Source organism: Agrobacterium sp. 33MFTa1.1 (assembly GCF_004328495.1).
GTDB lineage: Bacteria > Pseudomonadota > Alphaproteobacteria > Rhizobiales > Rhizobiaceae > Agrobacterium > Agrobacterium pusense.
In genome coordinates this window covers 1903104-2068443 of the sequence record NZ_CP036359.1, presented here as the reverse complement: position 1 = coordinate 2068443, position 165340 = coordinate 1903104, and the positions used below count along the sequence as shown (strand labels likewise).

At 59.6% G+C, this 165340-nt stretch carries 156 protein-coding genes and 2 pseudogenes (1 of these 158 running past the window's edge); 60 read left to right on the top strand and 98 right to left on the bottom strand.

Features of this window, described 5'->3' with window-relative positions; all coding sequences use genetic code 11:
- The first annotated feature begins 132 nt into the window (after positions 1-132).
- The 4 genes and pseudogenes from EYD00_RS23280 to EYD00_RS23265 form a co-directional block, all read left to right on the top strand.
- On the top strand, positions 133-762 hold the full coding sequence (locus EYD00_RS23280; RefSeq protein WP_034497753.1) for a histidine phosphatase family protein: 630 nt from the start codon (positions 133-135) through the stop codon (positions 760-762).
- 106 nt (positions 763-868) lie between these two features.
- Entirely contained in the window at positions 869-1252 is a 384-nt protein-coding gene (locus tag EYD00_RS23275; RefSeq protein ID WP_034497755.1) for an ester cyclase, read from the top strand.
- A gap of 208 nt (positions 1253-1460) precedes the next feature.
- Positions 1461-2120: an outer membrane protein gene (locus EYD00_RS23270; protein WP_022563966.1), complete on the top strand. Its 660-nt coding sequence runs from the start codon at positions 1461-1463 to the stop codon at positions 2118-2120.
- Positions 2121-2515: 395 nt separating this feature from the next.
- Positions 2516-2615 (top strand): annotated as a pseudogene (locus tag EYD00_RS23265) (alpha/beta fold hydrolase); the annotation flags it as partial.
- A gap of 134 nt (positions 2616-2749) precedes the next feature.
- Here the strand turns inward: EYD00_RS23265 and EYD00_RS23260 are convergent.
- A complete protein-coding gene (locus tag EYD00_RS23260; protein WP_022563964.1) occupies positions 2750-3712 on the bottom strand; it encodes a D-2-hydroxyacid dehydrogenase family protein in 963 nt (320 codons plus the stop codon).
- Positions 3709-4734, bottom strand: coding sequence for an NADPH-dependent curcumin/dihydrocurcumin reductase (curA, locus tag EYD00_RS23255; RefSeq protein WP_022563963.1), 1026 nt, complete (start codon positions 4732-4734; stop codon positions 3709-3711). The genes EYD00_RS23260 and curA overlap by 4 nt, the downstream gene beginning before the upstream one ends.
- A 258-nt stretch (positions 4735-4992) precedes the next feature.
- Here curA and EYD00_RS23250 point away from each other — a divergent pair, with 258 nt between their 5' ends.
- On the top strand, positions 4993-6576 hold the full coding sequence (locus EYD00_RS23250; protein ID WP_022563962.1) for a Na+/H+ antiporter: 1584 nt from the start codon (positions 4993-4995) through the stop codon (positions 6574-6576).
- 112 nt (positions 6577-6688) lie between these two features.
- Here EYD00_RS23250 and EYD00_RS23245 read toward each other — a convergent pair whose 3' ends face one another.
- Complete coding sequence (locus EYD00_RS23245; RefSeq protein ID WP_022563961.1) at positions 6689-7501, bottom strand: nickel-binding protein; 813 nt, start codon at positions 7499-7501, stop codon at positions 6689-6691.
- A 164-nt stretch (positions 7502-7665) separates the two neighbouring features.
- The gene (locus EYD00_RS23240) at positions 7666-9609 is read right to left on the bottom strand and encodes an ABC transporter ATP-binding protein/permease (protein WP_022563960.1); all 1944 of its coding nucleotides are present in this window, start codon (positions 9607-9609) and stop codon (positions 7666-7668) included.
- Positions 9610-9826: 217 nt separating this feature from the next.
- Here EYD00_RS23240 and EYD00_RS23235 point away from each other — a divergent pair, with 217 nt between their 5' ends.
- The 10 genes from EYD00_RS23235 to EYD00_RS23190 all read left to right on the top strand — a co-directional run bounded on the left by EYD00_RS23235 (position 9827) and on the right by EYD00_RS23190 (position 21607).
- Positions 9827-11035, top strand: coding sequence for an MFS transporter (locus tag EYD00_RS23235; protein ID WP_034497759.1), 1209 nt, complete (start codon positions 9827-9829; stop codon positions 11033-11035).
- Between the two features lie 137 nt (positions 11036-11172).
- Positions 11173-11682, top strand: a complete 510-nt coding sequence (locus EYD00_RS23230; protein ID WP_022563958.1) for a cytochrome P460 family protein — start codon at positions 11173-11175, stop codon at positions 11680-11682.
- A 181-nt stretch (positions 11683-11863) separates the two neighbouring features.
- On the top strand, positions 11864-13642 hold the full coding sequence (locus EYD00_RS23225) for a cytochrome c biogenesis protein DipZ (RefSeq protein WP_022563957.1): 1779 nt from the start codon (positions 11864-11866) through the stop codon (positions 13640-13642).
- 36 nt (positions 13643-13678) lie between these two features.
- The gene (locus EYD00_RS23220; protein ID WP_022563956.1) at positions 13679-14437 is read left to right on the top strand and encodes an alpha/beta fold hydrolase; all 759 of its coding nucleotides are present in this window, start codon (positions 13679-13681) and stop codon (positions 14435-14437) included.
- A 204-nt stretch (positions 14438-14641) separates the two neighbouring features.
- The gene (locus EYD00_RS23215; protein ID WP_022563955.1) at positions 14642-15688 is read left to right on the top strand and encodes an alpha/beta fold hydrolase; all 1047 of its coding nucleotides are present in this window, start codon (positions 14642-14644) and stop codon (positions 15686-15688) included.
- Positions 15689-15782: 94 nt separating this feature from the next.
- Positions 15783-16523, top strand: a complete 741-nt coding sequence (locus EYD00_RS23210) for a response regulator (RefSeq protein WP_034497762.1) — start codon at positions 15783-15785, stop codon at positions 16521-16523.
- Positions 16520-17863 (top strand): ATP-binding protein, encoded by a 1344-nt coding sequence (locus tag EYD00_RS23205; RefSeq protein WP_034497764.1) that lies wholly within the window; start codon positions 16520-16522, stop codon positions 17861-17863. The genes EYD00_RS23210 and EYD00_RS23205 overlap by 4 nt, the downstream gene beginning before the upstream one ends.
- 116 nt (positions 17864-17979) lie before the next feature.
- A complete protein-coding gene (locus EYD00_RS23200; RefSeq protein WP_034497766.1) occupies positions 17980-18396 on the top strand; it encodes an organic hydroperoxide resistance protein in 417 nt (138 codons plus the stop codon).
- 289 nt (positions 18397-18685) lie between these two features.
- Complete coding sequence (locus EYD00_RS23195) at positions 18686-20104, top strand: aldehyde dehydrogenase family protein (RefSeq protein ID WP_034497768.1); 1419 nt, start codon at positions 18686-18688, stop codon at positions 20102-20104.
- A 180-nt stretch (positions 20105-20284) separates the two neighbouring features.
- The gene (locus tag EYD00_RS23190) at positions 20285-21607 is read left to right on the top strand and encodes an epoxide hydrolase family protein (RefSeq protein WP_034497770.1); all 1323 of its coding nucleotides are present in this window, start codon (positions 20285-20287) and stop codon (positions 21605-21607) included.
- Between the two features lie 117 nt (positions 21608-21724).
- Here EYD00_RS23190 and EYD00_RS23185 read toward each other — a convergent pair whose 3' ends face one another.
- The 3 genes from EYD00_RS23185 to EYD00_RS23170 all read right to left on the bottom strand — a co-directional run bounded on the left by EYD00_RS23185 (position 21725) and on the right by EYD00_RS23170 (position 23839).
- Positions 21725-21931 (bottom strand): hypothetical protein, encoded by a 207-nt coding sequence (locus tag EYD00_RS23185; protein ID WP_034497773.1) that lies wholly within the window; start codon positions 21929-21931, stop codon positions 21725-21727.
- Positions 21932-22324: 393 nt separating this feature from the next.
- Positions 22325-23305 carry an alpha/beta fold hydrolase gene (locus EYD00_RS23175; RefSeq protein WP_034497775.1) on the bottom strand — a complete coding sequence of 327 codons (981 nt, stop codon included), beginning with the start codon at positions 23303-23305 and terminating at the stop codon, positions 22325-22327.
- A 15-nt stretch (positions 23306-23320) separates the two neighbouring features.
- Positions 23321-23839, bottom strand: coding sequence for a Dps family protein (locus tag EYD00_RS23170; protein ID WP_034497777.1), 519 nt, complete (start codon positions 23837-23839; stop codon positions 23321-23323).
- Positions 23840-24251: 412 nt separating this feature from the next.
- On the opposite strand from EYD00_RS23170, the gene EYD00_RS23165 reads away from it, so the two are divergent.
- The 9 genes and pseudogenes from EYD00_RS23165 to EYD00_RS23125 all read left to right on the top strand — a co-directional run bounded on the left by EYD00_RS23165 (position 24252) and on the right by EYD00_RS23125 (position 35346).
- Complete coding sequence (locus EYD00_RS23165; protein WP_034497780.1) at positions 24252-26546, top strand: FdhF/YdeP family oxidoreductase; 2295 nt, start codon at positions 24252-24254, stop codon at positions 26544-26546.
- A gap of 198 nt (positions 26547-26744) precedes the next feature.
- Complete coding sequence (locus EYD00_RS23160) at positions 26745-28325, top strand: PAS domain-containing sensor histidine kinase (protein WP_034497783.1); 1581 nt, start codon at positions 26745-26747, stop codon at positions 28323-28325.
- Positions 28318-28974 carry a response regulator transcription factor gene (locus EYD00_RS23155; protein ID WP_034497785.1) on the top strand — a complete coding sequence of 219 codons (657 nt, stop codon included), beginning with the start codon at positions 28318-28320 and terminating at the stop codon, positions 28972-28974. Before EYD00_RS23160 ends, EYD00_RS23155 begins: the two co-directional genes overlap by 8 nt.
- A gap of 66 nt (positions 28975-29040) precedes the next feature.
- A complete protein-coding gene (locus tag EYD00_RS23150; protein ID WP_004444449.1) occupies positions 29041-29415 on the top strand; it encodes a response regulator transcription factor in 375 nt (124 codons plus the stop codon).
- 242 nt (positions 29416-29657) lie between these two features.
- Positions 29658-30122 (top strand): hypothetical protein, encoded by a 465-nt coding sequence (locus tag EYD00_RS23145; RefSeq protein WP_034497789.1) that lies wholly within the window; start codon positions 29658-29660, stop codon positions 30120-30122.
- Between the two features lies 1 nt (position 30123).
- The gene (locus EYD00_RS23140) at positions 30124-31371 is read left to right on the top strand and encodes an oxalate decarboxylase family bicupin (RefSeq protein WP_034497791.1); all 1248 of its coding nucleotides are present in this window, start codon (positions 30124-30126) and stop codon (positions 31369-31371) included.
- Between the two features lie 111 nt (positions 31372-31482).
- A pseudogene (locus tag EYD00_RS23135) lies at positions 31483-32593 on the top strand (FAD binding domain-containing protein).
- Between the two features lie 95 nt (positions 32594-32688).
- Entirely contained in the window at positions 32689-33498 is an 810-nt protein-coding gene (locus EYD00_RS23130; protein WP_034497793.1) for a cyclase family protein, read from the top strand.
- An 81-nt stretch (positions 33499-33579) separates the two neighbouring features.
- Complete coding sequence (locus EYD00_RS23125) at positions 33580-35346, top strand: tetratricopeptide repeat protein (protein ID WP_286084897.1); 1767 nt, start codon at positions 33580-33582, stop codon at positions 35344-35346.
- Between the two features lie 47 nt (positions 35347-35393).
- Here EYD00_RS23125 and gst read toward each other — a convergent pair whose 3' ends face one another.
- The 9 genes from gst to EYD00_RS23080 all read right to left on the bottom strand — a co-directional run bounded on the left by gst (position 35394) and on the right by EYD00_RS23080 (position 41974).
- On the bottom strand, positions 35394-36092 hold the full coding sequence (gst, locus tag EYD00_RS23120; RefSeq protein ID WP_034497795.1) for a glutathione transferase, Atu5508 family: 699 nt from the start codon (positions 36090-36092) through the stop codon (positions 35394-35396).
- A 54-nt stretch (positions 36093-36146) separates the two neighbouring features.
- Positions 36147-36440, bottom strand: coding sequence for a hypothetical protein (locus tag EYD00_RS23115; RefSeq protein WP_034497797.1), 294 nt, complete (start codon positions 36438-36440; stop codon positions 36147-36149).
- Between the two features lie 172 nt (positions 36441-36612).
- Entirely contained in the window at positions 36613-38403 is a 1791-nt protein-coding gene (locus EYD00_RS23110) for an ABC transporter ATP-binding protein (RefSeq protein WP_034497799.1), read from the bottom strand.
- 451 nt (positions 38404-38854) lie between these two features.
- Positions 38855-39844, bottom strand: coding sequence for a Bug family tripartite tricarboxylate transporter substrate binding protein (locus EYD00_RS23105; RefSeq protein ID WP_004444466.1), 990 nt, complete (start codon positions 39842-39844; stop codon positions 38855-38857).
- A gap of 100 nt (positions 39845-39944) precedes the next feature.
- Positions 39945-40637, bottom strand: a complete 693-nt coding sequence (locus EYD00_RS23100) for a superoxide dismutase (RefSeq protein WP_034497801.1) — start codon at positions 40635-40637, stop codon at positions 39945-39947.
- A gap of 164 nt (positions 40638-40801) precedes the next feature.
- Positions 40802-41128 carry a GCG_CRPN prefix-to-repeats domain-containing protein gene (locus EYD00_RS23095; protein ID WP_022563936.1) on the bottom strand — a complete coding sequence of 109 codons (327 nt, stop codon included), beginning with the start codon at positions 41126-41128 and terminating at the stop codon, positions 40802-40804.
- Positions 41129-41255: 127 nt separating this feature from the next.
- Complete coding sequence (locus EYD00_RS23090; RefSeq protein ID WP_004444471.1) at positions 41256-41546, bottom strand: DUF3175 domain-containing protein; 291 nt, start codon at positions 41544-41546, stop codon at positions 41256-41258.
- Positions 41547-41567: 21 nt separating this feature from the next.
- Positions 41568-41756, bottom strand: coding sequence for a hypothetical protein (locus EYD00_RS23085; RefSeq protein WP_034497806.1), 189 nt, complete (start codon positions 41754-41756; stop codon positions 41568-41570).
- Between the two features lie 14 nt (positions 41757-41770).
- Entirely contained in the window at positions 41771-41974 is a 204-nt protein-coding gene (locus tag EYD00_RS23080; protein WP_022563935.1) for a hypothetical protein, read from the bottom strand.
- 142 nt (positions 41975-42116) lie between these two features.
- On the opposite strand from EYD00_RS23080, the gene EYD00_RS23075 reads away from it, so the two are divergent.
- Together EYD00_RS23075 and EYD00_RS23070 are read left to right on the top strand one after the other, a co-directional pair.
- Positions 42117-42305: a hypothetical protein gene (locus EYD00_RS23075; RefSeq protein WP_004444474.1), complete on the top strand. Its 189-nt coding sequence runs from the start codon at positions 42117-42119 to the stop codon at positions 42303-42305.
- 48 nt (positions 42306-42353) lie between these two features.
- On the top strand, positions 42354-42593 hold the full coding sequence (locus tag EYD00_RS23070; protein WP_034497809.1) for a DUF6894 family protein: 240 nt from the start codon (positions 42354-42356) through the stop codon (positions 42591-42593).
- Here the strand turns inward: EYD00_RS23070 and EYD00_RS23065 are convergent.
- The gene (locus EYD00_RS23065) at positions 42549-43322 is read right to left on the bottom strand and encodes a Crp/Fnr family transcriptional regulator (protein ID WP_034497811.1); all 774 of its coding nucleotides are present in this window, start codon (positions 43320-43322) and stop codon (positions 42549-42551) included. The two genes, EYD00_RS23070 and EYD00_RS23065, sit on opposite strands and share 45 nt — an antisense overlap.
- Positions 43323-43631: 309 nt before the next feature.
- Here EYD00_RS23065 and EYD00_RS23060 point away from each other — a divergent pair, with 309 nt between their 5' ends.
- Positions 43632-43973, top strand: coding sequence for a hypothetical protein (locus EYD00_RS23060; RefSeq protein WP_034498464.1), 342 nt, complete (start codon positions 43632-43634; stop codon positions 43971-43973).
- 71 nt (positions 43974-44044) lie between these two features.
- Here the strand turns inward: EYD00_RS23060 and EYD00_RS26020 are convergent, their stop codons facing one another.
- The 3 genes from EYD00_RS26020 to EYD00_RS23045 all read right to left on the bottom strand — a co-directional run bounded on the left by EYD00_RS26020 (position 44045) and on the right by EYD00_RS23045 (position 45441).
- Entirely contained in the window at positions 44045-44191 is a 147-nt protein-coding gene (locus EYD00_RS26020; protein WP_157951573.1) for a hypothetical protein, read from the bottom strand.
- 277 nt (positions 44192-44468) lie between these two features.
- Complete coding sequence (locus EYD00_RS23050) at positions 44469-44804, bottom strand: DUF982 domain-containing protein (protein ID WP_051674194.1); 336 nt, start codon at positions 44802-44804, stop codon at positions 44469-44471.
- Between the two features lie 136 nt (positions 44805-44940).
- The gene (locus tag EYD00_RS23045; protein WP_004444481.1) at positions 44941-45441 is read right to left on the bottom strand and encodes a YciE/YciF ferroxidase family protein; all 501 of its coding nucleotides are present in this window, start codon (positions 45439-45441) and stop codon (positions 44941-44943) included.
- A 243-nt stretch (positions 45442-45684) separates the two neighbouring features.
- Here EYD00_RS23045 and EYD00_RS23040 point away from each other — a divergent pair, with 243 nt between their 5' ends.
- The 6 genes from EYD00_RS23040 to glgA all read left to right on the top strand — a co-directional run bounded on the left by EYD00_RS23040 (position 45685) and on the right by glgA (position 49876).
- Complete coding sequence (locus EYD00_RS23040) at positions 45685-46044, top strand: hypothetical protein (RefSeq protein ID WP_022563920.1); 360 nt, start codon at positions 45685-45687, stop codon at positions 46042-46044.
- 14 nt (positions 46045-46058) lie between these two features.
- Positions 46059-46820: a Crp/Fnr family transcriptional regulator gene (locus EYD00_RS23035; protein WP_034497816.1), complete on the top strand. Its 762-nt coding sequence runs from the start codon at positions 46059-46061 to the stop codon at positions 46818-46820.
- 113 nt (positions 46821-46933) lie between these two features.
- Positions 46934-47170: a hypothetical protein gene (locus tag EYD00_RS23030; RefSeq protein WP_034497819.1), complete on the top strand. Its 237-nt coding sequence runs from the start codon at positions 46934-46936 to the stop codon at positions 47168-47170.
- A gap of 110 nt (positions 47171-47280) precedes the next feature.
- On the top strand, positions 47281-47895 hold the full coding sequence (locus tag EYD00_RS23025) for a cysteine hydrolase family protein (RefSeq protein WP_034497821.1): 615 nt from the start codon (positions 47281-47283) through the stop codon (positions 47893-47895).
- A gap of 121 nt (positions 47896-48016) precedes the next feature.
- Positions 48017-48178, top strand: coding sequence for a hypothetical protein (locus tag EYD00_RS26015; protein ID WP_193604424.1), 162 nt, complete (start codon positions 48017-48019; stop codon positions 48176-48178).
- 183 nt (positions 48179-48361) lie between these two features.
- Complete coding sequence (gene glgA, locus EYD00_RS23020) at positions 48362-49876, top strand: glycogen synthase GlgA (RefSeq protein ID WP_034497823.1); 1515 nt, start codon at positions 48362-48364, stop codon at positions 49874-49876.
- Between the two features lie 24 nt (positions 49877-49900).
- On the opposite strand, the gene EYD00_RS23015 is transcribed toward glgA, so the two are convergent.
- Entirely contained in the window at positions 49901-50113 is a 213-nt protein-coding gene (locus tag EYD00_RS23015) for a hypothetical protein (protein ID WP_034498468.1), read from the bottom strand.
- Positions 50114-50309: 196 nt separating this feature from the next.
- Between EYD00_RS23015 and treZ the strand changes: the two genes are divergently transcribed.
- Complete coding sequence (treZ, locus tag EYD00_RS23010; RefSeq protein WP_034497824.1) at positions 50310-52100, top strand: malto-oligosyltrehalose trehalohydrolase; 1791 nt, start codon at positions 50310-50312, stop codon at positions 52098-52100.
- 2 nt (positions 52101-52102) lie between these two features.
- On the opposite strand, the gene EYD00_RS23005 is transcribed toward treZ, so the two are convergent.
- The 3 genes from EYD00_RS23005 to EYD00_RS22995 all read right to left on the bottom strand — a co-directional run bounded on the left by EYD00_RS23005 (position 52103) and on the right by EYD00_RS22995 (position 53688).
- Positions 52103-52627: a sigma-70 family RNA polymerase sigma factor gene (locus EYD00_RS23005; protein ID WP_004444493.1), complete on the bottom strand. Its 525-nt coding sequence runs from the start codon at positions 52625-52627 to the stop codon at positions 52103-52105.
- Between the two features lie 96 nt (positions 52628-52723).
- A complete protein-coding gene (locus EYD00_RS23000) occupies positions 52724-53419 on the bottom strand; it encodes a class I SAM-dependent methyltransferase (RefSeq protein ID WP_051674195.1) in 696 nt (231 codons plus the stop codon).
- A gap of 11 nt (positions 53420-53430) precedes the next feature.
- A complete protein-coding gene (locus tag EYD00_RS22995) occupies positions 53431-53688 on the bottom strand; it encodes a hypothetical protein (protein ID WP_034498472.1) in 258 nt (85 codons plus the stop codon).
- 312 nt (positions 53689-54000) lie between these two features.
- Here EYD00_RS22995 and EYD00_RS22990 point away from each other — a divergent pair, with 312 nt between their 5' ends.
- A complete protein-coding gene (locus EYD00_RS22990; RefSeq protein ID WP_004444504.1) occupies positions 54001-54231 on the top strand; it encodes a hypothetical protein in 231 nt (76 codons plus the stop codon).
- A gap of 40 nt (positions 54232-54271) precedes the next feature.
- Here the strand turns inward: EYD00_RS22990 and EYD00_RS22985 are convergent, their stop codons facing one another.
- Positions 54272-54469: a hypothetical protein gene (locus tag EYD00_RS22985; RefSeq protein WP_022563908.1), complete on the bottom strand. Its 198-nt coding sequence runs from the start codon at positions 54467-54469 to the stop codon at positions 54272-54274.
- A gap of 270 nt (positions 54470-54739) precedes the next feature.
- Here EYD00_RS22985 and EYD00_RS22980 point away from each other — a divergent pair, with 270 nt between their 5' ends.
- Complete coding sequence (locus EYD00_RS22980) at positions 54740-55606, top strand: c-type cytochrome (RefSeq protein WP_131258933.1); 867 nt, start codon at positions 54740-54742, stop codon at positions 55604-55606.
- Positions 55607-55610: 4 nt separating this feature from the next.
- On the opposite strand, the gene EYD00_RS22975 is transcribed toward EYD00_RS22980, so the two are convergent.
- From EYD00_RS22975 to EYD00_RS22940, 8 genes are read right to left on the bottom strand one after another with little or no spacing between them, the layout of a single operon-like run.
- Positions 55611-56018, bottom strand: a complete 408-nt coding sequence (locus EYD00_RS22975) for a c-type cytochrome (RefSeq protein WP_034497827.1) — start codon at positions 56016-56018, stop codon at positions 55611-55613.
- A complete protein-coding gene (locus EYD00_RS22970; RefSeq protein ID WP_034497828.1) occupies positions 55999-56886 on the bottom strand; it encodes a cytochrome c oxidase assembly protein in 888 nt (295 codons plus the stop codon). Before EYD00_RS22970 ends, EYD00_RS22975 begins: the two co-directional genes overlap by 20 nt.
- Entirely contained in the window at positions 56874-57185 is a 312-nt protein-coding gene (locus EYD00_RS22965) for a hypothetical protein (protein WP_034497829.1), read from the bottom strand. Before EYD00_RS22965 ends, EYD00_RS22970 begins: the two co-directional genes overlap by 13 nt.
- Entirely contained in the window at positions 57182-57784 is a 603-nt protein-coding gene (locus tag EYD00_RS22960; RefSeq protein WP_034497830.1) for a cytochrome c oxidase subunit 3, read from the bottom strand. The genes EYD00_RS22965 and EYD00_RS22960 overlap by 4 nt, the downstream gene beginning before the upstream one ends.
- Positions 57781-59691, bottom strand: a complete 1911-nt coding sequence (gene ctaD, locus EYD00_RS22955; RefSeq protein ID WP_034497832.1) for a cytochrome c oxidase subunit I — start codon at positions 59689-59691, stop codon at positions 57781-57783. Before ctaD ends, EYD00_RS22960 begins: the two co-directional genes overlap by 4 nt.
- Entirely contained in the window at positions 59691-60680 is a 990-nt protein-coding gene (gene coxB / locus EYD00_RS22950; protein ID WP_051674197.1) for a cytochrome c oxidase subunit II, read from the bottom strand. The genes ctaD and coxB overlap by 1 nt, the downstream gene beginning before the upstream one ends.
- Positions 60677-61279, bottom strand: coding sequence for a c-type cytochrome (locus EYD00_RS22945; protein ID WP_051674199.1), 603 nt, complete (start codon positions 61277-61279; stop codon positions 60677-60679). The genes coxB and EYD00_RS22945 overlap by 4 nt, the downstream gene beginning before the upstream one ends.
- An 18-nt stretch (positions 61280-61297) precedes the next feature.
- Positions 61298-63700, bottom strand: a complete 2403-nt coding sequence (locus EYD00_RS22940) for an FdhF/YdeP family oxidoreductase (RefSeq protein WP_034498479.1) — start codon at positions 63698-63700, stop codon at positions 61298-61300.
- A 205-nt stretch (positions 63701-63905) separates the two neighbouring features.
- On the opposite strand from EYD00_RS22940, the gene EYD00_RS22935 reads away from it, so the two are divergent.
- Complete coding sequence (locus EYD00_RS22935) at positions 63906-65075, top strand: zinc-dependent alcohol dehydrogenase (RefSeq protein ID WP_034498481.1); 1170 nt, start codon at positions 63906-63908, stop codon at positions 65073-65075.
- Positions 65076-65084: 9 nt separating this feature from the next.
- Positions 65085-65879 (top strand): SDR family NAD(P)-dependent oxidoreductase, encoded by a 795-nt coding sequence (locus tag EYD00_RS22930; RefSeq protein ID WP_034497836.1) that lies wholly within the window; start codon positions 65085-65087, stop codon positions 65877-65879.
- A gap of 54 nt (positions 65880-65933) precedes the next feature.
- Here EYD00_RS22930 and EYD00_RS22925 read toward each other — a convergent pair whose 3' ends face one another.
- Positions 65934-66179 (bottom strand): hypothetical protein, encoded by a 246-nt coding sequence (locus tag EYD00_RS22925; protein WP_034497839.1) that lies wholly within the window; start codon positions 66177-66179, stop codon positions 65934-65936.
- Between the two features lie 187 nt (positions 66180-66366).
- Here EYD00_RS22925 and EYD00_RS22920 point away from each other — a divergent pair, with 187 nt between their 5' ends.
- Complete coding sequence (locus tag EYD00_RS22920; protein ID WP_034497841.1) at positions 66367-66591, top strand: hypothetical protein; 225 nt, start codon at positions 66367-66369, stop codon at positions 66589-66591.
- A gap of 39 nt (positions 66592-66630) precedes the next feature.
- On the opposite strand, the gene EYD00_RS22915 is transcribed toward EYD00_RS22920, so the two are convergent.
- The 6 genes from EYD00_RS22915 to EYD00_RS22890 form a co-directional block, all read right to left on the bottom strand.
- Complete coding sequence (locus EYD00_RS22915; protein ID WP_004444527.1) at positions 66631-67290, bottom strand: DUF6766 family protein; 660 nt, start codon at positions 67288-67290, stop codon at positions 66631-66633.
- A 138-nt stretch (positions 67291-67428) separates the two neighbouring features.
- Complete coding sequence (gene katE, locus EYD00_RS22910) at positions 67429-69582, bottom strand: catalase (RefSeq protein WP_034497843.1); 2154 nt, start codon at positions 69580-69582, stop codon at positions 67429-67431.
- A gap of 72 nt (positions 69583-69654) precedes the next feature.
- Complete coding sequence (locus EYD00_RS22905; RefSeq protein WP_006700454.1) at positions 69655-70257, bottom strand: general stress protein; 603 nt, start codon at positions 70255-70257, stop codon at positions 69655-69657.
- 39 nt (positions 70258-70296) lie between these two features.
- Entirely contained in the window at positions 70297-70614 is a 318-nt protein-coding gene (locus tag EYD00_RS22900) for a DUF2147 domain-containing protein (protein WP_034497845.1), read from the bottom strand.
- A gap of 194 nt (positions 70615-70808) precedes the next feature.
- Positions 70809-71426, bottom strand: a complete 618-nt coding sequence (locus tag EYD00_RS22895; protein ID WP_034498483.1) for a flavodoxin family protein — start codon at positions 71424-71426, stop codon at positions 70809-70811.
- An 83-nt stretch (positions 71427-71509) separates the two neighbouring features.
- A complete protein-coding gene (locus EYD00_RS22890; protein WP_034497847.1) occupies positions 71510-71917 on the bottom strand; it encodes a low affinity iron permease family protein in 408 nt (135 codons plus the stop codon).
- 244 nt (positions 71918-72161) lie between these two features.
- Between EYD00_RS22890 and EYD00_RS22885 the strand changes: the two genes are divergently transcribed.
- From EYD00_RS22885 to EYD00_RS22855, 7 genes are all read left to right on the top strand, one after another.
- A complete protein-coding gene (locus EYD00_RS22885; protein ID WP_004444538.1) occupies positions 72162-72365 on the top strand; it encodes a CsbD family protein in 204 nt (67 codons plus the stop codon).
- Between the two features lie 234 nt (positions 72366-72599).
- Positions 72600-73751 (top strand): extracellular solute-binding protein, encoded by a 1152-nt coding sequence (locus tag EYD00_RS22880; RefSeq protein WP_034497849.1) that lies wholly within the window; start codon positions 72600-72602, stop codon positions 73749-73751.
- 32 nt (positions 73752-73783) lie between these two features.
- Positions 73784-74632 carry an ABC transporter permease gene (locus EYD00_RS22875; protein ID WP_004444540.1) on the top strand — a complete coding sequence of 283 codons (849 nt, stop codon included), beginning with the start codon at positions 73784-73786 and terminating at the stop codon, positions 74630-74632.
- Position 74633: 1 nt separating this feature from the next.
- Positions 74634-75458, top strand: a complete 825-nt coding sequence (locus EYD00_RS22870) for an ABC transporter permease (RefSeq protein WP_004444541.1) — start codon at positions 74634-74636, stop codon at positions 75456-75458.
- 9 nt (positions 75459-75467) lie between these two features.
- Positions 75468-76502 carry an ABC transporter ATP-binding protein gene (locus EYD00_RS22865; RefSeq protein WP_034497853.1) on the top strand — a complete coding sequence of 345 codons (1035 nt, stop codon included), beginning with the start codon at positions 75468-75470 and terminating at the stop codon, positions 76500-76502.
- 1 nt (position 76503) lies between these two features.
- Positions 76504-77340, top strand: coding sequence for a glycerophosphodiester phosphodiesterase (locus EYD00_RS22860; RefSeq protein ID WP_034497855.1), 837 nt, complete (start codon positions 76504-76506; stop codon positions 77338-77340).
- The gene (locus EYD00_RS22855) at positions 77337-78146 is read left to right on the top strand and encodes an inositol monophosphatase family protein (RefSeq protein WP_034497857.1); all 810 of its coding nucleotides are present in this window, start codon (positions 77337-77339) and stop codon (positions 78144-78146) included. The genes EYD00_RS22860 and EYD00_RS22855 overlap by 4 nt, the downstream gene beginning before the upstream one ends.
- Before the next feature lie 39 nt (positions 78147-78185).
- Here EYD00_RS22855 and EYD00_RS22850 read toward each other — a convergent pair whose 3' ends face one another.
- The 12 genes from EYD00_RS22850 to EYD00_RS22795 all read right to left on the bottom strand — a co-directional run bounded on the left by EYD00_RS22850 (position 78186) and on the right by EYD00_RS22795 (position 94237).
- Positions 78186-79997: an ABC transporter ATP-binding protein gene (locus EYD00_RS22850; protein ID WP_034497859.1), complete on the bottom strand. Its 1812-nt coding sequence runs from the start codon at positions 79995-79997 to the stop codon at positions 78186-78188.
- Between the two features lie 4 nt (positions 79998-80001).
- Entirely contained in the window at positions 80002-81786 is a 1785-nt protein-coding gene (locus tag EYD00_RS22845; RefSeq protein ID WP_034497861.1) for a gamma-glutamyltransferase family protein, read from the bottom strand.
- 21 nt (positions 81787-81807) lie between these two features.
- Positions 81808-82680 (bottom strand): ABC transporter permease, encoded by an 873-nt coding sequence (locus tag EYD00_RS22840; protein ID WP_034497864.1) that lies wholly within the window; start codon positions 82678-82680, stop codon positions 81808-81810.
- Between the two features lie 12 nt (positions 82681-82692).
- The gene (locus EYD00_RS22835) at positions 82693-83640 is read right to left on the bottom strand and encodes an ABC transporter permease (RefSeq protein WP_034497866.1); all 948 of its coding nucleotides are present in this window, start codon (positions 83638-83640) and stop codon (positions 82693-82695) included.
- Between the two features lie 67 nt (positions 83641-83707).
- The gene (locus tag EYD00_RS22830) at positions 83708-85216 is read right to left on the bottom strand and encodes an ABC transporter substrate-binding protein (protein WP_034497869.1); all 1509 of its coding nucleotides are present in this window, start codon (positions 85214-85216) and stop codon (positions 83708-83710) included.
- Between the two features lie 77 nt (positions 85217-85293).
- Positions 85294-86055 (bottom strand): FadR/GntR family transcriptional regulator, encoded by a 762-nt coding sequence (locus EYD00_RS22825; protein ID WP_034497871.1) that lies wholly within the window; start codon positions 86053-86055, stop codon positions 85294-85296.
- Between the two features lie 153 nt (positions 86056-86208).
- Positions 86209-87096, bottom strand: a complete 888-nt coding sequence (locus EYD00_RS22820) for an aldose 1-epimerase (protein ID WP_034497873.1) — start codon at positions 87094-87096, stop codon at positions 86209-86211.
- Positions 87083-88270 carry a galactarate dehydratase gene (locus tag EYD00_RS22815; RefSeq protein WP_022563876.1) on the bottom strand — a complete coding sequence of 396 codons (1188 nt, stop codon included), beginning with the start codon at positions 88268-88270 and terminating at the stop codon, positions 87083-87085. The genes EYD00_RS22820 and EYD00_RS22815 overlap by 14 nt, the downstream gene beginning before the upstream one ends.
- Before the next feature lie 42 nt (positions 88271-88312).
- Positions 88313-90037, bottom strand: coding sequence for an ABC transporter ATP-binding protein (locus EYD00_RS22810; RefSeq protein WP_034497875.1), 1725 nt, complete (start codon positions 90035-90037; stop codon positions 88313-88315).
- Positions 90038-90045: 8 nt separating this feature from the next.
- Entirely contained in the window at positions 90046-91170 is a 1125-nt protein-coding gene (locus tag EYD00_RS22805; RefSeq protein WP_004444561.1) for an ABC transporter permease, read from the bottom strand.
- 9 nt (positions 91171-91179) lie between these two features.
- On the bottom strand, positions 91180-92166 hold the full coding sequence (locus EYD00_RS22800; protein ID WP_003521681.1) for an ABC transporter permease: 987 nt from the start codon (positions 92164-92166) through the stop codon (positions 91180-91182).
- Between the two features lie 121 nt (positions 92167-92287).
- Positions 92288-94237: an ABC transporter substrate-binding protein gene (locus EYD00_RS22795; RefSeq protein ID WP_034497879.1), complete on the bottom strand. Its 1950-nt coding sequence runs from the start codon at positions 94235-94237 to the stop codon at positions 92288-92290.
- A 302-nt stretch (positions 94238-94539) separates the two neighbouring features.
- Between EYD00_RS22795 and EYD00_RS22790 the strand changes: the two genes are divergently transcribed.
- Genes EYD00_RS22790 through EYD00_RS22780 form a run of 3 tightly spaced genes read left to right on the top strand, consistent with a single transcriptional unit; the run spans position 94540 to position 97127 of the window.
- Positions 94540-95259 carry a FadR/GntR family transcriptional regulator gene (locus tag EYD00_RS22790; RefSeq protein ID WP_034497880.1) on the top strand — a complete coding sequence of 240 codons (720 nt, stop codon included), beginning with the start codon at positions 94540-94542 and terminating at the stop codon, positions 95257-95259.
- Positions 95260-95317: 58 nt separating this feature from the next.
- On the top strand, positions 95318-96199 hold the full coding sequence (locus EYD00_RS22785) for an SMP-30/gluconolactonase/LRE family protein (protein WP_034497881.1): 882 nt from the start codon (positions 95318-95320) through the stop codon (positions 96197-96199).
- Positions 96200-96230: 31 nt separating this feature from the next.
- Positions 96231-97127 (top strand): dihydrodipicolinate synthase family protein, encoded by an 897-nt coding sequence (locus tag EYD00_RS22780; protein WP_034497882.1) that lies wholly within the window; start codon positions 96231-96233, stop codon positions 97125-97127.
- Between the two features lie 135 nt (positions 97128-97262).
- Here EYD00_RS22780 and EYD00_RS22775 read toward each other — a convergent pair whose 3' ends face one another.
- The 8 genes from EYD00_RS22775 to EYD00_RS22740 form a co-directional block, all read right to left on the bottom strand.
- The gene (locus tag EYD00_RS22775; protein WP_034497883.1) at positions 97263-98915 is read right to left on the bottom strand and encodes an OFA family MFS transporter; all 1653 of its coding nucleotides are present in this window, start codon (positions 98913-98915) and stop codon (positions 97263-97265) included.
- Between the two features lie 115 nt (positions 98916-99030).
- Positions 99031-99375 (bottom strand): formate dehydrogenase subunit delta, encoded by a 345-nt coding sequence (locus tag EYD00_RS22770; RefSeq protein ID WP_004444566.1) that lies wholly within the window; start codon positions 99373-99375, stop codon positions 99031-99033.
- Between the two features lie 71 nt (positions 99376-99446).
- A complete protein-coding gene (gene fdhF, locus EYD00_RS22765; protein WP_034497885.1) occupies positions 99447-102329 on the bottom strand; it encodes a formate dehydrogenase subunit alpha in 2883 nt (960 codons plus the stop codon).
- Between the two features lie 4 nt (positions 102330-102333).
- On the bottom strand, positions 102334-103890 hold the full coding sequence (locus EYD00_RS22760) for a formate dehydrogenase beta subunit (RefSeq protein WP_034497887.1): 1557 nt from the start codon (positions 103888-103890) through the stop codon (positions 102334-102336).
- Positions 103887-104366 carry a formate dehydrogenase subunit gamma gene (locus EYD00_RS22755; RefSeq protein ID WP_034497889.1) on the bottom strand — a complete coding sequence of 160 codons (480 nt, stop codon included), beginning with the start codon at positions 104364-104366 and terminating at the stop codon, positions 103887-103889. Before EYD00_RS22755 ends, EYD00_RS22760 begins: the two co-directional genes overlap by 4 nt.
- 114 nt (positions 104367-104480) lie before the next feature.
- Positions 104481-105404: a LysR family transcriptional regulator gene (locus tag EYD00_RS22750; protein ID WP_006700319.1), complete on the bottom strand. Its 924-nt coding sequence runs from the start codon at positions 105402-105404 to the stop codon at positions 104481-104483.
- A 100-nt stretch (positions 105405-105504) separates the two neighbouring features.
- Positions 105505-106227, bottom strand: a complete 723-nt coding sequence (locus tag EYD00_RS22745) for an aspartate/glutamate racemase family protein (protein ID WP_034498489.1) — start codon at positions 106225-106227, stop codon at positions 105505-105507.
- A 21-nt stretch (positions 106228-106248) separates the two neighbouring features.
- On the bottom strand, positions 106249-106878 hold the full coding sequence (locus EYD00_RS22740) for a flavin reductase family protein (RefSeq protein ID WP_022563864.1): 630 nt from the start codon (positions 106876-106878) through the stop codon (positions 106249-106251).
- Positions 106879-107007: 129 nt separating this feature from the next.
- Here EYD00_RS22740 and EYD00_RS22735 point away from each other — a divergent pair, with 129 nt between their 5' ends.
- The gene (locus EYD00_RS22735; protein WP_006700316.1) at positions 107008-107685 is read left to right on the top strand and encodes a GntR family transcriptional regulator; all 678 of its coding nucleotides are present in this window, start codon (positions 107008-107010) and stop codon (positions 107683-107685) included.
- A gap of 9 nt (positions 107686-107694) precedes the next feature.
- On the opposite strand, the gene EYD00_RS22730 is transcribed toward EYD00_RS22735, so the two are convergent.
- The 7 genes from EYD00_RS22730 to EYD00_RS22700 form a co-directional block, all read right to left on the bottom strand.
- Positions 107695-108717 (bottom strand): ABC transporter ATP-binding protein, encoded by a 1023-nt coding sequence (locus EYD00_RS22730; protein WP_034497891.1) that lies wholly within the window; start codon positions 108715-108717, stop codon positions 107695-107697.
- Positions 108714-109697, bottom strand: coding sequence for an ABC transporter ATP-binding protein (locus tag EYD00_RS22725; RefSeq protein ID WP_004444579.1), 984 nt, complete (start codon positions 109695-109697; stop codon positions 108714-108716). The genes EYD00_RS22730 and EYD00_RS22725 overlap by 4 nt, the downstream gene beginning before the upstream one ends.
- Complete coding sequence (locus EYD00_RS22720) at positions 109690-111183, bottom strand: amidohydrolase family protein (RefSeq protein WP_034497892.1); 1494 nt, start codon at positions 111181-111183, stop codon at positions 109690-109692. The genes EYD00_RS22725 and EYD00_RS22720 overlap by 8 nt, the downstream gene beginning before the upstream one ends.
- Positions 111183-112376 carry an amidohydrolase family protein gene (locus EYD00_RS22715; RefSeq protein WP_034497894.1) on the bottom strand — a complete coding sequence of 398 codons (1194 nt, stop codon included), beginning with the start codon at positions 112374-112376 and terminating at the stop codon, positions 111183-111185. Before EYD00_RS22715 ends, EYD00_RS22720 begins: the two co-directional genes overlap by 1 nt.
- A gap of 5 nt (positions 112377-112381) precedes the next feature.
- A complete protein-coding gene (locus tag EYD00_RS22710; RefSeq protein ID WP_004444582.1) occupies positions 112382-113329 on the bottom strand; it encodes an ABC transporter permease in 948 nt (315 codons plus the stop codon).
- Positions 113330-113347: 18 nt separating this feature from the next.
- A complete protein-coding gene (locus EYD00_RS22705; protein ID WP_004444583.1) occupies positions 113348-114316 on the bottom strand; it encodes an ABC transporter permease in 969 nt (322 codons plus the stop codon).
- Between the two features lie 240 nt (positions 114317-114556).
- Positions 114557-116122 carry an ABC transporter substrate-binding protein gene (locus EYD00_RS22700; RefSeq protein ID WP_006700310.1) on the bottom strand — a complete coding sequence of 522 codons (1566 nt, stop codon included), beginning with the start codon at positions 116120-116122 and terminating at the stop codon, positions 114557-114559.
- Positions 116123-116281: 159 nt separating this feature from the next.
- On the opposite strand from EYD00_RS22700, the gene EYD00_RS22695 reads away from it, so the two are divergent.
- Positions 116282-117817 carry an amidohydrolase family protein gene (locus EYD00_RS22695; RefSeq protein WP_034497896.1) on the top strand — a complete coding sequence of 512 codons (1536 nt, stop codon included), beginning with the start codon at positions 116282-116284 and terminating at the stop codon, positions 117815-117817.
- A gap of 188 nt (positions 117818-118005) precedes the next feature.
- Here EYD00_RS22695 and EYD00_RS22690 read toward each other — a convergent pair whose 3' ends face one another.
- The 7 genes from EYD00_RS22690 to EYD00_RS22660 all read right to left on the bottom strand — a co-directional run bounded on the left by EYD00_RS22690 (position 118006) and on the right by EYD00_RS22660 (position 125830).
- On the bottom strand, positions 118006-119070 hold the full coding sequence (locus EYD00_RS22690; RefSeq protein ID WP_034497898.1) for a porin: 1065 nt from the start codon (positions 119068-119070) through the stop codon (positions 118006-118008).
- A gap of 452 nt (positions 119071-119522) precedes the next feature.
- Positions 119523-121697, bottom strand: coding sequence for a putative bifunctional diguanylate cyclase/phosphodiesterase (locus EYD00_RS22685; protein ID WP_034498492.1), 2175 nt, complete (start codon positions 121695-121697; stop codon positions 119523-119525).
- Between the two features lie 231 nt (positions 121698-121928).
- Positions 121929-122864, bottom strand: coding sequence for a 2-hydroxyacid dehydrogenase (locus EYD00_RS22680; RefSeq protein WP_034497901.1), 936 nt, complete (start codon positions 122862-122864; stop codon positions 121929-121931).
- 23 nt (positions 122865-122887) lie between these two features.
- A complete protein-coding gene (locus EYD00_RS22675) occupies positions 122888-123619 on the bottom strand; it encodes an amino acid ABC transporter ATP-binding protein (protein ID WP_004444596.1) in 732 nt (243 codons plus the stop codon).
- On the bottom strand, positions 123600-124259 hold the full coding sequence (locus EYD00_RS22670; protein ID WP_003521700.1) for an amino acid ABC transporter permease: 660 nt from the start codon (positions 124257-124259) through the stop codon (positions 123600-123602). The genes EYD00_RS22675 and EYD00_RS22670 overlap by 20 nt, the downstream gene beginning before the upstream one ends.
- On the bottom strand, positions 124256-124960 hold the full coding sequence (locus tag EYD00_RS22665; RefSeq protein WP_022563855.1) for an amino acid ABC transporter permease: 705 nt from the start codon (positions 124958-124960) through the stop codon (positions 124256-124258). The genes EYD00_RS22670 and EYD00_RS22665 overlap by 4 nt, the downstream gene beginning before the upstream one ends.
- A 66-nt stretch (positions 124961-125026) precedes the next feature.
- Entirely contained in the window at positions 125027-125830 is an 804-nt protein-coding gene (locus tag EYD00_RS22660) for a transporter substrate-binding domain-containing protein (protein WP_004444612.1), read from the bottom strand.
- 295 nt (positions 125831-126125) lie between these two features.
- Between EYD00_RS22660 and EYD00_RS22655 the strand changes: the two genes are divergently transcribed.
- Both EYD00_RS22655 and EYD00_RS22650 read left to right on the top strand, forming a co-directional pair.
- Positions 126126-126446, top strand: coding sequence for a hypothetical protein (locus EYD00_RS22655; protein ID WP_006700306.1), 321 nt, complete (start codon positions 126126-126128; stop codon positions 126444-126446).
- Between the two features lie 172 nt (positions 126447-126618).
- Positions 126619-127641, top strand: a complete 1023-nt coding sequence (locus tag EYD00_RS22650) for a LacI family DNA-binding transcriptional regulator (protein ID WP_034497903.1) — start codon at positions 126619-126621, stop codon at positions 127639-127641.
- Between the two features lie 151 nt (positions 127642-127792).
- Here EYD00_RS22650 and EYD00_RS22645 read toward each other — a convergent pair whose 3' ends face one another.
- From EYD00_RS22645 to EYD00_RS22615, 7 genes are all read right to left on the bottom strand, one after another.
- The gene (locus EYD00_RS22645; RefSeq protein WP_034497904.1) at positions 127793-128821 is read right to left on the bottom strand and encodes a trans-3-hydroxy-L-proline dehydratase; all 1029 of its coding nucleotides are present in this window, start codon (positions 128819-128821) and stop codon (positions 127793-127795) included.
- A 10-nt stretch (positions 128822-128831) separates the two neighbouring features.
- Positions 128832-130526, bottom strand: a complete 1695-nt coding sequence (gene lhpI, locus EYD00_RS22640) for a cis-3-hydroxy-L-proline dehydratase (protein WP_034497906.1) — start codon at positions 130524-130526, stop codon at positions 128832-128834.
- 111 nt (positions 130527-130637) lie between these two features.
- A complete protein-coding gene (locus EYD00_RS22635; protein WP_034497908.1) occupies positions 130638-131879 on the bottom strand; it encodes an NAD(P)/FAD-dependent oxidoreductase in 1242 nt (413 codons plus the stop codon).
- Complete coding sequence (locus tag EYD00_RS22630) at positions 131879-132601, bottom strand: amino acid ABC transporter ATP-binding protein (RefSeq protein ID WP_034497910.1); 723 nt, start codon at positions 132599-132601, stop codon at positions 131879-131881. The genes EYD00_RS22635 and EYD00_RS22630 overlap by 1 nt, the downstream gene beginning before the upstream one ends.
- A complete protein-coding gene (locus EYD00_RS22625) occupies positions 132594-133247 on the bottom strand; it encodes an amino acid ABC transporter permease (RefSeq protein WP_034497912.1) in 654 nt (217 codons plus the stop codon). The genes EYD00_RS22630 and EYD00_RS22625 overlap by 8 nt, the downstream gene beginning before the upstream one ends.
- Before the next feature lie 12 nt (positions 133248-133259).
- Positions 133260-133925, bottom strand: a complete 666-nt coding sequence (locus EYD00_RS22620; protein ID WP_004444628.1) for an amino acid ABC transporter permease — start codon at positions 133923-133925, stop codon at positions 133260-133262.
- Positions 133926-133994: 69 nt separating this feature from the next.
- A complete protein-coding gene (locus EYD00_RS22615) occupies positions 133995-134801 on the bottom strand; it encodes an ABC transporter substrate-binding protein (protein WP_004444630.1) in 807 nt (268 codons plus the stop codon).
- 444 nt (positions 134802-135245) lie between these two features.
- On the opposite strand from EYD00_RS22615, the gene EYD00_RS22605 reads away from it, so the two are divergent.
- Positions 135246-136283, top strand: coding sequence for an Ldh family oxidoreductase (locus tag EYD00_RS22605; protein WP_034497914.1), 1038 nt, complete (start codon positions 135246-135248; stop codon positions 136281-136283).
- A 288-nt stretch (positions 136284-136571) separates the two neighbouring features.
- On the opposite strand, the gene EYD00_RS22600 is transcribed toward EYD00_RS22605, so the two are convergent.
- The 3 genes from EYD00_RS22600 to ftsZ form a co-directional block, all read right to left on the bottom strand.
- A complete protein-coding gene (locus tag EYD00_RS22600; protein WP_006700297.1) occupies positions 136572-137537 on the bottom strand; it encodes a dihydrodipicolinate synthase family protein in 966 nt (321 codons plus the stop codon).
- 108 nt (positions 137538-137645) lie between these two features.
- On the bottom strand, positions 137646-138344 hold the full coding sequence (locus tag EYD00_RS22595; RefSeq protein WP_004444640.1) for a GntR family transcriptional regulator: 699 nt from the start codon (positions 138342-138344) through the stop codon (positions 137646-137648).
- A 246-nt stretch (positions 138345-138590) separates the two neighbouring features.
- A complete protein-coding gene (gene ftsZ / locus EYD00_RS22590) occupies positions 138591-139553 on the bottom strand; it encodes a cell division protein FtsZ (RefSeq protein WP_004444641.1) in 963 nt (320 codons plus the stop codon).
- Between the two features lie 479 nt (positions 139554-140032).
- Between ftsZ and EYD00_RS22585 the strand changes: the two genes are divergently transcribed.
- Positions 140033-140476: a response regulator gene (locus EYD00_RS22585; protein WP_006700295.1), complete on the top strand. Its 444-nt coding sequence runs from the start codon at positions 140033-140035 to the stop codon at positions 140474-140476.
- Between the two features lie 496 nt (positions 140477-140972).
- On the opposite strand, the gene EYD00_RS22580 is transcribed toward EYD00_RS22585, so the two are convergent.
- From EYD00_RS22580 to EYD00_RS22525, 11 genes are all read right to left on the bottom strand, one after another.
- On the bottom strand, positions 140973-141119 hold the full coding sequence (locus EYD00_RS22580; protein WP_004444643.1) for a DUF1127 domain-containing protein: 147 nt from the start codon (positions 141117-141119) through the stop codon (positions 140973-140975).
- A gap of 217 nt (positions 141120-141336) precedes the next feature.
- Entirely contained in the window at positions 141337-141939 is a 603-nt protein-coding gene (locus tag EYD00_RS22575) for a hypothetical protein (RefSeq protein WP_034497916.1), read from the bottom strand.
- Between the two features lie 138 nt (positions 141940-142077).
- Positions 142078-143196: an ABC transporter permease gene (locus tag EYD00_RS22570; RefSeq protein WP_034497918.1), complete on the bottom strand. Its 1119-nt coding sequence runs from the start codon at positions 143194-143196 to the stop codon at positions 142078-142080.
- Positions 143193-145961 carry a ribosome-associated ATPase/putative transporter RbbA gene (rbbA, locus tag EYD00_RS22565; RefSeq protein ID WP_081859464.1) on the bottom strand — a complete coding sequence of 923 codons (2769 nt, stop codon included), beginning with the start codon at positions 145959-145961 and terminating at the stop codon, positions 143193-143195. The genes EYD00_RS22570 and rbbA overlap by 4 nt, the downstream gene beginning before the upstream one ends.
- Positions 145962-145972: 11 nt before the next feature.
- Positions 145973-147037, bottom strand: coding sequence for an HlyD family secretion protein (locus EYD00_RS22560; RefSeq protein WP_034497923.1), 1065 nt, complete (start codon positions 147035-147037; stop codon positions 145973-145975).
- 417 nt (positions 147038-147454) lie between these two features.
- Positions 147455-148828 (bottom strand): alpha-glucosidase/alpha-galactosidase, encoded by a 1374-nt coding sequence (locus tag EYD00_RS22550; protein WP_034497926.1) that lies wholly within the window; start codon positions 148826-148828, stop codon positions 147455-147457.
- Positions 148829-148851: 23 nt separating this feature from the next.
- The gene (locus tag EYD00_RS22545; RefSeq protein WP_034497929.1) at positions 148852-150519 is read right to left on the bottom strand and encodes an ABC transporter ATP-binding protein; all 1668 of its coding nucleotides are present in this window, start codon (positions 150517-150519) and stop codon (positions 148852-148854) included.
- Between the two features lie 12 nt (positions 150520-150531).
- Positions 150532-151668: an ABC transporter permease gene (locus tag EYD00_RS22540; protein ID WP_034497931.1), complete on the bottom strand. Its 1137-nt coding sequence runs from the start codon at positions 151666-151668 to the stop codon at positions 150532-150534.
- A 1-nt stretch (position 151669) separates the two neighbouring features.
- Positions 151670-152677, bottom strand: coding sequence for an ABC transporter permease (locus tag EYD00_RS22535; RefSeq protein ID WP_034497933.1), 1008 nt, complete (start codon positions 152675-152677; stop codon positions 151670-151672).
- Between the two features lie 142 nt (positions 152678-152819).
- A complete protein-coding gene (locus EYD00_RS22530) occupies positions 152820-154907 on the bottom strand; it encodes an ABC transporter substrate-binding protein (protein ID WP_034497935.1) in 2088 nt (695 codons plus the stop codon).
- A gap of 106 nt (positions 154908-155013) precedes the next feature.
- Positions 155014-156480 (bottom strand): alpha-glucosidase/alpha-galactosidase, encoded by a 1467-nt coding sequence (locus EYD00_RS22525; protein ID WP_034497937.1) that lies wholly within the window; start codon positions 156478-156480, stop codon positions 155014-155016.
- Between the two features lie 198 nt (positions 156481-156678).
- On the opposite strand from EYD00_RS22525, the gene EYD00_RS22520 reads away from it, so the two are divergent.
- Complete coding sequence (locus tag EYD00_RS22520; protein WP_022563836.1) at positions 156679-157566, top strand: AraC family transcriptional regulator; 888 nt, start codon at positions 156679-156681, stop codon at positions 157564-157566.
- A gap of 77 nt (positions 157567-157643) precedes the next feature.
- The gene (locus EYD00_RS22515; protein WP_034497939.1) at positions 157644-158111 is read left to right on the top strand and encodes a hypothetical protein; all 468 of its coding nucleotides are present in this window, start codon (positions 157644-157646) and stop codon (positions 158109-158111) included.
- 10 nt (positions 158112-158121) lie between these two features.
- On the opposite strand, the gene EYD00_RS22510 is transcribed toward EYD00_RS22515, so the two are convergent.
- The 3 genes from EYD00_RS22510 to EYD00_RS22500 are packed head-to-tail and all read right to left on the bottom strand — an operon-like array spanning position 158122 to position 162678.
- The gene (locus EYD00_RS22510) at positions 158122-159033 is read right to left on the bottom strand and encodes a DMT family transporter (RefSeq protein WP_034497940.1); all 912 of its coding nucleotides are present in this window, start codon (positions 159031-159033) and stop codon (positions 158122-158124) included.
- The gene (locus tag EYD00_RS22505; protein WP_034497941.1) at positions 159030-161432 is read right to left on the bottom strand and encodes a PIG-L family deacetylase; all 2403 of its coding nucleotides are present in this window, start codon (positions 161430-161432) and stop codon (positions 159030-159032) included. Before EYD00_RS22505 ends, EYD00_RS22510 begins: the two co-directional genes overlap by 4 nt.
- Positions 161433-161451: 19 nt before the next feature.
- Entirely contained in the window at positions 161452-162678 is a 1227-nt protein-coding gene (locus tag EYD00_RS22500; protein WP_034497943.1) for an ROK family transcriptional regulator, read from the bottom strand.
- Positions 162679-162929: 251 nt separating this feature from the next.
- Here EYD00_RS22500 and EYD00_RS22495 point away from each other — a divergent pair, with 251 nt between their 5' ends.
- The 3 genes in view from EYD00_RS22495 to EYD00_RS22485 are tightly spaced (at most 17 nt apart) and all read left to right on the top strand, a layout consistent with a single transcriptional unit that may run on beyond the window.
- Complete coding sequence (locus tag EYD00_RS22495) at positions 162930-164183, top strand: sugar ABC transporter substrate-binding protein (RefSeq protein ID WP_034498494.1); 1254 nt, start codon at positions 162930-162932, stop codon at positions 164181-164183.
- Between the two features lie 17 nt (positions 164184-164200).
- A complete protein-coding gene (locus EYD00_RS22490; protein ID WP_034497945.1) occupies positions 164201-165142 on the top strand; it encodes a carbohydrate ABC transporter permease in 942 nt (313 codons plus the stop codon).
- Positions 165139-165340, top strand: partial view of a carbohydrate ABC transporter permease gene (locus EYD00_RS22485; RefSeq protein ID WP_034497947.1) — the 5' portion only. It continues 641 nt past the right edge of the window; the window shows 202 of its 843 coding nt (coding positions 1-202); the start codon lies at positions 165139-165141; the stop codon falls past the right edge of the window. The genes EYD00_RS22490 and EYD00_RS22485 overlap by 4 nt, the downstream gene beginning before the upstream one ends.

Below are 165340 nucleotides of genomic sequence, written 5' to 3'. Positions count from 1 at the left end.
TGGTGCCTTCGAGCACCATGTCCTGTCAATGTCAGGCATGGACAAGGGCCAGGCTTTGCAATCGGTCATCAATGCGCTGCAATCGGCACGTTTCCGTATCGATGCTTTGGATGAAAGCAATCGATAACGAATGTGCAGGATGAAACAAGCGTGGCTCTACCGACCATCTACCTCCTTCGTCACGGCGAAACCGTCTGGAACTCTCTTGGCCGGTTTCAAGGACAATTGGATTCACCTCTCACGCAGCGTGGCATCGAGCAGGCGGATCATGTAGCTCACTTGCTCCGCGAAACGCTCTGCAACGATGACCAGTTGTTCCAGATGCAGATCAGTCCGCTTGGGCGCGTGCGCCAGACCGCGGACCGCGTACAGGCCAAGGTGCCACTCCCGTATATAGAAGATGACCGACTGGTTGAGGTTACGACCGGCTCCTGGGACGGGATGACGCGATTTGAGATCGACAACGAGTTTCCCGGCCATCTTGACGGGACAAACGCGTTCGACTGGTATTTCGGGGCGCCAGACGGCGAAAGTTTCGATGACGCCTGCAAGCGCGCGACGTCATGGATCTGGGATATCCGGCATCCGACCATCGTCATTTCCCATGGTCTGTTCGGGCGGATCCTTCGCGGCGTGTTTCTCGGACTTTCAAAGCGGGAGATGCTCGAACTGCCCGTTCCGCAGGATGGATTTTACCGGCTAGACGATGGCAGGTGCGATCTCGTCACCGGTTCCCCGTCCATACCTGCACGTGTTCAATGACGGAGCACAGTTCGCTGTCCCAACGGACCGCGAGCAACGCGCAAACTGCTGACATCGACCTCGGCGCCGAAGCAGGCTCGACCCTTCGATCGATACGGAGAAACACATGCCGACACTTCAGGATATCTATCTTTCCTATCTCGACTGCCTCAACCGTCAGGCTTTCGATGAACTCGGAACCTTCGTCGCCGACAATGTCGAACACAACGGCCGACCATTCGGATTGTCGGGCTATCGCGACATGCTGGAAAACGACTTTGCCGACATTCCCGACCTGCGGTTCGAGGCAGAGATCCTTGTCATCGAGGCGACACGGGTTGCCGCCCGGCTTCCGTTCGATTGCATGCCCAAATCCACCTTCATGAGCCTTCCGGTCAATGGCAGGAGGGTTCAGTTCTGCGAGCATGTGTTCTACGAATTTGAGCACATGAAAATCCGCAGGGTCTGGTCGGTCATCGACAAGCCCGCAATCGAACGTCAGCTTGGCTGAGAGCCCTGGCCTTGCAAAGACATCGGCTGCCGGCAAAGGCCTGTAAAATTATCCTGACGAGCGCGAGCGCAAGCGACTTCCCACCGCGCCCGGGCAGCCTCGATTTTATGCAGACCGCTGCACGGATCGTAGGCGTTGCACAAAGGTTACATCATTTCTTAGGCAAAAGGCATATAAATGATCTCTCATGTAAGGGAGTTCAGAGACTATGAAGAAAATCGTATCGACTATCGCATTCGTGCTCGCGGCATCGACTGCAATGGCGGCCGATGCCGTATCAGAAGTACCTGCAGCCCCGGCAGCAGAGGTTGCGCCGCTGTTCAGCTGGACCGGATTTACCGCCGGTGTCCAGGCAGGTTACGGCTGGAACAACAATGACGCTTCGATCGTCGGCCTTCCCGGCGAAACGTCCGCAGACTTCGACGGCGCTCTCGCCGGCGGTTTCGTCGGCTTCAACTATGACCTTGGCAACAGCTGGGTCGTTGGCCTTGAGGCTGACTTCGAAAAGAACTGGGGCGATGATTCCGCCACCATTCTCGGCACAGGCTTCGACTACGGGTTTGACTGGCAGGGTTCGGTTCGCGGCCGGGTCGGATACGCATTTGACCGTGCACTGGTATACGGTACCGCAGGCTGGGCCTATGCTCGCGGCTATGCGGAAGTCCCGGGCATTGCCGACGTGAAGGAAACCTTCAATGGCTACACCGTCGGCGTTGGTCTCGACTATGCATTTACCGACATGGTGTTCGGACGCGTTGAGTACCGTTACACCGACTTCGGCGACAAGGATTTCAACTTCGGTGGCGCTGCAATCAACGCGGATGTCGACCAGCATGCAATCCGCGTCGGCCTCGGCGTAAAGTTCTGATCCACCTGGACAGCAACAACAAAAGCCCGGCCTTCGTGCCGGGCTTTTTCCTGTACCTTTTTAAAAGCGGCAGCAAGGAACCGGGGCCGGCAAGTGCGGGCAACCGGTTCGTCAGCGTATCCGCAGCACAATTACTGAACATGCCGACCAGGACCGAACGCGGACGGACACGTTCCTTCTTCCGCCAGCAGACGCTCAGCCGGTCTCATCCATGATCTTCCCTTTGAGCGAATCCTCAAGCAGTTGACGATCGGCACCACGCAGCGCCATCCGCGGCAATTGACGCCGCAGCAAGTCCCACAGCATCTGCGCATCCGTCCGCCGATTTTTGCAGTTGGTAGAGCATTCTCGTGCCACGCAGCACCTCCAGCAGCACCTAAAGTTCCCGTTCCTTCAAGGCCTTCTCGGAAACCGACCAGACCGAGAACCTGAAGAATCTCCGTTCCGACGCTTGTTCTGCACGGTGAAGACGACCAGATCGTTCCGATCGCCGACCTGCTGGCCCTCATCAAGGGCTGATACTTTTGTGACATCAGAATGTGGCCGATCATTCGGCCGCATTATTATTTGGGCGAGGCCAGATGGTGCCGCCAGGCGGTGCGACGGGAACCAAGGGTCAACTCGGAAGTTCACAAAACCCGCAGTGGCGTTCCGTTCAGCCATGCGACGAGATTGTCCACGGTATCTCGATAGAAAATCCGATATGAGTTTTCGGTAACAAACCCGATATGAGGCGTCGCGATCACATTGCCAAAAGTCCGAAGCGGATGATTACTGGGCAAAGGCTCATGATCAAACACGTCCACTGCAAGACCTGCGATCCTCTTGGTTTCCAGGGCAGCGATCAAAGCTCCTTCATCGACAAGCGGACCTCGTGACGTATTCACGAGCCAGGCTGTTGGCTTCATCAAAGCCAGCTGCTCCTGACCGATTACGCCCTTCGTTCGCTCCGACAGAACAAGATGCAACGTCACCCAGTCGGACTCGCGAAGAAGCGTCTCTTTTTCAACCCGTCGCACACCGGCAGCTTCTGCCGCCTCATCGGTCAGATTCTGGCTCCAGGCGATCACGTCCATACCGAAAGCAAGCCCGACCTTTGCGATCTGGCGGCCGATCCTGCCCAGACCGATGACACCCAGCGTGCTGCCCGAAAGGTCGCGCCCGACCGTGGTTTGCCAGCCACCACTCCGAAACGAGGCAATTTCTGTGGAAATATGGCGTGCCGCCGCAAGGATGAGTGCCCAAGTCAGCTCCGGGGCGCCCGATCCGTTCGCACCCGTCGCCGAAACAACGATGCCAAGATCACGGGCCGCGGCAAGGTCGATTGAGGCGTTGCGCCCTCCAGTCGTTGCGATGAACCGCAGGTTCGGCAGGCGCTTGAGAACACGTCGCGGCAGCGGCGTCCGTTCGCGCATGACGCAGACAGCATCGAACGGCAAGAGACGATCAACCAGGCGTTCTTCGTCCGCGATGTGGTCATTGAAGATCGTGATTTCGGCACAGTCTTTCAATGGCGACCAGTCGGCGCTGGTGATCGCCACATTCTGGTAATCATCCAAAACCGCGATATTTCTTACGTCATGGCGGCTCATGAGACGACGCCACCGATTTTGACGATAAGCTTGCCGAAATTCTTGCCTTTCAGCATGCCGATGAAGGCGTCAGGAGCATTCTCCAATCCATCGACGACATCCTCGCGGTACCTGATCTCGCCGCTAGCGACCCTTGGGCCAATCTCCGCGAGAAAGTCATTGAAATGATCGGCCGCAAATTCAGTCTGGATGAAACCTCGAACGAGAAGGCTCTGTCTCAGGATCGCCGACATCGTTGCCGGAAGACGGTCTGTCTGCGACGAGTTTGCACCGTTATATTGAGAAACGAGGCCGCAGACGGGAACACGCCCGAACTGGTTTAGAAGAGGCAGTACCGCATCCCAGACGCGTCCTCCGACATTCTCGAAATAGACATCAATCCCGTTTGGAGAGGCCGCGTTCAGATCGCTGACAAAATTCTCCGAGCGATGATCAACCACGCTGTCGAAGCCAAGTTCATCCTTCACGAATGCACATTTGTCGGGCCCACCGGCTATACCGACTGCCCTCGCCCCGTAAAGCTTTGCAAGCTGTCCGACCATGGAACCAACGGGGCCAGAGGCTGCAGCGACAGCAACCGTCTCACCCTGCTTCGGTTTGCCAATGAACTTCAGACCACTCCATGCAGTAAATCCCGGCATGCCAAGGACGCCGATCGCGGTCGTGACCGGCGCGCCGTGCGTCTCGACCTTTCGTAGCAAGTCCCCATTGATGACCGCCCCCGTACACCAACCGGTCCGCCCGCGCACGATGTCGCCGGGCGCAAAACCGTTGTGCCGTGACTTCACCACCTCGCAGATCGTCTCGCCTTCCATGATACCGTCGATGGGTACAGGCGCCGCGTACGATTTGGCATCGCTCATACGCCCACGCATGTAAGGGTCGAGCGAAAGATAGAGAACGCGGACCGTGACATCGCCCTCGGCTGCTTCGCGCAGCTCGGCATCCTCAAGGCGGAAATTTTCATGCGATGGTTCTGCCAAGGGTCGGCTTGCCAGCACAATACGTTTTATCGTCATCATAAGGTTCGTTCCTCGTTTATTAGCCCAAGTCTTGGGCCGCCCTCGGCTTGGATATTCCACCGCTTCTCGAACTCCACGGGTGGCGGCATCCCATTCCTGATGTGCTTGCGTTTTGGGTTGTAGATCATTTTGATGTGCGGCGCTGCCTAAAGAACCGGTGATAATTGCCGGAACTCAGTCAAACCAGCAAAAATGACTGCGTTGCTTTTTCGCAAATCTCGTCATTTGATGTGAGTCCGACGCGGATTGGGGGCGCATATGGACGGTACGCATCTCTTCGAACTCGTGATCGCGATGTTTCTCGCCATCATCGTGCTGCACTACATCGCACATCGCATGGGCCTGCCGCCATCGGTAGCGCTACTGGTGGGCGGGGGAACGCTGGCGTTCCTTCCCGGCTTGCCCACGATCGCTGTCAATCCGGAACTGGTTCTTGTTATCTTTCTACCGCCACTGCTTCTCGACGGAGCGTGGTCGATCGCCGTCGATCGCCTGAAACGACACGTCTTCGGAATTGCATCTCTCGCGATCGGTGCAGTGCTGTTCACGACAATCGTCATCGCGGTCGTTGTCCACCTCCTGATGCCGTCTCTGCCATGGGCGGCCTGCGCAGCCCTTGGCGCCATCGTCTCACCTCCGGACGCCGTGTCAGCCCGTGCCGTGCTGGAAAGGGTTAAGATTCCGAGGCGTCTGCAAATCCTTCTTGAAGGTGAGAGCCTTCTCAACGACGCCAGCGGGCTCGTGCTCTTTCGTTTTGCTGTAGCGGCTGCGGCCGGAAGTACATTCAGCACCACCGACGCGATCGGCACCTTCATTTTTCTGGCCCTTGGAGGCGCCGCAACCGGCGTGGTCGTTGGCTTCGCATGGGTAAAGCTCGTCCGGCACCTTGGCGACGAGTACCTCATCATTGCCGCCACCGCAATCTTGTCATGGATCGCCTATCTTTTGGCGGAACAGATCCATGCGTCCGGTGTAATCGCCACCGTAACGGCCGGGCTGATAGCGTCATGGCATCAGCACACCGTCTTTTCTGCGGCGACGCGAATGCGCGGCACCTCATTCTGGAACGTCCTTGTTTTCCTGATGGAGGCTATGGTTTTCATCCTGATAGGACTATCGCTGCGGGACGTCGTTGAACGTGGCGGCGGCTTTGGCTCACTGGTTGGTTCGATGGCACTCCCCGCGGCCGCAATCCTCGTTTCGCTCGTCATCGCGCGGTTCGTGTGGATATTCACATCGGATCTGGTCATCAGGTTTTTTCACGGGGTCAAGGTCGCTCGCTCGACGCCCCTCGGAGCAGGAGGGGTGACGGCGCTCGGCTGGGCAGGCATGCGCGGCGTCGTGACGCTGGCACTTGCGCTCAGCCTGCCGGAGGATTTTCCCGGACGTGACTTCATTCTGGTCATGGCATTCGCGGTTATCGTGGGAACCGTTCTCATACAGGGAACGACGCTTGGGTGGATTATCGCCTGGGCGGGGCTTGGCAATATCGAACCGGAGCGCGCACCGATGACGATGAGTGAGGCTGAAGCCGCCATGGCGCAGGTCCAGCTCGCAGCCGTTCAGGGGCTTGCCTACGACGAAAGTGGGGAACTCATCCATCCCCAACTCCTGAAGAGATACGAACACCGGCTGGCAGCAAGTGTCAGATACGCCGAAAGTACCGAGAAATATTCGCCACTTCTTCATGCCCACTTCGATGTCGTTCTTCAGGCTGTCGCCGCCGGCAGAAAGGAACTTATTCGTCTGCGACGCGAAGGAAAGATCGACGATGAAACTCTAAGGGAGCTTGAGCATGATCTCGATCTTGAAGAGCTCGGCGCAATTTCTGCGAAGGCGTGACTGGCTGGATGCTTTCCAACTTAAGGAAACCAGCACCTATAAGCAGCAGGAAGCCAAGGAAAGCATCGCAACGGTAGTGCCGCGTCAGGATCAGCCCTGAAGAACACCATAATCAATGCAACCACTCGCAACGATAGGCTAGGACCGGCTTGGCGAAGCCTTTAAGCCTGTATCGATGGCCATATACGGGGACATCGGCGCTGCCATATTCCTGCAGGGTCTTGTCCGATATCAGGATCTGATCGCTATGGGCGGCAGCACAAAGCCTTGCAGCCAGTTGAACGGTCGTGCCGAAGAAATCATTGCTGTCTTCAACCGGCTCACCACAATCCAGCCCGATGCGGATGTGAATGGGTTCGCCCCTGTCGCTGTTGTAGCGATGGAAGGCGCGCTGAATATCGATTGCACAGTCGACTGCAAATGGCGTGGAGGAGAACACTGCCATTATGCCGTCCCCGGTGTGCTTTACCTCCCGTCCTGACCGTCTTACCAGACAGCCACGCACGAGCGCATCATGCGCGCGGACGAGTTCAGCTGCCATACGATCGCCCAGGCGAGCGGTCATTTCGGTTGAACCGACGATGTCAGTGAAAAGTATCGCACGGTGGCCAGCATCCATGTGTTTGGGGGCAGGCTCGAGCGGCGTCGGGTCCTGTATTCGCCCGAGAAACGCCTCCACAGCCGACAGAGCGACTTCCACAACTTCGCTGGCGACGAAACCGTGCGCTTCGCGGTGCACGCATTGCGCGGTTTCAGCATCCGGCGCATCCATGAGGCAGAAGGCGGTACCGCGCCTTTCATCGAACCAGTAGGTTAAAAACCTGACGCCATACCGGTCCTGAATGTCGATATCCTTAAGATGCGCGGCGGCAATATCGGCCGCAGAAACTCCGGCGAGCTCATGCCGGTCCATGAAGATAGGCATTGTTTCCTCCCGAGAGTATGTCGTTGCCTCATCTGGCGGCCAGATTACGACGTCACCGATTGACCGTCCACCGTTCATACGGGTGACGTGGAAAACATAGAAGCACCGAAAGAGCGATACTCATTCGCATTATATCAGGGGGTGGAGGTGCTGCGCGACTTTCGTCACCTGCGTTTGACCATGCGGCGGAGCAACGAGCCGGACCGGGCCTTCCTCGGAATGAGGTGGATATCGCTGACCAGCTTCGCGCCACCTTCCCGGCGTTCCAGCGTAATCTTGCGGCTGTGGAAGGCCTCCAGCTCAGCGCGATGTGCCACGCTGATGATCGTAGCATCTGGTAATTCGTCGATGACCGTCTGCATCATCCTGTCCTGGCTTTTTTCATCCAGGGCGGCGGTCGCTTCATCCATGACGATGATATCGGGATCGTTCAGCAGCAGGCGGGCAAAGGTGAGACGCTGTTTTTCACCACCGGAGAGCGTCTGGTCCCACGGCGCCTCTTCTTCCACCTTGTCCTTGAGGTGGCCGAGACCGACCTTGTCGAGAGCTGCGCCGATCTCGTCGGCAGTCCAGCTCTCCGCTGCCTGCGGATAACAGACCGCCCGACGAAGCGTTCCGGACGGAATATATGGCCGCTGCGGCAACATGAACAGCCGGCTACCGGCACGAAAACTGACGCTGCCGCCGCCCCATGGCCACAGGCCGGCGATTGCCCGCACGAGCGTGCTTTTTCCGGATCCGGATTCACCTGCGACGAGCACCCGCTCGCCGGGTCCGATTTCGACATCGGTTTCCTTAACGACAGCAGTACCATCGCCCAGCGAAACGGATACATCCTTGAGGCTCAGCATCGTCTCACCCTCCGTTTCACCGCGCACGATCCGGCCGAGCGTATCGCTCTGTTCGGCCCGCTCGAGGCCGTCAAGCGACATCATCAGCGATGCGACACGCCTTGCGCAGGCATTCCAGTCCGCCAGCCGGGGATAGTTATCGACCAGCCAGCCGAAGGCGGACTGAACGATGGTGAAAGCCGATGCCGCCTGCATGACCTGGCCCAGCGACATGCTTCCGTCGAGGAACTTCGGCGCGCACAGCAGGACCGGAACGACGGGCGCAATCAGCATCGATCCATGCGACACGACGGTGGTACGCATATATTGCTGCGCCATTCGTTTCCACTGATGCCGGACATTGCGGAACCTGCTGTCGAGATCGCTTCGCTCTTCTTCTTCGCCACCCAGCAGCGCAATGCTCTCGCCATTTTCCCTCACACGGGTCAGCGTATATCGGAATTCCGCCTCGAGCTGGTTCTTGACTTCCGAGACTTTGACGAAGTTCCGGCCGATCCACGCAATCGAGCTTGAGGTTATAAGTGCGTAAATTACCGCTGCCACCACCAGAAAGCCGGGTATCGTTATCCAAACGCCGCCGATCGGCAACGTCAGCGCGCCGCCGATCGTCCACAGGACGACGATGAAGGTGGATGCCGATACGAAGGCGGCAATGACCCCTGCGACGAAATCCACCGGCGCTTCAGTGGCGATCCTCATGTCCTCCGACAGCCTCGCCTCCGGATTTTGATGGTCGCCGTCAATCAGGTTAAGCTGGTAATAGCGGCCATTTGCAATCCACCGGGAGACCAGCACCTTCGTCAACCAGGAGCGCCAGCGCCGCTGGATCCGCATCCTGACATAGACCTGCGATGTTACGATCAGGACGCTGCCCAGAACCAGCGGCGGGAATATGGAAGCGAGAAAATAGACCGTGGACGCATCCCGTTTTTCAATCGCGTCGAAGATGCCACGATTCCAGACGTTGACACCGTATTGGAAAGCGACATTGATGCCGATCATCACCAACAGGCCGATGGAGAACGGCCATGCCAGCCCGTCGCCACGGCGGCTCCAGAAGCCGCGCGCGCTGATCCAGAAGCGTTTCAGCAGATATTTTTTGCGGGCCTTCTCGGCTTCCTCGGGCGTCAGGCCCTCAGCAGGTTCGATTTCCTCCGGCGGCAGCGGCTCATCGGCTGCATTCTCGACATGTACTTTCCCTGCACCATTCTTGCCGGTGCCATCGGCTCGTTTCGAATTTGCGTCAGCATCGGTCATGGACGGCTAAACGGATGGCGGTTTGAAAGGTTGCCCGCCGGCAAAGATTTCCCGCGGGCAGAAAGGCGCACGACCCCCGGACACATCCCTGCGTCAACGCACGCGCCTGCGTTGTGCGCCGCACAAATTTGGACAAATAGGCATGAAATTCGGACTTTTAGATACATATCATCCAGCAAAATTCCTTTAAAACTCTCCCAACTCAAGGAGAGATACCATGACCGACACCACATCAGAGTTTGACGGGACAACAATGTCCCTCGACATCGAGGAGCAACCCGCGTGGACAGCCGCCACATGGTTCGCGGTTCTTTCGATGGCGGCCACCAGCTTTGCGCTGGTATCGGCCGAGTTCCTGCCGGCGGGACTGTTGACGCCGATGGCGCGTGACCTCGGTATCACCGAAGGGACCGCCGGACAGGTCGTCACGGCCACGGCATCCGTCGGCGCAGTGACGGCGCTGTTGAGCAACGTCCTCATCGGCAGGCTGAACCGCAAGACCGTGCTTGTCGGTCTGAGTGCACTGGCGATCGGCTCAAACCTTCTTGCTTCCTTTGCAACCGATTTCTGGCTTCTGTTGCTGGGCCGGGCCGGGCTCGGGATTGCTCTCAGCGGGTTCTGGGCGCTTTCGGTTGCCGTCGTGGCAAGGCTTGTCGGCGCAAATGCGACCGGGCGCGGCATGGCTATCGTTACCCTCGGCGTTTCGCTCGCCACAATCGCCGCGCCTTCGATGGGAGCCCTTATCAGCGACTGGCTGGGATGGCGCACGGCAATGTCGATGACGGCAGGGCTTGCCGTCATTGCCATGCTGCTGCAAATCCTCAGCCTGCCGTCGCTGCCTGCAAGCACCAGTAACAGCCTTTCCGATGTTTTCCGGCTGACGCGGCGGCGTAGCGTTCAGCTGGCCATGCTCGCGATCCTCCTGCTCATGACGGGACATTTCGCCGGATCGGTCTATGTCCGTCCCTTCCTCGAGCAGGTGACGCTCCTCGGTACAACGCCGATTGCTCTCGCACTGCTTGGATTTGGCGTCGCCTCGGTGATTGGCAACGTCGCGGGTGGCCGGATGGCTGATGCCAGTATCCGTCTCGCACTCATCGTCACCGCCGCGCTGATGGCATTTGCAACGATTTCCCTGGTTCTTTGGGGCGTCCATACCGGTGCCGCATTTGCTCTCGTCGCCCTTTGGGGCCTTGCCTTCGGCATGGCGCCTGTCGTGCTGCCGACCAACCTTTCCCGGGGCGCGCCGGATGCGCTGGAGGCGGCAGGCAGCCTGATGGTCGTTTCTTTCCAGGTGGCCATCAGCATCGGTGCAGTGTTCGGCGGCTATATCGTCGATTCCTACGGCGCCACCGCGCCGCTGGCTCTGACCGCGATCCTCGCGACATCCACCGTCGCGCTCGCGCTGCTACAGCGCGCCGATTGATATGTGTGTGCCGGCGCTTCCCTCGCCGGCACAATCGCTGCTACGATCTGATACATAAATCCCGGTTTCAGGAAACATGCCGGATACCTGCCGCGCAGATCATCGTCTGATCGTTTTCGGATCAGGCAGGATTTGTCATGAAGAACCAGATTTTCTTTGCCGTCACTCTTGCAGTTGCGGCAGCAGGTTTCGGAGCCGCTTATTCAAGCCTTGCGGACAGCCCGCCGGAAAACGCCTCACCCCTCTATGGCGTTACGCTTCCCGAGGGATATCGAGACTGGCGCTTCATCGCTCCCGCACAGGAAGCGCCGCCGCTCGATGAGCTTCGTGCCGTTCTGGCAAACGACATCGCCGTGAACGCTTACAAGAGCGGAACCCTGCCCTTCCCTGATGGCTCGATACTGGTGAAGCTTGCCTACAAGCGGCAGCAATCCGCGGAATTTCCACCAGCCACGGTGCCGGGCGCGGCAACCACCGTGCAGGTGATGGTCAAGGACTCCAGGAAATATCCTGACAGCCATGGCTGGGGCTTCGGGCGCTTCGTCAACGGCAAACCGGTCGATACCGCACAGCACGAGACTTGCCTTTCGTGTCATGTCGGCAACGTCAAGGACCACGATTTCGTTTTCACACGATACGCGCCCTGACGAGCAAAGGGCCACGCCGCCGTTACCCTTCATGGTCGACGGTCCGTCCGCTCGCCTACACTCCCATACAAAATCACCCACACACCGACACATCAGAGATACGCGACGCCGGGAAGGTGGCGCCATTACCGGCTCACCTTCGCCGCCCGGTGCCCCTAATCCCAGCTGAAAGGAAAAGATAATGACGCTTCTGGTCGTTGCCTATCTCGGGGGCGTGCTGACAATTCTCAGCCCCTGCATCCTGCCTATTCTTCCCTTCGTCTTCGCGCGGGCCGGCCAACCGTTCCTGCGCAGCACGCTGCCGCTGCTCGCCGGAATGTCGATCACCTTTGCCGCCGTTGCGACGCTCGCTGCCATCGGCGGCAGCTGGGCGATCAACGCCAACGAATATGGCCGGCTCGCCGCCCTTTCAATGCTCTCCCTTTTCGGAATTGGGCTGATGTCACCGAAGTTCGCCTCTGTCCTGTCCCATCCGGTCGTTGAATTCGGCAACCGACTTGCCAATGCCGCCGGCAAGCCCGATGCCGCCCCGACGGTCACTGGCTCCCTGCTGCTCGGCATCGCCACCGGGCTCCTGTGGGCGCCCTGCGCCGGCCCAATCCTCGGGATCGTGCTGACCGGTGCGGCCCTGAAGGGCGCCAATCTGGAAACCAGCCTGCTGCTTTCCGCCTATGCCGCCGGTGCTGCGACATCGCTTGCCGTCGCCGTCCTCATCGGAGGCAGGGTGTTTGCGGCGATGAAGCGTTCCCTCGGTTTCAGCGAGCGTGTTCGCCGGGCAACCGGGGCAGCGGTGCTGGCAGGCGTTGCCGCCATCGCCCTTGGACTGGACACCGGTTTTCTATCGCAGATTTCCTATGCCAGCACGACATCGTTCGAACAGCACGTTCTTGATCGTCTCGACGCCGCCAGAGGGCCCGAACAGAAGGTCGAAGTAGCGAAGAAATCCGCAGCCACAGCGCCGGACGGTGACGCTGCCACCATGCGCCCGGCACTGCCGGTTGAAGGCCCCGCGCCGTCCCTCGATGGTGCTGTCGAATGGCTGAACTCCCCGCCGCTCGCCCGTGAAGACTTGCGCGGCAAGGTCGTGCTCATCGACTTCTGGACCTATTCCTGCATCAACTGCATCCGCACCCTTCCTTATGTGCGTGCCTGGGCGGAGAAGTACAGGGATCAGGGTCTCGTCGTCATTGGCGTGCACGCGCCCGAATTTGCCTTCGAAAAGAAGATCGACAATGTCAGACAGGCCGTCGCCGGCTTCAAGATCGAGTATCCGGTAGCAATCGACAATGATTACAGGATCTGGCGCGCCTTCGATAACAGCTACTGGCCAGCGCATTACCTGATCGATGCCAAAGGCCAGATCCGTTACCACCATTTCGGTGAGGGAGACTACAGGGAGACCGAAGAGGCGATTCAGGATCTGCTGCGCGAGGCGGGCAGCACCGGCGCATCCGCCACCGAGACTGTGACGCCTGAGACAAAGGGGGCTGAAGCCGGCGCGGACATGAGCCACATGCTCTCCGGCGAAACCTATGTAGGCTACCGTCAGGCGCGAAGCTTTGCATCGAACGAGACAATACGTGCAGACGCGCCCCAAGACTATTCGGTCACGGCGCCTGCCCTCAATGAATGGGGGCTCTCCGGCGAATGGACGGTTGGCGCGGAAGCGGCCACCCTTGATGCGGCCAAAGGCGGTATCACCTACCGCTTCAGCGCCCGTGACCTGCATCTGGTGCTGGGTCCGATTGATTCCGGAAAGCCGGTCCGTTTCCAGGTGACCGTGGATGGCCATCCGCCGGGTCCTGATCATGGCGCCGATACGGATGCCAATGGCAATGGCGTCGTCACATCAACCCGCCTTTACCAGCTCGTTCGCCAGTCCGGCACCGTGACAGCAAAAACCTTCACCATCCGCTTCCTCGACCCCGGTGTGCAGGCCTACGCCTTCACCTTCGGTTGACCCGTTTTTATCCGGCCACATGAAAGGAATAACACGATGCATCATCGTCTCATGCCAAGATTCGCGCTCGCCTTTGCAACCGCGCTGATTGCGTTTGCCGCACAGGCAGCGGAGGTAAAGAATATCGTCATCGTCCACGGGGCGCTTGCAGATGGTTCTGCCTGGCGCAAGGCAACGGACATCCTCGAAAGCCGTGGTTTCAACGTCACCATCGTCCAGGAACCCATCACCTCGCTTGCCGATGATGTGGCAGCAACAAACCGCGTGCTCGATCTCCAGCAGGGCCCCAGCCTGCTGGTCGGACACAGCTACAGCGGCATGGTGATTTCGGAAGCTGGCAATCGGCCCGATGTGGCGGGGCTGGTGTATGTCGCCGCCTTCCAGCCGGAAAAGGGAGAGAGCCTTCTTGACCTCGCCACAGCAAAACCACCCGCCGGAAGCGGCATAAAGCAGACGAAGGATGGCGCCTTCCTCTATCTGGATCCGGCGGTCTTTGCGCAGGATTTCGCCGCCGACCTGCCCCGCGACGAGGCTGCCTTCATGGCCAAAAGCCAGGTCTTCGCCGCCAAGGCAGCCTTCGCAGCCAAGTCGGGCGAACCAGCCTGGAAAACAAAGAAAAGCTGGTCGATCATCGCGACGCAGGACAGGTCGATCAACCCCGATCTCGAGCGTGACATGGCAAAGCGCGCCGGCAGCGCGGTGACCGAGATCGCCGGGAGCCACGCAGTCTTCGCATCCAAGCCCGAAGAGGTCGCAGACGTCATCACAGAGGCTGCCCGGCGGTCCGCGAAATAAACACGGATCTGGTGGAACGCCACCACAGCCGCTCCTGACATCGGGAGCGGCTGATCTGCATTCAGAGGGCAAGCTGAATGTATCAGTCTGTATATAGAAGGCTCGCTGCTACAAAACCATTCACATCAGGTTCGCCCGGGACACATCGGGGATACACGTACAGCGTTAACTGCCTGTCATCCAAAAAGGACAGGAGAGACGAGAATGAATTCCGAGATCAATTTCCAGCGCCGCCGGTTCTTCGGCATTGCCGCAATGACTGTTGCCGCCGTAGAGTTCGGCGCGGCGGGCCTGGCCCAGGCCAAAGGCGAGGCGCCTTCAGCTACCCCGTCAGCACCAACAGGCGAAAAAACGTCCTTTGGGCCCCTGAAGCAGGTCAAAGCGGGTGTACTCGATGTCGGTTACGCCGAAGCCGGGCCCGAGGAGGGCCCGGTCGCTCTGCTGCTGCACGGATGGCCTTATGACATCTACAGCTATGTTGACGTTGCGCCCATCCTCGCTTCGGCAGGATATCGCGTGCTTATTCCCTATCTGCGCGGATACGGCACCACACGTTTTCTTTCTGATGAAACGGCACGCAACGGGCAGCAGGCAGCACTCGCGGTTGACATGATCGCCTTTCTCGATGCCCTTGGCGTGAGACAGGCCGTCGTGGCGGGCTATGACTGGGGCGCTCGCACGGCCGATATCATGGCGGCACTCTGGCCCGAGCGCTGCACCGGCCTCGTGTCGGTCAGCGGCTATCTGATCGGCAGTCAGGAAATCAACAAAAAGCCACTTCCGCCCAGGGCGGAACTTTCCTGGTGGTATCAGTTCTACTTCGCGACGGAACGCGGCCGTGCGGGTTACGCCGCGAATACCCGCGACTTCGTTCGCCTGATCTGGCAAACGGCCTCCCCGACCTGGAAATTCACCGACGAAACCTTCAATCGTTCCGCTTCCGCGTTTGACAATCCCGACCACGTGGCGATCACCATCCATAATTACCGCTGGCGGCTGGCACTTGCCGAAGGCGAAGCCAAATATGACGACTACGAGCGCCGGCTTGCGAAACTTCCCCTCATCACGATCCCGACGATCACGCTGGAAGGTGACGCCAATGGCGCACCGCATCCGGACCCCTCCACTTACGCATCAAGGTTTTCGGGCAAGTACCAGCATCGCAATATCAGCGGCGGCATAGGGCACAACCTGCCGCAGGAAGCGCCCGAGGCATTCGCCAAGGCCGTTCTCGACGTCGCAAAGCTTTAGGCTTGCCGAAGCCCGCGAACCGTTGTCTTACTGCTGTTGGCAGCGGGCAATGCAGTAGCGGGCCACTGAAACGTCCGCACGATGAAGGCATCCAATGGAACATATCGATCACATTCTCGTCGTGGACGACGACAGGGAAATCCGGGAGCTGGTTTCCAGCTACCTGAAGAAGAACGGCTTGCGAACAGCGGTGGCTGCCGACGGACGGCAGATGAGAAGTTTTCTTGACGGCAATACCGTCGATCTGATCGTGCTCGACGTGATGATGCCGGGCGATGACGGTCTGGTTCTCTGCCGTGAGTTGCGGGCCGGAAAGCACAAGGCCACGCCGGTTCTAATGCTGACTGCCCGCGATGACGAGATGGACCGGATCATCGGGCTCGAAATGGGCGCCGACGATTATCTGTCGAAGCCCTTCGCCGCCCGGGAGCTTCTCGCACGGATCAAGGCAATCCTGCGCCGCACCCGGATGTTGCCGCCCAATCTGCAAATCAGCGAAGCGGGGCAGCTCCTGACCTTTGGCGACTGGCGTCTTGACACGGTGGGCCGCCATCTGCTGGACAGGGACGGTACGACCGTGGCACTGAGCGGCGCTGAATACCGGCTTCTCAGGGTGTTCATCGATCATCCCCAGCGCGTCCTCAACCGCGACCAGTTGCTGAACCTCACACAGGGGCGCGATGCCGAAATCTTCGACAGATCGATCGATCTTCTTGTAAGCCGCGTGCGTCAGCGGCTGGGAGATGATGCGCGGGAACCCACCTACATCAAGACGGTGCGTGCGGAAGGTTATGTCTTTTCCGTTCCGGTGGAGATTTCGGAGCCAAGGGCATGAAAGGCCGGCATCTGATTGCCGGCTGGTGGCCACGCTCGTTGCGGTCCAGACTCTTTCTCATCCTGCTTGCCGGGCTTGCCATTGCCTACGGGTTGTCGTTCAGCATCCTCTTTGCCGAACGGTATATGTCTGCCAAAGCAGTCATGCTCGGGACACTGGAGCAGGACCTTGCGGTATCCATCGCCATCATAGACCGCCTGCCTGCGGAAGAGCGGGCGGGATGGGTGAACCGCCTCGGCCGCAGCAACTACCAGCTCATACTCGGTCCGGGCCTTCCCGGCGTCGCCGACATGTCCGGGCGCGGGGCAGAAATCGCGCAGAGGATCGAAGAGGCCGCCGGGCACCGGTTTCCGGTCAGGGTGGAATCCATTCCCGGCGACGGCAAGAGGCTTCAGGCTCATCTGACGCTGTCGGACGGCTCGCCCCTGACAATTGACGTAACACCACGGGGTGTCATGCCCATCGCCGAATGGCTGCCCTACGTCTTCGCCGCACAAATGGCGCTTCTCCTCCTCTGCACCTGGTTTGCCGTGCGGCAGACGACCAGACCCCTCAGCGCGCTGGCAGCCGCGGCGGAAGCGCTCGATCCGGGGGAGAAGGGGTTGCCGATGAGTGAGAGCGGCCCGAGCGAAGTTGCCCACGCGGCTCGTGCATTCAACGCCATGCGCGATCGCGTCGCACAATATCTTGAAGAACGCGTGCAAATCCTCGCGGCGATTTCACACGACCTGCAGACGCCCATCACTCGAATGCGGCTGCGGGCCGATATGGCTGATGATACGCCGGAAAAGGAAAAGCTGGTAAGTGACCTGCGTGAAATCGAACGTCTGGTGCAGGACGGGATCGCTTATGCGCGCAGCGCCCACGGCAACGGCGAGAAGTCCTCTCGCATCGATCTGGCATCCTTCATCGACAGCATCGCCTACGACTATCAGGATACCGGAAAGGCGGTCACGGTTTCAGGCATTGTGCGCGGCACGGCGTCTACAAAACCGCACGCATTGCGACGGATACTCACGAATTTCATAGATAACGCCCTCAAATTTGCTGGCAGTGCCGAAATAAAAGTGGATCGGCATGCTGAAGGCGCCGTTGTCATCACGGTGCTCGACAAAGGACCGGGCATTCCCGACGAGATGCTGCACAACGCCATGCAGCCATTCTTCCGGATTGAAACATCGAGAAATCGCGACACGGGCGGAACGGGCCTCGGGCTTGCGATTGCGCAGCAGCTTGCCGGAACGATCGGCGGCGCGGTACGCCTCTATAACAGGCAGGGTGGCGGGCTGGCGGCCGAGGTTTCTTTTCCCTCACACGAAGGCAGGCCGAGCACCTCGTAACGCGCCGATACGTTTCGATACAGTTTCGCGTTTTCCGGAAACATGGCCGATACGCTGATCCCTCACAAAGCTCCTATCGCAAAACGCCGCGGCAGCGGCAATCAAAGGAGCCTCCCATGACCAGAATCGAGATTGTTCTTTATACGGGCAAGACCCGCACGACCGGCGGCCGTGACGGATCGGCGCAAAGCGACGACGGCGCGCTTTTTATCAAACTCTCGCCTCCGGGCAGCGGCAAGCCGGGAACCAATCCCGAACAGCTTTTTGCGGCAGGCTGGTCGGCATGTTTCATCGGCGCAATGACAAAGGCAGCGGCCAGGCGCCAGCTTCGCCTTCCGGCTGACACCGCCGTCGATGCTGAGGTTGACCTCGGCACGACGGGTGGCGAGTTCTTCCTGCAGGCCCGCCTGTCCGTCAGCATGCCGGGCATCGATCGTGCCACGGCGCAGGCGATCGTCGAGGATGCGCACCAGATCTGCCCGTACTCCAAGGCAACGAGGGGAAACATCGATGTCACACTCAAACTCGCATAAACCGCTTTTCCGCCCGCGTTGGCTCGTCATCGCCCTCGTGCTCTCGGCAATATTCGCGGTGTCCTGTGTCTATGACGCAAGTTCAGACGAGCCTTCGCCGCTTGCGGGACTTCTGGGCGCGCTTTCAGCGATGTGACCCTGGGAGCGGCTCGGCGCATGTCGCAGCCGCTTCACACTTTCACCTCCGCGTGCCCCTCCAATCCACTTACGGAAGTTCCTTTGGGGGCAGTTCGCCGCGTTACGCTGCGACCATCGAACCGAACTTCCGACCTTCAATGAGGCCAGATCAATGCGAACAATAGAACAGATCTACGTCGACGGTGAATTTGTCATCCCGGTCGGCGATGAGCGGCTGGACCTTTTCAATCCGGCAACCGAAGAAAAAATCGGCGAGGTCCGTCTCGGCAACACCCATGATGCAAGGGCGGCGGTGGCAGCTGCAAAACGCGCTTTTCCGGCCATGGCGGCCTCGACCAAGATGCAGCGTATCGATATGCTGCGCAGCTTGCGCGATGTGGTCGCCGAGAGGCCGGATGAGCTTGCGCAAGCCATGACCGAAGAATACGGCGCACCCGCTTATTTTACGGCGTTCTCTGTTCAGAACGCCGCTTCAGTTTTTGATGTGATGGCCGAGACCGTTAGGAACTACGACTTTGACCGTGTTGTGGGCAAAAGCACGGTCAGGATGCTGCCCCGCGGCGTTCTTGCCGCTATCACACCTTGGAATAGCAATTTCGGATTTATCGCCACCAAGGTTGCCCACGCGATCGGCTCCGGTTCGTCCCTCGTCATCAAACCGGCAGAACAGAGCGCATTTCAGACGGATTTATTCCTGAGGAGGCTGCACCGGGCCGGCCTTCCGGCGGGGGTCTTCAATGTCATTAACGGCACGGGGCCCGTGGTCGGTGCGGCGCTGACGCAGAATCCCGACGTTGCGACCGTCAGTTTCACCGGCTCCACTCAGGCCGCAAAAATAATTCAGCGCTCCGCGATCGACGGCATGAAAAGATTGGTTCTTGAGCTCGGAGGAAAGGCGCCCACAATCATCCTTCCGGACGCCAACCTCGAAACGGCGATCCCTGTTGCCCTGATGTCAGGTTTTGCAAACAGCGGTCAGGCCTGCGTCGCGGGCACCCGCATCATCGCCCCTCGGTCCCGCCTTACAGAGATTTCGGAGAAGCTCCGGATGGAGACTGGGAAATTCAAGGTCGGCAACCCCCGCGATCCGGAGGTTCGGATAGGACCTCTCGCGAACGCTGCGCAGTGGGAGAGGATTCAGGCCTATATCCGACTCGGCATCGACGAAGGGGCGACCCTGCTGACGGGCGGCACCGGGCGGCCGGCTGGAATGGAAAAGGGCTGGTTCGCCCGTCCAACAATCTTTGCCGGGGTCAGGAACGACATGCGCATCGCCCGCGAGGAGATCTTCGGCCCGGTCCTCTGCCTTATTGCCTATGACAACGAAGACGAGGCCATCGAGATCGCTAATGACAGCGATTATGGACTTCAGGCATATGTGCTCGGATCCGACCTCAGGCGCGCCGAAAAAATTGCCGAAAGGTTGGTGGCAGGCCGTGTCGTCATCAACGGCGCTCCTCATGATCCCCGCGCGCCCTTTGGCGGTTTCAAACAGTCTGGCATTGGCAGGGAAATCGGTGCCTTCGGCCTCGATGGTATGCTCGAACCGCGCGCCATTCTCACTCCGTGACACCAATTTTTTCCAAGCCGATACCGGCGCGCTCCGGTCTGCTGCACGCCGCAGCGTCAGCCGTCTGAAAGCCGACGTTCGGTGACGCAACACCAGGTCGAACCTAGCAGCCGGGACACGAGCAACATCTACCAGTCTCGGGTGCGAATAATTGCAAAAACTCATCATATGGAGAGAAATATGACCTACATACTTCATCCGGCGGAAACCGGGCGCGGCACAGCGATGGTGCTTGGGTCTGCCATAGCCGTACTGATGGCCTTTTTCCCGGCCCTGGCAGCGGAAACTGCCAAACCATCCCAATCACAGACAGCCCGGGAAGACGATAGCATTCACCCGTTCCAAGTGCATATTGACCAATCACAGATTGACGACCTCAAGGCGAGAATCAAAAATGCACGCTGGCCGGACAGGGAGACCGCGGGGGATATCTCCCAGGGCATCCAGCTCTCGCGGGTTCAGGACCTCGTTCGATACTGGGGCAGCGCCTATGACTGGCGAAACGCCGAGAACGAGCTCAACGCATTGCCTCAGTTTATCACCAGTATCGACGGTGTAGACATCCACTTTATTCATGTGCGCTCACGCCACCCCAATGCCCTGCCTGTCATCGTTACCCATGGCTGGCCGGGTTCAATCTTCGAGTTCACGAAGGTTATCGGCCCGCTGACGGATCCGACCGCTTATGGGGGCAAAGCCGAAGACGCATTCGATGTGATCATTCCGTCGATACCCGGTTATGGTTTTTCAGGTCATCCAACAGATCTCGGCTGGGGACCGGATCGTGTTGCACGCGCTTGGGACGTTCTAGTGAAGCGTTTGGGCTACACACGTTATGTCTCCCAAGGTGGCGACCATGGCTCGGTCATTTCCGATGCTCTCGCACGCCAAGCTCCGAAGGGTCTGCTTGGCATCCACCTCAATATGCCGGCCACAGTTCCCGGAACGCTGATGAGGGGTATCAGCAGCGGTGACGCTGCGCCGGCAGATCTCTCGCCTCCCGAACGAGATGCCTACAACGCTCTGCAGACGTTTTTCGGCAGAAACGCTGCTTACGGCGCGATGATGGTCACGCGACCGCAGACGATCGGATATTCTCTCTCGGACTCTCCCATTGGTCTCGCATCGTTCATCTATGAGAAGTTCGCGCAGTGGAGCGACAGCAATGGTGAACCCGAAAGTGTTCTTTCAAGGGACGAGATGCTCAACGATATCACCTTATACTGGTTGACCAACAGCGGCGCCTCTGGCGCACGCTTCTATTGGGAAAACAACAACAACAACTTCAGCGCGGACGCCCAGAAGACCCGCGACATTAAGATCCCCGTCGGTATCACGGTGTTTCCCAAGGAGATCTACCAGGCGCCCGAGAGCTGGAGCAGGCAGGCCTATCCGTCACTCGCCTATTATCATCAGGTGGATCACGGCGGGCATTTTGCAGCCTGGGAGCAGCCCGATATTTTCTCCCGTGAGCTGCGGGAAGCTTTCCGAAAACTGCGCTGAATCCCGTCAGACAAGCGCGGGATCAGCCCGCGCTTCACCACCTATTGCGTCTGGTCTTTCTATAACGCAAAGAAGCCGCCCCCGATTTGGGGCGGCTTTATACCAAGCCGAGCCATTTCAGGCGGCAGCAGCAATCCGTTCCTTCATCCACTGATCCAGCGACAGTCGCAGGGTTAAACGTTCGACCTCATCGGTTGAGGCAATTCCAATCAGGTATCTTGCGGCATCGACGGCCATGGCGCAGCCGATCGGAAGACGATTATCTTCGCAAAACTCATTTAAAACCTTGCGGATCTCCAGGAGCGATACGACTTCGTTGGACATCACGGTTCTCCATACTTGATAGCGACGTTGTGCCAATCGATGGGCAAGTCTTGTGTCTGGAGTTTTTCGTCAAAAGCCGGGAATGTTACCCGGATGTAGTTTCACCGGTTTGCGATACAATAAACGACTGTCAACGGTGGCGATCGACGCACACGGCTGGCACTTTGGTGCTGGGACTTGACCGAGACTGCTTCAGCCCGGCGTCGCCCTCAATATCCCGCCCTGTTCTGCACGAGAGCGGAAGCTCAAGCTGGATATCCTCCATCTCCGGCAGGCTCGCGATCCCGTCACGAAGGAGAGGAGTTTCATCAGCTGGTCTGAACGGCATCGAAATCTCCTTCTCCGCGGGAACCGGCCGCCGCCCGCTTTCGCTGGCAGCGGCGCCTTACGCGATCAGCCTTTCACAAAAGCCAGCAGATCGGGATTGATAACGTCTGCATGGGTGGTGAGCATACCATGCGGGTAACCTTTATACACCTTCAGCGTCCCGTTCTTCAGAAGCTTGACCGACAATTCGGCGGAGGCCGCAATCGGCACGACCTGATCGTCATCGCCGTGAAGGACAAGCGTGGGCACCGAGATTGCCTTCAGGTCTTCCGTCTGATCGGTTTCCGAGAAAGCCTTCACGCCATCGTAATGGGCCTTGGCGCTACCCATCATGCCCTGACGCCACCAGTTCTGGATAACACCGGGATAGACCTTCGCGTCCGGACGATTGAAACCGTAGAAGGGGCCGGTCGGGACATCTAGGAAGAATTGGGCGCGATTATCGGCGACGCCCTTGCGGAAACTGTCGAAGACTTCGATCGGCAGGCCGCCGGGATTGGAATGCGTCTTCAGCATCAGCGGCGGAACAGCGGAGACGAGCACGGCCTTGGCGACACGGCCGTGCGGCTCGCCGAATTTTGCGACATAGCGGGCGACTTCGCCACCGCCTGTTGAGTGCCCGATATGAACCGCATTTCTGAGATCGAGATGTTCGACGACGGCAAAGGCATCGGCGGCGTAATGATCCATGTCGTGCCCATCGCTCACCTGCTCCGACCGGCCGTGGCCGCGGCGGTCATGCGCCACGACGCGATAACCGTTCTCTACAAAGAACAGCATCTGCGCGTCCCAGTCGTCGGATGACAATGGCCAGCCATGATGGAAGACGATCGGTTGGGCATCCTTCGGGCCCCAGTCCTTGAAATAGATATTGACGCCGTCCTTGGTCTTTACGAATGATTCAGTCATTGGAAATGCTCCTTCGGTGGGAGATGGGGTGGAGTTTGAAAAAGCTGTCGATGGTATGGCCATCGCCGTGGAAAGTGCCGCGCCCGCCAGCAGCAGGTGCCGTCTGGAAAGCGCGAGCTCGATGAGATTGCCGGCCATTTCCTTGTCCTGCGTTCAGCGCGCATGGCGCGTGGTTTCAAACAGAAACCATGTGCGCCGCTCGGTCTCGTCGATCCAGTTCTCGATCAGACTGGTGGTCGCGTGGTCGTTGAGGTCGGAGGTAAGGCTGTGCGTTTGCCGAAGGATGGCGGTCAGCTGTTTGTTATCCTCGCGCAGTTCGGCAAGCATATCCTCAGGCGTGACGAAGTCGGCGTCATTATCGAGGAGGCGCTGGAGGCGAGCGATATGTCCGATGGAGCGGATGGTGGTACCGCCGATCTTGCGCGCCCTTTCGGCGATGTCGTCGGTCATGGCAAAGATCTGGGCGCCCTGTTCGTCAAGCAGCGTGTGATAGTCGCGGAAATGCGGACCGGAAACATGCCAGTGGAAGTTCTTGGTCTTGACGTAGAGCGTAAAGACATCCGCCAGCAGGGCGGTCAACGCCGCGGCAATGTCGCGGCTTGCCTCCGCTCCGAGATCGGTCGGGGTTGCAAGTGGAAGCTTGCGGTTTCTGGAAGCTGTTGTCGTGTCCATGATCGTTCTCCTTTGGCACTTGACCGCCCGTTGTTGAGCGTCCCTGTTGCGGCTGTCTGATCGGCCTCGAGAATAGGGAGAAGAACGGGTGAGGAGAAATCGGCTGCTGGTACAGTCTACCCGATACCTAAGTGTAGTTTCGGCTAGCGCCGGCCCGGGATAACGTTTGCCCGTCGCCCCGCCCCTCGGCGATTGGCTCACAGAAGCCAGAAGCTCCGGCGTCCCCTCCCCGGAGCCGCGGATCTCCCTCCCGATCCGCAAAAGGCCGCCCCCGCCGCAGGAGGCGGCCTTTTCGTTTCGCCCTCTGGTGAGCAGGCAACCTATGCATGAGTATGATGTTTAAGCTTGCGTACGTGGGCTACCGTCGTTGCCCACGACAATCGCCAGGCTGCAAAATCGAAGGACTTCCTACATGACAGAACAACGCCCGGAAGGTATCGAAAAATATGATCATCCCGCCGGCGGCTGGGATGCGTTGAAAGCCGTCGCGAAAACCCTCGCCCACCAGCAGATCGTCGCCCAGGGCACCATGACGCTGCTCAAGGCAAATCAACCCGAAGGCTTCGACTGTCCCGGCTGCGCCTGGCCCGATCCCAAACACACCTCATCGTTCGAATTTTGCGAAAACGGCGCCAAGGCGATCACATGGGAATCGACCGCCAAACGATCCGGACCTGAATTTTTCGCACAGCACACGGTCTCCGAATTGTGGCAGTGGACCGACCACAAGCTCGAGGATGCCGGAAGGCTGACCCTTCCGCTACATTACAAAGCCGAGAGTGATCGCTATGAGCCGATCGCCTGGGACGATGCATTCCGCCTGATCGCGCAGGAGCTCAACAAGCTTGGTGACCCAGACATGGCGGAGTTTTACACGTCAGGCCGGGCGTCCAACGAGGCTGCTTTTCTCTATCAGCTTTTCGTGCGCGCCTTCGGGACGAATAATTTTCCCGATTGTTCCAACATGTGCCATGAGGCAACCAGCGTCGGCCTTCCGAAATCCATCGGCGTCGGCAAAGGCACAGTGACGCTGGAGGACTTCGATCATGCGGATGCGATCTTCAGCTTCGGCCATAATCCGGGCACCAATCATCCCCGCATGATGACGACGCTGCACAATGCCGCAAAACGCGGTGTGCCGATCGTCGTTTTTAATCCGTTGAAGGAACGGGCTCTGGAGCGTTTCGCCGCGCCGCAGGACCCGATCGAAATGGCGACGCTCTCTTCCACTCCGATCGCCTCCGCCTATTATCAGCTGCGCACCGGCGGCGATCTCGCCGCCCTGAAGGGCATCATGAAGGCAGTGTTTCAAATGGATGCGGAAAGCCTCGATGCAGGCGGAGCCGGCGCACTGGACCGGGCCTTCATCGAGCAACATACCTCAGGCCTCGACGTGCTGCGCAGCGATATCGACGCCACCTCATGGGATACGATCTGCTCGGTCAGCGGGCTGACGAGGGAGGCGCTAGAGAGCGCTGCCCGGGTTTACGTGAACGCCTCCAATGTCATTATCTGTTACGGCATGGGTATAACACAGCACGCCAAGGGTACGAGCAATGTCCAGCAGATTGCCAATCTATTGCTTCTGCGCGGCAATATGGGCCGCCAGGGTGCGGGGATAGCGCCCATTCGCGGTCATTCCAATGTTCAGGGCGATCGCACTGTCGGCATCACCGAAATCCCGAACAAGGCGCTGCTGGATGGCATGGAACGCGCCTTCGGTTTTCGCCCCTCCGCCGAAAAAGGCCACAATGCCATAGAAGCCGTCGAGGCAATCATCGCCGGAATATCCCGGGCGCTCATCTGCCTTGGCGGAAACCTCGCCGTCGCTATGTCGGATACCGCCGCGACCTTCGAAGGTATGCGCAAACTCGATCTCGCTGTCCACATTGCAACGAAGCTCAATCGCTCGCATCTTCTGACGGCACGGACATCGCTGATTTTGCCCTGTTTCGGGCGAACCGATCTGGATACACAAGCCTCCGGCCCGCAGGCGGTGACCGTCGAGGATTCCATGTCGATGGTGCATGCCTCACGCGGTTTCCTCAAACCGCCAGGCGAACTTGTGCGGTCGGAGCCCGCAATCATCGCCGGCATCGCCAAGGCAACCATCGGAAACCGTCACGGCATTGACTGGGACTGGCTGATTGCCGATTACGATCGCATCCGCGACAAGATCGAAGAGGTCTTCCCTGACTTCAGGGATTTCAATAGCCGGGTCCGCGTGAAGGGCGGCTTCCGCCTTGATGTCGCAGCCTCCTTCCGCCGCTGGAACACGGAGAGCGGCAAGGCCAATTTCCTTGTCGCCACCGGGATCGAGGAAGATCCGCTGATCTCCAATCCGGACGCCCTCGTGCTGACGACCATCCGCAGCCACGACCAGTACAATACAACGATCTACGGCATGGATGACCGTTATCGCGGCGTCTTCGGTCGCAGGGACGTCATCTTCATGAATCGGCAGGACCTCGCCGAACGGGGCCTGAAGGATGGCGACCGCATCGATATTCACGGTATCGCCAAAGACAGTGAGGGGCGCCACCTCGTTCAGGGTTTCACGGCTGTTGAGTACGATATCCCGAAAGGCTCGGCAGCGGGTTATTATCCCGAGATGAATGCGGTGGTGGCGCTAGACCGTTATGATCGCCTTTCGGGAACGCCCTCCTATAAAGGCGTACCGATTACGGTGAGTGCAGCAGCTGTCTGACGAGCCAAGGGCCGGTGCGCATTGCAGAGGCCATGGGTGCCTGTGGACGACAGGTCCTGGATGCATATTTTTGCATATGGCCCCGCACCCATTTCCCGCTATCCTGATGTTAAGAGGGCGGTGGCAACCAAGACCTATGTATAGGTCAGGTTGTGCTGAAAAAACCGTATTGTCGGCAAAAATCGCATCGGGGGAACAATGTCGATTGCGTCAATGATGTTTCGCGCGAGAGAGCCGGAGGATGGAGCCCACCATCTGTTTTTTGGAGTTGGCGCGCTGGTGCTGGCAGCAGGTGTATTTTACGTCGACACCTATACCGACATAGAAGGCGCGATCGCCGTTCTTTATGTGATCACGGTTCTTCTGGCCGCGCAGGCCGTGAGCTGGTCAGGACTCATCGCGACCTCCTGCACCTGCGCCATTCTATCGCTGCTGTCCTATGCGGCGACCCATGCGCAGGACGCCGACTTCCAGTCTGCCCTTCGATTGGTGGTCGCCCTTGCAGCGCTGGCCGTTACCACCATGCTGCTGCTGAAAACCGAAACCGCGCGGCTGGCGATGCTGTCCGTCAACGCGGCGCTCAAAGAAAGCGAGGAGCGCTATCGCTCCATTTTCGACCGCACGCGCGTGGCGCTCTGGGAGCGGGACTATTCGAAGCTTCACGCCCTGTTGATGGGCCTCAAGCAACAGGGCGTCACCGATATGCGCGCCCACGCACGCGCCAATCCGGGTTTTACGCAGCAATGTATCGACCTCATTACCGTCGTTGCGTCGAATGAGGCCGGAAAGGAAATGCTCGGTTACGACTCCTCTCTGCGCGGAACTCTTCAGCGGTCGATCGTTTCGTCTTCCGGAAAATTCGTCGATGTCCTGCAGGCGATCATCGATAACCGGCGTGTTTTTGAAGACAAGGTGGTGGTGCGCACGGAAAGCGGTGAAGACAAGCTGGTGCTTCTTTCCATCAGCTTTCCGGCCGAGGCGGCAGCCTTCAATCGCGTGGTGGTGAGCATGGTGGATATCACCCAGCGCGAAATGGCGCTGAAGGCGCTGGCCGAAGCGCAGGCAGAGCTGACGAAGGCTTCAAAGGCCGCGGCGGTGGGCGCCATGTCAGCATCGCTCTCCCACGAATTGAACCAGCCGCTTGGGGCCATCATCGTCAATGCACAGACATTGCTGCGGTGGCTCGACCGCGATCCGCCGGATCTCGCCGCGGCCCGCCGTTCGGCCGAACGCATGATCCGTGACGGCCAGCGCGCCAGCGACATCATCCAGAACACACGCAGTCAGCTCGCCCATACCAGCGGCAAGACGGAAACCTTCGATCTCGACGAGTTCATTGACGAAACGCTCAGCCTTCTCGAACACGAGCTCGCGCGCAGTGGCACCATCGTCCACGTGGATAAACAGGCCACTCCGCCAATAACGGCCGTCAGGATCGAATTGCAGCAGGTCCTCATCAACCTTCTCACAAATGCCATTCAGGCGATGGACGAGGCAGGCAGCATCAATCGAACCATCACGGTCCGGAAAAAACGCGAAGACGGTCACAATATCCATATTGCCGTTCACGACAATGGACCGGGTTTCCCCGCGCAGATGAAGGAAAAGCTGTTTTCACCATTCTACACGACAAAGGAGACAGGGATGGGCATGGGGCTATCGATCTGCCGCACCACTCTGGAAGCGCGCGGCGGCAGGCTGACCGGTGACAATCACCCCCTCGGCGGGGCGGTCTTTACCATTTCCATGCCGATCAGCCAGGAGATGGAACATGCCTGACCCACGCAAGCAGGCGAAGGAGCCACCCCAACCCGTCGTTTTCATCGTCGACGACGACGTGTCGATGCGCGAGGCGCTGACCGATCTGTTTCGCTCCATGAAGTTTGACGCCGAAGCTTTCGACAGTGCCACTGCCTTCCTCGAAAAAGCCAACCTGAACCGGCCGGGTTGTCTGCTGCTCGATGTGCGGCTTCCGGGCATCAGCGGCCTCGACTTCCAGATGCAGCTGGAACGCGTCGGCAACAGGATGCCGATCATTTTCATGACCGGCTTCGGCGATATCCCGATGAGCGTGCGGGCGATGAAAGCCGGCGCCGTGGATTTCCTGACAAAGCCCTTCAAGGAACAGGACATCCTGGACGCCGTCGCGGCAGCGATGGAACGCGATGCATCACGACGCCGCGAAAGCGCCCAGAACGAGGCCGTCTCCTCCCTTGCCGAACAACTGACGCCGAGGGAACGCGAGGTCATGAACGCCGTCGTCCGCGGTCTGATGAACAAGCAGATCGCCTATGAGCTAGGCATCAGCGAAGTCACGGTAAAACTGCACCGCGGCAATGTGATGCGCAAGATGGAAGCGAGATCGGTCGCCGATCTCGTTCGCAAGGCGGAACTGATCGGCGAGAAGATGCGCCCACCTGTATCTTAGTATGGTATCTTTGAGGGCGGCATGGGCGCATAGAGGAAGAAAGAAAAACAGAAAAGGTCGCTTTCATTGCCCCCCGTTCCCGTCATTGCCGTCGTTGACGACGACCCTGCCATCCGTGAAGCCATGGACGATCTCATCATGTCCTTCGGTTACCAATGCCGCCTGTTTGCTTCTGCCGAACAGTTTCTGGACGCGCAGCAGCAGGCGGACATTGACTGCATCGTTGTGGATGTGAAGATGCCCGGCCTCTCCGGCATCGAATTGCAGAGTGAGTTGAACCGGCGGGGCGAGCATGCGCCGATGATTTTCGTGACCTCCTATGAGGATGACCGCACCCGCAACGCCGCCCTGAGCGGCGGCGCCCTCGCCTTTCTGCGCAAGCCGGTCAATATCGGCAAACTGATGGGATGCCTGGAATCGGTTCTCGGACCGCAGCCCTGACCTTCGGTTGACGCTCTCCCTTCGAACCCTGTTTTTTATGCCCCGGCCCCGTGCCGCCAGGGCACGCATTGCCGTTGACGGAACTCCTCCCGGCGTTTGCCATACCGCCACGACCTTCCGCCATACCAACTAGACCTCTGTATAGGTGCCCGCAGCGCTGACCCGACGTAGCCTTGTCCCAGTCAAACGCCTCCCTCCCGGACGGTCCTGACGACACGATCATCCATTTTGAGGAGCAGGGCATGACCTCCATCAGTCAGAAGACAGACGAGCGCAAACCTCGACATCTCAAGGTCGCAACGGTGCTGGCATTGGGCGCGACCGCAGTGCTCGCCGGCAACGCTCTCCTGATCAGGAATACCGAGCCGGCGCTTGCCGCCTCTGAAAACGTTGCATCGGCCAGCGCCTTCCGCATCCTCACGCCGCAGGCGATCGACAGGCTGGCCGGACTTTCGGGTCCTGTTGCTCCAGGGGAGGATGCGGCAACAGGCGTGTCAGCTCCGGCAAATGACGAAACGTCCTGCATCGCCATCCGCGCCGCCCGAAAAACGGACCGGTACGAGGCGCTCGAGCCAAAAGCCTTCTGTCAACTGCAGCACCGTCTCTTCAATGCCGAGCTGATTGATCGCATTGCCGCGCTCCAGCTCGCATCACAACCCGACGATACCGATACCTCGTCGCAACTCGCCATGAACAAGGAGTTCTGAAATGGAAGCTTTGACCAGACGCGCAGTCCTCGCAATCGGCGCCGTCGGCGGCACCGCGCTTGCCGCCAGCACCGCCGGTGCGGCATCTTTCGGCAATCCCGATCAGCCTGCGGAGGGAGCAATCAACGCCAATGCCGCAGGGCTCAGCGATCCCGGCCCGAAGAACCCTGCTATCAACGACCAGTTCCCCTCCTTCCAGAGCCCGCCCGCGACGGATGTCGGCGACATGCAGCTCTTCTGGGGTTCGTTCAACAATGCCGCCAAGCGTATCCAGAACGGCGGCTGGGCACGTCAGGTGACCAAATCCGATTTCGCGATTTCGGATGCCGTGTCCGGGGTCAACATGCGACTGGGACCGGGCGGCATTCGCGAGATGCACTGGCACCGCGCCGCGGAATGGGCGATCATGACCAATGGACGCTGCCGTATCACCGTGCTCGATACCAAAGGCCGTGCTTATGTCCAGGACGTCGAGGCCGGCGATCTCTGGTATTTTCCGGCCGGTTATCCCCATTCGCTGCAGGGACTTGGTCCCGATGGTTGCGAATTCGTGATCGTGTTCGACGAAGGCGACCAGTCCGAATATGGCACCCTGCTACTGACAGACTGGCTGGCGCATACCTCACCTGAACTGCTGGCGAAGAATTTCGGCGTCGAGCAGGATGTGTTCCGCAATATTCCACTGCAGAACCTCTGGATTTTTCAGGGCAAGGAGCCTGGACCTCTCTCCAGGGATCAGGAAGCCGTTGCCGGTGCGGGACTTCCCCCTCACCCCTTCACCTACAAGCTCGCGGCCTCCAAACCGCTGAAGGAAAACGCCGCTGGTGTCATTCGCCTTGCCGACAGCAGCGCCTTTACCGTGTCCAAAACCATCGCCGCCGCCATCGAAACAATCAAGCCCGGCGGGGTGCGCGAAATGCACTGGCACCCCAACGCGGACGAATGGCAATACTGGATCAAGGGTGAAGGCCGGACGACCGTGTTCGACGCCGGTCCGCGCAGCCAGACCGCCGATTTCCGCGCCGGCGACATTGGCTACGTGAAACGGAGCCAGGGCCACATCATCGAGAATACCGGCAAGACCGACCTGCAGTTCGTCGCGGTCTTCAAGACGGCAGAGTATCAGGAAGTCAGCCTCTCTTCCTGGCTCACGCATACCCCGCTGGCGCTCGTTGCCCAGCACCTGAATGTCAGCATCGAGGATGTCGCCAGGTTTCCCGCAAACCAGCCGGCAATCATGCCAGGCTGAAGATCCTCTCCTTCCGCAGGGGCCGGCGTCTCGGCATATCCGATCCGCCGGCTTTCTCCCGTCGAGATGAACGAACGATCGCCAGATCGATATCAAAAGGCAGGTACGGCCATGAAACCCCTGAAAATCCGCATCGCTGGCGGCTCGCTTGCCGGGCTTTTCACCGCGATACTGCTTCAGCAGGACGGACACGATGTAAAGGTGTACGAACGCTCGTCATCCGGGCTTGCCGGGCGCGGCGCGGGACTGGTGCCTCAACAGGATCTGTTCGACGTTCTGAGGGAAATCGGCTGCGAAGACGTTGCCCAGATCGGTGTGGTTGCGAAGGAGCGCATCTACCTCGATGCCGGGACGCATTGCCCAGCGCCAGCAAACACCGCAGACGCAGGTCTCATGGGACTACCTCTTTGAGAGCGTATCCTCACGCCTCCTCTCCGATACCTATCGTCTCGGCCATCACGTCAACGCTTTTCGCGAAGACCCGCAGGGAGTGACGCTCTCCTTTGCCGATGGCATGGAGGAACGTGCTGACCTCGTTATCGGCGCGGATGGTTTGGGTTCGGCCATCCGCAGCGCCGTCAACCGCCATTCGGCAAACGCCTATGCGGGCTACGTCGCCTGGCGCGGGCTGATCCCCGAAACAAGACTGCCTGCCGACGCCGCCCTGCTGCTGGACCGTTTCGCCTTCTACATCACGTCCGGAATTCATGTTCTGGGTTATCTCGTGCCGGGATCGCGCGGCGAGACCCGGCCGGGACAGCGTCGCTACAACTGGGTCTGGTATCGTCCAACGCCTGCAGAAGATCTTGCCCGAACCTTCACGGGCCGGGACGGCAGGCATTTCGAGCATTCACTCCCCCGCGGCGAGCTCTCCGACAGCCGGAGGGCGCAACTGCGCGAAGAGGCTTTTTCCCTTCTGCCGCCGCAAATGGCGCTTGCCGTGGACGTAGAGGAGACGCCATCGATCCAGGGGATTTTTGATTACCAGGCGGAACACATGGTCTCCCAGCGTATCGCTCTGGTCGGAGATGCCGCCTTTGTCGTTCGTCCCCACACGGCAATGGGTGTCTCAAAGGCGGCAGGCGATGCAATGGCGCTGCGCGGCGCCCTGCGGCAAACGGACGACCTTCCTGCCGCCCTTGCGCGGTATCAGAACACCCGCCTGCCGGTGGGCAAGGCAATCGCCGCCTATGGACGCCGGCTTGGCGAAACCGCGATGTGAATACGGGTGAAAAATCGGCAACGCTCCCGCCTTGCGCCCCTGCGTGTTTGCGTTACGCTTGCAACCGGGGAATTTCTCAATGGAGGGAATAAGGCATGTGCAATAGCTGCGTGATCGAGAACGTCAAACAGAACATGCTGTCACGGCGCCTGCTGTTCAAGGGTGCCGTGGCGGGTGTAACGGCGATGGCGGCGGGAAGCCTCGCGGCCCCGGTTCTGGCGCAATCGCCCAGACAGGTCGTCGATCTCACCCATACCTACGATTCCACGTTTCCGACCTTCGACGGAAAACCCGGCATTGAGATGGAGTGGGCAGCAGATATCGCCAAAAGCGGCTATCAACTCCATAAGCTGACCATCTTCGAACACACCGGAACGCATATCGATGCGCCTTTCCACTTCAGCGCAGATGGCGCCAGCGTCGATCAGCTCGAGCCGCAAAAGCTCGTCGCCCCTCTGGTCATCATCGACATTACGGACCGCGCGAGGGAGGACGCCAATTCCACGGTCGAGGCAGGCGATATCGAACGCTGGATATCGGAAAATGGCGACATTCCGGCAGGCGCAATCGTGGCTTTGCGCTCCGGCTGGGCGACAAAGGTGAAAAGCCCGGCCTTCCGTAATGACGATGCCGGAAAATTTGCCTTCCCCGGCTTCGGCAAGTCGGCCACCGACCTCCTGCTCAAGCTGGATACAGTCGCCATCGGCGTCGACACACTCTCGCTGGATCCGGGCAATTCTGCAGACTTCGCTGTCCATAATTCCTGGCTACCCGCTGGGCGCTACGGGATCGAGGGACTGAACAATCTGGAAGCACTGCCGGCCAAGGGGGCGACCATCATCGTCGGCGCGCCTGCCCACCGAGGCGGAACAGGCGGACCAGCCCGTATTTTGGCTCTGATCTGACGCCGGTAGAGTTTGCCGCTAACCCGAAATCCGCGACGGATGCCATCCGCCTGCCATCGCAGGTACAAAAGGGATTCTAAAATGAAAGGCCTTCTGAAGACCCTCGTTTTGCTCCTTGCGCCATGCCTCTTGAGCGGGGTTCAAGCTCTTGCCGCCGACAGCGTGGTCGTTCCCGGCTACGCCCCGGAAATTGGAAGGGAATATCTCTACCGTTCCCATAAAACCACCTCCACCGACATGTCGTTGTGGTTCGACAGGCCGGCAGCGATCATGCGCGGAGATTTCCGGCAGCGCATGACGGTCCTGTCGCGGGATGCGGAGGGTATGCGAGTGCGCTGGTCCCTCAGCGCAGATTTGCCACAGGACGCCGAGGGCGCTGCAGACACTTACGCCATGAACGCTCTCTATCGGAACTCTCTGTCGGCCTATGGCGTCCGGCAGGTGGAATATGAAGCGGGACTTAACGGCTTTCCTGGCAAACTCGTCGGATTGGATGTGATCCTCGGCAACCTGCGCAACACCTCGGTCGTCGGACCGGATGGCAGCGTTGCGAACCAGCCAGCGGGTTTGCGCGATATCCTCGAGGGCATCAAAAGCAATCCAGTCCTGGTTATTCATAATCTCGCACCGGAGGCAGAACTTCTTTCCACAGTACAGGAGCAGGAAAGTTCCACATACGAGATCGGCCACTCCGGTACGGCGTCGGTGGTGGAATATGCGCGGGGAACGCCCATTCCCGTCGCCATCGAATGGACGCTCGAGACCGCAGATATCTCCGGACAAACAGCCACCTTCAGCCTGCAAAAAACCTACGACCGCGTTGCGCTCCAGCAATCACAGGCTTCTGCGGCGGAAGGAGTGATCTCAAGCTTCGGTGAAAAGGCCAGACAGCTTGGCGACGAGCAACTGGCGGCCGCCAGAAACGCAAGCAAAAATGTGCAGATGACTGTCGTCATGTCACTGCGCGATGGATCGACGCTCGAAGCGACGGAAACAGTTTTGGCGGAAAGCGGCGGCATTAAAATCAGGACCCAAACCCATGTATGGCGTGAGGACCTGCCACGGAATCTGCCGGACCTGCCGGACTGGAACAGTCAAACCGTATCTGCAGCCTCCATTGATCCGTTGCCGGAACGTGGCGCCAATGCGGCCCTCACGTCACGGCTTGCCGCGCCAACGGCACTTGAAGAAGGACAGGCGGCCTATGACAGCGGCAATTATGGCGCCGCCCTGCGCTCGTGGAAACCGCTCGCCGATGGGGGAAGCGCGGCCGCGCAATATAGGGTTGCCGTTCTTTATCAGGCGGGTCTGGGGGTCGACCGTGACACCGCACTCGCCGCCGCATACATCCGCAAAGCGGCGGATCAGGGCTGGGCGGAAGCGCAAAGCAGCCTCAGCGATCTCTATGCGGTCGGCCAGGATGTTCCGCAGGACCTGGAACTCGCCGTGTTCTGGGGCCGCAAAGCAGCAGAGCAAGGGCTGGCCGTCGCGCAGTACAATCTGGGGTACAGCTACGAAAGCGGCCAGGGGGTCGCTCAGGATTATGCGCAGGCGTTGATCTGGTATCGTCGCGCCGCCGATCAGGGTTTTGCAACCGCTCAGTACGCTCTCGGCCTGCTCTACGATCAGGGTCTCGGCGTTACCCGCGACGATGGTGAAGCAGTCAGCTGGTATAAAAAAGCCGCCGATCAGGGGCTTGCCGTCGCCCAGGGCAATCTAGGGAACATGTATGCAATGGGACATGGCGTTGCGCAGGATCGGGCCGAGGCCATCACATGGTTCCGCAAGGCCGCCGATCAGGGACTTGCGACTGCGCAGGAATCGCTGAAAAGGCTGGAGCAACCCTAGCTGTGGCCGGGTCGCTTCCTGACCGGGGGCCGATGATGCCCCGGTCCTCAGCGAGCTACTTTCCGCAGCGATTTTTCAATCTGCCCTCCGCAATAAGCGTCGCCATAGTCGTCAAAGGCGCGGCGGCTCAGGGCGGCCAGCGGGGCCGTCTTTTTCATTCGGCTGGAATAGGCCCAGATGACGGGCGACGCGTCCTCGATTATGCGCCTGATGACTGGAAAGCGGTCTGCAACTGTCGTCCAGAGAATGGCCGTGACGACATCTGCAACGCCGGGTGTCTCCGTTCCCAGCATGAACCCCGAATCGGCGGTCAGACCGTGTCTCGCCCCGGTGTCCTCGAAAATCCGGATCCAGTCCCGCAACCGCGGAACGAACGCCTCCCATTTTTCAGGGGTCCACATCTCGCGCCCACCATCGAGCGTCAGTTCATCGATCACATCGTTGGCATCGTTTACGATCTTGGCAGTGAGCGCGCGGCCCTCGGCGCCCGGCGGCAGAAGCTGCAACCGCTCGCCGAGATAGAGGGCGATTGCGGGCATCTGCGAGAGTGCGAAATTGCGCTCTCGATCGATCAGCACCGGCGGTCCCACGAAAGCTATGGGCTGCTTGCCGGCATCACGGCCCATGATCTCCTCGATTGCACCGGCATCGTGTTCGTCCCAGGTACACCCGCCATGCGCTAGAATTCCACGAATGAACTGGCCTCGGAACGGGACCGGCCAGTAATAGAGTTCGAAGTTGCTCATTGCGGGCTCCTCATTGCGGTGCGCGGCGCGGGCGGCAGGTACGGAATAGGGGCATCACCGGTGTGAAACGCGGATCGCACCGGCGTCACCAAGGCTGCGCTGGACAGCCGCAATCCGGCTGGATGCAATATCGGCGGACACCTCGATCTCTCCCTCATGCGGCGCGTCGCTGCGAGGCAGGTCACCACGTGAAGATTGGGTGCCGGTCGTGTTCTGCTCTGATGTGGACTGGATGAAGATATCTGGACGGGAGATCCCGTGCTGCTGGACCAGATGCTCGACGGCGATATCGGCTGCCTCGCGTGTCTCGAAAATGGCGCGAATGGTGACGGTGGCATCTTCGGCCATGGCTGTTCTCCCTTCAGGCTTAACTCACCCCCCCAAACGCCCGGAGAGGCTGGTGGTTTCCAGCCTCCATCAGTTTTTGCTCGGAGATACGGGTCCGTAGCGGAAAAGTCGTGCACGGATCGACGATGCGGCACGGCAACGCCGGAGCATCACTTGCTCCGGCATTGCTTTGTCACGCGACCAAACCCTTGGTAAGTTCCAGGGCCTGCCGCTCGAACAACCGGCGATAAATGCCGTTATTGAGCCGGATCAGCGCCTGATGGTCGCCCTCTTCAACGATCCTGCCCTTGTCGAATACGAGCAGACGGTCCAGCGCCCTGACCCTCGAAAGCCGGTGGGCGATGACCAGCGTGGTGCGCCCTTCCATCAGGCGTTCCATGGCCCGCTGGATCTGCACCTCGCTTTCGCTGTCGAGGCTTGAGGTTGCCTCGTCAAGGATCAGCACCGGCGCATCCGCCAGGAAGGCGCGGGCGATCGCGACCCGCTGGCGCTCCCCGCCCGACAGCTTGACGCCACGTTCGCCCACCATGGTCTCATAGCCCTTGGGCAGGGACATGATGAAGTCATGGGCGCTGGCCTGTTTCGCCGCCTGCTCGATTTCGCGCCGCGACGCGTCCGGCCGGCCATAGGCGATGTTTTCCGCCAGTGTGCGATGAAACAGGATCGGCTCCTGCTGCACGATGGCAATCTGCCCTCGCAGGCTCGCCTGGGTGACATCGGCAATGTTCTGCCCATCGATGCGGATTGCACCGGACCTGATATCGTAGAGGCGCTGGATGAGCTTGACGAAGGTCGTCTTGCCAGAGCCGGAGTGGCCGACCAGTCCCACACGCTCACCGGGTTTTATGGTGACTGAGAAGTCATCATAAAGCGGCGTGGCGTGCGCGCCATACTGGAAGGTGACGTGATCGAAAACGATCTCGCCTTTTCCAATATAAATCGGTTTCGCATCCGGCCGGTCCTCGACGCCAAGCGGCATCTTGGAAAGCAGCACCAGCTCTTCCATATCGTTGACGGCGCGCTGCAGGTTGCGGATATCCTGCCCCACGTCCCGCAGATATCCCTGCAGCACGAAGAACATGGCCAGCACGAAGGTGATGTCGCCCGGCGTCGCGAGCCCCTGTCGCCACATGATGAGGCCGGTGCCGAGAATGCCGGCCTGCATGGAAACCATCATGAAGCTCTGGATCGTGCCGTTTATCGTGCCGCGTTTCCATGTCCTGCGCGTGCGGTTATCCCACTTCACCAGCACCTGGCCGAGCCGTGTTTCTTCACGCGTTTCCGCGCCAAAGGCCTTCACGACCGAATTGCAGCTGATGGCATCCGCCAGCGCGCCGCCAAGCCTCGTATCCCAGGCATTGGCAAGCCGTGCGGCCGGCGAAACATATCCCATGGAAAGCCCCACCGTCACACCGACATAGATCAGCGAGCCGAGACCGACGATCAGGCCCATGACGGGCCAGTAACTGCCGAGAACGATGGTGGCGCCCACCAGCATGACGAGCGATGGCAGAAGCGCAATGAGCAGGAGGTCATTGAGCGAATCGAGCGCCCACATGCCACGCGTGATCTTGCGCACCGTGGAGCCGGCAAAGCTGTTCGCGTGCCAGTCCGTGGAGAAACGCTGCACCTTGTGAAAACCGTTATTGGTAACATCCGCCATGGTTTTCAACGTCAGCCGGATGATGCCGTTGAAGATGAACCAGCGCAGCGCGACGCTGGTCAGCCCCAGCGACACCACGATGACGAAGGCGCGCAGCGCCTGATCCGCCCCATCACCCCCGGCGATGGCATCGACGATCCGCCCGGAGAAGACCGGCACCATGACTTCGGCCAATGTGCTGGCGATGACCAGAACGATGATGAACCCCACCAGCGCCGGCCGGTGGCTCCAGTGGTGAAAGACAAAGCCGAGCACATGGCGATAGGCATCGGCGCGGAAATCGAGCTTCTTGCGAGACATTTTTACCAGCACGGCGCCATTCTGCTCGGCGACCGGTCCTTGAAATGGAAGTTGGAAGGCACAGCCCGGGCGGGAGACAAAATGATCCCGTCAGATCAATCGGACTGTGAAGGAAAACAAAACCGCATGTCGGGCGCGCAAAAGGCGGGCCGCGAATGGATATGACCTAGTGTCTGGTCATTCCCTGCGGGAGGATTTCGATGAATGCTGGTGTCATGCAACGCCTCCCTTGGTTCGATCTGACGCGGTAAAGAAATTTCTAGCTGAACCTGGCAGACTTGCCAAGCCGGTTTTTGCAACCTTGTGGCAAGTGATGCGAAAACGCCACATTGGCGCTTGGCGACTATATAAGTGGCCGATGCGGCCCGGTCACGGCCTTATGATGCCAGAAGCCCCGCCGCGCCCCTCTAGGGACGCAGCGGAAATCGGAAGATCGGTCTATCAAGCCCGATCAATCCATCTGGACATTTGCCGCCTTGACGACGGGTTCCCACTTGGCGATTTCAGCCGAGACATGGGTTTTCAGCTCCTCTGGCGTGGAGGCGACGATTTTGGCGCTGAAATCCGCCATGCGGGCGGCGACGGCCGGATCGGCAAGCGCTTTCTTGGCGGCGGCATTCAGCTTGTCGACCACCTCGGCCGGCGTTCCGGCCGGTGCGAAAAGCGCGTTCCAGGTATAGGTCTCATAACCCGGTACGGTTTCGGCGATCGTCGGCAAATCCGGGAAGGATGAAGCGCGCTCGCTGGTGGTCACGCCAAGTGCCCGCAGGGTGCCGGATTTCATATGGCCCGACGAAGACGGCAGATTATCGAACATGATGGAAATCTGGTTGCCGAGAAGATCGTTGAGCGCCGGGCCGGAACCCTTGTAGGGCACGTGCTGCATGCTGACGCCAGCCATGCTCTTGAACAGCTCGCCGGAAAGATGAAGCGGTGTTCCGTTACCGGAAGACGCATAGGCGTGTTTGTCCGGCTCGGCTTTCAACAGTGCGATCAGTTCCTCGACGCTGTTGACGTTGAGCTTCGGGTTAACGACCAGCACGTTCGGCACCACCACCAGCAATGAAACCGGAGCAAAGTCCTTTTCGGGATCATAGGGCTTGGTCTTGAGGATGAGCGGGTTGAGAGCATGGGTCGCCACCGTGCCCATCAGGATCGTATAGCCGTCCGGTTCCGCGCGGGCAACGCGGTCGGCGCCGAGATTACCGCCTGCGCCGGCGACATTTTCAACAACGATCTGCTGGCCGAGTTCGTCGCCCATCTTCTGAGCGATGACGCGGGCGACCACATCGGTGGAGCCTCCGGCCGCAAAGGGAACCACCAGCGTTATCGTTCGATCCGGAAAGCCCTGCGCGCTCGCCGTCATTCCCAACATGCCGAAAGAAACTGCCGCCGCGGCAAGTTTCAACACCATGCGCCGTTTCGAAAACCGGTAATTCATGAACCCTCCTGTAACATGGCCTCCCCGCCATGGCGGCATAGTAGCTCAAATGCACCTGAGGGCAAGCCGCCGGGAAACATGGCCCGGCGGCGAAACGCGGCTAGGCTTTCATGCGCTCCTCCACGACCCGCCAGTTGACCAGCTTGTCGAGCACGGCGCGGATGTGTTCGGCCTTGCGGTTTTCATAATCGACGTAATAGGCATGTTCCCAGATATCGATGCCGAGATAAGCCGGCCGTCCGACGGCGACAGGGTTGTTGCCATCCTCATAGCCGATCAGCGCAAGCCCGCTGTCGTCACGCGTCAGCCACACCCAGCCGGTGCCGAACACGGTGTCCGAGACATCGACGGCGCGTTTGACGAAGCCGTCATAACCGCCAAAGGCCTTGTCGATTGAAGCGGCGAGATCGCCCTGCGGCCGGTTCGGGCCGCCCGGAACGAACTGATCCCAGTAGGCAACGTGGTTCCAGGCCTGGGCCGCATTGTTGAAGATCTTGACGTCCGCAGCCTCCTTCGACCGGGCGGATTCGACGACGATGCGATCGAGCTCCATATCGGCATAACGGGTGCCGGCGGCCAGCGTATTGAGCTTGTCGTAATAGGCCTTGTGATGCTTGCCATAATGCAGCCCCACCGTCTTTGCCGAAATCACCGGCGCCAGATCCGCCTCGGCGAACGGAAGTGCCGGCTGGCTGAGGGGAAGCGCCGCCCGCGCCACGTGCGGACGGGGAAAGATGGCTGCGGAAGCGGTTGCCGCGCCGGCGGCGAGAATCGTGCGTCTGGTAATCTCCATGATGGTCCTCCTTGTCAGTGACGATTAAGGCAAACCCTGAAGGACGCCGGAAGTTGCCTGGATTTTCCCGAATTGTCCGGGCGGATATCCCCCGTCAGAAACCCCGGGGCCATTTCGCAAAGAAGGAAAGCAAAAAGGCCCTCCGGATGGAGGGCCTCGTCTGGTCAATAGCGGTAATAATCGCGACGGTCTCGCCAGTCACGATACTCCCGCCGGTCACGCCACTCGCGCCATTCGCGCCGTGCCTGACGTTCGCGCCATTCGCGGCGACCCTCCCAGCGATCGCGCCGGTCCCAGCCACGCTCGTAGCGCGGTCCGTTCGGGCGGCAATAGCCGCGGGGTGTCAGATGAAAGCCGCGGCCGCAGGCATAGTCCACATTCTGAATGTGGGATGCCGAAGGTGCGGATGGTTGACCGACGGGCATGGCGTTCGCGCCAGTGCCCAACAGGGCGCCGAGAATTACTCCAGCGGTTAAAATCATCTTACGCATCGCATCTCCCTCCTTATGGGATAGAGCGATTTAGCGCCTCGCCGGGTGAACTGTGGCTGAATGAATCTGGGTGTTTTCGTGGCAATTCGGCGGCAGCGCCGACTAATGAATTTCCGGAAAAACCGCCCTATCCCGACTTGCCGAATTCCTTTCTCAGCTTGTCCTTTGCCTCCTCCAGAACCTCTTTACGCTCCTTCGGAAGTTTGCCACCTGCCCGATTGATATAGAAAACAAGCATCGACATTGCCGAGCGGAACGGGTTGGCCTTGCGCCGTGTCGAGTGTTCCGCCGAGGCTTTCAGCGACCGGGCAATGCCGGTGGGATCCTTTTTCGTGAAAACATCCTTCTCGAGATCAAGCGCATCGCTTTCGCTGGTTACCTTCTGCGACCACTTCTTTTTCTTCTTGCCCTTTTTCATCGGTCTTCTCCCGACCCGGCGTCATTTTCGCTTCGGATCATGCGTGTGGTGGCTGTCGCGCTCGCCGCCACCGCCGGAGACCTTGCTTTGGGAGCGCCTGTCGCTGTCTGCCGGCGGCTTCTTGATGTCCAGCGGCGCCTTGGCGTTCTCATGGGACGCGCCGGGGCCGCCCTGGCGGATACTTGCCGGTGTCTTTGTCGAGGTCGACATCGTTTCCTCCTGTCCTATTGGTCGTCCTTGGTCTTCATCGCGTCGGAGACGCGTTTTTTCCTTGGATCGCGCAGATTTTCGCCCACGGCGTCCCTGTCACGTTCTGGATCGTCCTTGGGCTTCAGGTAGCCGCGCGGCCTGTTTTCTTCCGGCCCCTCCCAGCGCGGCGATTGGTCGGTGGTGCCAGGCGCACCGTCGCTTGGCGAATTATTACCCATTTTTGCCTCCTCAGTCGTTTCGCTGATCCCGAACCACTCAGCCCGGGCAATGTTCCCGGCCCGGCGACCGGGGCGAATTTTTCGAAACCATTCCGCCGGGTCGAAGTTAGGCGGTTTTGACACAAACTGGTGGAGCACGATGATGACGGACAAACCCCATGAGCCCGATCGCATCTCCCGGATCGTGTATGAGCAGCAGCAGGACTTCCTGAGGCGGTCGTCGCTGCAGTTCCTTGAATGCGCAATCCATCTCTGTGCGACGAACATGAGCATTTCCGAGCTTGCCGGGCGGCTGGAAAAGCAGGCGCAGATTTTGCGGGAATTCGGTTAGCGGCGGGCGGAAACCCGCCGGAAGCCGTCAGGTTCTGGGGACACTTCAATGCCAAGGTTTTTCTTCAGCATCGTCAGTGGCCAGCATATGCTCGATGATGACGAGGGAAGTGATCTCGCCTCGCTCGATCAGGCCATAGAGGAAGCCCACAAGGACGCCCGCGAACTGATGAGCGAGGCGATCCTTCAGGGACGCGACATCTCGGAAGGATGCGTCGTGATCCGCAATTCGGCCCGCGAGCTCTTAAAAGTGGTTCCCTTCGCCGACGCCCTCGACAGGAAGCCCTGAGGGCATGGGAATCTCTGCCCGCCATTGCGCCATCAGGCTTTCATATTCCCTTTCGGGGACACCATAGGTCACCCCCGCTGTCTCCTCGAGCACCTTGCGATCGATGATTCGCACATTGCCGCGTGTTGCCCGAATGGCCCGCATGCCCTCGAGGATATGCAGCTCATTGGTGATTCCCGGCCGTCGCACCCCCAATACACTCGACATGAACTCATGCGTAATGGGCAAATCATCGGTGTCGAGCCGGTCGTGGCACATGAGCAGCCAGCGGGACAGCCTTTCACGCAGGGCATATTGTCCGTTTGCGAGGACAAGCTGACCCACCTGAAGCAGACAGATATTGATATATCCCAGCAACAGGTCGCGAAGGCGTGCGTCCCGTTCCATCTCGCGCCTGAGATCGGCTGCAGCGATGACGAACCCCTCGCCCGCGACGCCCATCGTCGTCTCGTCGGGCGTTGTCCGCGCGCCCAGCAGAACAGGCCATCCGGTCATGCCCTCGCGGCCGACAAGCATGTTCTCCATGCTTTTGCCGCCTTCCGTCCGGGCCACGGACGAAGCAATACCGCTCTCAATGAAACAGACGCGCGAGATGGGCGTGTTGGCGCCGACCAGTTGATAGCCCACGGGCAGATTGATCATCTCCATCCGGGCGACCAGCCGCGAAAACCCCTCTTCACCCAACGCCCTCAGCAATCGGTTGCGCGCAAAAATACTCGATCCAGGCATAACCGTTACCCGCTTCCCCCTCGCTCGACGACACCAAACGCGCGGCAACTTAGCAGCTTGAAATTGCAAGGAAATGCCATGTACGTTTCCGTACCCTTGGGCACCATCGCGGCCTTGCGATCGAACCGGGCAAAACCAGAATCCCATCAATGCAGGCGACCTTACGGTTCGCTTATGGGTAAGTTATCAGCGCTTTGAGAAAACTCTCGGGACGATCTTAAGCGGTCTGCTGGCAGCATTCATTTCCAGCCGCGGGAACAAGCTTCTTCAAGCGTGGTTAGGCACTGCCGAAAGGGAGGATTGATGGCAATGAAGAAGAAGATCGAATGTGAGATCATGGCACATGAAAATGGCTGGGCCGTTCTGGTCGGCAGTGTCATGGAGGCTGTTTATCCAAGCTGTCATCTCGCGGTAACATCGGCGAAGGCGCGGCACATGGACTTCATCCTTGTGGACGAAGCCATGCCACTGCGTCACTCGACGACGGACGTCATGGCGACCGACCGGGCGTTATCGCGCCGAAACGGTGAAGCGTTCCGGCTGACAGTCGCCGCGCCTTACCAGGTAGACATTCCCCTGGAACGCAGGCGCGGGGAGATAAACACGCCGGTCTCGATTGAAGGCCGGGACCTGGTCAGTGGAAAATTTTAAGGGACACGGTATGGATGCCGTCCGAAAAAGATGACGGACGGCATCGCTCCATCTATCCGCCAGGCGCCGGTTCAGCCGGCCAACAGCCAGACGAGAAAGCCGCCGATAAGGGTGAAGATCAGGATGGCGCCTAGCAATCGCGCCAGCCCCTCATTGGTATTGGTGTCGGCGCCGACAATCGTCCAATAGATCGATTTTTCATCCGTCCGTTCGCTCATCTGCCTCTCCTCGCGGGATACTTGTCAGGATACGCGGCCAGGATGCGTTCCGACAAGGAAAGATAGTGCAATCACGATAGCCAATGCGAAGACAACCAAAGCATATATCATCATCCTCTTCCATGTTCGCTTCCGCCCGCGAAAGTCACCGTCATCGACGCCGACGGGCGAATATTTGGAATCCAACTCGTCGCTGACAGGGCGATTGAGGTCCTCTTCCGGTTTTATGCGGTCACGTGGCTCGGCCATCTTGTCCTCGTGCTTTCTGTTCCGGGTCTCAGCGTTGGGGCGCGGCCGCCAAACTCCCTTTGCTGCCGGCTTTCGTCCCCGGAAAGAGCGGCAGCTGAGTATTTTCGATACGTGACGATGGGCCAAGCGGAATACCGGCCTCCAGGCATGCTGCAATCAAATGCTCTCTCGCAACCGCCGAAGAGCCGTTTCTCAACATGGCCAGGCGGCAACTCCTCAAAGCCCGAGCGTAATGGACGCCTGCCTTTTCAGGCCATTCCTCCTCCAGCAAACGAACCGCCTCATCCACGCCAGAAACATTGAAGCAGCGGCCGCCCAGAAAAATTTCAAGCGGATATGCGCCGAGCAGCGGAATTGTCGTCATCTATTTCTCCATCGCCGTGGCATTTGCCACGCGGTCGTGGACCATGCAGGGTTCGGACGCGGAAATAGCCCGCGCCGTCACTTACGGGTCGACTTCCGCATCCTAAATGCGGAAGACGGACCCAGCGCTATTTCCGTCAGGCCGCTTTCTGGCTTTTCGGGTTGGCTACCGTCGCGGCGAGTTTCGTCAGTTTTTTGTCGGTTGCGCCTTCTTCGTCGAGGTTTGCCTGAAGCAGCGGAACGCCTTCGTCGATGCCCAGCTGACCCGCCCACGCCACCAGAGTGCCATAACGGGCAATCTCGTAATGTTCGACGGCCTGCGCGGAGGCAATCAGGCCCGCATCGAGCGCCGGCGAATCCTTGAAGGATTCGATGATTTCCTCGGCTTCCGCAATAATGCCCTGAATGGCCTCGCACGTCTTGCCGCGCGCATTCTTGCCGATGATTTCGAACACGCGCTCCAGACGCTCGATCTGGCCTTGCGTCTCATCCCGGTGCTGCAGGAAACCCTGTTTCGCCTCTTCGAGCTGCGCGGCGCGCGCCATTTTCGGCAAGGCCTTGAGTATCTGTTTTTCCGCATAATAGATGTCCTTCAGGCCATCCAGAAACAGATCATCGAGCGTTTTTTGACTAGCCATTTACGTCTCCTTGAGTGAACGACGCCCCGAACCCCGCGTGCCCACAATTGTTCCGCTCTGGCTGAAAAGACCTGAAAAAAGCGCATCCGGACGTGCCGCGTTCATCGTCGGTGCATGTTCAGAACTACACAGTAGTGCCGTCTCGCATATATTTGATGAAATCGAATGAACCGACTACGGTTAGTTAGACATTATAGTATTGAATAGAGATACGCATTGCCGGTGGCGTGCGAGGAGCAAGGCATGCAGACTATCAAGCGTCTCCCTATAATGGTCATCGGCGCGGCCGACACAGTCACACCGGAAATAGCAAAAGCCTGGTCCCGAGCGCAGGTCGGTCTGATAGGTCCCTACCCGGCCGACGTTATGGAAAATGACGATACGCTGCTGTTTTCCGCCGCTATCATCGATGTCCGCTACGAGGCGGAGATCATGCTTCGTCTGACCGATCAGCTTGAAGAGAAGGCCGTTCCGTACCTGTTTTTCGTGCCCCGACCGGTCTTCGAGAGCGAACCGGGACCTTTTGTGCTCTCCGCACGTTCAGAGGACATAGACAACATTGTCTCCGCCTTGATGGCGCAGGGAGGGGGCATAAGACACTAGCGAGGCAAAGTGTTATGCTGGAGCGGAGCAACGGGCGAGAAGAAACGGGTTTCCTCCTTTCCCTTCTTGATGCGGAAATCCGGAGCGAGGTGCTGAAGGCGTCGACATCGTTGACACTTTCGCTTGGCGACAAACTTTTCTCAGCCGGTCAGCGCATCGATCGCGTGCTTTTTCTCGCCTCGGGCATAGCATCCATCGTTGTAGTTTCCAGATCAGGACGGAAAACCGAGAGCGGCATCGTCGGACATGAAGGTTTCATACCCACCGGCGCACTCGCCGGCGCGGAGGAGAACTTAACCGAGATCGTCGTTCAGGCGCCGGGCAAGGCGGTGGCTATGGACGTGGAGGTTTTCCGCAGCCTGATGGCGAAACATCAAATATTCTCGGACATCGTGATCTGCGCCTCGCACGTCGCGAGGACGCAGGTGGAATGCACGGCCGCTGCCAACGCCACAGGCACGGTCAGCCAGCGCCTGGCGCGTTGGCTCCTGATGTGTCACGACCGCGTGCGTGGCGACCAGCTACAGTTGACCCACGATTTCCTGTCGATGATGCTGGCGGTGAGGCGCCCGAGCGTGACGGACGCGCTGCACGTCCTCGAAAGCGAACGCCTGATCCGCGCCGAGAGAGCGAAAATCACCATAAGGGACCGGCAAGCGCTGGAAACGTATGCGCAGGAATATTACGGGCTGGCAGAGGAGGAAAGTGCGCGGGTATTCGCGCGCTTTCATGCGCAGATACCCGAAGTGGCCGGAAGACATAATCTCGCATTATAGGCAGATCGGCGCCTTCGGTACGGTCACGACCATTTACCTCCACTCTTTTCCGTATAAGATAGACACGTGATCCCTTTTTCGGCCTCGCAAACGCAGCCGCCAAGGAGGTGAAATTGTCCGCCTATCGCGCCTATCAGAGTTCGGGTATCTTCCTGAATGACGATATCAATACGGTCAAGTCGGCTTATGACAGCGTCCTGGCCGGAGAGCACGATCCCAGCCTTTGCTTGGAGGACCTCGCCCGTTACGTCCTCAAAATGTATAATCGCGGCATTGTCGATCCCGGCAAGCTCCATGAAATGTCGGCGCTTTATTTCAGAATGAGGCGCACCGGCCAACGCCGGGCGTAGGCCCTTGGGTCGTCGATGCGGCCGGGCTAAGGCGGCCGTGCGGGCGGAACTTTCGGCGGACCGGATTGTTAGCTGACGGTAGCTGACCCACAAATCATTCGGACATTCCCATGAATTCTGAAGAGGGCCTCTTTCCCCGGTGGTGTCATCTTTGCATCGACATGCAGCGCATGTTTGCGGAAGAGACGCCATGGCACGTGGACTGGATGCCGCGCATCATCGACAATGTCGGGCGGGTGGTTGAGAACTCGCCGCACACGACCATTTTCACCCGCTTCATCCCACCGCCGGATGCCGACGCCGCCTCTGGGCGGTGGGGGCGTTATTATGAGAAATGGTGGATGATGACCGGCGAGTATCTTTGCCCCGAAATGACCGATATCGTCCGCGATTTCGCGGGCTACGTTCCACCTGCGGAAGAATTCCTGAAAACCACCTATTCCCCCTGGACGGACGGTCGCCTGCACCGAAAACTCGTAGGCCAAGGGGTCGGCACGCTTGTCATATCCGGTGGGGAAACGGATGTCTGCGTACTCGCAACCGTGCTGGGGGCGGTGGATCTGGGGTATCGCATCTTCCTGCTTGAGGACGCCGTCTGCAGCGCACGCGATGCAACGCATGATGCCTCGCTGACGGTTTTGAGGGGCCGTTTCGCGGCACAATTGACCCTCGTCAGCACGCAGGACTGGCTTCAGGCCAAAGAGGAATTCCTGCGCAGCGACTAGCCCCGAAAACGCCGCGCGGAAAATTAGCGACCGCGACGAAACGGACGGGAACAATCGCTCGGAAGCAGGGTTCGAGTCGTTCGATCGAAACGATCAGCACCAGATGCGAACGAGGTTCAAAATGACCAGAAAAACGCTCCCCATTCCGAAAGACAACCAAACGGACAAGGGCCCGGGCGACAATGAGCGCCTCAATGCGGAGGAAGCCTCTTCTGCGACGGAGAAGAACGCCTCCACCCGCACGGGACGACAGGCCAACATAAAAATCAACACCACCCATTAGGGACATCAGCAGGATCGATAGCGTTCCGCGGCGCCAAGGCAGAACTGCGGACCGGCCGTCCTTCTGAGCGCCGCCGCCTGCCCCCGTGACACGGCACACCCACTAAAGCGGCGAGAGGCTTTGCAAACAATAGAAGCCCCGCGTCTCCTCACGATGACAGATCGACGAAATGCGGAGGCATTCATGCAGATTCTTGCCGTCACGGCCGAGATGTTCCCTTTCATCAAGACCGGCGGGCTGGCCGATACGACGGGAGCATTGCCGGACGCGCTTGCCAAACTGGGTGCGGAGGTGCGCACGCTGCTGCCGCTCTATCGCAAACTGCGTCCCCTCATCCGCGGGCACCAGCCCTGCTTCTCCGGGAGCGTGCTGGGACAGGATGTTACGGTATATTCGCTCGTTGCCGACCAGAAGAATTTGCTGCTGCTCGATGCGCCCGACCTCTTTGACCGGGATGGGCATCCTTACGGCGAAAAGGACCATCCGTTTCCGGACAACGACCTCCGGTTCGCCGTCCTGTCCAAGACCGCGGCGGACATTGCCCTTGGATCAATGCCCGGTTGGAGGCCGGATATCGTCCACGTTCACGACTGGCACGCCGCCTTGACCTGTGTCTATCTCGCCGACGCGGCGCCGGGCAAGGTGCCGACCGTCCTGACCATTCACAACCTCTCATTTCAGGGTCAATATCCTTTTTCGCGCGCAAGGGTTCTGGGGCTTCCGGACGAGCTCTGCACGGTGGAATGCCTCGAATATTACGGCGACATCTCTTTTCTGAAGGGCGGCCTGACGACAGCATCGGCCGTTACCACGGTCAGTCCAACCTATGCGCGCGAAATCCTGACGCCGGAAGCCGGCATGGGCATGCATGGCGTGTTCGGCACGCGAAGCGAAAGTGTGCGCGGCATCGTCAACGGCGTCGATCAGGATGTTTGGAATCCCGCGACCGATCCCTTCATTCTCGCGAATTTCATGTCGGCCACCGTGGCAAGGCGGAGCCTGAACAAATATGCGCTGCTTCAGGCTCTGGGCCTTGCCCACACACAGGGTCCGGTATTTGGTGTGGTGAGCCGCCTCACCTGGCAAAAGGGCGTTGATCTCTTGCTCGATGTTGTTCCCCTCATCATCGCGCGGAAAGGCAGGCTGATCGTTCACGGAGAAGGAGACGGGCAACTGGAAGATGGCCTGCGTGAGCTGTCGAAAAGATATCCGGAAATGGTCTGTGCCCATATTGGTTATGACGAACGTCTGGCCCACATGATCCATGCGGGGTCGGATTTCATCATCCAGCCTTCGCGCTTCGAACCATGCGGCCTGACCCAGCTTTACGCATTGCGATATGGCGCCTTGCCCATCGTCAGCCGCACCGGAGGTTTGGCCGAGACGATCATCGACGCCAACGACGCCGCCATAGATGCGGGGGTTGCTACCGGCTTTCAGTTCGAACCGGCAAATATCGACGACCTGCGGGCGGCGCTGGAGCGCGCCATCGCTGCGTTCAACAACAGGGAACTCTTTAAGCGCCTCCAGGCCCAGGCCATGCGTGCCAACTTTTCCTGGGAAAAGAGTGCGGCGCAATATCTGGCGCTTTTTGAAGGACTTGTCAGCAAAGAGCCGCAGGAGTCACTTTCGTTTCCCGACATATTGCCGGACGCATTCGCGAGAATGCGTATCGAGCGGCGGCAGGCCAGACAATAAGGCAAACGCCGCCTTTACCGCGCATCAGAGGAGCCGGTCCTGTTTCCAGCGGACATAGGGAGCGAGCGACTGGCCAGGAAACCGGTTTTCGATCGCCGTGGCTGTCAATTCCACCAGTGCTTCCACTTCCTCCAGCCCCTCCTTCTCGCTCTTCGCTTCGAGTTCGCGCATCTTGTGGAATAATTCGTCGTCCGTTGCCACGCGGAGAAAGTCGGCAAGGTCGGTTTCCTGTGTCATGTCACCGTCTCTTTCTGTCTTCAGGTCAGCGATCGGGCGGCAAGCTATGCCCGCCGAGCCGTCGTTTTGGCTGTTCAACGGCGAACGACGGCCAAACCCGTTTGTTCCTTTCATCAGCATATTCCCGGTGCGGAGGCAGGAACCGACCGACGGCGATCCGGTTAGGATCAAACGAGGCTGACTGGAGGTTCCGTGAATGTTCAACGCAATGAAATATCGCAAATGGGGCGTGCAATTCGATGCTGCAGGAGATGCGCGCTTTCGCATCTGGGCGCCCGGTTCTGATGCGCCGAGGCTCGTTATAAACGGCGCGGAATACGAAATGCGGTCTGAGGGGAACGGCTGGTACGAAGCCATTGCAGCGGATGTGAGTGACGGCGCCACCTATCGCTTTGTTCTGCCCGACGGGCGCGAAATCCCCGATCCGGCCTCACATTGGCAGGGAGGCGGCCTGGACGGCCCGTCAACCATCATCGATCACGACTTTGCGTGGCAGCATGAGAACTGGACCGGCAGGCCGTGGCACGAGGCTGTGATCTACGAGGTTCACATCGGCACGTTCACGGAAGAAGGGACGTTCCGGGCGGCCGAAAAGAAGCTGGAACGACTGGCTGGACTCGGTATCACCGTCATTGAGGTGATGCCGCTCGCGAGTTTTCAGGGAGATCGCGGCTGGGGCTACGACGGCGTTCTGCAATTTGCGCCGCAGCGGGATTATGGATCGCCGGACGACCTCAAAGCCTTTATAGACGCGGCCCATGGCCTGGGGATGATGGTTTTGCTGGATGTGGTCTACAATCATTTCGGGCCGGAGGGGAACTTCCTTCAAACTTATGCGCCCGACTTTTTTCAGAAAAACGAAACGCCCTGGGGCCCTGCTCCCGATTTCGACAGCGTGGATGTGCGATCATATTTCCTGCAAAACGCTCTTTACTGGCTTCAGACCTACCGTTTTGACGGGTTGCGGATCGATGCCGCCGACCATCTGGCCGGCGGCGGCGGTGAGGTGGATTTCCTGACAGAGCTTGCCCAGACGATCAGGCACAAGGTGACGGGCAGGCATGTGTATCTTGTCATAGAGGATGCAAGAAACACGGCAAAGCCGATGACGCCCGAAGAAGATGCTCCACCGCTGGTAGACGCCCAGTGGAACGACGACTTTCATCACGTCGTCCACGTCATGACGACTGGCGAAGATGGCGGTCTTTATCAGGATTTCGTTTCGAACCCGGAGAGCCTGCTTCGTCGGTCGCTTGCGACCGGCTTCGTTTATCAGGGCGATCCGCGCCCTTCCCGGGACTTTGCGGGGAGCGGCGAACGCAGCGATCATCTATCCCCGCAAACCTTCGTGAATTTCCTTCACAATCACGATCAGGCCGGAAACCGGCTTTGCGGCGAAAGACTGCGTGCCCTGCTCGAACCAGCTCTTTTCGATATACTGGAGTGCATTCTCCTGCTCTCCCCCCAAACGCCGCTGATGTTCATGGGCGACGACCACGCATCGACGCAGCCCTTCTACTTCTTTTCCGACCACCCGCAACACGATCGGGAAGCCGCGATAAAAGGGCGGTTGCGGCAGGCTGAAATGTTTCAGGGAGCTCTTCCCGAAAACGCGCGCGATCTTGTCCAGGACCCCAATGATGTGCGCACGCGGCTCCTCTCTACCTTGAACTGGCGTCAGGCCGATGAGGAAGATGGGAGACGGGCAAGCGAGATCCTTGCGGGATTGCTTGCAAAGCGGCGGCAGTATGTCTGGCCCCTGCTCGCTTCGGAATTCGGAGGCGGGACGGCACTCGGTTCGCCTGCGCGAACGCTTGCCATAGACTGGGCGTTTGCGGCCGGCCGGTTGCAGCTCAGGGCAAATTTATCCGATGCTCAGGCGGATCTGCCACCGGTGGAAGGGGAAATCGTCCACCGGCTTGGCGACATCGACGGGCAAACGGGGAAATCCTGCAGCTACAGTGTGCTGTTCGCGGTAGCCCGCTGATGTCAGGCGAGATTGCGCCGCAGGGATTCGCGGGCGCGGTTGACGCGGCTCTTGATGGTGCCCACCCTGCAGCCGCAGATGGAGGCTGCATCGGCGTAGCTCGTTCCTCCGGCAACGAGCAGCAGCGCCTTCTTCTGATCCGCATCCAGATCGCGGATTGCGCGCATGACTTCATCGTGCTCCATCCGCCATTCCTGACTGGCGGGGACCGACATCGTTTGCTCTATTCCCGCCGGCAGCCCGACGCATTCGCGCCTTGCAACCTTGTATCGGGTACAGAAGGTGTTCCGCAAAATGGTGAACAGCCACGATTTCAGGGCTGTTCCGGGGGTGAAGCGGTGCAGGGAACGAAGCCCCCGCATCATGGTTTCCTGAACGAGATCGTTGACATCCTCGTCATTTCTGACGAAACGACGCGCAAACGCCGTCAGCGCTGGCGCGAGATCGGCAATTCCGATACGCAAGGTCTCAAGTTGCGCTTCGCTTAGTGCGGGGCCGGACTCTTCATTTATAGCGTGTTTGGCCATGGTCCTTCCTTTCACATAGAAGGGAAATGGCCCATCTACCGCTTGGTTGCCGTACGCCAACGTACAATGCGTATTTTTTCGGCGGTGCCAGAGGTCCTAGTGACCCGAAGGGGGCGCGGCCTTCTCAGACGTCTCCGGCGACGAGCGGGAAAGACGCAGCAGACGAAAATACCCGGTTGGGGGAATCGTCCTGTTTTCCGCCAGATGGAAAGACGGGTTGCGGCGCAACCAGTCCTCAATCCCGTCCAGACGAAATGCCGAACTGAGCCCGATATTATGGGCCACCGGCGAGACGATCTGTTCTATGCGGCGAACTGCGCCGCTGCTGTCGGTGATCTTGCTGACGATGACGATCTCGCCACGCGGCTTCAGCACTCGGGCGCATTCGGAAAGCAGCCGGCCGGTATCTGGAATGAGGGTGATAACGAAGGGCAGCGAAATCACGTCGAAGGACGCATCCGGAAACGTGGTTTCGCAGGCATCCATCACATGCAGTGCCTTCACATGCGGCAGTGAACCGCCTGCCACCTTTGTTTTGGCCTTCCGGAGCATGTCCGCTGAAATGTCGATCCCGGTCACGTTGCTTGCCGGAGGATAAAGCGGAAGGACCAGCCCCGTGCCGACGCCGATTTCCAGAATGTCGCGACCGGCACCACCCACACATCTGGCCAACTCCATCTGCGCCCGCTTGAGAAAGAAGCCGTACACACGGTCATAAACCGGGGCCCAGAACCGATATGCCTTTTGCTGCTGTGCCGGGTTCGGGATGCTCGATACCGTTTCGTCGCTCACTCGCCTCTCCCTCAGCGTGAAATGAACTTGTTGAAGCGGCTCTCGCCGCCCGACGTTCTGTCCTGATAAAGGAATGCCAGCTTCCTGTCCTCGAAGATTTCAAAAAACTCGTCCCATGATATGGCCTTCAGCGCATCCTCCGGCTCACCGAAATCGATCCTGAGAATCCCTCCATCGCCCGTGACGTCCACTTTGGCAGGGTGGCCATCGCGCTGCTCCGCCCATTTCCGTATCGTGTCATGATCGGTGGTTGTTGCGGATTCCGTCATCGTTGTTCTCCTTGTCTTCGTCGCGTCCATACCGGGATCGCCTTTCGCGTTCGGCGTTTTCTGTCGCCTTTTCACGGTCTTTGCGGCTTTCATCGCTTTCAGTCGAGCGTGCGTCATCTGTGCGGGGTTCGGGCCTGACATCGTCCTGTGATCGGGTCATCGCGGAAGCCCCTTTTTTTTTAAAACATCCAGCAGCGCAAACCCTGCGGTCCGCTCTCTCCTCCTAACCCCGGGAGCAAAAAGCGGTTCCGTACTGATGGTTCGAGGGAACAGCATTGGCGTAAAAAGGTTAGGGACAGACAGGAGGATGCCATGACGAAGAAAGACAAGCTCGAGCAGATTCACAAAGACAGCGCGCCCCAGTTTGCCCCCGGCAAAAAGACCTCGACCAATAACGGCGTTGCGAGCGCGAAGCCGAGGGTCATCACCGGCTCGGACGACGCAACCGCCAACAAGCTGCCACCAGGCACAAAAAAGCCGGAAAAAGACTGGGACATCAATTACGACGAGCGGGAAAGCAACGAGGGCGACTTTCGCGGCTAGAGACGCGGCGCCCTTGCCGCGCCGAGTGTTCGCGAAGCGGCTAGCGAGCCAGATCCTCGACAACCAGTTCGATGGATTGCGGCTCGGCGCCCTCTTTCGTCTGCACGCTCAGAACACTTCCGGTGTTCAGCACGCCTTCGAGGAGCGTCCGACCGTCGATGGTGATTTTGACCACCTTGGGGGTTGCGGCCTCTATGTTCAGGCTGTTGCAGGTCTCGTGATCAGTTTCCGGGTCCACGTGCCGACCTCCATTGGGATTGAACGTGCCGGCCTAACCACGGTCGGGTCCGGTTGTTCCCGAACGGCGGCCATGACTGGCGATATGATCGCGCGGGAACCACAAACGGCATGCGAAGTTCGATAGCGGCGGATCAGCCGTGCGGCCGGAACCCGGCGCAATCATAAAAGTATGCTCTGACGATGGACCTTTCCGATGATGGTTCGCGAGACTCCCGGTTTTCATCTGTCGGTTCAGGCAGGCCGGCTGTTGATATGGTGTCTCGCAGCGATGGCCTGCCTGGGGGGCTGGCTTTTGACCACGCCGAAGCCGGTCTTCGGACCGAACGACATCGGATCATCGCCGGGCGATCCGCAGCTGGGAAGACTGGTATTTCTGGCATCAAGCTGCGGGTCCTGCCATGCCACGCCAGGACAGCCGGACTCGCTCGTGCTCGGAGGCGGATTGGCGCTTTCCTCCTCCTTCGGCGTTTTCCGTCCGCCGAATATATCTCCCGACATAGCCGACGGAATCGGTTCCTGGTCCGTTGAAGATTTCGCAAATGCGCTGGTCGCCGGCATATCGCCTGACGGCCGCCATTATTATCCTGCCTTTCCCTATACGAGCTATACGGGAATGAAGATCGAGGACATAAAAAACCTCTACGCCTATCTGCGGACCCTGCCGCCTGTTTCCGGCAAAGCGCCGCCGCATGATCTGTGGCCACCCTTCAGGTTGCGCCGTGCCGTTGGCGTCTGGAAGCTTTTGTTCTTTGACGAGGTCGGCAAGCCGCAGGCGATCACCGGCGATCCCGTTCTTGATCGCGGCTCCTATCTGACGGAGACGCTTGCCCACTGTGCCGAATGCCATTCCAGCCGTAATATCTTCGCCGCCATCCGCCCGGAAACCCGTTTCGCTGGTGGTCCCGACGCGGAAGGCACGGGCTTTGTGCCAAACATCACGCCGGCACGTCTCAGCAGGTGGACGCAGACCGACATCTCTACCATGCTCGCAACAGGCCAGACGCCACAGGACGGACATGTCGGGTCCGCAATGGTGGACGTGGTCGCCAATCTTTCGCAGTTGCCACAGGAAGATCGCGACGCGATTGCCCGCTACATCAAGGCCCTGCCGGCAAGGCAAACCCCGCATCCGTGACCCGTCAGTGAGCATAAAGATAGGCCGCGACATGGCGCGCTTCGGCCTCGGTGATACCGGTTTCGGGCATGGCGCTCTGCCGCGACAAACGCGTCGGCGAGACGATCCAGCGAATGAGGTTGTCCGGTGTGTTGTTGAGGCCGTCACCGATATAGACCCGCTGGCGAAGTGAACGTAGTTCGCCCCCAACCTTCCCGTCCGCACCGGCAACGCCGGGGATCGCGTGGCAGCCCGTGCATCCGTAGCGCCGGAAAATCCCGGGCGCCAGGCGCGCATCACCGCCAGTCATTGCCGTGGCAACGGCGCCGCGCTGTGACACGTTCTTGACGATTGCGACCGTAATGCCCGTGGCAAGCGCCGCCGAAAGCACCGCAACGAGTATAAGCCCGGTTCTAGAGAAGGGACGCGCCATATCGGTCCTCCCTGCCCGACCGGGAAATCCACATCGCCAGCATCGCGAGTGCCGCCCCGGCATAGATGACACCGCTGGGCACCCACATCAGGAGACCGGCAAGCTGCTGGTCCTCGAAGGGCGTCAGGCCCCATGCCGGCGCGTCTCGGGTCTGGGCCACGTAAATCACCTGTGGCGCCAGCGCGATCAGGGCGCCGAGAATGCTGGTATGCATCATCGTGACAAACAGGTGCCAGGCCGCAAGCCCCCGGTCCGCGCGCCAGAAAACTGCCCACCAGAACAAGATCGCGGTCAGAAAGAAAAAGAGATGCTGTATCCGGTGCAGTGGCACGTCGCTCACCGTCGCATCGAACAGCGCAGGCGCATGCCAGCCCCAGATGGCAAGCCCGTGCAGAGATGTTGCCACAGCCCCGCCGGCAAGAACATTCCAGCTGGCCCGCACGCGCCTGTCGGTCATCACCGCAGCCATACGACGACGAACCATGCGCGGCATACTCCAGAGAAGGATACCGACGGGGCGCGCCAGAACGATCAGCGGCGCGGCAACCGCCATTACCATCTCGTGCTCTATCATGTGGAACGTAAACAGGTGCTCGCCCATGGAATGGATCGGAGAGACAAGTGCAGCAACCAGAACAAGCCAGCCGCCGGAAAAGGCGAAGGCGGACCTCGCCATCCACCGGCTGGTGCCCGACCGTCTCCGCAGCCGAAAAAAACCGGTACTGAAAAGGCCGGCTGCGACAAGCAGCGGTCCGATGATCCAGCCATCGAAAGTCCATATCATCGCCGTCGGATGCGCCTCCCCCTCATGGGCCGAGAGCGGCCCGGCGCTGACCAGCAACAGAAAGATCAGTGTCAGCGCGCGCATGGGTTCAGCAGCAATGTCGCTGCCCCCTGAAGAAGGAGTGCGAAGGCAAAAACCAGCGCGACGAGGACGCCCAAAGACATCAGGAACATCGCCATTCGCGATGCCGTGGAACTCCGGCCCCTTTCCGAAAGAACGCCGCAGGTCACCGCTATCCCGGCAGAGAGGAAGGCAGCGACAGCTGTAAAGCCCGTCCGGCTGCCGCAATCGACCGCCGGCAAGATCTGGCCGAGCTGCGTGTTGAACGCCCAGATCAGGGGAGCGCCGAACAGTCCGGCAATATCGAGGGTTTTCAGGGTCATAGCCGTGGTATCCAGTAAAGGCAGGCGTAAAGCGGAAGCCAGGTCACGACGACGAAATTCCAGTAGAGCGCGTTGTCCTCCACATCGCCGTAACGGCGGGCGCTGTCGCCATTCCGGGTAAACATCAGGCAGGTCAGGACGATGGTATCGATGAGGTCGGTCAGAATATGGGTCGTGTGCAGTCCGAGGATCGTCCACACGATCGATCCATAGGCATTGTCATCCCACTTCACCTGGAGGGCTGGGAACTCAAAGGCGCGCACCGCCAGCAGGACAAACCCGATTGCGGACATGACGACTAAACCGAAACGGACGTGAACAAGCCGCCTCTGCCTGGCCCAGCGACTGACGAGGACATTCGGAACGACGCTGACGACAAGCAGCGCTGTCAGCACCGTGCCGGCTGAAAGATCCGGCGGCGGGGCGTCGATCGGCCATCGTGGCGCCAGGCTCATCAGGTAGAAATAAACGGCGACCGCCAGCGCGAAGCCCGTTCCTTCGATCAGCATGAAGGCGCAGGTTCCCCACCATGTGGGGCTGGCGGTGCCGTTGCCGGACATCGGCAGCTTGGAGACATCGAGCGCGACACGTTCCTTCATGCTTCCTCCTCCACCATTCCTTTCGGCCAGAACCAGCCGATCAGCGCTACAGCAATCGGGATCGATCCCCAGACGACTGCCCAAGGGGAGAACATGGACCAGATGAGCATGATGGACGTTGCGATGGCCGCCCAGAACGGCCACACGGAGTCCGTCGGGGACGCTTCGCGGGCTTCGGGCAGCGCCTCGACGACGCTGGTGACCAGAATTTCACGGCGATCCACCCGCATCCCCGCGACAACAGGTAGTCCTCCGGTGTTCTCCCACAGTGGATCGCGGCTTCCCACCACGGGTATGGAGCGGAAATTGAAGGGCGGCGGCGGAGAGGCGGTTGCCCATTCCAGCGTGGCGGCGCCCCAGGGATTGTCCCCGGCGGGACGGCCTTTGGCAAAGCTTCGGACGATATCGATGAAAAAGACGAGAAAACCTGTCGCGAGCACGACGGCGCTGAGGCTCACGAAGAGGTTGAGGCCCGCCCATGGCATCTCCAGCTGGTAGGTATAGATGCGTCGCGGCATTCCCTGCAGACCGAGAATATGCATTGGAAAAAACGTCAGGTGGAAGCCGACGAAGATCAGCCAGAAGCTGATGCGGCCGAGCGTTTCGCTCATCATCCGCCCTGTCATTTTTGGAAACCAGTAATAGACGGCTCCGATCAGGGGAAAAACGGCGCCCCCGATCAGGACGTAGTGAAAATGCGCAACCACGAAATAGGTGTCGTGAACCTGTGTGTCGAAGGGCACGGACGCCACCATGACGCCCGTCAGACCGCCGATGACAAAGGTGACGATGAAGCCGATGATGAAAAGAAGCGGGGTCTTGAAAACCGGCCGCCCGGCCCACAATGTTGCCAGCCAGCAGAATATCTGCACGCCGGCCGGCACGGAAATCGCCATGCTGGAGGCAGTGAAGAAACTTTCTCCGAGTTTCGGCAGGCCAGCCACAAACATGTGATGCACCCAGAGACCGAAAGACAGGACACCGGTTGCGACAAGCGCCATGACCATGGGCATGTAACCGAATATCGGCCGGCCGACAAAGGCGGGCAGGATGGTGGAGACCATGCCCACAGCCGGCAGGAAGATGATGTAGACCTCCGGATGTCCGAAAAACCAGAAGACATGCTGCCACAGGAGCACGTCCCCTCCTTCGGCCGGATTGTAAAAATGGGTGCCGACGAGACGATCCATGATCATCGTGGAACTGGCGAACATGATCGCGGGCATGGCGATGATGACGAGAAAGGCCATGACCACCATTGCCCAGACGAGAAGCGGAATTCGATCGAGCGACATGCCGGGAGCGCGCTGCTTGAAAACCGTCACCACGATTTCCACCGCAATGGAGAGCGCGGAAAGCTCCGTAAAGGTTATCATCTGAGCCCATATGTCGGCGCGTTTGCCGGCGCCATATTCCGGACCCGCGAGCGGCACATAGGCGAACCAGCCGACATCAGGCGCGCTGTCCAGCACGAACGAGACCCAGAGAAGCAGCCCGCCCACAAGGAATAGCCAGTAGGAATAGGCGTTCAGCCGGGGAAAGGCGATGTTGCGCGTCCCGACCATCAATGGCACGAAATAAACTGCCATCGCCTCCATGACCGGCACGGCGAAGAGGAACATCATGTTCGCGCCATGCATGGTGAATATCTGATTGTACCGGTCCGGGTCGATAAAACGCGCTTCGGGCGTTGCCAGCTGCAGGCGCATGACGAGAGCAAGCAGGCCGCCAAGTATCAGGAACACGAAGGCCGTGACAATATATCGCCGGGCCACCACCTTGTGGTCGACAGTACCAATCGCGCCCCAGAAACCGCGGCTCGACCCCCATGTTTTTTCGAGCGCGCTCTCCATGCCGGGAACCGGCAGATCGGTATCCATGAGGACGGAGGTCTGTTTTCCCGCCATCAGTCGAGCCCCTCCATATAGGCGGAAACCTGCCGCAACTCTTCCCCGGTAAGCGGCACCAGCGGCATGTTGTTGCCCGGTTTCAACGTCTGTGGATTGGCGATCCATGCCGCAAGCGAGCCGCGTGTGGTCTCCAGCAGGCCTGCGCCGATCGTCCGGCGGCTACCGACATGGGTAAGATCAGGCCCCGTGGTGCCGGTGGCCGGCGTTCCCCTGACGGTGTGGCAGGCGGCGCATTGCTTGCGCAGGAACACGGCCTTCCCGGCCAGAGCATCTGCGTCTTGCGGCATGGCGGCCACCGCCTTCTGCTTATTGGCCCACCGGCGATAGGACGCCTCGTCATCGGCCATGACCATGAAAGCCATGTGGCTGTGTTGAAGGCCGCAGAACTCCGCGCATTGGCCCCGGTAAACACCCGGCCTGTCAGCGCGAAACACAAGCGTATTCTCCCGTCCCGGAACGAGGTCCATCTTGCCGGCAAGGCTGGGCACCCAGAAGGAATGAATTACATCCGGGCTTTCGAGCAAGACCCGGACATTCCGCCCGACCGGGATGTGCATTTCGTTGGCGGTCTGAAAACCGCCATCCGGTGTCGCATCTTCGTATATGAACTGCCACCACCATTGCTGGGCGCGAACACGTATCGTCAAGTCTGCCTCGCCGGTGAAGCTGATGGCCCGCGTTGCAAGAAAGCTCGCAAGCGTCAGGCCGGCGACAATGAAAACCGTCATCATCACCGCGCCCGTGACGAAAAGCTGCAATCGCTTGCCACTTGCCGTCTCGTCCTGCGCCACCCGCCGGCTTCTGACGAGAGACAGGATCAGGATCGCGATCACTGCCAGCCACACGACGAGGCTCACCGCCACGATGAAGAGGATCAGATTCTTCAACATCGACGCTGACGGCCCTGCAGCGTTCAGCACCGACTGAACGTCGCCGCACCCCGAAAGCAGGGTAAGGACAGCAAGGATAGCGGCGACGATCTTCAAGGCACCGGCTCCTCCGGTCTTTTCCACGCCGACCCTTCGTTGAAGAGGATGGCAGCAGGCGCCCGGTTCTCAGCCGGACGGGTCTGACGGTCGTCATTACGGGCCGGGGCCGCCACCGATGGCGAATAGGCCCCGATGGTTCTCACATATCCCGCAAGCTGCCAGATCTCTTCAGTCGTCATTCTGGCGCGGAAAGGCGGCATGCCGTGCGGCCGGCCATCCCTGATCGACGCCGCGACAGAGACCATGGATGGTCCATAAATCCATTGACCGTCGAGAAACGATGGACCTTTGCCGCCTTCGCCTTCACCGTGGCAAGCCGGGCATCCGAACCATGAATAGAGGCGTTTTCCCTGGGAAAGATCATAAGCACCGTTTTCGAACGGCCTGCCGAGAGCAAAATAAACTTCCGGCGGCGCGCCGGCCACGGGAACGGGCATGAAGCGCAATCGCTCAAGCGCTGCCGTTACGGGAGGGTCGCTGCGGAATGTTCGCGGTTCACGCCAGTAACCCATGATCGCCGCTGCCCCGATCAAAGAACCGCATAGAGCGGACCACGGAAGTGTCGCTGAACGATTGGCCTTTTCCCTCCTCCGCATCCCGCACCTCGAGTATCCTCAGTTGGAAGGAACCGTGGTTGACGGCGTCAATCGGACGGGCAGCAGCTTGTATGATGGCGTCTTTGCTTTCGGACTATGATGGCTCAGCGGAAACAACGGGTTGGTTTCCGGAAAATAGCCAGCACAACAGCCATGGGGAATATCATAGGCAACGATCCTGAACCCGCGGACCGCCCTTGGCGTCTGCGGCTCGATTGCCGTGACGATATCGACGATATCGCCGTCGGCAAACCCAAGCAGGGCGATGTCATCGACATTCATGAACAGAACCTGCCGCGTTCCTTCCACCCCGCGAAAACGGTCGCTATAGCCGTAGACGGTCGTGTTGAACTGGTCGTTGGATCGCAACGTCGACAGGTGCAGGACGTCCGGACCCGACGCCTCAGGCGGAAATTCGGGGAACAGGCGGTCGGGCGTCAGGAAATTCGCCTTGCCGCTTGAGGTTACCCATTTTCGCTCCCTTGCGGGCAAAGGGCGCGGGATGCCGCCGGGTTTGAAAAGCCGTTCGTTGAAGTTCCTGAAGGTTTCCGGATAGGTTTGCTCTATGGCGTCGCGAATGCGCGAATAATCGTGAACCCATTGCTGCCAAGGTACGTTGCCGCGCGTCAACGTCGCCACGGCCATGCCGGCAATGATCGCCGGTTCCGAGAGCAACTCCCGGCTGGCCGGCTTTGCCCTGCCACGCGAACCATGGAAATGCGCAACGGAACTTTCCATGGAGACGGCCTGGGGCCCTGTCGCCTGTTCATCGATTTCGATGCGTCCGAGACAGGGAAGCAGAAAGGCGATCTCGCCGTGGATGACGTGGCTGCGATTGAGTTTCGTTGCGATCTGGACCGTCAGCCGCAGCTTGCGCCACGCGGCTTCCATCGCCTCGGTTTCCGGCGCTGCCCGCAAAAAATTGCCGCCGAGGCTGATGAAAGCCTTTGTTTCCCCACCGAGAATGGATTTGCAGCTGTCGACCGTCGAGTGGCCTTCCCACGCGGGCGGCTGGAACTGGTATAGGTCGGCGAGCTTGTCCAGCGGCACGAGGCCGGGTTTTTCCGTAATGCCGACTGTACGCTGGCCCTGCACATTCGAATGGCCCCTGACGGCACAGATATTTGCACCCGGCTTGCCGATATTGCCGCGCAGCAGCGCGAGGTTGGCAACCATGTGAACGTTCTCCACGCCCATCACATGCTGGGTGAGGCCCATGCCATAGACCATCATCACCGCGTCGGAATCCGCATATATGGCAGCGGCTTCCATCATCTCCTCGCGGGTCAGGCCTGAAACGCGCTCCAGCTCCTCCCATTCATGGCGGCGGGCTGCAGCGGCGAAATCGTCAAAACCCGCCGTCTGCTCGGCAAGAAAATCATGATCGAGCACATGCTTCTTGTCAGCCGCGGCAATGGCGGCGGCAAATGCGACCGCCGCCGCATTGGCCGGATCGCGCGGCTGCCCATCCGAGCCGGAAACCTTGCTTGCGGCACTCGCACGCAGCACGTCGTCTGCCTCGACAAGCGCCTTGCAGATACCGAAAAGGGCAGCGATATCGCCGCCATTCTTCACCTGGTAATACTTCGTCGAGATCGGCGTCGCGGGGGTCGCCAGCATCTGGCCGGGCGACTGCGGGTTGACGAAGCGCTCCAGCCCCGGCTCCCGCAGCATGTTGAATGTCAGTATCTTCACGCCGCGGTCGACCGCATCCTGCAGATCGTGCAGCAGTCGCGGCGAGGATGTTCCGACATTCTGCGCCATATAGAAAATGCAGTCGCAATTCTGGAAATCCGAAAGGATCGCCGTTCCCACGGAAGCGCCGATGCTTTCGGGCAGGCCGACGGACGAGCTTTCATGGCACATGTTGGACGAGTCCGGCAGATTGTTACTGCCATAGATGCGGGCAAAGAGCTGGTACATGTAAGATGCTTCCAGCGAGGCGCGGCCTGAGGTGTAAAACTCCGCCTGCTGCGGCGCGATAGCGCGCAGCTCCCGGCCGATCTCCTCGAATGCGGCCTGCCAGCTGACCGGCAGATATCTATCCGTGGCCGCGTCCCAACGCATCGGCTGGGTCAGCCTGCCCTGCTCTTCCAGATCGTGGTCACGCCAGCCCTCCAGTTCGGCAAGGGTGTGTCTGGCGAAAAACGCACTGTCGGCGCGTCGGTTCGTTATTTCCCACGCGGTGGCTTTCGCGCCATTTTCGCAAAATTCCAGGGGATGGGTCTTGGCCGGTTTCGCCCAGGCGCAGCTGACGCACATGTATCCCTGCGGCTTGTTCTGGTGTTTCAGCAATGTCGGACCGGACAGGGGAACATGTTCCCTTAACAGCACCTCTCCCACCGACTTGGCCGATCCCCAGCCGCCGGCCGGACCGGGCTTAAACCCAATATCGGGAGCTGCCTTGCGTCGTGATGTCATGATCGATGAACTCCCGAATTGCTGAGTAACCGAACCTCTGAAAGCGCGGCGGGTTTCCATTCTCTAAAAAAAATTCCGCCCTGCCTTGCCGCCGGGAGCGAGAAGGTCCCGGTGCCGCGTGGAACTTTCGCGCGGACGCCCGGTTAGGCACCCGCTCGACAAAGGGCGGCTTCTGACAACCCAGCAGACAATGAAGGTGAGCGACATGAAGGCACTGACCTGGCACGGCAAACACGACATTCGCTGCGAAAGCGTTCCCGATCCGAAAATCGAGCATGGCCGCGATGCGATCATCAAGGTCACGGCCTGCGCGATCTGCGGCTCAGACCTCCACCTCTATAATGGCATCATGCCGGACATGCACAGCGGCGACATCATGGGCCACGAAACCATGGGCGAGGTGGTTGAGGTCGGTAAGGACAATACCGCGCTCAAGGTCGGAGACCGCGTGGTCGTCCCCTTCACCATCGCCTGCGGCGAGTGCTTCTTCTGCAAGCGTGGCTATTATTCCGGCTGTGAACGCAGTAATCCCGATCCGCACAAGGTGCGGAAGATGTGGGGCAATTCGCCTGCCGGCCTGTTCGGTTACACCCATCTTCTCGGTGGCTTCAGCGGCGGCCAGGCGGAATATATGCGGGTGCCTTACGCCGATGTCGGGCCCATAAAGGTTCCGGACGGTCTGACCGACGAGCAGGTCCTCTTCCTGTCCGATATCTTTCCGACCGGCTATATGGCCGCGGACTTCTGCAACATCCAGCCGGGCGATACGATTGCCATCTGGGGCTGCGGTCCGGTGGGTCAGATGGCGATCCGTTCCGCCTTTCTCCTCGGTGCGGAACGGGTCGTCGCCATCGACGCCGTGCAGGAGAGGCTCGATCTCGCGGCGAAAGCCGGCGCGATGACGCTCAATTACCTCGACGAGGACATTTACGACCGCATCATGGAACTGACCCATGGTCGCGGCGCGGATGCCTGTATCGATGCGGTAGGAACGGAGCCCGATCCCGCGGCAGGATGGGATTCGAGGATCGACCGCATCAAGGTCGCCACCTTCATGGGGACCGACCGGCCGCATGTCCTTCGTCAGGCAATCTATTGCTGCCGCAATTTCGGTACGGTCTCGCTGGTCGGCGTCTATGGCGGTCTTCTCGACAAAATTCCCATGGGTTCCGCCATCAATCGCGGCCTGACGTTCAAGATGGCGCAGACGCCCGTTCAGGCCTACCTACCCAACCTCATGGGCCGCATCGAAAGAGGCGAAATCGACCCATCCTTCGTCATTACCCATCGCGCCACCCTCGATGAAGGACCCGATCTCTACAACACCTTCAGCCACCGCGACGATGGCTGCATCAAAGTCGTCCTGAAGCCGTAGGAGGTGATCATGAGCAGGGAAGAATCCACCAAGGGCCTTGCAGTCGTCACCGGCGCTTCGTCCGGCATCGGTTATGAGCTCGCCCGGTGCGCCGCGCAGGATGGTTACGACCTCATCATCGTGGCCGATGAAAATGACATCGATGCCGCGGCCACCCGGCTGCGCGCGGCGGGCACGCAAGTAGAGGCGGTGCGGGCTGATCTTTCGACACAGGCGGGCGTGGAGGAGCTTCTCACGCGCATCACCGCCTCGTCGCGGCCAGTCGATCTTCTGTTCGCCAACGCAGGACAGGGCCTGGGCGATGGCTTTCTCGATCAGAGAATGGAGGACATCCAGCGGGTCATCGCCACCAATATCAGCGGCACGATTGCGCTGGTTCATGCGCTGGCAGGCGGAATGCGCCAGCGTGGCAATGGACGTATCCTGTTTACGGGTTCCATCGCCGGTTTCATGCCGGGCACGTTTCAGGCGGTCTATAACGCCACCAAAGCGTTCATCAATTCCTTTTCCTTCGCGCTGCGCGAAGAGCTTGATGGCACGGGTGTCACGGTAACCTGCCTGATGCCGGGCGCGACGGACACGGAGTTCTTCGAGCGTGCGGACATGCTCGACACCCCCGTTGGCAAACAAAAGAAGGACGATCCCGGTTTCGTGGCCAAGACCGGCTATGAGGCGATGATGAATGGTGAGGGCGATGTCGTGTCCGGCTGGAAAAACAAGCTGATGTCGGCGATGGCCAATGTAACGCCGGCGGAAACGCTCGCCAGACAACACCGCAAGATGGCAGAGCCGGATGGGAAATAGCCTCGCAGCACTTCCGGCGCCACGAAGCCACATCCGGCCCGACCGGACTTCACCTCAATCATCCGCGCCGCGCTTGTGGTGCGGGCTTTCCTGATTTTCACCGCGCAGCATCTGGCGATCATCCTTATCCGTTAATTCCGCATTGCCACCGCGAAGTTTCTCCGCCCCTCGGCGGGCATCCCGTTCTTCCTTCGACCGCTTCAGCTCCGCCTCGGCGTCAAAATCATCATCGGCATTAGCGGTGTTCTCGCGTTTTTCGATGATGCGGAGCTGTTGTTCATAGGTTTTTGGACCGGCCATCGTTGCGCCTCCTGTCATCTGTTCGTGCGTACGCACCGTCGTTCAAGACAAAGCCCCTTCCCGTGCGATCACGAACCACGGAGGGCGACAGAAGTTCCGGAACGAAAAGGCATGGGGGAAGTTCGGGAGCGACGGGTGGCGGCTTCGACTGCCGCAGCAGCCCGTCCAACGCCAAGAGGAGGCGATAATGGCACATGCAGACAGGAAACACTTCGGAAAAGGCACGCAGGGGGAAGGTACCGGCGCAGGCGCAATGACCGAGCTGGACAAGGGAAGCATTGAGGAAAACCAGATCCTTTCCAACCGCGACAAGAAGCAGCATTCGAAAGAGCGGGGCCAGGACGGTGCCGCCATCAAGACCGATCAGGAACAGGACCACGTCGCCAACAGGCGTCCCTGGGATAAACGCTGATGGGGGCGGTCAGGCTTTGGGATCCATCCCCACTGCCTTTCACCCGCCGGTCTCGCTATGGGGTGCTGCCACAGGCTTGGATTCGGGCGACCGCCTGAACCGCAGGAAGATGGACAGGACGATCAGGACAGCGGTGGAAAGGAATTCCGACTGCCAGTTCTGGAAGGACTCGAACCAGAATTCAACGCTTCCCAGATGTGCCATCAATGTCGTCGCCGGTTCGCCATGCAGGCGTGCCTCCACTGCCGCGGCATCGGCGCTGTATCTCAGATGCAGCAGGAAGCTAGCTACAAAAAGAACAAACAGCGCCACGCCGAGCGAATAGGAATAGACGACGCGAATGATGCCGCCGGCCCTGACCGCCCATGGTGCATCAGGGTCGTTTTTCTTGCGTGAAGGGTCCTCGTCTTGCGCTGTCGGCTCATCGGGATCCTTGGATTCTGCGGACCCGCGCTGGAACAGGAATGCCGTCAACACCACATAGGCCGACATCTGCAAAAATTCGCTTTCCCAGTTTTCGAACAGCGCCGAAAGGAAATGCCCGCTCGTGGCGTAGGACAAAAGCGTGAGCGGTTTATCATGATGTTGCACGAGTTCATCATTGTGAACGACCCAGCCTGTGGCGAACATGCCGCCGATCGTCAGCAGTGATGCAAGGACAAGGACGATGGTCAATCCGTTGTCGCGGACAAGCTTCATAATCAGACCTCGCTCTGGACAAGACCTCCGGGTGAGAAGTGCCGCCAAATGTGGCGGCACTTTCGTCTGCCGGTGCTGCGGCGCACTGGCCGCGGGCGCGGCGCTCCCTTAAACGATGAGGGCACGCCGCCGGTTGCGTTATCCGTTAGCGACAGGGACTGATGCCTTGCCAAGCTTGACCGATGGTTCGCGCGCCCAAACGCGCAACTTGCCGAGTTCGGAAACAAAGGCTGCCAGCCCGTCTTCTCCCGGCAGAGGCAAGACGCCTTCATCCATGGCATCGGCAATTCCGGCCTTTTCCAGCAATGGCAGGGCCGACTGGTCATAACCGATGAACTTGCAGTGCTGGAACGCATCCGCGACAAAATCCCGGGCCGTCGCTTCCTTGACGAGATCGTCGATGGCCTCTGCCGATGTCAACAAGGCCACCGCATCAAAGAGAACCGAAGGACCGCCATCGATCATGTAATGCGCTTTAATGAGAGTGCCGTCCGAAGCCACGGCGCCCCCGACTTTAGGCGCGATCAACTCGAAGACGGCCTTCTCGGCCGTAACAGCCTCGGTCAGCCCCTGCAGCAATTTTGCGTCGACGCCATCCGTAATGAGAATGCCGAGCTTGCGCCCTTCGAAACGTTGCGGCCCTCGATTGACGATGCTGAGGGCGGGTGAAGGCTCCAGGTCCTGCCGGGTCGGCACTGCCGCCTCCGCCGGTTTAGGCATCGTCTGGAAACCAAGCTTCTGGGCAACTGTCGACGCAAGCGTTTCATCGATGTTGAGGAGATGCGACACCATCCGTTCACGTATGGCGACCGTCTCCACCCTGCTCAGCTCGAAAGTGAGGGCGGAGGCGATATGGCGCTGTTCGGGAGGAGTCTGGCTGAGATAGAATTGCCTGGCCTGACTATAATGATCTGCGAAGCTCTCCGGCCGCAATCTCGCCTTGGCGCCCTGCTCTTCGCCTGCAAAATGTGTAAAGCCGCGCGCTGGCGATTCTCGCGGGCCTTCGCCAAAGGAGTTTGGCTGATAATTGGCGCGCCCGGTTGGATTGCGCATCGCCATGTGGCCATCCTGCTGGAAATGCGCGAAGGGACACTTGGGCGCATTGATGGGCAGGTGCGTGAAGTTCGGCCCGCCGAGACGCTTCAATTGTGTATCGAGATAGGAGAAATTTCTTCCCTGCAGCAGCGGGTCGTTACTGAAATCGATCCCCGGCGGCACGTTCTGCGTCATGAACGCCACCTGTTCGGTTTCGGCAAAGAAGTTGTCTGGCATGCGGTCGAGAACCAGCCTGCCGACCGGCTGCGGCGGCAATATCTCCTCGGGAATGATTTTGGTGGGATCGAGGACATCGAAATCGAAGCTGTCGGCGAAATCCTGGTCGAAAAGCTGGACCTGCAACTCCCATTCCGGAAAATTGCCGGACTGGATGGCCGCCCAGAGATCGCGACGGTGGAAATCAGGATCGGCACCATTGATCTTCACCGCCTCGTTCCACGCCACGGACTGGAGACCCAGCTTCGGCTTCCAGTGAAACTTCACGAAAGTCGACTGGTTTTTCGCGTTGATGAAACGGAAGGTGTGCACGCCGAACCCTTCCATGAACCGGAACGACCGCGGAATGGTGCGGTCGGACATGATCCACATGACCATGTTCATGCTTTCGGGCGTGAGGCTGATGAAATCCCAGAACGTATCATGAGCCGTTTGCGCCTGCGGAAAGTCGCGGTCTGGCTCCTGTTTTGCGGCATGGATGAGGTCGGGAAATTTGATGGCGTCCTGGATGAAGAATACCGGGATATTGTTGCCGACGAGATCCCAGTTGCCTTCCTGCGTATAAAGCTTGACGGCGAAGCCGCGCACGTCGCGCGCAAGATCGAAAGAGCCCTTATTGCCGGCCACGGTCGAAAAACGCACGAAAGCGGGGGTTTTTTCGCCCGCACGCTGGAAAAGATCCGCTTTCGTGTAGGCGGCTAGGGAATCGTAGGTCTCGAAATAGCCATGGGCCCCATAACCGCGGGCATGAACGACACGTTCTGGAATTCGCTCATGATCGAAATGAAAGAGCTTTTCCCTGAAATGGAAATCGTCCATGACAAGCGGGCCACGAGGACCGACGCGAAGCGTATTCTGGTCGTCGGCGACTGGCCCGCCCTGCGCTGTCGTCAAGACGGGTGCGTCGCCTTCGGCGGTCTGGTGCAACTCGCCGCCCTCGCCGCGGGAAAGTTTCTGGTCGTGGATCGTAACAACGTCGCTTTTTCCCGCCGATGCGGTGGTGTCCGGTTTTTTGGCCATGGTAACTCCTGAAAGCTTTTCGCAAGGGCGTGGCAGGACGCCACGCCCGGTGGGCGGTGAGGAATGCTCCTGTCAAAGCGCCGAGCGGCGATATCGGTTCCGCTCCTGCTCAACATCTTCAGCGGCGTAGGGCCTCGACGTTTCGTCAAAACGCGTCCAGCCCTCCTGACCATAGGCCGAACGCCGTTCGAAGGGATCGACCCAGTTCGAGCGTCGGAGGATAGCCTCCGCCTCAGGCACAAAATCGTCTTCAACCCGCGCAGTGACGAGAGTTCCGCCTCTGCGCACGCCCTCCGCATAGACATTGGCGTCCTCTTCCGAAACGCCTGAGCGGGTCATGGCTCCGATCAATCCGCCAGTGGCTCCTCCGGCAACAGCACCGCCTGCCGCACCGACGGCGGTGGCGGCCAGCCAGCCAGCGGCGACGACGGGTCCGACACCGGGTATAGCCATCATGCCGAGGCCCGTCAGCAGGCCGCCGGCGCCGCCGACAATGGCCCCGATGCCGGCACCGGTGCCGGCACCTTCAGCGGCTTTGCTGTCCTCGCCGTGGCGTCTGTCGGCGTTACTGGCCACAATGCTGATGTCGCTTGAGGGGATGCCCGCGCGCTCGAGTTCGCTTACGGCGTTACTTGCATCATCATAATCATCAAAAAGTGCAGTTACGGTTCTCATCATGTTTCTCCCAAAAGTCCGTGCGCTTAAGTCCTGCCCTCACCTGGCGACGACGTTGCCCTGGTAATCGAGTGCTATGGCCACGGTTTTTCCGTCTTTCATTCCCGATGCCATCCACACGCCCTTGTCATTCTTGGTGAGGCCTGTGATCCCGGTGTAACCGGACTCCTCCATCCGCTTCTTCGCCTGCGCCTCCGTGAAGCTGTTGGCGCCTTCCACCGGAGCCGTCGGATTTTTCGTATCCGGCGTCACAACCACCGGCGTATCACCACCGGGATTTGCTGTCGGAGCCTGCTGGGCAAAGGCCGAAACAGCCCCGGCTCCAACAAACAACGCCATGAAAAAAGTCTTCTTCATTTGGGTCTTCCTCCCTTTTCACCATCAGCCATACTTCCCGTCGGAGACGGTGCCTTTCCGGCCCGGGAAAGGCACCTTCCGAACAAAGCGGGAGGCGGAGAGTTCCAAAAAATAATGAGGGGGTGCCGCTTGAACCGTCGCCTCCGCGCGGCGACCGAGGCGGTGCCTGTTCACCAGCCGGAACAAAATCCGCGCTACTGATCGCTGCCGGGATACGGGGAATTCCTGAGAAGAGCCGCCAGGTGCGCGGTATTGCGCACCAGCATGCTGACCATGGTTTTGACGGCATCGGGCGTCTTGTCCAGATCGACGAAATTCGTCGACCCCATCGCTTCCCCGACCCAATAGGCAACAGCATTGGCAGGGATGGTGAAGCCGACGTCATTCAGCGCCTGAAAGAGCTCCGCCGAGACATGGTGGGCGCCGTCTTCATTTCCGACAACCGCGACAGCCGCAACCCGGCCATAAGAAACCATCCGACCCTCATCATCGGTTTCCTCCAGGAATGCATCCATGCGCTCCAGCGCTCTCTTGCAAACGCTCGAAGGTTGGCCAAGCCAGATCGGTGTTCCCATGAGCAGGATATCGGCCTTCAGTATTTTTTCCCGAATGGCCGGCCAGGCATCGCCTTCGCCCTCGTCTGAACTGACGCCCGGCTTGATATCGTGATCGGCGAGCCTGATCGTCTCGGCCTTGATATCCTGGCGGGCGAATTCCCGTAATATGAGGTCCAGCAGCTTCTCGGTGGAGGATGGTTCAGACGTGGCCGACGGTTTGAGCGTCGCGTTCAGAGCAAGAACGGTGAGTGACATGGTAACTCCTTCTGCCATACGGTCTTTCCAGGGTTTGGAAAGTGTTGTGAACAATGATCGGCCATCGGTCAGGAGGCCGGTGACTAACGCCGGGAAAGCAGACGATCCATGGCGTGATGGGGCGGCGGCTTGTTGCTTTCCCGCCCGTTTTCTTTTTCGAGACGGGTCCGGATCTCCTCGATCTCGTCCTCCGTCAGATGCTCGATGCCGATGAAGTCGGCGCGCGCCTGCTCTACGGCCCGCAGCAACTCGTCCAGTTTCGCCTCCATCGCGGCGGAATCCCTGTTCTGGGAATTCTGTACGAGAAAAATCATCAGGAAGGTGACGATCGTTGTGCCGGTGTTGATGACGAGTTGCCAGACCTCCGAAAAATCAAACAGGGGTCCGCTGATGCCCCAGATGAGGACGGTGGCGAGCGCTACGACAAAGGCGCTGGGCGAACCGGAGAAAGATGCGATACGGCTCGCAAAGCGAGTGAAGAACTTGTTCATGACACGCTGAACCCTGCGGCTCTACACGAAAGCAAAGCCCGCTAAGGACCGTGGCTTTCCAGTGAAGCTAACAATCGAGGGCAGCGATTGTTCCGTCATGCAGAAACGCACACGGAAAGGAATTCTGTGCCGCGCTTTATCTTCGCGCAATGTTTCAAGCCCGGGTGCGATGTTCACATTTTGCCGGAACCCGATCTGCCTTCGCACATTTACAGGTGCAGACCAAAAACAGTGGGAGGATCCAATGGATTGGAATCGTGTTGAAGGCAACTGGAAGCAGATGAAGGGAAAGGTCAAGGAGCAGTGGGGCAAACTCACCGACGACGACCTTGACGTCATCAACGGCAAGCGCGAACAGCTGGAAGGCAAGATTCAGGAGCGCTACGGTTACGAGAAGGACCGCACCCGAAAAGACATTGACGACTGGTATGGTCGCCAGACCTGGTAACGGAAACCCCGCTTCGGCGGGGTTTTTCTTTATGCTCCGTCGCGAATAGGCGCGATATGAGCGCGCGGCTCCGAGGCGTCGCGGGCGGACTGTCACGAAAGCGTTATGGAAAGACATTAGAACCGCCGCCGGCTGGTCCAAAAATGCACGGCTGTGCAACGACTGGCCTTCGCCTACCAGCCCCTCGGGCAGCGCTCGACAGTTCCACTCGCGCCGACAATATCGGAGACATAGATGAAACGCCGCACCTTTATGATGTCCGCCGCAGGCGCCGCCGCCGGTCTCGCCCTTGCACCGCGCATGAGCTTCGCCGCTGCAGGCACGATCGACTGGTACACCAGTTCGGATACAAACATCCTCGATTTCTGGTCCAACACGATCAAGCCCGCCTTTGAAGCCGCCAATCCTGGCCTGAAGCTCAATCTGGTCGACGCCGGCGACGGCGCCGGCATTATCGCCATCGGCGAGCGCGCCGTTGCCGCGAAGCAGACCGGTACCGATCCGCAGGCCGATTATTTCGAAACGGCCGATCCCCTGCTGCCTGCCGGCGCCATCGAAGCCGGTATCTATGTGAACATGGCGAAGGCCGGCCTTTCCAACTATTCGCGTGTCAATCCGCTCGCTATCCAGAGCGAGTACAGCCTGCCCTATCGCGGCAGCCAGGTCCTGCTCGCCTATGACACGAGCAAGCTGAAGCCGGCGGATGCGCCGAAGACATGGGATCAGCTCGTCAGCTGGATCAAGGCCAATCCGGGTCAATTCGTTTACAACCGCCCCGACAAAGGCGGTTCGGGCGGCAATTTCGTTCGTCGCGCCATCCATCAGGCGAACGGCCTTGACCCCAAGGCATTCACTGTCGACAATTACACGCCGGAAGCAGGCGACAAGGCCCTCGGCAAGGCATGGGAACTGCTCAAGGACATCGCACCGTCGCTTTACGACAAGGGCGCCTACTCGTCCGGCAACACCCAGTCGTTGCAGCTTCTTTCCCAGGGCGTCGTCACCATGACCCCGGTCTGGTCCGACCAGGTGCTTCAGGCCATCGACCAGGGCGTTCTGCCGAAGGAAACCGGTCTGGTGCAGCTTCAGGATCTCGCGCTGTGCGGCAATTTTTCGCGTGCCGTCGTACTGGCGAACGGCGCCAATCGCGATGCGGCCCTGAAGCTCGCGAATTTCGTGCTGTCGGAAGAAATCCAGGGGGCAATCCTCACCGAACTTGGCGGCTTCCCCGGCGTTTCCTGGGACTTTGTGCCGGCAGAACTGCGCAAGCGTTTCGCCGACATCATCCCCCAGACCATTCCAACCTTCCCGGCCGGTAAATGGGAAACCGCCATCAATGATGGCTGGTATCGCAACGTCGCTCCCAACGTTGACCGCAAGTCGTGACCGAAGTCGCAGAAGGAGCGGCTCGCACGCTCATGGACAATACGTCAGGCAGGAGGCCAAGCGGCCTCCTGCTGGTTGCCATACCCGTATTCCTGATGATCTGGCTCGTTATATGGCCAGCGATCAACGCCATCGGCCGCACTGTCTGGCGCATCGACGCCAATGGTGAAACGCGTTTCGACCTTTCCAGCTACGCCTTTTTCTTCTCGGACCGCTACAGTCTCGACAATCTTGCCGTGACATTGTGGACGACGATGGTCTGCGCGATCCTCCTGCTGGTCATCTGCCTGCCGATCGCGCTTTATCTGCGCTTTTCGCAGGGCCGCCTCTCGGCATACGTGCAGGCGCTGGCCATATTCCCGATGTTCGTGCCCTCCATCATCCTCGCCTTCGCCTTCATCCGCGTTCTCGGTCCGAACGGCATGGTTGACATATTGCTCAACGCCGTCGACCTGCCGAAAATCCGCACGCCCTATCTCACGCCCTGGGGACCCGTCATCGGTCTTGTCTGGGACAATATTCCGCTGACCGTGCTTATCCTGCTCGCGGGGCTGGGAAGCGTTGCCAACCAGTCGGTAGAGGCGGCGCGGGATGTCGGCGCAAACGCGCTGCAGGTTTTCTGTCACATCATCCTGCCACGCATTACCAATTCCATTCTCGTGGCGCTTTCCTTTTCGGTGCTCGGCATTTTTTCCTCCTTCACCCTTCCATATCTTCTCGGACCGGCCTCTCCCGAAATGCTTGGCCCTTTCATGCAGCGCACGCTGCGCGAAGTGCAGGATCCCATCGGCGCCATGACACAGGCCGTCATCGCTTTCGGTTTCTGCATTGCTTTCGGCCTGTTTTATGTGCGTTCGGTCGCGCGCAACCAGGGGAAATGACATGACGACGATGACGCGGGCTCGAGCCCGCATGGACTGGCCAGGCATTTTTTTTGCTACGCTTCTCACCATCGCCATCGTCGGGCCGCTGCTTGTTGTGGGCACATGGGCATTCACCGAGGTCTGGCGTTTCCCCAATGTCATCCCACAACAGTTCGGTTTCCGGTTCTGGGGCCAGACACTTGGCCGCGCTGACGTGTGGAACGCTTTGATGCTGAGCCTGCGGCTGACGACGGTTGTGACGCTGCTTTCGGCGGTGATCTGCCTTCCTGCCGCATACGCCTTCGCGCGTATGAGCTTTCCCGGCCGCAACCTCCTGTTCTTCTCCTTCCTCGCCGGCCACGCCTTTCCGAAATTCGGGCTTCTGGTGGCAATTGCCGCCATTTTCCTGCAGCTCAACCTCATCGGTACCTTCTGGGGCGTCGTTCTCATCCAGCTGGTCGGCACGCTGATGTTCATGATCTGGATTCCCGTGGCGGCCTTCCAGGCCGTCGATCGGCGCATGGAAGAAGCCGCCCGGGATGTCGGCGCCAGCCCGCTCAGGGTCTTCTGGTCAATTACCCTGCCACAGGCGGGACCGACTATTGCCGCCGCCGTTATGCTGAGCTTCGTTGGTACTTTTTATGAGACCGAAGGTGCATGGCTGATCGGGGCGCCCGGCATTCGCACGATGCCGGTCTTGATGATCAGCTACATCAACAACCAGATGGTCATCCAGTATGGTGCAGTTCTGTCCGTCCTGCTCTGGGTGCCATCCTTCATCGCCCTCATGTTCGCCCGCCGCGTCATCGGAGGCGGCGCATTTGCCCGCGGTTTCGGCGGTTAGGAAATCTACATGTCCGTACTCCACATTCGCCAGGTCACGAAAAGCTTTTCCGGTGGCACCAAGGCAGTCGACAGTTTCTCGCTCGATGTCGCTGATGGCGAACTCGTCTGCCTTCTCGGCCCCTCCGGTTCGGGAAAATCGACGCTGCTGCGCATGGTTGGCGGGTTCGAGCAACCGACAGGCGGGCAAATCACCATAGATGGCGAAGACGTCACCCGCCTGCCTCCGGAGCGGCGGCCGACCGGCATGGTATTCCAGAGCCACGCGCTCTGGAGCCACATGAATGTGTTCAAAAACCTTGCTTTCGGCCTCAAACTGCGCCGCATGCCGGCTGCCGTGATCAGGGAGAAAGTGGAGGCCGTGCTCGAACTCGTCGGTCTCTCCGGTTATGGCGAGCGAGCCACGAGCCAGCTTTCGGGCGGCCAGCAGCAGCGTGTGGCGCTTGCCCGCTCGCTGGTTCTGGAGCCGAAAATCCTGCTTCTCGACGAGCCCTTCGCCAGTCTCGACCAGCATCTGCGCGAAAGGCTGCGGGAAGAGGTTCGGGATATCCAGCAGCGTCTCGGCATCACCACGCTGTTTGTTACCCACGGCCAGGATGAAGCGCTTTCCATGGCAGACCGCATCGTCGTGATGGCGAATGGCAAGACCGAACAGATCGACCGGCCGAATGTGATCTACCGGGAGCCGAAGACCCCGTTCGTCGCCGGCTTCATCGGCACCATGAACCTGATTGAGGGCATGGTTTCAGGTGGGAACTTCATGCGCGCTGGCTTCACCTTTCCGCTTCCCGTCTCTGATGGCCCGACCATTCTCGCCGTTCGCCCGGAAGCCATCGATCTGGCGACCTCCGAAACACCGGAGGGGAGTGTGCACCGGGTGACGGATTATGGCACCCATGGCCTTGTCGACCTTGATCTGACCGATGGTACCAGGATCAAATCCATGGTCTCCCATCCGGATATGTTCCGGGCGGGACAGGGGGTACGGATTTCGCCCCGTTCCATCACGGCCTATCGCGACAACCGCCCGATCTACCGGAGCTGACATGACCCATCCGATACTCATCGACCGCAACGGCCACAAAACCTGGCTCAAATGGCACCGCGGCCGCCGCCGTGCTTCCGATCCGGTCTTTACGGGGGAGCGCATCATCGAAGCGATGCGGCTCGGTGCAAGCATCGAAGTCGATCTCGTCATTCATGCCGATCACGGTTGCGCCGTTTTGCATGACCGGACGCTGGAGCGGGAAACCACTGGCACCGGCCGGGTACGAGATACATCCGCCGCAACCCTGCGACAGCTTCACCTGCGCGATAATGACGGCCAGCCAATCGCTTCGAAAGTGATGTTGCTCGAAGACCTTTGCGCCCTGCTTGCGGACGACACCGTTCATCCCGACGCCCTGCTACAGCTCGATTTCAAGGAAAACCGGCAGGCGCTTGCCCCACAGGTAGTCGCCGGCTTCGGGATAAGCGTTTCACCCATCGCAAAGTCGGTGATCCTGTCAGGCGGCGATTTCGACGCTATTACCGCGCTGGCTCGCTCGGCCCCCGGCCTTCGCACTGGCTATGACCCCTGCCATCGCGGCACCCTTGCAGAGTTGAAGGCAAGCGGAAACTATCTGGGCTTCATCGAAGACGCCCTTGCCACAGCACCCGATGCGGACATGATCTACCTCGCGTACGAGATCGTGCTTGCAGCTGCGGATGCTGGTGTCGATATCATCGCCCCGATCCATGCCGCGGGCCGCCGTGTGGATGCTTGGACGATCAACAGCGTCACGCCGCAATCCACTGATGCAGTCGAGCGGCTCTTGAGGCTGAAGGTGGACCAGATCACCACCGATGACCCGGAAGGGCTCGCAGAGGTTTTCAGAAAATGACAGTCAATTACAGCGCCATCCTCGAGCACATGGTCGCCACCGCCCGCGAAGCCGGCGCACTGACGCTCGACCATTTCCGGCGCTTTCGCGACATCGAGATTGGCGTCAAGGGGCCGGGAGACTTCGTTTCCGACGCCGACAGGGATTCCGAGACGCTGATCCGAAAGCGTCTGCTCGGCCAATATCCCTGGGGACTAACCGGCGAGGAATTTGCGCCTGTGGAAGGAGCCGATCAGGATCATCGCTGGCTGGTCGATCCAATCGACGGCACCACCAATTTCCTCTTCGGCCAACATTACACGATCACCATCGCGCTCAGGCGCGGCAACGAGACCATATGCGGACTGGTCTACAATCCCGTCTCCGACGAAATGTTTACGACGATCAAGGGCGACGGCGCCTATCTCAACGGCGAGCGCCTGCAGGTCAATGCCAGCACGGATGTTGCCTTGATGTGCGTCGGCACCGGCCTGCCGACGCCCAATCTCCAGCTTTATACCGGCGCCTATCAGCGCCTCGACGCGATCCGAGCGCCCATCGGCGCGGTCCGTGTTGTCGGCAGCGCCGCCAATTCATGCGCTTACGTGGCCTGCGGCCGGCTGACCGGTTATTATGAGGAAACCGGTTTCGTCGACACCGCAGCCGGCATCCTGCTGGTGCAGGAGGCGGGCGGAATCGTGACCGACTGGTGGGGTCGCGGTCCGGAATTCTACGAAAAGACGGGCACGCTGATCGTCGCCAATCCCGCGACCCATGCTTACTTGATGGAGCACCTGCGAGGCGTTCCGCTCAAGAACCCGGCATAAAAGCTTCTTCTTCGAATCATTGATACCGCAGCACCCGCCTCAGGCCACCTGCACCAGATGGCCGGGCGATACCGTCCTGTAGTTTCGCGCAGGTGTTTCATATCCCATAGCCCGTATCGGGCTCTTCAGCTCGTCATTGGATATGCCACGCCTTATCCCCCGCCTCGACGGATCGGGCACTGGCACAGCCGCCATTAGCTTTTTTGTGTAGGGATGCTGCGGATTGTCAAAAACAGCGGCCCGCGGGCCTATCTCGACGATCTCCCCCAAATACATCACCGCGACACGATGGCTGACACGCTCCACCACTGCCATGTCATGCGAGATGAACAGAAAGGCGAGGTTGAGGCTCTGTTGCAGGTCGAGCAGCAGGTTGCACACCTGCGCCTTGATCGAGACATCGAGCGCCGACACACTTTCGTCGGCGACGATAACCTTCGGATCGAGGGCGAGCGCACGGGCAATGGCGATGCGCTGGCGCTGGCCGCCCGAAAATTCATGGGGGTAGCGATTGGCCATGTCGGCTGAAAGCCCGACCTTTTCGAGAAGATCGGCGGTCTTTTCCTTCGCCTGTTTCGCGGTGCCCAATTTATGCTTGATGAAGGGTTCGGAAATTGCCGTACCCACCGTCATGCGCGGATTGAGCGAGGAGAACGGGTCCTGAAAGATCATCTGCACGGATTTGCGCATGTTGCGGAGCCCGACCGTATCGAGACGCATCACATCATAACCATCGAGTGACACATCGCCGGACGACGGCTCCACAAGCCGCATGATCGAGCGGCCGGTGGTGGATTTGCCGCAGCCGGATTCGCCCACAAGCGACAACGTTTCACCCTGAAAGAGATCGAAGGAGACGTTTTCAACGGCGTGAACCGCACCCGTCTGGCGCGCCAGCAGGCCGGACCGGATGGGAAAACGCGTCACGAGGTTCTTCACCGACAGGACCGGCGTCTGACCGCTCGCAACGGTCTCCGCCACCTCCTGAGGCTCGGCCGAAAGACCGGTCTTCATGTCGAGCACGGGAAAACGCGTCGGCCATTGCCGGTCACGCATCGAGCCGAGCTTCGGCACCGCCGAAAGCAGCGCCCGTGTATAGGGATGCTTGCCGCGTTTGAATATCTCCTCGGTCGGCCCGGTCTCGACCTCGTCGCCGCGATACATCACGATCGTCCGGTCGGCGATTTCGGCCACGACGCCCATGTCATGCGTGATGAAGAGCACCGACATGCCCTCCTCTTCCTGCAGCAGTTTTATTAGGTCGAGGATCTGGCCCTGGATGGTCACGTCGAGCGCCGTCGTCGGCTCGTCGGCGATCAGCAGTTTCGGTCGTGAGGCGAGCGCCATGGCGATCATCACGCGCTGGCGCATGCCGCCTGAAAACTGGTGCGGATATTCGTCGAAACGGCCCGCCGCGTTGGGAATTGGGACCTTTTCCAGAAGCCGCACCGTCTCGGCCCGCGCCTCGTGTTTCGAAAGCCCCTTATGGCGAATGAGAACTTCCGAAATCTGACGGCCGATGGTGAAGATCGGATTGAGCGACGTCATCGGCTCCTGAAAGATCATCGAGATATCGTTGCCGCGTACACCGCGCATTTCCTTTTCGGAAAGCGAAAGCAGATCGCGGCCGTTAAGGAGCACCTCGCCTTCTATCCGGCTGGAGGCCGGGGCAAGCAGGCGCATCAGCGACAGCGACGTCACGGATTTGCCGGAACCGGATTCCCCGACAATGGCGACGGTTTCACCGGGCGCGACATCAAAGGAGACATCACGCACGACACTCTTCCATGCGCCATCGACAAGGAAGGAGGTGGTGAGGTTGCGGACGGAGAGGACTGGTTTTGTCTCCATGGTTTCACCGTCCTACCGCATAGGCCTGCATCAACCGCGGTGTTGCGGCGGCGCGCAGCAGGCCGTCCGCATCGCGGCGCGCCGCGGTGAGCCGCCCCACCGACCAGGCATCGGCAACGGTAACCCGGTGGCCACGACGGCGAAGCTCGGCGAGCGTTGCCTCGCCCACTGTGCCCTCCACCATGATTTCACCCGGTGAACTGGTGCGCGGATAAAACGAACCCGGAAAATGCGAGGTATGGAACAAGGGCATGTCGATCGACGCCTGCAGGTTCTTGCCGTGGTGGGCATAACGCAGGAAGAAGGGCAGCTGCCACTGGTCCTGCTGGTCGCCACCCGGCGTACCGAAGACCATGGAAGGCCGGCCCTGATGCAGCGCAAGCGAGGGCGTCAATGTGGTGCGCGGGCGTTTACCCGGCGCAAGCGAGGTCGGCAGGCCTTCCTTCAGCCAGAACATCTGGGCGCGGGAATTGAGCGCGAAACCGAGGCCGGGCACTATGGGGGATGACTGCAGCCAGCCGCCCGATGGCGTGGTGGAAACCATGTTGCCCCAGCGGTCGATGACATCGATATGCACGGTGTCACCGCGCTTTTCGGTCAGATGCGACATGGTCGGCTCGTAGACGGTGCCCTTGCCGCTCATTTCCGCCAGCATCGCCATTGTCGCGTCCACCTGCTTTTCGTAACCCGGCACGATGCCTGGGCGCAGCTCCAGCGAGGCCTCGCTGCCAATCAGCGCCCGGCGCTCGGCATTATATCCCTCGGAGAGGAGATATTCCGTCGGAATCTGCCCGAATTCCGGATCGCCGTAATAGACTTCGCGGTCAGCAAAGGCGAGCTTCATGGCTTCGACGATGGTGTGGATGAAATCGGGACCGGACGGGTCCATGGCCGCAATGTCGAAGCCCTTCAGCAGCGCAAGCGATTGCAGCAGAACCGGACCCTGCCCCCAGGCTGGCGTCTTGGCAATCGTCCAGTCGTGATAATCGAGCGTCTGCGGCGCTTCCACGGTAGCGCTCCACCCGGCCATATCCTGCGCGGTCAGCACACCCTTGTGCCTTGTGCCGCTGGCATCCATCACCTCTGAAGTGCTGACGTAACTGTCGATGGCTTCCGCAACGAAACCCCGGTAGAAGGCATCGCGCGCCGCCTCGATCTGGTTTTCGCGGCCAGAACGCGCTTCAGCTTCAGTGATGATCCGCTGATAGGTCGCCGCCAGAACAGGATTACGAAAATTGGCGTGGGGCTCCGGTGCGGCCCCGCCCGGCAGCCATGTTTCGTAGGAAGTCGGCCATTCCTTTTCGAAGAAATCGGCTAGCCCCTTGATGGTGGCAGAGACACGCGGCAGCGTCGGATGCCCTTGTTCGGCATAATAGATGGCCGGTTCCAGCACCTCACGAACGGTCATCGTGCCATAGTCGCGCAGCATCAGCATCCAGCCATCGAAGGCGCCGGGAATGACGGTGGCGAGCAGCCCGTCGCCCGGGATGAGTTTCAGACCTTCCGAAGTATAATGTTCAATCGTCGCACCGCTCGGAGCCGGGCCCTGGGCGCAGATGACCTCCACCTTGTCCTTCTGCTTCGAATAAAACACGGCGGGCATATCACCGCCCGGACCGCACAGATGCGGCTCGACGATCTGCAGCACGAAGCCGGTGGCGACGGCGGCGTCGAAGGCATTGCCGCCCTTCTCGAGGATTGCCATGCCAACCGCCGAGGCGATCCAGTGGGTTGAGGTGACGACGCCGAAGGTGCCAAGGATTTCAGGGCGTGTGGTGAAATCAGTCATTCCGATATTCCTTGTAAAAAATCATGCTTCGCGCGGATCGAGCGCATCGCGCAGGCCATCGCCCAGAAGATTGAAACCGATGACGACGAGGAAGATGGCAATGCCGGGCCACATCGTCATCCATGGCGCCTGGCTCAAGAAGTTCTTGGCGGTGTTCAGCATTGAACCCCAGGAAGGTGCGGGCGCCTGCTGGCCAAGGCCGAGGAAGGAAAGGCTCGCCTCCGCGATGATCGCGGTCGCCACCGTCAGCGTCGCCTGCACGATGATCGGGGCAAAGACATTCGGCAGGATGTAGCGGGTCATGATGTCGATGTGGTTGAGGCCGATAGACCTTGCACCCTCGACATAATCCTCCATCTTGACGGCCAGCACCTGCCCGCGCGTCAGCCCCACGAAGATCGGCATGGCGGAAAGGCCGATGGCGATCATCGCATTGGTAAGGCTCGGGCCGAGGAAGGCGGCAAGCGCAATCGCCATGATCAGGAACGGCATGGCCAGCAGCGCTTCGGTAATGCGGGAGATAACCATATCCACCCAGCCGCCAAAATAACCGGAGATCAATCCGAAGGGGACGCCGATCACCACGGCGATCATGACGGAGACGACGCCGGCCATCAGCGAAGCGCGGGCGCCATAGATCATGCGCGAGAGAATATCGCGGCCGAGATCATCCGTGCCGAGCCAATGGGCCGCCGACGGCGCCTTGCGGATGGCCGACCAGCTGGTCGCGACGGGGTCGGCAATCGGCAGTATCGGCGCGGCAATCGCCAGCACGGCGAAAAACACGACGATGATCAAGCCGGCGAGCGCCGACTTGTTGCGCTTCATCTTTTTCCAGGCGCGGCTTTCCTGCCGTGTCGCCGGTATCGAAAGGTTTTGATCCAGAACGGTCATGATATCAGGGCCTTAGATTGTCGCCCTGAGGCGGGGGTTGAGCAGGACATAGGCAATGTCGGCCAGCAGGTTCATGAGGATGAAACCGACGGCGGTGCAAAGCACGATGCCCTGCACGACGGCATAATCACGGGTGAAGACCGCATCCACGGTCATCTTGCCAAAGCCCGGGATCGTGAAAATTTGCTCCGTCAGAACCGCACCGGCCAGCAGTTCGCCGAAGAGCAGCGCCAAGAGCGTGATAACGGGCAGAAGCGCGTTGCGGAAACTGTGAGACAGGATGATTTCGCGCGGGGAAAGCCCCTTGGCGCGGGCGGTGCGGATGTAATCGGAGCTCAACACCGCCACCATCGCCGAACGTGTATGGCGCATCAGCGTCGCCGCCAGTGCATTGCCCAGCACGAAGGCGGGCATGATCATGGTTTCGATGGAGCGGACAGGGTCTACGAAGATCGATTCGTAACCCGATGCCGGCAGCCAGCCGAGTTTCACCGACACCAGCAGAATGAGCATGATGCCGAGCCAGAAATTCGGGATGGACAGGCCGGAAAGCGCCACGATATTGGCCGTGTAGTCAATCCACGTATTCTTCTTGACGGCGGCCAGAATGCCGATGGGAATGCCGATGATCATCGCAAAGAACATCGCCATGACAGCCAGCTGAATGGTCACCGGCAGCTTCTGGCCAATCAGTTCCAGAACCGGCTGGTTCGTGCGTAGCGAAATGCCGAAATCACCCGTCACCACGCCGCCGAGCCAGTTGAGATATTGCATCGGCACGGGGTCGTTGAGGCGATATTTTTCCCGCAGGAATTCAATCGTGGCGGGGTCGCGCTCTTCGCCAGCCATCGCCAGGATGGGATCGCCCGGCAGGAGTTTCTGCAGGGAAAAAACGAAAATGGAAATGATCAGAAGCGTCGGGATCGCGACCAGCAGTCGCTTGCCGATATAAACAGGCATGGCATTGCCCCCGTTTTGGTCCGGTCTTGGCGGCCGCACGGCAAGCCGTGCGGCCTATGCGAAGGGATCAGTCCTTGGAAACGCCGAGAAGACGGATCATGCCGTCAGGCGAAGGCGCCCAGCCCTTGACCTTTTTGGAGATGGCATAGGCATAAGGCTGGTGGCCGAGATAGATGATCGGCATGTCATCGTTGAGGATGACGCTTGCGGCATCGTATTTTTCCTTGCGGACTGCGTCGTCGGTCGAAGCGCGGGCCTCGTTCAGCAGCTTGTCCACTTCAGCATTGCAATATTTCACATCGTTGATGCCGCCCTTGCAGGTGACGAACTGGTGCAGGTTGCCATCGGGATCGATACGTCCCGACCAGTCGGAGCGGCTGAGCTGATAATTGCCGGCAGTCTGTTCGGAAAGAAGCGTGGCAAATTCCGTGGCCTTCAGAGTGACGTTGAAGCCGGCCTCCGCCACCATGGACTGGATGACCTGCATCATCTGCGTCTGCGTGGTGTTGTTGGCATGCTGAAGCTCAACATCCAGGGTCTCGTAACCCGCCTCCTTCATCAACTGCTTGGCCTTGTCGATATCACGCGGCGGAACCGGCAGGTTCTGGTTGAACCAGGGGCTTGTGGGCGGATATGCCTGATTGCCGGCCTTGGAGGTGCCTTCAAAAACAATCTGGCCGATCGCTTCGCGATCGATCGCGTAGGAAAAGGCCTGACGCAGACGCTTGTCCTTGCCGAGCGGATTGTCAGCGCGTGCCCCATTGTTGATGTTGACATACATGGCCATGTAGCCCGGTCCGATGACATCGGCATAGTTCAATTTGGGATCATTCTTGACGGATTCCGCATCGGAAGCCGAAATGCGCTCGGCGATATCGAGATCGCCGGCACGAAGGTTCGCAAGCTTCACGGTCGTATCGGGGATCGGCAGATACACGACCTTGTCGACGAGGATTTTGTCCTTGTCCCAATAGTCAGCAAATTTTTCGAGTACGATGCGATCCTGCTGGATGCGCTCGACAAATTTGAACGGTCCGGCGCAGACTGGCTTGGAACCGAAATTAGCGCCCAATTCCTTCGCCGCTTTCGGTGCGACGATCATGCCGGCGCGGTCGGAAAGCTGTGCCAGCAGGGTAACGTCGGGCGTCTTCAGGGTGAATTTGACTTCCAGCGGCCCGGTCGCCTCGACTTTCTCGACAGACGACAACTCGCTCTTGCGGCGAGATTCCGGCAGCGTCATGTTGCGCTCGATGGTGGCGACAACCGCCGCCGCATCAAGTGTTTCGCCATCGTGGAACTTGACGCCATCGCGGATTTTCATGGTCAGAACCTTGCCGCCTTCGGACCAGGCCCATTCGGTGGCAAGCTGCGGCACGATCTTCATGTCCTGCGAGATATCAACCAGCTTGTCGCACATGGCGGTGTAAACGATGCGGCCGACAAAGGTGCGCGATTGCGCGGGGTCGAGCACATCGGCATCGTCATTGAGGCCGATGCGCAATTCGGACGATAGCGCCGGCGAGGCCAGAAATACGCTTGCCAACAGCGCCACAGTCAATGTCTGGATTTTCTTCATGTTCGTTCCTCTGGTCAGGTTATTTTGACTTTTTGTCATTGGCCGCCCGTAAGGGACGACAGTTTTCATCCGTGGCCTCAAGAGGCCTCAGTCATAGAACTAACAGCTTCGGCCGCATTGCCCTTCCCGACGCCTTCCTCCAGGAAGCCGAGAGACGTGGCGCGGATCAGCCTTTCCTGATGCATGAGAAGATGCTGACGCATGGCTTCACCGGCTCTGGCGGGATCACGGTCGGCGATGGCGTCGACAATGGCCATATGCTGTTCGAAAGACGCCCTGCCGTTTGCGCCGCTGCGCCGGGCAAGCTCCCGTATCGACTGCCAGGCATCATCCTGACGTACGCGGTTGATGACATCGAAGATGGACAGGAAAAGCTTGTTGCCAGCGCTCTGGGCAATCTGGCGATGGAGCGAGCCATCCCATAATTCCTTGGCATCGGCATCCGTGCTCTGGCCGGTTTTTTCGACAAGGGCGCGCATGCGCTCCACCTCGTCCGGCTTGGCGCGCATGGCCGCGAGCTGCGCCAGCTGCGGCTCGATGCGCAGGCGCACTTCCATGATTTCCATGAAATCCGTCCCGGCGACCAGTTCCGTGACCTGGGCGGACCAATCATCCGGTTTTTCACCCACAAAGGTTCCGGCCCCCTGCCGCCGCCATATGAGGCCTTCGGCTTCCAGAACCTCAAGGGCGCGACGAACCGCACGACGGCCGACATTGAAGGTTTCCGCGAAGGCCCGCTCCGTGGGCAGGCGACGGTCTTTCGCAAGATCCTGCGTCTGAACGTACTCCCGCAACTTCGCAAGCGCGTAGTTGGAGTTGTCGTTGGGGTTCACCGTCACGTCGCACCATTTACCGAACCAATCTTACATTGGTTCATTTGGTGAGAAATTTTCGCCGTCGTCAAGCTTATTTTTAAGCGGCAATAACTGACGCTCAAAATATGGGCATGTGGCGTTTTTGAAGGTGAACGGCGGGCGCTGGGCGATTGGGCGCTATAGACGCACCCGCCCCTCCTGAAGATCGATGGAGAGCCTGATGCGCCCCGACAGGCGCTCGCCGGGGCCGACGGTCATCAGACCCTGCCCTTCCCGCTGCGCCTGAGGCAGGCCAAGCGCTCCGGCGGCCATGGAAACGGGCTCAAGACAGAGATAACGTTCCATGCGGTGTACGGCGAGATGGCCGAAAACCGCATCGGCTTCGAGCCGTAGTGAAAACCTGTCGAAGTCGACCTGCGCGCTCGACCAATCGGTGAAATGCAATGTGTATCCCGCTGCGGCGGGAATGGCGGGTTTCGGGCGAGGTGCCGCCGGCTGGCCGGTTGGCACGTTCTGCGCGTCCAGCGGATATTGCAGTTTGGCGTCCGTCCGCGCATCGCAACCGAGCCCGGCCGCCAGATAGGGATGCCAGCCCAGCGACACCGGCGCAGGCACATTAGCGCGATTTGTTATCGACAATTCCACGGTGATGCTGTCGTCTTGCAGCAGGAAAGACTGCTCGGCGCGGAAGGAAAACGGCCACTCTCCGTCAGCCTCGTAGTCCAGTGCCAATACGACCCGATCCGAAGAAAGGTCCGAAATCTCCCACGGCCGGCGGTGAGCCGGGCCATGCATGGCGTCAGGCGCAAGCGCCGGATGCGGCAGCAGGTCATGGCGGATACCCGTATGGACGAAGGACCCGCGATAGAGCCGGTTGTGATAGGGAAACAGCGGGTATGCGCCGGCCCTCGGCCAGTTGAACGGCTCGAAATCCTGCTCCGTTGTCGGCACCAGAATATCACCGTAGTCCGCGTGCCACAGATGGGTCATCCTGCCACCCCAAGCAGGGCGCAGGCGGGCATAGAGCCGCCCGCAGGCAACCGTAACCATTTCAGGCGAAGGCATAGGAGCCGTCAGGCCGTTTCGGCACCCGTCTTTGCCAATGAACATAGCCATCTTCCTGCATGGCTTTTTCATCCATCTCGACACCCCAGCCCGGGCGGTCGGGCCTCAGCTCCAGATATCCGTCCTTCGGCAGATAGGGGTCGACGACATAGCGGGTTTCGTCCTCGCGTTTTTCGAGATCGGTGCCGCCATAGACGTAGCATTGCCCTTTCGGCAGCCGGTATTCGAGAATCCGGAAATTCTGCTGGGCAGCGGAAAAATGCACGTTGACGGCGGTGGCGAGCGGTCCCATCGGGTTATGCGGCGCGATGCTGACGAAGTGGGCTTCCGCGAGCGTGGCGATGCGGCGCATCTCCGAAATGCCGCCGACGACGCAGATATCGGGCTGGATGATATCCGCACCCTTTACCTGAAGAAGACGCAGGAACTCATTGCGATTATAAAGGCTTTCACCGGTTGCCAGCGTGCAGTTCAGCCCCTGTTTCAGGTCTCCCCACATCTCGATGTTTTCCGGGCGCAAAGGCTCTTCGAAGAAAAGCGGATCGTAAGGGGCAAGCGCATTGCCAAGCTGGCGGGCGGCCGCTGGCTCGAAAATCTTGGCATGGGCGTCAAAGGCGATGTCGTAGTCCGGCCGCACCGTTTCGCGAAGCGAACGGAAATACTCGGCGGAACTGCGCACCACCTCGCCCCAGCGATGGGCGTGGATATCGAGGCGCCACGGGCTGAGCTTGAAGGCCGTGAAGCCCCAATCCTCGTTGAGACGGTCGAATTCCTCCTTTGCCGCCGGCGCATCCGGAGCGGTGTAGACACCGGCATAGACCTTGATACGGTCGCGCACTTCGCCGCCCAGCAGCTTGTAGACCGGCACGCCCGCCGCCTTGGCCGCTAGGTCCCAGAGGCAATGATCGAGCGCCGAGATCGCCGACAGACCGAGCGCTCCAGGCGGAAAGCGGTTCTGCTGGAGCAGGAGATTATAGAGATACTCCACCCTTGTCGGATCCTGACCGGCGAGGAATCCGTAGAGGTAATCCAGCACCGGCGGCAGGGCGAGATCGGGGCCGTGATTGTAACATTCACCCCAGCCGGTCAAACCGTCATCGGTATCGAGAGCGACGATGACACGGGGGCGGTCCTTGTCGCGGGTGACGAATACCCGCATGCGATCGATTTTCATGCTTCAGTCTTCCTCATGAATTGCAGCGTGCGAGGCCCGGCATCATTGCGCGACGGCCCCGTTCTTGACTTCGGATGGTTCGACGTAGCGGAATCTGCGGGTACGGTCCCGGTCGCGTGGGTCCGGGCGCGGAATGGCGGAAAGAAGCGCCTGCGTATAGGGATGATCCGGCGCGTTGCAGACCTTTTCGGCGTCTCCCACTTCCACCAGCTTGCCGCGATACATCACACCTACGCGGTCACACATATAGCGGATGACGCCGATATCATGACTGATGAAGATATAGGCGAGCCCCAGCTCGTCCTGCAGCCGCATCAAAAGATCCAGCACCTGGAACCGCACCGAAACATCGAGCGCCGAAGTCGCCTCATCCGCCACAATGATACGCGGCTTCAGGGTTATGGCGCGGGCGATGCCGATGCGCTGGCGCTGGCCACCGGAAAAAGCGTGCGGGTAACGCTCACGTCCGGCCGGATCGAGACCCACCTGCTCCATCAGCGCGCAGACACGCTCATCCAACTCCCTGCCCCTGGCAATGCCGTTGACCAGCAACGGCTCGCCGATAACCTGTGCCACGGTCATGCGCGGATTGAGCGAGCCGAACGGGTCCTGGAAAACCATGCGCAGCTCACGCCGTGCGGCTTTCAGCTCGGCGCCTTCTATCCTGGCCAGATCGACCACGCTGCCATCTGCCCGGCGATAGAGCATCGCGCCGCCGGTTGGATCGTAAAGGCGCATGATGGAGCGGCCCATGGTGGTCTTGCCGGAGCCGCTTTCGCCGACGATGCCGAGCGTCTCGCCCGGCAATAGTTTGATCGACACGCCATCCAGCGCCTTCATCTCGCCGAAATGCATGGAAAGGTCATTCACTTCGAGCACCGGCGCGGCCGTGAGATCGAGCGGAGGTCGCGCAAGCCGGATTTCAGCCTTCCGCTCCAGCTTCAGCACGGAGCCGATCAACATGCGGGTATAGGGGTCCTGCGGATTGTGGAATATCTCATCCACGGTTCCATATTCCTTGGCGACCCCATGGTGCATGACCAGCACGTCGTCGGCAATCTGCGCCACCACACCCATATCGTGGGTGATGAACAGCACCGCCATGCCATGCGCCTTTTGCAGCCGCGATATCAGGTCGAGGATTTCGGCCTGTGTCGTCACATCGAGCGCCGTCGTCGGTTCGTCGGCGATCAGAAGCTGCGGTTTGCAGGCCAGCGCCATGGCGATCATCGCACGCTGGCGCATGCCTCCCGAATATTGGAAGGCGTAGCGATCCAGCGCCTTTTCGGGGTTGGGGATTTCCACCTGGCGCAACAGTTCGATGGCCTCGGCGCGCGCCTCACCCTTGCTCATCTTGAGATGCAGCCGCAGGACCTCGGTGATCTGGTCACCAACGGTATGCACGGGTGAAAGCGACGACATCGGCTCCTGAAAGATCATCGCGATATCAGCGCCGCGCACCGAGCGGATGGCACGGCTGCGCGGATCGAGCTTTGCCAGATCCAGAGAGGTGCCGTCGGCGCGGTTGAGGATGATCGACCCGGACGCAATGCGACCGGGACTGTCGATGATCTGCAGGATGGAGCGGGCGGTGACGGATTTGCCGGATCCGCTTTCGCCGACGACGCAGAGGGTCTTGCCGGGATCGATTGAGAAAGACAGGTCGTTGACGGCCCGGAAAACGCCGTTTCTGACCGGAAATTCAGTGACCAGATTGCGGACTTCAAGCAGCGGTTTGGCTGGCTTGATGGAAAGAATGTCGCTCATCCGGGGCCTCACTTGTTATAGGGGTCGGCTGCGTCGCGCAGGCCGTCGCCGAGCAGATTGAGAGCCATGACGGCAATAACGACAGCCACACCGGGCAGGAACAGCCAGGGTGCGGTTGCAATCGAGCGGATATTCTGCGCCTCGCGAAGCAAAACGCCCCAGGAAATCGTCGGCGGCTGCAGACCTAGACCGAGGAAGGACAGCGATGTTTCCGCAAGGATCATCGCCGGAACCGCAAGCGTGACCGAAGCGATGATATGGCTCGAAAAGCTCGGCAGCATATGGCGGAAGATGATGCGCCCTTCCGGCACGCCATCCAGCCGGGCCGCGGCCACGAACTCTTCGGTCCTGAGCGACAGGAACCGGCCGCGCACGACACGGGCGAGTTGCGCCCAACCGGTCAGGGACAGGATGATGGTGATCATCATATATTGCAGCGTCGCAGGCCAGCCCTGCGGCAGGGCGGCGGCCAGCGCCAGCCAGATGGGAATGGTGGGGAGCGACAGCACGAAGTCGATCACACGCTGCATGACGAAATCGATGCGGCCGCCGTAATAACCGGATATGCCACCGAGAACGACGCCGAGCAGCAGCGAGAAGAACACGCCGACAAGACCGATGGACAGGGAGACCTGCGCGCCCTGCACAACGCGACTGAAGACATCGCGGCCGAGACGATCCGCGCCGAAGAGGAAGAGCGGCCGCGTTTTGTCGGTGGATGCCAGCAGATGGAGGTCCGTGGTGAACAGGCCGAACACGGAATATTCGTAACCGCGACCGAAAAGCTGAACCGGGATTTTCTTCGCCGTATCCTCGACGAAGACCGCCGCAAGCGTCTCCGGATTGCGGGTCAGCTTCAGCGGATAATAGTGCAGCCCGAGCGAGAAACCCTCGGTCGTATCGATGAAGTGGACGCGCTGCGGCGGATGGAAGGTGGCGCGGGCATTCTGAAGCACCGGATCGTTAATGGCGAAGAAGCCCGGCACCAGCGCGACGATATACATGGCGATGGTGATGAACAGGGCGGCCATGGCCAGCTTGTGGCGTTTGAACGCCCACCAGATGAGCTGCCACTGCGAAGCGACGGCGGCGCGGTCCTGCCGGGCATTGGTGGTCATGGTAATATCGCTCATGGTGCCCTCCTATTCGAGCCGGATGCGCGGATCGACCAGCGCAAGCAGGATGTCGCTGATCAGCGAACCGATCAGCGTCAGCGCGCAGATCAGCAGCACGAAAGCGCCGGCGAGATACATGTCCTGCGCCATCAGCGACTGCAAAAGCAGCGGCGCGGCCGTCGGCAGATTGAGCACGATGGCGACAACCACGGAGCCCGAAATGAGATTGGGCAACAGCCATGCGATGGTAGAGATGAAGGGATTGAGCGCAATTCTGAGCGGATATTTCGTCAGCAGCTTGAACTCGGACAATCCCTTCGCCCGCGCCGTGGTTACATAGGGCTTGGGCAATTCATCAAGCATATTGGCGCGCATGACGCGGATGAGGCTTGCGGTGGAAGACACGGCAAGGATGGCGACCGGCAGCCAGATATGGGCCATCAGGTCCATCATCTTGGCGATGCTCCACGAGGCGGTCTCATATTCCGCGGAAAACAGCCCGCCGACATCGGCCCCGAACTCTACCGCCGCGACATACATCAGCACCAGCGCCAGCAGGAACGAGGGTATGGAAAGGCCGAAAAAAGAAAAGGCAGTGAAGAGATAGTCGCCTATCGAATATTTGCGCACGGCGGAGAAGACGCCAATGGGAAGCGCGATGGCCCAGGTTGCAAGAAGGCTTGCGATGGCCAGAACCAGCGTCAGTGCCATGCGCTCCCAGATAAGTCCTGAAACCGGCTGCTGCCACTCGAACGAAATGCCGAAATCGCCGCGGCTGACGATGCCCCATATCCATTTCAGATATTGCACGATCATCGGGTCATCGAGGCCGAAACGTTCGCGCAGCTGCGCCGCCGTATTGTGGTCGATGACCTCGTTGGAGGCGGCCAGTGTGGCGATATAGGTCGTCACATAGTCGCCGGGCGGCAGCTGGATCAGGACAAAAGCAAGGAAACTGACGGCAAACAGGGACGGTATCATCCACAGCAGGCGTTTTACGATGAAAAGCAGCATGTCGTTCTCGCAATCACATTGTGCCGCACGCGCCGCCTTCCACTCAGGAGACGGGCTGTGGGTGGTCGAAACAACCTGAGAGGCGTCGCCGCGTTACGGCAGCGACGCCCATGTGGCGTTATCAGCTTGTGAAGGTGAACTGTTGCGGCAGCGCCGGGCCGGGATTGGGCCAGGTCCAGCTGTCGGGTTCCGTTTCCGGCACGTTGCGCAGATTGTTGCGGATGATGCCGAAACCGCCCACCGCAAGGCAGAGGCCGATCGTTTCGAACTCTTCCGCCGCAATGTCGAAGATCTGCTTCATCTTCTCGCCGCGCTTGGCAAGGTCGGCCATGGAGCGCGCCTCATCGAAAAGCTTGAAGCGCTTTTTCTGGCTTTCTGGCGGCTCCTCGCCCTTCTGGCCGTTGGATGTATACCAGAGCGCCCACGGAATGGCGTAACGCGACCCCTGCGGGTGGAAGGCGAAGAAATCGCGCGGATCGAGCATCGGATCGAGACCGCCGGGACCGGGCCAGACGGCCGCATCATGGGCGTTGTCATCGCCGCGTGTATAATAGAGCGCGCGTTCGATGGTATTGACCTTAATGTCGACGCCGATCTGCGCCCATTGCGCCTTCACCAGCTCCAACGCATCGACCAGATCGGGATAGAGCGTCGGGATAACATCGATGGAGAAGAAGATCGGCTGGCCGTCGGGACGAAGCCGCATGCCGTTGCCGTTCTTCTTGTCGTAACCGGCCTTGTCGAGAAGCGCGTTCGCCTTGTCGGCGTCATATTCGGTGAATTGCCGCGCCAGCTTTTCGTTGTACCAGGGATGTGTCGGGCGTGGCCCGGCCTGATACCCTTCGCTTTGGCCGAAATAAACGATGTCGATGATTTCCTGCCGGTTGAGCGCAATGGACAATGCCTGACGAAAAGACTTATCTGCAAACATCTTGCGCATTGCCGGGTCTTTGTGGGTGATGTTCAGGTAAATCTGGCACTGCTGCGCGGCAGACGGCACCAAAGTCAGCAGGCGGTAGTCACCCTTTTTCATGTTCTGCGACAGGGTCGGCTTGTTGGCGAGAACGCTGATATGGCGCTCCTGAATGTCGATCTTGCCGGAAATGACGTTCAGCATCAGCGATTCGACATCCTGCGAAATGCCGAAATTGATTTCATCGATATAGGGTAACTGGTTACCTTCGGTATCGACCTGCCAGAAGTATGGGTTGCGGGTCATGACCACCCGTGTCGCACCGCCGGAGTAAGGCTCCTTCACCACCCATGGATCAAGCGTCGGCTTGTCGACATTCGACCAGCGGGAGGGAATTTCGATATCCCCGCATTTGGCGCGGAACAGTTCGGTCCAGCTGGAGACGCCCGCCGCCTTCACATCAGCATCGAGCGCCGTGTTGTATTTCGGCAGGAACTTGCTGCAATAGTGTTTGGGAAACAGCGTCGGATGCTGGCCAAGTGGCGTGGCGAGGTTTTCGAGATAAAGCGCATTCGGCGCGGCGAATTTGAACTTTACCGTGAAATCGTCGACTTTTTCGACATCGACCGCCTTGCCGGCCACGGAGAGCTGCGCCGGCGTGGCACTGTAAAGCTCCTTGTTCTTGATGCAGTCCTCGATGGCGAACACCACGTCATCTGCGGTGAAGGGGTGGCCGTCCGACCATTTTGCGCCCTCCAGCAAATGGAAGGTGAATTGCGAGGCATCGTCGTTGACTTCCCATTTCACCGCAAGGTTCGGCAGAACCTCGGTGAAATCCATGTTCCAGCGAACCAGCCCCTGATTGCCGACCATGCGCAGGATGCCGTTATGGTCCGACGAACCGCGCAGGCCACGGCGCAATGTGCCTCCATAGGTGCCGATTTTCTCGTGCGGCGTCACCACCATCGGATTTTTCGGCAGGCGTTCGGCCAAAGGCGGCAATTTGCCGTCCTTTACCAGCGCCTCCAGTTCCGGCGCCTGCTTGCCGGCAGCAGCCCGCGCCGAGGTCCCGATGACGGAAAGGGCGGCCACGCCGCCAACACCCGCCATAAAGGTTCGGCGCGTTACGCCCAGTGAAAATGCTTCGCCATCGCGCATCGACAATCCTCCCAAAAAATCACCGGCAGCGAGACGGCTTCCACCGAACCGCGACGGCCCTCCCGGCCAGCCAGCACGCCGATCCTCCATCGGCAGGCGCAGACCATATGGGCGTTTTCAGATGATTACAAGTATTGACAGATTTTTACATCTTTTTTATTTGTAGGCCGGTTTTCAGGATCAGGCTTGAAGAAAAAAATCGGTAGGACAGCCCCCTCGCTCACAAAAACCCCGGTATTTCTGTTGCGATTGAAATGCAGGAAACCCATTAACTTCAGCGATTTGCAACGGAAGGGCTGCTGATGGACAATTACAATGCATCTGCCGCCGCTCGAGGCGAGACTCGGCTGAGCGACATCATCTACGAAAAAATCGTCGGCATGATTTCGGACGGGCGGTTTCCCGTGAACGAGCGGCTGCCATCGGAACAGAATCTGGCGTCGCTGTTCGGCGCGTCGCGGCCAGTTGTGCGAGAAGCGCTGGAGCGGCTTCGGAACGACGAGCTTATCGTTTCGCAAAAGGGATCCGGCTCCTATGTACGCCAGCAGCCGGATTCTTCCGTGTTGCAACAGGTGCCGGTCGGCTCGCTGGCCGACGTGCAGCGTTTTTTTGAGTTCAGGGCCGGATTGGAGGCTTCCGCGGCTGAGCTTGCGGCCCGCAACTGGCAGGCCGCGGACAGGTTGCGGATCGAGCAGGCGATTGCCGCGCTGGAACAGTGTCTCGAGCGCAACGATCTCGGTGCTGAGGAAGACTTCGCCCTGCACGAAGCCATCGCGAAGGCGAGCCATAACCAGTTCCACATCACGGTGCGGATCTGGTTCAAACCCCATTTCGCCATCGGCCAGTCGGTGACACGCAGCCTCAGCCTCAAGCGGACGCCGCAGCATGTGCGCGAAGTCCAGAACGAGCACACGGCCATCGTGGAAGCGATTTTTGCGCGACGCGAGCAGGCCGCGCATGACGCGATGAAAGACCACATATTGAAGGCGCGCGCCCGCATGTTTCAGGGCGTTGGCAGTTAGGCCGCATCCTGCACTGTCGAAAATAGAATCATAAAGGGCGGATGAGGGAGAGGAACCAGTGAGCCAGCCGCATATCATAGAACCGAAGCTCCGTTCCCTGATCGATACCCCGTTGAAGGTCGGCGAATCGCCTGCCTGGGACGAGCGAACCGGCGATCTGTGGTTCGTCGATATTCTCGCGCCCGCCATTTTCCGCCTGCATACCGGCGGAAAACTCGACAGATACAACATGCCCGCCCAGGTCGGCTGTCTCGGCCTTTGCGACAATGGCTTGATAGTGGCGGGCCTCAGGACCGGCGTGCATCTTCTCGATCCCGCGAGCGGCAAGCTCGATCTTCTGTGCGATCCGGACGGCGGGCGGCCCGACAGCCGCCTGAACGACGGAAAAGTCGGCCCGGACGGCCATTTCTGGGTGGGGACCCGCGATGAGGCCGCGATACAGACGGGCAATGCACGCCTCTATCGCGTTGCCCCGGATGGTGGCATCGAACGCATCATCGATGGCGACATGTTCACTTCGAACGGACTTGCCTGGAGCCCGGACGGCAGACGCATGTACCATTCCGACAGCAGCGGCCTCATGCTTCAGGCGTTCGATTTCGACGCTGCGACCGGCAGGATCGGCCCGGCCGAACGTCTGCACGATTTCGCGCCGGATGAAGGCAGGCCGGACGGTGCGGCGACCGATTGCGAAGGCTGTTACTGGAGCGCCGGCGTTCAGGCGGGACGTCTCAACCGCTTTTCACCGGACGGCGAATTGTTCGAGGTCTACAGGCTGCCGTTCAAGGGGCCGACCATGCCCTGTTTCGGCGGTCCCGACCTCAAGACGATCTACCTTACAAGTCTCGTCACCGAGACGGACGGAATAATCACAGCAGGTACGGTTGTTGCATTCGATGCCCCGGTAGCCGGCACGCCCGTTCACAAATTCTCCATCTGAAGATGACTTTTGATCTTAAGGAACACAGTTGATGACGACATTCGATTTTCGCCAGGCCCTGAAGGGCATCTCCGGCGTTCCGGTAACGGCTTACGATGCAAGCGGCGAAGTGGAGACCGGTGTTACCGCCGAGATTTACGCACGCGTTGCAAAGGCTGGAATCCATAATATCGTCGCGGCAGGCAATACCGGCGAATTCTACGCCTTGACGCCTGCAGAAATTCTGAAGGTCTATGAGGCCGCGATAGAAGGTGTCGGCGGGAAAGCCCCGGTCACGGCGGCTATTGGACGCTCTCAGCGCGAAGCGCTCTCCTTGGCGCGTCAGGCAAAAGAAATGGGCGCATCCGCCGTCATGTCGCATCAGCCAGTCGATCCTTTCGCAGCCCCGCAATCGCAAATCGACTACTTTACCGGCCTCGCTGAAGGCAGCGAACTGCCGCTGGTCGCTTATGTCCGGGCGGACGGCTTTTCGGTCGATGACATGGTACGGCTTGCGAGCCACCCGAATGTCGCCGGCATCAAGTTTGCGACGACCGACATCATGCTTCTGTCCCGCGCGATTGCCGCTTCCGATCCGGACGGCGCTCTATATGTCTGCGGACTGGCTGAAAGCTGGGCGGCTGCCTTCGCGGCGGTTGGTGCGCGCGGCTTCACCTCCGGCCTCGTTAACGTGGCGCCGCAATTTTCGCTGCAAGTTCATGAGGCACTGACCTCAGGCGATTTTACGGCTGCACGGAAGACTGTTCAAAAGATCGAATTGTTCGAGCGGCTGCGCACACGATATCGCAACGGCGCCAATGTGACCGTTGTGAAGGAAGCCATGGACATACTCGGGTTCAAAGTTGGCCCGGTGCGCGCACCGGGATTGGCGCGTCTGGATAAAGAGGACCGTGCGACCCTTGAGGGACTGCTCGCCAGCTGGTCTTGATGGCGCCGAACCGTCCAGCTGCAAATTACGCAAATAACGGGGCGCGCTTCATCTGACGTGATCCGAACCGCGCCGCCTCGCCTTGATCGATCATGTGCCGGCCAAGAGCCGGCACATGAGTTTTTGGCGGAACGCCTAGCCGAATAGCGCCAGACTGCTTTTTACCGTGACCCACACGCCCCAGAGAAGCGGAATACCAACCGCAGCCCAGGCAAGAGCGGCCTTGGCGTCCAGTCCACCGCGACCGATCCCGAAGGAGCCTGTCGGCCCGGCATTCGCGGCCGCGGTCTTCGCCTGAAGCGCCGCCACCTCCGAATCCGACATGAACCATTTGTCCGAGAGCGGCCGCACGAAGGCGTTGGCCACGAGGCCGATCGCCAGCATGCCTGCCAGAATATACATGGTGCTTGTGTAGAGTGCGGGTCCGGGTGCCACGCCCGCCGCGATCTGCGCCTCGCGGATGTAATTGACGACGACGGGACCGGCGATGCCGGCAGTCGCCCATGCCGTCAGGAGACGGCCGTGGATTGCGCCGACGAACTGCGTGCCAAAGATGTCCGCAAGATAGGCCGGGATGGTGGCGAAACCGCCGCCATACATGGACAGGATGATACCGAAGGCGAGAACGAAAAGCGCCTTGTTGCCCATCGTCGCGAGCGTCGGCGCCAGCGCGTAAAGAATGATGCCGAGAATGAAGAAGCAGAAGTAAGTGTTCTTGCGGCCGATCTTGTCCGACATGGACGCCCAGAAGAAACGGCCGCCAATGTTGAAAAGCGAAAGAAGGCCGGTGAAGCCCGCGGCAATCGCCGCAATCTGCGCCTTCTGTCCGGCATCGAGATCAGCAAACCCCACGCCCGGAAGGCCGATCAGAGAACCCGCAAAAATTTCCTGCAGCATTGGAGAGGCCATGCCGATGACACCGATGCCGGCCGAAACATTCAGGCAGAGCACCGCCCAGATCAGCCAGAACTGTTTCGTCTTATGCGCGTCGCGCAGATGGACGTGTCGCGTGGTGATCATCGCGCTTTTGGCCGCCGGTGCCGTCCATCCTTCCGGGCGCCAGCCTGCAGGCGGAATGCGATATCCGAAGGCGCCGGCCATCATGAAGACGAAGTATATCAACGCCATGACGACGAAGGTCTGCCAGACGCCGACAGAGGTTTCAGTCTTGAAGGTATTCATCAGCAGGTTAGCGAGTGGCGCACCGATCATCGCGCCACCGCCGAAACCCATGATGGCCATGCCCGTGGCCATGCCGCGACGATCCGGGAACCATTTGATCAGGGTCGAGACCGGCGAAATATAACCGAGGCCAAGGCCAACGCCGCCAATGACGCCGGCACCCAGCCACATCAGCCACAATTGGTGGGTCATGACGCCAACGGATGCCACCAGAATGCCGCCGCACCAGCAGCAGGCGGAAACGAAGCCCGCCTTGCGCGGTCCCACCCGTTCCAGCCAGCCGCCCCAGATAGCCGCCGAGCAGCCGAGAAGCACGAAGAAAAGCGTATAGATCCATCCAAGATCAGCCACACGCCAATTGCATTCGGTGGTAAACAGTGCGCCGACCAGCGTGAGGCTGGAGCAGCTCGGATCCGTCGCTGGCAACGCTTTCGACAGCGGCAGCCAAAATACGCTAAAGCCATAGGCCATGCCTATGCACAAATGAATGGCAAGCGCTGCCGGCGGCACCAGCCAGCGATTGAAACCCGGTCTTGCGATTATTCGTTCGCGGTCCAAAAACCCGGCTTGCGCCGCCTCTCCCGCCGTTGCGCCTGCTACTGCCATTGACACTACCTCCCTCGTGAATGTCTGGACATCTTTCATTCGCCCCGCCAGGCGAATAGCGATGCCGCCGAACGTCCTCCCATGCGGCGGCAAGCTTCATTCATTTCCGCACGGATCAGACGCGCGTTGTTTCAGGCACGCTCGGCTCCGAAAGGGATTCTCCCGCAATCGGTCCCTTGCCGCCCGGTGCGCCCTTTGCGTCTTCGCCCAGCCCTACGGCATCGGCCGCTGGCGCGTCTGGCCTTCTGATCTCTCTGGATGCGGCAATCACAAGCGGTAGAAAATCACCGGCACCGGCGTCCACCATCTCAAAGAAGCGCCGCCGCATGCGCGGTTCCCAGAACTTGTTGATATGGGTGGCAACACCATCGATACGGATATCTTCCGGCTGTGACAGAAAAAACGTCGCAATCTGGTTCGCCATCCTCACCAGCTTTTCGTCCGTGTGATTGAGTAACATGATCTACTCCCCGCGCCAGTTCACGTCCCGACGCCACATGATGAGAAGGCCGGGACAAGCCCGGCCCCCGATTATTCCGCAGCTTCCAGCTTGCCGGCGATGCGGCGGGACTGACGCGAAAGCGCATCATATTCTTCCTGCCATTCCGTCGGCCCGTTGGATGGTGAGACCTGAACCGCCGTCACCTTGTATTCCGGGCAGTTGGTCGCCCAGTCGGAGAAATCGGTGGTGATGACGTTCGCCTGCGTGCCGGGGTGATGGAAGGTCGTATAGACCACGCCCGGCGCCACGCGGTCGGTAATCAGCGCTCTCAGCGTCGTGTCGCCCGACCGGCTGACGAGCTTGATCCAGTCGCCGTCCTTTACACCACGCTGTTCGGCATCGTGCGGATGAATTTCCAGACGATCCTCCTCGTGCCAGACGACGTTTTCGGTGCGCCTTGTCTGCGCCCCGACATTGTATTGCGACAGGATACGGCCGGTGGTGAGCAGCAGCGGGAAACGCGGACCGGTGCGCTCGTCCGTCGCCACATATTCCGTGCGGATGAACTTGCCCTTGCCGCGCACAAAGCCGTCCACATGCATGATCGGCGAACCCTCTGGGAACTTTTCGTTACAGGGCCACTGCACCGAACCCTTCTCTTCGAGATAGGCGTAGGAAACGCTGGCAAAGCTTGGCGTCGTTGCCGCTATTTCGTCCATGATCTCGGAGGGATGGGTGTAGTTCCACGAAAGGCCCATGGCCTGCGCCAGCTTCTGGGTTACTTCCCAGTCGGCGTAACCGTTCTTCGGCGACATGACCTTGCGCACGCGGTTGATGCGGCGCTCGGCATTGGTGAAGGTGCCGTCTTTTTCGAGGAAGGTGGAACCCGGCAGGAACACATGCGCATAATTCGCCGTCTCGTTCAGGAAGAGATCGTGCACCACGACACATTCCATGGCGGCAAGGCCGGCGGAAACGTGCTTGGTATCGGGGTCCGACTGGAGAATGTCCTCGCCCTGAATATAGATGCCCTTGAAGCTGCCATCGACAGCGGCATCCAGCATGTTGGGGATACGTAGGCCCGGCTCGTTGTTGAGCTTCACGCCCCAGAGTTTCTCGAACACATCGCGTGTCGCATCATCGGAGATATGGCGATAGCCCGGTAGCTCGTGCGGGAAAGACCCCATATCGCAGGATCCCTGCACATTGTTCTGACCACGCAGCGGATTGACGCCCACCCCGGGACGGCCGATGTTGCCGGTCGCCATGGCAAGATTGGCAATCGCCATGACGGTCGTTGAACCCTGGCTGTGTTCTGTGACACCCAGACCATAATAGATCGCGCCATTGCCGCCCTTGGCATAAAGCCGGGCCGCGCCACGCAGATCTTCAGCCGGTACGCCCGTGAAACGTTCCGTCTCTTCCGGACTATGCTGCGGCTCGGCAACGAAGGCGGCCCAATCCTCGAACTCCGACCAGTCGCAACGCTCGCGAATGAAGGCCTCATTGAACAAACCTTCCGTGACGATCACATGGGCAAGCGCCGTCAGCACCGCAACGTTGGTTCCCGGCAGCAGCGGCAGGTGGAAAGCGGCCTCCACATGTGGCGTGCGGACAAGATCGATACGGCGCGGATCGATGACGATCAGCTTTGCGCCCTGACGTAGCCGCTTCTTCAGCCGCGAACCGAAAACGGGATGGCCGTCGGTCGGATTGGCGCCGATGACAAGCACGACATCGGAATGCTCCACGCTGTCGAAATTCTGCGTGCCGGCAGATGTGCCGAAGGCCTGGCCAAGACCATAACCCGTGGGCGAATGGCAGACGCGGGCGCAGGTATCAACGTTATTGTTGCCGAAACCGGCGCGAATGAGTTTCTGGACGAGGAATGTTTCCTCATTCGTACAGCGGGACGAGGTGATGCCGCCAATGGACTCTTTCCCATAGGTGCCCTGGATACGCCGGAACTCGGACGCAACGTGGGAGAAGGCTTCCTCCCAGGTGACTTCCCGCCACGGATCGCTGATCTTTTCGCGAATCATAGGGTTGAGGATACGATCTCTGTGGGTCGCATATCCGTAAGCGAAGCGGCCCTTGACGCAGGAATGGCCACGGTTTGCCTGTCCATCCTTCCACGGCACCATGCGCACCAGCTCTTCACCACGCATTTCCGCCTTGAAGGAGCAACCGACGCCGCAATAGGCGCAGGTGGTCACCATCGAATGTTCAGGCTGGCCAATCTCGATCACCGATTTTTCGGTGAGCGTCGCGGTCGGACAGGCCTGCACGCAGGCGCCGCAGGACACGCAGTCGGAATCGAGGAATGCCTCGTGCGCGCCGGGCGATACCCTGCTTTCAAAACCGCGGCCTTCGATCGTGAGCGCGAAGGTGCCCTGCACTTCCTCGCAGGCGCGCACGCAACGGGAACAGACGATGCATTTGGAAGGATCATAGGTGAAATAGGGATTGCTTTCGTCCTTCGGCATCCAGCGGGCATTAAGATCGCCCTCCCCGGTGCGGGCCTTGACGTGATTGTCGCCCTCGTAACCATAACGCACGTCACGAAGGCCCACCGCGCCCGCCATATCCTGCAATTCACAATCGCCATTGGCGGCGCAGGTCAGGCAGTCGAGCGGGTGATCGGAGATATAAAGCTCCATCACGCCCTTGCGGATCTGCTTCAGCCGCTCTGTCTGCGTATGCACGACGAGACCGGCGGCAACAGGCGTGGTGCAGGAGGCGGGGGTGCCGTTGCGGCCCTCCACCTCGATAAGACAGAGCCGGCACGAGCCGAAGGCATCCACCATGTCGGTGGCGCAGAGTTTCGGCACATCGATGCCCGCTTCACGCGAGGCGCGCATGATCGACGTTCCCGCGGGAACAGTTACCTGGCGGCCGTCGATTGTGAGCGTCACCATGTCCGTAGCGTTGGACTTGGGGGTGCCGTAGTCGAATTCAGTTACAAGGGCCATGGTCTTACTCCGCCGCTTCAACACGTGGGATGGGGGCAAAATCAGCAGGGAAATGCCGGAGCGCGCTCATGACGGGATAGGGCGTGAAACCGCCGAGCGCACAGAGCGAACCGAATTTCATGGTTTCGCAGAGGTCTTCCAGCAACGCCGTGTTTTTCTCCCGCTCGATGCCGAGCGCAATCTTGTCAACCGTCTCGACACCACGCGTGGAGCCGATGCGACAGGGTGTGCACTTGCCGCAACTTTCGACGGCGCAGAACTCCAGCGCAAACCGGGCCTGATGCAGCATGTCTGCCGTATCATCGAACACCACGATGCCCGCATGGCCTATCAGGCCACCAGCCGCCGTGAACGCTTCGTAGTCAAAGACCGTGTCGAACAGCGACACCGGGAAATAAGCGCCGAGTGGTCCACCCACCTGCACCGCCTTGACAGGCCGGCCGCTGATCGTGCCGCCGCCGATATCGTTCACAAGCTGCCCGAGCGTCAAACCGAAGGCGGTTTCGTAAAGCCCACCATTCTTGAGGTTGCCAGCAAGCTGGATCGGGATGGTGCCGTGCGAACGGCCGACACCGAAATCGCGATAAAAAGCGGCACCACGATCCATGATGACCGGAATGGAAGCGAGCGAAATCACGTTGTTCACGACGGTCGGCTTGCCGAACAGGCCCTGCAGGGCTGGTAACGGCGGCTTGGCGCGCACCGTTCCGCGTTTGCCTTCGAGGCTATTGAGAAGCGAGGTCTCCTCGCCACAGACATAGGCGCCGGCGCCCATGCGCACTTCCATGTCGAACGCGCGGCCTGACCCGAGGACGGAGGACCCAAGAATACCCTCACGCCTTGCGATCTCGATCGCCTTTTCCATGACCCTGATGGCGTAGGGATATTCCGAGCGGGTATAGATGAAGCCCTTGGTCGCGCCGACGGCGAGGCCGGCAATCGCCATGCCTTCGATCAGCACGAAGGGGTCGCCCTCCATGATCATCCGGTCGGCGAAAGTGCCGCTGTCGCCCTCATCCGCATTGCAGACGATGTATTTCTGGTCCGCCACCGCATCGGCAACGGTCTTCCATTTGATGCCGGTGGGGAAACCAGCGCCGCCGCGTCCGCGCAGGCCGCTCTGGGTCACCTCCGCGACGATATCCAACGGGGCCATCGCAACAGCTTTTTCAAGACCCTTCATGCCCTGATAGGTGCGGTAATCCTCCAGCGACAATGGATCGGTGACGCCACATCGGGCAAATGTCAGACGCGTCTGGCTCTTCAGGAACGGAATGTCCTTTGTCAGCCCGAGACAGAGGCGATGGTCGCCACCAGTCAGAAAATCCGCGTCAAAAAGCGAGGCGACGTCGCTCGCCTTGACGGGGCCATAGGCGATACGGCCATGCTCGGTGCGCACTTCAACCAGCACTTCAAGCCAGAGCATGCCGCGCGAGCCGTTGCGGACAATCTCAACCTCAAGATTACGGCCAGCGGCCTCACGGGCGATGGCATCGGCAACCCGGTTTGCGCCAACGGCAAGAGCGGCGGAATCGCCGGGAACAAAAACGGTGACACTCATCGGCGTGCCTCCGCCAGAATCTCGACAAGACAGTCCTCATCAAGACGGGCATGGACTTCGCCATCCAGCATCAGGGCCGGTGCCTGAGCGCAGAGCCCAAGACAAAAGACCGGCTCAAGCGTGACGGAACCGTCGGGCGCGGTTTCGTGCCAGTCGAGGCCGAGGCGGCTCTTGATGGTTTGCGCAAGAGGCTCGCCACCCATCGACTGGCAAGCCTCGGCGCGACAGAGCTTTAATACATGGCGACCATGCGGATGATCTCGGAAATCGGGGTAGAAGGTGACGACGCCATGAACCTCGGCGCGCGAGTTGTTCAGCGCGGAGGCGATGATCTGCTTGGCGCTTTCCGGGATATAGCCGAATTCTTCCTGCATCGCGTGCAGGATGGGCAGCAAAGGCCCCTCCAGATGGAGAAATTCATCAATGATGGCGGAAACACGCGCCGCCTCATCTACGGCAACCGCTCGAATATTCATAGGCCAGTCCTCCCAAACCGACAGGGGCAGGGATGACGAGCGGGATATAGTCAATCCTTTCGCAGCCCTGCGGTGCTTGCAAGAATGTCGAGATCGGCGAGATCAGGTCAATAATCAGTTTCCGTCATTTGATAGGAAATTCCTATCAAATGCCTTCTCGGCGGCCCTTTGGCGAGCCTCGTGAAGCAGCGCGGAGACAAGCGGAGTGTGTGGTTCCCGGTGGGTGGCAATCAGGCCCACGAGGTGTTCGGGGTCCGGATCGGTAATCGGGATTATCCTGATCTGCTTAGGAAAACCGAACGATTCCGCGAGGTTGCGCGGCATTATTGAAGCCCATTGTCCGGTGCGGATATGAGAAAAAAGCACGATCATCGAGTTGGATTCGAGCGTCGGCTTGGCCTCGACGCCAGCTTCGGCCATGTGCCGGTTGATGATGCGCCTGTTCTGCATGTCCGGAGTTAATAGACAAAGCCTAAGACTGGAAACCTGTTGCCAGGTAACGCTTTCCTGATCAGCGAGCGGCGTTCCGGCAGCTGCGATCAGGTGATAACGCTCGGAATAAAGCGGTACGGTGGTCACGCGTCCGAGCGGCTCATTGTCGAGGTAACTGATTCCCGCGTCGATCTCGAGGTTTTCAATCTGGCTCAAAACCTGCAGCGAGGTGCGGGACGTGACGGAAAAAGTCACATCGGGATGGCGCGCCTGGAAGGATTCGGTCAATCGCGGCACCATGGCAAGCGCGGTCGGAATGACGGCCAGACGTATATGTCCGGCAAGGCCCCTACGGGCGGCGCGCATTTCCTCACGCATGGTGCGTGTATCGCCAACGATACGACGCGCCCATTCAAGCACACGCTGGCCTTCCGGCGTCAGCCCCTGATACCGCGCTGAACGCACCACGAGAACGACGCCCAACTGATCCTCCAGCTGCCGGATTGCGGCCGACAGGCTGGGCTGGGAGACACCACATTCCTCCGCCGCCCGGCCGAAATGTTCAGCCCGCGCCAATGCAATGAAAAATTCCAGCTTGTCGATCATACGCTCTCCCCCGCGGCGCCCCCACTTGACCGGTGTGCGCGGGAGAACACTAGAACGTGGCGCAAGCGCCCGCAAATGGCCGCGGGCATTTTCCTGCAAACTAGGCGCAGGCGACGAGGGCCGGCCCCTTCACCCGCGGATAGTCGTAAGCATTGACCTTCGAGGTATTGTAACCGGCGCCAACAAGAGCTTCGGCAAGCTTGATCGCTGCCGTCACGCCATCGATGACCGGAACACCTGTGGCGTCGCGCAGCCGGTCGCAGAGCGAGGACATGCCCGCGCAGCCGAGAATGATCGCTTCTGCCGCATCCTCCCGCTTGGCGACCTCGATTTCGCGACGAAGCAGGGCTTCCGCGACTTCCGGGTCTTCTTCAAGGCCAAGAACCGGCAGGTTGATGGCCCGGACCTTCCGGCAATGCCGTTGCGCGCCGTAATCCTCAACCAGATCTTCGATGATCGCGATGGAACGCGGCAGCGTCGTGATGATCGAGAAGCGGCGGCTGATCGTCATCGCCACCTGCACGGCGGCCTGGCAGATGCCGATGACGGGTCCACGCGCCACTTCGCGTGCGGCGTGAAGTCCGGGATCGTCGAAACAGGCGATCACATAGGCATCCACGCCCAGCGCCTCGCCCTTACGGATTTCCGCGAGCAGCCCGGGAACGGCCATGGCCTCATCCGCCTGCCCTTCGATGCTGACGGGGGTATCGTCAGGATTTGCCGCGGAGACGTGGGTCTCCTTCTGCTTGACCCTTAGCGCGCTATCGAGAGCCTGCGCGGTCATGGAGGCGGTGGAATTGGGATTGATCAAACGAATATGCATCGCACGCATCCTGATGAGCTGTCACTTGCCGTCAGGCGCGGTGAAATCGGTGATTGGTGGCGCCTTCAAAACAAACTGGCGGTCCGAGGTGATGTAGTTGTCGGCGTGAAGCCGGGCGATCGGCTGGTAGCGATCGGCATCGACATAACGTCCCTCTTCATCGAGGCATTCGTTATGGACATGCATATGAACCACTTCGCCCAGCACCAGCGTGCGGCGGGGGTAATCGATCAGTCGCTCCACCCGGCACTCGAAGGCGCAGGGCGATTGCGCGGCATAACTCGCATCGATCTTGCTGCAGGGCATGGCCGTAAGCTTGGCCATCGACATCTCGTCAACTTCATTGTCGAAGCCGAGACCGCAGATCAGCATCTGCTCCGAAAGCGACATATCGACCATATTGACCACGAACTCGCCAGTGCGGCGGATATTCACCATCGTATCCTTTTCCTCGCCGCTCACCTTCGGCTGAATGCCGAGGACCACGATGGGAGGATCATGCGAAAAGACGTTGAAGAAGCTCATCGGTGCTGCATTGTTATGGCCCGCTTCCGAGCGGGTCGTCACGAGCGCGATCGGCCGCGGACCGATAAAATTCGTCAGAAGGCGGTAGCGGCTCTGGGGCTCAAGCGCGCTGAAATCGAATTCCATGATCGGCATCCTAATTTAGTCTACAATTATCTCTCATATTGTTGACAATGTTGCAACCAAAATCCCGTTGATACGGTTGACTTTTTCATTCACATCACGCTTCTCTAGGACGATTGGGGAGTATGTCGAATGAGCGAGCAGGCCGGCCCGTCCACGCAGCAGATTGTCGAGAAAGTATGGCTTTCGATCGCCGAACGCCGGCTGCGTCCGGGGGTGCAGCTGAAAGAAGAGCAACTGGCGACAATCTTTGGCGTCAGCCGTGCCAGAATCCGCCAGGCCTTGTCCGTTCTCGAACGTGACGGACTGGTGACCATCGTTCCCAATCGCGGTGCTTTCGTCTCCAAACCGTCGGTCGAGGAAGCCCGCGACGTCTTCTTCGTGCGCCGTACCGTCGAGCAATGCGTTGTCGAAAGACTTTGCAAATCCGCCACCAAGACCGATCTCAAAAAGCTACGCGACCACGTGGCCAAAGAGCGCGTGGCCAATGCCAAAAACGTCACGACCGACATCATCAAGCTTTCCGGCGGGTTCCACCTTCTGCTTGCGGAAACGCTCGGTTCTGATTTCCTCTTTACCACCATGCGCGACCTCATTTCCCGCTCGTCGCTGATAACAGCCGTTTACCGTAACACGGATCGCTTCAACTGCGGCCCGGACGAACATGCAGAAATCGTCGATGCTATTGCCAACAATGATCCGTCGCGGGCCATCCACCTGATGACCCACCACCTCGAGCATGTGGAAGCGGAGCTCGATCTCAGCGAAATCCGCGACCTTTCCCACGACCTGCGCGCCGCGCTCGGCTGATTTTTCCGCTCAGGCGCGATGTCGCTCGCCCGCCCATTGCGTGTCATCTTCGACCAGATGACAGGCAACCCGCGTGCCGTTGGCAAGGCTCTTCACCTTAGGCACTTCTGCCGAACATTGCGCCGTTGCGAGCGGACAACGCGGGTGAAACGCGCAACCCGAAGGCGGCTTCAGAGGGCTTGGCACTTCACCGGCAACAATCTCCCGGTCCCGCTGCGGCGCCTTGATATTGGGGATCGTCTGGAGAAGCAGCCGGGTATAGGGATGGCGCGGATTGGCGAAAAGCTCTTCCGTATCTCCCTCCTCCACAATCCGACCGAGATACATCACCGCGATACGGTCTGACATGTGACGAACAACGCTCATGTCGTGGCTGATGAAGAGATAGGTGAGGCCGAGTTCATCCTGCAGGCGGCGCATGAGGTTCAGCACCTGCGCCTGCACCGAAACGTCGAGCGCCGATGTCGGCTCATCGCAGACGAGGAATTCCGGTTCGCTCGCCAATGCACGGGCAATGGAGATGCGCTGGCGTTGGCCGCCGGAAAATTCATGCGGAAACTTTTCGCCATCGGAGGCTGAAAGGCCCACGGTTTTGAGAAGCTCCTCCACGCGCTCCATCGTTTCGGCCTTCGTCGCGCGCAGCTTCAGTTCACGGATTGGCTCTGCGATGATGTTCTTCACCCGCCAGCGCGGATTGAGCGAGGCATAGGGATCCTGAAAGATCATCTGTGCCGACAGCGGTTTACCTTTGCCGCCTGCCGCGAAACGAAACTCGCCGGCACTTGGCCGAAAAAGTCCCGTTACCAGGCGGGCAACAGTCGATTTGCCACAACCGCTTTCACCGACGATACTTAGACAGCCGCCGGCCGGAACAGAAAAGTCGATATCGTTGACGGCCTGCACGAACTGCCGTGGTTTGCGCTCGATGATGCGATTGAGCAGCGGGGCCGAAACGTCGAAGGTTTTCGTCAGGCCCTTCACCGTCAAGGCCGGCTTGTTCTGTGCGGCTTTTTGAGATGCGGATTGTGTCATGCTGTGCCTCCTGCATTCAGCCAGCACGCACTGGCGCCGTTGCCGACGGTTTCGAGTTCAGGCCTTTCCCGCCGACAGCGCGGCCCGGCGAATCCACAGCGTGGATTAAACGCGCATCCGGGCGGGATCGCATCGAGACGCGGCATCGCGCCGTCGATCTGGTTCAGCCGCTCCACCCGTGCGCCAAGTGACGGGATGGAGGCCATCAGGCCCTGCGTATAGGGGTGGCGCGGTTCGTGCAGCACCTGCTCGACCGGGCCCACCTCGATCAGCCGGCCGGCATAAAGCACCGCCACACGGTCGGCAGCCTCGGCAATGACGCCCATGTCGTGGGTGACAAGCATGACCGCCGTCTGCTTTTCCTTGCACAGCCGCCGCAGCAGCGAAATGATCTGCGCCTGGATCGAGACGTCGAGCGCCGTCGTCGGCTCATCGGCAATGATGAGTTTCGGAGAGGCGGCGAGCGCCAGCGCAATGACGACACGCTGGCGCATGCCGCCAGAAAACTGGTGCGGATAATGATCGACACGATCCGCAGGTGATGGAATGCCGACATCCTTCAACAGTTGAACGGCCCGTGCGCGTGCATCCGCTTTCGACAGCGGCAGGTGCTGGCGGATCGTCTCGACAAGCTGCGCACCGACCGTAAAGAGTGGATTGAGCGAGGTTAGCGGGTCCTGAAAGATCGCACCGATCTCACGACCGCGAATGCTTTCCATCGCCCGGTCATCCAGTTGATCGATACGGCGCGACCCGAGCCATATTTCGCCATCGGCAATGTGGCCGGGTTTCTCGAGCAGGCCCTGTATGGCAAGGCCCGTCATGGATTTTCCGGCACCGGATTCACCGACAACACCCAGGATTTCACCGGGCCGGATCGAAAGGCTGATATCGGAAAGCGCAGTAACGGTGCCTCGACGGCCGGGAAACTCGACCTTGAGATTGCGGACATCGATAACCGATTGGTTCATGTCAACCATGCTGGGCGACCTCCACCGGATAGCTCGGAGGGAAGATTTCGGAGACGGGCGGATTTGCCCAGCTCCGTTCGGGATATTTTGCAATCAGGCGATCGAACTGCGCCTGCGCCTGTTCACGGGCACGCCGCATGTCGATACGGGCGACCTGCCTTTCACGCATGGAAAGACGGCCGTCGACAAAAACGGCCCGCGTGACCTTGCCCGAACCACCGGTCACCAGCGTGGTGATCGGATCGATGCTCGGCGCCATGACGGTATCGTCGAGATTGAAGACAGCAATGTCTGCCCTTGCGCCCGGGGAAAGATGGCCAAGGTCGGATCGTCCAAGAGCCCGCGCGCCGCCAAGTGTGGCCGCATCGAAGAGATCGGCACAGCGGATCTGGTCCGGAGCACCGTCATTGATGCGGCAGGTGATCAGCCCTACGAGCAAATTCATCAGCATGTCCGCCGGGGCCGTATCCGTTCCCATCGCAATATTGATGCCGCGTTTGCGGCAGGAGGAGAAGGATGAGAGCGTGCTGCCACCACGGCTCGAAACCAGCGGACAGTGGACGATGGAGACGCCGTTTTCCGCATAGAGCACCAGATCTTCTTCCGTCGCATTGGTGGCGTGCGGGGCGATCAGCCTTTCGCTGAGCAGCCCGGCCTTGGCGAGCCAGACTGGCGCGGTCGAACCGTGGAGCTTGCGAACCGTATCGACCTCCATGACGCCCTGCGCCATATGGAGACGGAACTTGCAGCCGAGTTCGCGGGCCGCTGCGTCGGTGCGCTCAATGAGCGCCAGGGTGGAGGTTTCCACGCGGTCCGGCGCCAGCATGCCGCGCACCAGATCGCCGTGCCTTCCACTCTGCTTTTCGATGAAGGCGATTGCGTCGGCGAGGCCCTGAAAACCGCGCTCCTCATCAAAAACAGGCACCATGCGGCCCGGTTCTTCCAGCACCATGCCGCCTGAACGGAAGGCGGGGCTGAGATAAACGCGCAAACCAAGTTCCCCGGCGGCATCGGCGGCCGCCTCGAATTCCGCCACGGTCTCCCCCCATTCGCGATAAAACAGCGATGCGATGGGGGCTGCCGTGGTGATGCCATTGAGGAGCAACTGCCCGAAGGCGAAACGCTTCTGGAAGGCAAGCTCTTCCGGGGAATACATTTCGTAGGGACCAGCCTCGACATAGGAGCGCGGCCAGACACGACCCTTCGCCCAGCCCGGATGATGATCAATGCCGAGGATCGTCGTATCGAGATCGGAAAGCGCATCGAGATCGATCAGGCCGGGGCTGACGAGCGCATTGCCAAAATCGATACGCCGGGCGACCTCTCCGGGAAATCCATGTCCGACAAAGACGATTTCGCCGTTTTCGAAAACAACCTCACCGTTTTTCAGAAGGCGGTGCGATCCCTCCTTGTGCCCGACAACCCAGCTGGCTGTTAGCAACGTCCGCCCTTGCGGCCTTTCGCCGAGTTGCAACGCATTGAGAACATCGCTCATCACGGCGCCTCCACGATGGCTTTGCCGTTTCTCGCCGTGACACGACCGCCTTTGACCACCAGCGGCCGCGGCGCGATATCGACAACAGCATGCGCCAGCGTTTCGCCGGTCAGCAGCGTGAAGTCGGCAGCACAGCCGATCTCCATGCCGTAATCCTCAAGAGCCATGACATCGGCGCCACCCTTGGAAACGACATGGAGCACATGTGCAAGTTCGATATCCGAACGCAGACCGTTTTTCATGCCGATGATCTTGGCGCGATCCAGCATGTCCGGCTGTCCCCACGGACCCCATGTGTCGCGGATGCCATCACAGCCGCCGCCAACGCGCACACCCGCCTCCTTGAGGCGCATGATCGACGGCACGCTTGCCGATGGCGCACCCGTGGTCAGGATGGCGACATCAAGCCGCGCAATCTCGTCGATCAGCCTGCCAACGCGCAGATAGTCGTTCATGCCAAGGGCAAAGGCGTGGCTGATGGCAACGTTGCCCTGCATGCCGTTTGCCCGGATGCGCTCGAAGATGAGCTCCATCGTGAAGGCGCCGAGGTCGGCGGCTTCGTGCAGATGAATATCGATCGGCACGCCGTGTTTTGTCGCCAGTTGAAAAAGAATGTCCAGCTGGCCCTTCGGATCGCGGTCAATTCCGCAGGGATCGATGCCGCCGAGCACCTCGCAGCCTTGCTTCAACGCCTCATCGAGAAGCTCCACCGTGCCGGGCATGACCATGACGCCGGATTGCGGGAAGGCGACGACCTCGATGTCGATGATGCCATTAAGCTTCTCACGGGTTTCCCATATGCCCTCTACCAGTTTCAGGCCATGGGTGGGGTCGATATCGACATGGCTGCGAATATGGGTGCCGCCATTGGCCGCAAGGCCGATCGCATGGCGCATGGACTGGCGATGCGGATCGATGCCGATCTGAACGCGGTTTTCCCGCTCGAAATCGATCCGCTCGCGCAGGATGGCAGCACGGTTGTTGACGTGCCAGGGCATGCCCCACGTCGTCTTGTCCAGATGCGTATGGGCATCGATAAGACCGGGAACGGCAATTGCTCCCTTGCCGTCCTCAACCGGCATGCCGGGTTCGGCGTCAAATGTTCCGAAACCTGAAATCTTGCCGTTCCTGATCAAAATATCGCAGGCTTCGCCCGCCATGGGCCGTACGTTGCGCAGAAGAAGATCGTGCATGGAGCTCACCTCAGTTTCGGATTGAGCGCATCGCGCAGCCAGTCACCCAGAAGGTTGACGGTGACGACGAGCAGGCAGAGTTGGAAGACAGGGAACAGCACGATCCACCAGGAGCCGGAGAACAGGAACTGGTTGCCGATACGGATCAGCGTGCCGAGCGACGGCTGGCTTGGTGGCATGCCAATGCCAAGGAAGGACAGCGTCGCTTCCGTCAGGATCGCCATGCCGAAATTCAGCGTGGCGGCAACCATGATCGGCGTTAACGTATTGGGCAGGATATGCGCCGCCATGATGCGGCGGGCGGGCACGCCGATCAGCTTAGCGGCCTGAACATAGTCCTTGCCGGTTTCTACAATCGCCTGTGCACGGACCGTTCGCGCATATTGCACCCAGGCGGAGAGCGCGATGGCGAGAATGAGCACGGCGGATGCACCGACCTCACGCAGATTGTCGGGCAGCATTTGCCGCACGACTGTCGACACGAGGATGGCAACCAGAATGGTCGGGATGGACAGCGTGATGTCACCGATGCGCATCAGGAGGCCATCGGCAAAACCGCCGAAGTACCCCGCCACCAGACCTGCCGTCATGCCGATGACGAGCGAAAGCAGCACGGAGGCGACACCGATGACGATGGAGATGCGTGTGCCGTAGAGAATGGCGGAGAGCATGTCGCGTCCCTGCGTATCCGTTCCAAGCAGAAACGGCCATTCGCCGCCCTCCTGCCAGATCGGCGGCAGCTCGGCCTTCCACATGTCCAGCGATGCACCGTCATAGGGATTCTGGGGCGCAATCCACGGCGCGAAGACAGCTGCGAGGATCAGGATTGCGAGAATGAGCGCGCTGATCTTGGCCGATTTACTGCGGCTGAACGACCAGTAGAGGTCGCTATCGCGCATGCGGCTGAAAAGTGACCGACGGGCGGTTTTTTCCGTTTGCGAAAGGTCTGTCATGAAACTGGCTCCCTTCGGTCAGCGCGCGGTGCGCAGACGCGGATCGATGACGGCATAGGCGATATCGACGAACGTGTTGAGGACAACGAAGATGAAGGAGATGATGCAGAGATAGGCCGCCATGACGGGGATATCGAGGAAGGTAACCGCCTGAATGAACAGCATGCCCATGCCCGGCCACTGAAACACCGTTTCCGTGATGAGCGCGAAGGCGATGAGCGAACCCACATTCATCGTCGTCAGTGTCACCACCGGCATCAGACAGTTGCGCAGCGCATGACGGAAGTAGATCCGCCAGCGCGGAATGCCGCGGGCCCGTGCGAACTTCACGAAATCGGACCGCAGAACTTCAAGCATTTCAGCCCGCACCAGACGCATGACGAGGGTGATCTGATAAAGCGAAAGCGCGATAGCCGGAAGAATGAGCGCAGCACGCCCGGACGAGGTCAAAAGCCCGGTTGACCACCAGCCGAGCTGAACGACATCGCCACGGCCAAATGCCGGTGCCCAGCCGAGGGAAACGGAAAAGACAAGAATGAGAAGAATGCCGACAACGAAGCTTGGCAGGGACACCCCGACGATCGACAGGAACTGCAGACCTTCCGTGTACCACTTCCCGCGCCGGATCGCCGTCAGAACACCCAGAGGCAGGCCGACGACCAGAGAGATCACGGTGGCAACCAGCACCAGCTCAAGGGTCGCGGGGAACCTTTCCGCGATCAGCGGCAGCACCTGCTGGCCGTTGCGGTAGGAAACGCCGAAATTGCCCTCCGCCGCGTCTTTGACGAACCGCAGATATTGGGTCGGCAGGCTGTCATTGAGGCCGAGCCTCTCACGCAGGGCTGCACGATCCTCCTGCGAGGTCTGTTCGCCGACCATCAGCTCGACGGGATCACCCGCCAGCCGAAAGATGAGAAAGGCGATAAGCGCAACGGAAAGCATGACCAGCACGGCATTTCCCAAACGCTTGATGATGAATACCAGCATTGTTACCTCTCGGACGCGAGCCTGAGCCGCGCAGGCTTTCAGGTTCGATCATTCTCTTCCAGAGATGGGCAAAGGTTACGCGGCGTGTAGGAACCACGAACACAGTGCAACTTTGTCGACAATTTTTGACACGGTTTCGTCGGCTTCACATCCAGTCAAATGAACTGGTGCGTGCTCGAATGTCCGCTGAAACAGGTGAGGCGCTCGGTCCAGTGGCCGGCGCCTCGCTTGCTGTCCGTCTTATTTGTCGAGCTGGGTCAGCCAATGGCGTGGCTTGTTGTCGGCGCGGAAGTCGACGCTTTTGACCTTGGCCAGCATAGCCCACGCAATCGGCTGCTGATGCAGCGGAACGAGCATGGTCTCGTCCTTGGCGATTTTCAGCGCAGCTTCTTCGAGCGCCAGGCGTTTCGTATTGTCCTGCTCCTGCGCCGCCTGCGCAACAAGCTTGTCGATCTCGGGATTGGACCAGCCGCCATAGTTGGAGACGCCCATCGCGCCCTTGCGGGTCGAGAGGATCTGCGACAGCATCGAGAAGGCGTCAAGAGTCGGCTCGTTTGCCCAGCTGAGGTTGAAGACGTCAGCCTTGCCGCCATTGCGCTTAGGTGACTGCACGGAACGTGGCGCAATATCGATGGTCGGCTGGAAACCGCCACGCTTCAACATGTTGGCAACGCCCGAGCAGATATCCTCTTCGTTGACGCTCTCGTCATTCATGCAGGTATAGGTGAAGGCAAGGTTCTTCATGCCCGCATCGGCAAGCAGCTTCTGCGCCTTGGCCGGATCGGCCGGCTCGAACGTGTCCAGCGATTTGGCATAACCAGCGATCTCAGGTGCGATCAGCGAGCCGGACGGTCTTGCAAGACCACGCATGACTTTTTTGTTGATCAGGTCACGATCGATGGAGGCTTCGAAGGCCTGACGAACGCGCAGATCATTAAAGGGGTTCGGCTGACCGTTTTCCAGTTTTTCGCGGCGGTTGAAGCCAATGAAAAGCGTGCGAAGCTCGGTGCGCTTCTTGACCGTGATATTGGGCGAGGATTCCAGACGCGGCAAATCCTGGATCGGGGCGGAGTCGATCAGGTCGATTTCACCTGACAGCAGTGCCGCGACGCGTGTTGCCGCAGATGCGATCGGCACGAATTCGATGCGGTCGAGATTGTGCTTCTTCTGGTCCCACCAGCCTTCATTGGCAACGAGAACAGTCTTGCTGTCGGGAACGCGGCTTTCGAGCTTGAACGGGCCTGTGCCATTGGTGTGCATGGTGGTGTAGCCATCGACCTTCGACGCGAAGTCGGTAGGCTTCTCGCTATTGTTATCTTTCAACCACTTGGCGTTAAAAATGAAGATATTGGTTATGTCGTTCAGAAAGAGAGAAGTCGGTGCGTTGACATCGAGGTCCACCGTGTAGTCGTCAACTTTTTTGACGCCAGCGTAAATCGGGATATTGCCCCGCAGCGGCGACGTCGCGTCCGAAGCGCGCGTGAAGGATGCGACGACATCATCGGCGGTGAAGTCTGCACCGTCATGAAATTTCACGCCCTTGCGAAGGGTAAAGCGCCAGGTCTTTCCATCAATCAGCTTCCACTCGGTGGCGAGTGCCGGCTCGATCTGGAAGTCCGGTCCGTAGCGGACGAGACCCTCGTAGATATGATTGAGAAAAGCGAGGTTGGATGTGGACGGGACCGAATAGGGATCGAGCGAATAGAGATCGGCGCGACCGCCCCAGCGAAGGGTCTCCGCGCTGGCGGGAACGGCAATGGCGGCAGCAGCCATGGCCGCCAGGACAAAACTTCTGATACGGGACATTTGATCCCCCCTTTTTATTGATCGTTGGAAACCGGCACGGGTCCGGTCAGGCAGAAGGAGTATTGTTTCGCTGAGGCTTATTGTCAATAATATTGTTGACAATTATCGTACTCAAAATCGCAAGTTTTTGAATACGAGTTTAAGCGAGGAGGAGAGAATATGACAGGCTTTCTGCTGCGGCACGGAACGATCGTTACGGTCGACAAGGAGCGGCGCATTATTGAGAGCGGGGCACTGGCGATAGAAGGCGACAGAATTGTCGACATCGGCACTGTGGATGAACTTGACCCCCGCCACAGTGATAAGGCGGTTATCGACTGCAGGGGAAAGCTTCTCATTCCTGGCCTGATCGATGCCCATGGCCACGCGGGCCACGCCCTTCTTCGCAGCATCGCAGCGGACACCAATGCGATGTGGATGAAAATCATCACCCCGACCTATTACCACTACGTCACCCGCGACTACTGGTATGCCGACGGGCTGATTTCCGGCATTGAACGGCTGCGCGCCGGGGTGACGACCGGGGCCAGCATCATCACTTCGATGCCACGCGCGGATGACCCCGTCTTCGCCATCAACCACGCCCGCGCCTATAGCGAACTCGGCCTTCGCGAAATCATCTGCGTCGGGCCGTCAGGCCTCCCATGGCCTCATCCGGTCACACGGTGGGAGAGCGGTCTACCGGAACGTCGCGACGTTAGCTTCGACGAGATGATGGATGGCAGCGAAGCGGTGATCGAAGCATTGCACGGCAGCGCCGATGGCCGCATCAGCGTTTTCCTGACGCCTTTCACCATCGCACCGTCGGTCGAACCCTCCAATGCATCTACGCCGGACCAGGCAGTGAAACTGACAGAGGGTGACAGAATGCAGGCCCGCCGGATACGCGAGATGGCGCGCAAGACCGGTGTCAGGCTTCATTCCGACGCCTTTGCCGGGCAAATCCGAATGGCGTTTCAGGACAAGGAAAATGCCCTGCTTGGCCCTGACATTCACCTTCAGCATTGCTGGGGTATCTCCCACGACGAAATAGACATACTGGCCGAGACCGGCACACGCGTGACCCATGCGCCGCCGGGCCGCGCAACTCCCATCATGGAAATGATGTCAAAAGGGATTCGTCTCGCCATCACCACTGATGGCGCAGCTCCAAGCCGCCATTTCGACATGTTGCAGACGGCGCGCCTGGCACAATTTACGCAACATCTCCTGCACAATCACGACCGCTACCTGCTTCCGCCGGGCAAGATCTTAGAGATGATCACGATCGATGCCGCCCACGCTATCGGCATGGAGGACGAGATCGGTTCGCTCGAGATCGGCAAGAAGGCTGACGTCGTCATCATCGACATGCGCAAGCCGCATCTGATGCCCATGTGGATGCCGGTCCACCGTCTGGTACATCAGGTCCTTGGTAGCGATGTCGATACCGTCTTCGTGGACGGTAGATTGCTGATGGAAAATGGGCGGGTCCTGACATCAGATGTCGACGCCGCGCTTACCTTTGGCCAGCAAGAAGCCATGGCGCTGGTCGAGCGCGCCGGACTGAAAGCACACATGCATGATCCGGGCTGGGGCCGCCTACTGCGCACGTTCGACGAACCCGTGCTCCCTCCCCGTCCGCCGGCGGATGCGAGATTCCGCGCCGCCGACCAAGGGCCTGTTCAGGATCACCAATCGACGCGGGATCACTAATCAACTGGGGTCGGCAAGGTCTCTTGGACTTCTTGCCAACATCATGACAAAGACTCCCCGGCCAGGAGAGGACCGGGGAGCAAACCTGACATCATGTCAGGAACTTTGACTGGAGCTAGCACTCACCCGTTCAAGAAACGGGGTGGATCTGAGTTGTCTAACCCGGTTATGCTGTTTGTCAGGCTCTGTTAGAACGAACGCTCGAGACGAACGAAACCGGTCCAGCTGTCGCCACCACCGTTTACGCCCTTCTTGCCATCCACATCCTGATAGGTGACCGCAACCTTGGTGGAGAGACCAGAGGTGATCTTGTAACCAGCAGCGACGCCAGCGCGCCACGCATCGCGGCTGCCAACGAAGTCGTTGTAAGCGCCGATGTCGATCGTGCCGAAATACTGGAAGCCGGGGGTGATGGTCAGCTTGTCAGTTGCCTTGATGGCGTATTCAGCAGCAACAGTCCACTCGGACTCTTCGTAGTAGTAGTTGGCGCCGGAAGCCCAAGCACCGGAGATGCCGAGCGTGCCGGGACCGATGTCAGCAGTGATGATTGCACGGATTGCACCGTTTTCCTGGTTCGTGTCGTAACCGCCAAGCAGGTTGGCCTTAACGCCGCCGATCTTTGCGCCGATGATGGCGCTGATGCCAACATCGTTCGTGTTGGTCTGGAACTTGCCGCCCTTCGTAACGCCGAGTTCGGAAGTGCCCTTACGCGAACCTTCGAGCTCCTCAACAGCGGCACCGACGTAGAATGAGCCGGCGTCGTAGGTGTAACGGATAGCGTTCAGACGGGTGCGGTTGGAGCTGAGCTGGTCATACTCACCGGAGAGACCGTCGTCCCACCAGTTGTAGTAGAAACCGACTTTCAGGCCGCTGAGTTCGATGAAAGCCTGATCAAGAACGAAGTTGCGGTCAGTATCGTTGTCGGCCTGACCGCGCAGACCGATGTAGCCACGCAGGGCGCCGAGTTCGGTGTCGGTACGGGTGTCAATGTTGAACTGGGCGCGGGTGAAAGAGTCCCAGTCAGATGTACCGGACTGGTTGCGACCGAACTCCGTCTGGAAACGGATGTAACCGTCGAACTTCAGGCACGTTTCGGTGCCGGGAATGTAAAAGAAGCCGGTGCCGAAAGCATCGCAGACGCGAACATATTCCATGGGCTCGGGCTCAGCGGCGACGATGGCGTCAGCGGCCTGTGCGCCGGATACTGCTGCGAGAGCGGCAGCGGAGCCGATCAAAAGGCTCTTGATGTTCATTTGTAATCTCCAGTCAAAAATTTTTCAACGAATGCGCAAATTTGTGGGCTGGTCTTTTCCCTGCCGCCCGCTTCCCTGCGCTGATCAGCAAATGACAGAAATCGCGGGGGAGTCGCAATTCAAATCTCCGGATTTAAAATACAACACGATTACGCAATCACACTGCGTAGTAAAATTACAACAAATATAAAGTTTAAAATATAAAAATACGCTTATGTACATTGGGAAAATAAGATTTGTTGGATATTTAATTTACGATAATATTCTAATATGACGAGAGTAGTAACAATATTGCTGCGGCAGGAGCCCAACAGCTCACCTTGAATAACAACGGTGATGTGACAATGGCCGAGGCTGGTGCAGTGAGTGCGCGAGGCGGCGATACCCGACCCGAAACTCGCGCGTGGTACTTCGATTCCGTTCGGATAACGCGGCGGGCGGTGGATCGGCGATTACAGCGGTTGGCTGGAAGAACCGGTTGCAAATGTGGACATCGCCTTCAGCATGCCCTCGATCTCGCCAGCCGCCACGGGGCGGCCGAAATAATAACCTTGCCCGTAGGGACAACCGGCAGCGCGCAGAAAGTCAGCCTGCTCGGCCGTCTCCACGCCTTCGGCAATGACATCGATGCCCAGTGAACCGGCAAGCTGGATCATGATCGAAACAATGGCGCTGTCTTTGGTTTTTGCCGGCAGATGCGTGAGGAACGAGCGGTCGATCTTCATGCACGAAAGAGGGAATGTCTTGAGCATGCCAAGACAGGAATAGCCGATGCCGAAGTCATCCAGCGCCAGGCTGACGCCCATCTGCTTGATGGCGCGCATGATGCGCACTGACGTGTCGACGTCCTGAATGATGAGCGTCTCGGTAATCTCGATTTCCAGCAGCGAAGGTGCAAGGCCGGTTTCCTTCAGTACCGAACTGATCTGGTCCGCCAGGCCGGCCTGAAACTGCCGGGGGGAGATATTGACTGCCATTTTGACAGGCGACAATCCGGCAGCCATCCAGTCTCGCGCCTGACGGCACGCTTTTTTCAGAATGCTCTCCCCGAGCTCCACGATGAGGCCGGTTTCTTCCGCAAGGCCGATGAATTCCGCAGGCCCAAGCAGTCCCTCCACCGGGTGCTGCCAGCGCACCAGCGCCTCCACCCCACTGATGCCGCCGGTAAGGAGATCGACCTGCGGCTGGAAATGCAGGATGAATTCATCCCGTTCCACGGCCCTGCGCAATTCCTCGATACGCGTGACCTTCTTTCTCAAATCGTCTGCCATGCGCGGCGAGAAGGTGGCGATACCGTCCCGACCATTATGTTTCGCCTGATACATGGCAAGATCGGCAGCGGCGACGATCTCCGCCGTGGTTTCCCCATGTTCCGGAAAAAACGCCACGCCGATGCTGGATGTCGCCTTGATATCATAACTGCCGATGCGCAGCGGCTGTGAGACCGCAGCCTGGATGCCATGAAGCCGGGTTTCGAAACCGACCCGTTGTTTCTCCAGAATGACAACGAACTCATCCCCGCCCACCCGCAACACGAGATCGTTTCGACCAAGGCTCCCTGCAATGCGCGCCGCCGTCTTCGAAAGCAGCGCATCGCCGACGCTGTGGCCCAGCGTGTCGTTGATCTGCTTGAAATTGTCGAGGTCGAGAAAGCAGACGGCGATCGTCCGCCTGGCTTTTGTCGCGGCCGCCAGAACTTCCGGCAGCCGTGTATCGAGAAAACGGCGATTGGGGAGCCGGGTCAGCATGTCGTGATCGGCCAGAAAGGCGATATGTTCGGCAGCACGTTTGCGGTCGATAGCGAGCCCCGCCATGCGTGCAGCCGCACCGATAAACTCCACCAGTGCCGGGTCTGGCTGGCGGGCCGCGAGCATGCACCAGACAAAACCGTGCGCCTTGCCGTCGCTGGCGGGAATATCGAAGCTGAAGGCCGTGTTATCGGCGGGGGAAATGAGGCTGTCAGGATCGCTGACCGAGGAAATCAGCGCCGTCAGCCCCGCATGCGGAGCGAGTGCCGGCGATGCATAAACCGAAGGTTCACCCGTAGCGGCGTCGAACACCCGTACGGCACAGGCAAGCCCCGTGGCGAGATTTTCAATCGCCTTGACGAATTCCTCGAGGAAATCCTCGATACGCGCCGCCGCGACAATCATTTCGAGAATGCGCGCCTGCGTCTGCAGCAGCCTTTCGGATGCCTTTTTCTGGGTTATGTCCCTAGAAGCGCCGACCACCCCGATGATGTTGCCGGACTTGTCCCGCAGCGGCACGCGCGACATCATCAGCCAGCGGTCAATATCGCCGCGCATGGCCCGCTCTTCGTAACCGAGATCCGGTTCTCCCGTGCGCATCACCCGTGCCTCGGTGTCGGGAATGCCCGCCCGTCGCGCTGCTTCGCCGTGAATATCGTAATCGGTGAGGCCAATCAGCTCCTCCACCGTGTCAAAACCATTTTCCTTGACGATTGCGCGGTTCGCAAACAGGAAACGACCTTCCAGATCCTTGGCATAGATAAAATCCGGCACGTGGTCGATCATCGCTTCCAAAAGCACATGCCGGTCGGATGGATTGCTATTGTCACCTGTTGCGGTAGAGGCAGATGGCCCTGTGTCGCGCTTTTTTTGCGATATCCGGTTCTGCACGGGTGTCTTCGGGCCCTTGGGACGCACCTATCCGCCTCATCACTTTATAAGAGAGCAGAATAGTAGGATTATACATATTATATAAATATGAACGAGGGGCGGAGATAGGGTGGCCAGTGGCCGTCTGTACGCTTGCGGCGATGAAATAGCGCCTGTCTCAGGGAAAAACGGCGCGGATAGAAGCCGCGCCGCCAGAATTCTGGCATCCAGCAAGGCCCGTCACACCACCGGCGTCGGCAACTCCCTGCCGGCAAAATGCGCATCGAGATTGGCAATAACAAGGTCTGCCATGGCCCGTCGCGTCTGATGCGTGCCGCTGCCGATATGTGGGGCGAGCGTGACGGTTTCGAAAGCAAACAGCGCATCCGGCACACGCGGTTCATCCTCGAAGACATCAAGCGCAGCACCTGCGATCACGCCGTTCGAAAGTGCCTCAATGAGCGCCTTCTCATCCACCAACGAGCCGCGAGCCACGTTGACAAGCACACCCTGCGGGCCAAGCGCGTTCAGAACCTCGGCACCGACGATATGACGCGTTTCGGCGGTGGCCGCTGCGGCGATGATCAGCACGTCACAATTAGCGGCCAGAGCTTCGATGCTGTCATAATAATCATAGGCGACATCGCGACGATTTCTCGCGGTGTAGGAGATATGCGCATCGAAACCTTCGAGCCTCCTGGCAATCGCCTGACCGATGCGGCCGAAACCGAATATGCCATAGCGACGACCGGCCACCCGGGTGGAAAGGCCCATGTCGCCCATCAGCCATTGCCCGGTGCGGACATATTGGTCTGCCTGCGGCAGCCTGCGCGCCTGCGCCAGAATAAGGCCCAGAGCAAGATCCGCGACGTCGGCCGTCAACACGTCAGGCGTATTGGAAACACGAAAGCCGCGCCGCTTCGCTTCAGCCAGATCGACCTTGTCGAAGCCGACGCCGTTGATGGCAACGATTTCAAGCTTTGGTAACGCTGCACCAATATCCGCCGGCAGGCCGATATGACCGCCGGTGACGACGCCGCGGATCGCGCCGCCTTTTTCAGTAAGGAAGGCGGCCCTGTCTGACACTTCGAACAGGCGATGCACGGTGAAGCGCTGCGCAAGTTCTTCCTCCAGTGCCGGGATGAGCGGGCACAGCTGCACGATTTCAGTGGTCATGGATTTCCCTTTGTGCCGGTGAACTACTTCACGTCGGCCTTGACGAATTGCCGGAGTTCCGGCGTTTGCGGATTGGCGAAGAGTTCGGACGAGCGGCCCTGCTCCCAGATCTTGCCCTTGTGCATGAAGATCGTTTCGGTCGCCACGCGCCGCGCAAAGGCCATCTCATGCGTCACCAGGATCATGGTCATGCCGTCTCTGGCGAGGTTTTCCATGACAGTCAGCACTTCCTCGGTGAGTTCCGGATCGAGCGCAGACGTCACCTCGTCGAACAGCATTACCTTCGGCCGCATGGCAAGCGAGCGCGCAATCGCCACACGCTGCTGCTGGCCGCCGGACAGCTGGTCCGGATAGGAATCGAATTTCTCCGAAAGACCGACGAGCTGCAGAACCTCGCGGGCGATATCCTTGGTTTCCGATTTTGCCACGTCCTTGACGATGCGCGGCGCAAGCATGATGTTTTCACCCACCGTCAGGTGCGGGAACAGATTATAGCTCTGGAACACGATGCCGACATCGGTGCGCAGCTTCCGCAGGGCCTTGGCATCTTCACCAATCGCATGACCGGCAATTTCGATACGTCCGGAATTGATCTTTTCCAGCCCGTTCATGCAGCGCAGCAGCGTGCTCTTGCCCGAACCCGAGCGGCCGATGAGGGCGAAGACTTCACCACGGCCGACCGTCAGCGACACGCCTTTGAGGACTTCCAGAGCGCCAAAGCTCTTGTGAACGTTTTCAACGATTACTTCCGGCATGAAGCCTCCTTTCCAGCCAACGCGACAGCTGGGATAACGGGTAGCAGACGATGAAATAAAGTACGGCCACCGCCACGAAGACGCGGAACGGCTGGAACGTGGCATTGTTGATGAGCTGCCCCGCTCTCGCCAGTTCGACGAAACCGATGATCGATGCGATGGACGTGTTCTTGACGACCTGGACGGCAAAACCGACGGTCGGCGGCAGCGAAATTCGGATCGCCTGCGGCAGGATGACGTAGCGATATTGCTGGGCGCGGGTGAGAGCGAGCGACTCCGACGCTTCCCATTGCTGTTTCGGCACCGCCTGGATGCAACCGCGCCAGATTTCCGCGAGATAACCCGATGTATAGATGGTCATCGAGGCGCCGGCGGCAAAAAGCGGCGGCAGTTCCAGCCCGGCAAGGCTGAGGCCGTAATAGGACAGGAACAGAATCATCAGCACCGGAATGCCCTGAATCACCTGAATGTAGGTGCCGGCGGCAATCCGGAGCGCCTTGAAATTCGAGGTGCGGGCGAGCGCTACGAAGAAACCGACGATACCGCCGCCAATTAGCGCAATGATCGTCAGAAGCACGGTCCATTGCAGGGCGGTCAGCAGGAAGCCGAATTCGTTCCAGCCGAAAGTTCTAAGGGTCATGACTGCACCTCCGGCAAAGCGGTCATCGTCTTGCGGGCCACGCGGCGACCGAACAGCCACATGCCGACAAGGGCAAGGATGAGCCGCAGGCTGAGCGCCAGCGCCAGATAGATGAGCGTGACGACGATGTAGACCTCGAAGGAGCGATAGGTCTGCGATTCCACGAAGGCTGCAGCGGCGGCAAGCTCATGGGTGGAGATGGCCGAGCATATGCTCGATGCCAGCATCATCAGCACGAACTGGCTGCAGAGCGATGGATAGACCTTGGCAATAGCAGGCACGATGATGACGTGGCGATAAATCTGGTACTTGGTGAAGCCCAGCGCCTCACCCGCCTCGATCTGCGACTTGTGCACCGCCTCGATGCCGGCGCGGATGATCTCCGTCGAATAGGCGGCAAGATTGATCGTCATGCCGATCAGCGCCGCCGTATCCGCCCCTACCCTGAAGCCGAGACCCGGCAAGCCGAAATAGACGATGAACAGCTGCACGAGGAACGGCGTGTTGCGGATGACTTCGACATAAGCATCCACGATGATGCGGACGATTCCACCATTGATGGAGCGCAATGAGGCGAGAAGAATGCCGAAAGCGCAACCGAGCACGATGGAGAAGACCGACAGTTTGATCGTCAGCCATATACCGTTCAGAATTTCATTCTGATATTGGGCGAGCGCGCCGAATTGGAATGTATAGGACATGCGTCACTCCGTTGACATTTCCCGGCCCGCCGAACGTATTCCCGGCGGGCGCGTTGAAAGGCTCAATCAGAAGCTTGGCAATTGCGGCAGCGGGCGACCGGTCCATTTCACCGAGATGCGGTCGAGATCGCCGGACATCTTCATCAGGTAAATGGAGGTGTTCAGCCACTGGCGCAGCTCGAAATCCTCAAGCTTGGTCGCCATGGAATTGCCCTGCTGGAAGAAGGTGAACCCGACCTGGAGACCGGCCTCCGGGCGCTGCTTGATGATTGCTTCACCAACCGTGGACGGCAGGGCGACGGCATCCACCTGACCCGCGAGCAAAGCCTGGGCGCTGGTGGAATCGTCTTCGTAAACGACGATTTCGAGACCTTCGACATTGGCCTTGCGCAGCGCGGTTTCCTGTGAGGAACCGCGGTTGACCGACACGCGCTTGCCCTTGAGGCTGTCGAGATTTTCGAATTTCTGGTCCTTGCCGGAGATGATATCCATGTTGAAGGCGCTGTATGGCTGCGTGAACATCACAGTCTTGGCGCGTTCGCCGGTCGGCGCAAGCGTCGCGACGAGGAAATCGACCTTGCCGGTCTGAAGGGCCGGAATACGCGCTGGAGGCGTCAGCGGCACCAGCTCCACCGGCAGCGACAGGTAGGAACCGATGAGATTGGCGACATCGACGTCATAACCGGAAGGGTTACCCTTCTCATCCACCATGCCCATCGGCGGCGCGCCCGTGAGAACACCGATCTTGACCTTGCCGCGCGCCGTGATCTCGCTGAGCGAGACGGCATGGGCCGACGTTGTAGCCGCAAGCGAAGCTGCGGCAACGCCAACAGCAACGGTCATGTTTTTCAGAAATCTGGATATGCTCATGGTTTCTCCTCCAACCCAAATAATAGCTGCCCAATGCAGAACAGCGGCCTTCGCAAACCGAAAAATGTTCTCGATAACATTCCTAGTCGCCTGACTGAAAACTCCTCCCAAGAAACTGTGAAAACACAAAACCAGATGAATCTCTCATGAAATTCAATCATTTATGATGATTATCGATTTTCCTCTCTTCGACGTCGCTTCACGTTCTTGGCAGGATCAATAATGCATGTTATCGGTATCATTGCAAGTCCGATCTACAGAACTGTTTCGATCGGCATTCATTTCGGGAGGAAACATGTACACACGCTCGGCAATTTTCGAAGGCAGGATTCACGCAGGCCGGGAGGAGGAGTTTTTTCGCATCGTCGAGGAAAAATTACTGCCTGTCTGGAAGCGCATGCCGAATGCGCAGGCGGTGCGAGTGATGCGTACGGAGCGCACGGACCCGGACGCGGCCCAGATCATCATGGTGCAGGAAATCGACTATCCGTCGATGGAGGCCGTGGAGGAAGCGCTGGTCTCGCCGGTCCGGCTGGAAGGCCGGGTACTGACGGATGAGATGATGAGCATGTGTGACGGGCGTTTCTACCATCTGGTCTATAGCCGCGTCGCATAAATCCGGTGCACGTCGCATTGATCTGCAATCATACGGCGTGCTTTCCCTTGGTATCTTCGTGTATGTCTTGTCGTGAACCGGTCTTCATTCAGCCGGATTGTAACTGGGGAGACATGCTTTGGTGGAGCGCACGCCTTTGGCCGCAGCGTTAGTCACGTCAAAAAAAGCAACCATGAGCGACGTCTCAAAACTTGCGGGCGTCTCCAAGATGACCGTCTCGCGGGTGCTGGCCGATCCCGCTCTGGTGTCCGAGGAGACGCGCCAGAGGGTGATGAAGGCCATTGAGAAGCTTGGTTATGTGCCTGATCGAATCGCCGGTTCGCTTTCCTCTCGCCGCACCAATTTCATCACCGCCATCCTGCCGACACTCACCAACTCAAACTTCGCCGACAGCGCTCAAGGCCTAGCCAATGCGCTACGCGCCGCCGATTACCAATTGCTGATCGGTTACACCATGTACGACCTGCAGGAAGAAGAGCGCGTCATCCGCACCATGATGGAGCGCCGTCCCGACGCGATTGTCGTGGCCGGCACGGTGCATACCAAGATGGCAAGCGAAGTGTTGATGCGCGCCGGTATCCCGATCGTTGAGATCTGGGACGTGCCCGAGCATCCGATTGACCACGCGGTCGGTTTTTCCAATTACGAAGTGGGAAGAACCGCCGCCAAACACCTGATATCGCTTGGATTCAAGAGGATCGGCGCGCTTGGTTCCAGGGCCGATGGTGATGTGAAGGACTGGCGCGGCGAAAGCCGCCTGCTCGGTTTCGGGGCGGCCCTGCGCGAAGCCGGCATCGCCGATGATCTCATCATCCGCGAGGGCAGCGCGCCGGTCTCATACGATCACGGCGCGAAAACGCTGGGCTCCCTGTTGGCGAGGGCGCCAAATGTCGAAGCCATCTTCGCCGTCTCGGATATTTCCGCTGTCGGTGCGCTGATGGAATGTCATCGCCGCGGCATTCATGTGCCCGATCAGATTTCCATTCTCGGCTTCGGTGATTTTGACATTGGCAGACAATGTTATCCGGCGATTTCAACGATACGGGTCGATGCGCAGATGATCGGCCGCAAGGCCGGCGAGTTGCTGCTTTCGATATTGGAGGCAGAAAAGGATGCCGCTGTTCCCGAGGGTGCGCGGGTGGATGTCGGCTTCGAGCTGATCGTGCGGGAGACGACGAAGCGGTTGGGCCGGTGAAGCTTTAGCCCTGTTGGAACGAGCGGGTACCGCTTCTTTCTTCTCCCCATCTCGACGTCGTCCTCGGGCTTGACCCGAGGATCCATGGTAACGCCGGAAGGTGGATCCTCGGGTCAAACCCGAGGATGACGGAGGAGGTCTGGAGAGGGTCTTACCGCGCACCCCAGGTATCCGTCAGCCGATACCCCTCCGGCCATGGATCCGACGGATCGAGCATGTGCTGGTGTATTCCGGTGATCCAGCCGCGGCCGGAGATTTCCGGCAGGATGGCTGGACGGTCGCCAACCTTTGTCGTCCCAAGAATGCGGCCCGTGAAGGTAGAGCCGATCAGCGACACCGCCGTCAGCGTTTCCCCTTCCTTCATTTCGCCGCGTGCATGCAGCACGGCCATACGGGCTGAAAGCGCCGTGCCTGTCGGCGAGCGGTCCACCTTGCCCGGCTGGATGGCGACGGCCGCCCCTGCCCGCAGGCCTTCGGCCGTGCGTTCCACCTTGCCGGCGAACAGGCAGAAGGAAAAATGCCGCCAGTCTGGGTTTTCGGGATGATCGAAACCCAGAGCCTTGTTGGCGGCGTTGGTGATGCGCACGCCGAGGCGGGCAATCTCGTGCGCCTCTTCCGGTTTCAGGCTGAAGCCCATTGCTTCGGCATCGACGATGACGAAACTGTCGCCGCCGTAGGCTGTATCCACTTTGAGCTTTCCAAGGCCTTCGACCTCGAGTTCGGCATCAAGCTTCGCGGCGAAGCTTGGCAGGTTCTGCACGAAAATACGCTCGGCCTTGCCGTTGCGGCATTCGGCCCGCACCTTCACCAGCCCGCCGGGAGCTTCCAGCAGCATATGGGTTTCCGGCTCCTGCATCGGCACGATACCGCCATCGAGAAGGACGGTGGACACGCAGATGGAGTTAGAGCCGGACATGGGCGGCGTATCCTCCGGCTCCATGATGATGAAGGCGGCATCCGCATCAGGATGTTTCGGCGGAACCAGCAGATTGACGTGGCGGAATACGCCGCCGCGCGGCTCATTCAGCACGAAGTTGCGCAGCGTCTCATCACGGGCGATGAAACGGCTCTGTTCCCAGATCGTTTCGCCTGGTGGCGGCTTGACGCCACCGACAATCACATCCCCCACCTCGCCTTCCGCATGGGCGGAAATGACATGAAGGGTCTTTATACTGCGCATTGAATTCTCCTCACGAAAGCCAGGCGGGAAGACGGGAAGCGGCACGGCCGGTCAACGCGCTCTCGACGCAATCGGCAAGGCTACCGAAGCGCACCGCGCGGCCGCTGAGGCCGGGTCCATAATGGGCGTATTTGCCGGAATTGGTCATCAAGGCGCGCGTCTTCGTCGGGAAGACCGGCTCGGAAATAGAACACCAGCAGAGGTCAGGCAGTACCTGCACACCGCTATCCTTCAGGCTTTTCAACGTGCCGTCGTGGGCAGCTGCATCGATGACCTGCTGGCCGGCTGTGACGATGACGGCGACATCCGCATGGCGCTTGCGACCGTTGAAAACGGCCGCAAGGGCGCGGCACTCCTCCAGCGACGCGTGGGGACTACCGATGGCGACCAGTTGCACCTCCTCCGGTCCCTCGTTGAGCAGCGACCACCCGGCCGCCATATCGGCAAGCGAAATGCTGACCGTGTCCGCCGTTTCCAGAGGCGCGATACCGGCTTCCGGGGTGACGCCCTCGATATGCAGCATGGGCGCTGCGGAGGTAGTGCCGAAGGCAGCGCAGAGCGCTTTCAAATCATCCCGCGAGGGTTTCGCAGCCCCAAGCCCGCGCAGCAGCGGTATGCAATCGGGGGCAGCCTTGCCGGCGAGATAACCGACGAGCGGCCAGAACGCATCGTCTATCCCTTGCGGCAGCATCACGTCCACGATGCGCTGCGGCCGGCGATTTTCCTCCAGGTAAACACCCGAAAGCGGCGTCCTGCCCGTCATCGCGATACATAGATCGAGGAAATCGGGATGTTTGGCAGTGCGTGCACCAAGCACCGTATTGGCAAAAATCACCGCGTTCGATTCCGCCCAGGCAATCGATTCACCCGCGCCCGGCGCGCTGTCGAGCAGGTAAGGCGAACAGGTGAAGGTAGGCCGACAGCCCATGCGCACATAAGCATCCGCCAGTCTCGCCGCCGGATCGCCGAAATCATCCGGCACGCCCTGTGCCCGCCAGTTGGCCTTGTCCACCGAAATGGCGTTCATGGTCGTCGGCACCCGGACCTTGCCACCCATCTCAGCCATTTTTTCCGCGAAAGTGACATTGGCGGGGCTGGCATAGATGCAGCCGTCAATATGGCCCTGTGTGACATTAACGAGCGCGGAAGCGCCCTGCTGGGCTGCCATGGCGACAATGATGCGCATGGCCTGGCGCACGGCGATGCCGTCGCGCCCTTCCAGCATCGCGCGGTCGTCACCCGTGAGATCGAGACGGGCAGTCGCGGGATGCGCTATGGCAAGCGAAAGGCCATCGGCCTCGATGCTGTTTTCATCGGTGCGAACATGGGCCGCGCGGGAAAAGCGGGCAAAATTTTCGGGGTCGAGACGGACGACCGGCAGCGCCCGCTCGAACATTTCCGCCGCGACAAGTGCGCCCAAGGTCAGCACATCCTCCGCCTCGCAGAAAACGAGAGCGGATGGCGCCCGGCCCGTTAGAATAAGGTCGAGCAAAACGCCAGACCCGGTGCACGAGCCCCGGCTGGTCGGCATGAAGAGAACGCCGCCGGTGAGACTGACGCCATGCAGCGGGTGATGCACGTCGATCACCCTGCCGGTGGCGGGATCGACACCGCCCCAGAAACTCAGCGCTTCCGTCGTGGCGATCACGGGGCCTTCGGCCGCACCGGTAAGAATGCTGCGGGCTTGCGGAACGGCAGAAGACATCGAAAATCTCCCTAAGGCATTTCCGGTAAAAGCGCGTCGCGCTTTGCGCCCCGGTAAATGCGTGAAAAAGTGCTAGAGAATTTTTGCGTTTCGGGGAAAAGCCGAAATCCTCTAGAAACGTTGCGGCGAAAAAGCGCTTGTGTCGATGGCGGGTTTTTGCCCCGTCAGAATGTCGGCGACGATGCGCGCCGTACCCGCAGATTGCGTCAGCCCCAGATGTCCGTGGCCAAAGGCGTAGACCACCCGCGCCGTGTGTCGCGCATGCCCAATGGCCGGCAGACTGTCCGGCAGCGAGGGGCGAAAGCCCATCCACTGCTTGCCGCCTTCGGTTTTCAGGCCCGGCAGGAAGGCTTTCGCCTTGGCCAGCAGCGCTTCGGATCGGGCAAAATTGGCCGGAAGCTCCAGCCCGCCCAACTCGACCGCACCGCCGACGCGGATGCCGGAGGAAAGCCGGGTAACGACGAAACCATGGCCGCCGAAGGTCACCTGGGTCCGCAGATCGAATGCGCCTGAAGGCAAGGTTGTATTATAGCCCCGTTCCGTTTCCAGCGGAATTTTTTCCCCGAGCGAACGGGCAATGCGGTGCGAAAAGGCGCCTGCCGCCAGTACCACCCGGCCTGCCTTGCGCGTGCGGCCGTCATGGCTAACCACCTCGACCCCATCCTCCAACGGCCGGAGCGAGGCGATATCGAGGCATTCGATACGTCCGCCCATGGTGCGAAAATGGTCGGCCAGCGCCAGCGTGTAAAGCCTGGGATCGGCAATGGAATACCAGCCTGGCGTGAACGTGCCGCAGGTGAAGCGCGGTGCGATGCCGGGCTGTATCTCGGCCATCTGCTCGCCGTTCAGATGCCGGAACTCGATACCGTGGCGCTCACGCGCCTTCCAGCCGCCGAGTGATGCTTCGAATTCCGCATCGCTTTCATAGACCTGGAGGTTGCCCTCCTTGCGCAGCATGGCAATGGTGTCGGTTTTTTTGAGGAACGGCTCCAGCTCGGCCCTCGAAAGGTCCATCAGTGCCGTCTGCGCTGCAGTTGAGTACTCCACCTTCGAGGCGGCGCAGGCCCGCCAGAACCGGAACATCCAAGGCGCGATCTTCAGCGCATAGGCCGGCGGCACGCTGAGCGGCCCAAGCGGATCGATGAGCCACTTCGGCGCCTTCCAGAGAATGCCGGGCGACGCGAGCGGCAGGATATCGGTGAAAGCGAAGGCGCCGGCATTGCCGGCAGAAGCGCCCGCCGCCGGTCCCTCACGGTCGATGACCGTGACCGAAAGACCACGGCCCTGCGCCGCGATTGCCGCCGAGAGGCCGACAACGCCGGCCCCGATGACGATGACATCATTTGCAGGCATTACCGAACGCTCGCCAGGAACTTCTGCGTCTCGGGATGCTGTGGTGCGCCGAACAGCTGCTCTGGCGTGCCGATTTCCGCCATCACGCCCTGATGGAAGAAGGCGACGCGGTTCGAGACATCACGGGCGAAGGCCATTTCATGCGTGACGCAGATCATCGTCATGCCCTCATCCGCGAGCATCTTCAACGTGTCGAGCACTTCGCCGACCAGCATCGGATCAAGCGCCGAGGTAACTTCATCGAACAGCATATATTCCGGCGACATCGCAAGTGCGCGGGCAATCGCCATGCGCTGCTGCTGGCCGCCTGACATGCGGTTCGGATAGACCTTCAGCTTTTCGGCAAGGCCGACGTGGGTCAATTGCTTGACCGCAATTTCTTCGGCCTTCTCTTTCGAAATACCGAGCACCTTGCGCGGCGCCAGCATGACGTTTTCAAGCACCGTCAGATGCGGAAAGGCGTTCCATTGCTGGAAGACGATGCCGACCTTGCGGCGCAGCTTGTTGAGGTCGGTCGACTTTGCATGCACCTCGGTGCCATCGATGACGATCTTGCCGCTGTCGATCGGCTCGAGGCCGTTGATGCAGGTGAGCAGCGTCGACTTGCCGGAACCGGAGCCGCCGATGATGGTGACGACCTCGCCCTTGTTGACGGTGAGGTTGATCCCTTTCAGAACCTCCAGCGGGCCGAAGGATTTGCGGACGTTTTCGATCTCAATCATTGGGGGACCACCGTCTTTCGAGATACCCGCCAAAACGGGCGATGGGGAAGCTGATAAGGAAGTAGATGGCGCCGCAGATCATCAGGATGGTCAGCGGTTCCTGCAGGCGGGTCACGAGAATCTGCGAGGCACGCAGAAGCTCAATGAGCCCGAGCCAAAGGACGAGCGCTGAATCCTTCATGACACCCAGCGTCAGGCCGATCCAGGCAGGCAGCGACACGCGCGTGGCAAGCGGCAGAACGATGTACCGCATGTCCTGCGACCAGGTCATACCGAGCGACCGGCAGGCGCGGCGGGTGTTCGAGGGTACCGCTTCGATGCCGCCGCGCACGATTTCCGTGCAATAGGCCGCGGTATAAAGCGACAGAACCACGCAGGAGGTAGTAAAGGGTGGCCAGCCGAGCTTTGCGATCGACTGGAAGGCATTGCCGAGGACCAGCTGGATAAGCAGCGGCACGGAACGGAAGATATCCAGAACGAAGGTGAGCGGCAGGGCCCAGTAAGGCCCGAGCTGGAAGCGGAGGACGCCGAAGATGATCCCCATGATGGTGCCTGCCGTGACGGCGACGGCCGTGACGGCAAGCGTCATGCCGGCACCCTTGGCCAGGAAGGCGAGATCACTCCAGGTGAGAGCGGTTTCAAACATGGCTCACCTCTCTCAGTAACGGAACAGACGCGCGGCCAGCAATCTGGCGGCGAGCGTGACGATCTTGGCGATCACGTAATAGATGACCGCGGCGAGCGCGAAAAATTCGAAGGTGCGGAACGAACGGGCGTTCAAGGCCTGCGTGACACCGGCGAGATCCGTGTTCATGCCGACCGTGACGCCGAGCGAGGTCATGAGGATTGCCCAGACCATCTGGTTGGTGGCAGGCAGGAAGGCAACCCGCAGCATCTGCGGCAGGATGATCAGCCTGAAGGTCTGCATCGAGGTCATGCCGAGCGAGCGGCCCGAACGCGTCTGCGTATCCGGAATGGCCTTCAGTGCGCCACGGAAATTTTCCGCGAGATAACCGGCATTATTGAAGGCGATGCCAACCAGAAGCGCGGTATAGGGGCTCAGATGAATGCCGAAATTGCCGAGCCCGAAATGGGCCATGTAGATCTGGAACAGCGCCGGTGTATTGCGGGCGATTTCCACCCAGACCGAGGCGAAGGCGCCGAGGATACGGTTGCCCGAAAGCCGGAACAACGTCAGCACGATGGCGCAGGACACGCCGATGACCATCGACAGGATGGCGATCTGCAGCGTCACCACCGCACCGTCCAGAAGCTGCGGCAAAGCCTTCAGCGCCTGATTCCAGTGAAATGTGTAGTTGAACATAACCGTCTCACCTTTCAGAAACGATCGACGGCGCGATCATTTGACCGCGCCGTTTCCGAAAAGTCCTGATCAGCGATAAACGCCGTTGACGGTGAGCGAAGGCACTTCGCCGCCAACCCATTTTTTGTAGAGCTCGGCGTAGCGGCCGGTGCGAACCTGCTGATTGATGAAGAGGTTCAGGTAGTTGATGAAGCCGTATTCATCCCGGTTGGTGAAGAGCGCGACGTAATCGATGTCGTAAGGGGCCTTGCCGACCACCGAGATCCCGGCGAACTTGCCGCTCTTGACGTTGGACTGCGCAACGGTCGACGTGGAAACGGTGGCATCGATCTGCCCCTGGCTCAGGGCAAGGAACACATCAGCCTGGGTCTGGTAAGGACGGAATTCGCCGACGCCCCACTCCTTGACCGACTTTTCAAGCGCAATGGCTTCGAACGTGCCGGCGGTTGCGCCGACCGTCTTGCCCTTCATGTCCTCGAAGGACTTGACGCCGGACTTGTCGTTGGCGGTAACGGCCATTTCGAAGGCAAAGTAAGGCACGGTCATGCCAACCGTCTTGGCGCGCTCCAGCGTATCGGAGGTCGAAGCGACACCAACGTCGACGCGGCCGGACATCAGTGCCGGAATACGCTCGGGGAACGGCGTCTCGACGATTTCAGCCGTGACGCCGAGCGCCTTGGCGAGGTCGTTACAATAATCGACGTCGAAACCGATAGGATTGTTGGCGTCATCGCGCGCGCCCATGGGCGGGAAGTCGAGCACAACCGCGCAACGCAGCGTGCCAGACGAGATGATGTCGTCAAGCTTGTCGGCCTTGGCCGGTGTGATAGCGGAAGTGGCGGCCAGCAGGCCGGCGAAAATGACCGATTTTTTCATTCTTGATTTGCTCCCAGAATTGGTCTGCCCTTGAAGGCGCGGTCACTATTTCCCTGTGGGCCCGAGAAATCAATAGAAAAATACAATGAGTATACAAAAAGAATTTTTTGCATCTGCGAACTGATGAGGTATCGCGGATGATTACGCGAGCCGGCGCGGGGGAGCTGACAAGGTGGGCGAAACATTCAGCCTCCTTCATGCCGTTGCTTGTCACAGGAATCTAGCCAGCCCAAGTCTTTGGGCTGAAAGAGGCTTTCCGATGCGCAGACGCGCGTCGACTGCAATCCTGTGACAAGCACAGCAATGAGCGCTTAAGGTATCTTCGTGTTTGAGAGGGTGGCCCTCTGCTCTGACTGAGCTTCATCGAAAAGACACGTTGCAATACCCACACCTTTGTATACTTTATGTATTCAAAATGTGCGATCCCGACATCGGAGGATAATGATGAGCCACACCACCACCTTGACCATTGAAGAGCTTTCGACGCGGGTCGAGGCGATTTTCAGCAAGGCGGGCCTCAATACGGTGCAGTCGGGTGCATTGGCACGCGTCATCACCGCCGGCGAGCGCGATGCCTGCAAATCGCACGGCATTTACCGTATCGAAGGCGCGCTCCGCACCGTCAAGGCCGGCAAGGTCAATCCGGATGCGATACCTGAAGTGGCCGAAGACGATGGCACGGCCATCGTCAAGGTCAATGCCCATGGCGGCTTCGCCAACCCCGCCTTCGAACTTGGTCTGCCGGTTCTGGTGGAGCGGGCGAGACGCTTGGGCATCGCAGCACTCGTCGTCAATGACTGCACGCATTTCTCGGCGCTCTGGCCGGAAGTCGAAGGGCTGACAGAAAACGGTCTCGCCGGGCTGGTCATGTGCCCGAGCTATTCCACCGTCGCGCCCACCGGCGGAACCAAGCCTCTGCTTGGCACGAACCCCTTCGCCTTCGGCTGGCCGCGCAAGGGCACCTCCCCTTATGTCTTCGATTTTGCGACGTCGGTTGCGGCCCGCGGTGAAATCGAACTACACCGGCGGGCCGGAAAGCCCCTGCCGGAAGGCTGGGCTCTGGATGCCGACGGCAAGCCGACGACCGACCCGGAGGCGGCCCTTGCCGGTTCCATGCTGCCCTTTGGCGGCCACAAGGGATCGGCCATCGGCACCATGATCGAGCTTCTCGCCGGCATCATGATCGGCGATCTCACCAGCCCCGAAGCGCTGGAATTTCTCGGCACCACCACGCTTGCCCCCACCCATGGCGAGCTGATCGTCGCCTTCTCTCCCGAAGCCTTCGCCAAAGGCCACCCCGGCGATCCTTTCCAGCGCGCGGAAGTGCTGTTCGACGCCATCATCGGCCAGGGCGCACGCCTGCCGTCTGGCCGCCGCTTCACTGCCCGCGCCAAGTCCGAAAGCGAAGGCATCACGCTTACCGCCGCCGAAATGGCCGGGCTCGACCGGCTGCTGGAAAAGGGGCTGGACGCGGTTTCCTGATCGTTTGGATGGGGAAATGAAAAAAGGCCCGCAATTGCGGGCCTTCATAGCGACAACGTCACTCAGCTTTTTTTTGCGACTTCATAGCATCCCCGCACCGTCACCTCGGATTAAATCCGGGGTCCAGCGCGTGCAAGTCCTTGATCGCGGAAGAGACCTTTCACGACGCAGACGCGCCGTGGCTGGATGCCGGATCTAGTCCGGCATGACGGACGAGAGACATCAAACCTCATCACATGCAAAAAAGGCCCGCAGTTGCGGGCCTTTTGTTTTCACGTCAGCGACTGATCAGGCAGCCTTGCAGGCCTGCACTGCGCCCGGAAGCTTGCTCCAGTCGGCGTACCAGCTGTTGAACAGCTTGAACTGTGCTTCGACATAACCGCGCTGGCTGTCCGTCAGTGCATCTGTTTCGTTGAAGTGCAGCGTGTATTCCTTGTCGCCCTTCAGCACCATCATGTGCTTGAAATAGAGAACCAGATCCGGGCCCTCGTCGAAGGACGAAAGAACGGCCAGCGCCTGTTCCAGTTCCAAGGCGCGTGCGCGGGCATCGGCGTCACCCTTGGCGGCAGCCTGCGACAGCTTGCAGAGGTGGATGACTTCCTTCGGCAGCACGTTGCCGATGCCGGTGATGGCGCCGGTTGCGCCGCAATTGACGAAGCCGTGGAAGACAGCGGTGTCGACACCGATCATCAGCGTGACTTCATCGTCACGGCTGGTGATGTTTTCAGCCGCATAACGCATATCCGCCGGGCCGCCGAATTCCTTGAAACCAACGAGGTTCTTGTGCTCGGCGCGCAGCGCGAAGAAGAGATCGGCGCGGGTCGCAAAACCATAATAGGGGCTGTTATAGATGACGGCAGGGATTTCCGGTGCAGCCGAGAGGATTGCCTTGAAGTGAGCCTTCTGGGCGGCGATGACCGAACCGCGTGACAGAACGCGGGGAATGACCATCAGGCCCTTGGCGCCAACCTTCTGGGCGTGGGCGGCATGGGCAACGGCAGACGCCGTGTTGACCGCTCCGGTGCCGACGATGACGGGAACACCGGCCTTCACCAGACGCTCCACGCCTTCCATGCGCTGCTCGTCCGTCAGGAGCGGCCAGTCGCCCATGGAGCCGCAATAGACCACGGCGGACATGCCATCGGCGATCAGTTCCTTGCCCTTGCGAACAAGCGCATCGAAATCGGGGGTGCGATCATCCTTGCAGGGGGTCATCAAGGCGGGAATCACGCCGGAAAAAATGCTGGCCGTCATTACTAGCTCCTAAGGGACATGTTTTCGGGAATGGACGCACGTCCGCGCCACCCTTTCGAGAGGGACATTACTATCTTGTATTTTATTTGTCGACAAGAAATCGACAAGCTAAAGATTTATTTCCAGCCGTTCGTTTCGCACCAGCAATTTCTGCACCTGCCGGACGATCTGTTCAGCGTGCTCCCGCGCCAGCCTTTCAGAAAGAGCGATATCGCGTGCGGCAATCGCCTCGATCATCTCTTCATGATCATCGACAAAGCGCTTCGGCAGACGATCGTCATAGGACTGGTAATAAAGCCTGAGAATGCGCCGCCCCTCGTCCAGCAGCCGCTTGAACAGGCTGGTGAAATAGGGGTTGCGCCCGGCCTCCGCGATGGAAAGATGAAGGGCGGCGTTGGTGGAAATCATCGCCAGCGCATCCTGCTCCTCCACCGCAACCGCGAATTCCGCATTATGGGCGCGAATGCCAGCCAGATCTTCCGGACGGTGATATTGCGCGGCAAGCTGGGTCGTTACCCGGTACATCAAGACCAGCGCATCGAAATAGGTGTGCATGTTGAGGAAATCGATGTTCGACACCATGGTAGAGCGGTTCGGCAGCGTATCGATCAGCCCCTCGCCCGAAAGCCGTACCAGCGCCTCACGGATCGGCGTTCGCGACATCTTGAACCGTTCGGCAAGCTGCACTTCATCGATGGGACTGCCGGGTGGCAAGACGAGATCAAGAATCTCGTCGCGCAGCAGATCGTAGACCATCTTCACACCGGAGCCGCGCTTGCGCTCGGCAGAAGCAATTATATCCGTCATCATCAAATCCTTCTTGTCGACATAAAGAGTACTATTATATTTTTTCGTTATCAACGACGTGTCACCCGGTCGCTGGTTTGAATGGCGGAATAATTGTTCGAAAACAACAAAAAGCCGTCGCGAAAATTGCCCGCGACGGCTTTCGATCGTTCGGTTTGTGGCGCAGATGTCTTTATCGCGCTTTCACCGCCGAAGCGGCGTCTAGCGGCTTCCAGCGTCGATGCGACGCCTTAGTCGGAGATCAGATCAGTTCCGAAGGCCGGTGGCCACGACGGAAATCTTGAAAGCGCCGTCCAGCGTTGGATCGAACGAAGCGCCCATCACCACATCGGTTTCCTCGCTGACCGCCTCACGCACCAGCGTCATCGCTTCATCAATCTCGTAAAGCGTCAGGTCGTTGCCGCCGGAAATGGAGACCAGCGCGCCACGGGCTTCCTTCAGCGAGGGCTCGCCAAGCAGCGGATTGGCAATGGCCGCTGCCGCTGCTTCCGAAGCACGCTTTTCGCCCTTAGCCTGTGCGGTGCCCATCAGCGCCCGGCCGCCATTCTTCATGACGTATCGCACATCGGCGAAATCGAGATTGACCAAACCTTCACGCAAAATGAGATCGGTGATGCAGCGCACGCCGAGCGACAGCACCTTGTCGGCGGTTTTGAGCGCATTTTCGAAGGTGGTGCCGGCATCGGCAATGCGCAGCAGGTTCTGGTTGGGAATGACGATGACGGTATCGGCCGTGTTGAGCAGATTGGCGAAACCGTACTCAGCAGCCCGCATGCGGCGCACGCCCTCAAAGCTGAAAGGAAGCGTGACGACACCAACTGTGAGGATGTTCTTTGCACGGCAGGCTTCGGCAATAACGGGTGCCGCACCCGTCCCGGTGCCGCCGCCCATGCCGGCGGTGATGAAACACATATCATAGCCGCTCAGGTGATCCATGATCTCGTCGAGGGAATCGATCGCAGCCTGCCGGCCAACCTCGGGATCAGCACCCGCTCCAAGCCCGCCCGTCAGTTCTGAGCTGAGCTGCACGAGCCGTGGCGCATTGGTCTTCTTCAGCGCCTGCGCATCCGTATTGGCCGCGATGAAATCGACGCCGCCGATACCCTCGGCAATCATGTTGTTGATCGCGTTTCCGCCACCGCCACCAACACCGACGACGGCGATATTAGGAGTGTTGCGGGCAATGGTGGCGCGCGGAGACTGTGTCATCGTCTAATTCTCTTTCCAAATTCATAGGGTCCCGCGCCGGTTTTGACCGCGGCACGCGATTGATCGGTGGCGTTCCCGCTCTTCCTTCCTGGCGCGCGAAGGAGGCCGTAACGTCTTGAATTTCCATGTCAGCCTTAAGGACCGATTGCGGCCAAAAGACTGGTGCTCCAGCGGCGAAAGATGCGCTACGGCGACGTTCCTCCACCCTTCCCCCGGATGAAAACCAAACCGAATCAACTGCTTCGCTATCAAGAGGTGATAGCTCAAAAGGCACGTTGTTTACACTCCATTCACTATGTTTATCTCACTTTGGAACGAGTTGGCCCGCCGGGTGTTTGCCTGCCGACCGTGCTGAGGCGGCGGGTGATGAGATCAGACAGTCCCGACGCTCCAGATATTGTCGAAGCACCAGACGACCCCAAACCGCGGCGTATTTTTTCAGTTCGGTGCTTGGTAGCGTACTCAATGGAGGCAGGCATATGTTGGCAGACGTTTTGCAGAGTGAACCCGGCTTCCGCATGGAGCAGCCGCGGGTACTGATCGTGGAAGACGAGTTCCTCATCGCCATGGACATAGAGGATTCCATTCTTCAGGCGGATGAAGAGGCAGACGTCATCGGGATCGCCAACAAGCTGGATGATGCTGTGGCACTTGGCCGCCGCGCCGATATTGCCTTTGTCGACGTCAATCTTGCCGATGGACAAACCGGGCCGGAAATCGGGCGACGGCTTTCCGAAGAGCACGGTGTGGTGGTCATCTTCATGACCGCAAACCCCGAAGTCGTGGTCAATCTCGGCATCGGCGCCGGCGTCATCGCCAAGCCCGTTCCGCAGGATGCAGTCGAACAATGCCTCACTTATGCACTCGCCAGACGCGCAGGCACCCGTGCCGTGACGCCCATCGGCATGATGGCATTCGACTGAGATATACTGACGAGGAAAACGGCCAAAGACAAAAAAGCCTGCCGCGGGAGGAGGTGCGGCAGGCTTTCTGAAAAGATGAACAGCGATATGGGAGGAGGAAAACCGCTGTCCCCGGGGCAATCCTTTGGGAGGAGGAGTAGGATCACCCGCTTAACGAAAAGGATGTGGGAGGAGGTACATCCGTTTCGATGAGAGGAACATACCATTTCCCTGCGCATTTGACAGGCACAAGGTTGCAGCGCAGATATGCGTCGAGCGCATGGCATCCGTCACGAAGGACAATACCGGGCTCTTATCCGCTTCTCGCGGCCCCGGCCTTTACCGATTTCCCAACCTGCACGGAACCTCGACAGCAATCGAGAAGAATGTGGTGCAAGCGGCGAGACCGCCGCCTCGCTGTCGGACGCCCCCAATGAAGTGCCTTCATTTTCAAACCAAACAAAAACGCCCGCAAAGCGGGCGTTGAAGCATTCAGAATGTGGCGGTATCGCCCTATTTACTTGCCTACAGCGGCGCGAGCGACACTGGTGATCTGGCTGCGATCGATACCGAGATCGTGCAGTTCACGAGTGCTCATGCGGCCGAGTTCGGTGATGGTCTGACGATATTTGCGCCAATTGTTGAAGCTGCGTGCTACGTTCATGACATTACCCTTTCTGAGGTTTAGGTGACGTCAGTAACGTTTTCGTTCCGGCGTCCTTCGATGGCCTTTATATGCGCTTTCCAGTGGGGAATTAACAGGCAGAATAAGGCAATCCACCCATGCGTTAGGCGCAAGGGTTGCTGGCGCCGGTCTGCGTTGAAACAGAAACCTGGCTGAAATTCAGACAGTTCACAGGACCTTATAACGTCGCGGCGGCTCAGAATTTGTAGCGGACTCCGAACACGTTGGCGTTTGTGGCGCCCTTCATGTTGCCAAGTGTTTTGCCGCCACCGGAACGGTGGTGGAGGCGCCAGAAGAATTCCGTCGAGGAATCCTCGCTGAAAGACACGTTGATTTCCGGCCCCAGATAAAAAAGGACATTGGCGTTGCCGTCGTCCTTGATTTCCTGTTCGCGCTCGCGGCCCGGCTGCGCATCCGTAACAAGGCTGAGCCCTGCTGTAAAACTTGGGGTGATGAACAGTCGCTCTCCAAGCCTGATCTGTTCATAACGCGCGACCGGGCCCGCCCACACCTCGCCGGTGAAGCCCTTGCCGAACCTGACGGCCATGCCGACCTCGCCGCCCAGTTTTATATTGCCGATACGGTAAGGATAGAACTGATAGCCGCCGCCGATGACAGCGTTTCTTTCATAGTCCACGGGAATAAGCGCCGCGCTTTTCAGCATGTCTTCTTTCGTCATGGGGCCAGCGAAGCCGAATATCGCCTCACTCGTCTCAGAGGTCATATCCTCCGACGCGAAAGATGACGTGGCAGCCAGTGCGACCATGGCTGCCGTCGACAGACGTGCTGCAATATTCATCGTGCTACTCCTGAACAAAGCTCGCTTTACCCAGCCGTCCTCATAGGCATAATCGCGGAAGGCGAACATACCGTTACCGAACACAATTAATTCAACTTACGTGGAATCGGCTGAAACATGCGCGTGATCCCGATGCTGTCAGCGCAGGAAACGCCTGAACCGGCGAAGCGCAAAAACGAAAAGAGCCGAGCCGATGGCCAGCAGCGCCACCAGTTGCGGCCAGACCACATCCAGCCCCGCCCCTCTGAAAAGCACCGATTGCGCCAGGATGATGAAATGGGTGTTTGGCGCAAGAAGCATGATGTACTGGATGATATCAGGCATGCTTTCGCGAGGCGTCATGGCGCCGGACAGCACCTGCAACGGCAACAAAAACAGGATCAGCAACATGCCGAATTGCGGCATGGACCCGGCGACTGTCGCGAGAAAAATTCCCATGGAAGTCATGGCGAAGAGTTGCAATGCCGTTCCGAGCAGGAAAAGAGAAAGCGAGCCTTCGATGGGAATGGCAAGCAGGCCCCTCACCACCACGAACAGCGAAAATGCAGAGGCCACCAGCACGACCAGCCCCATGGACCACACCTTGCTGAGCATGATTTCCAGCGGCGTCACTGGCATGACCAGCAGATGCTCGACCGTTCCGTGTTCTCGCTCGCGAATGAGCGCCGCGCCCGTCAGCACGATGGATAGCATGGTAATGGCGGTGATGATGTTGTTGATCGAGCCGAACCAGGATTTGTCCAGTTCCGGATTGAAGCGGGAACGTAGCGTGAGGTCCACCGGCACCGAGGTCGCGCCGCGATAGCGGTCGACATACTCCTGTATTTCGCTCGTCACGATGCTCTGCACGTAACCGCCACCGCTGAAAGCCTGGCTCATGCGGGTGGCGTCGATATTGAGCTGGATGGCCGGCTGCTGTCCGGCCATCAGCCGGCGCTGGAAATCCGGTGGAATGTTGAGCGCGAAGGTATCGAGGCCCGCATCCATGCGCTTGTCCATTTCAGCGATGGAAATCTGCTTCGGCGGGGAGAAATAGGGCGGATAAAACGCCGTGCTGATGCGGCTGGAAAGCGGCGACTGATCCTCATCGACAATGGCGATGGCCGCGTTGTTCAGCGTCTCCGGCAGCGCGCTGGAACCGGTATAGATCTGCAGCGTGAAGGCATAGACGATAAGCAGCATCAGCATTCCGTCTCGCGCGAGACCGCGCAGTTCCTTGATGCCGAGCTGGAAGATGTTGGACGAAAAAAGCCTCATGACGCCTGCTTTCTCAAAAGTGCAGCGCCGGCAATGAGGAGCAGTGGAATGGCGATGAGAAGCGGTAGAAACGAGCCGGAAAGTCCGGCGAAATCCAGGCCCTTGGAGAAAGTTCCGCGCGAAATGGTCATGAAATAGGTGGCAGGATAGACGTTGCCGATAAAGGCGCCCGCCCCCTGCAGCGACGAGACGGGATCGATCATGCCCGAATATTGCGTCGCCGGAATGAGCGTCAGAAGAGCCGTGCCGAAGATTGCGGCAATCTGGCTCTTCATGAAGGAAGACATGAGGAGGCCGATGGATGTGGCGATGATGACATAGAGCAGCGCGCCCGTCGCATAAGCGAGATAACTTCCGGTGAACGGCACCTGAAAGATGAAGACCGCAAATGCCGTCAGAAGCACGAAATTGAGCATGCCAAGGGCGACATAGGGAAGCTGCTTGCCGATCAGGAATTCCAGCCGCGTGGTCGGCGTCACGTATAGATTGACGATCGAACCGAGCTCTTTTTCCCTGACGACGCTGAGGGCCGCCAGCATTGCGGGGATGAGCATGAGAAGCAGCGGAATGACCGCCGGCACCATGGCGACAAGGCTCTTGACGTCGGGATTGTAACGATAGCGCGCTTCGATGCTGAAGCTGCTTTGCGTGGCCGCGCTGCCGTAAATCTCGGCGGCCTTCCGCGCCAGCCATGTCTGATGCATGCCCTGCACGTAACCACGAACGGTCTCCGCCCGCTGCGGCATCGCGCCGTCTATCCAGGCCCCCACCTCCACAGTCTTGCCGCGCAAGACATCGCGGCCAAAGCCAGGAGGAATTTCAATGGCAAGGCTCAGTTCGCCATCACGCATCCGCCGGTCCATATCGGCATAGTCCCGGATAGGTTCCTTCTCGATGAAATAACGCGAGCCGGCAATGTCGAGCACGTAATCGCGGCTGATAGTGGTATCGTCGCGATCCAGCACCGCGAAAGTCAGGTCCTCGACATCGAGATTGATGCCGTATCCGATGACGAACATCAGGATGACGCTGCCGAGCACGGCCAGCGTGCCGCGAATGGGATCGCGCTGCAGTTCCAGTGCCTCGCGGCGCGTATAGCTGAACATGCGCCTGAAATCGAAAAATCTCTTGCGGGTGGGCGCCGCATGTTGCGTCACCTGCACGTCCGCTGCTGCCACAGATGCTTTCGCAGGCGCGCCCCTCGTAACCCCGGAAGCATCTTCCAGATAGGCGACGAAAGCCTCTTCAAGTGTTGCGGCATTACGGCTTCTGGTGATCGCATCGGGCGTATCGCTGATCAACACCTTGCCGGCATGCATCAGCGAAATCCGGTCGCAGCGCTCCGCCTCATTCATGAAATGGGTGGAGATGAAGATGGTGACATTATCGTTGCGCGAGAGATCGGCGAGGATTTGCCAGAAGCCGTCCCGCGCCACCGGGTCGACACCAGAGGTGGGCTCATCGAGGATGAGAATATCGGGCGAATGGATCATCGCCACCGCCAGCGACAGCCTCTGCCGGATGCCAAGCGGCAGGTCGTCCGGCAGCGTGTCCATGACCGCGCCAAGATCAAAACGCTCCGCCATTTCGGCGATACGCGGTTGAATTGCCTCTTCCGGCAGCTTGAACAGGCGGGCGTGCAGATCAAGGTTCTGCCGCACCGTCAGTTCGGAATAGAGCGAGAAGGCCTGGCTCATGTAACCGACGCGGTGTCGGATCGCCATGTCGCTCGCATCCACCTTGTGTCCGAAGAGCTTCGCCTCTCCTTCGCTGGCGGCCAGAAGCCCCGTCAGCATCTTCATGGTGGTGGATTTTCCGCAGCCATTGGAGCCGAGAAAGCCAAAAATCTCGCCGCGCGGAATCTTGAAGCTGACATTGTCGACGGCGGTGAAATCGCCGAAACGCATGCTGAGGTGCGATGCCTCGATGGCATAATCACCCTCACCGGTCGGCTTTCGTGGCGCGATATGGACTTCGTGGTAATCCTTGCGCTTTTCTTCGGGAAGAAGCGCGATGAAGGCGGCGTCGAGATTGGGTGCCGCGGTGCGGTCGAGAAGTTCGGCGGGCGAGCCGGTGGCAAGAATCTTGCCGCCATCCATGGCAACCAGCCAGTCGAAATCGGCGGCCTCCTCCATATAAGCCGTTGCGACGATGACGCTCATGCCCGGACGCCCGGCACGGATAGAGTCGATCAGTTCCCAGAACTGCCGCCGCGACAAAGGATCGACGCCTGTCGTCGGCTCGTCCAGGATCAGCAGGTCCGGGTCGTGGATGAGCGCGCAGCAGAGCCCCAGCTTCTGTTTCATGCCGCCGGAGAGCTTCATCGCGGGACGATCGGCAAAAGGTTCGAGGCCGGTGCTCTTCAGCAATTCGGCGATACGCGCCTGCCGTTCCCTTCCGTCCTGTCCGAACAGCCGGCCGAAAAAGTCGATGTTTTCAAAGACCGACAGGGTGGGATAGAGGTTCTTGCCAAGGCCCTGCGGCATATAGGCGATACGCGGGCAGGTATCCTCGCGGTGGCGCGGATCGGACATGTCGCCGCCCAGAACCTCCACCTTGCCCTTCTGGATGGCGCGCGCGCCCGAGACCAGCGACAACAGGCTCGATTTGCCGACGCCGTCAGGCCCGATGAGCCCTATCATCAGCCCGGCGGGTATCTCGACCGATATGTCGTCCAGCGCAACCGTGCTTCCGAAGGTCAACCGCACATCGGTCAATCGCGCAACGGGTGCGTTCCTGTCATTTGTTTCGGGAGGCGCGACCATAGCGGCCACCCTCACTTGACGAGATTGCGTTCGAGATTCTCCGGCCAGGCGGCCTCCGGATCAAGCCGGACATAGGCCATGCCGGGCAGCCCGGTTTTCACATATTGAATATATTTCTGCAGAAGTTCCTGGGGGATTTGCGCCCGAACCCGGAATGTGAGCTTCTGGCGTTCCTCTTCGGTCTCCACCGTTTTCGGCGTGAACTGCGCGACATCCGCCACGAAGGACACTTTTGCCGGAATGGTGTATTGAGGGGCGGCATCCAGTATCAGTCGAACATCAGACCCCATGGACGTGCGGCCAGCCTCGGCCGTCGGCAGGAAAAACGTCATATAGACATCGCCGAGATCGACGAGGTTCAGAACCCTTCCACCGGCGGACAGCACTTCTCCGGGCTGGGCGATGCGATATTGCACGCGACCGTCGCGGGGCGATTTCAGCGTCGCATCGGCTATGTCAGTCTCGATGCTCTCGATGTCAGCCTGCGCGGCGTCCACCGCCGCTTCGGCGTCGACGATCTGCGCCTTGGCGGCGTTGATCGCGGCGTCTGAAGCCGCAAGCGAGGCCTGCGCAGAGGCGAGCGTTGCGCGGGCGGACTGCTCGGCGGCCTCGCTGTCATCGACGATCTGCTGCGAGACCGCATTGCCCGTCAGCAATTGTTTCGAGCGTGCATTGGTCTTGGAGGCGGAATCGAGCTGGGCCTTGCGCTGTTCCACCACCGCAAGAGCCGACGTCTTTTCCGCTTCACGCTGGGCGACAAGGCTGTGGGCCGTGTCTATTGCTATTTTCGCACGGCGAAGCTGCGCTTCCGCCTGGCGTTTCCTCGCCTCCAGCTGGGCCGTATCCATCTGCGCCAGAACCTGTCCGGCCTTCACGAAATCACCCTCACGGACCATAATATCCTGAAGGCGGCCGGCGGTCTTGGTGGAGATATCGATCTCGACGGCCTCGATGCGGCCGTTACTGGCCACGAAACCCGAAGGCAGGCCCTCGGTCGTCAGCTTCGACCAGGCGAAATAGGCAGCCACGGCCAGAACCACAACCGCCAGACCAATGAGCAAGCCCTTTTTAGACATCCGTCTTCCCCATGAACCCTTCAGGTTTCAACCGTAGTACGATAAAACCGAAGAAGCCAGCCACCATCACGTTCATAATTCGTACCTGGTATTTCCCGCACTGAAAGCGGAATAACCGGTTTCCGGAACTGTCTACGCGAGAGAGCGGCTTGCAGCCTTGACACAAGTCAAGCGGCGAAAGCATTTTATGGAGAGCGTCATCAAGGCACCCCCCGGTTCGCCGGCTGTTAACCGGCTCACCTTTGAGAACACCGACGGCACCAAGCAATCATACCGATGCCGCGCCATCCCCTCGACAATCGGACGTCATCCTCGAGCTTGTCCCGAGGATGACAGAGTAGGGTCTTCTATAGCGCTTGCGGAAGGATGATGTGGGCTCGCTGCACACCTCCGATCCGTTGTGGAGGGCGATGATGTTTACACAGCCCGCGCCCGTTTCACCTCCGCCTGCGTCCATTCCGGCAGCCAATCGCTATGGGCCAGCAGCAGATCGTCCACCAGCGACCAAATCTGATCGAGATCGAGTTCCGCCGCAGTATGCGGGTCCATCATCGCGGCGTGAAAGATGTGGTCGCGGTTTTCGCTCATCAACGCCCGCACGGTCAGCTCCTGAACATTGATGTTGGTGCGCATCAGCGCGGTGAGTTGCGGTGGCAATTCGCCGATGAAGGTGGGCTGCACGCCGTTATGATCGACCAGGCACGGCACTTCCGCCGCGCAATCCGATGGCAGCGAGGTGATGCATCCATTATTGCGCTGGTTGCCGTAGATGACGGAGGGCTCGCCGGTCCAGACCGAATTGATGATCGAGGAGGCATATTCCTTCGACTGCTTGACCTCGATCTTTTCGGCCGAGCGATAGGCGGCCGCCTGGCCCTTCCAGCGCTCGATCTGTTCGATGCAGCGCTTGGGATATTCATCGAGCGGAATGCCGAATTTCTCGATCAGGTCTTCGCGCCCCTCCTTGATGAAATAGGGCGTGTATTCCGCGAAATGCTCGGAGCTTTCGGTGACGAAATAACCGAGCCTCGTCAGCATCTCGTACCGCACCTTGTTGGGGCAGCGCGGGTTCCAGCCGGGTTTTGGCGCGCGGCCTTCGCGATAGGCGCGCACGAGATCGGGGTAAAGGCTCCTGTAGCTGCCATCGGGCTGGCGATGCTTGAATTCCAGGAAAAACGCCATATGGTTGATACCGGCCGAACGGTAGCGGATTTCCTCATAGGGAATATCGAGATCATGGGCGAGTTCCATCGCCGTGCCCTGCACGGAATGGCAAAGACCCACCTGCCGGATCGTCGGGTATTTTTCGGCAATCGCCCAGGTGTTTATCGCCATGGGGTTCACATATTGCAGCATGATGGCATTCGGGCAGACGGCCAGCATGTCCTCGCAAATCTTCCAGAGGTGAGGCACGGTGCGCAAGCCGCGCATGATGCCGCCGACGCCAAGTGTGTCAGCAATGGTCTGGCGCAGCCCATACTTACGCGGCACTTCGAAATCAGTGACCGTGCACGGCTCGTATCCGCCAATCTGGAACGCCACGACAACAAAATCCGCGCCGGAAAGCGCCTTTTTCTGGTCGGTATAGGTCTCGGCCTTCGCCTTTGCACCGAGCGTCGAAATCAGCTTGTTGACCACGATGGCGCTTTCTTCCAGCCTTTCACGGTTGATATCCATCAGCGCGATTGTGGCGCCGGAAAGGGCCGGACGCTGCAGCACGTCACCGATGATGTTCTTCATGAACACCGTGGAACCTGCGCCGATGAATGCAATCTTGGGATCTCTTGCCATGTCTACCTCCGGCAATTGGGAATTCAAGCGATTTCGAAGGCGGCTCGCACAAGCCGCTGTGTATATTCAGTTTTCGGCTGACTGAGAACGTCCTCGACAGGCCCTTCTTCGACAATTTGCCCGCGTTGCATGACGATGACGCGGTGGCAGAGGGCGCGGACCACTTTCAGGTCGTGGGAGATGAACAGGTAGCTCAAGCCACGCTCATCCTGCAGCTTGCGCAGGAGATCAATGATCTGCGCCTGCACGGAAAGATCGAGTGCGGAGGTCGGCTCATCGAGCAGGATGAATTCCGGCTCCAGCGCCACTGCGCGGGCAATGGCGATGCGCTGGCGCTGGCCGCCGGAGAATTCGTGGGGGAAACGCGAGAGGATGTTACCGGGCATGCCCGCCGCCTCCAGTGCGTCACGCACCCGGTCCAGCCTTTCGGCTTTCGTTTTGCCGAGACCGTTGATGATGAGGCCTTCCTCGATGATCTGGCCAATGGTCATGCGGGGGTTGAGCGAGGCAAAGGGATCTTGAAAGACGATCTGGATGCGCGAACGCAAGGGGCGCATTTGCGCGCGGGAGCGGCCATCCACCCTTTCGCCATCAAAAATCACCTCGCCTCCGACAGGCTCGTTAAGCCGCAGCAGGGATTGGCCGAAGGTCGTCTTGCCGGAACCGGATTCACCGACAAGCCCCAGCGTCTCGTGCCGCCTCAGCGTAAGGCCGAGGCTGTCGACGGCGATCAGTTCCTTCAATTCCGGTTTGAACAGCCCGCCGTAACGCATCATGAAAGAAACGCGCACGCCGCTCGCCGTCAGCAGCACGCCGGAATTTTCCGGCAGCGGCTTTGCCGTTCCATGCGGTTCGGAGGCAAGCAGCCTTTTCGTATAGGGGTGCTGCGGCGCTGCAAACAGCTTCTCCGTGGTGTTGTGCTCGCGCATCTCGCCGTGCTGCATGACATAGACGTAATCGGAGAACTGCTTCACGATCGTCAGATCATGGGTGATGAGCACCACGGCCATGCCGCGCTTCTTCTGGAGATCGCGGATGAGGTTGAGGATCTGCGCCTGCACCGTCACATCGAGCGCGGTGGTTGGCTCATCGGCAATCAGCACGTCGGGATCGTTGGAAAGCGCCATGGCGATCATCACACGTTGCCGCTGGCCGCCAGACAGCTGATGGGGATATTGTTTGAGCCGCGCTTCTGGTTCGGGTATCTGCACCTGCCGCAGAAGATCGAGCGCCCTCGCCTCGGCCTCTTTCCGACTCAGTTTCGAATGAACGCGGATCGCTTCGACGATCTGGCTGCCGATCATATAGATCGGGTTCAGCGAACTCATCGGCTCCTGAAAGATCATCGAGATGCGGTTGCCGCGCAGCGCCCGGCGCTGGCGCGACGAGAATTTCAGGATGTCGTCGCCGTTGAAGCGTACCGTTGCGGATTTCGAGACAGAAGCCCGCTTCGTCAGAAGGCCCATGACGGTGCGGGCGGTGACCGATTTTCCCGAACCGGATTCGCCGACGATGGCGATGGTCTCACCCCGGTAAAGCTGGAAGGAAATGTCCTTCACGGCCTCCACCGTTCCGTGTTCCACCTTGAAGGTCACGGCAATGTTGCGGGCATCGATGATGGCGTTATCCTGACGATCATCGGCGTCGAAGCGGATGGCGGGGGCGAAGGTGTTGTTCAGGGCAGCTACCATGTCACGCTCCTCTCAATAGGGGTCAACGGCATCGCGCAGGCCGTCGCCCAGCGCATTGAAGGCAAAGACGGTGACCAGCACGAAACCGACCGGAGCAAGAATCCAGGGATAGGAGCCGATGACCGAATAGGTCGCGGTATCCTGCAGCATCAGCCCCCAGGAGATCAGCGGCGGCTTCACCGCAAAGCCGAGGAAACCGAGGAAGGATTCGAGCAGCACGACGCTTGGAATATGCAAGGTCACGGCAACGATCACATGGCTCATCACATTCGGCAGGATGTGCTGGAAGATGATGCGCCTGTCGGTGGCGCCGACAGCGATCGCCGCCCGGACATAATCGATCCGCGCCAGTGCCAGGGTCTTGCCGCGCACCTCGCGCGACATCTGCGCCCAGCCAAGCGCCGACATGACACCGACCACGAAGACGAGGAAAACGGTAGTGGGTGCGGTTACCGGGATGAGTGAGGTCAGCGCAAGGTAAAGCGGCAATTGCGGGAAAGCGAGCACCACTTCGACAAAGCGCTGCACCCAGGCATCCAGCGGCCCGCCGAAATAGCCGGAAATCAGACCAACACTGGTGCCGATGACGGTGACGATGGCGACGACGCTTAAGGCGATGGCAAGCGATATGCGTGAGCCATAAATGGCGCGCGACAGCACGTCGCGCCCGAACTTGTCTGTTCCGAGAAAATGCACGGGCTGGCCATCGGTTGAGCCGAAGAAATGCCGGCTCATCGGAATAAGACCCAGAAGTTTGTATTCCGCACCCTTCACAAAGAAGCCGAGATAGACGGGATTGTCGTAATCCGGGCCGACGATAGGCTGGAAGGTGACCGGATCGAGCTCTTCCGTCTCCGCAAGGGCATAGACTCGGGGCGCCAGGCTGAAATTGCCGTCCTTGTCGGTGAACCGAACCACTTGCGGCGGTGAAAAGCTGCCATGGGTTTCAAGCGGGTTCATCGGCGCAAAGAAATCCGCGAAGACGGCAATCAGGATCAGCAAGACGACAAGGACCAGGCCGACCATGCCGGTAAACGAGCGCCGGAGACGCCGCCAGACCAGTGCGAGATAGGTCTCGTTACCATGGGTGGAGCGGTCGGTTTTTGCCGCGACGGCGGTTTCGGTTTTCATCTCGTCAAACGCCATCATCTCAGGCCCTCCCGAATTCGCGGACGCGCGGGTCAAGCATGGCGAGCAGCATATCGGCGATGATGTTGCCGACGATCAGCGTGGCAGCCAGCACCATCATGAAAGTCGCGGTGACATAGACGTCACCCACCGCCATGGAGCCGACGATGGCCGGGCCGACAGTCGGCAACGCGAAGATGATGGCGGTCTCGATCTCGCCACTCAGCATGTAGGGCAGCACGACGCCCTGATACATGACGAGCGGGTGCACGGCATTCGGCACCGCATGGCGCATGATGACGGCGCCCTCCGAAAGCCCCTTGGCGCGGGCCGTCTCGACATATTGCGCATTCAGGGTATCGAGCAGATTGCCGCGCATCACCCGCATATTGTAGGCGAGCCCCCCGAAAACGGCGATGGCGACGACCGGCCAGACATGGCTGACCAGATCGACGAATTTCGCCCATGACCACGGCGCACCGCCATATTGCGGTGAAAAGAAACTGCCGATCTCCGACACATCGAAATGAAATACCATGAGGTAGACGAGGATCAGCGCCATCAGGAAGCGCGGGATCGTCATGCCGAGGAAGGCGATGGTGGAGAGCAGGTTATCGAGCCAGGAATATTGCCGTGTAGCGGCCCAGATGCCGAAGGCGATGCCAAGTACCGATGCGAAGATGTGGCAGACCAGCGCCAGCGCGATCGTGCGCGGCAGGCGTTCGCCAACCACATCGGCGACCGGCTTGTTGTAATAAAAGCTGTAGCCGAAATCGCCGCGAGTAATGATACCGCCGATCCAGTTGAAATATTGAACGACAAGCGGCTTATCGAGCCCGTGTTCGATACGGTAGGCCTGCGCCTGCGCTTCCGCCTGTTCGAAGGAAGCTCCGCCCTGGTTCATCAGTTGCGAGCGGATGTAGTCCGCGTAGTCGCCGGGCGGCGCCTGAATGATGGCGAAGGTCACCACGCTCAGGATCAACAGCACCGGAATGGCGGATGCCACGCGTATCGTCAGAAATCTCAGCATCGAACGGTCTTCCTCGGTTTGGATTGGCCGTGTGTTGCCGGCCGCGCTTCACGCGCGACCGGTACCGGGTGTGCTCCGGGAGGAGTTCTTCAGGTTTTCGTACTTCCGGACATAATGGCGTTACGCACCTTTACCGGAAGCTTCAGTTGATCGGCCCGCCCTCGCCCGGCTTGCCGGGAAGCTGCTCAGGGAAAAGTTCGTATTTGCCCTGCCTGTCGGCCGCGACCCACAGGCGTTCGCGGATGATGGCGTCTTCGGCCCAGTTGAACATGAAGATCGGCGTACCCTGCGGCACATTGGAGAACCGCTTGTTGACGATGAGCGCACCGGGATATTCGGTGAGGCCAATCGTGTAGAGGTTCTGCGTATAGACCTTCTGGTACTGCTTCATCAGCTCGGCCCGCTCGGCATTGTCCTGCGAAGATATGAACTTGCGCACAATGTCGGCCATGTCTTTTTCGAAGGGCATCAGGTCCAGTTCCTTGCCTTCGGGTGCGCGGTGGTTCCAGCTGGTGCGCGGCCCGACAGGGGCCAGTTGCTCGGTATTCTGCACCACGGATGAAAGCTCGGTGGAATTGCGCCGCACCAGCCAGTCAAACTGCCCGCCATAATGGGCGGCGTCACGCTGGTTTGAATCGAGGCTATTGATGACGACGCGAAGCCCAAGTTTCGCCATCTGGCCGACAAGACCTTCTGCAAGGCTCTTGTCCGTCGCATAACCGTTGTTGACGAGAAGGGTAATCTCGACATTACGGCCGCCAAGCGTTTCCTTGGGGAAATTCAGGAAACCGTCGCCGTCAGTGTCTTTCAGGCCAATCGAAGCCAGCGCCGCCTTGGCAGCCTCGAGGTTGAAGGGGTAATAGACCGTCGAAGCACGATCATAGAAGCTTGTCCCCGACGAAATACCACCCGGATAGATCGCCGTGAAAGGCCCCTTGACGAGCGAGTCACCGATCGCCTTGCGATCAAGAGCGGAGGTGACGGCCTGGCGGAACACCTCGTTACGGTTCAGCTCACGAATGGCCTGCCCGCGCTCATCCGGATTGCCCCAGCCATTGGCGGAAAAATTCATCTGCAGATTATAGCCGATAAGGCGCGGTCCAAAGGCAAGGCGGGCTGGCGCATTGGGGTCAGCGGCGCGTTTCAGCGAGGCGACGAAATTCTCCGGCTGCTCGAGATTGGAGAAATCGCCCGATCCCGCTACGGCCTGCACATCGCGGTCCGCCCAGGTAGAAAGCTTGTAATGAACTTCATTGAGATAGGGCAACTGCTGGCCTTTCTCGTCCACTTTCCAGTAATAGGGGTTGCGCCGCAGCACGATGAGATCATCCGGCCGATAAGAAACCGGCACCCATGCGCCCATGACCGGCATGTTCATATACTCAGGCGGGAACGCGTTCTTGAACTGGTTATAGGTGTTCTTGGAATATTTCGGATGCTGGGGTTTCAGAATATGCGACGGCCCGGGGCAGAAGCTCGGATAGGCCATGGTGTAGAGATATTGCTTGGGGAACGCCGCCTTGAAGGTCCATTCGACGGTATAGTCATCGATCTTCTTCAGCGTCGTTCCTTCACCGAAAGCCTCAGGCGATGCACCACCGCCAAGCGGTGAGACATTGGGATCGATGACGGCGTCTTCCCAGTAGAACATCACGTCATCGGCGTTGAAGGGCTCGCCATCCGACCATTTCGCACCCTTGACGAGATGCATCGTCAGCTTGTGGCCATCTTCCGACCACTCCCAGCTTTTCGCCAGATTGGGCAGCGGCTCGGTATCCTTGGCATCTACCTGGAACAGTGGCGCGGTGCGCGTCAGGCACTCGGAAAGGGCGATATCGATGCCGCCCCAGCCCTGGCTCTGGCCGGCAATATAGTTCCAGCCCTCCGGCCTGCCGCCGACCACATGGCGCATCGTATCGCCGTAGACGCCCATGCCGTCGGGCATATTGCCTGTTTTGTGGACTAGCGGCTCCTCGGGCAGGCGCTCTTTCAGCGGCGGCAGCTTGCCGGTCTTTTCGAATTTCTCGGTAATCCAGCCGGGTTCGCTGTAGCTTGGCAGCGCCTTGAATTCGAGGATCGAGTCGCGCGCCACATAGTTGATCTTGCCTTCGGCCGGAAATTGCGGCGGCTCGGGCGGCGTCGTGGTCTCGAAGGCATTCGCATTGAGTGCGATCATCGAAACACCGAACCCCAGTGCCGAGATGATACCAATCCTGCGTTGAAGTAACATCGTCATTCCTCCCAAATGGCAGCTCTTCGACCGCCGACCCTCTCTCATCGTTGAGACCGGACGGCGAACTCCCTTCCGCCGCCGGCCTTTTCCCATGTCTTTTCCTTCAAACGGCCTTTTTCAGCGCCGATTTCTCGGCCCGCAATTCCTCGATGGAACGCACGTTGCGGCGCGCGGCACCCGCCCAGTCACGGGTCTTGACGCTGGACTTCGCAAGTCGCTCCTTCGCCGCCGGAACGGCATCGGCATATTGTGGCAGCCAGCGCGCCTGAGCGACAACCATCTCGTCAACCATCTGCCAGACCTCCTCCGGCGTGGCGACGGCGCCGACCAGCGGATCATGCAGCACGGCGAGTTTCAAAAGATCGATATCGCCAGTGACTGCCGCATGGACCGACATGCGCTGCACGTTGATGGACGCCATGCAGGTGGCCGCGCAGGCTTCCGGCAACGTGATGCCGGAAACCATGTTGATGCCGAAACGGTCGACAAAACCGGGCGATTCGATGATGGCGTCCGCCGGCAGATTGCTGATGACGCCATTGTTCTTGACGTTGAAGTGGCCGCGATAGACACGCCCGGTCTCCAGCGCCTCAAGAATATGGCTTGCATGTTCGTTGGAGCGCTTGGCCGGATCAATCGGCTTGTCGGCCGAGGCGAGAAACTGCGGGAATTCCGTTTCGAACCAGTTGCGCGTTTCGGTGGAGTGGCGGAGATAACCGCCGGTTTCCCCGTGAATCCAGTCGGACATGTCGATCCAGCGGGCGATTTCCTCTGGCCGCTTACGATACCATGGCAGATATTCGGAGAGATGGCCGTTGCTTTCGGTCGAATAGACGCCGAAGCGCTTCAGCACGTCGATGCGAAGCTTCTCCTGCTGCGAGAAGACCGGATGCGCCTCAAACGCGGCAACCAGCTCCTCCTTACCGATCTTGCCGCCATTGAGCCGCAGATCGATGAACCATGTCTGGTGGTTGATGCCGGAGCAGATGTAATCGAGTTCTGCCGGGGATTTCGCACCGAGGATTTCGGCAATCTGTTCCGCCCCGTGCTGAACGCCATGGCAGAGACCGACCGTGTCCACCTTGCCATATTCGATGGCTGCCCAGGTATTCATGGCCATGGGGTTGGCATAGTTCAGGAACTTTGCGCCGGGTGCCGCAACCTCGCGGATATCCTTGCAGAAATCGAGAATGACGGGAATGTTGCGCTGACCGTAGAGAATGCCGCCGGCGCAGATTGTATCGCCTACGCACTGGTCGATGCCGTATTTCAGCGGAATGCGGATATCGTCCGCATAGGCTTCGAGCCCGCCGACCCGCACGCAGCTGATGATGTATTTCGCGCCCTCCAGCGCCCGGCGGCGGTCGGTATGGGCGGTCACCTTCACGGGGAAACCATTTGCCTCAACGATCTTGTCAAGGATTGCCCTGATCATATCGAGATTGTGCTGGCTGATATCCGTGAGCGCGACTTCAATATCGCGAAACTCCGGCACACACAGGAGATCGGTGAACAGTTTTTTCGTGAAACCGACGCTGCCAGCGCCAATAATAGCGATTTTGAAACTCATAACGCCACCTCTGTTGCAAATCGAACGGGTGAAACGGGCCGACGGATCGTGAAATGGCATTGCAGAAAAATACCCGTGAGAATCCCGGAAAACCGGCCTTCCTCTCCAATTTTTCAGCAACAATATCCTGCTGGCTGTCTCCTCGGATCGGGATTATGCGTATAATACCGGCGAGGACCAGAGAAGGATTATGCTTTCATGGGTAATTTTGTGCTGCAGGATTTGATCGATCAGGGACCCGGCATGCGAACCGTCTCGCTGCCGCGCGGCCGCCAGACGCTGCACACCATGCCTACCAGCAGCGGTTATGAAATCCGCCGTGGCGGCAATTATGATTGGGATGGTCGCAAACGCGGACAGACGCCCTTTACCGTCCTGCAATATTGCATCGGCGGTCAGGGCAACCTGCGCTATGAGAACCGCCATTACCTGGTGAGGCCCGGCGAAACCCTGCTGCTGCTCATCCCTCACAATCACCGCTATTGGCTGGAAGATGGCAAGGAGTGGGAGTTCTTCTGGATCTCAATGAATGGCGAGGAAGCGCTCCGCATCCACCGCAACATTCTTTCCGTCACCGGCCCGATCCTCAAGCTGCAGCCTGAAACGGTGGATCATCTCGCAGGATGCTGCTCACGTCTCGTCAACGGTGCCGAGACACCGGGGGCGGCGTCGGCTGTCGCCTATGAGGCGGCGATGACGCTTTATGACGATGTCTTCGGCTCGCATCCTTCCTTTGGCGGCGAATATCGCACGATGCAGCAGGTGCTGAGCTATATAGACAGCCACCTTGGCGACCGACTTTCCGTCAGCGACCTTGCCGCCGTGGCGGGTCTCAGCCGCGCGCATTTTTCCCGAATCTTCACCGCAAGCGAAGGCCTGCCGCCGGCGGAATTCGTCTTGCAAAGACGCCTGAGACGGGCAGCGAAGCTATTGACGACCGCAGCCAACATTCCAATCAAGGAAGTCTCGGTGCTATGCGGTTTCGAGGATCCGAACTATTTCTCGAAGGTGTTCCGCAGGCTTTACGGCACCAATCCGAGCGAGTTCCGCACCACCGGCATGTATGCCAGTGTGAGGCAGGGCTGACGCGAAACAGGACTTGGTTTTGACATGTTTCAGGCGATTAAGAATAGGCGTTACACCTTCTTTGGAGGCTGGCAGAGGTGAACAGCAAAATCCGGACGATTCTCGTCTTTCCGCTCAGGGCGATCATCGTTTTCGCCATGGTTCTCGACGGCATTTTCCGTCCGCTCTACCGGCCGGTCATCAGGGCCCTGTCGAACCTGAAAATCATCCAGCGGCTGGAAAGCCGGATAGCGCAGCTGCCGCGCCTTGCCATTCTGCTCTGTCTCGCCGTTCCCTTCGCGATTGCGGAACCGATGAAGATCATAGGCCTCGTCCTCTTTGCCCATGGGGCTTTCAAGTCGGGGGTGGTTCTGACGATCATTGCCCATCTTTCGACCTTCCTGATTGTCGAACGCATCTACCATGCTGGCCGGGAAAAGCTTCTCACCTATGGCTGGCTCGCCTGGATCATGCGCTATGTGCGTTTTGCCCGTTCGTTTTACGACCGTTTGAAACTTGCGGCGCTGAGCTGGATTAGGCTTCGGGTCCTTGCACAATCGCGATAGAACCTGCCCGTCATCTTTTGCGGCGCAGCCATTTCAAGAGATATTCCGCAAGCGCAGTCGATTGCAGCGACACGAGAATGATGATGATGCCGAACACAACGCGGGCTTCAGGCACTTCGTCGAACAGAAAATATCCGACCGCAGTCACAAACAGGATCGACAGATAACTGACCGGCGCAAGGACGCTTGCATCCGCGATGCGATAGGCCCGCAGGAAGCAATATTGTCCCATCTGCGCCAGCAGTCCGATGCCGAGCAACGGAACCCAGTCAAATGACGCAACCGGCTTCCATGTCCAGATTGCCGGAATGGCGGTGATGACGGCGAGGCCCACCGTGTAGAACACCATCATGACAGTGGTGTTCTCCCGCCGCAGCGCTCGTGTCTGGATAACCGCAAGCGCACCGAACACCACCGATATCAGAACAACAATCACGCCCACGCCAAATTCCGCGCCGCCCGGCCCAATGACGACCAGAACGCCGACAAATGCAAGACAGGCTCCCGCCCAGCGAAAGCGGCTCACGCTTTCGCCAAGAAAGGCGACAGCCATCGCCATCGTCACCAATGGCCGGGAAAAACCAACGGCATTGACGGTCGCAAGCGGCAACAGGGTGATGGCGATGAAATTGCTGGTGAGCGCGATGGCATTGCAGCAGATGCGGAAAATGTTACGCCAGGGATATTGGATGCGCGCCATTTCTCCCCGGTGCCGCCAGATCAGTGGCAGGATGAACATCAGGCCAATCATCGCCCTGATAAAGACGAGCTGGAAGGCGGGATAGGTGACGCCTTGTGCCTTGACGAGCGCGGTCATACCGCCCGCAACAAGGGTCATGTCCAGCAACAGCCAGCCTATGCCCGCGCGGGTGTCCGTTTCGCGAGGGCCTTGCTGTTCTTCGCTTTGATCGTCGCCATTCACGCCGGTTGCACAAGATTGGCCATGAGGCGGAAAGCGCCAGGCACAAGCTTGTCCATCTGATGATGCAGCACGAGGCTGGTATGGGTATGCCTACCCTTGCCGATGACGCCCGAAACCAGCGCACCCTTCAGCGGCTGCTCATCGACATCATGCATGGCGAGCAATGGCTCGTAGACATCATCCCAGTGCGACGCGAAATAAAGCCCGCGCTCCTTGTCCCAGCCTCCCCAGTCAGCGGCATCAATCCTGTTCGGCCCGGCAAGCAGCGGATGGTCGGGCAAGAGCACCGTTACCTCCGCCTGCGGATCGGTCACACGCCAGCGCAGGGAAGGCTTGCCGATCTCAAGACGCCGGACCGGTGTCGTTTCCGGATTCCACCCGTCAGTCGGCCGGTGATAGAGCGTGACCAGATGACCGCCGTTTTCGACGAAGCGGTGAAGCTTCTCCGTCTCGGCAGCGAGATCCCTGCGGATGCCGAAGGCGAAGATGCCAATAACGATCGTCGTAAAGGAAGACAGGTCCCCGCCAAGCGCCTGAGCGTCGAGGTCGGTGACATCGAGTCCCATTCGCGACAGCCAAAGACCCACCCTGTCAGCACCGCCACCGACATAGCCGATCCGCGCCTTCTCGGGCAGCTTCAGGTCCAGCGAGAGGATTTTCAGAACGGACGGCGCCAGAAATCTTGCCCGGCCGATGTGCGGATAAGCGATCGGCGTTATCTGAAATGCGGGTTGCGCACCGACAAGCGCCTCGATCTGGGCAAGGCCCACCCGGGCCTCGCCGTTACGTTCGGCAATCCAGTCGCCGCCGTTCTTGCGCAGGTTCCAGCCGCCCGTATTCCTGAACGACAGCGACGCATCGGCGCCCTTTATATGCGCCTGAAAGACATGCGCCTCCTGCCCCTGTCCAAGCGGAACCAGAAGAGCGTCCGGCGCAATCGTCAGCGACTGCGCCGGCGTCACGAAAAACGGTTCCTCAAGGTCGAAGGCGGCCGAAACGGTTCTGCCTTCAACCGTTGCGGAAAGCCGCAATGAGGCGTGGCCATTGCCGCCCATGGCTTTCCAGTCGGGCTGATACAGCCCGGAAACAGGTGCATCCTGATCCGCGACAAGCGTAAAGACCCGCGTCTCGCCAAGTGACTGGATGGATGACGATACACCTGATGGCAGGACCGGGGTGACCTCGACATCAATGTGAGCCGCCTTGTCTGAAAGCTCCACGGAAAGAACCGACGTTCCGCCTGGAACGATCTCCGCCGGCTCGGCGTAGGCCCGCTCGAAAACATCAAGCGCCGTCAGGACGACGGCATCGACCTGCGCCCGCTTGCGCCCGATCCGATGTCCGTGCAGTTCCCTGAAATCCGCAGTGGCGGATTCGTCCACCGTCTGCAAAAGCGCTGCCGCCGCAAGAAGTGACGCCGTGATCCGCTGCCTGTCGGGAAAGGCTGATATCGCTTCGCTTATCGCCTGTTCCGCCTTGACCAGCGCCTTTGCCAATTCGCTATCCAGGCCCGGGAACACCGCAAGGTCTGACAACGAAGACGGCAGCCCGTCGAGGATCGAGCGTTCTTCGACCCCTGCATCACTGGCGAGTTCGAGATGCAGCGGCCAGACCTCCTGCGCCTGCTTCGGCCAATGTCCCATTCCCTGGGATGCATGGTAATAGCGCGACCACTCGCCGATGCGATCATATTGCGCGCCAGTCGCCTGCTCCCTGCCGCGAGCATTTACTGTTACGGTCGTCGCCGGCGGCGGCACTTCGTCATCATAGGTGTCACCACCGCCCGACCACGCGGGAAGGTAATATTTCGCCACCTGCCACGGCTTCAGCCCCTCTGCAAGATGTTCAGGATAGGCGGCAGGGTCCGCCGCCAGCGCGATGGCGCTCTCTGCCGCACGCGTCATGGCGCGGTGGTGCCCATGCTGTCCCGGCACATCGAGAAAGGTCGGGATGACGATATCCGGCCGCTCCTTGCGATAGGCGCGCACCAGCCGCTCAATGATGCGCTGCTGCCCCCAGCGGCCAAAGGTCTGGTCGCCATCTTTGGAGAAACCGAAATCGTGGATGATATCCGCCGGCCCATGGCCGAGCCAGCTGATGTCAGCATCGATGACACGCGCCGCCTCTTCAAGCTCCCGCGAGCGGATGACACCGAGCGCGCCAAGTCGTTCCGGCCCCAGCGCATTCTGACCGCCCTCACCGCGTGTCGAGCAGGCGATGATGGTACGCATGCCGAGCTCCATGCGGAAATAGGCGAGAAGTCCGTTCTGCTCGTCGTCCGGGTGCGCGCCGGTATGCATGACGGTCACCGTGGATTTCAGCGCGCTCAGCCTGCGATGCAGGCGTATGAGCCACGGATCGGCCATTTGCCGTTCGATGCGCTCCCGGGGGGTAAGCATGGGCAGTCTCCTCCAATATTCAGCCGGGTGCCTGCGCTGCGGCTCCCATGGATGTCTCAAGTTTTGGCGTGACGATATCGAAAAGCGGCAAGGCGGCAGCGCCGAGGGCAGCAGTCAGCTGCCCGGACTTGCCATGGATGACACGCGGAAGTTCCCGCTGCCTGCGACTTGCCACCGAGGTCGGCAAAGGCCCCATCCGTGCAATGATTTCACTGATGATGACCTCAGGCAGAGCGCCGCCGAGAATGACTGTCTGCGGATCGAGAATATTCTCGAGCATCGCCACCATGGGCGCCAAATGCGCCGCAGCTTCGTCGATCCATTCCCTCACCACGGGATGGCCTGCCTTGAACAGGGCCTCCAGATCATCAAGTTCCGTATCCGCAACACCGGCGCAGACAAGCTTTTCCTTCAGTACATAGACTGAGGCATAAGCCTCCAGGCATCCTCTCTGCCCGCAGGAAGGACAGGGCCTGCCCCTCGGCGAAACAGTCACATGGCCGATTTCGCCGGCATTCCCGAATGCACCGCGATAGGGCGCGCCATCCTGGATGATGCCGAGGCCGATACCGACGCCGAAATAGATCATGCAGAAATTCGGGATCGCCAGACCAGCACCAAACAGCCGTTCCCCGACTGCTGCGGCCGTGGCATCGTTTTCAACCACGACCGGCTGGCCGCAGGCTTCGCCCAGCATCTGCCGGGCATCAATGCCGCCCCAGCCGGAAAGCGTCGTCGGTCCCACCGAAGTCATGCCATCGATCTCGAAGGGACCGGGCATGACGACCCCGGTGCCAAGAAGCCTGCAGCCTAGATTTTTGGCAACGGCGTTATGCTCGGCGGCAAAGGTCTTGAATATGGCTTCCGGTGTCGTGTCCGAGAGCGGCGTGATGCGCTGCGTGCGAAGAACGCCGGCGAGATCAAGACCGACGGTGACCATATGGTCGGCGGCGATTTCCACGCCGATCGTCGCCCCGCCATCCGGGTTGACCGAAAACTGGATCGGCGGCTGGCCGCGACCGGAGCGACGACGGCCGAGCTCCTTCAGCAACTCCTCGCCCATGAGTTCATCGACGATATTGGCGACCGCCTGCGGCGTCAGATGCGTGATCTTGGCGATCTCGGCGCGGCCGAGGGAGCCGTGCCGCCGGACAATATCGAGGACGACTCGCCTGTTATGTTCGCGGCTCCGCTCAGGGTTTTTTCCGATTGCTACGGGATAAGCGTCCACCGTGTGCACCGTCATCTCTTCAACTTCCCGTCTGTTAGAAAATTAATAGCGTCGAACCGACGATAAGCGCAATATAATAATTCAAGTAAATTATCTTATTGACAAATGCCTGCCTTCAGAGAACCGTAAGAGCGACCGGGGGTCAGGCTTGCCCCGGCGGAAGAGGAAACTCCGCCACCGGCAGATCGATGAGCGCGCGCGAAAGCGCGGAAAAGGGAACGATGGCTCCGCATCCGGAAGACCGGGCGGAGGAAAAGGAGGCTTACATGCGCAGAGCAACTCTGTTCGCCGGCTTGGTTGCCGGTTTCAGCACATTTGCATTCAACGCCGCGCAGGCGGTTGAAATCGAATATTGGCAATATGTCTTCGACACCCGCGTGAAGGCCATGGACGAGCTGATCGCACAATTCCAGAAGGCCAATCCCGACATCACCGTCAAGCAGGTAACCTTCCCTTATGCCGATTACCAGACGCGCGTGATTGCCGCCAATATGTCCGGCAAGGGCCCAGACGTGATGCAGCTGTTTTACGGCTGGCTCGACAAGTTCGCGGCGGGCGGGATTTTGCAGCCACTGCCAACAGACGCTTTCCCGCATGACAAGATCGGAAGCGAATTTTTCCCGATCGTCAGCGCCATGAAACGCGGCGAGGACTATTACGGCCTGCCGACCGCGGTTCGTTCGCTTGCACTGTTCTACAACAAGAAGCTCTTTACCGAGGCGGGTCTCGATCCCGCAAATCCGCCGAAGACGCTCGATGAATTCGTCGCCGCCGCGCAAAAGATCGCTAAGCACGATGCCGCCGGCAATCTCACCGTCGCCGGCTCCACGCTCGATATGGGCGGACAGGATCACCAGTGGTGGCGTGAGGTGCTCATCCGCCAATATGGTGGCGAGCCCTATACCGACAACGACCAGAAGGTCGCATATAATAGCGAGCCCGGCATACAGGCTCTGAAATTCTACACCAGTCTGCAGCTCGAAAAAAAGATCGGTCAGGCGGGTTTCATGGATGAAGGCCAGGCCGCATTCCGTGCGGGCAAGGCGGGCATGACTATCGACGGCACTTTCCGGCTGGGCTCGTTCCGCACCATCAAGGATTTCGAGTGGGGCGTGACCGAACTTCCGACCAATGACAAGAATATCCGCTCCAACTATGCGAGCTATTTCGCCAACGGCATCAGCGCCAAGACAACGGGTGAAGAGCTTGAGGCGTCCAAGAAGTTCCTCGCCTATATCTCTTCACCGGAAGCCATGGCGATCTGGCTGAAGACAGTCGGCGAACTGCCGGCGCGACGCTCCGCAGCGCTGACCGAAGAAAACCTGAAGGATCCGATCTACGCGCCGTTCCTGAAGGGTCTGGAATATGCCCACACGACACTGTTCATGGATGAGGCCGCCCAGCGCCAGAACGCCATTGACATGACCAACCGGGTCCTGCTCGAGGGCCAGTCGGTTGAAGATTCCATCAAGCAGGCCGCCGAGGCCGAGCAGGAAATCATCGACGCGGCGAAACCCTGAAAACCGCAGGTCCAACCATGACAGCGACAGATCAACAGGGGGCGGTATCCGGCCGCCCCGGCGGCTCCTTTGGGGACCGTCTTTCCATGCGCACGAAACGGCTCTTATGGATATGGAGCTTTCTGGCGATCCCTATCCTGTTTTACAGCATCATCCGTTTTTACCCGACGCTGCAGGCCTTCTACCTGTCCTTCACCAACTGGGACCTGCTGAGGCCGGCAAAGTTCATCGGCGTCGCCAATTACGTCAAGCTGTTCAAGGACCCGCAATTCTGGAAGGTGTTCAAGAACACCTTCGTGTATCTCATCGTCGGCACGCCGATCAGCCTCGTGCTCGCCTTCGTCATCGCCTTTTATCTCGACCGCGTACGCATCCTGCACGGTTTCATCCGCGCGCTTTATTTCCTGCCCTATCTGACGACGGCGGCCGCGATGGCCTGGGTCTGGCGCTGGTTTTATCAACCGCCGCCCATCGGCATCATCAACGACGTCTTCGCACTTCTCGGCATTCCGCAGCAACCCTTCATCCGCTCTACGGACCAGGCGCTTTATTCGATCATGGTGACAGCCATCTGGGCAGGCCTTGGCTTCCAGATCATCATCTTCATGGCCGGACTGCGCGCCATTCCAACGACATTTTACGAAGCCGCCCGCATCGACGGGCTGGGCGAATGGGCGATCCTGCGCAAGATCACGCTTCCCCTTCTGAAACCCACCACGGTCTTCCTCGTGGTCTTCTCGTCCATCGGCTTCCTGCGCATCTTCGACCAGGTCTACAACATGACGACCAATGATCCGGGCGGACCGCTCGGCTCAACGAAACCGCTGGTGCTGATGATCTATCAGACGGCGTTCAATTCCTATGCCATGGGTTATGCCGCAGCGCAGACGGTCGTCCTGTTTACAATTCTTCTCGTCGTATCGCTGATCCAGCTCTGGGTCCTGAGGGAAAAGAAATGAGCGAAGCAAAGCCACTTTCCCACGCCCGTATCCGCCCCGGTCGCATTCTCGCCTGGACCTTGCTGTTCATCGGCGGCCTGATCATGGTTTCGCCGCTACTATTCATGTTCTCGACCTCGTTCAAGACGGCGGACCAGGTCTATGATCTCAGGCTCATTCCCGCAGCACCGACGCTTGCCAACTACATCACGGTCATGG

Excerpts from the sequence above, each read along its gene's own strand:
- EYD00_RS23275 (WP_034497755.1), top strand. The coding sequence starts at position 869 with ATGCCGACACTTCAGGATATCTATCTTTCCTATCTCGACTGCCTCAAC.
- EYD00_RS23270 (WP_022563966.1), top strand. The coding sequence starts at position 1,461 with ATGAAGAAAATCGTATCGACTATCGCATTCGTGCTCGCGGCATCGACT.
- EYD00_RS23260 (WP_022563964.1), bottom strand. The coding sequence starts at position 3,712 with ATGAGCCGCCATGACGTAAGAAATATCGCGGTTTTGGATGATTACCAG.
- curA (WP_022563963.1), bottom strand. The coding sequence starts at position 4,734 with ATGATGACGATAAAACGTATTGTGCTGGCAAGCCGACCCTTGGCAGAA.
- EYD00_RS23250 (WP_022563962.1), top strand. The coding sequence starts at position 4,993 with ATGGACGGTACGCATCTCTTCGAACTCGTGATCGCGATGTTTCTCGCC.
- EYD00_RS23245 (WP_022563961.1), bottom strand. The coding sequence starts at position 7,501 with ATGCCTATCTTCATGGACCGGCATGAGCTCGCCGGAGTTTCTGCGGCC.
- EYD00_RS23240 (WP_022563960.1), bottom strand. The coding sequence starts at position 9,609 with ATGACCGATGCTGACGCAAATTCGAAACGAGCCGATGGCACCGGCAAG.
- EYD00_RS23235 (WP_034497759.1), top strand. The coding sequence starts at position 9,827 with ATGACCGACACCACATCAGAGTTTGACGGGACAACAATGTCCCTCGAC.
- EYD00_RS23230 (WP_022563958.1), top strand. The coding sequence starts at position 11,173 with ATGAAGAACCAGATTTTCTTTGCCGTCACTCTTGCAGTTGCGGCAGCA.
- EYD00_RS23225 (WP_022563957.1), top strand. The coding sequence starts at position 11,864 with ATGACGCTTCTGGTCGTTGCCTATCTCGGGGGCGTGCTGACAATTCTC.
- EYD00_RS23220 (WP_022563956.1), top strand. The coding sequence starts at position 13,679 with ATGCATCATCGTCTCATGCCAAGATTCGCGCTCGCCTTTGCAACCGCG.
- EYD00_RS23215 (WP_022563955.1), top strand. The coding sequence starts at position 14,642 with ATGAATTCCGAGATCAATTTCCAGCGCCGCCGGTTCTTCGGCATTGCC.
- EYD00_RS23210 (WP_034497762.1), top strand. The coding sequence starts at position 15,783 with ATGGAACATATCGATCACATTCTCGTCGTGGACGACGACAGGGAAATC.
- EYD00_RS23205 (WP_034497764.1), top strand. The coding sequence starts at position 16,520 with ATGAAAGGCCGGCATCTGATTGCCGGCTGGTGGCCACGCTCGTTGCGG.
- EYD00_RS23200 (WP_034497766.1), top strand. The coding sequence starts at position 17,980 with ATGACCAGAATCGAGATTGTTCTTTATACGGGCAAGACCCGCACGACC.
- EYD00_RS23195 (WP_034497768.1), top strand. The coding sequence starts at position 18,686 with ATGCGAACAATAGAACAGATCTACGTCGACGGTGAATTTGTCATCCCG.
- EYD00_RS23190 (WP_034497770.1), top strand. The coding sequence starts at position 20,285 with ATGACCTACATACTTCATCCGGCGGAAACCGGGCGCGGCACAGCGATG.
- EYD00_RS23185 (WP_034497773.1), bottom strand. The coding sequence starts at position 21,931 with ATGTCCAACGAAGTCGTATCGCTCCTGGAGATCCGCAAGGTTTTAAAT.
- EYD00_RS23175 (WP_034497775.1), bottom strand. The coding sequence starts at position 23,305 with ATGGCCGGCAATCTCATCGAGCTCGCGCTTTCCAGACGGCACCTGCTG.
- EYD00_RS23170 (WP_034497777.1), bottom strand. The coding sequence starts at position 23,839 with ATGGACACGACAACAGCTTCCAGAAACCGCAAGCTTCCACTTGCAACC.
- EYD00_RS23165 (WP_034497780.1), top strand. The coding sequence starts at position 24,252 with ATGACAGAACAACGCCCGGAAGGTATCGAAAAATATGATCATCCCGCC.
- EYD00_RS23160 (WP_034497783.1), top strand. The coding sequence starts at position 26,745 with ATGTCGATTGCGTCAATGATGTTTCGCGCGAGAGAGCCGGAGGATGGA.
- EYD00_RS23155 (WP_034497785.1), top strand. The coding sequence starts at position 28,318 with ATGCCTGACCCACGCAAGCAGGCGAAGGAGCCACCCCAACCCGTCGTT.
- EYD00_RS23145 (WP_034497789.1), top strand. The coding sequence starts at position 29,658 with ATGACCTCCATCAGTCAGAAGACAGACGAGCGCAAACCTCGACATCTC.
- EYD00_RS23140 (WP_034497791.1), top strand. The coding sequence starts at position 30,124 with ATGGAAGCTTTGACCAGACGCGCAGTCCTCGCAATCGGCGCCGTCGGC.
- EYD00_RS23130 (WP_034497793.1), top strand. The coding sequence starts at position 32,689 with ATGTGCAATAGCTGCGTGATCGAGAACGTCAAACAGAACATGCTGTCA.
- EYD00_RS23125 (WP_286084897.1), top strand. The coding sequence starts at position 33,580 with ATGAAAGGCCTTCTGAAGACCCTCGTTTTGCTCCTTGCGCCATGCCTC.
- gst (WP_034497795.1), bottom strand. The coding sequence starts at position 36,092 with ATGAGCAACTTCGAACTCTATTACTGGCCGGTCCCGTTCCGAGGCCAG.
- EYD00_RS23115 (WP_034497797.1), bottom strand. The coding sequence starts at position 36,440 with ATGGCCGAAGATGCCACCGTCACCATTCGCGCCATTTTCGAGACACGC.
- EYD00_RS23110 (WP_034497799.1), bottom strand. The coding sequence starts at position 38,403 with ATGTCTCGCAAGAAGCTCGATTTCCGCGCCGATGCCTATCGCCATGTG.
- EYD00_RS23105 (WP_004444466.1), bottom strand. The coding sequence starts at position 39,844 with ATGAATTACCGGTTTTCGAAACGGCGCATGGTGTTGAAACTTGCCGCG.
- EYD00_RS23100 (WP_034497801.1), bottom strand. The coding sequence starts at position 40,637 with ATGGAGATTACCAGACGCACGATTCTCGCCGCCGGCGCGGCAACCGCT.
- EYD00_RS23095 (WP_022563936.1), bottom strand. The coding sequence starts at position 41,128 with ATGCGTAAGATGATTTTAACCGCTGGAGTAATTCTCGGCGCCCTGTTG.
- EYD00_RS23090 (WP_004444471.1), bottom strand. The coding sequence starts at position 41,546 with ATGAAAAAGGGCAAGAAGAAAAAGAAGTGGTCGCAGAAGGTAACCAGC.
- EYD00_RS23085 (WP_034497806.1), bottom strand. The coding sequence starts at position 41,756 with ATGTCGACCTCGACAAAGACACCGGCAAGTATCCGCCAGGGCGGCCCC.
- EYD00_RS23080 (WP_022563935.1), bottom strand. The coding sequence starts at position 41,974 with ATGGGTAATAATTCGCCAAGCGACGGTGCGCCTGGCACCACCGACCAA.
- EYD00_RS23075 (WP_004444474.1), top strand. The coding sequence starts at position 42,117 with ATGACGGACAAACCCCATGAGCCCGATCGCATCTCCCGGATCGTGTAT.
- EYD00_RS23070 (WP_034497809.1), top strand. The coding sequence starts at position 42,354 with ATGCCAAGGTTTTTCTTCAGCATCGTCAGTGGCCAGCATATGCTCGAT.
- EYD00_RS23065 (WP_034497811.1), bottom strand. The coding sequence starts at position 43,322 with ATGCCTGGATCGAGTATTTTTGCGCGCAACCGATTGCTGAGGGCGTTG.
- EYD00_RS23060 (WP_034498464.1), top strand. The coding sequence starts at position 43,632 with ATGAAGAAGAAGATCGAATGTGAGATCATGGCACATGAAAATGGCTGG.
- EYD00_RS26020 (WP_157951573.1), bottom strand. The coding sequence starts at position 44,191 with ATGAGCGAACGGACGGATGAAAAATCGATCTATTGGACGATTGTCGGC.
- EYD00_RS23050 (WP_051674194.1), bottom strand. The coding sequence starts at position 44,804 with ATGACGACAATTCCGCTGCTCGGCGCATATCCGCTTGAAATTTTTCTG.
- EYD00_RS23045 (WP_004444481.1), bottom strand. The coding sequence starts at position 45,441 with ATGGCTAGTCAAAAAACGCTCGATGATCTGTTTCTGGATGGCCTGAAG.
- EYD00_RS23040 (WP_022563920.1), top strand. The coding sequence starts at position 45,685 with ATGCAGACTATCAAGCGTCTCCCTATAATGGTCATCGGCGCGGCCGAC.
- EYD00_RS23035 (WP_034497816.1), top strand. The coding sequence starts at position 46,059 with ATGCTGGAGCGGAGCAACGGGCGAGAAGAAACGGGTTTCCTCCTTTCC.
- EYD00_RS23025 (WP_034497821.1), top strand. The coding sequence starts at position 47,281 with ATGAATTCTGAAGAGGGCCTCTTTCCCCGGTGGTGTCATCTTTGCATC.
- EYD00_RS26015 (WP_193604424.1), top strand. The coding sequence starts at position 48,017 with ATGACCAGAAAAACGCTCCCCATTCCGAAAGACAACCAAACGGACAAG.
- glgA (WP_034497823.1), top strand. The coding sequence starts at position 48,362 with ATGCAGATTCTTGCCGTCACGGCCGAGATGTTCCCTTTCATCAAGACC.
- EYD00_RS23015 (WP_034498468.1), bottom strand. The coding sequence starts at position 50,113 with ATGACACAGGAAACCGACCTTGCCGACTTTCTCCGCGTGGCAACGGAC.
- treZ (WP_034497824.1), top strand. The coding sequence starts at position 50,310 with ATGTTCAACGCAATGAAATATCGCAAATGGGGCGTGCAATTCGATGCT.
- EYD00_RS23005 (WP_004444493.1), bottom strand. The coding sequence starts at position 52,627 with ATGGCCAAACACGCTATAAATGAAGAGTCCGGCCCCGCACTAAGCGAA.
- EYD00_RS22995 (WP_034498472.1), bottom strand. The coding sequence starts at position 53,688 with ATGACGGAATCCGCAACAACCACCGATCATGACACGATACGGAAATGG.
- EYD00_RS22990 (WP_004444504.1), top strand. The coding sequence starts at position 54,001 with ATGACGAAGAAAGACAAGCTCGAGCAGATTCACAAAGACAGCGCGCCC.
- EYD00_RS22980 (WP_131258933.1), top strand. The coding sequence starts at position 54,740 with ATGGCCTGCCTGGGGGGCTGGCTTTTGACCACGCCGAAGCCGGTCTTC.
- EYD00_RS22975 (WP_034497827.1), bottom strand. The coding sequence starts at position 56,018 with ATGGCGCGTCCCTTCTCTAGAACCGGGCTTATACTCGTTGCGGTGCTT.
- EYD00_RS22970 (WP_034497828.1), bottom strand. The coding sequence starts at position 56,886 with ATGCGCGCGCTGACACTGATCTTTCTGTTGCTGGTCAGCGCCGGGCCG.
- EYD00_RS22965 (WP_034497829.1), bottom strand. The coding sequence starts at position 57,185 with ATGACCCTGAAAACCCTCGATATTGCCGGACTGTTCGGCGCTCCCCTG.
- EYD00_RS22960 (WP_034497830.1), bottom strand. The coding sequence starts at position 57,784 with ATGAAGGAACGTGTCGCGCTCGATGTCTCCAAGCTGCCGATGTCCGGC.
- ctaD (WP_034497832.1), bottom strand. The coding sequence starts at position 59,691 with ATGGCGGGAAAACAGACCTCCGTCCTCATGGATACCGATCTGCCGGTT.
- EYD00_RS22945 (WP_051674199.1), bottom strand. The coding sequence starts at position 61,279 with ATGCGGAGGAGGGAAAAGGCCAATCGTTCAGCGACACTTCCGTGGTCC.
- EYD00_RS22940 (WP_034498479.1), bottom strand. The coding sequence starts at position 63,700 with ATGACATCACGACGCAAGGCAGCTCCCGATATTGGGTTTAAGCCCGGT.
- EYD00_RS22935 (WP_034498481.1), top strand. The coding sequence starts at position 63,906 with ATGAAGGCACTGACCTGGCACGGCAAACACGACATTCGCTGCGAAAGC.
- EYD00_RS22930 (WP_034497836.1), top strand. The coding sequence starts at position 65,085 with ATGAGCAGGGAAGAATCCACCAAGGGCCTTGCAGTCGTCACCGGCGCT.
- EYD00_RS22925 (WP_034497839.1), bottom strand. The coding sequence starts at position 66,179 with ATGGCCGGTCCAAAAACCTATGAACAACAGCTCCGCATCATCGAAAAA.
- EYD00_RS22920 (WP_034497841.1), top strand. The coding sequence starts at position 66,367 with ATGGCACATGCAGACAGGAAACACTTCGGAAAAGGCACGCAGGGGGAA.
- EYD00_RS22915 (WP_004444527.1), bottom strand. The coding sequence starts at position 67,290 with ATGAAGCTTGTCCGCGACAACGGATTGACCATCGTCCTTGTCCTTGCA.
- katE (WP_034497843.1), bottom strand. The coding sequence starts at position 69,582 with ATGGCCAAAAAACCGGACACCACCGCATCGGCGGGAAAAAGCGACGTT.
- EYD00_RS22905 (WP_006700454.1), bottom strand. The coding sequence starts at position 70,257 with ATGAGAACCGTAACTGCACTTTTTGATGATTATGATGATGCAAGTAAC.
- EYD00_RS22900 (WP_034497845.1), bottom strand. The coding sequence starts at position 70,614 with ATGAAGAAGACTTTTTTCATGGCGTTGTTTGTTGGAGCCGGGGCTGTT.
- EYD00_RS22895 (WP_034498483.1), bottom strand. The coding sequence starts at position 71,426 with ATGTCACTCACCGTTCTTGCTCTGAACGCGACGCTCAAACCGTCGGCC.
- EYD00_RS22890 (WP_034497847.1), bottom strand. The coding sequence starts at position 71,917 with ATGAACAAGTTCTTCACTCGCTTTGCGAGCCGTATCGCATCTTTCTCC.
- EYD00_RS22885 (WP_004444538.1), top strand. The coding sequence starts at position 72,162 with ATGGATTGGAATCGTGTTGAAGGCAACTGGAAGCAGATGAAGGGAAAG.
- EYD00_RS22880 (WP_034497849.1), top strand. The coding sequence starts at position 72,600 with ATGAAACGCCGCACCTTTATGATGTCCGCCGCAGGCGCCGCCGCCGGT.
- EYD00_RS22875 (WP_004444540.1), top strand. The coding sequence starts at position 73,784 with ATGGACAATACGTCAGGCAGGAGGCCAAGCGGCCTCCTGCTGGTTGCC.
- EYD00_RS22870 (WP_004444541.1), top strand. The coding sequence starts at position 74,634 with ATGACGACGATGACGCGGGCTCGAGCCCGCATGGACTGGCCAGGCATT.
- EYD00_RS22865 (WP_034497853.1), top strand. The coding sequence starts at position 75,468 with ATGTCCGTACTCCACATTCGCCAGGTCACGAAAAGCTTTTCCGGTGGC.
- EYD00_RS22860 (WP_034497855.1), top strand. The coding sequence starts at position 76,504 with ATGACCCATCCGATACTCATCGACCGCAACGGCCACAAAACCTGGCTC.
- EYD00_RS22855 (WP_034497857.1), top strand. The coding sequence starts at position 77,337 with ATGACAGTCAATTACAGCGCCATCCTCGAGCACATGGTCGCCACCGCC.
- EYD00_RS22850 (WP_034497859.1), bottom strand. The coding sequence starts at position 79,997 with ATGGAGACAAAACCAGTCCTCTCCGTCCGCAACCTCACCACCTCCTTC.
- EYD00_RS22845 (WP_034497861.1), bottom strand. The coding sequence starts at position 81,786 with ATGACTGATTTCACCACACGCCCTGAAATCCTTGGCACCTTCGGCGTC.
- EYD00_RS22840 (WP_034497864.1), bottom strand. The coding sequence starts at position 82,680 with ATGACCGTTCTGGATCAAAACCTTTCGATACCGGCGACACGGCAGGAA.
- EYD00_RS22835 (WP_034497866.1), bottom strand. The coding sequence starts at position 83,640 with ATGCCTGTTTATATCGGCAAGCGACTGCTGGTCGCGATCCCGACGCTT.
- EYD00_RS22830 (WP_034497869.1), bottom strand. The coding sequence starts at position 85,216 with ATGAAGAAAATCCAGACATTGACTGTGGCGCTGTTGGCAAGCGTATTT.
- EYD00_RS22820 (WP_034497873.1), bottom strand. The coding sequence starts at position 87,096 with ATGCCTTCGCCTGAAATGGTTACGGTTGCCTGCGGGCGGCTCTATGCC.
- EYD00_RS22815 (WP_022563876.1), bottom strand. The coding sequence starts at position 88,270 with ATGAAAATCGATCGCATGCGGGTATTCGTCACCCGCGACAAGGACCGC.
- EYD00_RS22810 (WP_034497875.1), bottom strand. The coding sequence starts at position 90,037 with ATGAGCGACATTCTTTCCATCAAGCCAGCCAAACCGCTGCTTGAAGTC.
- EYD00_RS22805 (WP_004444561.1), bottom strand. The coding sequence starts at position 91,170 with ATGAGCGATATTACCATGACCACCAATGCCCGGCAGGACCGCGCCGCC.
- EYD00_RS22800 (WP_003521681.1), bottom strand. The coding sequence starts at position 92,166 with ATGCTGCTTTTCATCGTAAAACGCCTGCTGTGGATGATACCGTCCCTG.
- EYD00_RS22795 (WP_034497879.1), bottom strand. The coding sequence starts at position 94,237 with ATGCGCGATGGCGAAGCATTTTCACTGGGCGTAACGCGCCGAACCTTT.
- EYD00_RS22790 (WP_034497880.1), top strand. The coding sequence starts at position 94,540 with ATGGACAATTACAATGCATCTGCCGCCGCTCGAGGCGAGACTCGGCTG.
- EYD00_RS22780 (WP_034497882.1), top strand. The coding sequence starts at position 96,231 with ATGACGACATTCGATTTTCGCCAGGCCCTGAAGGGCATCTCCGGCGTT.
- EYD00_RS22775 (WP_034497883.1), bottom strand. The coding sequence starts at position 98,915 with ATGGCAGTAGCAGGCGCAACGGCGGGAGAGGCGGCGCAAGCCGGGTTT.
- EYD00_RS22770 (WP_004444566.1), bottom strand. The coding sequence starts at position 99,375 with ATGTTACTCAATCACACGGACGAAAAGCTGGTGAGGATGGCGAACCAG.
- fdhF (WP_034497885.1), bottom strand. The coding sequence starts at position 102,329 with ATGGCCCTTGTAACTGAATTCGACTACGGCACCCCCAAGTCCAACGCT.
- EYD00_RS22760 (WP_034497887.1), bottom strand. The coding sequence starts at position 103,890 with ATGAGTGTCACCGTTTTTGTTCCCGGCGATTCCGCCGCTCTTGCCGTT.
- EYD00_RS22755 (WP_034497889.1), bottom strand. The coding sequence starts at position 104,366 with ATGAATATTCGAGCGGTTGCCGTAGATGAGGCGGCGCGTGTTTCCGCC.
- EYD00_RS22750 (WP_006700319.1), bottom strand. The coding sequence starts at position 105,404 with ATGATCGACAAGCTGGAATTTTTCATTGCATTGGCGCGGGCTGAACAT.
- EYD00_RS22745 (WP_034498489.1), bottom strand. The coding sequence starts at position 106,227 with ATGCATATTCGTTTGATCAATCCCAATTCCACCGCCTCCATGACCGCG.
- EYD00_RS22740 (WP_022563864.1), bottom strand. The coding sequence starts at position 106,878 with ATGGAATTCGATTTCAGCGCGCTTGAGCCCCAGAGCCGCTACCGCCTT.
- EYD00_RS22735 (WP_006700316.1), top strand. The coding sequence starts at position 107,008 with ATGAGCGAGCAGGCCGGCCCGTCCACGCAGCAGATTGTCGAGAAAGTA.
- EYD00_RS22730 (WP_034497891.1), bottom strand. The coding sequence starts at position 108,717 with ATGACACAATCCGCATCTCAAAAAGCCGCACAGAACAAGCCGGCCTTG.
- EYD00_RS22725 (WP_004444579.1), bottom strand. The coding sequence starts at position 109,697 with ATGGTTGACATGAACCAATCGGTTATCGATGTCCGCAATCTCAAGGTC.
- EYD00_RS22720 (WP_034497892.1), bottom strand. The coding sequence starts at position 111,183 with ATGAGCGATGTTCTCAATGCGTTGCAACTCGGCGAAAGGCCGCAAGGG.
- EYD00_RS22715 (WP_034497894.1), bottom strand. The coding sequence starts at position 112,376 with ATGCACGATCTTCTTCTGCGCAACGTACGGCCCATGGCGGGCGAAGCC.
- EYD00_RS22710 (WP_004444582.1), bottom strand. The coding sequence starts at position 113,329 with ATGACAGACCTTTCGCAAACGGAAAAAACCGCCCGTCGGTCACTTTTC.
- EYD00_RS22705 (WP_004444583.1), bottom strand. The coding sequence starts at position 114,316 with ATGCTGGTATTCATCATCAAGCGTTTGGGAAATGCCGTGCTGGTCATG.
- EYD00_RS22700 (WP_006700310.1), bottom strand. The coding sequence starts at position 116,122 with ATGTCCCGTATCAGAAGTTTTGTCCTGGCGGCCATGGCTGCTGCCGCC.
- EYD00_RS22695 (WP_034497896.1), top strand. The coding sequence starts at position 116,282 with ATGACAGGCTTTCTGCTGCGGCACGGAACGATCGTTACGGTCGACAAG.
- EYD00_RS22690 (WP_034497898.1), bottom strand. The coding sequence starts at position 119,070 with ATGAACATCAAGAGCCTTTTGATCGGCTCCGCTGCCGCTCTCGCAGCA.
- EYD00_RS22680 (WP_034497901.1), bottom strand. The coding sequence starts at position 122,864 with ATGACCACTGAAATCGTGCAGCTGTGCCCGCTCATCCCGGCACTGGAG.
- EYD00_RS22675 (WP_004444596.1), bottom strand. The coding sequence starts at position 123,619 with ATGCCGGAAGTAATCGTTGAAAACGTTCACAAGAGCTTTGGCGCTCTG.
- EYD00_RS22670 (WP_003521700.1), bottom strand. The coding sequence starts at position 124,259 with ATGACCCTTAGAACTTTCGGCTGGAACGAATTCGGCTTCCTGCTGACC.
- EYD00_RS22665 (WP_022563855.1), bottom strand. The coding sequence starts at position 124,960 with ATGTCCTATACATTCCAATTCGGCGCGCTCGCCCAATATCAGAATGAA.
- EYD00_RS22660 (WP_004444612.1), bottom strand. The coding sequence starts at position 125,830 with ATGAGCATATCCAGATTTCTGAAAAACATGACCGTTGCTGTTGGCGTT.
- EYD00_RS22655 (WP_006700306.1), top strand. The coding sequence starts at position 126,126 with ATGTACACACGCTCGGCAATTTTCGAAGGCAGGATTCACGCAGGCCGG.
- EYD00_RS22650 (WP_034497903.1), top strand. The coding sequence starts at position 126,619 with ATGAGCGACGTCTCAAAACTTGCGGGCGTCTCCAAGATGACCGTCTCG.
- EYD00_RS22645 (WP_034497904.1), bottom strand. The coding sequence starts at position 128,821 with ATGCGCAGTATAAAGACCCTTCATGTCATTTCCGCCCATGCGGAAGGC.
- lhpI (WP_034497906.1), bottom strand. The coding sequence starts at position 130,526 with ATGTCTTCTGCCGTTCCGCAAGCCCGCAGCATTCTTACCGGTGCGGCC.
- EYD00_RS22635 (WP_034497908.1), bottom strand. The coding sequence starts at position 131,879 with ATGCCTGCAAATGATGTCATCGTCATCGGGGCCGGCGTTGTCGGCCTC.
- EYD00_RS22630 (WP_034497910.1), bottom strand. The coding sequence starts at position 132,601 with ATGATTGAGATCGAAAACGTCCGCAAATCCTTCGGCCCGCTGGAGGTT.
- EYD00_RS22625 (WP_034497912.1), bottom strand. The coding sequence starts at position 133,247 with ATGTTTGAAACCGCTCTCACCTGGAGTGATCTCGCCTTCCTGGCCAAG.
- EYD00_RS22620 (WP_004444628.1), bottom strand. The coding sequence starts at position 133,925 with ATGTTCAACTACACATTTCACTGGAATCAGGCGCTGAAGGCTTTGCCG.
- EYD00_RS22615 (WP_004444630.1), bottom strand. The coding sequence starts at position 134,801 with ATGAAAAAATCGGTCATTTTCGCCGGCCTGCTGGCCGCCACTTCCGCT.
- EYD00_RS22605 (WP_034497914.1), top strand. The coding sequence starts at position 135,246 with ATGAGCCACACCACCACCTTGACCATTGAAGAGCTTTCGACGCGGGTC.
- EYD00_RS22600 (WP_006700297.1), bottom strand. The coding sequence starts at position 137,537 with ATGACGGCCAGCATTTTTTCCGGCGTGATTCCCGCCTTGATGACCCCC.
- EYD00_RS22595 (WP_004444640.1), bottom strand. The coding sequence starts at position 138,344 with ATGACGGATATAATTGCTTCTGCCGAGCGCAAGCGCGGCTCCGGTGTG.
- ftsZ (WP_004444641.1), bottom strand. The coding sequence starts at position 139,553 with ATGACACAGTCTCCGCGCGCCACCATTGCCCGCAACACTCCTAATATC.
- EYD00_RS22585 (WP_006700295.1), top strand. The coding sequence starts at position 140,033 with ATGTTGGCAGACGTTTTGCAGAGTGAACCCGGCTTCCGCATGGAGCAG.
- EYD00_RS22580 (WP_004444643.1), bottom strand. The coding sequence starts at position 141,119 with ATGAACGTAGCACGCAGCTTCAACAATTGGCGCAAATATCGTCAGACC.
- EYD00_RS22575 (WP_034497916.1), bottom strand. The coding sequence starts at position 141,939 with ATGAATATTGCAGCACGTCTGTCGACGGCAGCCATGGTCGCACTGGCT.
- EYD00_RS22570 (WP_034497918.1), bottom strand. The coding sequence starts at position 143,196 with ATGAGGCTTTTTTCGTCCAACATCTTCCAGCTCGGCATCAAGGAACTG.
- rbbA (WP_081859464.1), bottom strand. The coding sequence starts at position 145,961 with ATGGTCGCGCCTCCCGAAACAAATGACAGGAACGCACCCGTTGCGCGA.
- EYD00_RS22560 (WP_034497923.1), bottom strand. The coding sequence starts at position 147,037 with ATGTCTAAAAAGGGCTTGCTCATTGGTCTGGCGGTTGTGGTTCTGGCC.
- EYD00_RS22550 (WP_034497926.1), bottom strand. The coding sequence starts at position 148,828 with ATGGCAAGAGATCCCAAGATTGCATTCATCGGCGCAGGTTCCACGGTG.
- EYD00_RS22545 (WP_034497929.1), bottom strand. The coding sequence starts at position 150,519 with ATGGTAGCTGCCCTGAACAACACCTTCGCCCCCGCCATCCGCTTCGAC.
- EYD00_RS22540 (WP_034497931.1), bottom strand. The coding sequence starts at position 151,668 with ATGATGGCGTTTGACGAGATGAAAACCGAAACCGCCGTCGCGGCAAAA.
- EYD00_RS22535 (WP_034497933.1), bottom strand. The coding sequence starts at position 152,677 with ATGCTGAGATTTCTGACGATACGCGTGGCATCCGCCATTCCGGTGCTG.
- EYD00_RS22530 (WP_034497935.1), bottom strand. The coding sequence starts at position 154,907 with ATGTTACTTCAACGCAGGATTGGTATCATCTCGGCACTGGGGTTCGGT.
- EYD00_RS22525 (WP_034497937.1), bottom strand. The coding sequence starts at position 156,480 with ATGAGTTTCAAAATCGCTATTATTGGCGCTGGCAGCGTCGGTTTCACG.
- EYD00_RS22520 (WP_022563836.1), top strand. The coding sequence starts at position 156,679 with ATGGGTAATTTTGTGCTGCAGGATTTGATCGATCAGGGACCCGGCATG.
- EYD00_RS22505 (WP_034497941.1), bottom strand. The coding sequence starts at position 161,432 with ATGCTTACCCCCCGGGAGCGCATCGAACGGCAAATGGCCGATCCGTGG.
- EYD00_RS22500 (WP_034497943.1), bottom strand. The coding sequence starts at position 162,678 with ATGACGGTGCACACGGTGGACGCTTATCCCGTAGCAATCGGAAAAAAC.
- EYD00_RS22495 (WP_034498494.1), top strand. The coding sequence starts at position 162,930 with ATGCGCAGAGCAACTCTGTTCGCCGGCTTGGTTGCCGGTTTCAGCACA.
- EYD00_RS22490 (WP_034497945.1), top strand. The coding sequence starts at position 164,201 with ATGACAGCGACAGATCAACAGGGGGCGGTATCCGGCCGCCCCGGCGGC.